This window comes from Lysobacter sp., from assembly GCA_013141175.1.
Lineage (GTDB): Bacteria > Pseudomonadota > Gammaproteobacteria > Xanthomonadales > Xanthomonadaceae > Lysobacter_I.
The window spans coordinates 967,121-1,197,806 of the sequence record JABFRN010000001.1; the positions used below are offsets into that span (position 1 = coordinate 967,121).

The following is a 230,686-nucleotide window of genomic DNA, read 5'->3' on the forward strand; positions in this document are numbered from 1 at the left end:
GGTCACCCACGATCCGCTCGCTGCGGAGTACGCCAAGCGTACGGTCCATCTCGACAAGGGCCGGCTGATCGAGCAGGCCCACGCAGCGCACGCGCCGGCCTGAGCCGCGCAGGGAGATCGACATGACCAAGACCGGATTCGTCGTCGCCAATCTGTTCCGCAAGAAGGCCCGGACCTCGCTGACGCTGCTGTCCATCGTCACCGCGTTCCTGCTGTTCGGGCTGCTGCAGTCGGTGAACGTGCTGTTCAATGCCGGCGCCGATTTCCTCGGCACCGCCCGCCTCATCACCCAGGCCCGCGTGTCCTTCACCCAGTCGTTGCCGATGCGCATGCGCGCCGAGATCGAGAGCGTGCCGGGCGTGGAAGCGGTGACCCAGTCGCAGTGGTTCGGCGGCGTGTGGCAGGGCAAGGACCAGCTGGTCGCGCTCGCGGTCGACCCGCTGCGCTTCCACGCGGTCTATCCCGAGTGGGATCTGCCCGAAGCGCAGTGGAAGCAGTTCGCCGAGACCCGCACCGCCATGGTCGCCGGCCGCAAGGTGGCCGACCAGTACGGCTGGAAGGTCGGCCAGAAGGTGCCGATCAGCTCCAACATCTTCCCGCAGAAGAACGGCAGCAAGGACTGGGTGTTCGATCTGGTCGGGATCGTCGACGGCAAGGACGAGGAGTGGAAGCGCCAGGCCACACAGGTCTGGATCAACCACGGGTATTTCGACGAGGAGAACCAGTTCGGCAGCGGCGCCGGTGGTATCTACCTGATCAAGCTCAAGGATCCGGAAGCCGCCGCGAAGGTGGCGCGGATCATCGACGCGAAATTCGAGAACTCGCCCGACGAGACCAAGACCCAGAACGAGAAGGACTGGAATCTCGGTTTCGCCAAGCAGTTCGGCGACATCGGCCTGATCGTCCGCTGGATCCTGTTCGCGGTGTTCTTCACCCTGCTGCTGGTGGTGGGCAACACGATGGCGCAGAGCATGCGCGAGCGCGTGCCCGAGATGGCGGTCCTGAAGACGCTGGGCTTCTCCGATACCAGCGTCCTGGGCTTCGTGCTGGCCGAAACGGTGGCGCTGTGCGCCATCGGCGGATTGATCGGACTGGCCTTGGCCACGGTCGCCGGCTGGCTCATCGCGCAGTCGGGCATCCCGATTCCGTTGCGCGTGGAGTGGCGGGTCTGGACCGCCGGCATCATCGCCATCCTGCTGCTGAGCATCGCGGTCGGGCTGCTGCCCGCGCTGCGCGCCAAGCGGCTGAAGATCGTCGACGCCCTCGCGGGCCGCTGACCGCACCCCTTTCAGGAGAGAATCCCAATGCTGTCGCAGATCTTCGCCATTACCGGCGTCAACCTCAAAAGCATCCCGGAGCGCTGGGGGCCATCCCTGGTCATCATCATCGGCCTGGCCGGCGTGGTGGCGGTGTTCACCGCGCTGCTGGCGATGAGTGAAGGCTTCAGCGCCACCCTCGCCGCCACCGGCAGCAAGGACAACGCCCTCGTCATGCGCGGCGGCTCGGCCACCGAACTGAACTCGGGCCTCGGCCGCGAAGAGACCAACCTGATCAAGCTCGGGCCCGGCATCCGCAAGGGCGCCGACGGCAAACCGCTGGCCTCGGCCGAAATCATCGTGATCGCCGAGCTGTTCAAGATCGGCGAGACCCTCAACGGCTCGAACCTCACCGTTCGCGGCGTGGAGCCGGCCGCATTCGCGCTGCGGCCCAAGCTGAAGATCGTCGAAGGCCGGCAGTTCAAGCCGGGCCTGCGCGAACTGGTGGTCGGCCGCAGCGTGAGCAAGCAGTTCGACGACGCGCAGGTCGGCAAGACCCTGCGCATGCGCGGCTCGGACTGGACGGTGGTCGGCGTGTTCGAATCCGGCGATGCGCACGAGAGCGAATTGTGGACCGACGTGGAGGTCGCACAGTCCAGTTTCGGCCGCAACGGCTACAGCTCGGTGCTGGCCGGGATGGAGAGCGAGAAGTCGCTCAAGGGCCTGGGCGCGGCGCTGAAGGCCGACCCGCGGCTCAACCTGGACGTGATCTCGCAGCAGGAATACTTCAGCGCCCAGACCGCACAGTTCCGCAAGACCATCGGCATCCTGGCGATCGTGGTCACCTCGATCATGGCCCTGGGCGCGATCTTCGCCGCGCTCAACAGCATGTTCGCGGCGGTCGCCACCCGCGCCAAGGAGATCGCGACGCTGCGCGCCATCGGTTTCGGCGGATTCCCGGTGCTGGTCTCGGTGATGATCGAGGCGCTGACCCTGGCGCTGCTGGGCGGTGTGATCGGTGCGCTGATCGCCTACGTGCTGTTCAACAACATGTCGGTCTCGACCATCGGCGCCAACTTCACCCAGGTGGTGTTCGCGTTCAAGGTCACGCCGGTCCTGCTGGGCATCGGCCTGCTGATCTCGGTCGCGGTCGGCTTCATCGGCGGCCTGATTCCGGCGGCGATCGCGGCGCGCCAGTCGGTGACCACGGCACTGCGCAGCGCCTGAGTTGCAGGGCTTGCGTGATCCGCGAACGAGGCGCCGATGGGCGCCTCGTTCGCGTTCGGGACATGGAAAACCGCGACAGGCCTTCAGGCGCCGGAAGTGCGCCGCGCCCGGCGCAGGCTGTCGAACGCGAAGATCGCCAATGCGATCCAGATGACGATGAAGCCGATCGCGCGATCGCGGTCGAAGGTTTCGCGGAACACCAGTACGCCGATCAGGAACTGCATGGTCGGGGCCACGTACTGCATCAGTCCGATGGTCGACAGCGGCACGCGCCGCACCGCGAAGGAAAACGCGATCAGCGGCAGCGCGGTCAGCGCTCCACCGAAAATCAGCAGCGCATCGACGCCGAATCCCCAACCACCGCTGCCGCGCAAAGGCAGGAAACCGCCCTGCCCGCTGGTTTCCGCCCACAGCAGATACGCCAGCGCCGGCAACAGCAGCACCGAGTTCTCGAAGCCGAGCCCGGTCACCGAATCGACCGCAGCGAGTTTGCGGATCACGCCGTAAAGGCCGAACGATCCCGCCAATGCCAGCGCGATCCACGGAAAACTGCCGTAGTTGAAGGTGAGCCAGAGCACGCCGGCGGCGGTGATGGCGACCGACAACCACTGGGTCGGATTCAGGCGCTCGCGCAGGAACAACGTGCCGATCACCACATTCAACAGCGGATTGATGAAATACCCGAGGCTGCTTTCGACCACGTGCCCGGCGTTCACCGCCCAGATGTACAGGCCCCAGTTGATCCCGATGCACAACCCGCTGAGCGTCAGCATCGCGGCGAGTCGCGGCTTGGCGATGATAGCGGCGAACCAGCCGCGCCCCCGCGACCACAGCAGCCACAGCGCGACCAGCACCGCGCTCCAGAGCACGCGATGCGCGACGATCTGCAGCGACGGGACCGCCTTCAGCAGATGCCAATACAGCGGCATCAGCCCCCACAGCAGGAACGCGCTGGCAGCGATCGACAGACCTTTGCGATCCAGCCCCTGCGGCGGCGTCATCCGCGTGCCTTCGCTCGGCTGATCGCGACCACGCCGACCAGGATCACCGCCAATGCGCCGAGATCGTGCAGACCGAAGTGCTCGTTTCCCAGCCATGCGCCCAGCATCACCGCGATCGGCGGGTTGACGTAGGCGTAGCTCGACGCCAAGGCCGGGCGCACATGGTTCAACAGCCAGACGTAGGCGCCGAAACCAGCGATGGAGCCGAAGATCGCCAGATAGATCAACGCCGCCGTGCCCTGCGTCGTCGGCGCGGCGGGCAGGCGTTCGCCCACCGCCAGGCCGAGCGCGATCAACATCACGCCACCGCAGAGCATCTGCGTGGCGGCGGCCATGAACGGCGACGGCAGATCGCGTCCGCGCGACCACACCGAGCCGAACGCCCATGCGATCGGTGCGATCAACAGCAGGGCCAGGCCGCGCGGCGTGGACGACAGGCTGCTGCCGGCGTTGAGCCAGAGCACGCCGATGAAACCGATGCCGATGCCGAGCCATTCGCCGCGACTCGGATGACGGCCGGACATCGCGCCGAACAGCCCCATCCACAGCGGCATCGACGCGATCGCGATGGCCGCAAGCCCGGAGGAGACGTCTTCCTCGGCCAATACCACCATGCCGTTGCCGAGCAGCATCATCAACAGGCCCATCACCGCCAGCGACGGCCACTGTTTGCGCGTCGGCGCGGGCACGCCGCGCCAGCGCAGCACCGCGTACAGCAACCCACCAGCCAGCAGCATGCGTCCGCCGGACACCGCCAGCAGCGGCGGCCAACCGCCTTCCAATGCGAAGCGGATACCGAGATAGGTGGAGCCCCAGATGAGATACACCGCCATCAGCGCAAGCCCGATGGAGAGCGTGGAGGCAGGGCGCGGATCGCCCGCGGATGGAGCAGCCATCGCAGTGCTCGGAAAGAAAATGGGGGAGATGAAGACGTGTCGCCGCATCGCGACGACGGGGCCATTCTACGCCCGCGTTTCAGGCGATTGGCGCGCGTCGCGGAACACAGTAAAGCGTCTGGTCGCGATGCCATGCTCTCGTAGGAGCGACTTCAGTCGCGAAACATGCGTTGTTTCAGATCGTGGTCGACGTCGCGGCTGCAATTCGGTCAGTTTCGCGACTGAAGTCGCTCCTACAAAAAAGCGCGGCCTATCGGCCGCCGATGACCTCGCGCCGGAGCAACTGCTGTTTCAGCGCCAGACCCCAGCGATACCCGCCCAGCGAACCATCGCCACGGATCACCCGATGACAGGGCACCACGATCGCGACGCGGTTGTGGGCGCAGGCGCTGGCGACCGCACGCGCGGCTTTCGGCGCATCCAGCGACGCGGCGAGTTCGGCATAGCTGCGGGTTTCGCCCGCAGGAATCTTCATCAGCGCATCCCAGACCCGCTTCTGGAATGCGGTGCCGATCAGATCGACCGGAATCAGGTCGGACGCCCGCATCCGTTTGCCCGCAAGCGCATCGGCGACCGCGCGCACGCGCGGCGCGAGGAATTCGTCGCGTCCGGCATCGACCTGCTGCAGCTGCGCGCGCGGAAACTCAGCATGGAGCCTGCCCACCAAGGCATCGCTATCGTCGCCCAGCTCGACCATGCAGATGCCGCGCACGGTAGTCGCCACCATCGCCTGTCCCAGCGCGGTGGCGACGATGCTCCAGCGGATCTCCTCACCGCCGCCGCCGGCGCGATAGCGCGCGGGGGTCATGCCGAGCTTCGCGGCGCCGGTCTCGTACACCCGCGACGGCGATCCGTAGCCGGCGTCGTACAGCGCCGCGCTGACATCGCGGCCGTCCTTCAGTGCGGATCTCAGTGCGCCGAGTTTGCGCTGGGCAAGATACTCGGCCGGGCTCAGACCGAAACGAGCGCGGAAACGGCGCTGCAGATGCGAAGCGCTGAGGCCGACCGCCGCCGACAGTTCGGCGAGCGTCGGTTCGCCGGCTTCGAGCAGTTCGCGGGCATGTTCGAGCGGGTCATGAATGGTGTTGCGCATGCGGCAAAGACTAACGGGCGTTCCGGATGCCCGCTATCCGATTCTTGCGCAGGCGAATGCATCCAAAGCGCAACCTCGGATCCCGCAAACGGAAACGGGCCCTCGCGGGCCCGTTTTGTCGTCGCCTTGGCATCGGACGATCAGTTCGCCCACTGCCCCGGCTTGCGGGCTTCGGTCAGCAGGACCTGCGCCGACAGCGGCTTGTCGTTGCCCAGCACATGCACCGCATCGACCAGGATCGCGGCCGATTCGCGCAACAGCGGGTCGGGACGCTTTTCGGCGGCTTTCTCGCGCGCGGCGTCCTGGGCAACGTTGCGTTCGCTGGACGTCAGGCCGTCATCGGTGTCTTCGGCCAGCGGATCGATGTCCAGGCCCATCGCCTTGCGCGCTTCCTGGCGCTGTTTGCGCTTGGCGGCATCGCGGTCGCGCTCGGTACGGCGCTCGGCTTCGTTCAGGGAGATCCACTTCTTCGCGGTTTCCTCGCGGAACTGCGCGATGTCTTCGGACCACCACTGGAATTCCTTGTCCTGGGCCACGCGCGCATCGTGCATCGATTTGAGCTGCGGCAGCAGCGGAGCGAAATCGCCGTACTGCGTATGCGGCACCGCCGCGATCCGGGTCCACGGCAGCGCGTTGTCGTAAGTGCTTTCGCCGAATTCGCTGGCGTCCACGCTCACCGGGAAGGCGATATCCGGCACAACGCCCTTGTTCTGGGTGCTGCTGCCGCCGGGCAGGAAGAACTGCGCGATGGTCAGCTTCACCTGGCCGAAGCGCTGGCCATTGTTCATCGGCCAACGGTCCAGATCGACGAGATTCTGCACCGTGCCTTTGCCGAAAGTGGTTTCGCCGATGATCAGGCCACGGCCGTAATCCTGGATCGCACCGGCGAAGATTTCCGAAGCAGACGCCGAGCCGCGATTGATCAGGACCGCCAAGGGGCCATCCCACGCCACGCCGGTGTCGCCGTCGCTGTCGACCTGCACGCGTCCACCGGATTCGCGCACCTGCACCACCGGGCCCTTGTCGATGAACAGGCCGGTCAGATCGACCGCTTCGGCCAGCGAACCGCCGCCGTTGTAACGTAGATCGATCACCACGCCGTCGACATTCTGCGCGCGGAAACCGAGCAGCAGTTTCTTGGTGTCGAGCGTGGCGGAAGCGTAATCGTCGCTGTTGCGGCGCTTGCCTTCGAAGTCCTGATAGAACGCCGGCAGCTTGATCACGCCGATACGACGCGCGGGCTGGCCATCGACGCCCGGGATGGTCAGCACTTCGCCCTTGGCGGCCTGTTCTTCCAGGCGGATCTTGGCGCGATTCAGCACTATCCGGTTCGGCTTGCTGTCGAGCACCGCTTCGGCCGGCACGATATCCAGACGCACCTGGGTGCCTTTCGCGCCCTTGATCTTGTCGACGACATCGTCGAGGCGCCACCCGATGATGTCTTCCATGGCGCCGTTCGCGCCCTGGCCCACGGCGACGATGCGATCGCCGGCCTTGAGTTTGCCGCTGCTCATCGCCGGACCGCCTGCGATCAGCTCGCGGATCACCACCACGTCGTCCTGCTTCTGCAACTGCGCGCCGATGCCTTCCAGCGACAGGCTCATGCTCTGCTCGAAGCGTTCGGCCGCGCGCGGATCGAAGTAATCGGTATGCGGATCGATCGACATGGCGTAGGCGTTGAGGAAGGTCTGGAACGCATCGATGCCATTGAGTTCCGCCACGCTCTTGGACAGGTTGGCGTAACGCTTGTCGAGGGTCTTGCGGATCTCGTCGGGCTGTTTGCCGGCGAGCTTGAGGCGCAGCCAGTCGTTGCGCACCGACTGCTGCCAGAGCTTGTCGAGTTCGGCGGTGCCGGCGACCCATGGCGCGTCCTTGCGGTCGTATTCCCAGCGGTCGCTGCCATCGAAACGGAAGATGTCCTTGGCGAGCAGGCCGCGCGCATGCGTCACGCGTTCGTTCACGCGCTGCTGGTACAGCGCGAACATCTCGAACGCCGGTGCCACTTCACCGCTCTTGATCGCGTCGTCGAGCTTGACCCGGTAGGTCGTGAGCTTGTCGATGTCCGCGGCGGTGAAGAACAACTTCGCGGGATCAAGGGATTCGAGATAGCGCTTGAACACTTCCGCGGACAGCGTGTCGTCCAGCGCGCGGGGCCGGTAGGCGTAACGGCTGTCGGAGAGGATGCCGTAGACCAGCTTGGCGGCGGTGGCCTGCTCGGCGCTGGGACTGCCGGCATCGGCCTGCGCCGACAGCCACGCCACCGGTGCGGTCAGCGCGAGGGCAAGCAGGGAAACCGGAAGAGCTTTGGCGACTTTCATCGGCGATCTCGTGTGGGTGGTGCCAGCGTGTGGGGGTACGCGGATGCGTTCAGCTTACGACTCCGGAGAGTACCGAAAGTTTCGGTCCATACCTACCGCCCAAGGTCATGCCCCGCCTGCGGAAACAGGCATCCCGACCGCCGGTCGGGATGCTGTTCATGCGGGGGAAGGCTTCAGCCGGCAGTTGGGTGGTCGGCTTCAGCCGACGACACCGGCCCCGGCCGCCTGCCGGTCGGCGTGATACGAACTGCGCACCATCGGGCCGGAGGCGACGTGGCTGAAGCCCAGCGACATGCCGTAGTCCTCCAGCGCCTTGAACTCGTCGGGCGTCCAGTAGCGCAGCACAGGATGGTGGTGGGCGGTGGGCTGCAGGTACTGGCCGATGGTGATCATGTCGACGTCGTGCGCGCGCAGGTCGCGCAGGGTGCCCTGCACCTGGTCCATGGTTTCGCCCAGGCCGAGCATGATCCCGCTCTTGGTCGGCACGTCCGGATGCTGGGCCTTGAACTGCTGCAGCAGGGTCAGCGACCACTGGTAGTCGGCGCCCGGGCGCACGTTGCGGTAGAGCTCCGGCACGGTTTCGAGATTGTGGTTGAACACGTCCGGCGGATGCTTCGCGAGGATTTCCAGCGCGCGCTCCATCCGGCCCTTGCCGCGGAAGTCCGGGGTGAGGATTTCGATCTTCGTCTGCGGGCTGTGCTCGCGCACCGCCGCGATACAGTCGACGAAATGCTGGGCGCCGCCGTCGCGCAGATCGTCGCGATCGACGCTGGTCACCACCACGTACTTCAGGCCCATGTCGGCGATGGTGCGGGCGAGGCTCAGCGGTTCGTCGGCATCCGGCGGCTTCGGCCGGCCGTGGGCGACATCGCAGAACGAGCAGCGGCGGGTGCAGACCTCGCCGAGGATCATGAATGTGGCGGTGCCGTGGTTGAAACACTCGTGGATGTTCGGGCAGCTGGCTTCCTCGCACACGGTGACCAGGCGGTTCTCGCGCAGCTTGCTTTTGAGCGCCTGCACCGCGTTGCCGGCGGGAATCCGCACCCGGATCCACGACGGCTTGCGCAGCACCGGCGCGTCGGCGAACTGCACCGGCGAGCGCGCGATCTTGTCGGCGGCCACCTGTTTCGCTCCCGGTTCGAGCGGCGCCGCCGCCAGCGGCGCGGACGCCTCGCCGACGACGGTCAGGGGAATGGTTTTCTCGGCGGGCGTCGGTGTGGACATCAGGCGGCCTGGGGCGCCGCCGCCCGATCTCGCCGAACTCTCTTCTTTTCCAGCCGCTGCGGCGGCGCGGCCTGCAGCTGCAGGCCGAACTGCGCGGCCAGCGCCTCCAGCAGCACCGGTTTGACCGCATCGAGGTTGGAAGGACCGCCCAGATCCAGCATCGAGGTCACCTGCAGCCCGGCATAACCGCAGGGATTGATGCGGCGGTAGGGCGCGAGGTCCATGTCGACATTGAACGCCAGCCCGTGGAAAGTGCAGCCGCGCCGGACGCGGATGCCCAAGGCGGCGACCTTGGCCTCGTTGACGTACACACCGGGCGCGCCATCGCGACGCACGGCATGGATGTTCCAGTGGTCGAGGGTATCGATCACCGCCTGCTCGATCCTGCAGACATAGTCGCGCACGCCGATCTTCAGGCGCTTCAGGTCCAGCAGCGGGTAGGCGACGATCTGGCCGGGACCGTGATAGGTCACCTGGCCGCCGCGATCGACCTTGATCACCGGGATATCGCCCGGCATCAGCACGTGCTCGGGCTTGCCGGCCTGGCCGAGGGTGAAGACCGGGTCGTGTTCGACCAGCCAGAGTTCGTCGGGCGTGTCGGCGTTGCGGGCATCGGTGAAGCCCTGCATCGCGCGCCAGACCGGCTCGTAGGCGTGACGCCCGAGGTCGCGGACCTGCGCCGCCGGGACGGTTACAGCGTCCATTTGATCTGCGGTTCGGCACGCAGCGCGTCGTGCGCGGCTTCGTAGCGACTGCGGTCTTCGGCGTGGATGCTCAGGCGGATCGAGACGAACTTGCCGCCCGAGGAATTGCGCGTCGCGACCGTCTCGCGCAGCACCGGGATCCCGATCGCCTCCAGCACTTCCGGGATGCGCTCCTCCAGCCCGGCGCCCGCAGGGCCCATGGCGGTGATCTCGAAGACCCCCGGAAACTGGAAGCCGTGGTCGGGATGGTCGGAACCGATATTCATGCGCGGATTATGGGCCCGATCCACAGCCAACCCAAGGCCCGGAACGCACCGCGATGCGTGCCAAAAACGACGACTGCGGCGCCGACAGGCCATACCGGCACGCCATCGCGATGGCTGCGGCGGATGTGGCCGGGGCAGCAGCGATCCGCCGTCTCCCGGGATGTGGCGCGCGCTGCGCCGATCGCACGGAGTCCGTCATGGCCGCACGCACATCGATCCTCGTCCCGTCGCTCGCACTGCTCTGCGGCGCCGCCACCGCGACGGCCGTATTGGTGTGGCACACCTCGCGCGTTCCCGTGATGCCGGCGCAAGCGGCGACGGTCGAACGCGACGACCATGCACTGTCGAGCGCCGCCGCACCGCCCGTGCAGCCCGACACGGCGATGGCGTCCGTCCCCGCCGCGCGCGCGCCGGGCGAAACGCGTCGCGGCGATCTGGATCCGGTCGAAGCCCGCGCGCGCGTCGAAGCGAACATCGCCACGCTCGACACGCGCTTCGCGGCGGAAACGCTGGATACCGCATGGGCGATGCGGGAAGAGCGCGCGCTGGGCGCGTTCTTCGCCGCCGATGCGCTGGCAAAGCAGGGATTGCCACCGCCCGACAGTCTTCAGATCGCCTGCCGCAGCGCAACCTGCCGGATCAGCGCGCGCTTCGCCGATCCGGTCGAAGCGGAAATGACCACGCAACGGCTGGCGATGCACGTCGCCGCCGCCATGCCCTACGGCGCGGTCATGCCGCGCGCGCTCGACGACGGCAGCATCCGGGTCGACGCCTGGTACTCGTCGACGCGCATCGCACTCTGATGCCGATCTCCGCGTGCGTCGCGCACGCATCCGCCGCACATTCAACGAAGGCATTCCATATGAACCGCTTCGCACTCTCGTCCTCATCCGCCGCACTGACGCTCGCCATCGCGGTCGCGCTGGGCGCCGCTCCGCAGGCTGCGCACGCGAACTACAAGACCAGCACCGGCAGCGCCTGTCTGGCCTACGGCAACAGCACCACGCCGGACGAACTGCTGTATCTGGTGAACGGCATCCGACCCCGCTACGACACCGACGAATACATCCTCTGCAACTTCGTCGTCGACAGCGAGAACGGCTGGTACAACGCCGCCAACAGCGCCACGCTGTCGATGTATTTCAAGGCGGGCAACATCGACGCGCCGGTGACCTGCACCGCGACCGCCGGCTCGGCCTACATGTACGGCGTGCTGACCTACAGCGCCGCGCAGACCATTCCGGCCACGCTCAGCAGCACCTTGACCATGAGCGGCATGACTTCGCCGGGCAGCTATTCGTGGGCGCCGTTCAACGTCAACTGCAAGCTGCCGGCGAAAGCGACGCTGGCACGCATGGTGTTGAACGAACTCGGGCCCGTTTGAGTCCATTTTTCATAGGGTGCGCCTCGGCGCACCGTTGCTTGCGATCACCGCGAAAAGCCGGTGCGCCGAGGCGCACCCTATGCGACATTCGTCGTTCCTGCATTCGCGGGGATGACGGTGCCTTTTCAATCACTCGAAGCAAGTACGAGGACCGTAAGTCTGTATCGCTATTCGACCAAGGCACGGTAACGAACGAACGCATCGGCGTCATCGACGAAAACATTGAGATCCACCGGACCCACGATGCCATCGACATCACCGCGATTGTGGTACTGCCACACGTGCCACGACGCGGCGCCGTCCGGCTTGCGCAGGATCGATCTGCGCCACAGCGCGCGCGCCGGCAATTGATTGAGGTAAGCGTCGAGGAATTCCGGCGTGACGTACAGCAGCGCGGGCTTGCCGTAAGTGCGTTCGACCGGCGCGAGAAACGCATCGAGTTCGCGACGCATCGTCGCGCCGTCAGGCGTGCGTCCGCAGTTGCCGCCGAATTCCAGATCCACTGCCGGCGGCAGCACATCGGCTTCGACCGGAACGACGGCGAGGAAATTCGCAGCCTGATTCGCACCCGGACGGCAGAACGTGAAGAAGTGATAGGCGCCTACCGCGATGCCGGCGTCGCGCGCCTCGCGCCAGTTGCGGGCGAAGGCGCGGTCTCGGTGGTCACCACCCTCGGTGGCTTTCAGATACGCGAAGGCGACATCGTCGCCAGCGACTTTTTTCCAGTCGATGACGCCCTGATGATGCGACACGTCGATTCCACGAATCGGATAACGGTCGCGATCGGGCCGATACTCGCGAAACCACCACCACGCCGCGAGTGCGACGACTGCGGCGAGCACCGCCAGCAGCAACAGCCGGATCAACCCGCGCTTCAATGCGTCGTCACCAACCGGGCATGCGGGCCGGATCAAGCCCCGCGACCTCGAACACCGCGCTGCGCTTGCCCAGACCCTTCACCGGAAACTCGATCTCCAGCGTTTTCGCGCTTTCCGTCATCTTCCACAGCGCGCGTTCGTCCTCGATGAACATCGCGATGGCTTCGTCGGTCTTCGGGCGCGAGCCCGGCAGCGATTTCGCGGGCTTGCCGTCGAGTGTGATCTGCACGCGGCAGCCGCCGTAGCAGTTGAAGTCGCCGTTCTGCAGCACGAGATAGCTGCTGCGGCCCCAGTCCGGGTGGTCGCGGAAGATCAGCCGCACCTGTGTCGGTCCGGTGCCGTCGACATCGACGTTGTCTTTTGCGTAGATGGCCGACGATGTCTGCAGCCCGCCTTTCACGCTCTGGGTGCCGTAGCTCCACAGCGCGGCGGTGCGCGCGGCTTCGCGGGTTTCGTCGAGTTTCCGCTTGATGCCGTCGTATTCGGGACGCACGCGTTTCGCAGCGGCGCTGTCGGGATACTGCGCGATCAGCACGTCGGCCTGCGCTTTGGCCAGCGACCAGTTTTCCTTTTTCACCGCATCATCGAACGCCACCGCGCCTTCCTGCGCTTTCGCTTCCTGCGCGGCGGCCAGTTCGGCAGCGACCTTGGCGGCGACGGCGGGATCTTCGCCCGCACAGCCGCCGAGCAGCGCGCATGCGATAGCAAAGGCTGCAAGTTCAGCCTTCAGCATTTTCATTGCAACTCTCCGGTCGGTGGCGCATCTCCCGGTGCGCCGCGCTCGATCATCATCGCGACGGCTTCGGCGGCTTCGCCGGGCCGCTCCATCAACGACATGTGGCCGCAGCCTTCCAGCAGCACCTGGCTGGCCTGCGGGATGCGCGCGGCGTACAGCGCCATCGCACTGGCGTCGATGACCTTGTCTTCGCGGCACCACAGCAGCAGCGCCGGCTGCGAAATGTACGCGGCTTCGACGCCGGGCAGGAAGCGTTCGTCGCCGCGACCGATCTTGTCGAGCACGCCCTGCTCGAACGCGGCGTCGCGCTTGCGCTGGGCGATATAGAGATCGCTCGCCGGCCATGGCGCCCACGGCCGCGCGTCGCGGTTGTGGAACACGGTGGCGAGATAGTGCTCCAGCGAAGCGGCGTCGCTCACGCCGAAGGGGTTCTTGCCTGCGAGCACATCGAGGCCGAACCGGTTGTCCTTGAAACGGACACCAGCGGCATCGAGCAGCGCGACCCGCGCGACGAGATTCGAATAGCGTGCGGCGGTCAGCGCGGCGATGCCGCCGCCCATCGAATGTCCGATCAGCACGACCGGCCGCTTCTGCGCGATCTCGGGTTTGCGCAGGAACGCGGCGACCCGTGCGCTCTGGGCGACGAACCCGTAGTCGGCGCCGTCCTTGCGCTCGCTCTGGCCCCAGCCGGGCAGATCGGGGATGACGATGCGGTAACGGCCCTTCAGCGCACGCGCCATCCGGTACCAGTTCTCTTTGCTGCCGGTGTAACCGTGCAGCAGTACGAGCGTGGGCGCGTCGGGCTTGTCCGCCGCCAGTTCGACGTAGGTCCAACGATGATCGTTGTCGACGATGATGTCGTGCGACGTCGCGCCGAGCCGGATCCGCTGTTTGGCGAATTCGGCGCGGATCACCAGGCCCGGGTCGAGCCACAGCGCGACCACGAGCGCCAGCAGGATCGTGGCCGCGATCCAGTTCGCGGCCCTGGCCCAACGAGGCGCGAACCAGCGCGGCGATTTCAACGCCATCGACTCAGCCAATCGCTTCGTCAGCCGATCACTTCGCCGGTGCGCCGGCCGGCGCCGCTGGCGCAGGCGCCAACACCGCCGGTTCCGCTGCCGGTACTGCGACCGGCGTGGGCGCCGGCTTGGCGGTGTCGATCACTTCCTGCACCGAGCCGGTGGTGATCGGGTGATAGCCGGGTTTGGCCTTCTCGAACACGCTCTTGGCGAGCGCAAGACCGGCTTCGGTCTTCGCCAGCGCGTTGTAGGTCGGCATGATCAGCTTGCGACGGCCGATGCGCTGCAGGAACGCGGCGATGGCGTCGTTGGCGTTGGTGTAGCCGCTGCGCACCGTCAGCGGATACCAGCGCTGCGCGATTTCGCCGTTCATGGTGCCGGTGAATCCGTAGGCGCCATCGAGCTGCGCGAGCTGCTCCAGGGTCAAGGTCTCCGGCAGGCTCTCGATGAAATGCACCCATTCCTGGGTGGTCCACGCGTCGGTGATCGCCGCCGGCGGCAGCTGCTGACTGCCCAGCCACGCCAGACGCGCGGAATCGACCACGCCGAACCGGCGCGCCTGCGCCAGCGGCGCGGTCGGCGGAATGCCCGGATCGTACAGCCACGCATTGAACTCGGCCGGGGTCACGACGTTCGGATACTTGGCCAGCAGGTTCTTCTTCGCGTAGTCGGCGAACTGCTCCGTATCGATGCTCTGGAACGCGAAGTGGTTGAAGTATTCGCGCAGGAACGGGTCGAACTTGTCGCGGCCGTAGCGCTGTTCCAGGAACTGCAGGAACCATGCGCCCTTGGTGTATACGGTGGCGCTGCTGCTGTTGTCCGGGTCCTTCAGCACGCCGGGCTTGGTCGCCAGCGCCTGCAGCGAGGCATCGATCTCGGCGAACTCCTTCTTGAGCTCGTTGCGCTCGATCACGTTCTCCATGTCGGCCTGTTCCTTGCCGTACAGCACTTCGATGATGCGGTTCTCGACGTAGCTGGTGAAACCTTCGTTGAGCCACGCATCCTTGGCGCTGGAGAACGTCACGAGATTGCCCGACCAGCTGTGCGCCAGTTCGTGCGCGATCAGCGACACCAGGGTCTTGTCGCCGACGATCACGGTCGGGGTGAGGAAGGTCAGGCGCGGGTTTTCCATGCCGCCATACGGGAACGACGGCGGCAGCACCAGCATGTCGTAACGGTCCCAGCGGTACGGGCCGTAGAGCGCTTCGGCGGTGGCGATCATGCGTTCGGTGTCTTCGAACTCCTTCACCGACTTGTCGAGCATGGTCGGCTCGGCCCATACGCCGCTGCGGTCGGAGATGCGCTTGAACGCGAGGTCGCCGGCGGCGATCGCCATCAGGTACGACGGGATCTTCTGCGGCATCTTGAAAGTGTAGTCGCCGTCGCGGATCGCGTTCGGGTCGTTGTCGGCGCTCATCAGCACCATCACGTCCGGGCGCGAGGTCACGTGCGCGGTGTAGGTGTAGCGCACGCTGGGCGTGTCCTGCAGCGGCACCCAGGAACGCGCATGGATCTGCTGCGATTGGCTGAACATGAAGGGCAGTTGCTTGCCCTCGGTCATCGACGGCTCCAGCCACTGCAGGCCGGAGGCCTGCGGCGAGGTCTTGTAGGTCACGCGCACCTGCGCATTGCGCTGCGGGGCGTCGATGCTGAGCTTGCTGCCGAGGATCGGATCGGCGGCGGCCAGCTTGAAGGTCAGCGGCGCCCATCCGCCCTTGCCGTCGCCACCCTCGATCTTGTCGATGGTCAGGTCGCGGCTGTCGAGCAACAGCGCGGTCGCGGCCTTGTCCTTCCATTCCAGGGCATAGGTCGCGGTGCCGGCGAGGGTCTTGGTATCGAAATCGAGCGCCAGTTCCAACGCGAGGTCGGTGATCGCGACCTTGTTGGGCTCGGCGTAGGAATGTTCGTCGACCACCTTCGTCTGCGTCGGTGCCGGCTTGGCGGCGGGCGCGACGGGGGTCGCATCCTCGGATTTGCAGGCGGTCATCATCAGGGTGGCGAGCAGGGGCAGAGCCAGGATCGAAGCGCGCATGGCAGGGGCTTGGCAGGGAAAGCGGTGAGTGTACCCGCCCTGACCGGCACCCGGATGCGGGTGGGTCGCAGTGTCCCCGGCCGGGGGTGGATTTCGTTAATCGCCACAGACAGCGACAATACGGGCATGGACCGCCGTCGGTGACCCGCCGGGCCCGCGTCCCGTTCGCTGCTGGTGTTTCTTCAAGCGACGTCCAAAGCACTTTCCCGAGCTCACAGCCACAAGGTATCGATGATGACCAATCAACTCCGCGGATCCACCGCCCTCTACGCCGGCCTGCTCACGCTCGCCGTGACCGCCGTTCTGGCGATGCCGGCCCACGCCCAGCGCCAGAGCGCGCAAGACCAGCGCAAGCAGAAGACGGCCGAAATCCCGACCTGCGCCAAGCCGCTTGGCACGCTGTCGGTGCTGGAACCGGAAGACGCGACCGACTGGTGGACCGGCCAGCAACTGCCCGCGCCGTCCAAGCTGATCAAGGTGTTCGTCAACAAGTCGCGCTGTTTCACCCTGGTCGACCGTGGTGCCGGCCTCGACGCCGCGCAGCGCGAACGTGCGCTCGGCGCCAGCGGCGAACTGCGCAACCGCTCCAACGTCGGCAAGGGCCAGATCAAGGCCGCCGACTACGTGATGACCCCGGACCTGATCTCGCGCAACAGCAACGCTGGCGGCAACGCCATCGGCGGCATCCTCGGCGGTCTGGTCGGCGGTCGCGCCGGTGCGGCCATCGGTGGCTTGAACTTCCAGAAGAAGACCGCCGACGTGGTGCTGACCGTCACCGACGTGCGTTCGACCGAGCAGGTTGCGATGGCGGAAGGCAGCGCCAAGAAAACCGATATCGGCTGGGGCGCGGGCGGCGGCCTGTTCGGCGGCAGCGGCTTCGGCGCCGGCGGCGCCAGCGGCTATGCCAACACCGAGATCGGCCAGGTCATCACCCTCGCCTATCTGCAGGCCTACACCGACATCGTCGCCCAGCTCGGCGGCCTGCCGGACAACGCCTCCGCCGCCAACGCGCAGCAGGCCGTGACCATGACCAAGCCGGGCCGGCTGTTCCCGAACTCGAAGGGCACCGGCAAGATCGTCCGCACCCTCGACGCCGGGATGATGCTGTACCCGACCGGCAACAAGGACGGGATGATGTGGGAAGTGGAAGACGAACTCGGCAACAAGGGCTGGGTGTCGTCGAGCCTGTTCGAATTGGCGCGCTGAGCGACAGATACCGCAGACACGGGATAGGGAGCGCTCCGGCCTGCGGCATCCGTTTGAAAAGCCGGTGCGCCAAGGCGCACCCTATTCCGTCATGCTATGGATGAAAAAAGGGCGCCCAGGCGCCCTTTTTTCGTGGCCGCGAACAACGCGGACATCGGCCGCTACAACCGCGCCCGGATCAGATCCAGCAGCGCATCCGCCAGTGTGGTCTTCGGCGCCGGCCCCAGCGCATGCGAAGTGTCGGCGTCGATCACCGTCAACGCATTGTCGTCGCTCTCGAACCCGCAGCCGGCGCGGCCGACCTGGTTCGCGGCGATCATGTCCAACTTCTTGCGCAGCAGCTTGTCGCGGGCGTAATGCTCGACATCGTTGGTCTCCGCAGCGAAACCGACCACCACGCGTGGCCGCTGCGCGTGCGCAGCGACTTCGGCGAGCACATCGGGCGTGCGCACCAATTCGACGGTCAGCTGTTCGCCGCCGCCGGCTTGTTCGGTTTTCTTGATCTTGCGGTCGGCGACGACCTGCGGCGTGTAATCCGCCACTGCAGCCGCGCCGATATAGATGTCCGCCGGCAACGCACCGAGCACGGCGTCGCGCATCTGCGCGGCCGAGCGCACATCGACGCGCTTCACGCCCGCAGGCGTGGGCAGGCTCACCGGGCCGGCGACCAGCAGCACCTCGGCACCGCGACGCGCGGCGGCGGCGGCGATCGCGAAGCCCATCTTGCCGCTGCTGCGGTTGCCGATGAAGCGCACGGGATCGAGGTCTTCGAAGGTCGGCCCAGCGCTGATCAGCAGCCGGCGCCCCGCAAGGTCCGCATGGACGGCGGTCTCGGCCGCGAACGCCGCGATCAGGTCGCTGACGATCTCCGGCGGCTCGCGCAGCCGGCCGGGGCCGAACTCACCGCAGGCCTGGGCGCCGTCGTCCGGGCCGATCACCTGCACACCGCGACAACGCAGCGTGGCGAGATTGGCCTGCGTGGCCGGATGCAGCCACATCCGGTGGTTCATCGCCGGCACAACGGACATCGGCGCGGTCGTGGCGAGGCAGAGCGTGCTGACCAGATCGTCGGCCAGCCCATGCGCGAGCCGTGCAAGGGTGTTGGCGGTCGCGGGCGCGACCACGACCCGGTCGGCCCAGCGCGCGAGTTCGATATGGCCCATCGCCGCCTCGGCCGCCTCGTCCCACAGCGACACGCGCACCGGCACGCCGGACACCGCCTGCAGGCTGGCCGCACCGATGAAACGCTGGGCGTTATCGGTCATCGCCACCTGCACTTCGGCGCCGGCTTCGCGCAGGCGACGCACCAGTTCCACCGATTTGTACGCGGCGATCCCGCCGCATACGCAGAGCAGGATGCGTCGGCCGGTCAGCGTCTGCGCCATGCGGAGATTTCCTACGTTCGAACGAGTCGACAGCTTACCCGATGCCGAAGCCTCGACCGACGGTGCGGCTCCGCGCCCGGAACGATGCTGTCGAACATCCGACCACCACCGTTTCCGACATGCAAATCCGCGACTGGCCCGACAACGAACGTCCCCGCGAAAAGCTGCTCAAACATGGGCCGGCGGTGCTCTCCGACGCCGAGCTGCTGGCGATCTTCCTGTGCTCCGGCGTCCAGGGCGTGGACGTGGTGACCAGCGCCCGCCGGCTGCTCAGCAGCCACGGGCCGCTGCGCAGCCTGCTGGAACACACGCCGAAACAGCTGCTGAAATTGCCCGGCATCGGCCCCGCACGCGCCTGCGCGCTGCTGGCGGCGCTGGAACTGGGCAACCGCCATCTGGCCGCAGGGCTGGAACGTGGCGACGCCCTGACCGACCCGCAGGCCGCCGGCCGCTATTTTTCGCAGCGCCTGCGCGGGCTGCCGCACGAGGTGTTCGCGGCGCTGTTCCTCGACACCCGCCACCGCGCCATCGCGTTCGAAGAGCTGTTCCGGGGCACCGTCGACGGCGCCGAAGTGCATCCGCGCGAAGTCGTCCGCCGCGCGCTGGCGCACAACGCCGCCGCGCTGATCGTCGGCCACAACCACCCCAGCGGCAACGGCGAACCCAGCGCCGCCGACCGCGCGATCACGCTCCGACTGAAGCAGGCGCTCGGGCTGGTCGAAATCCGCCTGCTGGACCACTTCATCGTCGGCGACGGCGCGCCGGTGTCGCTGGCGGCGCGGGGGTGGGTTTGAGGGTTTTCCCTGTCGTCCATGAAGCAATTGTCATCCCGAGGCAAAGCCGAGGGACCTGTTTCCCAGGTGAATCCATCGAATGCCGACCATGCTCAACGAGCTCCAATACCACGTTTACATCATGTCCAGCCGTTCCAGAGCGATCTACATTGGCGTCACAAGCAACCTGATGCAGGGGGTCGCATCCCATCGCTCAGGTGCGATATCCGGCCATACCCGCCGCTACCGGATCACTAGGCTCGTTTACTTCGAGGCGACAAACGATATCCATGCAGCCATCGCCCGTGAAAAACAGCTGAAGGGGTGGCGGCGAGAGAAAAAGGTTCGGCTGATCGAATCCTGCAATCCGACATGGGAAGATTTGGCTGAGGATTGGCTCGTTGCGCCCACCTCCGATCGTTCCCCAAGCCCGGAAAGCCAAACTGAAGGGCATTCTTGAGCCGCACAACAGCAGGTCCCTCGGCTTCGCCTCGGGGTGACAACATCCGGACACGGCCCCTCGGCCCCTCTGCCCCTCGGCTACAATGCCCAACCCTCGAAACGCCGCCGCTTTCCGGCGAAAAATCCTCCGTGAAATCCCAGCTCCGCACCCTGATCGATCAGGGCATCGCCAATCTCCGCAGCCAAGGCACGCTGCCCGCCGATCTCCCCGCGCCGGACTTCGTGGTCGAACGCCCGAAGGACCGCAGCCATGGCGATTTCGCGACCAACGCCGCGATGACCCTCGCGGGGCGAATCAGTAAAGGCGGCGCGCGCAGCAACCCGCGCGCGATCGCGCAGGCGCTGATCGACGCCCTGCCCGCCAACGACGATATCGCCTCGGTCGAGATCGCCGGACCGGGTTTCCTGAATTTCCGTCTCTCCGCCGCCGCCTGGCAGCGCCAGCTGCGCAGCGTGCATGAACAGGGCGACGCGTACGGCCGCAACGCCAGCGGCGCCGGCCGCACCGCCGGGGTGGAGTACGTCTCCGCCAACCCCACCGGCCCGCTGCACGTCGGCCACGGTCGCGCCGCCGCGATCGGCGACTGCATCGCGCGCGTGCTCGATGCCAACGGCTGGAACGTCAAGCGCGAGTTCTATTACAACGACGCCGGCGTGCAGATCGAGAATCTTGCGAAGTCGACGCAGGCGCGCGCCAAGGGCCTGAAGCCCGGCGACGACGGTTGGTCGGACGACTGGTATCGCGGCGATTACATCGCCGATGTCGCCCGGGCGTATCTCGATGGCGTCTCCGTCGAAGTCGACGGCCAGACCGTTACCGGTGCCGGCGATGCCGATGACTTCGATGCGATCCGCCGCTTCGCCGTGGCGTATCTGCGCCGCGAACAGAATCTCGACCTCGCCGCGTTCGGCGTGTCGTTCGATACCTATTTCCTCGAATCCTCCCTGTACCGCGACGCCAAGGTCGAAGAGACCGTGCGCGAGCTCATCGCCCACGGCCACACCTACGAGGACGGCGGCGCGCTGTGGCTGCGCACCACCGCTTTCGGCGACGACAAAGACCGGGTGATGCGCAAGTCCGACGGCACCTACACCTACTTCGTGCCGGACGTGGCCTATCACCTCAGCAAATGGCAGCGCGGCTACCAACGGGCGATCACCGAGCTCGGCGCCGACCACCACGGTTCGCTGATGCGGGTGAAGGCCGGGCTGCAGGCGCTGGATGTCGGCATTCCGCAGGGCTGGCCGGAATACGTGCTGCACCAGATGGTCACGGTGATGCGCGGCGGCGAGGAAGTGAAGCTCTCGAAACGCGCCGGCAGCTATCTGACGCTGCGCGATCTGATCGACGAAGCCGGCCGCGACGCGGTGCGCTGGTTCCTGATCGCGCGCAAGCCCGATTCGCAGCTGGTGTTCGACATCGACCTCGCGCGTTCGCAGTCGCTGGACAATCCGGTGTACTACGTGCAGCTGTCGCATGCGCGCATCGGCGGCCTGCTGCGCCAGCTCGACGAGCGCGGACTGTCGTTCGATCTGCAGTCGGGGCTGTCGCAGCCGCTCGATCTCGACGGCGAAACATCCGCAAGCCGCGCCACCCGCGATCTGCTGACCGATCTCGCGCGCTGGCCGGAGATCGTCGCCGCCGCCGGCCACGATCTCGAGCCGCACCTGGTCGCCATCCATCTGGTCGAACTGGCGCAGGCGTTCCAGTCGTACTACAACGATCACCAGTTCCTGGTCGACGACGCCGACACCCGCAACGCGCGCCTGACGCTGGCGCTGGCGACGCGCCAGGTGCTGAAGAACGGTCTGGACCTGCTGGGCGTACACGCGCCGGAGAAAATGTGATGGCGGCGAAACGCGGCAAGTCCCAGGCCAAACGCAACGGTGGAAACGGCGGCATGCCCGGCTGGGCGTGGCTGGTGATCGGTCTGGCGCTGGGCGTGGGCGTGTTCCTGCTGGCGCCCAAATTCCTCGGCACCGGCGAAGGTTTTTTCCGCGCGACGCCGGACACCGACGCGCAGCCGCCGGCGCTGGACGGCATCAGCGACGGCGAGCCGATCGTCGGCGACAGCGACACCCCGACCGTCGCCACGGACCCTGCGCCCAAGACCCAGGATTACGATTTCTACACCCTGCTGTCGGGCGAAGAAACCGCGCTCAGCGATAGCGAACTGGCCGAGCGCGCCCGCGCCGAGGCTGCCGCGCGACAGACCGCCGAGACGCCGGCACCGCCTGCGGACCCGGATGCCGCCGACACCGTGCCGCCCGCGATCGATACGCCCAGGCCGCCCGCACCGACGCCCGTGGACACGACGACCGCTGCGAACGCGCCGGTCGAGCCGCCGAAACCGAAACCCGTCGCAGACGCGTCCGCCGGCGGCGATACGCGCTATCTGCTGCAGGCCGGCGCCTTCGCCGCTTCCGGCGATGCCGAGGCGCTGAAGGCCAAGATCGCGTTCCTCGGCCTGAGCGCCCGCGTGGAATCGGCGCAGATCAAGGACAAGACCGTCTACCGCGTGCGCATGGGTCCCTACGGCACCGCCACCGAACTGGCCGAAGCCAAACGCAAGCTCTCCGGCGGCGGTCTGCCGGCGATGGCGATCAAGGCGAAATAATCCCGCCCCTACTGCAGAGGATTTCCAATGCCGCTTCGACGCCGGATCTTCGTTCCGCTGCTTTCGGTTCAATTGCTGGGCATGCTCGCGATCGTGTCGGTGCTCGCACCGGTCCTCGCACAAGAGCCCGCCGCGAAACGCACTGGCGAACACCGCGCCGTCAACACCGTACCGGTCGAACTGCGGCCTGCGGTGACCCGCGCCGAATTCATCGGCCGCCAGATGTATCTGCACGACCGTGCGGCATGGCTCGCGACCGACGCGATGCGGGCAGAGAAACGCATGCGCCCACTGAAGAAACGCCTCGGCGGCTGGGTCACCGAACCTTCGGCGCTGGGTGTCCGCGTGATTTTCTTCAGCAACGACGACGCCCCGCAGCGACTCTACGAAATCGATGTCGACGAGCGCGAACGCCTCTCCGATCCGGTTCTGGAGTCGCCCGAGCCGCTGACCGCCGACCACCTCGCGCAGCTGCGCGCCCGCGCGCAGGCGCAGCAGCAGTCGTACCTGGCCTGTGCGCAGCAGTACAACACTGTGGTCCTGCCCGCCGCCGACGGGATCCACGTGTACATGATGCCCGGCTTCGTCCAGAACGATGTGTATCCGCTCGGCGGCTATCATCTGTACCGGTTCGACAGCAGCGGCAGGGATATCCTGTCGTCGCGCAAATTCACCAACGGCTGTCTCGATCTCGACGAATCCGCCGCCGCATCGAAGAAGAGCGACGACGGTTTCGAGCCGATCGGCATGATGTTTTCCCACCTGCTCGACCCGCAGCCGACGGAAGTGCATGTCTTCATCAGCCTGTACGCGAAGCGCCCCTTCGCGATCACCACCATCGACAACGACACGCTGTGGATGATCGAACGCGGCCGGGTGGGCGTGATCGATTCGATGGCATCGCTGAAGACGGGCCACGGCTCGTCCGACGCGTCGACATTGCCGGCCGGCGCGCCATGAACCGAGCGCGGTCGACCGGATCACCCGCCCGGATACGATTGCCGTGACCCTCGCCCACGTCTTCGCTGCGCTGTGCATCGTCTGGCCGCTGAGCGAGTTCTGGATCGGCGCGCGCCACCGTTCGGGCAAGCGCAACGAAGTCCGCGATCAGGGCACGCTGCGGCTTCTGCTGCTCACGATCTGGTTCTGCATCGCGCTGGCGGTATGGCTGGCGTATTGCCATCCATGGACGATGCCCGCCGCGTGGCAGCGACCGCTGCTGATCGCCGGCTGCGCGCTGATGGCGACCGGCATGCCGCTGCGCTGGTGGTCGGTGCGCACGCTGGCGCAGTTCTTCACCATCGTCGTCTCCATCCGCGAAGGCCATCGCCTCATCCGCAGCGGGCCGTATCGCCTGCTGCGGCATCCGTCGTACACCGGCGCGCTGATGACGTTCTGGGGCTTCGGCCTTGCGATGGGCGACTGGTCGTCGCTGCTGGTCGCCGCGCTGCCGGTGACCGCCGCGTTCCTGTGGCGGATCCGGATCGAGGAGCGGGTATTGGCCGACGCCTTCCCCGAGGACTATCCGGCCTACGCACGCGAAACCCGGCGCCTGATTCCCTATGTCTGGTAGCGTCGCGCGGTTGCGCCATCGCCTTACAATCCACGCATGAACCAGACCATCCTCATCACCGGCGCCACCTCCGGCTTCGGCCGCGCCGCCGCCAAGCGTTTCGTCGACGCCGGCTGGCGCGTCATCGCCACCGGCCGCCGCGCGGAGCGGCTGGCCGCGTTGGCCATCGAACTCGGCCGCGACCGCGTGCACACAGCCGCGTTCGACATCCGCGACGAAGCCGCGATGCGCGATGCGCTGGATGCGTTGCCGGAAGACTTTCGCGCGATCGATGTGCTGGTGAACAACGCCGGACTCGCGCTCGGCACGGCGCCGGCGCAGCGCGCGGATCTGGCGCAATGGAAGCAGATGATCGATACCAACGTCACCGCACTGGTGACGCTGACCCACGCGCTGCTGCCGGGCCTGATCGAACGCAAGGGTGCGATCCTCAACATCGGCTCGATCGCGGGCAGTTATCCCTACACCGGCGGCAACGTCTACGGCGGCACCAAGGCATTCGTGTCGCAGTTCTCGCTGGGCCTGCGCAGCGATCTGCACGGTACCGGCGTGCGCGTGACCTCGATCGAACCGGGCATGGCCGAAACCGAATTCACCCTGGTGCGCACCAGCGGCGACAGCACCGCATCGGAAAATCTGTACAAGGGCGCCGACCCGATCACGCCCGACGATATCGCCGAAACCATCTTCTGGGTCGCGAACCTGCCGCCGCATCTCAACGTCAACCGCATCGAAGTGATGCCTGTGAAACAGTCGTTCGCCGGTTTCACGGTGCATCGCGACTGAATCGAGGAACGGGCGGTCGTCGGTCGCCCGTTCCTCCTGGATCCGACGCTGCCGCGATCAGGGAATCGGGCAGCCGCATCCACGGTGGCACAGCCTCGCCCGCGTGGAGCAGGTCGCATAGGGCGTCCCCGACGCGAGACAGTTGTCGAATGCGACATCGCATTTGTTGTGGCAGCTGATGCAGCTGACCGCACTGGGCTGGAACGTGTTCGCCGATATCGCGAGGCCGGAAGCGAAAGCGAACGCCACTGCGGAAAAGAGCACGATCTTCTTGAATTTCATCGCAACACTCCTTGTTTGCCGTTGCCCGGATCGGGCAACCTCAGGCTACGCCCACGAAAACAATGCAGTCAATGCGATGCACGGGCACCGCGCACAGTTCCGTGCTCAGTGGCCGACGGACGGCGTCACGACCAGCGCGTGGCCATTCAGGCACGCGGCGATCACGGCATCGACCCAAGGCCTGTCGACCAGATAGGTGCTGCCGGCGACTTCGTCCACCGTCGCCACCACATCGGTGTCCAGTTCGATCCGCGCCTTGGTGCGATACCAGCCGAGCGCGGCATCGTCGATACGCATGTCTTCGCCGCTGCAGGACGCCGGCCAGTCGATCAGCAGGATCACGCGCGCTTGCGGCCAATAGACGCGTACGAACGCGGCGGCCCCGTCCTGTTCGATCGGGCCGATGTACAGCCGCTGCGGGCCGCGACTGGCGGCATCATCGACGATCTTCTGCAGCAGTGCGGCGACGCAGCGGAACTGCGGGCTGCGCGCGATGGCGATCAACTGCGATACGGGCTCGTTCTGCGGAGCTGCGCTCGCGATCCTCGCCGGCGAACCTGCGGACATCGCAAGAACGAACACAACGATGCGCATACCGTGTTTCATTCACCGCTCCAGCAGGGTGTCGTCGATACTTCGCGTCGCATGCGGCGATGCATTCCGCCGCATCAGCCGCTCGCGGATCCGCAGCCCGGGCCGCTCCACCGAATAATGCAGCAACGCCGCGCCGAGCAGCGAAGCGATGCCGTATACCACGAACGCGATATGGCCCCGTCCTTCCAGCGCCTCGCCCAGATGGGCCTGCACCAGACCGTAGATCGGCTTGTGCACCAGATACAGGCTGAACGACACCGCCGCCAGCCAGCCCGCGCCCGGCAGCGCACGACGACCGATCCAACTGCCGGTCTGCGCGCCCGCGAACACCAGCAGCGCCAGCCCCAGCGACAACACCGGCCAGCCGATGCTGTTGCCGAGCAGCCCGGTGCGGTCGCGGAACAGCCAGAAGCTCAGCGCCATCGTCGCCAGCCCCGCGACCAGCACGAGATTCGCACGCGTCGCCGCACGCGCCCAGCGGTCGGGGCGATAGGTCTTCCACACCGCGAGGATCACGCCGGCAAGCAGGCCATCGAGCCGGTTCCAGGTCGGGTAATAGATGTTTTCGACGAACCAGTTGCGGTCGGAACCCAGCGTATCGAAATGCAGCCACGTGCCGGTGCGCAACGCGATACCCGTCGCGACGATGAATACGCAGACCGCGACGAAGACATTCGCCGATGGTCGCCGCAGCAGCGCCAGCGCCAGCAGCGGAAACGCAAGATAGAAATGCTCCTCGACGCACAGCGACCAAGCGTGCGAGAACCCGGCATGGTTCGTGTAGTCGATCGACAGATTCATGAAGAAGCCGGCGAACTTCCACCACGGCTCCATGCCCGGCGCCTCGCGGAAACCGGGCCAGAGCAGATACAGGGCGAGCACGGCGAAGAACGCCGGCAGGATCCGGAACGCGCGACGCGCGTAGAAATCCTTGAACGAAAACCGGCTGCCGCTGGCCAGCGGCTTCAGCACCTGCGCGCCGATCAGGAACCCGCTGAGGACGAAGAACAGGTCGACGCCCATCCAGCCGTAGCGCGACAGCCACGACCAGTCTTCGCCGAGACCGCCGACGAGGAACGAGTGGAAGAGCATCGTCCACACCACCGCGATGGCGCGCAGCAGATCGAGACCGGGCATCCGCATCGAAAACTCCGGGAAAGGCGCGATACCGGTGCCGGGATCGGATGACACTCACCGAGAGGCCGTCATCCCCGCGAACGCGGGAACGACGAAAATCGGGATACGCGCTTGAGCAAGAACCATGACGTGCCCGAGTCGGAAGGACGAGGCGCGCCGCGAAACGGAAGTCTAATGCGTGTCCGCGCGCACGGGATCGCAGCGGACGCGATGTGACATGCGTTACGAGAGCGGCTCGTCGCTCAGGTACGTGTAGGCGGTCAGTCCGTTTTCCAGCGCTTCGTTCAAGCGCGCCGCTTCGCCCTTGCTCAGATCCACCGCGCCGACCTTGGCGCGATAGATGCGGCGCAGGTCGTCGAGCTTGTAGCCCACGTAATCCAGCATCACGTCGGTCGTATCGCCGCGTCGCTGCTGGGTGACCTTGAAGCCGTCGTCGCCGACGCGCACTTCGATCGCGTCGGTGTCGCCGAACAGATTGTGGATGTCGCCGAGGATTTCCTGGTACGCACCGAGCATGAAGAACCCGATCCGGTAGCGTTCGCCCGGGCGCAGCCCGTGCAGCGGCAGCGAGCTGTGCAGGTCTTCGTTTTCGACGTAGGTATCGATCTTGCCGTCGGAATCGCAGGTCAGGTCGGCGATCACGCCGTGCCGGTCGGGCTGCTCGTCGAGACGCTCGATCGGCACGATCGGGAAGACCTGGTCGATCGCCCACACGTCGGGCATCGACTCGAACAGACTGAAATTGACGAAATACTTGTCGACCAGGCGCTCGTTGAGCTCGTCGAGCAGATCGCGGTGGCTTTTTTCGTCGTAGGTGAGGCGCGCGCGCACCGCGTGGGCGATCGCATAGAACAGATCGTCCAGCCGCGCGCGGGCGATCAGATCGATCTGGCCCAACGCATACAAGGACAGGCCTTCGCTGTGATGATGCTGGGCTTCGTGGAACAACTCCACCGCCGGGCGCGTATCGATCTCGGCATAGATCTCGCGCAGATGGCGGATGGTCGCGGCTTCATCGTCGTGCGCGGGCGGCACCCGGCCTTCCGGCGCGCGTTCGACTTCGGAGACGTTGGTGACCAGCATCGCGTGATGCGCGGTCATCGCGCGACCGCATTCGGTGACGACGCGCGGCGGGGTGATCCCGTACTGCTCGCAGGCTTCGGCCAGCGGCTGCACGATGCTCGACGCGTACTGGTGGATGCCGTAGTTGATCGAACAGTAGCTGCGCGAGCGCGTGCCTTCGTAATCCACGCCAAGACCGCCGCCGACATCGACGTGGGTGACGGTCGCGCCGAGTTTCGAGAGTTCGACGAAGTAGCGCGTGGCTTCGCGCATGCCGTTGGCGATATCGCGGACGTTGCTGATCTGCGAACCCATGTGGAAATGCAGCAGGCCGAGGCAGTCGCCCATGCCCGCGTCGCGCAGGGTCTTCCACAGATCCAGCACCTGGCGCGGCGACAGTCCGAACTTGGCCTTGTCGCCGCCGCTGTTCTGCCATTTGCCCGCGCCCAGCGACGCCAGGCGCATGCGCACGCCGAGACCAGGCTTCACCCCGAGCGCCTTGGCTTCTTCCATCACCAGCGGCAGTTCGGACGGTTTCTCCACCACGATGAAGGTCTGCATGCCCAGCTTGCGGCCGATCAGCGCGAGACGGATGTATTCGCGGTCCTTGTAACCGTTGCAGACGATCAGGCCACCGGGCCGGCTCAGCGCCAGCACCGCCATCAACTCGGGCTTGCTGCCGGCTTCCAGACCGAAGCCTTCACCGGCATGCGACGCCAGCGTGCCGGCGACGGCCGCGTGCTGGTTGACCTTGATCGGATACACCGCGGTGTAACCGCCAGCGTAATCCCACTCCTGCTGCGCCTGCGCGAACGCTGCCTGCAGCTTGCCGAGGCGGTCGCCGAGGATCTGCGGGAAGCGCACCAGCAGCGGCAGCTTCGCACCACTGGCCTGCGCCGCGTCGACGATTGCCGGCAGCGCTGCACCCGGTGCCTGCGCACCTTGCGGATGGACCACGATGCGGCCCTGCGCATCGACATCGAAATACCCTTCGGCCCAGTGCGGGATCGAATAGGTCTTGCGGGCGTGGTCGATCGACCAGGCGGTCATGGGCGTGCTTCCGGTGGTGCCGTGGGGACGCGCATTGTAGAGCCTGCCCCGTGGATGGGTTTGACACGGGGGCGGGTCCCGACCCGCCGCTCGGCTTCCCGGCCCCGTTCAGCTCCGCCGCCGGTACACCGGCTCCGCGCACAGCCCACGCACGCGCCGCGCTTCGGCCTTGTGCCCGCTTTCGGTGAACACGCTGACGCTGCCCGGCAGGCGCAGGGCTTCGACAACGCGCTTCAGCCCCGGCCCTTCGCTGGCGACCGAACCGCGCCAGGTCACCAGCAGCGCGTAGTGCGCGGGTTCTTCGGCCAGATCGAAGCGTTTGCGCGCCAGCCACGCCTGGCCGACCTGCTCGACCCGCGCCAGCGCTTCGCGCAGGCCGTCGAGGGAGGCCGCGTCGAGATCGTGACCGATCAGATCGTCGTCTTCCGCCACGTCGTCGCGGGCTTCCAGCGACTTCGCGCGCTCGGCGAACTCCTCGCGCAGCGCCGCAAGCGCATCGGCCACGCGCGGCGCGAGCGTACCGTCGCGTTCGTAGCCGCGAAGCTTCTCGAACACCGGCCGGATCGCGCCGGCATCCAGGGTCATCGCCCGGCGCAGATGTTCGACGCCTGCGGCATCGTCGGCGTCGATCCGCAGCACGCCGGCGCGGACGTGCGCGCTGGCGCTGTCGGGCGCGCGCTCGATCGCGCGGTCGTACAGCAGTGCGGCGTCGAAGTCCGGGCGCAAACTGTCCACCAGTTGCGCATGTTTCAGGGTTTCGGCCGCGTCCCACTCGCCGCGGCGTTCCAGTGCGTCCAGACGCTCGCGATCCGCCTTCGCCCCGGCGTAGGCGGCTGCCCACGGTTTCCGTGTTTCCTCGCGCCACACCTCGTCCAGCGTGCGCTCGATCTTCGCCAGCGCCTCGCCCAGCAGGGTCGTCGCAGGCGCATCCTGCAGCCGCAGCACCGGCGGCGCACCGACCGCCGACACGCGCTGCGGCAGCGTCGGATGGGTGTCGGTGAGATCGTTGTCGCGTTCGGCGCTGGCCAGCAGGCGCGCGATATCGATCGGCGGCAATTCGCGCAGCGCCGCTGCGAACAGCGCGTTGTACTGCGCGGGCGGCTGCGGCTGCGCGCGCATCCGCGCCTGCAGATTCGGCAGGAAACGGCGCGTGAGCCATTGCGACGCATGCTCCAGGCGGATCAGCGCCGACACCCGCGCCGCTTCGCCCGCGACCCGCGCGCTGACCGCGTCGGCCTCGTATTCGTCCTCGCGCGCCAGCACGAAGCTGTAGGCGTTGAAATACGGCGCGTACCATTCGAAGAACTTCACGAACAGCCGCGACATCGCGGCACCGCTGCGCGCCATGGCGTCGACCAGCCGGAACCAGCCGATGCGCACGCGGTAGATCCAGCCGGAAAAACGGCCGTGACCGCCACGGAAATGGCCGAACTCGTGCGCGATCACCGCCGACAGTTCGGCGCCATCCAACAGCCGCATCAGCGGCAGGCCGATCACCAGATAATGCCGATAACCCGACAGACCGAGCAGGCGCGGCAGGCTCGCCGCAGCGGCATTGAGATCGCTGTCGATCACCACCGCCTCCAGCGGCGGCGCCCCGGCCGCAAGACGCAGGCGCTCGATCTCGGCCTCCAGCGCGGGCGCATCGCCGGGTGCCAGGCGATAGCCCGAGGGCGGGTCGAAACGCAGCCACAGCGCGCGCACCACCACCACCGCGAACACGCCCTGGGGCAGCAACACCATGAACGCCCACGGATCGAACCCGCGCCCGCTGGCCAGCAGCGCGATCACGATCCCGACCGGCAGGCCCACCGCGACCAGCAGGATCAGTCCGAGGACGGCATAGCCCAGCGCCGCGAGCATCGCCACCCGGGCGCGATACGCCTGCGGCGCCTCGCGGGCCTGCGCCTGCAGCCGTTCGATCAGGGCCCTGTAGCGTTGTTCCGAAGCTTTCGCCGCCATCCGCGCCTCCTGTGGCCGGCTCCTCCCGTGGCCGGCTATCGTAGCGGAAGCGCTCCGGTACAATTCGCGCCCCAAGACCGTTTCCGGAACCGCCGCGATGACCGCACCCACCTGGCATTACGAGAACTTCGAGCCCGCCGGTTCGGCCATCGGCTATCGCATCACCCGGAAACTCGACGAAGTGCAGTCGCCGTTCCAGAAGATCGAGATCTACGAAAGCACCGACTGGGGCAATCTGATGCTCATCGACGGCGCGATGATGCTCACCACCCGCGACAACTTCCTCTATCACGAGATGATGTCGCACCCGGCGCTGTTCACCCACGCGGATCCGCGGCACGTGGTGATCATCGGCGGCGGCGACTGCGGCACGCTGCGCGAAGTGCTCAAGCATCCCGGCGTGAAAAAGGCCGTGCAGTGCGACATCGACGAACAGGTCACGCGCATGTCCGAGAAATGGTTTCCGGAGCTGTGCGACTCCAACCACGACCCGCGCGCCGAGCTGCTGTTCGACGACGGCATCGCCTACATGGCGAACTGCGCGCCGGGCAGTCTGGACATCGTGATCGTCGATTCCACCGATCCGGTCGGCCCCGCCGAAGGCCTGTTCAACAAGGCCTTCTACGAAAGCTGCTTCCGCGCGCTGAAGGACGACGGCATCCTGGTGCAACAGTCGGAGTCGCCGCTGGTGCTGCTGGATCTGATCAAGGAAATGCGCGCCGAAATGGGCAAGGCCGGCTTCGCGCGCTTCCAGACCCTGCCGTTCCCGCAGCCCTGCTATCCGACCGGCTGGTGGAGCGCGACGCTGGCGAAGAAGTCCGGAGGCTTCGACTTCCGCGAAGCCGATGCGCGCGCCAGGACGTTCGCATCGAAGTACTACAGCGCCGAAATCCACAAAGGCGCGTCGACGCTGCCGCCGTTCGTGGCCGAGGCGCTGGGGGAATAACGGCTTTCCAACATTCCCCTCATCTTCGCTTAAGACGATACGGTTACAAGATTCGCAGCGAATGTCGGGAATCCTTCATGTCGGAACCAGCCTCGGGCCACCCGCAGGGCGGCCACGGGTCGTCTACGCTGGATGTCGGCAATTCCCCGGCGCAACCGACTTCGATGTGGTGGACGCATCTGTGGATACCGCTGCTGGTCTTCGCGGCGCTCATCGCGCTGATCACGTGGCAACACCTCGACTGGCGGCTCGCCCACGGCCTCTTCGCCGGGCAAGGCGATGGCTGGCCACTGCGCAAGGCCTTCCTGACCGAAACGCTGATCCACAAACGCGGGCACGATCTCACCATCGCCGCATGGGTGGCGGTGCTCGTGTACTGGCTGGTCGCCTTGAAACGCGAGTCGCTGCGGCCATGGCGCAGGCCGCTCGGCTACCTGCTGCTCGCGGTCCTGCTGGCGACGCTGCTGATCTCGTGGATCAAATCCTGGTCGAACATCGACTGTCCTTGGGACATCGTCGGGCTCGGCGGCGACCGCCCCTACATCAGCGTGTTCGCCACACGGCCCGGGGGACTTCCCGATGGCCGCTGTTTTCCGGCCGGACACGCCAGCGGCGGCTACGCCTGGATGGCGCTCTACTTCTTCTTCCTGATGACCCGCCCGCACCTGCGCTGGCGCGGGCTGGCCATCGGCGCGGGCGTCGGCGTGATCTTCGGCATCGCGCAGCAGTTTCGCGGTGCGCATTTCTTCTCGCACGACCTGTGGACCGCCATGCTCTGCTGGACAGTCGCGTTCGGCCTGTATCGCGTGTTCCAGCGCGGAAGCGTTCGACGAGCCACCCCGCAATCGCTGCAGGATGACGCCACGCACTGATGCCATATCGGGGCGGATGACGATTCCGGACGTCGCGCAGGCCGATCGCCTGTACCATCGGGCTCGACATCGCAGAGATCCGAAGCCATGGCCGGCGGCCCCAACCTCGACCGACTGAACACCGTACTGATCGCGGTGTCGATGCTGTTCGCCATTCGCTGGCCGTTCGAGACCCTGCTGCTGGCCTACGCCGTGCTCGGTCCGCTGCACTACATGACCGAAATCTCGTGGCTGCACGACCGCAATTACTTTCTTGCACGTCGCCGCGACATCTGGCCGCTGATGGCCGGCGGCCTGGTGCTGATCATCGCCATCGGCTCGGTCGCGAGCGTGGACAAGAGCGCACTGCATCTCGCGGTCGAGAACGGCGCATTGTTCTCGATCTTCGGTTTCCCGCTGGTGCTGGCCGCCACCCCCGGCTGGGTCAAGCGCCTGCTGCTGCTCGCAGTGCTGGTTCCCGCCTGCTATCTCCTGGCGCGCACGTTCCTGTTCGCCGAGTCGCTGGCCGGCTATCTGCCGACCTTGATCCATGTCTATGTGTTCACCGGACTGTTCATGCTGCTGAGCTGGTTGCGCCGACCGAGCCGCGACAGCGCCGGCGCAGCGATGGCCTTTCTGCTGTGTCCGCTGCTGTGCTGGCTGGCGCCGCTGGACTGGAGCGCCGCCGCTTCGCCATGGGCCGAACGCAGCTTCATCGGCACCCTCAGCGCAATCAACGATCTGATCCTCGGCGATGCCGGGCTCACGTTCGACCGGACCGAAATCATCGAACACCCGGCCAGCATCCTGATCACCCGCGTGCTGGCGCTGGCCTACCTCTACCACTACCTCAACTGGTTCTCGAAGGTACAGCTGATCGGTTGGGCGCGGATTCCACCGCTGCGCGGCACGATCATCGTCGCGCTGTGGCTCGGCTCGGTGGCCGTGTATTTCCACAACTACCTGCTCGGCTTCGCGCTGCTGCTGATCCTCAGCTTCATGCATGTCGTGCTGGAGTTCCCGCTGAACCACCGGTCGTTCCGGGAGATCGGCGGATTCTTCGGCAAGAAATGGTCGCCGCGCCCCGCCGAGTGATCGACATCGGGACGCGCGGCTAGAGCGCGTCCCCGTCCATCTCGCCGGTGCGGATGCGCACCACGCGTTCCAGATCCCATACGAAGATCTTGCCGTCGCCGATCTTGCCGGTGCCGGCGGCTTTCATGATCGCTTCGACGACGCTGTCGACCTGCTCATCGACCACCGCGACTTCGAGTTTGATCTTCGGCAGGAAATCGACCACATACTCGGCGCCGCGATACAGCTCGGTGTGGCCTTTCTGGCGGCCGAAACCCTTGACCTCGGTGGCGGTGATGCCGGCGACGCCGGCCTCGGCCAGCGCCTCGCGCACGTCATCGAGCTTGAAGGGCTTGATGATGGCCATGACCATTTTCATGTCGGGGCTCCGGGGCGCTGCGGGAATGGGGGTAGAGGATAACGCCTGCGTCGGTGGCGGGACCACGGACGCGCATCAGCGTAGCGCGTGGACCCGGCTGACGCCACGGCACAGAGTCGACTTGTTCGGACCATCAAACCTTTGTCCGTTTGACGCGCGATGCGAGTTTCGCTTTGCGGAGCAGTCGCTCGGAACGCATGACGTGCAGGATGAAGACCGTCTGTCCGTCAAAACGATAGAAAATACGGCAGGGCGGCTCGACAATCTGACGATAACGGGATCGCTTCAGTTCCTGTGGCCGACTGCCGCTTTCGGGATGCTCGGCCAGCTGACCCACATGCTCGATGACGCGTCTGACGATCACGGATGCCGCAGCCGGGTCTTCCAATGCGATGTAATCGGCTATCGCATCCAGGTCGCTCAGTGCTGGGTCCGACCAGACTATTTCAGCCATCTGGCGAGGCGCGTCCTGGCTTGATCGTGAGTCGCGACACGGCCTTCGGCAACCGCTTGCTCCCCACGCGCGATGCCCTCAAGGATGGTCATCCGTTGCTGCATGCGCTCATAGGTCTCAACGTCGATCAAATAAGCGCTGGGCAGCCCGTGTTGAGTAATGAGAATGGGCTCTTTGTCCCGCTCGATATCCGAGAGGAGTTCAGTCGCTTGACGCTTCAGCGTGGTGACGAGTTCAGTGCGCATGAAGTGACACTAAAGTATCACTGCAGGGCATGCAAGTGCTCGCAATGGCCCAACGCGGGCTTGACGGCCGGGTCAGACTTTCCCGACGCCCATGCGCGGTTTTCCCCGATGGTTCCGACACGACAGGCGCGGGATGCTGGGGCCCGCGCTACAATCCACAGGACATGCCCATGATCGACCTCAGCCAGATCGACGACCTCGCCCGCCGCCTCAGCGGCCTGGTGCCCCCCGCGCTGCGCGAGGGCCGCGAGGACATGCAGGACAACTTCAAGGCCGCGCTGCAATCCGGCCTGGCCAGACTCGATCTGGTCACCCGCGAAGAGTTCGACGTTCAGCGCGCGGTGCTCGCCCGCACCCGGACCCAGCTCGACGAGCTGCGGACGCTGGTCGAGCAGCTGGAAGCACAGCTCGCCCAACGCGACGCCGGCGACACCTCGCCACCCCAAGCCTGAGGGCCGCCACCATGACCCTTGCGCTCGTGCACACCCGTGCACGCACCGGCGTGCGCGCGCCCGCCGTGAAAGTCGAAGTGTTTCTCGCCGGCGGGTTGCCGCGCATGTCCATCGTCGGCCTGCCCGAAGCGGCGGTCCGCGAAGCCAAGGACCGCGTTCGCGCCGCGATCCAGTGCGCGCAGTACGACTTTCCCACCCGCGTCATCACCGTGAATCTCGCGCCTGCGGATCTGCCGAAGGACGGTGGCCGCTTCGACCTGCCGATCGCGCTGGGCATCCTCGCCGCCAGCGGGCAGATTCCGCTGCAGGCCTTGAACGAATACGAATTCCTCGGCGAACTCGGGCTCACCGGCGAACTGCGCAGCATCGACGGCGTGCTGCCGGCGGCGCTGGCCGCCGCCGAGCACGGCCGCAAATTGATCGTGCCCGTCTTCAACGGCGCCGAGGCCGCGCTCGCGTCCGAAGTCGAGGCGTATACCGCACGCACGCTGCTGGAAGTCTGCGGCCATCTGTGCGGACACCGCTCGCTGCCGGCCGCGATCGCACCCGCCAGCGCCTACGACTACGGCCCCGACCTGCGCGACGTGCGCGGACAGACGCGCGCGCGGCGCGCACTGGAAATCTCCGCCGCGGGCAGCCATCACCTGCTCCTCGTCGGCCCGCCCGGCTGCGGCAAGACCCTGCTCGCCTCGCGCCTGCCCGGCCTGCTGCCGGAAGCCAGCGAAGTCGACGCGCTGGAAACCGCCGCCATCGCATCGATCAGCGGACGCGGCCTCGACCCCACCCGCTGGCGCACCCGCCCCTTTCGCAGCCCGCACCACACCGCCAGCGCCGTCGCTCTGGTCGGCGGCGGCGCCGAACCGCGTCCCGGCGAAATCTCACTCGCCCACAACGGCGTCCTGTTTCTGGACGAATTGCCTGAATGGGACCGCCGCGCGCTGGAAGTGCTGCGCGAACCGCTGGAATCCGGAATCGTGACCATCTCACGCGCAGCGCGGCAGAGCGAGTTTCCGGCGCGCTTCCAGTTGGTTGCAGCGATGAATCCTTGTCCTTGTGGCTGGGCGGGCGATCCTTCGGGGCGATGTCGTTGTCATCCTGAAGCGATCCTGCGTTATCGAGGAAAAATTTCAGGGCCGTTGCTCGAACGCATCGATCTGCATGTGGAAGTGCCGCGATTGCCACCGGCGGAATTGCGTCCCGATGCGCCCCCCGGTGAATCCAGTGATGTGGTGCGTACTCGCGTTGTGCGTGCACGCGAAGTGCAACGACAACGTGCAGGCCGCTGCAACGCGCATCTCGATCAATCTGAAACGAATGCGGTGTGTCGGCTTGCGCCGGATGATCAGGCGATGCTGGAGAACGCGATTGATCTGTTGCAGCTCTCGGCGCGGTCGATGCATCGCATTCTGCGGGTGGCGCGGACGATTGCTGATCTTGCTGGTAGTGCGGATATTCTTGGGCCGCATGTAGCTGAGGCTATTGGGTATCGGCGTGGGGAGCGGGCAATATCGTCACGAGCGACGTGAGATCATCGGGCGGCCTTCAGCCCACCATTGCAACTGGAGAAAGGCCCCACTGACCCGAATGGCACTTACTTAAGCACGGCATCCAGATTTGTGTCATTCCCGCGTAGGCGGGAATCCAGTGACTTCAGGCTTTCTTGACCAAGCGAAGGCGCTGGATCCCCGCTTTCGCGGGGATGACGGGGCTTAAGTAAGCGCCATTCCACACTGACCCCTGTTTTTCGTAGGGCGCACAAGTCGAAGGCGTGGTGCGCCGTTTTATTTGAACGGTGGGAAGCTAACCCGGCCCGATGTTGTATTGAAATTTGCTCGCAGAGTCGCCCTGATCAGTCTTTAAGGTGATGGCGGTCCACACCTCGAAGAATTTTCTCGAGAAGCGCAAGACTCTTGGGCGAATCGAAAACCGCTGAATGGATCTTCTTTCGTCGATCGATAACGTCGGAGACGTCCCAATCAAATACGTTGTCCCAAACCGAATTCCCATCTGCCAGACCACTACGTCCAAGCCTGCGTGTGCCGAAGTGCTTTAGCCCCGCAGAAGCGCCAAGCACCTCGTCCAGCCCAGTGTATAAAGCGCCAATTCTGTAGCATAAGTTCGCCATCAGGCTTCCGTCGCTATCCTCGGGTTTCTCTTTCTGGAATATGTCGTTATCGACATCGGCGGCAACCATCGCGAGTTGATGAATCAGGGTGATCAGCTGCGGGCTGTTTAAACGCTTTGCCGCAACAGCGAGGCCCTTCTGGACAACATAGCCCCCCATGCTATGTGCGATAACCGAGATTTTGGCGCGACATTGCAGTTCCAGATTGTCTGCATCGGCCGCATTGCGTTCCTGGACAGACACCACGTCATGAAGTTTGACGAAGAGCTCTGCTGTCTGGGTTCCAGAGTCGCGTGCATCTTCCCTGTCGGGAAGGTATCCGGCTGCGGAACCGTTTGAGGGCCAACTGAAAAGCATGGGACAGCCAAGATCAGTTGCTTCAAACAGGTCGGACTTGAGTTGCCGATAGCGCTCCACAGATTCTTTCCAGGTGTTGTTGTAACCGTGTACAAACAGCGAGAGATGCTTCTGATCCTCATTGTTAAAATCGTGGATGACCGGAAACGTCGATGCGATTTCCTGCAAGGCCTTGACGAGCTTCCCGCCGTCCAACTTTTCCCAATTACTGGCTTTGGTCGGGGCAGACTTGGCTGGGCAGGTGTAGCAGACCAGCTTGTCGACGCGTTGAGAGCCCCAGCCATCCGATTCAGCGTTGCGGTTCGTAACCATGAAATATGGAATATTTTTCATATTGCGCTCTCCGTAAGCATTGTCATCAATGTCCGCGATCTACCATTCACAGGATGGGATTCGTCTCTTTTTCACAATCTCTGCCCTGAATTTGAAATACACGGCTGGCGAATCCAGTCAGGGAAAATGCCAACGGCATGTCTTGATTGTGGGTGTCCCAATCTCCTAGAGGGACACCCACTACTTCATTTGGCAATGCGGTGACCGCGAGAAACCATAGTGGCGACACCTGTCTAAGCAGCGGCTAGCGGAGTGTCGAGCTTTTCTAGATCGTGTGTGTCCCGGTCTTGAGCTCCTAAAGCACTAGCTCAGCCGCCGCTCTGCCGTAGCGAAGCAAATGCAAAACAGTCGACTGGAGCGTCTAGATTAGCTCCCACCGCTTCGCTCCCGCGAAACTTCTCTGGCAGCAGCGCGGCCGACTCCTTGGGCAAGGACGTAACCACCGATGCCTCCAAGCAAGGTTCCTAAGGTAGTTTCCTTAAGAATGCCTGCCAATCCCAATGCCATGATAACGCTCAGCAGTATCATCACGGTTACGAATTGTATAACTTGCCCGGAAGTAACCCATTCCATTTGAATATTTTCGGAGAAGAGCTTTACGCAAAGTATCGCTCCAATACTGAATAGACCGATTACAGAAATAACAATCCACAGCGATCCGCTGAGCTGTTGCTGACTTGTTTTTTCATTTAGAAGTTGCTGAACATCCGCTTTTCTTGTCTGCAAGAGTTCAATCACCTTCTGAAGGTTGCCTCGAAGCGCCTCTCGTGCTCTTGCATCTTCCTCATATTTTTCTTTTACTGTGTCGAAGAAATTGATGATTGCTTCTTGTTTTGTATCGTCACCGATAAATGATTTAAGTGCTTCACAGGTATTTCCATTGGATGCCACCCCTCCATCCTCTCGCCGCCACGGATCGTCAGGTTCCAAGTCATGCATAAAAATTGTGTCCGATATTGCTCTGTACGAATCATTGAGCGACTTGCGGAGTCTAGTGAGAATATCTTTGGCGGCAATTTTGCAATCAATGGTTCTGAGCTCTGTGATCGCTGACGCAGCCTCCGCTTTGGCCTTATCGATGGCGTTTGAGTTATCTTTAGGCTTGATCGAAGCCAATGCTCGTCGATAAGTGGCGAGTTCGTCTTCGTATCGTGAATTTAAGTCGTAGAGAATGTTCAGATCGTCTGGAAGTGGCGTTTTATCTGAGCTTAGTTCCGATAATCGTGCTACAAGCTCGTCATTCGATGGAACACTTCTGAGTATCTGCGATTGAGTAAATCCTTCCAATGGCAAGATCATGAATATGACAAAAAAACTTAAGCCTCGTAAGTACATAACTAGATCCTCGATTAGGAAGCTGACGCTTACTCGACCCCACATTTGGGTTGGTATTGAGATGCTCGCTATTTCCCTGGTGCCCGTCAAAAGCGAAACCGCGAGAGGAACCAAACGGTTACATCGGCTTGCTCCGAGCAGCAGGGCATGAGGAAAAATGCTACGCCCGATGGAAAGGTTGACATCTGATACCGCCTCGCGTTTTGGAGCAAGACCGAGACACCAACTAACTCATCATCACCAAAGGCTGGGACACCCACTACTTCATAGGGCAATGCGCTGATCACGAGGATCCACAATGACGAAACCTGTCTGAGAAGTGGCTAGCGGCGTTTCGCGATTTTCTGAATTGTGGGCGTCCCAGTATCCAACCGGGCGTGCGACCCATCGAACAATCCATCGGGAAATTTGGCTCAGAGTAGGCTTTCCCTGCAGAACTAAAAAAAGACGACACTGACTCCTGTTTCGTGTGGTCTTTTTTGGCTCTGCTGGAAAAATCTGCTCTGGCCCTGTTTCCGTTTCCGTTTCCGTTTCTGAGATAATGGCGAGTGGGCTACCCAGCCAGCAACTGTAAATTTCTGTCTATTTGATTTTGATAGTGCATAAGTTATTCAAGTGGATCAATCAATCCTGAGAAAAACCTTCGTAATCTACAATGATCGTCTTATCATTTTTAATCCAGACTGCAGCATTGCTCATGCGAATGGCGCGGCCATGCTTCTTGTAGTTCCCACTAGAACAATGGACGACCTTGCGTACACCTGCCACGCCCGGGCCATCTACTTCTACAACGATACCAATGTGGCCTTCCTTACCGGATTGGTCGCCGTATACCAGCAGACTTCCCGGTCTAGCCTGCTCAACCGCGCTGAAAAATCCAGTCTGATGGATACCGTCCTTATAGACAGCAGTGGTTTCGAACCAGCCGCCATTTACTTTTACATAGAGTGGATGCGACACCTTGACGGAAATACGCAGGCACCAAGCCACAAAACTTGAACAGTCGGTACGCATGCCTGACTCAGGCCAACGCTCGGCGGCCAACTTCGGATTGACTTTATTCTGAAGCGTATAAACTGTTTCGGAATTAACAGCGGATAGTGCTCTGCCGACCAATGTCTCCCTGCTGAGGATGCCTGCATTAGGTTCGGACACTGATTCATTCATGGAACCCGCGAGCAAGGATTCGGCCGATGCCATCGGCACCAATGCGTCATGCATACGGTATGCCCTTACCTTCGTTTCCTTGCCGCCTACCAGCATCTTGCCAGACCAGCTTATCGTTGCATTTGCAGGCGCTGTTTCGTTCGCCGGTAATAGCAAAAGCTTGGGCGAAAGATTAGCAGAAGTAAATTCGATAACGTTCCAATCCTGCTTGATTTCACAGCCAACAAATGTGAATCCACCTACTTCGACCTGATAGATACGATTAGCGGCTTCCGCGAGTGGCAGATTACCCGGAAATTTCTGACTGGCCATGTTCAACTTCCTCCACAGGGCACGGTGAACCCTTGTTTCTTGAGTTGCTCGATGAGTGCTTCGTCAAATGCTTTGTCATCGTGGAATCGATGCTTTATTTTAATCTCTTCCACCAGATCACTCACGCTTGCAAGATTGACAGCCGAAGGATGGACGTTCCGATACGCTGCATAAAGTCTGGGTTGGTCAGTCTCTTTATGAGCTATCTTAATAGCTTCTAACACCATAGTCAGGCATTCACGCCTTTTCGTCTCCGCATCAGTTAGTGGGACATTCTCGCGAAGTTTGGCGAGTTCTGTGTTGCTCTCCTCGATCGAAGTTTGCGCGTTTGCGGATACAAAGGTCAGACCAGCCATCAAGCTTCCGGCCCTCTGGTAGGCCAACAAGTCTTCGTGCGCTAGCCCGATTGGGTAGAGATCAACACTTGCGCTCATTCCCCTGATGATTGGCACCAAAGCTTTCTTTCGATTCGCATCCATGGCAGCAATGAGCGCGGTGACGGTCTGTTCGAGAAAGGCCTCCTTGTTTATAACTTCGTCACTGCCGGTGATTAGCAGACTCGCTGCAGCGTAGTTGGCTTTTACACCAGATGAAGGTGTCAGTGAACTGGCTATGCCCAGCGCTAAAGTGGTGATCCCCGTTGCGATTCCCCAGCCAGCTTCGCTGCGTCTTAGCTCTCTCACGAACTCATGGTGGTTGTCGTTGATACAAGTCATCGCATTATTAATCCAAGCATTGCGCTCCTTCGTATCATGTGTATATCTGAGCGTCGCTTGGGTGTTGCATTCTGTTTGCAAAGTGAATTTATTAGCGTTCTCCGTGACCAGCGGTGGTTTCACGTCAGATTTTGGCATCCCTATCAGCGACTGACACCCACACAGCATGGCGACCAAACATAAAAGTACTGGTTGGAGCAATCTCATACCTTCAGTACCGCATCCTTGCTTGGCACTCCCTCTGAAAAATAGATCATTCATCGCTTTCAATTGCATTCTCCTTGGACAAGACCTTCGAGCACTCGAACCACGAATCAACCTTTAACAGGCTAATGAAGTACTGTTTGACACATGCAGAAATGCAATTTTATAAAATTGGGGTCAGAGTAGAAATTTAGCTGACAGGGTCAGATTCACTTCTCATATTCGTCAGAAACAAAAAAAATATATTTTCACTAGCTGTTCCATGGTCACGTAGCAGCAACCACATTCCGGTCTTTCTTTTCGCTCACAAAAGCATCACTCCCGCATCATTTTTGCCTCGGCTCGCACGCCACTCCATCACGATTCAGATGCGTCCCATATCCCGGCTCGCCACGTTTCACCGGCGCCGCACCCGCTGCACGCGCTGCGGCACAGTTCGCAAACACACTCGGATCCCGCGGCACGCGCAGAGGTGCGATCCGCGACGGCGCAAGACTGTTGGTCGACACAGCATCACTATGCGATGAAGCACCACCGCCACGATGACAGTGATAGCCACAGCGTTTGCGGTCGTGGTGGCAGTCTTCGGCGTTGAGTCCTCCGCCGTGAGCGGAGATATCGCCAATGAAGCGCAGTGCGATGGCGGTGAGCGCCATCGGTATCGAGACGCCGTCTAGCGATAAAGCCGATGCTTCTCCTGCGCCTTCCCTAGCCATCCGGCATTCCCCCTGTGAAATGCGCTCCAATGTTGATGATGAAGCGTGATCGAAGTCTCGTTGCCTGGCGATTTGGTTGTCAATTGTTGCCGTGAATCCGCTACCGCAGGGACGCAATGTGAATTTCGCTATCTGTGCCGGAAGCCCTTGTTTACTTATGTTTGATCAATCGCAAAGTTGAAATCGATCCATGGCTTCAATGCTCGGGTTGCATGCCCCCAATTGGCCCGCCGAGTTGCGCCCCGATGCCCAACCCGGCGAAGGCAGCGACGTGGTTCGCGCATGCGTGCCCCGTGCGCGCGAAGTCGCGCCGAACGCTGCAACGCGCCTCTCGATCAATCAGAAACGAATGCGGCGTTTCGGCTTAAAGGACTTAGGACACCCACTACTTCATTGGGCAATAGGATCGAGCGGCATGTTGGGATTCACCGAATTGTGGCTGTCCCGATCTCTGCACCACCACGAATATCACCGCCGGAACGCCAAACGCCGCATGCATCTGACATGATTCGCACATGGACCGGACGCCTCTCCTCGTTCTCTTCGCCATCGCCTGGCTGCTGCCGACGAAGCTCCACGCGCAGGGCGTCACGGCGACGCAGGCCCGGTCGGCGGCGGCAAGCCCGGGCCTTCTGTTCGACACACTGGCCAGCCGGTATGGCGTGCGCGGGGATGACGAAATGGCGGACGAGGCTGCTCATAAGGCCAGGATCATCGAACTGGCGCACGCGTTGCCTCCGAACGACCCGGTGCGCAGCGCGCGCCTCGATGCCTATCGCTGCGTCACCATAATGGATGGCGCCGACGCTTCGCTGGCGCGGGCCGAGACCGGGCTCGCCGGAGCGCTTGCGCAACGCGAACCTCTGGTGCGGATGGAATACCTGATGTGCAAGGCGTACGCGTTGTTCGACCAGGGCAACCGCACCGACTACATCGTGCCGGTGAACGAAGTGCTGCGACTCGCCGACCGCCGGCAGTATCCACGCCTGCGCTCCGGCGCGCTCTTTCTGCGCTCGTTCAACGAAAGCGACCAGGGCCGTTACGCGCAGGCGCTGACCACCCTGCGCGAAGTGTTGGCGCTGGATCGGACGCGCGAAGCGCCGAACGCGACGCTCCGCACCGAAGTCATGATCGCCAATACTTTCATTGATCTCGGCTTCAACGAGCGTGCGATCGCAGTCCTTCGCGTCCTCGAGAAGAACGCGCGCGCAGGAGGCCAATCGGGGCCCCTGCAAATGGTGTTGGAGCGCCTGGGCCAGGCCGAAGAGCAGTCGGGGCGCCTCGACGCCGCGCTTGCGAATTACCGCGAGGCGGCAGGGCTGGCGCGCTCGCAGGGCGGGCACGACAGCCATGCCTCCTTGATGCTTCGGATCGCCCATGTCCATGTGCTGACCGGTCGCCTGGACGACGCCAGAAGCGCGCGCGAGGAGGCCGATCGCTCGCTGTTCCGCAGCTGGTGAAACCGGGACACCCACAACTGAACCGTCCCGCCATTCTCGGAGGCTCCAACGCTAGCCTGCGTCTGAGCCCAAAAACACCTCCACCACCCTCCTATGGGCCTCCCTCGCGATCCTTGCACCGGCTCCCAACCGGCCCAGGTGCCGGGGTCGATGCGAAGGGAGCGGGCTGCTTGTCGCTTGGAGATGCCGAGCTCGCGGCGCTTCGCCACCAGTTGGCCGACGAGTGTTCCCTGATCGACCGGCTCCGGGTCATAGCCGAGGAACTCGACAAGGGCCGGGATGAACTGAATTGCCGGCTTCGTCTCCTCCGCCTCCCAATTGAGAACCGTCCAGGCGTTCACGCCGAGCTGGCGCGCCGCCTCTTCTTGGGTGATCGACAAAACGAGCCGGCGACGGCGTATGTGCTCGCCCAAGGTCTTGGGCTCGAAGCCCCTTTCCTTTTGAATCAGCGACTTACGGCGAATCCGCACAAATGGCAAAAAGGCAACGCCTCTCTGCCTTTGTGGCTGGGCTGGCGATCCCTCGGGAAGATGTCGCTGTCATCCTGAAGCGATCCTGCGTTATCGAGGAAAAATTTCAGGCCCGCTGCTCGAACGCATCGACCTGCATGTGGAAGTCCCGCGACTACCGCCGGCCGAACTGCGCCCCTATGCGCCGCCGGGCGAATCCAGTGATGTGGTTCGTGCACGTGTGATTCGTGCGCGCGAAGTCCAAAGACAACGCGCGGGACGCTGCAACGCGCACCTCGATCAATCGGAAACGAATGCGGTGTGTCGGCTCGCGCCGGATGATCAGGCGATGCTGGAGAACGCGATTGATCTGTTGCAGTTGTCGGCGCGTTCGATGCATCGCATTCTGCGGGTGGCTCGGACGATCGCTGATCTTGCGGGCAGCGATGTCATTCTGGGGCCTCACGTGGCGGAAGCCATCGGCTATCGGCGCAGCGAACGCGCCTCGTCCGGCCGCTCGGCCTGAGCACTGGCGGCCAAGCGGGCCGCCATGGCATTGTCGACGGTACCGATTCCCGGCGATTTCGTGCCGGAATCGAGAACCAACGCCCATTCCCTCATTCTAATCATTGCAGGTCCGTGCCGCGGCAAGATAGGTTCGCCAACGCTGCATGCTGAAGAGGATGTCCACACCCCACGGAGCGATCTCCGTGTCATTGCTCAAAAGGAGAGGAACGATGATCAAATCAAGGCTTGGCTTCATATCGACCATCGCGGCTTTGTTCGCCGCGCAGCATCTCTTCGCCGTCCCGGCACGCGCGGCGGCTCCTACCGGCTGCAGCACCTCGACGCAATGGGTGCAGGAAGGCAGCAATTACTATTACGGCCGCGGCAACGTGCAGTGCACCGGTGGCCGTTATACGATCAAGCTGCTCTGCCGCAACCAGCAAACGGGGGTCGGATACGTGGTGTATGGAGGCGCTGCCGTCAATGCGCCCGCCACTGCATCGACCACATGCAACACCGGGAACACGGCGGAGGGGGTGTTCGCTGTGGAGGATCCAAGGCCTGTGGGCGTGCTCACCGGCTGTACGCCTTGGGCTGAATGGATCAACTCGGGCGGGAATTACTATTACGGCCTGGGACGGGTCCAATGCGACACCGGGCGCTATAAGGTGTACATCCAATGCCGCAACGTTCAGACGGGCCAGGGATACATCGTCACCGGTGGTGCCGCGGTGAACGCGCCCAACACGACCACAACCAGTTGCAATACCGGCAATCGGGCCGAGTCCGTGTTCGCAGTAGCCGATCCAAGGCCGTCGGGAATGAGCGGCTGCGCCACCTGGCGTGAGTGGGTTCACCAGAGCGGCAGCTCCTACTTCGGACGTGGCAGCGCCCAGTGCGCGAGTGGCCGCTACCTCGTCAGGCTGAGCTGCCGGAATTTGCAAACAGGCGCCACTTACACCACGAACAGCACTGCCGTCTACGCGCCCACCACAGCCACCACCACCTGCTATTTCGGCAACGTCGTGGACGCCGTGCAAGCGATTGCGCAGTGAGAGTCCCAGGCGCCCCGGATTTTCGGGGCGCCTCTGTTATCGGCGCAGGGGAGTCCTCGATACAGACGTAGGGTGCATAAGTCGAAGGCGTCATGCACCATCGAACTCAACCGATGGCGGATTGTCCAAAGGAGGTGCACGCGGATTCAAATGATCGATGCAACACCCGGAAGGCTGCGTAGGCGGCAGATACGATGTTGATCGCGACATTTCGATCAGGCGCTGCGGGCTTTGGAGACCGCTTTGTGCGAAAAGCAAACGCCTGTCCCGTTTTTCGGGTTGTATTCCTCATGGTTTGATGTTATTGATTCCGCGAGCGTCATCAAGGATAGCGGCTGACGCCTCAAGGACAGCGAAACCTCGTCTGGTTTCGGCTTGGAATGCACCAAGGAACGCGCTGTATCTCGGGGGCAGTCATGACACGACTGACCTCCGTAGACGATTCGGCGCCATCTCGCGTTTTTACATGGAGGCAAAAACATGTCGCGATCGAACAGGAACCATTATCTGGCCGGCAGTAAAAAAAGATCCACCCTGACGAACTACAAGCGCGCGGTTGTCCCCCCCATCGTAACTTTGGTCTCCATTGCTTCCGCCAACGTGGCGCATGCGGAGACCGTGCACAACCTCCTGCGCAATGAAGTCATGCATCAAGGCAATATCAGGAACGGATATTGCCACGATTACACGTGTGTGCAGGGGTCCAACACGACCAATTACTGGTCGATCGACTTGTTCGATTCCGGCATGGCGGACTCCCCGATCTACGAAACGCAAGGAGGCATCGTTCAGAACGTGGATGGCTGTGGAACCGCTGTTCGGACCGGGAATGTGGCCAGCGGCGCCGGATACGGCAAGCTGTACTGCCACGGGAAAAACCGCCAGGTCAACAAAGACAACTATGTGGCTGCCGGTCAGGTGCTGATGAAAATGTCCAATTCCGGGACCACCAGCAAGCACGTCCACTATGAAATTCGGAAAATGTCCGATGTGAGGACATGGGGCAATAATTTTCAGGGATATTGCGCCAACTACAACCTGATCACCATCCGCGATCAAAATACGTTCGGCCTGCTGAAGGCGTGGAGCGAACCGGACAACACGTTCACCAGCAACTGCAGCTGGTAGTCGTCGAAGATGCCAGCTTGGCGGAACAAGACGACTGCCATCGGCATCGCGGTCGCGGTCGCGGCGCTGATCCTGATGCTTGGCCGTTCGGCGTGGAGCGTCATATCCCGCGATAGCGATCCGCCTGTCGTTGCAGTCGGGCAGGGCGACCCGCTCGATGGCGGGAATCCAACGCACGTCCAATCGCGCAAGGAAGCCGTTACCATAGCGACGGCTTCCGCGTTCTTCACAAAACGTCCAGGCGATGCGCTGAATCGATATCTCGGCGTCGTGCAGTCGGACGCATTGCATCAACGCATCAGCAGGAAGGTCGTTGATGAGCGGGCGAAATGCTATTCGGAAAACGGGCTGACGCCTCCCGCGGAAGACTCGATGGACGAACCGAGAAGCCAAACCGCCAGTCTGAAGGGGAATGACATCGCGGCGTTTCGAAGCAAGTATGGGTTCGGTGTGGTCGAGGAGTATCTGGAATCGTTGGAGGCGACTGGAAAGGCCTCGGCAGCGCCAGCAAGACCGCCGACCCTTACGAAAGAACAAGCCGCCAAGGCGGAAGATGTCGCTTCGAAATGCGCCGTGCGCACAGCCAGCGTCATCAACGACAATCTCGCGCCTGCGGACATGCATGCGCGCACGAGCGCGCTGATGAGGGAGTATGGCGAATCGAAGGCCTATCGGGATTTGAACGAATCATGGGGAGCGTGCATGGCTTTGGCCGGGTATCGGACGCGATATGGCCCCTACGAATCACGCGCGATGGCGGAAGATTTCCTGCAGAAACATCTGCAAGAAGCTCTGATGCAATCATTCGAGCGAAGGGGATTGAGCGAAGCGGAGAAGGAGGCGCTCAGCGAGTCGACCAACGAATCCTTCCAGGAAATTCCGGAAAACGTTCGGACGGAGCTTCGCACTCTGGAGATGAGGATCTACGCCGCAGATGCGCGGTGCCTTTCCTCGTCGGGAGCTGGCGATTGGATGTCGAATGCCGAGAACGAAATCATGCGGACGCTGCGGCAGGAATTCCCGTCGTTTTCCGGGGTGAATGTCGGATCGGAACCGGCCCAGGGAGCTCGTAAAACACAATGAAGATCGAACTCAAACCCGTTCGGCCGGCTGACGTCGATATGCTATACCAGTGGTTCACCGCGATCGAGAACGCGCGTGTTTGGCGGTATCGAGGCGCGACTCCGGACCCGGAAGCTTTCGGGACGCATTTGTGGGCAGGCACGCTTGCCCACTTTCTGTGCATTCCCGAATCCTCTCAAGTCCCGGTGTGCTACGTTTCCATCTACGATGCCAACTTGGCGAGCGGCCACGCGAAGATGGCATGCATTGCGTCGCCACAGCATAAAAAGACCGGCGCGAGCACGTACGGATTCATTGCGGGCGCGAGCTATGCATTCAAGCATTGGCCGTTCGAGCGCATTCTATTGGAATGCAATACGTACAGCGTGGAGCGGTTCGCCTCCGGGATCAGTCGAGGCTTTCTCCACGAGATCGCCAGGATCCCTCGTTACGAAAGGTTCGCCATGAACGACTGGGCGGATCTCATCTGGCTGGAGTATCGACGGGAAGTTCACGAAAAGAATGCCGAAACGGGTTATCTGGGCGCTTGGAAATAGCCTGCGACTCTTGATGCGTGAAAACAGGAAAGCAGGGGGCGGAGTGAGCCACCCCTGATTTCTCGGACACCCAAAAGCGAGGACAATCCTCGTATGGAGGTGTTCGATGCAGTGGTGGTGGCGCGGGGAAAACCGGGGTCAGTGTGGACTTTCCCGACAACGCGTAGCGGCCCAGCCCGACAGACCGGCTCACGACGCAGCATCAGCATGACGGGCACTTCTTCCCTGTGCTCATTCACGCCATGCCACGCCCGACCAGACTTGATGTGCCCGGAGTGCCGCAGCACGTCATCCAGCGCGGCAACGATCGCCAGCCTTGCTTCTTCGCCGACGCCGCCTCCGCTATCGCAACGATCTGCGTGAGATCGCCATGCCTGAAGGCTGCGCGGTGCGTGCCTATGTGCTGATGACCAACCATGTCCACCTGCTTGTCGCGCCGATGACGGAGGGCGCGACCGGCCGGGTGATGCAATCGCCGGGCCGGCGTTACGTGCGCTACATCAATGACCGATACCGCCGGACCGGCACGCTCTGGGAGGGCCGCTACAAGGCCTGTCTGGTCGAAAACGGCGACCACCTGATGCAGTGCCATCGTTCTGGTCCCCGCAAGATCGGCAGGCTGAAGAAGTCGGATGAAACGCAGGGCAACCGGGAAAGGCCACGCTGACCCTAGTTTTGGCTGGGTCGGCATCGACCCGCGCCCATCGGCGTCGAGCTAGGACTTCGATTTCCTGCGCAGGGGTGGCCGCTGGCCGCGCAGCACCCGGCGCAGCGCTTCGGCCGTCACCGTTCCCTTGGAGGCGAGCGCCGCTTCGATAGCCATCAGCGACATCGCCGTCTCAGCCAGGAGGATGCGCGCGGACTTGACCTCGTCCGGAAGTGGCTCGTTGGCAAGCATCGGTCGCAGGATGCGGACGGCCCGATCGACCGACATTCTCTTCACTTCATCTTGCCCATCCTCGGACAGCACTGCGCCCGTAACTTGCTCAAGCGATGACTGGAACGTCACTTCCAAGTAGCGACTCAGCAACGGCGCGACCATCTCGTCGATGGCCGCCTCACTGGATTCCATTCCCATATTGCAGGAGCCGAAGTGCACATCGATCGCGGTCGTCGAACCCTTGGATGTCCGCACGAAGCACACGGGGTCCCCTTCGCGCGGCGTCAATCCATTCACAACTTCACTCGAGTACCGCACCTGCGGTGGGCCGCCCTGGGGGTTGATGAAGCCGCCGGCGGCCGTGGGTTGGCCGGCGATCGTGCCGTTTTCACGCATGGTCCTGTCCTCCTGTTATGGGCTGCAGTCGAGGCGAACGACATGGATCGCCCGGCTGGCGACCTCTTTGTCGCCCACGAAGAACACCAGATTGGCGTAGTCGCTGCCGATCTGCTTGAGATCGTTCCGGGTGAAGGTCGCTGCCCGTTTTTTCGCGGTGCCGGGCGTCAGTGTGCCGGCCACATTGCCGAACCTGACGGCGGTGATCTTGTCCAGATTGATGCCGGTGAACTCGATCGAAGGCGACGCGCAGATGTTCACCGGCACCGGCCCGAGGACCGAGGCCAGCACGGGGGCGTTCGGATCCGGCTTTTCCCCGCAGCCTTTCTCGTCGAAACCGTCGATCAGCAAGCGCTGGGAGGCATGGGCCACGCCGTAGGGCGTGAGCACCTGCACATCCACCTCGTTGCCGAAGAAATTCGTGTTCTGTGGGATGTCGACGAGGATGCCACCCATGTCCGGCAGCACCGAAATCGCACTGCCGCCGATTTTCGTCCCGCCCAGCACGATCTCGGTCGCGCGCCACAGGTTTTCGCCTTCCACCACCAGCGTGCCGGCGGCGCATGCCTTGATCGCGGCCGGGTGGATGGACCTGACCGAAGCGAAGCGCTGACCGGCCGGCCCCGCGGCGAGCCGCGTGGTCAGCGCCGCGAATTCCGCGCTCGACGGACGCAGATCGATTTCGATGATGCGCTTGCTGTCTTGGTTGAAATTCCACAGATCGCTGTTGAAGTTTTTCGAACGCCAATCGGGCGACCAGGCGGTGCGCACCTCGATCTGCAGCTTCGTGCGCCACCCGGTCACGGCCAAGTCGGCCGACAGATCGTGGACGCTGTAACCCTGCGCCAGTTCGAGCGTCCCTTTCGCGGGATGCACGCTGATGCGCGGGCCGAGGATCCATCCGAAATGCAGGTTTCCTGCAGTTCCTTTCGGATTTTCCTCTTGAGCCGCCTGTTGACCCGGCGTCTGTTGGACGTTTTTTTCTTGCTTCGGATTCTGGTGCCAACTTCCCCCGGTCTGTGCGAACCCGACCACCAGCGGCAGACGTTCGAGAGTGTCGACCTTCCCGGTGGCGCTGCGGGAATAATCCAGGCCCGCCTTGACGGCCGCCCCGCTGTTCGGCGCTTTGGCGGCGACCGCCATGGCCAGGCTGAAGGCCTCCGCGGCGCGTGCAGCCGTCGAGACCTGCTGCACCTGCTGGCGCGGCCCGATATCGTACACACGCACTTTGTTCTCTCCAGTGACGACTTTTCTGAACTCGTCCGGCACCACCACTTCCAGCGTCATCGACGACAGCGAATCATCGGAGCCGCATCCCACTTCGGCGAGCCGCTTCAGCACGTTGTCCGCTCTGAAGCTGGCGGTCTGCAGCCGCTTCATGGAGTCTTCGAGCGCTTGCCTTTGCCTGCCATCGATCCGCGCGCTGGCGATGCGTCGAAGCACTTGATTCAGATGCGGCATCGCGGAGCGCACCGCGATCGCGGCGTTCAGAAGATTCTGCGCGGCGGAAGGCGTATTCCTTTTCCCATCGGCGAACTGCAACTGACATCGTTGCGCATCGATCACCGATTGGACTCTGCTGCCGTTGCCAAAAGCCTGCACGGTCGCATTGCTGTAATCCACGTTCGACAGCAGAAAACCGTCGATATCCTGTGCCAGGACAGTGGTGATCCGGTGGTCGTTGCCCCGCAGCGATCCACCATATGCCTCCAGCGCCGGCACCGCGACGACGATGCGCCCACCCGGGCATGTATCCGAGTGACTGGACCGCAGGCCCTCAGCGCATCCAACCTCTTTCTTCTTCCACGATCCGCTACCGTCGTCGTAACTCACCACGACGGTATCGAACAGCTTCCCGCCGATCGCCAATGCCTGAGCTTCGAATCGCGCCAGGTCGGCAGCGTTCGATTCGATCAGGATCTTGTTGACGTGATCGAGCCACCGGCCGTAAAGGTCCTTGATTTCGTCTTCTTCTGGTCCCTTCGACACCGGCCGCATCTCGACAATCCCGGCCGTCCGCAGGTATTTATCCGGCGGCGGCAGCGTGGAGACCTGGAAGCTCAACCGATACAGCGCCGCGCCGTCCAGATCGTGCAGCTCGTCCAGGCTGGCGGCATTGCGCGCCGAGGTCAGAAGCTGGCGATATGCAGCGCGGTCGCGGAACTGGTCGATGGGGTTGCCTGCCAGGCCCACGCCGGCGAGGGGCTTGAAGTCCGTGCCCAAGCGGGTCGCCAGCGCTGACTGCAGTTTTTCCATTCGCGCGGCGAGCTCGGCGGTGTCCGCGGGCGTCAGCGCGGGTGGAGCGGTGGCGCCGGATACGGTTCCCACCTGTCCTAGGTTGTCGTTGGAGGGGGCCGCCTGGGTCGCGAGGCCTTCCCGGAAGAGTGCGGCATCGCGGTGCAGTTGGTCCATTTGCAATTGCAATTGCAACACCTGGATGTCGTGCCGGATGCGATCGGTTTCGCTATTGTCCTGGTAGGTTTTTCCGGCGGCGGGATCGACGCTGAGGCCGCCGTTCAGCGCGAGGGCGCGGATGACCTCGATCTCGCGATTCGCTTCGGGGCCGATGGTGAAGCCTTCCTTCTCGCTGGCCATCATCAGCGCGTCTATATAGGCCTCTTCGCGTCGACGTTCATTGATAAGCGCTTCGCGCCGGTACAGCTTGGCGTCGGACACGGCGATCGTGCCCGGGATCTGGTCCGGCCGGTGGTCGATGTCCAACCGTCCGCCGTATGGCGTTGCACACCCGGCCAGTAAAGTAACCAACAACGAAAGCGACACAACGTGCCTCGACATCGCGAATCCCCTTTCGTTTCCCATGCCAGATCCGGGTCCCGGCTCGTCGGCGCATCGCCTGTCAACGCTGCCGCAGAGCCACCTCTCATGCATCATCCCCTTGCGCGTGCGCGGTTCCGGCGTCGCTTCGCGCTCACGCCGGCATCACTCCCGCATCATCTCCGCGGCTCACACCCCACCCCATCCCCATCTCGATCCAGATGCCGACCATATCCCGGCTCGCCACGTCTCACCGGCGCAGCGCCCGCTGCACGCGCTGCGGCACAATTCGCAAACACGCCCGTATCCGCGACGGGGCAAGACGGTTGGTCGGTTGAGCATCACCGCGTGATGAAGCAACACCACCACGATGGCAGTGATAGCCACTGCGTTTGCGGTCGTGGTGGCAACCTTCGGCGTTGAGTCCTCCTCCGTGAGCGGAGACATCGCTGGCGAAGCATAGTGCGATGGCGGAGAGCGCCATCGGCATCGAGACGCCGTCGGGCGATAAAGCCGATGCTTCCCCTGCGCCAGCCTTGGCCATCCAGCATTCCCCCTGTGGAATGTATTTCGGCTTCAATGATGAAGCGCGATCGAAGTCTCATTGCTTGGCGATTTGCTTGTCAATCCTTGTCGCGAATCCGCTACCGCCAGGGCGCAATGTGAATCGCGTTATCTGTGCCGAAAGCCATTGTTTGCATATGTTCGATCAATCGCAAAGCCAACATCAACTCACCCTATCAACGCTTCGGATTCGTGCCGAGCGATAACACGGCGTAGTGCTGCCAAGTCATCCTGTTGCGAAAAACAGTGAGCGTGAGAGCGAAACTTCTCAGGGAAGATACCGGCAACCAAAGACAAGGACACCCACATCGGGCTACGTCCACGATTCCACTGGCAATGCGACGATCGCTAGAAACCACAGCGACGAAACCTGTCTGAGAAGAGGCAGGCGGCCTACCGGGATTTTCTGAATCATGGGTGTTCCGGACACGGCGGGCACGTAGCAATTGTGGGTATCCCGTTCTCGAGACTTGGCGCAGTCGTCCCTGCACGAAGCTTGGCGGCTTTTCCCTTCGATTCACGACTCTTGAATCAAGCGCGCTTTCAGCACGAAGGCGCGCCCTTGCATCGGTCCACAGACCGGATCGATGCGACCAGACGTGCGGGGTCTCCGCGCACGCATTTCCCCTGCCCGATACACAACCCTTGAGGACAATGTCATGAATATACAAACACGCCGGCCATGCGCCCTGCTGCTGGCGCTCGGCCTGATGGTTTCGCCGCTGGTCAGTGCGGACGATATCAACGTCGCTGTCGAAACCGGTGCTGCGCCCGTGCCGCTCGGGCCAGCGGACGTCGAGTTCATCGCCAAAACCATCACCACGACCGGGCCGCGCACGCTGGTCATCCACTATTTCGCCGAATGCCAGGTGCCGGTGGGACATGTCGAATACGACATCGTCGTGAACAAGGGCATCGTGGCCGCGACTGCGCGGCAGGTGGCACCCACGCACGACAATCTGAGCGCACTGTGTTCCAACGATAACGGGGCGTCCGCGTTCCGGGCAGCGACCGTCGGCACGGTGGTGGCCTGCACCGTCTCATCCGCCGCCAACTACACGGTGAAAGTGCGCGGCCAGGTCATTGGATTCGGCGCTATCGGCCCTGCCACGATCGACGATCAGTCGCTGGTGATCGAAGAGCGCAGCTTCTCCAGTGGCGTGGCGCCCTGTGTCAACGAACTACCGGGAGATCTGCTGCCGGCAGCGTAGTCGTCCTGTTCGCCGCAGTCACGACTGCGGGGGTTTGCCCGACACATCTTTCGGGCAAACCGCTGTCTGCAAATCCGTGCGTCACTGGACAAGCGCAGGGTGGAAACACCGGAGGTAAAAGACTTGGCAAAAGACTTGGGACACCCATTACTTGATTGGGCAATGGGACCGGCGGCACCCCGATTCCATTGGGAAACGCGCTGAACACAGGAAGCCACAGTGGCGAAGCCTGTCTGAGAAGAAGCGAGCAGCATGTCGGGATTCCCCGAATTATGGGTGTCCCGATCTCTGCGAATATCGCCGCTGGAACGCCAAACGCCACTGCATCTGACATGATTCGCGCATGGACCGGACGCCTCTCCTCGTTCTCTTCGCCATCGCTTGGCTGCTGCCGACGACGCTTCACGCGCAGGACGCCACGGCCCCGGCGACGCAGGCCCGGTCGGCGGCGGCAAGCCCGGGCCTTCTGTTCGACACGCTGGCGAGCCGGTATGGCGTGCGTGGGGACGACGAAATCGCGGACGAGGCCGCTCAAAAGGCCAGGATCGTCGAACTGACGCACGCGCTGCCCCCGAACGACCCGGTGCGCAGCGCGCGCCTCGATGCCTATCGCTGCATCACGCTGCTGGACGGCCCCGACGCTTCGCTGTCGCGCGCCGAGACCGGACTCGCCGGACGGCCCGCGCAGCGCGAGCCTCTGGTGCGGATGGAATACCTGATGTGCAAGGCGTACGCGTTGTTCGACCAGGGCAACCGCACCGACTACATCGTGCCGGTGAACGAAGTGCTGCGACTCGCCGACCGCCGGCGGTATCCACGCCTGCGCTCCGGCGCGCTCTTTCTGCGCTCGTTCAACGAAAGCGACCAGGGCCGTTACGCGCAGGCGCTGACCACCCTGCGCGAGGTGCTGGCGCTGGATCGGACGCGCGAAGCGCCGAACGCGACGCTCCGCACCGAAGTCATGATCGCCAATACTTTCATTGATCTCGGCTTCAACGAGCGTGCGATCGCAGTCCTTCGCGCCCTCGAGAAGAACGCGCGCGCAGGAGGCCAATCGGGGCCCCTGCAAATGGTGTTGGAGCGCCTGGGCCAGGCCGAAGAGCAGTCGGGGCGCCTCGACGCCGCGCTTGCGAATTACCGCGAGGCGGCAGGGCTGGCGCGCTCGCAGGGCGGGCACGACAGCCATGCCTCCTTGATGCTTCGGATCGCCCATGTCCATGTGCTGGCCGGTCGCCTGGACGACGCCAGAAGCGCGCGCGAGGAGGCCGATCGCTCGCTGTTCCGCAGCGGGTCGACCGAGGCCATGCGCGCGCGGCGCGGCTACCTCGACGCGCGCATCGCACTCGAGTCCGGCGATGCCGGTCGCGCCGCCCTGCTGCTGCCGGACGTGATGCAGCGCCTTCGCGACGACGACCAGCCGCAACCCCTGGTCGACGCGCTCGACGTGCAGGCGCGCGCCTATCGCGAACTCGGCCAGTGGCGCGCGGCGCTGGACGCGCGCGAGGAGCAGATCCGGTTGCGCACCCAGCTCGACCAGCGCATGCAGCGCGAGCAGGCGCGCGTGCTCGCCGCCGAGCTGGCGTTGAGCCGGGAAACCGCCGACAAGCTGCGCTTGTTGCGGCAAACGGACGCGCAGCGGCTCCAGTTGCAGGCCGCGAAGCGCGAGCAGCGCCTGCGACTGATCGCGATCGTGCTGCTGGCCTTGCTGCTCGGCGCCGTGGCGGGCCTGCTGCTGCTGACCCGCCATCGGCTGCGTGGCGCGCGCTATGACGCGATGACCGACAGCCTGACCGGCGTCGTCTCGCGGCGCTATCTGCTGGACCATCTGGCGCGCATGTTGTCCGACCGGCACGGCGCCGCTCTCCCGCTGTCGGTGCTGGCCATCGACATCGACCACTTCAAACAGATCAACGACCGCTTCGGTCACGCCGTGGGCGACGAAGCCCTGCGACGCGTGACCGAGGCCTGCCGGCGTGCATTGCGTGAAACCGACGAGTTCGGTCGCTTGGGCGGCGAGGAGTTCCTGGCCGTGCTGCGACGAACCTCGCTCGCTCACGCCGAACACCTCGGAAAGCGGTTATGCGAGGTCGTCGCGGCCTTGACGATGGACGACGTGACGCCCGGCCTGCGCGTTACCATCAGCATTGGCGTGGCCGAAGCAGCCGTGAACGATGAGGGCGCTGACAAGTTGCTGCTTCGCGCCGACGCCGCGCTTTACGAAGCCAAGAACAGCGGTCGCAACTGCGTCCGGGTCGCGCCAGAGAATCAGGCGGGTTTTCGCGCTACGCGCGGCGGTTGACGCAATCGAAGTCCAGCTCGCCACAGCACACTGCGTAGCGTGCGTTCCGAAACCGCACGATCCCCAAGCCTTGGCCTGCCATCTTGGAACTTGCGAGGGCCACACTGCCCTCTGTTCAGTTCATAAAGCACAAGGCGCGCCGAAGCACGCCTTGTGTCATTCCAATCGCATCAGTGCGTTCTGCAAACTCAGAACGTGATGCTCCAGCTGTCGATGCGCCCAACGTCTGCGCGATCATTGTCCCTGACGCGCAGCGTCCAAGTACCATTCAGCTGCTCGGCCGACAGATTCACCAGATAGGTTCTGAAGATGTTGTCGGTGGGGCCGCCGCTTCTGTTGTGCAGGACATACACGCTGTTGTCCGGCGCGACCAGATCGACTTTCAGATCGCCGATGTAGGTGTGGAGAATATTCACCGATACGAGCGTGTTCCCCGGAGCGGCACCGGTACGGCCGGCGACGTTGATCGTGCTGTAGACGGTCGTAAGGTCGGGGATGACGACGTCCGTGGTGTTGCTGTAGGTCTGGACAACACTCGCGCCCACGTCGATGGCTTGAGTCCTGACATGGGTCAATCCACTGTTGTCGGTCACGGTCAGGGTGACGGTGTACGTACCCGCAGCGGCATAGGAATGGCTCGGATTGACGGCAGTCGATGTGCTTCCATCGCCGAAGTTCCATGCCCTCGATACGACCGTGCCGTCGGAATCCGACGACGCATCGATGAACGTTGCCGTCGCACCCGACACCACGAACGTGAAATTCGCGACCGGTGCGATATTGCTCACATTGAATGCCACGGCGGACGAAGTCGCCGTGTTGCCTGCGGCGTCGAAAGCCTTGGCTGTGAGCGTATGCGCGCCATTGGCTATCGTCTTGGAGTCGAAGACGATTGCGTAGGGCGAGGTGCCGTCGCTGCCGCGCAATACATCGTCGATGTAGAACTCGACGTTCGTCACGCCGACATCATCCGTCGCCGTTGTCGAGAGCGTGATCGCGCCGCCGGTGCCGGTTTCGCTGGCGCTGACCACAGGCGGCGTCGTATCCGGCGCGCCTGCGGTCTGCGTCACCCACTCGGGCGCTGACCACAACCGCAGGCCATTGGCCTGGGTGACGAGAACGTAGTAGAAGTGCGGGCCGATCGCGGGCGTGAAGGTGTAGTCGCCGCTGCCTTCGGCGAGCTGCGTCACCGTGCCGTTGCGACCGGGCACGCCTTCGAAGAACTGCACGCGTTGCACCGTCTGCCCACTCGTGCTGGCATAGACCGCCGAGAGCGTCAGTGCTCCGCTGTTGCTGAAAGTCTCGCCCATCACATGGCCGTTCGCGGTGAGCACCAACTGTCCGGTCTTGTCTTCGGCCGCGAAGGTGCGCCGGGCGCGCAGCGCATCCACGAAATTGGCCTGGTTCAGCACCGTGCCCGTCGGAAGCAGGACACCGGTACGATTGGTGAAGCTCAGGCCCCAGTTCGCGCAGTGATTGTCCTGGTTGGTGGCGGGCGCGACTTTGTAGCCGCGCTCCAGCAGGAGATTCCACGCGCCCGTGTAGGAGCTGCGGCTGGTTTCGGTCTCGGTGGTGTTCACCGAGAACGCCGAACTGTTGATGATTTCGGTGAGCACCATCACTTCCGCACCATCGGCGTTGTAGCCCATGCCGGTGGTGCCGATGGCGAACTGCGAGGTCGACGGATGGTTGAACTGACCGACCCAGCCGCGCTGCTTCATCACGGCATACAGCGCCGCGTAATCGTTCTTCGGCGTGGACACCGCGCCGATGAGCTGACCGCTTGCGTTGCTTTCCCAACTCGTCAGCCCATCGGGGTTGATCAGGTTGAGGTGGCCACCGTTGTTGATCACGCCCCATTCCGTACCGTACAGCGCAAGAAAATCGGCGTTGGCGGCGTTGAAACTCGCCGCTGCGGAAATGCCGCTGGCGAACAGCGCATTCGCGGTCGCCGGGTTGGCGGAGGTATTGGTCCCCGTCGATCCGTCGTACATGTGGTTGTGTTCGGAGGCCAGCAGGAAATCGCTGCCGGCCAGAGTCCGCATCATCGTATAGGCTTCGGTCGGCCCGAAGTCGCCCGCTTGCGGCGACTCGGAACCGTTGCAACTGGCGAGCGCCGTACCGCCATCGCTGTGGTTGGTCTGGCTGTGCAGATTGCCGTAATAGATCGTGTAGGGAAGGCTGGCGGGCGCCGCGATGGATCTGGCCGTTGCCCTGCCCGCAGCTGTCTTGCCTGTCGCGGATGCGTTGCGCGCCAATGCGTCCTGCTCAACGCCGACCGGCAGCGCGACACGCGGCGTGATCTTCGCTGGCGCGACCGCGCCCACCATCACATCGATGCTCTGTATATGCGCTTCGTCACCGAAAGCCGAGAATGCTTCCGCAATCCTCGTCGCAAGCGGCAATCGCACGTCCGAGCTGACCTGGATCGTCGGCGTGGCGCGCAGGCGCAATGAATAGTAGCCGGCGGGTAGCGCGAGATTCTTCTGGTCGCGCCCGTTCCACTCGACGCTCACGACACCATGCTGCCGGGGCAACATCTTGATCCCGTGCCATTGGCGCACGACGCGCCCGTTGGGAGAAACGGCTTCCAGTATCCACGCTGCAGCGGTCACATTGCCGGCGGCGGGGTAATCGAAATACAGCGTGACCGGCCACCCGCCGGAGACGGGCTTCAGTGGTGCGTGGAGTGTTGCATCGAATTCGTAGTGGTCCGGATGAGCCAACGACGTTGCTTGCGCAGCGCCTGCCCAGACGAACGTCAACGACAACGCCAGCGCCGTACGGCGCCACTTGCAGTAATTCATTCAGAAGTCCCCGATCGTTGGATATCGACAAAAAGCGTCCAACGATCTCACGGATTCATTGCTTTTTTATGCACGACTCGATGATTGATCAAAATGCATATGGGAAAGCGACTTGTTCGCATTCGACAATCACTCTCACAACAACGCCATGCCCGCCTGTTCGACCTTGTTGCGATCCTGCATCCAGCCGAATTGCGACCGGATGCGCCTGCGACTCTCGGCGCATTCGAGTCACCACAACCTGTATTTGTGGCGAACCGGCGAGCGGGCGTTCCCATCGCGCGCCGTGTAACTATGCGCGAACATTGTTTCAGCTGATCACAAGCATGTAGTCACCGTGTTCGAGACCGCTCGTGTCTTCGATGGCGGTAATCACCGCATCAGGATCATCGGTCCGAACCACCTCTGTCGTCACCCCGTTGATGATCGCGTAGATGCTGCAGGTTCCGGCCAGCGACAGGGTGACGATGTTGAAAGCATCCTTGACGACGACGGTCTGCAGATGGATGCCGCTGTCGCTGATGGTAAAGGTCACCGGGCTGGTGGTCGTCGTCTGGAATTCCAGCAGGTCGGGGCCGCGCGGCGGGATTTCCTGCATGTCGAACAGATAAGTGCCCTGGGGCGCGTGTTGCAGGACCTGTGCGAGGAAGCCCGCCGGACCGGACACCGTGATCGGCGCCGATGTGTAGGTGTTGCCTTCGATGACCGTGGTCGCCACCACCGTGAAGTTCTGCGTGTCCGGCACCCGCAGTACCCCACCGGGCGCGACAGGCGGCGTGCGTGCGATGGTCTGCTCGCCTTTCTTCACGACGTAGATGGCAGGAAAGCGGGTGTTGTTCTGCAGGCTCAGAAAGGGCATCGCAAACTCCTTGGTGAAAAGAATCGGAATAGAACCGGGACGAAATTGAGCCGGGACACCCACCATCCCATTGCGCTATTCCCGAAGCTGCTAACGGGTGTGCTCGCTACTCCCGGAAACATAGACGACGAACGGCGCCCAGTAGTAGGGCTTGCGATAGGCCGTATCGGAATGCAGCAACGCCAGCTTGGCCTGGCGCAGTGCGGCGGCGGGCTCCGCACCGGCCGCGATGCGGCGATACAGGTCGGTCATCAGCTCAGCCGTGGAGGCGTCTTCGACCGGCCACAGTCCGCCGATGACGCGCTTCGCGCCTGCACTCAGGAATGCCCAGGACAAGCCCACCAGGCCTTCGCCGGAGAACGTCCGCGTGCCGGCGCTGCGGCATGTCGACAGAGTCACGAGTTCGGCGCTCAACGGCACCGCGATGACATCCCGCGCATAGAGCTTGTATTCGCCGGCGTCGGCCGACAGCACGACGGCCGAGTCGAGCGGCACCACGGGATTCGCCTGCGCGTGCGCGGCCAGGTGAATGTAGGCGAATCGTTCCGGATCGGCATTGCGATATGCCGAAGGCTTCGCACGACGCCCGGTGTAGATTCGACGCGCCTCGGGTTCGAACAAGGCGGCAATCGAAGCGGCTTCCTTGCCGGCGAACGGCAGCGCCGGGAATTCGGGATCCGCCGACTCCGGGTCGCCAAGCACCAGCAGGGACCGTTCGTGCGCGGGCAATGGTCGTGATTGCGCGTGCAGCAGGCGCAGCGACGGCGTTCTCGCCACCACCGCATCCTCGATCAGATAGTGGCGCTGTGCGGCGCGCGGAGGATGGCCGTCGAGGTCTCGCCCGAGGTCCTCTCCACTGTCGCGCTGATGTTCGGGGACCACCAGGGTTTCGAAATTGAGCTGGTCGAGTGGACCATCCGATACGATGATCACGCGCTGCATCGATGTCATCGCCGTCGCCACCGGCTGCACCAGCAATCGATACAACTCGGTGGCCTCGGGCGCCGCTTCGTCGAGAGGATCCCGTGAGTCGAGAATCCGCCGCTGGTGGGCGGCGATCAGCGCGCTCAGGGTGTTTTCGCCCGGCAGCGTAACCAGTGTGATGTCGTCGGCGGTGATCGCCCATAGGAACGATCTTTCAGGAGCGATCGAATAGAACAGCAGCAATGCATCGAAGTCGCGCGCCAGACGGCGATAGTCGGCCGGGCGGCCCGGCACGGCGCCAGCGCCCCGCAGTCGTTCGCGCAGCAACCGCGCGCGGCTTTCGTCGGCAACCCGCAGCGCTTCGTCGCTGCGTCCCTGGGCAACCAGAAAATCGATGTAGCCATCGTAGAAGCGACCCATATTCGAGATGAACGGCAATTGATGCTCGGCCTGCTGCAACTGCGCGAGGGAGGTTTCCATCAGTTCGAACGCTTTGCGATACGCGGTTTCCGCTTCGACCGGACGCTGGGCGCGCGCATGGAGGCGGGCCAGAGCGGCGTGCGCCTCCCACACACGATCGGGCTCGGCATTCGCCAGACCGAGGACTTCGTTGTAGAGCGCAGCCGCCCGCGACGATTCTCCACGGCGTTCCCATGTCTCGCCCAACAGCAGCAGCGTTCGCTGCTGTTCCTTGAAGAACCGATGTTCGACCTGGATCCGGAGCGCTTCCTCGGCCCGCGATGTGGCTTCGTCGAAGTTGCCGCGCTCCAGCGCGAGCGCCGCCCGCGTGGCCTGGATATCGGCCAGCGCCTCTGCAGACCCTTCGCGATCGTCGAGCGCCTGCGCGATGGCGGCGGCGCGGGCGTAGGTTTGGCTGGCGCGCGCGTGATCGCCCTGGCCCTGCAGCGAGCGGCCGAAATTCTGCAGTACGATCCGACGATCGCCCGAGAGATCGAGCTTCTCCATCAGCACCTCGGCTTCCGGAAGCACCTGGATGGCACGCTCGTAATCGCCGAGCAGGTAATAGCACCAGCCGAGCCGGCCCAGATTTCTGGCGCGCGTCGCACCTGCGGGAAGGCCGGCCGCCAATGCTTCCGAGCGGCGAAGCCAACGAACGGCATCGTCGTACTTGGCGGTGTCGGCACGGAAGTTGCCGATGTTCCCTGCTGCCTGCGCCTCGATCAGCCGGAATCCCTGTCGCTGCGCCGTGTCCATGGTCTTGTGGAAAAGCGCTTCTGCGGTCTCGCGGTAGCCTCGCTCTGCTGCGCAGTTGCCGCTTCGAAGCAACACCTCGGCGGCCAGCTTCGGGATGCGCAGAACATCAGCGATATGCTCCGCCGCTTCCAGGTCGGCCATTGCACGGGTGCGGGCGTTTTCGCGATCGCGCTCGTTTTCGCCATCGGGCGTGAGGCAACGGGCGTAGCCGCGGGCCATCAGTGCGCGCGCAAGCACGCGATCGCGCGGCCGTTCGACGGAGAGGCCTGCGTCGAGTCGACGCAATAATTCGGGCGTGATCTGGCGTTGAGCGACCAGTACCTCGGCGTCCAGCACATCGAAGGCCCACGCCCAAGTCTCCTCTCCTGTGCCTTGGGCCTGCCTCAGCCCGTCTTCGGCCAGGGCTTTCGCAGCGCCAAAGTGCCCCGACTCGAGTTCCCGATAACCGTCGCCATAGATTTTCTCGAGCGGTACCTGGTTGGCGCTGCACGCCGCAACGATCAGCGCGAGCAGTGCGATCGCGGCGTCACGGATCCCAGTGGCCGTTGCTGTCGACATTTGCGCACATGATACGCCCTGTGATCGGACAGCCAAGCTCGATGCGCAACATGGTAAGGCGACGCGAGGCGCGCGTGATGAGGTACTCGCCGAAGTAAGCGACGCCGAACCCCGGGATGGCGATGCCATGCATGCCGCTCGGCGTGCAGCCGGCCGGCAACGCCGATTGAATTTCTTTCAGATTGAATAATGGCGCCAGCAGCGTTCGGTCGGAAGTGGTTTTCAGCACATCTGAAAAATGGTCTTCCGGTATTTCGTTGTCGTCGATCGGAGCGCCGCTGGAATACATAAAGGGGACGCATTCGCTCGAATCGCAACGACGCAGACAGGCCCGGACCAATTTCTGATAGGTGCTCGTTTCCTCGCTCACCAGTTGGGGGTACGGGCTGAGTTCGATCGGTACGCCACCGATGCGCAGGTTCTCGAAGTGGCTGCCGAAAGGAAGCGCTTCAGGGTCGGAGCCGTTCTTCCTTTCCGCGTTCGTGGACGTCATGCGGGCGACGACGCGATCGGCGGTGATGACATCCAGGATATTCAGGCCTTCGATGGCGACCGTCACCAGGGTGTCGCCGCTGGTGATGCCCTCATGCGTCACCTTCTGCCCGGAGACGGTACTGGTGGCGCGTTCGAAACCGACGATGTTCCTGTAGTCGAACCTGCCGACGGATGTCGAGGCGAATCCTCCCATCGGAGGCAGGACGCAGGTGCCCTGCGCATCGATGTTGTCGCACACCGGGCTGACGATCCGGCCACCCATCACCATCGTGCTGCCGCGAAACCAGAATGCGTGTTCGTTCGTCTTGAGGCTCATCTACTTTTCCTCACGGGTCAGGGTGAAAAGGTACCGGGTGACTTCGGGTGGGGCGGTCCGCTCGTCGGCCTGCCGACCGGTTTGCGCATCGCGCGGATCGATGCCCGACAATTCGACCGCATATCGGCCGGATCCCAGGCCGGACACCGGCAGCAACAGCTGCAGCTCATCGCCAGCGGCGGGCGCAGCGACGAAGGAAGACAGCACCTGCGCGCCTTCGGCGTCGCGGACGTCGACCCGATAGCGCGTGGGCGACTCGTAGCCGGTACGGCTCAATCTCAAGCCGATCATCCGCTGCTGCGCGCCTACGCGAATCTCCGCCGGATCGCTGCGCGCGACCGACAGGAAATGCCAGCTGGTGGCCTGCAACGCCTGGGCGCGGGCCAGATCCTGCCGCAACTGCGGTACCGTGACGACGGTCTGGTAGACCGCTGCGCCAAGCAACAGCACGGTAGCGGCGGCGATCGGCAGGATCAGCAATCGAAGGCGTCGCGCCGCGCCGGTCAGGCGCCGTCCCATGGACCGTTTGCCGAGCGCATTCCGGATGTCTCCGATGAAAGTCGCGAGCGACCTCACGTCCTCGGCGCACTCCGGACAGGTGAAGAAATGCTCTTCGAATTCCGAGCGCTCCTCCTCGCTCAACTCGTCGAGGGCATAGCTTTCGGCAATCGCTTTGCGCATTGCGGTGGCGTGATCCATCGTAGTCATCCGTTGCGTTTAGTGACGTCGGTGCGCGCCAGATACAAGGCGCGGAAGCGCAGCTTGGCGCGGTGCAGCAGCACGCGCAGGTAGCTGCGATCCACTTTGAACTCTTCGCATACCTCGTCCTTGTCGCGCTCCTCGACGAAGAGCGCGCGCATCAAACGCCGGTCGGCGTCGGGCAGGTCGTCGATCACGCGCCGGACGAGCACTCTGCGTTCGACCGCCTGCAGGCGGTCCACGACCATCGGCGCATCGTCTTCGATCTCGGCGATCGAGTCATCGGACATCGTGATGTGGCGCTTCTCGGACCGATACAGCTCCATGAGCACATGGTCGCAAACCGTATTGACGTAGGCTCCGATCCGCTCCGGATGGCGGATCTCCTCGTCGGAACGCAGCGCCTTGAAAACGCGCAGGAAGGTTTCCTGGCAGGCGTCTTCGACCAGTTGACGCGAGCGCAGCCGCGAATGCAGTTTGATCCTCAGCAGATCCTTGAAGTAGGCGACGAAATGCCGCTCGGTCTCCGGGTCTCCACCGCGAAGACGATGCACGTAGCCGGCATCGAAGCGCTGGAAGTCCCGTCCCGCGTGCTGCATGGGATCCCGTCCTGGGTGCTGCAAAGGTAGAACCAGTATAGCCACGACTTGATTCCTCGAATGCCTCGCTGATGTCTTCGACCGGGCCGGATTCCGGGCGTCCGGGGGTCGGCGTCCAGCAGCCGCGAACAGCCGCCAGCGCAACGCGCCGTTCTCAGTAGTGACAATCGAGCGCCGAACGTTTCAAGCGGACGCAGACCGCATTCAGGAACCTCCGCCGCCAGGACGCCAAGCGTGCATCGCGCGGGCGGCACCGCCTCGGATGCGTCGCCTCGGATGCGTCGTGCATCGCGACCGGAAACGTTACGTCTCCGAACATCACTACACACACAAGCGACTCGCCTCCACGACGCGAGCGCCCACCGACTTCCGCGCTGCGGATATCGATCGGGCGCTCCGCGTCATCGCAATCGCGATCGCATTGCGGCGCGTCCACCTGTGGCGCGCTCGAGTCAGACACGCTGCAGCAAGACCCATCCAATCGCGCAACCGCACCGCATGCCGGCAATGCGCGACCACCCGTCAGGAGAGCGTCATGAGCAAGCACATCACCGATTCGAAACACGAAGGCGACAAGCCCGGAACTTACAAGCTGGAGCTGGTCGGCCTGACGGCGGCGGGCGAAAGACCCGACATCGCCATGCAGGTGCTCGACAACAAGAATGCCGTGCTTCTGGCCCAGAACATCGACGACGACGGACGTTTCAACATACCGACCGACGTGCTCGATCGCGCGCACCGCGTCGTGCTGGGTGCGCCCGACGACAAGACCGGTATCCGCGCCGATGCCTTGATCACTTATCGCGCTGGCGAGTTCCTGGCGCAGATCGCCGATGGCCGGCTTGCGCTGGCCGAACGCATCTGGTCGCGCCTGCGTTTCCATTGGACGTGCGTCAGCGGGAGCGTCCGGGTGTGCAAGCGTCGTCGATGGTGGTTCGAGAGCATCGTCGCCGCCGCATCGCCGTCGCTGGCGCGCAGGCGGATCGCGACGAGCGTTCAGCGCTTGAGCGATCCATCGTCGGCATCGGCGTTCCATCCGATCGCGCCGTCGCTCAACGAATTGATCTATTGGCCGTATCGCTGCGCGCCGGTCTGCCGGGGAATCGTCGAAGTGTATCGCCGCACGTGCTGCTGCTGGCCGATCGTGTTCGACGATATCCGCATTCCCGATCTGATCCGCGATCTCGAACGCTATGTCGTACGCCTGCCGAAATGGCCCGGGCCCACGCCGGATGTCCCGACGCCGCCGATCGGCGATCCGTTGCAGACGCCATTCTTCAAGGGCGGCGCGCTCAACGAGCTTCCGATCAACGCCGCGAGCGATCTGCGGATGCTGCGTTCGCTGCCGTCGGATCGGGCGGCGGAATACATCCAGAGCCGCGCCTATCTGTTCCATCGCCTGTGCCGGTGCGGTCAACCCAGCAAGGTCGGCACTGGCACCATCCAGCCCGACGGCAGCTTCAATATCTGCTGGCCCGAGCCGTGGCGCCTGCTGTCCGTGAACTGCTACGAGCAATACGCCTACGTGGTCAAACAGACGATCGGCAGCACCACCACCACGTTGTACAACGGTCTCACCGCAGACGCCTGGTTCGCCGCTGGCGATGAGCCGGTGCTCACCTCATACAACAGCAATGCGTTCGCGTGCAACGAAACCGGTACTGGCGGCGGCGATGCCTATGTCTTCCTCGATCTGATCGGCGACACCGAAAGCCACGAGCTCACGACGCCCACCTCCGCCGGATGGGACCGCGTTGCCACGCCCGACGCAAATTCGGGCCTGCTGTTCCCCGGCGTTGGTCCGAACAACAGTCATTTGCGCAATCTCGGTGGCCGGATCGAGTTGACCTTCGTCTTCAGCCTGGGCATGCGCGATCCGGCCGTCGGCGCGCACTACTACCGCATCAGCATCTGCCAGGCCGACGCGGACGGCAATCCGACCGGCCCGCGCCATTACCACGGCGACGGGCTGGCCTGGGACAAGATCGTCGGCGCCGATATCGTTCCGGAATCGCTCGGCCCGGTATCCGTGGGCGGCGAAACGAATCTGTATCGCATTCCCTACAGCGACGAACCCTGGGTCGGATCGGTGCGTTACCACGCATTGATCGACACCACGATCGCGTCATTGAATGCGCCCATCGCCCACGGCCCCGCCGCCATCAATCGCATGATCACGCTCGAAGTCTTCGATGCCGGCGGCAAACGCCTGCGTCCGCTCGGCGCACCGGCTTCCGGTCAACCGGGAACGGAACTGGCCAAGCCCTTCAAGTATCGTCGCTGGTTCCAGCCCGGCGGCAGTGTGGGCGACGACACGATCGAAGTCCCCTTCGCGGCGCTGACGCATCTGTTCTGTTGGGACAACCGCCCGCCGGTGGCCGATATCCTGCAGCTGAAGATCAACAACATCACGTCGAACGAGGAATGCCAGTTCTGGCATGGACCAGGCGACTCCACCTTCGCGATCGAATACAGCGCTTATGTGCCGGATGAGCGGTTCCAGTACGCCCACGACATCGCATGGCTGCGGGGTCTGAACGCCTCGGCTGCGAATGGCGGCATCGGCGCGCTGCCGACGCCACTCAGCCCGGCCAACGCGGGCAAACCGCCCTCGCTTCCGGCCATCAGCGGCAGCAATACATTCGAACAGATGCTGACCCGACTCGACGCACCGAACCCGCCGACGGTGCTGTCGCGATGCGCGTTCGCGGTCACGCTGACGACTTACGCCAAGACCACCAATGGCGAGGATCTCAGCTACCCGTACGCCCCGGAGACCGCAGCGTTCGCGCTGGCGATCGACTGAGGCCGATGGCGACGACGATGACGCATCGCGCACCCGGGAGCGGACGATGATCGATGGGGATGGCGACTTCTGGCCGAAGCTGGCGGTGGCCATCCTCGCGACCTGGCGGCTTGCGCATCTGTTCGCGCACGAGGACGGGCCGGCCGATCTGATCGCGCGTGCACGGGCAAGGCTGGGCGATGGCGCGTGGGGCAGGATGTTCGACTGCTTCCAGTGCCTGAGCCTGTGGGTGGCGGCACCGGTGTCGGTGTGGCTCATGACCGGACCGATCGCGACCGAACCGATCACGGCGTGTCTGATGTGGTTGGCCGTGTCCGGCGCAGCCTGTCTGTGCGAGCGCATCGGCCAGCCCGACATCGTGATGCAACCACTGCCCGAAACGAATCAGGGAGAAGACGATGGGATGCTGCGGACAAAAACGTAATCCGCTGCCACCGGGAGTATCGGGTGGCGCATCGGGCGTACCGCACGCGATGGCATCGGCGGTCGGCGATCGGAGTCGAATCGGTCGGGCCGCCGTCGCTGGCGGACGATCCGTCACGCTGCGATACCGCGAGCACGCTCCCGTGCATGTGCGCGGACCGGCGACCGGACGCCTGTACGCATTCTCGTCCGAACAGCCGACGCAGGCGGTCGATGTCCGCGACGCGGAAGCGCTGCTGCGCACGCTGCATTTCGTGCGCGCCTGACGACGCGATCACGGCAGAGGAAAAACAGGGGCCGGTGCGGGCTTGCCAGACGCACTAGAAGCATACCGCCGGCAACCATCAAGTCGTCGCAAAAACGCGGCGCCCCTCAACTTCAAGGGATGGCTGCGGCAGCGGAGCAAACGCGCAAGCAATCGACTCGCTGTGAGCCAGCCCGGACATGTGCCTGACAGGCGCCCTGCAGGGCGCCTGTCAGCGAACCGGCGCAAGTGCGCCCGATCCCGATAACGCCCTCCACCGGGGTATGCTCCAGCCTGTCCAACATCGGCACGACACGATGATGCAATCCCACGGCAGCTGTCTCTGCGGCGATGTCCGCTTCGATGTTACATGGCCCAGTCGGTGGGTGGCGCACTGCCACTGCACGATGTGCCGGCGCGCGCACGGCTCGGCCTTCGTGACCTGGTTCGGCATGGACAACGATCGCGCACGCATCGACGACGCGGCCGGTTCGTTGCGCTGGTACGCGTCATCGCCGGGCGCCGAGCGCGGCTTCTGCACGCGCTGCGGCAGTTCTCTTTTCTTTCGCTCCGAGCGCTGGCCCGGCGAGCTTCACATCGCGCTGGCGAATCTGGATGGCGACGCCGACCGCGCGCCGATGGCGCACGTGTTCTGGGAGACGCATGTCGAGTGGGCGGGGATCGACTCGGAGGACGGTCTGCCGAGGAAAACCGCACCTGAATCCGATTGAACGACGGCCGGCATGAGGCCGGCCGCGATCACGCCGGGCTTCGTGAGTCAGCCGCCTTTGCCTTCCGGAGTCTGGCGGGGCCGACAGGGCACGAGGACGGGCATCTCAATTCCCGCCACGACCGCCAATGACGTCGCCAACGCAGGCCATGGCCGACTCGTTGCACATCTGCCCGTGGTTCAAGGTGCTCCGTGCGCCGTCGCGGTGCTCACGCTGTTCCTTGGCCGTCATGCACACCGATCTCATGCGGTTGGAACCCACGGTCCGCGTGTACTCGCAGACCTTGCGGTCGTCTTCGGCCTTGGTCACTGCGGCCTTGATCCATTCCAGGTCGTTGAACACGACGACGCGCTGATCGGGCGCGAGTTCGTCGAGATCCTGCAGATTGCCCAGCGTCTGCAGCACACGGCCCTGACGCTCCGCCAATGCCTGACGGTCGGCCTTGCTCATATCCTTGAACGCGCCTTTGCCGGCGATCACTTCGGAGCGCAGTTGGGTCTGCTGGGTCAGGATGTCGCGGATGAGCAGTTGCTGGGGATCAGCGGCGGCCAGCGCGACCGCACTGGCGGAAAGCAATACGGCGAACAGCAGGAACGTCTTCATCGGGATGACTTTCATCACAGCACTCCTGGATTCTGGATATCGAAGGGAGGAAGCGATCAGGCCTGCCTTGGCGGTGCACCCGGGCTCATGCACATCGGGTCGGCATGATGTACACCCGCCAGCCGATTTTTTCCAGTGCAATGCCGCCCCTGCTTCCGTCTGTCCGGAGTGCGCATCCGTGGCGCGAAACAGGGCCGCAACGGCCCGATGGCCGCTGCGCCTGACAACCCGGCAAGCGCCGGGCTGCGGTTGGTCAGTTGGTGGCGCGAAGCCCCTGCCGCTGCGCCGCGTCGCGCTGGCGACGGCGCTCACCGACGCTGATGCATTTGTTCTGCGGGCGATTCGAACCCACCGGCTTCACGCGCTCGCAAATCAGGCGGTTGTCTTCGGCCCGCGTCACCGCCGCATCGACCGAAGCCAAGGCATTCGCCAATGCGATCTTGCCGTCGGGGCCGAGTTCTTCCACGGTCTGCTTGCCGTCGATCAGACGCAACACCTCGTCCTGCTTCGCGAAGATCGTCTTGCGCTCGTCGTCGGTGAAGTGCGAGTAGTTGCCGGATTTCCGCTCGATCGCCTGACGCTGTTCGGACTGCGCGGTGCGGATCTGGGCGGGTGTCGATTCGATGACGATCGCATCGTCGGCAAATGTGGGGCAAGACAACAGCATGGCGGCGGCGAACGCCGTCGAAAGCAATATGCGCATGGTTGAAGGGGTGCACGGAGGAGGAGAACCCCTATTGGATCACATCTCCCGGAATTTCCGGCCATGACCTTCGTCATGGCCGGGCCCCGGGCGGCGTGCGCCGCGCCGGCGCCTGCGTTCAGGCGGCTGCAGCCGGCTGCTCGTGGAACTGCTCTTCCTCGGTCGAGCCCTTCAGCGCGACCGTCGACGACTTGCCGCCCTGGATGGTCTGGGTGACGCTGTCGAAATAACCGGTGCCCACTTCGCGCTGATGCTTGACCGCCGTGAAGCCGCGATCGGCCGCCGCGAATTCAGCTTCCTGAAGCTCGACGAAGGCGCTCATCTGGCGGCGCGCGTAGCCGTAGGCCAGATTGAACATCGAGTAGTTCAGGGCATGGAAGCCGGCCAGGGTGATGAACTGGAACTTGTAGCCATAGCTGGCGATTTCCTTCTGGAACTTCGCGATGGTGGCGTCGTCGAGGTTCTTCTTCCAGTTGAAGCTCGGCGAACAGTTGTAGGCCAGCAGCTTGCCCGGGAACTTCGCGTGGATGGCTTCGGCGAACTTGCGCGCGAATTCCAGATCCGGCTTGCCGGTTTCGCACCACACCAGATCGGCGTACGGCGCATAGGCCAGACCACGGCTGATCGCCTGGTCCAAACCGTTGTTGGTCTTGTAGAAGCCTTCGACGGTGCGCTCGCCGGTGCAGAACGGGCGATCGTTGTCGTCGACATCGCTGGTCAGCAGATCGGCGGCTTCGGCGTCGGTGCGCGCGACGATCAGCGTCGGCACGCCCATCACGTCGGCGGCGAGACGCGCGGCGACCAGTTTCTCCACCGCTTCGCGGGTCGGCACCAGCACCTTGCCGCCCATGTGCCCGCACTTCTTGACGCTGGCGAGCTGGTCTTCGAAGTGCACACCGGCCGCGCCGGCTTCGATCATCGCCTTCATCAGCTCGAACGCATTGAGAACGCCGCCGAAACCGGCTTCGGCATCGGCCACGATCGGCTGCAGGAAATCGATATCGCCGGTGCCTTCGGCGCACTGGATCTGATCGGCGCGCAGCAGCGTGTTGTTGATGCGCTTCACCACCTGCGGCACCGAGTTCGCGGGATACAGCGACTGGTCGGGATACATCTCGCCGGCGATGTTGGCGTCGGCCGCCACCTGCCAGCCGCTGAGGTAGATCGCCTTGAGTCCGGCCTTGACCTGCTGCATCGCCTGGTTGCCGGTCATCGCGCCGAGCGCATTGACGAAGTCTTCGGTCTGCAGCGACTTCCAGAGTTTTTCCGAACCGATCTTCGCGATCGAATGTTCCACCGGCACCGTGCCGCGCAGGCGCACGACTTCCTCGGCGCTGTACGGGCGGGTCACACCGGCCCAACGCGGGTTGTTGTTCCAGTCCAGCTTCAGTTGTTCGGCGGTGGGGAGCGTGGTCTTCATGGCGATATTCCTGTGGGGAAGAATGTGTTTCGTTAGATTTTGTAGGAGCGGCTTCAGCCGCGAAGCTTTTGATCTTGTGGGAGGGGCTTCAGCCCCGAAGCTCTTGATCTTGTAGGAGGGGCTTCAGCCCCGAAGCTGTTCGTAAGCCGGCAATGTGAGGAAGTCCGCAAGCACATCCCGATGCGTCAGCTCGGACAACAGCGCAATCGCATCATCGATCCGCGCCGCACCGATCACCGCAGCATCCGCCGCAAGCTTCGAAGGCAGCCCGATCAACGCGCGTTCCAGCAGCGCGAAATCCACCGGCGTGCCGTCGGCCAGCTGCAGCGGCTCGCGGCCGTCGTCGGCGAAATGCAGCCACTGCCACAACTGCGCGCGCGAAATCTCGGCGGTGGCAGCGTCTTCCATCATTCCGTGGATCGGCACGCAGCCGTTGCCGTCGAGCCACGCCGCGAGATAGCGCACGCAGACTTCGACATTGCCGAAGAAACCGGCTTCGGTGATCGTGCCCAACGACGGCCGCAGCAGATGCTCGGCGGTGACATTCACGTCTTCGCGACGCACGTCGTGCTGGTGCGGACCGGGCATGCGCGCATCGAAGATGCCGCGCGCCAGTTCGACGAGCCCCGGATGCGCGACCCAGGTGCCGTCGTGGCCCGCAGAGGCTTCGCGCAGTTTGTCGGCCTCGACGCGCGCCAATGCGGCGGCGTTGGCTTCGGGATCGCGCGGGTTGGGAATCTGCGCGGCCATCCCGCCCATCGCATGCGCGCCACGGCGATGGCAGGTCTTGATCAGCAGTTCCGAATACGCCTTGAGGAACGACTGGGTCATCGTCACCTGCCCGCGTTCGGGCAACACCCGGTCGCGATGCGCGCGCAGGGTCTTGATGTAGGAAAAGATGTAGTCCCAGCGTCCGCAGTTCAGGCCGACGATGCGGCTGCGCAGCGCATGCAGGATCTCGTCCATCTCGAACGCCGCCGGCAGCGTTTCGATGAGCACGGTCACCTTCATCGCGCCCTGCGGCAGGTTGAGCTGCACTTCGATCTCGTCCAGCACCGCGTTCCACAGTGCGGCTTCTTCCATGCACTGCAGTTTCGGCAGATAGAAATACGGGCCGCGATCCCTGGCGGTCAGCGCACCGGCGTTGTGGAACGAGAACAGTCCGAGGTCGAACAGACTGCCGGACATCGGCACGCCATCGACGACGACGTGCTTCTCGTCGAGATGCCAGCCGCGCGGACGCACCAGCAACACCGCGCGCTCGGCTTCGGGCTTCAGGCGGTACTGCTTGCCGTTGTCACCGTCGAATTCGAGCGTGCCCGCCACCGCGTCGCGCATCGCGTGCTGGCCCTGGATCAGATTCGCCCAGGTCGGCGCGGTCGAGTCCTCGAAGTCGGCCATGTAACAGCTGGCGCCCGAGTTCAGCGCGTTGATGACCATCTTCGGATCGACCGGGCCGGTGATCTCGACCCGACGGTCGAGCAGCGCGGCCGGAATCGGCGCCACCCGCCAGTCGCCCTCACGGATCGCCCGGGTGTCATCACGGAAGGCCGGCAACCCGCCGGTATCGAATTCGGCCTGTCGCGCCTGTCGTGCCGCCAATCGCAGCTGACGCTGGGGCTCGAAGCGGCGATGAAGGCGCGTCAGGAATGCCAGCGCGGCGGGCGTGAGCAGGGCGTCCTGCCCGGTCGCGGTGCCGAGGATCTCGACACCGGTCTGTATTTCATGGGCCTCAGCGTGGGGCTTGAGGACGGCGGACATGGACAACTCCAACACTTGCGTGGGGGTTTCACCATCCGCCCGGGTTCTTTATTTGACAACTGAGTTTTAGCAATGCTAATCATAAGTTGAACTTATAACTACTCTTCGACGAAAGTCGTACCTCTATCAAAAGCTTTGCAACCCATTGATTTTAATGAATGGCCGGACTCGACCTGCCGCATCGTTTTCAGCCGCATCTCCCCGGAGCCGAACCACCATGGTCGACGACACCGCCCCCAGCCCCCGTTTCGCCTACAAGGCCGACCGCCTGAAGCCGCTGCGGGCGTTCTGTCAGGTCGCCCGCCTGGGTTCGGTCTCGCGCGCGGCGGGCGCGCTCTACGTCAGCCAGCCTGCAGTCACCCTGCAACTGCAGGCGCTGGAACGCGAGCTGGGGGTCAAGCTGTTCGAGCGCGTCGGCCGGCGACTCACCCCGACCCGCGAGGGCGACGCCCTGTACGCGCTGGCGCGACCGCTGGTGGAAGGCATCGACCACCTCCCCGCCGCCTTCCGCGAACAGATCAGCGGCCTGGATGCCGGCGAGCTGCACGTCGCCGCCGGCAGCTCCACCATCCTCTATCTGCTGCCGAAGATCGTGGAGGCGTACCGGCAGAAGCACCCCGAGGTGCGGCTGATCCTGCACAACGTTACCGGCGCCGGTGGTCTGGACCTGCTGCGCTCGGACGAAGTCGATCTGGCGGTGGGCTCGATGCTCGACGTGCCCGGCGACTTGGATTACGTCCCGGTCTACCGCTTCGAGCCGATGCTGATCACCCCGCCGGACCACCCACTGGCCGGCAAGGCCGAACTCAAGCTCGACGACCTCTCGCCCTACGGCCTGATCCTGCCGCCGCAGCGCCTCACCACGTATCGACTCGTCGACCTGGTGTTCCAGCAAAACAGAGTCCCCTACACCGTCGCCCTGGAAGTCGGCGGCTGGGAAGTCATCAAGCAATACGTCGCGATGGGCCTGGGCATCAGCATCGTCACCGCCATCTGCCTCACCGACGCCGACCGCACCCGCCTCGCCGCGCGATCGCTGGCGAAATATTTCCCGTCGCGGAGTTATGGCGTGGTGGTGCGGAAGGGGAAGTATCTTTCGCAGCAGGCCAGGGATTTCATCGAGTTGATTCAGCCGCAGATGCTGATGCCGCGGGGGTATGACGAGACGGGGCATTCGGAGAGGTGATGGTTACGCCGATATGTTCAAATCACCGGGATTCGTAGGGTGGAGTAAGCGCAGCGCAACTCCACCTTCGCATCAGGAAACGAATTTTTTCATTCGCGAAGCATCGCCCGCCCCGCTTGACGCACACCAAACCTGCCTTCTCGCGGCGGTGGAGTTGCGCTGCGCTTACTCCACCCTACTCGACTGGACATCACGCCGTCTGCCTCACCGACGCTGACCGCACTCGCCGCGCGGTCGCTGGCGAAATATTGCCCGTCTCGAAGTTATGGCGTGGTGGTCAGGATGGGGAAATATCTTTCGCAGCAGGCGCGGGATTTCATCGAGTTGATTCAGCCGCAGATTTTGATGCCGCGGGGGTATGACGAGACGGGGCATTCGGAGAGGTGAGGACTACGCCGATATGTTCAAATCACCGGGGTTCGTAGGGTGGCGGTGAGCGCAGCGAACCCCACCGTTTTCAAGATTGCGGTTATGGTGGGGCTCGCTGTGCTCACCCCACCCTGCGCGATATAAATCGCCGGAATTCGTAATGTAGGGTCCATCAATAATTTAGTGCGCATACATGGAGTTACTGTGATGCCGGTCAAATGGAAAAGCCAAAAAAAGTTCAATCCTGACGTAGTACTCGCTCGGGTCGGAAAAAATCGAATGACCGATGGTGAAGGCACATCATTCTCTGGATTTGAAGTTAATGAGGATGCAGCGACCTTACATTCGATGCTTGATTTTCCAGACATAGCGTCAGAAATGGATAAACCCTCCCTTGTATGGAAAGCTCTCGTCAAAGCCAGACCGGAGCTAACTGCAGCAACATTCATTGAGGCGATCAATATTGAACTAACCTCTATACTTAGAAAAAAGGAAGAACCTTTTTGCTTTTTATCAACCATTTCCTTCGATGCTGCAAAATGGCCGAAGAGAATTTCAATTCTTGACACAAAAGTGGATTTATATGGCCTATCTTTTCCGAAAAAATTCGCTTCATGAGAGCGACTAATAAAACGCCATAGCGGACATCTCGACATACCGGCGTCGCCAAGCCGCTATTATGCAATTGGCGTAAGTGTTAAAGCGAAATCAATTGAAGCGGCTGCCAACAAAGCACTTCGATCTATAGACATATTTCGAGCAATACTTTGCTTGGAAGGTAATCCTGGGATGCAGATCAATTTGGGAGGCAACGCTTATAAACCAATTAACGTCATTAGGATGGGCAGCATTCAATCCTTGCACAAATACGATGGCAGCGAAGCTTGCGATGCAATCTGGTATGAACCCAGCTACAGAGAATCAGCAATTCATAAGTTCAACAAACCAGAAATTGTTAAAAAAAATCTTCGTTACGCCACACGAAGAATCAAATTGTCAAAATTTGGAAAAGACATAGCTGAATCACTTATTCGATATGCGCGCGCACTCGATGATCCAGACCCTAACACCGCATTCTTGAGACTATGGGGAGCTTTTGAGAGCCTTCTCACTCCAGGCCGAGCCGACTACGATGCACTTGTTAATCGGTTCTGTTTTCTATTTCAAGATTCTAACTACCATAGACAGGTATTAATGCACTTGCGAGAATATCGTAATGCAAGTGTGCACGCAGGCCAAGAAACAGATCAAGCAAGAACCAACTGTTTTCTGCTGCAAAATTATTATAGACACTTATTTTGGTTTCTTATTGCACAATCACTTTCATTCGCCACACTAGCAGAAGTAAACGAATTTTTAAGCATGCCTGATGACTTATATTTACTTAAAAAGCAGCGCCAATTGATTGATAAAGCAATTAAGTATTTGTCCCCATGAACCCGTAAGGCTGCTCTCGCACCCGCCGATTCAACCAAACCACGACTTCCCATCATCGAGACCAGATGCACGACGCGGCGCGAAAGCAAGTAGGTGGGCCCCTGGCCCACCACTCTCGCAATCAGGCAGTCGTCCTCGCTGACATCGTCGCACGCACTCTTTCGAACTTTATGGACGCGATGATTTTATCGGCGGTGGGCCAGGGGCCCACCCTACGTATTTCAAGGTGTAATGTGCAGCCGATGACGATTCGACACGAAGGCTGCCATGCATACGGATACCGCTTCCTACAACGCGGCGCTTGAGCCGGGCGATCGCGACGTCTGCGATCTGCTGGCGCAGGAAATCCGGCGACACCTGCCGGAGGCGGAGAACAAGATCTGGCACGGACATCCGGTGTGGTTTCTGGACGGCAATCCGGTCGTTGGCTACAGCAAACTGAAGCACGCTGTCCGCCTGCTGTTCTGGAGCGGGCAGTCGTTCGGGGAAGACGGGCTGACGAAGGAAGGCAGTTTCCAGGCCGCAGATGCGCGGTTCACCGCCGCCGAACAGGTCGACACCGCCGCACTCGCGCGCTGGCTGGCGAAGGCCCGCGACATTCAGTGGGACTACAAGAATCTGGTCCGCCGCAAGGGACGTCTGGAACGACTGAAATGATCGCCATGACCACCCCGCAGCAACCGCAGGGCGCATCAGCGCAGCGTCATGCACCTTCGTCTACCGATACGGTGCATGACGCCTTCGGCTTGTGCGCTCGACGACCTGCATCATTCAACGCATGCGTCGGCCGAGACGATCAGGGGCATGCGATGCTCTCGTCCCGATACGCATAACCGTTGCTCTGGCCCCACGCGTACGAAAACTCTCCGCATGAAGCAAATTGCCCTTTGACGATGCCGGTCGGCTTGTCGTAATAGGTGCGCAGGGTGCCGTACGGCGGCGGATTCAGGACGTACGCGGGAATCGCAAGAACGGCGGCCGAGTACAAGGTGATGAAGCAGGCGAACAGGGCGATCCGCAAACGACGTTTCATGATGGCTTCCTTCTCCATGGGCGGCCACGTCAGCCGCAAGCCGAATCTAGCATGGATGCGGCATGTCGCAGGTGGCGCCCCGCAAGGCGCATCCCGCACCTGCCGATTCGCAAACCGGGGCTTCGCATGCCCGGCTGACGCAACACCACGATGTCATCGCGGTAGGATGCGCGGCAAACGATCGCACAAGAGCATCCATGGATACCGAACAAGCGGAACCGACCGGCAACAATCCTTTCGCAGGCTTGTGGTCCGGACCCAATGGCTTGCGCCGCGTGCTGGCCGTCTTCGTGCCGGCCCTGCTGTGCGCCCTGGCCTTGCAATGGGCGACCGAGCGCTACACGGTCGCTCCGACCTGCGCCGACTATGGCGAGAAGCACGGCCTTGCGTATCAAGGTGCCGATGCCACGCACGCCAACGACGTCTACACATCGGTCTGCCGCTATCGCAAGCCCGATGGCAGCGAAGACACCATCTCCACGTCCACGATGTTTCCTTTCCTGACCGGTCTGTGGATCAGCTTTGCGCTCGACCTCAAGATGACGGTGCTTGCTTTCCTCGCCCTGTCGATACTGGCTGATGTCGGTTTGAAAAAGCTGCGGCCTTCGGGCAAGAAAAAGCGACGCAAGCCGTAACCCTCAATGCACGAAGGATGCGCGACGATGCCTTCGACGCCTCCGTGTTCTGGCATTCAATATGCGGGCGCCGCCATCAGCGGCGTCCGCACTTCAACACCGGGTGCGTGAGTCGATACTCGACCCTGTCCGGACTCAACCTTGCCCGGACACCGGGATGATGCCGCGCTTGTCGACTTCGTCGCGGGTCTTGTCGAAACGATCCTGCTGGTCCTTCGTCAACACGCGGCCACCCCCGATGATCTCGGTCCACATCGCGTGGTCTTTCTTCACCCGATCATCGCTCCACGTGCTTCTGTCTTCAGTCGGCATTCCGTTCTCCCTGTAATGGTTTGATCGCGTCCAGACGATCTCCGGCCCACGCATGCCGCTCCGGCATGCGCCCAAGGACCCCCCTGTCCGCAGCGGATACAACGAGAGATGCGCCGGGATTCGGCCAGCATCGGGAGATGTTTTCGAGCGGCCGATGCGTGGATTGCGTATCGCGATGGGTGGGGTGGGGATGGTGGGGTTCGCTGCGCTCACCACCACCCTACGAGATTGCCGTCGCGACTTGCGTCGCTCCCACAAATCGATGCGATCAGAACCATTCGGCCTGCATGTCGAAGGCGCTGGGCTCCGCATCGCGGACCAGACGCGCGGCATGTTCGATCAGCGGCACTTCGGTGGCGAAGAAGAAACGGCAGGCCTGGACTTTGCCGGCGTAGAAATCGCGGTCGTCGCCGGTCGCCTTGGGCAGCGCTTTCTGCGCGATCGTCGCCTGCTGCAGCCACAGCCAGCCGATGGCGAGGTGGCCGAGGGCGGTCATGTAGTGCGAGGCGTTGGCGAGCGCGAGGCGCGCTTCGCCTGCGGCCATGCGTTTGCCTGCGGCGCGGGTGGCGTCGATAGCGTGTTTCGCGGCGATGGCCAGCTGGTCGGCGAGCGGTTTCAGCGTGTCGTCCGCGCCGGCTTCGATGCAGGTGTGGGCGATCTTCGCCATCAGCAGTTTCAGCGCGGCGCCGTCCTGCATCATCGATTTGCGGCCGAGCAGATCCAGCGCCTGGATGCCGTTGGTGCCTTCGTGGATCGGGTTGATGCGGTTGTCGCGGTAGTTCTGTTCGACCGGATACTCACGGGTGAAGCCGTAGCCGCCGAGCACCTGCACCGCGAGTTCGTTGGCCTTGAGCGCATGATCCGAGCCCCAGGCTTTGACGATCGGGGTCAGCAGTTCCAGCAACAGATGGCTGTCGCGCTGCACGGCTTCGTCGGCGTCGCGCGCGTGGTCGACCAGCATCGAGGCGTAGTAGCAGAGCAGTTCGGCGCCTTCGACATAACACTTCTGCTGCAGCAGCATGCGCCGCACGTCGGCGTGTTCGATGATCGCGACCGGCGGCGAGGTCGGATCCTTCTGGTCGGGATGCCGGCCCTGTTTGCGTTCTTTCGCATACTGCAGCGAATAGAGATAACCGGCGAGACCCTGCAGCACCGCGCCCATGCCGACGCCGATGCGCTCCTCGTTCATCATGTGGAACATCGCGACGAGGCCCTGATGCGGTTCGCCGACCAGTTCGGCGTAACAGTCGCCGGCTTCGCCGAATTTCAGGAAGGTGTTGACGCTGCCGCGCTGGCCCATCTTGTGGTTGAGGCCGGCGAGGCGCACGTCGTTGCGCTCGCCGCGACTGCCGTCGGCACCGACCTTCCATCGGGGAACGATGAACAGGCTGATGCCGCGCACGCCGGCCGGCGCGCCGACGATCTTCGCCAGCACCAGATGGATGATGTTCTCGCCCAGTTCGTGATCGCCCGCGGAGATCCACATCTTCGCGCCGGTGAGCCGGTAGCTGCCGTCGGCCTGCGGTTCTGCGCTGGTCTTGATGTCGGCCAGCGACGAGCCCGCGTGCGGCTCGGACAGACACATCGTGCCGAAATAGCGGCCTTCGATGATCGGCTGCACGTACAGGCGCTTCTGTTCCGGCGTGCCGTATTCGGCGAGCAGATTGGACGCGCCGCGCGCCAGCGCGGGATAAGCGATGGTGCCGGGATTCGCGGCCGAGAACATCGAGTCGCAGGCCTGCGCGATCACGAACGGCAGCTGCATGCCGCCGGCCTCGTAGTCGGCGAGCGCGGCAGCGAAGCCGGCATCGTTGTAGGCCTGCACCGCTTCGCCGATCTCGGGAATCAGCACGACCTTGCCGTCGACCATCTGCGGTTCGTTGAGGTCGGACTTGCGGTTGTGCGGCAGGAATTTCTCCAGCGCGATCTGGTGCGCCAGATCCAGCGCCGCGCCGAACGTGTCGCGATTATGATCGGCGAAACGCGGATACGCGCTGAGGCGATCGACGCCGAGCACTTCGTAGAGCATGAAGTCGAGATTGCGGCGGTTGGTCAAAGGGCTCGGGTTCATGCGGCTTTCCTGAAGGAGAATGGAGCGTGCGAAAGCTTGCCGATCCCGTGCTACAAGCGCAGGCGGCGCTTCAACTCCGCGATCAACTGCGACACCTCGGACGGTGCGAGCTTGGCGAAACGCTCCGGCAGCAGGCTGCGGCGCGAGGATTCCTGCACCGCGAGCAGTTCCATCAACTGGATGGTGTCGGTGTGCTGCGGCGGAATGAAATCGGCGATGGCCTGCTGCAGATGCGCGACCGACAGCGCGGCGCCGGCTTCGCGCGCGAGGTCCAGTGCGAGCAGCGCGATCGCTTCGAGATCCGCATTGGAATACCCGTCGAGCGCCTCCAACGCCCCGGTCAGCGCGGCGTCGGCATCTGCGGGCAGCGGCGCGTCGCCGCGCTTGAGGATGGCGCGCACCACGTGCATGCGGTCGGCGCCGTTGTCGGCGTAGAAGAACGGAATCTTGCGGTCGAGGCGGCCCGGGCGCTTGATGTCGACGTCGAGTTTGTCGGGGCGATTGGTCATCAGGATCGTCAACACGTGGCCGCGATTGTCGGTGTCGGACATGAAGTCCTTGATCCGCGCGATCACCCGCGACGAAGTGCCGCCGTCGGTATCGCCGCCTTCTCCGCTGCCGAAGCTGCGGTCGCCTTCGTCGATGACCAGCGCGATCGGGCTCATCGCGCGGATGATCTTGAGCACGCGTTCGAGATTGGATTCGGTCGAGCCCACCCACTTCGAGCGGAAGTTCTTCAGCACCACGCCCGGCAGCCCGGCTTCCTTCAGGAACGCCTTGATGACGAAGGTCTTGCCCACGCCCATCGGGCCGACCGCGAGCAGGCCCATCGGCGCGAGCCGGCGGTCGCCGGTCTTGATGGTCGCCGCGATCTTCATCAACTCCTGCTTGATCTGGTCGTAGCCGCCGACCGCGTCGAGGCCGTAGGTCGGATCGAGGAATTCGATGAGATCGCCGCAGGAACGCTGGATGATTTCGCGCTTGCGGGTGCCGATGATGCGCAGCATGGCGTCGACCGGGTCGCCCTTCTGCTCGGCGGGCGTGCTCGCGCGGCCGAGAATGAGGAACGCGATTTCCTCGCGGGTCTTGCCGGCGGTCACGCCGGCGTACATCTCCGCACGCTGTTTCGCGTCGGGCGCATCGCCCAGCAGCTGCAGCGCCAACGCCTTGCGCTCTTCATCGGACAGACCGGCGGCGGGTTGTTCGGCCACGATGCTGTCGATTTCCAGCAGCCGCAGGCCTGCGGTGTGTTTGGCGACCAGCGCCTGCTGTTCTGGCGACATGTGCGGCGCGGACTGCGCGACCAGCCGCGCGCGCGCGGCTTCGTCGGGAAACGGCACTTCGATCGCGGCGATGCGCGGATTGGTGTTGAGCGAAGGATGCAGCTCGGACAGCGACGCGCAGATCAGCACGACGATGTGGTTGCGCTGCAGCAGCAGGCCGCTGAGCGACCAGTCGTGGAGGATTTCCAGCAGCCCGCGCTCGTCGGTGCTGAGGAAGGTGGTTTCCGCGTTCGGAACCAGATCGCCGGCATGCGGCAGCACCAGCGCGACGCCCTCGCCCGCGCGCATCCGGGTTTCCAGATGGCCGATGTTTTCCAGCAGGGTTTCGCCCAGTTCCAGCACCTTGCCGTTGACGCCGAATTGTTTGAGCCCCGCATGACGCAGCGCCAGTTCGTAGCGCTGCGGCTTGGCCGCCAGCACCACGGTGTGCAGGAATTCGACGAAGGGCTGCAGCTTGCCGTCGTGGGCGATCGCATCGTGCACGTTGCCGTGGACCAGGAACAGCCCGGCCTCGCCCGCGAGATAGCGGCGCTTGAGTTCGTCGGCCCAGGGCGGCAGCGCGATGCTGTTGAGTGTGGTCATGGTCTGTCCGTGGATGCGATCAGCGACGTGGGTCGAGCGATATTTCTGTCATCCCGAATCCGGCGAAGCCGGTGAGGGACCTGCTTTCACGATGTACGGAAGAAGCAGGTCCCTCGCTATGCTCGGGATGACGGCTGGGAATCAGATCGTGCGATCCGCGCCGGCCTGGCCGGCGCGCTCCTTCTTCAGCGCTTCGAGCTTGTTGCGCGCGCTCGCCTTGCTGCTGTTGGTACGCAGCGCCTTGAGGCGCACGTCGAGATCGGATTCGCGCAGCTCGTCGCCCAGCTTGGCCTTGGCGATGGTGTCCTTGATGCCGGTGCGGACATTTTCAAGCGCGCGCAGTTCGGCATCGACCGACAGCCCTTCGAGCTGGTCCTGGATGCGCACGCGCGCCTGCGCGCTCTGCATCTTGGCGAGCATGCGCTCCTTCTCGGACTTGAGCTTGCCGATCTCGCCCTTGACCTCGGTGAGCGCGGTCTTGGCGGTTTCGACGTCCTTCTCGGCGGCTTCCATTTCGGCCTGCAGCGATGCGATCTCGGCGTCGACGGCGTCCTTGCGCTCGATCAGTTCCACAGCGATGTCGTCCTGGCCTTCGGCCATCGCCTGTTCGAGCATGGCGCTCAATTCATGCTGCTGCGCCTGCGCTTTCTGCAGGCGGTCGGCGGCGTCCTCGCGCAGGCGGATGAGGCCGGCGGTGGCGTTCTTGAGCTTGTTGTATTTCTCGACCATGGTGTTGATCGCGTTTTCGTAGGCGATCTCCGGGTGCTGCTGTTCCAGCCCGGTGACGAACAGCGACATGAACCCGCGTACGAGGTTGGCGAGGCGGCTGAAGAGGTTGAGGCTCATGAGGGTCTCCTGGAGGATTGGATCATCGCGCGATGAGCATGTTGGTCGATGATCATGGCGTGGTACGTGCGGATTGTTTCGCGGCCTTGGCATGCTGCTCGCCTGCGGTCGCGCCGGTTTTGAAATAGTGGCTGTCCAGATCGTTCTGCGACAGCTCCAGTTCGATGTCTTCTTCCAGTTGCAGCCGCGACAGCGATTCGCCCAGCTTGGAGCCGAGCACGCTGGAATACGGGCTGGCGACCACCATCTGGTAGATCTCTTCGACCTGGTCGGGCAACGACACCAGCGCCGCTTCGATCGACATCTGTCGCGCGACCAGGCCGTCGTGGCGCTGCTTGACCGCGAAATAATCGTCGCGGGCCATCTTCATGTGGCGATAGCGCGGATCGGACGCCTCCACTTCGGCCAGCGCCTTTTCGGCGTCGCGCAGGCGGCGCTCGACGGTCGCTTCCTCGCCGCTGCGCAGGCGGTCCCTGATCGTCGCTTCGGCCAGCCACAGCGCCAGATAATCGACCGAGGCCTTGTCGACGCGCTCGGCATCGTCGTAGGAGAGCTGGCTCTGTTCTTCGCCTGCGATGCGGTACAGCACCGTCGCGCGTTCGACGATGGCCTGGTATTTCTGCCACATCGCCATGCCCTGCACCCGCTCCAGCCCGCCGTGCAGCAGGAACAGTTCCTGCTGCAGCTGCGCGCGGCGCTGGTCGATGGCGGCGCGGCGCGCGCTGCGGTCGACCTTGCTGCGGAAGGTCGGCAAGTCCGGGATCACCAGTGCGGTCAGCACCTGCACCGCGCCCAGCACCACGAGCGCGCCGATCGCACCGGCGCCGCCGGCGGGAATCGACGCGACCGCCGCCGCCAGCCCGCCGCCGAGCAGCGTGATGACGTTGGTCTGACTGGTGAGCCAGGCGCGCAGATAACTCACGGGATTGGACGGTTGTTTCATTTCAGTCGATCAGGTCGTCGCGATCAGACGCTCACGCGGACGTTGCCCTTGCCCGCCGCCTGGTGCAGTCGACTGAGGATGCGCTGTTCCAGCGCCGCCGCTTCGGGCATGCGCAGCCAGCCGCTGTCGCGCGGCTTGGGCGTGGCGATCTCGAAATCGTCGGCGATCCGCGCCGGCTGCGTGGACAGCACCACCACGCGGTCGCCCAGCAACAGGGCCTCGGTCACGTCGTGGGTGACGAACACGATCAGGCACGGATGTTCCTGGTACAGCTTCACCAGCAGTCGCTGCATTTCCTCGCGGGTCTGCGCGTCGAGCGCGCCGAAGGGTTCGTCCATCAGCAGGATCCGCGGGCGCAGCATCAGCGAACGCGCCAGGGCGATGCGCTGGTTCTGGCCGCCGGAGAGCTGGCTCGGCAGCAGCTTGGCCTTGTCGGACAGCCCCACCGCTTCGAGCATGTGCATGACCTTGTCGTGACGTTCGGCGGACGGAATGCGGTCGCGCCAGAGTTTCAGGCGGAACGGAAACGCGACGTTGTCGTAGACATTCAGATCGGGACGGTTGGCGTAGCGCTGGAACACCATCACCGCGTCGTCGTGGGCATCGGTGCACGCCACGCCGTCGATGCTGATGCTGCCGCTGGTGGGCATATTCGTGTTCTGCGGACGCACGCCGCCCATCATGTACAGCAGCGTGCTTTTGCCGCAGCCCGACGGACCGAGCAGCATGTTGATGCTGGGGCCTGTGAAACGCAGGCTGAGGTCGTCGACGACGCGGTTCACGCCGCCTTCGGGACGCGGATATTCCTGGACGATACGGTCGAGGGCGATGACCGCCGACGCCGCGGACGCGGAGGCTGCGGTCTCGCTCATGTCTGGGTCTCCCACGGGTAGAGATGGCGCTTGATCGCGCGCATCAGCTGATAGGTGATCAAAGCCAGGGCGATGATCACGGCGATGCCGGCGAACACCTGGTCCATCGCGCTGAAGCGGCGCGCGTTCTGGATCAACTGGCCGAGGCCGACCTTCGCGTTCACGTATTCGGCGACGGTGATATAGGTCCACATCACCGAAACGCTGACGATGATGGCGTCGGCGATGCGCGGCATCGCGATCGGCACCACCGCGTGGCGGATGCATTCCCACGGCGAGGCGCCGAGATCGCGCGCGCCGGTCCAGTAGCTTTGCGGCACCGCCTGGATGGCATCGCGCACCATCGGCACCAGATAGACCACCGCGCCGAGGAACAGGAACGTCACCTTCATGGTTTCGCCGATGCCCAGCCACATCACCAGGATCGGCAACAGCGCGACCACCGGGGCCGAGCGGAACGGATCGATCAGCGGCGACAGCAGTGCGTTCAACTTCGGCGACGCGCCCATGAAGATGCCCAGCGGCACGCCGATCAGCACCACCAGCACGCCGGCCGCGGCGACACGCCCGACCGACCACAGCGTGGCGTCGAACAGCAGGCTCTTGCCGTCGCTCCAACCCAGGTAGCCCAGCGCCTTCACCACCGACACCGGCGACGGCAGTTTGTTGGCGCTGATCCAGCCGCTCGCGCTCAGCGCGAACCAGACCAGCAGCACCACGGCAACCCCGGCGATGCCCAACTGCCGCCGCATGCCGCCGGGCAATGCGGCATACGGATTCCAGCCGTTGGCCATTACTGGCGGGCCCCGAACACCGCGATGCGGGTCGAACGGTTCATCTCGCGGCAACCGTCGAGGCCCACGCCTTCGGAGCCCGGATTGTTCTCATCGCACAGCGGCTTGTTGGAACCGTTGCCGACGATCTTGAAGCGCTCGCGCGGGAATTCCCACTGCCTGGAGAGGTAATCCACCACCGCCTCGGCGCGCGCCTGCGACAGGCGGTTGTTGATCGCGGCATTGCCGGTGCTGTCGGTGTTGCCGCTGATCTCGAAATACGCGCTGCCGTTGTTTTCGATGAACGGCACCATGTCGGTGTCGATGGTCTTCTCGGCACGCTTGGTCAGCGCCGATTGTCCGGTATTGAAGTTGACGATCACCGGCTTGGTCACCGTGGCCGGCGCCTGCACCGCTTCTTCGCGCGCCGCCGTGGTGTAGGTTTCGACCTGCTTGGCTTCGGCCTGCGCCGCCGTGCTGGCGTCGTAGAGCGTGCGGATGAAACGGGTGTCGAAGCTGTCCTGCGGGGCGATGACCGGCGACTTCGGATTGGCCAGCGCACCGGCCGCGCGGTAGATCTGATCGAAGCGCTGGTAGACGCGCTCGTAGTGATTGGTGCCGCCGGACATGCCGAGGATGCGCGCGTTGTCGGCGACGCCGGTCCACAGCAGGTTGTCGAACAGGCCTTTCACGAACGGCTTGCCTTCGTCCTTCGCCAGCAGGGTGAAGAATTCCTCGGTCTTCACCAGCGCGTCGACGGCCTGATCGGGATTGGCCTTGGCCGCGTCCACGCCCTTCATCCAGCCGTTGACGAATTTCTGCACCGCGTCGCGGCCCTGCGGGTCGTCGAGCACGCGCTGGTCGCAGACCATCACGTCGAAAATGAGGTTCGACGCGGTCCTGGTCGAATACACCACGTGGCCCTTGGTCGCGCGCAACGCGAGCGAGAGGTCCGGGTCCCACAGCGCGGCGGCATCGACGCTGCCCGATTCCAGCGCGGCGCGCACGCCCGCGAGGCCGTCTTCGGCGGCGATGTACACGTATTCAACACTCTGCTTCTTGCGCGCCGACAGCGCGGAGTTGTCGATCGCGTCGATCGACATGCCGTGCGAGGGCGTGAACTGCAGCAGCGCCAATTTCTTGCCGGCAAGATCTTCCACGCTGCGGATCGCCGGGCTCTTGGCGATGATGGCGTCGGCGCCGCGGGTGTTGTCGACGATCATCACCGCCTTGCCGTCGTGGCCGCTGTTGCGCAGGTTCGGCTGCTCCTGCGCCCAATAGTCCGAAGTGCGCCACGCGCACTGCGCGGTGCCGGCTTCGAAGATGGTGGCGAGGGTCGGGATGTCGTCCTGGATCACGAACTCGACGTTCAGACCCTCCTTGTCGTACAGCGAGCCCGGCTGGGTGGTCAGGCTCTGGCCGTTGGCGACCAGCGCCGGTGCGTAGCCGTGGAAGCTAACGATGCTGACTTTCAGCGGATGGCCGTCGGAACCCAGCGGGCCGTCGCCCTTGCCGGCATAGGTGCCGGCCGACGCGGTCTTGCCGCCATCGGTCTGCGCGGTGGCCACGGCGCCTTCATCGCCACCATCGGCCTTGCGGTTCTTGTAGAGGTTCCACAATACGGACCCGCTGCCGACCAGAACGATCGCGCCGATCAGCAGCTTGGCGAACGGGGTGAGTTTGATGGCCATGAGGCACTCCTAGACGAACAGGTAAAAACCGGGGGGATGGAATGATGCGAGGGCGGGCGGTTGCTTATTTCGCCGCCGGACGGAACTGGGCGGCCAGTTCCTGCAGATTGAGGACGTGGGCATCGATGCGCTGGGTTTCGCGCAACAGGGCGGCCTTGTTCGATTCCGACTCCGACTGCAGCTTGGCGACGTCGGCGGCGGTGGTGCCGATGGCGTCCTGGATCTGCGCTTCGAGCGCGGAAATCTGCTGGCGGAGCTCGGCCAGACGACCGTCGCGGCTGCTCTCCAGCGCACCGACGCGCTCGCGATTGGCCTGCACCACCCCATTCGCGGCCTCCTGCATCTGACGCTGATGGCTGCGCAGGGCGGCCATCTTCGCGTCCGCGTCGGCCAGCACCTGCTCCATCGACCAGGTTTCGTCGGCGACGTCCATGGCCATGATCGCGGCGCGGCGGGTGGTGGGATCGAGCGCACGCAGGCCTTCGACCAGCTTCAGCAGCCGCTCGACCGGGAACGAGGCCTCGGCCACGCTCTGGCGGGCATAGATATCGACGAACGTCAGGCCTTCCTCGACGCCGACAGCCTCGGCGGCGTGTCCGGCATCGACAGGCGCCTCGGCCTCGCGCGGCGTCGATGGCGCCCCCGTGTCGGCCTCGGCGGCCCGGCGGATGATGGCGTCGAGCTCGCTCTCGTCCACCGACGTGGAGGCATGGGCGGGGGCGTCGGTCGGCTCGATGAGCCTGGCCGCTTCGAGAATCTTCTTCAATGACGCCATGCTGTCCCCGGTTGCGCTGCGACGAGTGATCAAGGTCAAGAATAAGGGAAGGCCCGCACAAATCCAGTGCGAGCGGTCATCGACGGGCTCATGCGCCGTGGTTCTTGCCCTGCCAGGGTGCGAACCAGGCGCGGATGCGGGCGATGTCGGCATCCATGTCGTCGGTGAGGACGAAGGGCTCGCCGATGCCGATGACCTTGTCCGGATAGTGGAAATACGCCGGCACCACCGGCACGCCGGCGGCCTTGGCGATTTTCCAGAACCCGGGTTTCCAGCGTTCGACGCGTTTGCGCGTGCCCTCCGGCGCAAGCCCGAGCCAGAACCGCTCCTCCTCCGCGAAGCGCTGCGACAGCTGGCCGACCAGGCCCTGCGCCGCCTCGCGATTGACCTCGATCACGCCGATCCTGCGCAGGATCGGCCCGAGCGGCCACCAGAACAACTGGTGCTTGCCGATGATGCGGACATCCAGGCCGATCGCGATCTTCGCGGCGAGGCCCCAGATGCCGTCCCAATTGGAAGAGTGCGGCGCACCGATCAGCACCGCCTTGGGCAGATCGGGGAACGCCCCGACCATCCGCCAGCCGCCCACGCGCAACAGCTGGCGTGCGAACCCGCGAATGAAGCGGTTCGGCGGCATGCGCGGCAAGCTCGGCGGCAAGTTCAACAGGCGATCGTCCTGCGGCATCTCAGTCCCAATCCTTGGTGGCGCGGGTCTTTTTCACCCCGGAGCGCTGCTTTTTGTCGTCGAGCCGACGCTTTTTGGCGGCCCGGGACGGCTTGGTCGGGACCCGCGGGGTCGGTGCGTGCAGCCCGGCGGCCACGAAGACCGCCAGCCGTTCGCGCGCGTCCTCGCGATTGCGCTCCTGGGTGCGGAAGCGCTGGGCGCTGATCACGAGCACGCCGTCGAGGGTCATCCGCCGGTCGCGACGGGCGAGCAGGCGCTCGCGGACCGCCTCCGGCAGGACCGCCGAATGCGCCACGTCGAACCGCAGTTCCACTGCGGTCGCCACCTTGTTGACGTTCTGCCCGCCCGGACCCGAGGAACGCACGAAGCGCTCGACCAGTTCCGATTCGGGGATCGTGATATCTGCGTTCACTAGTTCCCTCCGCCCGCGATTGTACCGGCAGGCTGCGACGCGACGCCCCGGACCGACGGCATTTGACCGGGTCCGGCGGCTGGCAGATGATTCCTGTCCAAGATGGAGGATCGACCATGACCCGTCACCCGCTGCGCCCCGCAGCCCTGATCGCCGCACTCACCGCCATCGCCTGCCTCACGGCCCCGGCCCATGCGCGAGACCCCGCCGCCGTCGGTGGCGGCAGCGACCCCGCGCTGGTCGGTGGCCATGGCTATTCGATGCCGGCCGCAAGCGCTCCGTCGGCCGACGCCGGCGCAGGCCTCGGCAATTTCTCGCAAACGATGATGCAGCGCGAGCACTCGATCGACGACGCCGAACAACTGCTCTCGCAAGTGCGCGGCCAGCTCAACGGCACCGCAGGCAGCGGCACGCGCGAAGGCGACAAGAAGCACGCCCTGCAATACCGCAATGAAGTCGAGTCCATGGTCCGCGACCATTGGAACCAGCTCGGCCCGCTCACCCGCGACCTCTACAACGCTGAATACGGTCGCAGCAATCCCAACGACAACAGCCAGCGCTATCGTTCGCCGTACGGCGACAACGGGCAGATGGAAAGCCAACTGCTCGGCGCGACCGAGGATGTGCAGGGCGCGATGCAGGGCATGGAGGATCTGCTGCTGCCGCTGCTGAAAGACCTCAAGCAGGGTTTCGACAACAGCCTGCGCCAGAACGCGATCAGGCGCTGAGGACAGGGCCATGATGAAATCCGGCACGAGCATGCGACACGCTCTTTTCGCCGTCGCTCTGATGGCATGCTTCTTCGCGGCCCCGCCCGCGCAGGCGGCGCAGGCGACCGAGGCGCAGGTCGACAAGCTGATGGACACGATGGACATGCGCCGGACGCTGGACGACATCTTCGTACAGTTCGACGCCATGGGCGAGTCCATGGGCCAGCAGATGCTGGGTGAGGACGCCACGCCCGAACAGCGCGAATCGCTGCGCAGGATCATCACGCGGCAGCAGGCATCGACGCGCAAGGCGATGTCGTGGGACACGCTCGGTCCGATCTACCGGAAGGTCTACACGAAACTGTTCACCGCCGAGGAAATCGAGGCGATGACCGCGTTCTACGGCAGCGACACGGGCCGCGGCATCATGCGCAAAATGCCGCAGGCGGTGCAGTTGTCGATGCAGGAGATGCAGCCGCTCATGCAGACCATGATCGCGGACATGCGGAAAACACTGGAAACCGAACTGCAGAGCGCAGACGAAGACGCGAGCAAGGGCGCCCACAAACCCTGACATCGCGAAGCGAGTCGCGCGCCGACGCCTTTCGTAGGCCATGCGTTGGGGGACGATCAGCACGTTGCCGGTTCCACCGCAACCATCATCATGGCGTCGAATCCACACGGGACGGCGCCATGGCCTTCGCCATCGGGAATATCTTCAAGCGGGATCCGGCGCATTACGAAGGCGTCCGCAGGATCAACATCTACCTGTTGCGGGTGCTGTACGCGCTGATGTTCTTCATGCTCGGGCAGACATGCTGGACGGAAATCCTCACCCACCGGGGACCATGGGAGCCCAACGAGGCTTTGGCATGGAGCGTGTGGACGGGTTTCTCGGTGCTGGCGGGCCTCGGCATCCTGCATCCGCTGAAGATGCTGCCGATCCTGTTGCTGGAAATCTTCTACAAGGTCCTGTGGCTTCTGCTCGTCGCGTATCCGCTGTGGTCGAAAGGCATGCTCGCGGGCTCGCCTGCGGAAGGAATCACCGAGGTGTTTTTCCCGGTGTTCCTGGTCTTCCTGATCATTCCGTGGGGATATGTCTTCAAGCAGTATTCGCCGTTCCGGCGGGAACGCTGACGAATTTCGGGTCTTTCCGGATGAGTGCGTGGCGCCCTGTGCATGTGCGTTGTTATTGCGATGAAAACGAAATGACGAAAGTTGTCGTGAACGACTTTTTGGCAGGATAGTCACAGTCGCGCTCAAGATGTCCCGCACGATGTTATCGGCATCTCTACTGGAAGTTTTTGGCGCTCACTGCGTCGGTGCTTCATGGAGTGCGGGTAAAGCCTGGGACCTTTTTCGCGCTGGTGCGCGAGTTACTTTCTTTGGCGCAAAGAAAGTAACCAAAGAAACATTCAAGTCCAATTCAAACCTGCTGCCTGAGGCGAAGCCGGGATTTTTCGATGAGACATCCCTGTCTCATCGAAAAACGATGCACATCCTGTGCATCGCCCTCCGGGTCTCCGATCAGGGGATAGTGTGCCGTGTCTGCAAGATCATCGGGACGTTACCCTCTGTCGGCAGGCAAACAATTGTTCCGCTGATTGCGGGGTCTTTTACCACGCGCAACTACAGCATGTCGTGAGATCGTCCACCCGTCGTCGAAATGCCAGAAATCTGTATCGTCCCATCGATAATCAAACTGCCGCTTCGCCGGACCAAATCGTAGACCCGGAGGGCGGCGCACAGGACGTGCGCCGTTTTTCGATGAGACAAGGATGTCTCATCGAAAAATCCCGGCTTCACTTCAGAAGACAGGTTAGATTTGGACTTGAATGTTTCTTTGGTTACTTTCTTTGCGCCAAAGAAAGTAACTCGCGCACCAGCGCGAAAAAGATCCCAGGCTTTACCAGCACTCCATGACGTGCCAACGCAGTGAGCGCCAAAAATTTCCAGCAGAGATGACAGCAACATCGTGCGGGAACAGCTTGAGTTCACGAAGAACCCGTATCCCTTCCGAGCAACGAATCCTCCCCGAACAACCCCAACGCCTTCGCAAACTCCGCATCCACCGGCGCCACCGCCTCGATCCGCGCACCGCTGTGCGGATGACCGAACCGCAGCCGCTCCGCATGCAACAGCATCCGATGGATACCCATCATCCGGAACGCGCGATTGTGGCGCCCGTCGCCATGACTGGTATCGCCGATCAGATGATGCGACAGATGCTTCAGATGACGCCGGATCTGCCGGAAACGCCCGGTCTGCGGCTGCGCGCGCAGCAGCGCATAGCGTGAAGTATCGAAACCGGCCGAAGGCAACGCCAGTTCGCAGGTCGCCAGCCTCTTGAAATGCGTGACCGCCGGCTTCTTCTGCGGCTTGCCGGGTCCACCGTCGAGCGGATGGTCGACGACGAAATGTTCCTCCGGCCAACCGCGACACATCGCGAGATAGTCCTTCTCGAAATCTCCCGACATCAGCGTCTTTCCCAATATCGATGCGCTGTCGCGATCGAACGCCAGCAGCAGGCAGCCGCTGGTGGCGCGGTCGAGGCGATGCACCAGGAAGATCGGCCGGCCGAACTGCTCGCGCAGACGGTCGGCCATGAAATCGGTCTCGCCGCGCGCCAGCGCGCTGTCGTGCACCATCAATCCGGCGGGCTTGTCGACGACCGCCAGCGACGCATCGCGGTACAGCACCGGTATCTCTGCGGGGGCAGAAGACGCATCGGGGAACTCCGGACAGGACTTCTGGGTCATCGTATGCCGCGCGGCGTCTGCGAGAATCGACGCTCATTGTCTCCGATCCGTATCCCGAGGGTTTTCCGATGCCACTTCGCACCGTTCCACGCAGCCTCGCCCTGGCCTGCGCGCTTGTGCTGTCCGCCCAGATCGCCATGGCGCCCGTCGTCTTCGCCGCCGATGCGGTGACGCCGCCGAAAGGCATGGCAGCGGGGCCCTGCGTGGAAGGCATCTGCGAATACACCCTCGACAACGGCCTGCGCGTGCTGCTGTTCCCGGACGCCAGCAAGCCCACCGTCACCGTCAACATCGCCTACGGCGTGGGCTCGGTGCACGAGAACTACGGCGAGACCGGCATGGCCCACCTGCTGGAGCACATGCTGTTCAAAGGCACGCCGAAGCACGGCGATATTCCCGGCGAGATGAAGAAGCGCGGCATCGACAAGAACGCATCGACGTGGACGGACCGCACCAACTACTTCGGCTCCTTCCCGGCCAACGACGACACGCTGGACTGGATGCTCGGCCTGGAAGCCGACCGCATGGTCCACTCCTTCATCGCGAAGAAGGACCTCGACAGCGAAATGACCGTGGTCCGCAACGAAATGGAGGAGGGCGAGAACAGCCCCTTCGGCGTGTTGTCCGAACGCGTGTACTCGACCGCTTACCTCTGGCACAACTACGGCAACGGCACCATCGGCGCGCGCTCGGACGTCGAGAACGTGCCGATCGAACGGCTGCAGGCGTTCTACAGGACCTGGTACCGGCCGGACAACGCCACCCTGATCGTCGCCGGCAAGATCGATCCGCAGAAGACCCTGGGCACGATCCAGACCTATTACGGCGCGATCGAACGGCCCAAGGCGGCGATGCCGAAGTTCCACACCACCGAACCGGTGCAGGACGGCGAGCGCGAGGTCAATGTGCGCCGCAGCGGCGATGTGCGCGTCCTGAATGCGAGCTACCACATTCCCGGCAAGACCCATCCGGACGTCGCCGCGCTGCAGGTCCTGGTGAACCTGCTCAGCGATCCGGCGAGCGGGCGCCTGCACAAGGCGCTGGTGGAAACCAGGATCGCGAGCGGGGCCTCCGCCGGCTATTACGGGTTCCGCGACAGCAGCCTCGCCTCGTTCGTGCTGAGCGCGCCCAAGGACGGCGACATCGCCAAGGCGGAAGCAGAATTGCTGCGGATCGCCGAAGGCTTCGCCGCATCGCCGCTCACCGACGAGGAAGTGAACAACGCGAAGCAGCGCATCGCGAATACGTACGAACGCGCTTTCGGCGATGTCGACGACGTCGCGATGGGCCTCACCGAAGCGGTGGCGGGCGGCGACTGGCGCCTGTATTTCCTGCATCGCGATCGCATCGCCGCGGTCACCACGGCCGATGTCAATCGCGTGGCGAAAACCTATTTCAAGGCCAGCAACCGCACGCTCGGCCGCTTCATCCCGACCGACGGCGCCGACCGCGTGCAGATCGCCGCGGCGCCCACAGCGGCTGAGGCGCTCAAGGGCTTCGCCGGCAAAGCCGCAGTCGCCGCGGGCGAAACCTTCGACGCCAGCCATGCCAACATCGCATCGCGCACCCAGACCTTCGTCATCGGCGACACGCTGAAGGTCTCGCTGCTGCCGAAGGACACCCGTGGCGATGCGGTCCTGGTCGGCGCCAGGTTCCGGTTCGGCGACGTGGACACGCTCCGGCGCGTGCCGAAGTACGCCGGAACCGCTACGGGCGCGCTGCTGATGACCGGCACCACCACCATGAGCCGCGAGCAGATCGCCAGGAAGATGGATGCGCTCAAGGCCATCGGCGGCGTCGGCGGAGATCAGCAATCGGCGTCGATCTCGCTGCGGACCCAGCGCGAAACGCTGGCCGATGCCCTGGCGCTGTGCGCGGACATCCTGCGCAATGCGAATTTCCCGCAGAACGAACTCGACCAATACAAGCTGCAGATGTCCACCGGCCTCGAAGCCGCACGCAAGGAACCCGGCACCGTCGCCGGGCTTGCGATGAGCCGACACTTCGACCCGTGGCCCGCAGGCCATCCCTTCGCCTCCGTCTCGCTCGACGAATGGATCGCCGGCGTCCGCGCGCTCGACCGCGACCAGCTGGTCGCCTTCCATCGCGATTTCTACGGCACGGCCGAAGGCGAAATCGCGATCGTCGGCGACTTCGATGCCGTCGCGGTCAAGGCGCAGCTGCAGGCCCTGTTCGCCGATTGGCGCAGCAAGCAGCCTTACCATCGCGAACCCACGCATTACAGCGCCGTCGCCGCGAAGACCCGGCGCGACGAAACCCCGGACAAGGCGAACGCCATGTTCTTCGCGCGCACCAACCTGTCGTTCAACCAGAACGACGAAGACTACGCGGCGCTGATCATCGCCAACAAGATCTTCGGCGGCGACCCGCTCAAGGCACGCCTCGGCGACCGCCTGCGCCAGAAGGACGGCCTGAGCTACGGCGCGACCAGCGACATCCAGTTCGACGACAGCGTCGGCGGCCACAACGACGCCGGTCTGCTCGCGATCCAGGCGATCGTCGCGCCGGAGAACATGCCGAAACTCGATGCCGCGGTGCGCGAGGAATATGCGCGCTTCATCCGCGACGGCGTGACCGACGCCGAGGTGCGCGATGCCGTGAATTCGCTGCTGACCGAACGCGAGCAAGCGCGCGCGGAAGACGCCCGTCTGATGTCGTACCTCGCCAACGGTCTGCACGATGGCCGCGACATGGCGTGGTGGATCAAGGCCGACGCCAAGGCCCGGGCGCTGACCGCGGAACAGGTGAACGCCGCGATCCGCAAGCACTTCAAACCCGATGCGCTGAGCGTCTTCGAGGCCGGCGATTTCGCCAAGGCCGTGAAGACGCCGTAGGGCGGGCTTTGGCCCGCCATTGCGAAACATTCACCCGCTTCGAACAATGATCGAAGCCGTTTCGATCATTACCACTGCGTCGGATCGCTCTCAACGGCGGGCCAGGGCCCGCCCTGCGAATCGGCGGTACGCAGCGTCAGCGGCGCGGCCAGGCCGCGACCAGCGCCCAGAGCCCGCCGAGGCCGGCGATCCATGCGGCGGCCGGCACGCCGAACACGCGCGGCCCACCCGCCTCCAGCGCATACAGCACCGCCGCGACCACCAGCAGGCCGGTGCCGAGAATCGCAGAAACGATCCGTCGCTGCATCGCGTTGATGGTGTTCGACAGTTCGGCCAGATCGTGCGAACGCATCGCCAGTTCGTGCTTGCCCTGGACCTGCTGGCTCAACCACGAATGCAGCAGATGCGGCATGTCCGGCGCGCGCGTGATCAGCTCCGGCAGGCGCTTGCGGAATTCGCCCGCGAGCCGCTGCGGGCTGTAGCGTTCGACCAGGATCTTCTCCAGCACCGGCTTGGCCACCGCCCAGATGTCGAGCTGCGGATCGAGCAGACGACCGACGCCTTCGATATTGAGCAGGGTCTTCTGCAGCAGGATCAACTGCGGCTGCAGGGTGAGTTCGTATTTCTGCGCGGTGCGGAACAGTTTGATCAGCACTTCGGCCAGCGAAATCTCCGACAGCGGCCGGGTGAAGTACGGCTCGCATACCGCGCGCGCCGCCGCTTCCAGTTCGTCGATGCGGATCGTCGCCGGCATCCAACCGGCCTGCACATGCAGTTCGGCGACGCGCCGGTAATCGCGGTTGAAGATCGCCATGAAATTTTCGGCGAGGTAATACTGGTCCTCGCTGGACAGCTGGCCGACGATGCCGAAATCGATCGCGATGAAGCGCGGATTGTCCTTGCGCGCAGGATCGCTGTCGACCCAGATGTTGCCGGCGTGCGCATCGGCGTGGAAGAAATTGTCGCGGAACACCTGTGTGTAGAACACGCGCACGCCTTTGGCGGCGAGCGCCTTGCGGTCGATGCCGGCCGCGTCCAGCGCGGCGATATCGTCGCTGGGAATGCCGTACACGCGTTCGAGCGTGAGCACGCGTTCGGCGGTATGGCTCCAGATCACTTCCGGCACGTACAGATCGGGCGAATCCTTCCAGAACCGGCGGATCACCGACGCATTGGCGCCCTCGCGCTGCAGGTCGAGTTCGGCGGCGAGCGTGGTTTCGATCTCGCGCACGATCTCGCGCGGGCGGATCTTGTCGGCGTTGGGATGCGCGCGATCGACCAGCGAGGCGATGCTGTTGAGCAATGCGATATCGCCGTCGATCTGTTTTTCGATATCCGGGCGCAGCACTTTCACCACGACCTCGCGGCCACCCGGCAGATGCGCCGCATGCACCTGCGCGATCGACGCGGACGCCAGCGGCGTGGTGTCGAAATGCTCGAAGACTTCGCGGATGTCCTGGCCGAGCGACGCTTCGACGATGGCGCGCGCGGTATGACCGTCGAACGGCGCCACGCGATCCTGCAGCAGCGACAGCTCGACCGCGATGTCCGGCGGCATCAGATCGCGGCGTGTGGAAAGGATCTGGCCGAACTTGACGAAGATCGGCCCCAGTTCCTGCAGCGCGAGACGCAGGCGCGCGCCGCGCGACAGCGCCGCGACTTCCCGTGAGGCGCGCGGCACGAACGGGCGCGCGAGTTTCAACCAACGCTCGGCCGGCGTGCCGTCGAGCAGATCGTCGAGGCGATAGCGGATCAGGACGCGACCGATCCTGCTGGCGCGCAGCACCGCGCTCATGCCGCGACCCGCTTCTGCAGCCGTGCGATCCGCGCGGCCAGTCGTTCGGCGTCGTCGCGCAGGGTATCGACATCGTCGTGGAACGCATCCAGTTCCGCGCGCGGCACCACGTCGCGCGATTCCTCGGTGAGATATTCGGCCGCGCTCTCGGCGAATTTCTGTCCGCCCGTGCGCGCCTGACGCAGTGCGGCGGCGACGCCGTTCGCGATCTGCACGCCCAGCACGTCGCCGAACACCGCCGTGAACGGCTGCTGCCAGTCGGGATCGAAACGTTCGGCCAGACGCTGCAGGCGACGCGCGAGTTCGGCATCGCCTTCGATCCGCATCCGCCCGACCGGCACGGCGGCCTCGTCGTCGTCGCGTTTGCCCAGCAGTTTCGGAAGCAGCGACTGCATGCCGAACGACAGCATGCCGCCGAGGGTGCTGCGCACGGCGAGATCGGGCGTCTGTTCCGCATCGACCGGACCGACCCGCAGCCGGTCGCCTTCCACCAGCAGGCGCATGGCCAGCGGCGATGATTCCGCGGCGTCCAGGGCCAGCACGACGCTGCGGCCATCCAGCGGCTGCAGCGCGTCGCGGGTATCCGGGTCCAGCGCCACCGCGCGGTTGAGCGCGGCTTCCAGCGCGCGGCCGGCCAGGGGTTTCCAGTCGAAGGGGGAAGTCATGCCGATAGTCTACCGGCCTGGTGCGCGTTCGCCCTGACAGATGCACGCGGTGCTTGCCTCCCTCCCCCGCCTGCGGGGGAGGGTTGGGGAGGGGGCGCCGGTCTCGGACTTTCCCCCATCCCGGCCTTCCCCCGCAGGCGGGGGAAGGAGCGAAACGCTGCAGCGAACCATCAGCTTGAGTCCGCATAGGATGCCGCTAGCCGCTTCAGCCCCTCATCGATGCTCACGCGCGGCGCATAGCCGAAATCGCGCGTCGCCGGGGCCATGTCGTACCAGTGGGTAGTGCTCAGTTGTTCAGCGAGAAACCGCGTCAGCGGCGGCTCGTCCTTCAGGCGCAGCAACGGCCACAGCAGTTCGCAGATCGCGCCGATCGCATAAGCCACGCCGAACGGCAGGGTCTTGTCGACTTCGGGCGCACCGACCGCGCGCAGCAGCGCGTTGATCATCTCGCGCGAGGTCCTGGGTTCGCCGTTGCTGATGAAATACGCCTTGCCCGCGCATGCCGCGCCCGGCGCCAGCGCAGCGAACGCATCGAAATGCGCCTGTGCGGCGTTGTCGATGTATGTGGTATCGATCTTGTTGTAGCCACCGCCGACGAACCGCAATCTTCCCGCCTTCGCCCGCGACACCAATCGCGGCACCAGTTGCTGATCGCCCGGCCCCCAGATCAGTCGCGGACGCAACGCGACGGTGGCGAGACCCGCGTCGTTGGCGGCCAGCACCGCTTTCTCGGCAATGGTCTTGGTGGCCGCATACGGCGCCTTGAAGTCTTCGCCATAGGGCACGGTGTCGGCGGTGCCGCCCTCCACCGGATGGGTCGCGCGATGGGTCACGCTGGGCGTCGAGGTGTAGACCAATCGGCCGATACCGTGCGCGCGGCAGCCGGCCAGCACATTCTCGGTACCGACGACATTCGCGAGATGGTAACTCTCGTAGCTGCCCCAGGCGCCGGCCTTGGCCGCGTTGTGGAACACCGCGTCCATCCCGGCGCAGGCCGCGATCATCGCCTCGCGATGGGCCAGATCGCCCTGGATCTGGCGCACGCCCAGCGGCTCCAGCGAGCGGTAATGCCCACGGTTGTAACTCGAGACCTCGTGGCCCTGTTCGACCAGGCCCTTGCAGAGCGCGTGGCCCAGGAATCCGCCGCCGCCGGTGACCAAAATCTTCATGTATTTGTCTTCACGAATTCTCGCTTGACTCCCTCCCTTTCGCCGCAGGCGAAGGGGAGGGTTGGGGAGGGGTGAACTCACGGGTCAGATGTCGATGCAGATCGGCTACCACATCCTCGGCACGCTGCAGCACATCATGATTCCAATATCGCAGCACACGATAACCGTGTCGTTCCAGCACTACCGTTCGTTGCGCATCATAGCCCGATTGCAGCGCATGCTGACCACCATCGACCTCGACCACCAGCTTCGCCTGCGGGCACAGAAAATCGGCGATGTAGCCATGAATCGGCACCTGCCGCCGGAAGCGGAAACCCTCGATCTGTCTTCCGCGCAGGTACCGCCACAATTGCTGTTCGGCTTCGGTCATCGTTTTGCGCAATCGCCTGGCGCGGCGTCTGTTGGCTTGCATACATGCAGATCCTGTCGTTGGTGTGGAGGTTTTCACCCCTCCCCAACCCTCCCCTTCGCCTGCGGCGAAAAGGAGGGAGTTGTTCCGGGTCGCCATTTCTTCTGGGGAGTGCCCGAAGCAAGCCGATTTACCCGCGCTGTGATGTGCGTTTGAAACAAGCCGCAGCCTCATGACGAAGACTTGAAGCAGGCGCTTGGCTCCCTCCCTTTCGCCGCAGGCGAAGGGGAGGGCTGGGGAGGGGGCTGATCGAGTACAACAACAGCCTGCAACCAGAGACACCCGGCGTCTGTAGGAAAACCCTGCGTGAAAAAGTCGGTCGTTCACGCAGCAGGCACGCAGAGCTGGGCGTATGCTGCCGCCATCCGACTTGAGGAGCCCTGCCATGCGTCGTTCCGCCCTCGTTCTCACCGCCTGCATCGCCGTCGCGACCGCCGCCACCGCAGGCGCGCAATCGATCGAACAGCAGCTCAGGGACCGCCTGCTCGGCACCGGCAGCAGCACCACGAACCTCAACGAGCGCGATGCCTCCGGCGGCATCAAGGAAGCGCTCGCGCAAGGTGTGGACCGTGCGGTGCGCCAGCTCGGCAAGCCCGACGGATTCTTCCGTGATCAGGCGGTGAAGATCCTGGTGCCGGAGAAACTGCGCAGACTCGCCGATCTCGCCCGCCAGCTGGGCGCCGGCAAGAAAGTGGATGCGTTCGAGCTGTCGATGAACCGCGCGGCGGAGAAAGCGGTGCCGATGGCGGCGAACATCCTCGCCGACTCGGTGCGGCAGATGACCCTGCAGGACGCGATCGGCCTGGTGCGCGGCGGCGATACCTCGGCGACGGATTTCTTCCGCCGAACCAGCGAGCAGAAGCTGTACGCCGCGTTCCTGCCGATCGTCGCGAAGCAGACCGCTGAAGTCGGCGTCACCAAGAAGTATAAGGATTTCAGCAAGAAGGCCGGCGGCAATGCGCTGGCCGGTGCGTTGCTCGGCGGCAACTCGAACGGCGCCACCAGCGCGGATCTCGACGACTACGTGACCCGAGAAGCCATCGACGGCCTGTTCCATGTGATCGCCGAACAGGAAAAGCAGATCCGCAACAATCCGGCATCGCGCACGACCGATCTGCTGCGGCGGGTGTTCAAGTAAGCCGGATCGATTAGGCCGGATCGATCGCCTGCCTCAGCATTTCTGCTTCGCCGCCCACACCGCCAGTGTCTCGCGCCCGATCTTGGCGTTGTGGCGGATGTCGACCGGGAACGGCTTCGGATAAAGCAGGAAGGTCTGCACCGGCGCAGTGTGGACGAAGCCTTCGCCCATGTGCCGCAGTTTCAGTTCGATCCGCTCCCACTCCATCGCGGCCACGCCTTCGCGCAGTTCGACGCAGAGCACCGGCCGCTGTTCGCCGAAAGCGCCGATCCCCACCAGCGCGGTACGGCGCACGTCGGGATGCGCGTTGAACACCGGCTCGACCTGTTCGGTGCACAGCGTCGCGCGCGCGGTGACCACGCGCTGGGTCTTGCGTCCGCAGAACCACAGCCGGCCTTCGCCATCGAAATAACCGAGATCGCCCATGCGATGGACGATGCGCTCGCCGCCGTCCGGCAGGATTTCGCGGATTTTCGCGGTGCGCGTGGCGGCATCGCGATTGAAATAGGCATCGGTGGCGGTGGGTCCGGCGACCGTGATCTCGCCGATCATTCCGCCCTCCGCGATGAGATCGTCGGACCAGGTGTCGAAGGCGACATCCTCGACGCGGATCAGTCGCACGATGTTCGGCGGCACCGGACGGCCGACGCAGGTGCCGGCGCCCTGTTCGGTGCGCGTGCGCAGCGTCAGTAGTTCGCGGCCTTCGATCACCGCCACCGGCAGGCATTCGGTGGCGCCGTAGGGCGTCCAGAAATTCGCGTCGGCCGGCAGCAGTCCGCGCAGCTTCGCGACCACGTCCGCCGGTACCGGCGCGCCCGCCGACATCACCGTCTTCAGGCCCGGCAGCGGCTGCCCGTATTCGGCGAGCACGCGCATCAGCGCGGGCGAACCGAAGAGCTGGTCGACACCGAAGCGCGCGATCGCCGCATGCAGCTTGCGCGGATCGGCCTTGGCGGGGTTGGTCGGATCCATGTCGGGAATGATCGAGGTCACGCCGAACGCGGGATCGAACAGCGCGAACGGCGGAAACGTCGGCAGATTCACGCCGCCCGGTACGATGCCGAAGGCCTCGCCCATCATCGCGATCTGGGCGACGAAATGACGATGGCGGTAGACCACGCCCTTGGGCACGCCGGTGGAGCCGCTGGTGAACAGCAGCGCGGCCATGTCATCGGGCTGCGTGTCGGCGAGCTGCGGACCGGCGTGCGCGCCTGAGGTTTCGACCTCGGCCAGCGTCGCGTCGGCGAACCACGGGCGCGCACCGGTGGTGATGCGCACACGCGCGCTGCGCGCCCAGCCCAGCAATGCGCGCGCGAACTGCGCCAGCGGAATGCCGATGAAGGCCTCGGCCTGCGCTTCGTCCAGGCACTGCTTCAAGGCGCGCTTGTCGATGCCCGGATCGACCAGCACCGGCACCGCGCCGGCCTTGAACAGCGCGAACATCAGCAGGAAGAATTCGGGCGTCGGCCGCACCATCAGCACCGTACGCGTACCACGGACGATGCCGCGTTTCGCCAGACCGGCGGCGATGGCGTCGCTGCGCGCGTCCAGTTCGGCGTAGGTCAATGCGATGTCGTAGCCGCCGTCGCGTCCGGGGCAGCGCATCGCCACCTGATCGGGACGTTCGCGCGCGAGGCGCGGAAGACTGGCGGCGATGTTGCAGGGCGTGGTCGTCATCGCGGGATTGTAACGGCCGCTCCATGCGGGAGGGCCTTCAGGCCCGAGCGTTTCGGCATCGAACGGCGGACAAGGATGTCCAGGGATTCTCGAAGAGCCCGTGCCTGAAGGCCCTCCCACGCACATCGCGGCGATCACCACTCGGGCAATTCCGCTCTAAGATCGCATATGCAACATCCCTGTCTGTCCTGCGGCGCCTGCTGCGCCCACTACCGCGTCAGCCTGCACTGGTCCGAGGCCGAACCCGATCTCGGCGGGCAGGTGCCGGTCGCGCTCACCGAAACCTTCGGCCCGCACCAGCGCTGCATGCGCGGCACCTGGGCCGAGCAGCCGCATTGCATCGCGCTGCAGGGCACGGTCGGCGCATCCGTGTCCTGTTCGATCTACGACGCGCGCCCCGGCGCCTGCCGCGAGCTGCGGATGTCGTGGGAAGACGGCACGCCGAATCCGCAGTGCGATCAGGCGCGCATCGCCTACGGTCTTGCGGTGTTGACGCGCGAAGACGTCGAACGCGCGCTCGGGCCTTAACGCGGCATCGGCCGCAATCGTTCGACGAACTTGCGCAACGGCGGCGGCCCGCGCCGGCCGTCGTCGGTCAATCCGGCCATCACCATGCGCCGGAACGGGCCGATCCGCTGCGCGATCCGCAGCGCTTTGCGGCGGACGAATTTCGCCGGCGCCGAATCGTCGGTGTACAGACCGGCGACCAGCTGGGTCGCCAGATACAGCGGTCGCGTCGCATGGCGGTGGTCGCGTTCGTAGCGTTCGAGCAGGCTGCGGCGCCAGAACGGTCGTCCGGCCGCGTGCGCTTCGCGGATCGCGCGCGCCAGCGCGTCCTGCCCGAGCAATCCGAAATTGAACCCGTGCGCGGTCACCGGATGCATGCCGACGGCGGCGTCGCCGATGGTCGCGAAGCGTTCGGACACGAAGCGCTGCGGATACACGCCGACCAGCGGATAGGCGCAGCACGGACCGATGAAGGTCATCGCACCCAGCCGCTGCTGGAAGCGTCGGCTCATGTCCGCGCCGAACGCGTCCGCATCCATCGCCTGCACGGTCAATGCCTCCTGATGCGGCAGGGTCAGCACCACCGACGAGGTGTGCGCGTCGTGCAGCGGCAGCAGCGCGAGCGTCTGTCCGTAGTCGAACCATTCCCACGCGGTCTGCGCATGTTCGCGCGCGTGCTGCACGCGGCACACCAGCATGGTCTTGCCGAAATCGCGCATCGTCGCGGGAATGCCCACCGCGCGTCGCGTTTCCGAGAAGCGGCTGTCGGCCGCGACGATCAGATCCGCCTGCAGGCACTCGCCGTTGTCCAGCCGCACTTCGGCGCCGTCGGCATCGGCATGCACGCCGATCACGCGCACGCCGTCGATCAGGGTCGCCTCGCCCGCCGCTTCCATCGCTTCGAAGGCGACGCGGCGGATCGCGCGATTCGGCACCAGCCAACCGAGCTGCGGCTGGCCGCTGTCCTCGTGCCGGAAGCGCAGGCCGTCGGTGTCGCCGCCATCCAGCACCAGCGCATCGCGCAGCGTCGCGACCTCGTCGTCGGCGAGGCGCTGCCACAGGCCGAGTTCACGCATCAGCCGCTGCGAACGATGGGTCAGCGCGATCTCGCGACCGTCGTCGACGGGATCGGCCAGCGCCGCGCGCGGCTGGCGTTCGACCAGCGCCACCTTCAGGCCGCTGCCGGCGAGCGAGCGGGCGAAACCCAGGCCGGCAGGGCCGGCGCCGACCACCACGATATCGAAACGGGACATGCCGCCCTCGCGGGTTGTGCGAAGGCCGCAGCTTAGACAGTCGACAGGTCCATCGAGTTGATCCGGGTCAACTCGCCCGGACACCACGCCTCAAACCGGATGCGTGTCCAGGAACCTGCGCATCGCCGGTACCAGCACCTCGTGCTTGTCCTCCATCACGTAGTGGCCGGCGTCCTCGAACGCATGCGCTTCGGCCTCCGGCAATGCGCGTTGGAAACCTTCGAGGAAGTGGTGATCGAAGACGAAATCGCGCAACCCCCAGCCGATGAACGCCGGGCGGTTGGCATAGGCGTGCAGGCGCTTCGCGGAGGCATTCACCAGCGTCCACGCCGGATCGCCCTCGCTCAGCGGAATGTCCTGCACGAAGCGCAGGGTGGAGATGCGGTTGGCCCAGGAATCGTAGGGCGCCTCGTAGGCGCGACGCACGTCGGCCGGCATCTTCCGGATCACGCCGTCGCGCGCGGCGCCGGCCGAGAACGCATTGAAACCGCGGATCATCAGCGCGCCCAGCTTCATGTCGCGGCCGAGCTTCAGCTGCCACGGCAGCGGTTTCGCCGCCGGCAGCGGGAACGCGGCGGTGTTGGTGATCAGCAGCCGGCGCACCTGCGCCTCGTGGGCCAGCGCCCAGCCGAAACCGATCATGCCGCCCCAATCGTGTACCGCCATCGTCAACGGGCCATCGATACCCAGCGAATCGAGCAGCCGGGTGAGATCGTCGACGCGCGACTGCAGGGTGTAGGTGTAGTCCTTGTCCGACGGCTTGTCCGACAACCCCATGCCGATGTGGTCCGGCACGATGCAGCGGTACGCTTTGCCCTGGGCGGGGTCGCGCAGCCCCAGCACCAGATGCCGCCAGTAGTAACTCCACGACGGATTGCCGTGCAGCATCAGCACGATCTCGCCGTCGCGCGGGCCTTCGTCCAGATACGACATCGAAATGCCGGGCCGCACTTCGAGGCGTTTGGGGGTGAAGGGGTAGTCGGGGTAGTTCGTCATCGCGATTCGCATATGAAAAGGGCCGGACAGACCGGCCCTCGGATGGATGTGCCGATCCGGATTACCAGACCACTTCCGCCATCGAGCAGTTGAGGCCCGAGCCGATCCCCAGCAGGGCGACGCGGTCGCCTTTCTTCAGTCGGCCCATCTCGCGCAGCTTGCTGAGGACGATCGGCACCGAGGCCGGTCCGATGTTGCCGTGTTCGCCGAAGATGGTCAGGACCTTTTTCGGGTCGATGCCGAAGGCTTCGACCATGGCCTGGGTGTGGACCTTGCTGACCTGGTGGATGACGAATTCGTCGACTTCGTCCACTGCCCAGCCCAGCGCCAGCTTGGCGGCGGCGAAGGTCTTGGACGCCAGCTTCATGCCTTCGATCAGCAGCATCTTGGTGTCGGTGACCATGCGGTCGAGGTTGCCGCGGCACAGGGTATTCCACTGCGTGGCGGCGCGGCTGACGCCGCCGCGGTAGCGCGGTGCGCCCGGAGCCAGTTCGGCGCGGGCGAGAACCATGCCGGCGGCGCCGCAGCCCAGGGTGAGCGTGGCCATTTCGTTGCGGAACTCTTCTTCGGTCATGTCCGGACTGGCCATGCGCGTCAGGGTTTTTTCGTAGGCGAGATTGGCGGTTTCGCCATCGACGATCAGCGCGTAGTCGATTTCGCCGCGCTCGATCATGCGGCTGGCGATGTCCATGCCGTTGAGGAACGCGAGGCAGGCGTTGGCGACGTCGAAGTTCTGGCAGGTGTCGGAGAGGCCGAGGTTGCCGCAGACGATGCTGGCGGTGGACGGCTCCAGATAGTCGCGGCTGACCGAGGTGTTGACCAGCAGGCCGATCCGCGAGGGGTCGATGCCGGCATCGGCCAGCGCCTTCACGCCGGCCAGGGTGGCGGCATCGGAGGCTTCGACACCATCGTCCCAGAGACGGCGCGAGCGGATGCCGGCGATATCTTCGAGGACGTTGGACTTGATCCCCAGACGGTCGAGGGTCGGCTTGAGCCGGGCGTTGATCTCGGCGGAGGTCAGTTGGCGCGGGGCATCGATGTGCGCCAAGCCGGCAATCGCGACGTGTTGAAACAGCATGAGGTGTTCAGCCGTAAAACAGACAGGAACCGTATAGGTTACCGGCTTCGGGGCCCCAGCGCATGCCAAACCGGCCCAAAGGCCCCATTTCCGGCTCCCCGGAGCCCCGAAACCGCCGCGCCGGGCCTTCCGGAGGCCCCCGGCGACCGCCCGCGAACCCCGCTGTGTGCCGTTCGGCCCATGGCACCGATTCCGCCTGCGGCCACACTATGGGGATGGCGGCCCCCAGTCTGTGGAGCCGCACCGCATCCCCCACCCCCAGGAAAGACATCCGATGGCACGGCTGATCGTCGACGCGGTATCGCAGGAATCCAAGTCCATCCACGACGACAGCTTCGTGCTGCTGTTGTTCGCCTCCGTGTCCCATTCCGAGACCGGCGCCCCGGTGAAAGGCCTGACCGCCGAACATTTCCGGGTGTGTTCGCCGCTGGGCGCGGTGTTCGAGATGAACATCCTGGGGAGCCAGGAAGTCGATTGGGAGCCCACCGACACCGACGCTGCCGGCTGCTACAGCCTGCGGATCGCGCGCAAATGGGCGCATACGGGCGAATTGAGCGAGTGGAACAAACTCGAAGCGGCCTGTTTGGGACTGCAGTTCCGCTTGCCGAGCGCGGACGGTACCGTGCACATGGGGCAGACCACGCTGCGGCAGGACTGTCCGGCGCGCTGAGTCGCCGCGTTCCCTGCGTCGCTGCTAGCGCATGCAGCGCCAGGCGACGAAGCGCTGCGCGCCGGATTCGGGCGGCTCGACCGGCTGCACGGTGTCGGCGCCGAGGCCCGGTGCTTCGTTGCGCGCCAGCGTTTCCAGTTCTTCGCGCACCTTGAGATGGTTGCGTTCGTAGAAGACGACGCTGTCCTTCACCGACACTTCGATTTCGCCGCGCTTCTCGCAGCCGGACGGCGCTTGCGCCACGACCTTCACCGCCGAGGCGCCTGGCGCCATGTGGACCCAGGTGCAGGCGGTGGTGCAGGCGGTCAGGACCGCGATGGCGAGGATGCGCGAAGATCGGGTGAGCGAGGACATGGTTCGGTACTCCGGAAAAACGATGCCCGCCATCTTGGCGGGCATCGACTGCATGCTTCAACAATGCATGTCCCAACAATGCATGCTTCAACAGCGCATGCGCCAACCGCTCAGGACCGAAAGGCACTGCCTCAAGCGCCGCAACCCGATTTTCGTCATCCCCGCGAACGCGGGGATCCAGTGTCTTTGCCTCGTCGCAGAGGCTTGAAGTCACTCGATTCCAGCGTTCGCGGGAATGACGGAGCTCAAGCAGATACTGTTCCGCTCCGGATCATTTCTTCACGGGTTTGCCATCGGCATCGACGACGAAAACCTCGCCGATCTTCAGCGCGCGCACCGGCTTCTCGATCTGCTTCAGATCACCGACCACCACCCAGGTCAGCGCGTCCGGAGCGACGGTCGCGGCAGCGGCCTTCACCTGCTCCGGCGTGAGGCCTTCGATCTCGGCCTTGCGCCGGAAGACGTAATCGTCGGGACGGCCGTAGCGGACGATGCCACCGAGGGTGCCGAGCACGGCGCCTGCGGTTTCGTACGAACCTGGCAAGCCACGGATCTCGGTGGACTGGATCTTGGCGACTTCCTCCGGCTTCGGCGGCGCCTTGCCGCTGGCGTATTCGGTAATCTCGCGCTGCATTTCCTTCAGCGATTCGGCGGTCTTGTCGATCTGCACCGCCGCGAACGCCATCCACGGCCGCTGGCCCTGTGCGCCGGTGACGGAGCTGTAGGAACCATAGGCCCAGTGCTTGTCCTCGCGCAGATTCATGTTCAGGCGCGAGGAGAACTCGCCGCCGAGCACCGCGTTGGCGATATCGAACTTCACCGCACCCGGATCGCGGGTCGATGGCACGAGTTGGCCGACGTAGAGATTGGCCTGCACCGCCCCCGGCTGGTCGATCAGATACACGCGCGGCTTGCGCGGGGTCGCGACTTCGGGAATCGCGCCGTTGCTGCGGACCGCGCCTTCGCTCTTCCAGTCGCCGAGGTGCTTTTCCAGCACCGGCACGATCTCTTTCAGGGTGGTGTCGCCGACCACGAGCAGGGTCGCCTCTTCGGGACGCACCCAGCGGGCGTGGTAGGCGAGCAGATCGTCGCGGGTGAGCGAGCCGATCGACGCTTCGGTGCCGGTCCCGCTGAACGGGATCGCATACGGATGGCCTTCGCCGTACAGCAGCGGCGGCAGCACGCGCAGGGCCGCGCCGTTCGGGCGGGCTTTTTCCTGGGCGATGCCGGCGATCCAACTCGCCTTCACGCGATCGACTTCGTTCTGGTCGAAGCGCGGGCGGCGCAGCATGTCGGCGAACAGCGCCACCGACGGATCGAGATACTGCTTCAGCGCCGACAGACCGGCGCTGGCGCCGTCGAGATTGGCGCCCGCGCTGAGATTGGCGCCCAGCGATTCGGCGCGATTGCCGAACGCGATGGCGTCGTAGTCGCCGGCGCCTTCGTCGAGCATGCCCATGGCGAAACTCGACGTACCGAGTTTGCCGCCCTGGTCGGCGACGAAACCGCCGCCGAACAGATAGCTCATCTGCACCACCGGCACGCCTTTGCGTTCGGCGAGGATGATCCTGGTGCCGTTCTTCAGGGTGGCGCGCTGCAACGACGGGAATTTCAGTTCCGGGAACTGGCTCGGCACCGGCACACCGGCGCTGCGGTCGACATCGCTGGCGTTGGTCCTGTACTTGGGATCGACCGCCGGCAGGGTCAGCGCGGTGGGCGTGACCGCCGCGTCTTCGGGCAGCGGCTTGCGCTCGCCCGGCATCGCCACCAGGGTGTGACTACCCTTGCCCGCACCCAGCCACTGGACGCCGGCAGCCTTGACCTGGCCGACGGTGGCGGTGTTGATGGTGCGCAGACTGTCGCGGAAGCAGCCGGGATTGCCGGTGTAGACCGCGCATTCGGCCAGGACATCGGCCTTGCCGCCGAACCCGCCGATGCGTTCGACGCCACGGGTGAAGCCGGCCTTGATCACGGTGCGCGCCTGGTCGAGTTCGACCTGGGTCGGGCCATCGCGCAGCAGTGTCTTCAATTCCTCATCGATCGCGGCTTCGACCTTGGCCGGGTCGACGCCCTGCTTCACGGTCGCGCTGATGAAGAAATTCGAGCTGAGCTGCGAAGTGAAGACCGATGCGCTGACGCTGTCCACCGACTTGTCGGTGTGCAGCAGGCGCTGGTCCAGGCGCGACGAGCGGCTGCCGCCGAGCACCTGCGACAACAGTTGCAGACGGTCGGCGTCGACGCTCCCGGACTGCGCGGTATTCCAGACGCGGTAGACGCGGGCCTGCGGGACCTTGTCGGTGAGGGTGGACCGGGAGTCCGTCGCCAGCGGCGAGACATCGACCTTCGGTTGCGCCATGGTCGGACTGGCGGGGATATCGCCGAAATACCTGGCGACTTTTTCCTTGGCGGTGGCCAGGTCGATGTCGCCGGCCAGCACCAGCACCGCATTGTTCGGGCCGTACCAGGTGCGGAACCAGTTCTTCACATCGTCCAGCGACGCGGCATTGAGATCCGCCATCGAGCCGATGGTGCTGTGGTGGTAGGGGTGGGTTTCCGGGTACATCGCCTTGCCGAGCAGATCGAACACCTGGCCGTAAGGCTGGTTCTCGCCCTGGCGCTTCTCGTTCTGGACCACGCCGCGCTGTTCGTCGAGCGTCGCCTGGTCGATCGCGCCGAGCAGATGGCCCATGCGGTCGGACTCCATCCACAGCGCCATGTCCAGCGCGGTGGTCGGCACGTTCTCGAAGTAATTGGTGCGGTCCGAATTGGTGGTGCCGTTCTGGTCGGTGGCGCCGGCCAGCTCGAAGGGTTCGAAGAATTCGCCCGGATGATTCTCCGAGCCGTTGAACATCAGATGCTCGAACAGATGCGCGAAGCCGCTGCGGCCCGCAGGCTCGTCCTTGCTGCCGACGTGGTACCAGATGTTCACCGCCACGATCGGCGCCTTGCGGTCGGTGTGCACGATCACGCGCAGACCGTTGGGCAGGGTGAACTGCTGATAGGGAATATCGACCTCGGCGCTGCGCGTCGTCCTGGCCTGCGCCTCGAGCGGGACCAGCGACAGGCTGCCGCCGAGCGCGGTGGTCAGCGCCAGCGCGAGAAGACCGTGTTTGAGCGCGGACGGGCGCGGACGGGCGATGGGCATGCGAAGCTCCTGGGACATGGGAATGGGCGGGCCGGGCTGCGGTGACACGCCGGTTTGGACAGCGCTGGGCCAGCATTGCATGCTAGCGAGCCCGCCCAAACATGACACTAGGCCACAAGTCCCGGCCGCCGCCCACCATCGCACGGAGCCCTCCCATGCCACTGCATTGCCTCGTGACCGGCGCCAACCGCGGAATCGGTCTGGCTTTCGTCCGCCATCTGCTGGCGCGCGGCGACCGGGTGATCGCCACCTGCCGCCATCCCGGCAAGGCCACCGCCCTGAACACATTGGCAGGCGAATACCCCGGTCGCCTGCACGTCCTGCCGCTGGACGTGGCCGACGCCAGATCCCGCGCCGAACTGGTCCGCGAGCTGCCGCTGGTCTGCGGCCATGAGGGCGAAAAACCGGTCATCGACCTGCTGATCAACAATGCCGGCGTGCTGCACTCCGGCGAACGCTTCGGCACGCTGTCGGCCGCGCATCTGGAAGACAGTTTCCGGACCAACGCCGCCGGCCCGCTGCTGCTGGCCGAAGCGCTGGCGGCGACACTCGCCGACGGCGGCTGCGTCGCCAATGTGTCTTCGCAATTGGGCTCCATCGCCAACACCAGCCGCTTCGGCACGCCCAGCTACAACATCAGCAAGGCCGCGCAGAACATGGCGACCGTCCTGCTCGCGCATGCGTTGCGCGAGCGCGGCATCAAGGTGGTCGCCCTGCATCCGGGCTGGGTGCAGACCGACATGGGCGGCGATGGGGCGCAGATCGCGACGGATGAATCGGTCGCCGGCCTGCTGCGGGTGATCGGCGGTCTGTCGCTGGCCGACAGCGGCCGTTTTCTGGATTGGCGCGGCGAAGCCTTGCCCTGGTGAACCATCAACAGCAGCGCATGCAGATGTTCGACGTCATTCTCCACGAACCCGAAATCCCGCCGAACACCGGCAACATCATCCGCCTGTGCGCGAACACCGGCGCGCGGCTGCATCTGATCCGTCCGCTCGGGTTCACGCTGGAAGACGCGCAGTTGCGTCGCGCCGGCCTGGATTATCACGAGTACGCGACGCTTCGCGTGCACGACTCGCTGGACGATGCGCTGGCCGCGATATCGCCCGCACGGCTGTTCGCGCTGAGCACGCGCAATTCGACGCGCTACGACCAGGTCGCGTTCGCGCCCGGCGATACGTTCTTGTTCGGACCGGAAACGCGCGGTTTGCCCGACGCGGTGTTGACGACGATTCCCGACGGCCAGCGGCTGCGGCTGCCGATGCGGCCCGACAATCGCAGCCTCAATCTGTCGAATGCGGTGGCGGTGGTGGTGTTCGAAGCCTGGCGACAGCAGGGCTTCGCTGGCGCATCCGTCTAGCGCGCACGATCCGGCGCTTCACCTCCGACCCGGGCACGTACGCGAACGCCTTCCCTGGCATCCGCGCATCGGCCGATCCCGCAGCGGCGGGACACTCGTACGCGACATTCCCTGTCGCGCGGGCGGTACGCGCTTCGTCCGCCCTTCGTTGTCTGTCGCGATTACTTCTTCGGTTTGCCGGACGTGCGGGGATCCTGGCTCTGGCTGTTCATCGCCAGATAGGTCTTGTATTCCGCACCGCTGAGCGCGCCGTCGGCGTTGGCGTCGGCCTGATCGAACACCGCCTGCAGCGACGGAATGGTCGCGGCCTCGGTCTTGGTCAGATTGCCGTCCTTGTCGGTGTCGAGTTCGGCCCAGGTCTTCTTGGCCGGTGCCGCGTCGCTCTGCGGCGCCGGGCTCGCAGGCTGGCTTGCAGTGGACTGCACGGCATCCTGCGCGGCGGCGTCGGTGGGCGTGGCGGTTTGGGCGAAGGACATGGGCGCCGCAAGCGCGGCGGACAGGGCCAACAGGCCCGTCAAACGAAGATCGATGTGTTTTGTCATGTTGGTGATTCTCCGGAGTTGCATGAAGGAGCGATCAGCCCGGTCATCTCGCACCGACCGCAGCGACACCATGCGAATTCCGGCATGAATCGAAACCACGTCGCGAACATGAACGCAACGCGGCGTTAACCATTGACCCGCGCGATCGCGCTAGGCGCGGGAAACGACGTACGCAAACGCTGGCTTCTCGCGGGACAAACTGAACGCGCGACGCGCGACGCATGCTGAATCGAACACAACCTTCACGAACCGCCGCGCAACCGAAGCCACCGCATTACAACGCCGCCAACGCGCGCTCGATCTCGTCTCGTGCCGTCGGTCTCACCACGCGCATCAACTCGACGCCATCGCGCAGCACGAGCACGGTCGGCCAGAGTTTGATCCTGAAACTGCGCCCCAGCGGGCGGCCCGGACCGTCTTCGATCTTCAGATGCCGCACGTCGTCGCGTGCCGACAGGGCCGCTTCCAACAGCGGCTGCGCGGCGATGCAGTGCGGGCACCACGGGGCGCCGAATTCGAGCACGGCGGCGCCATCGATCGCGTCGACATCCGCGCGCGCCGGCTCTCGATCCGCATAGGCATGGACATAAGACATGACTCTCTCCTTTGGTGATGAACATCGATATCGTTCGCACACTTGCCATGATGCCGTCGCGCGGCGCCGCTCGACCCGCGCGTATTGCATGATGCCACGACGACATCGTGCACGATCGACGCCAACGACCGTCTTCAACATGAAGGCGAATGGTGCCGCGTACGGATTGCGCCAGGTTACGTTGCGCTAACAATGCAGCGCGTATGGTTCAACGACGCTGCGATGCACTTCTGCAGCGTCGCCTCGGACGCGCCGCACCTCCATCCACTCTCCGCTCCGGGCATCACTCTCCGTCGACGACGGATATCGCGGCCACGCCGCTTTCGATCCGCGCGAATCGCACGCTGCGAAACGCATGCTGCGAATTGCGCCGATCGCTTCATCGAGAACAAAAATCATGAATACACCGACCATTCCCCAGACCACCCCGCAGAGCAATGCCGCGCAGAATACCGGCAACGCCGCACCGGCCGCCACTCCGATCGGCGCGGCCAAGCCCAACCCGGTCGCCACGGACAACGCGCAGAGCAAAAACCTGCTCGACACCGCCGCCGCCAAGGGCTCGTTCGGCACGTTCGCCAAAGCCGTCGAACAGGCCGGCCTGGGCGAAACGCTTCGCGGTGTCGGCCCGTTCACCGTGTTCGCACCGACCGACGCCGCCTTCGCGAAACTGCCGGCCGGCAAGCTCGACACGCTGATGAAGCCGGAAAACAAGGATGAACTGGCATCGGTCCTGAAATATCACGTGCTGGCCGGACGCAAGAGCGTGGCCGACATGGGCAAGTGGGACGCCGCCAAGACCGTCAACGGCCAGGCCGCGCCGATCAGGATGCTCGAAGGCAAGTTCAGCATCGATGGCGCGCACGTCACCGAGAGCGATATCGGTTCGAGCAATGGCGTGATCCACGGGATCGACAAGGTCAATCTGCCGACCGCCGCCAAACTCTGATCGCTGCGCGTCACCGTTGCATCGCAATACCCCGACACGACGGCAGGGTTCGCCCTGCCGTTGTCGTGTCCACGCCCTCAGTCCTCGCTCAACAGCATCCCGCAGACCGCGCCCATGCAGGCGCCGGTGGCCTGATCGAGGATGACCGAATGTCCGGCATCTCCGCGCGGATACGGCACGCCTCGTTCCAGCACGAACACGACCGAATGCGCGCCGCTGAGTCCGGCCGGAATATCGAGATCGCGCTGGATCACATACGTCGTCATCATCCGCGTGCGTTCGTCGAACGTGCGCGGCACGCTGCGGCTGTTCGCCTGCGACCATCGCGATTTCCACACCGACAGGTCGCTGCCCGAGGCGGGACGCAGCAGGCCTTTGCGCATCGCCTCGACCAGCCCGGCCTCGCCCTCGGGCAATGACGAAGCGATCGCCTGCGCGGGCGGCGGTTCCTTCAGCATCAGTGTCGGCATCTGCTCGGATGCGGCAGGCGTCGACGCGATCCGCGGTGCGGGCGGAGGCAGCGGCTCGGCAACGACAGGCACTGCCGGCCCCGCGGGTGCCGATGGCGTCGCCGTGTCGGCAGGCGCTGCGGCCGGAAGCTTGCGCGCGGACAGCGGCGGAACCGTCAGATAACGCTTGAGCGGCCCGAACTGGCTGGCCGCCACCACCAGAATCAGCGCTGCAACCAACCAGAACACGATGCCTCTGGCGCCGCGATCGCCTGCACTGACGGTATCGGTACGGGGCGTCGATGAAGATCGCTTGTGGTTGTCCATGCGCATTCGATGGGCGGTGGGCGTGGCCCATGATCGCGCACCTTCGGTCGCATTGCATCGCCACCGGGTGCACGCTCGAGCGCAGCCAGCGCGCAGGCCGCGCACGGTGCGCTCCTGTTTCAGAATTGCCCGCGCTCCACGCCTTCCTGCCAGCCTGCGGGCGCTGGCCTCCAGTCGCCCTCGCCCAGCACCGGAATGATCAGATGCTCCAGGGGATAGCCCAGCCAATGCTCGGCGGACATGCCCGCATCGCGACCGTCGGCATCCAGCACGAACGCACGGAACGCCTCTTCACCGCGCGCGGCGACGGCGGTGATGCGCTTGGCCAGATCGTAGGACAGCATGTTGCCGTCGTCGCTGCGCAGGAAGGACTTGCCCGACCAGAATTCCTGGATCGTCCCGGCGTTCCAGAATGCCGCGTGCTTGGCCTTGATCTCGTGCGGGTAGTACAGCGAACGCCGCGGGTCGGCGAGATGCGGGAAGATCGCCTGTTCGGTATTGACCGCAAGCCCCTCGTTCAACCAGGCCGGAATCGGCAGATGCGACAACAGGCAGTGGGTCAGCTCGTGGGCGATCACCGGCTGCATATGCTCCATCTCGCCCTCGAACATCACGAAATGGCCGTAGCCGCCATGGATGAACATGCCGGCGGACATCGCGTATTCGCCGCCATCGTCCGGGTAGTAGTGCGCGATGTAATCGTAGTATTCATCCTCGCTGGCGAAGACCATGACCACGTGCTTGCCGCCGCTGCGCGGCACCGCGATATCGCGCAGATTGCGCACGATGCGACGGCGCACCGACTGGCAGAACTGCATGAAGACTTCGGCCGGCCGATCTTCCAGTTCCGACAGCAGCAGGAAGTCCTCGGATTCGTGGATGCGATACGACGGCGACAGGCCCGCAGCGATCGCCTGCAGCCAGCGTCCGGCCGCAGCCGTCCAGAACGCGTCGTGTTCGGCCGGCGTCCACCCGGGCCGCTCGGCTTTGGCGATCTCTTCCCACACCGGCAACGGCATGCGGGTGTCGGCATACCAGACCATGTCGACATCCGCGAACGCCGTCGTCACCCTTGCGACAGGCGACGCGTCGGATGCCGGTGCGCCACCGAACAGACTGCGCAAGGTTTTCAGCATGGTGCGCGGCCCCGGCCCCGATGTGCGTTGGCCTATTCTAACGGCACGCACATCCTGCACGGTCGCGATATGGGTTCAATGCTCGCGCAGGCGCATGGATCGGAACTTGTCCGGTACCGTCTGTGCGGGCGAGACCGTCTTCGCCGGAAAACGCCGCCGCACTTTCGGCGGTGACCCCGGCAACTCGAACGGGCCGATCAGCGCGTCGATTCCGAATTCCTCCAGCGCACCGATATCCACGGTGAAATACCCCTGCGGAATGCGCGCGCGCTGGTCGCCGATCGCGAGCTTCGCGCGCAGCGGAGGATCGTATTGCACGGCCGGCAGCGACCACGGCATCGGGAACGCGGCCGGCGACGGCGGGCGATTGATGCCGGCGTTGCGCAGCGGGCTGGTCGCCAGCGGACGGAAGTCGCGCTGCGCCGCATCGCGGAACCCGGGCACGCTGCCAGTGACGGTACCGGTCCATTCCGGCGGCACGAACGTGGCCGTGCTCTGCACCCAGTTGCGGGTGCCGAACACATTGCGCGCGCCGCTCCACGGCTGGGTGCCGAACGGCGCGCAGAGCGGCATGTCGGCGGTGGTGTTCTCGCGCAGGATCGCAGGCGCCGCGCCGCCGGTCTGGAAGATCGCGTTGTTGTGCATCTCCACGCTGCCCAAGCCGAGCTGCACGTAGACCGCAGTCGCCGCACCGGGACGGTCGAACACGATGGTGTTGCCGACCATGCGCACGCGGCCATCGCTGGCGCCGTTGAGATCGCCGCCGAGGCGGATCGCGTGCGGCCACGTGGTCGCGGTGTGGACGATGACGTTGTTCACCAGCTCCGCGTCTTCGCGCCTGGTCGCGCGCGTCCAGCCGCTGGCCTGGGTTTCGCAATCCGGACCGATCAGTTCGATCTCCTGATAGGCGGAACCCTCGAACCAGTTGGAATGGATTTCGCTGCGCTCGTGTCGGCTCTTGAGCAGATTGCCGCCGTTGCCGTTGTGGATGTAGTTGAAACGCATGCGGAACACCGATCCCGGATAGGCGATCTCATCGGACTGCATGTAGATCGGATGTTTGCTGGTGCCCGAACCGGCGTCGTAGATCTCGCTGTATTCGAGCGTGAACGAACCCGAGTTGAGATCGGCGCCGAGAATGCCGTGCCCGGGGCAAGCGTGGATCACCGCATCGCGCACGGTCACGTCGTGGGCTTCGCTGAACACGCAGGTGTTGCCGCCGCCGCGCACTTCGAAACCCTCGAACACCACGTGATTCGACCGTTGGAACTTGATCGTATGCAGGCCACCCTGCAGGGCGGGGCGCGTCGCGCCGGCCACGCGACGCCAGCGGATGATCACCGGGTTGCCGGGTGCGCCGCCATCGTCGTCGCCGACCACCACGCTGCCGTAGAGCGCACTGCCGTCGACTTCGACGATATCGCCGGGCGCGAGGTTGTTGGCGTCGAAGAGCGCATACAGCTGGGTGTAATCGCGGCCGACCGGGCCGACCGTGAAGGTCCGCGCTTCGACTGCGAAAGGCGGAAGCGTCAACGCCAGCAGGAACAGTGGAACGGATGATTTGCGCATGTCGATTCCTCCGGACGACGTCATTGTCGATCGGTGTCGCCCCCGGCCACCTCACCGGGGATCAGGATCGCACAAGCGCGTTCAAGGCGCTGTGCCCGCAATCACAGCGACGACTGGCGCGCGCCCGGGCCGGGGGGGGGTACGGCCCGATCGCCGCCGTCCATCGTCAGAACTGCTGCGTATGCTGCTGCGCGTTCTGGATCGGCTGCTGGGGCACGGGCAACTGCGCCATCGTCTTCGTGTTCTCGACGATCGACGTGAGCACGCCGTCGGTCACCGGCTGCAAGGCCCGGTGATGCGAGTCGGATTTCGGATCGCCGGACACCAGGATCAGGTCATGTCCATCGTGGCTTTTGAACACATGATCGATCGACGCCAGCCCTTCCTTGCGCGCGGTCACGGCCATCGACGATGCGAGATTGTCGCGCTGGAACTGTTCCGGCAGATGCTCGCGCTTGGGATCGAGCATGTCGACATGCGCCATGGCCGTCTTGAAGTGTCCGTAGTCCGCATGCTTGGGATCGCTCAACAGCGTCGGGCCGGCATACCCCTGCTGCTGGCGTTGATCGTGCTCCCAATACAGCTCGACGCCGCGCCGCTGCAGCGCGCCGCGTTCCTGCATGATGTCCTGGATCTCCATTTTCATGCTGGGCTCGAGTTCCGCGCCCTTCACCAGCCAACCCTTGAATTCGCCGGGTTTCTCCGGAATTTCCTTGTCGCGGAACTGGCCGTTCTTGTCCAGCTCCCATTCGTGCGAGCTGTTGGCGCTGCGGCCCACCAGGCGCAGATTGCCGGTGTCGTTGTAGGCGTCGAGCACCTGCGCCTTGCTCAGCCCCTGCGGATGCTTTTCCTGCAGATCCTTCAGGATGGTCTCGAACGGAACACGGTGATCGATGTCGAGCGCATCCCGGGTGACCAGCTGACCGGTGACGCTGCAACGGAACAGCGGCACCTCCTGCGTCGACCCTTTCGGCGCGCACGGCAGTTTGGCGGTCCCGGCGAAACTCTCCTGCAGCTGGTGCTCGAACCATTTGTCCTTGACCCGGGTGTCGAACGACAGATCCGAGCGGGTGTTGTCCTGCGTCCAAGGCTGGCCGGTGGTGGCGATCGTGCGTCTGGCCTTGTCGGTTTGCGGATCGAACGCTGGGTGATCGACCGTGTGGTCGTATCCGATCCGGTCCTTGACCCACTTCTGCCACTGCGGCGATTCGTTGCCGTGCTGCTCCAGCACCTTTTCGCCACTGTCGCGCGCGCGGTTGTAGAAAGACGGCAGCGCACGCAGGTTGGCGACGTCGTTGTAGCCCATGTGCGCCTCGGCCATGTTGGCGACATCGAGCGCCTGCAGGTGTTTTTTCCAAGGCGTGATGTGATCGACATCCAGCGCATCGGCGGTATGCCAGGTGTTGGTCTCGTTGCTGTAATACAGCGCCACGTTGTCGGTGCTGCCTTTGATGTGCTGCGGCGACATGTTCTTTTCCGCCCAGTCGTTGCGCATGAACTGGACCGTCGATTCGTAGAACGCGAGGCCCGTCCGCGAGTTCGCCGCATTCCAGGCCCTGTCGCGAAGTTCGGCGCCGTGCTGGCTCGGCGCGTACTGGTCCCAGTTCGCCAGCACCACCTGCTCGCCGTTTTCCAGGCTCTTGTTGACCAGACCGCCCATTGCCGTCTCCTTGTCGTTGCTGCTGGGTTGGTTCGCGACGCGTTCCTGTCGAAGCCGCTGCGCGGCGCTGTCCATGATCCGGCTCGCGAGCATCCATACAAACGCAATCCGGATCGACGGCCGGTCACGCGAACATGGCGGGAGCCGCCGATGACGGGACGGGACGGGACGCGACGCTACGGCGCCGGCTCGCTCACCCGCGTGTAGCGCCCCGCGCGATAGTTGAGTCCATAGATGCCTTGGATGCTCAACGTCTCCGCCGTGCACTGGTAGGCGAAGCCGTTGGATTCGACGGACGGGCCTGCATCGGGCGCGGTGCGGTCGAGCACGGTCATCGGCCCCAGTTTCATATTGATCGTCATCTCGACGCTGTTCTCGACATAACGCGCGGTGCCGCCGCCGGGACCGGTGGTCCGCCACTCGAAACCGGTCGTGCCGTTGCGCGTGGAGGCGGTTTCCATCTCGCCGCCCTGCGCCCGGGTGATGCAGCGGTTGGTGAAGCCCTGCCAATCGACGCTGCCGGTGCCGTCGCCGGAGAACGACAGCAACCAGGTGCCCTCGGGCGGCTCGCAGGACAGGCTGCCGCCGGCTGCGGCGATCTGGCCTGCGCCGACGTCGGCGAGTATCGCGATTTCGCCCTCGCGCGAGGCCTGCGTGGGCGACCACTCGCCGACCAGACAGCACGCGCCCTCGCTGTCGATGCCGGGCGGCAGGGCGATCTGATACGTGGCCGCGCCGTTGGCTTCGGTGGTGGTGGCGAGCACGCGGTACAGCACGTCCTCGCGACAGGCGGTCACGTTGTCCGGCGGCGAGATCCAGACCCCGGGCGTGTTCGAGAAACCCACCGACAACCCGGCATCGATATTGTCCTGTTGCAGTGTGTACAGCTTGCCGCGCGCGAACGACAGTCGCTCGCGGTGCAGTACGAACGGCTGCGATGCGACCCGATGCGTCGTCGGCCCGGTGATGCGCCGTAAAGCGCCGGGCTGCGGCGTCGACGCCATCAGGCGCCCTGCAGGCTGGCGGATCTTGCCGTCGAGATAATCTTCGCCGAACTGTTTCCACTGCCCGGGATCGATCATCCGGCGCAGCGCCGCGTGCTCGGCTGCCGCACCGTCTCCGGTGGCCAGGCCGTGCACGAAGCGCGACACCGCATTCGGCCCTTCGTTCTGTCCAAGCCAGAAAAAGAACGGCACGCTGGAATAGGTGAAGCTCCACAGCGGCTGGGTCGGCGATCCCGCGTCGAATTCGGCGATATCGCCATCCGAGAACGAGGTGCCCGGGTAAGCCAGATGCGCGAAATACTCTGCGCTGCCTTCCGCCCACCAGATCGCGGACTCGTGGTTGTACACGCTCAGGAACGATTTGGCGCTGATGCAGTGGAACAGTTCGTGCGCCAGCGTGAACATCAGGAAGTCGTAACTCTCGCCCTCCGGCGACCAGTAGAAAACGACTTCGCATTCGTCCGGAAAGGGCCTGGCGAGCGCTGCGGTCGGCTGGCTCGCGCCCAATTCCGGCGGCGGCGGCAGCGATGTGAGGTAGATGGTGACGGGCGCGATTTCGACGCCGCCCATCTCGTCCATGGCGCGGCCTGCGCGCTCGGCGAGGCTGCGGATCGGCGCGACCAGATGCACGAGCGACGGCTCGGCCGCGGACTCCACCGACGTCACCATGCGCAGCGGCTGACGCCCGCCGGCCCAGTGGACGGTGGTCTCCACCAGCGGCACGCAGCCGGCGCCGCTCAGGCGCGCGTCGAAACTGCGGACGTAGGCATCGCTGCTGCAGTTGCCGAGCGCGAATGCCGAAGGCACCCATCCCGACAGTCCCACGCACAGGAGCAACAGCATCAGGCGGACACGCATGGTCATTTCCCCGGCAGTTCAAACTTCAACGGCGGATCGGAGCGCATCCGGACGGCGCGCATCCGGACGCCCGCGGATCACGGTGCCCGGCGACCCGCTTCCGGATGCTCTTTCAGCCACTCCATCGAACGTCGCACGCGATCGTAGCCGCTGGGATGGTCGTAGAAGATCGCTTCCTCCCACGCGCCCGGATGGATCTTGCGATAGGTGCTCAAGCGCATCGCCGCCGTCGCGAAGCCATGCGGTTCGCCGGCGGCGTTCAATCCATAGGCATCCGACGGGCCGATCACGGCCAGAATCGAATCACCAGCCAGGCCGGCACGCCCACGTAGAACAAAATCCGACCAAGGGATTCGAGCCCTCTCCTGGTATCCACTGCGGATTCGCGGCGCAACACCAGCGACAGCCAGGTTCCCGCTTCGATGATGACCCGCAGCAACGCCGCGAAGATCACCAGACCGATCGCCCAGGACACCCACCAGATGCCGAGCGCGGTGAGATACGCCTGCAGGCCGTAGGTGTGGTATTCGCCGAAGGTGCCGCCGAACGCGATGTGCTGGTGCAGCCGGAACGCCGGCAATGCCGGAACCAGCGGAAACAGCACGAACTTCACCAGCGGGTGATCGAGCAGGCGGTGGCGGGTGACGGCCAGACGCGTGCGTGCGTACGCCAACGCGCGGCCGGTCGACGCCTCGGCAACGGAAGCAGGCGCACCCGCGTGGATCAACGCATCGACCAGCGCTGCCGGGTCGTCCAGCCCAAGACCCCGGAACCAGCGCCGGCCCGACGCCATCCGCAGCCACACGCCTGTCGACGGCAGCGGAAGCGCCCACGGTTCAAGCGCCACGATGTGCTTCAGTGGAATCTCGGTGCGTCGCTCGCGTTGTTCCAGCACCAGCGCGTCGCCCTCGATGCGCGCGGTCGCGGCGAAAGCGCGCCCGATGCACCACGCAGCCGCCAGCGGCGCCAGAAACAGCGCGGCGAACATCCGCATCTGCGCCAACGGATTCATCTGTTCGCTCTGGAACAACAGCGCCGCGCCCATCCAGAAAAGGCTGCCGAAGGCGAACACGCGAAGCAGTCCCGCAGCGATGCGCCACACGGGCCCCATCACGATGACCCCGGCCCGAAGAGCAGCATGCGCGGTGGGCGCAGTGGGCGACGACGACACGCTGTGTTTCCTGCGCTTCAACGCTTTGCCGACCCAGAACATCGCCTGCAGCAGGAGCAGCACGAACGCCGTGCGTCCGACCCAGTCGCCCCAGGCGACCATCAGTGTCGCGGGCGGCTGTCTTACCGACACTTCGCCGATCAGCAGTTTCTGTTCGCCCATCGCGGTGGCGGCGACGATCGTGCCGGTCGCATCGATCACCGCACTCGTCCCGTTGCTGGTCACGCGCAGTTGCGGCAGGCGGGTTTCGATACTGCGGAATGCCGCCACCCGCAGATGCAGGTTGGCGCCGACCGGATACGCGGTGAACCAGGAGTCGTTCGACATGCCCACGATCGCGAGCGCGCCCAATCGCGCGCCGTCGATCGCCAGACCGGCGTCGGTGTCGTCCAGGCAGATCATCGGCAGCACCGGAATCTCGCGTCCGCCGGACAGGCGCAGCGGGAACACGCGCGCACCGTCCCCCGGTTGCCACGAGCCGGTCCACGGCAACCAACGTCGGGTGGTGGGCCCATCGAGCCACTGCGGCACGTACTCGGTCAGCGGGAACAGGTCGGTCTTGCGATAGAACCCCAGCGGCGCGGTCCGCGCGGGTTCCAGGAACGCGGCAGCGTTGTACTCGCCGACCTCGTCGAGGTCGTAGGTGCCGAACACCAGCGGCACACCGGCCGACGACACGAACGCCTGGATCTCGCGATCGAGCTCGGCGCCGCCCTCGCTCTTCGGATGGCCATAGGTGGTCGGGTACACGGTTTCCGACCACAGCAGGGCATCCACGCGATGCCGCTCGATCGCCTCGCGCGACATCGCGTAATGCGTGTCGAGCACATGGCGGACCACTTCGTAGGCGCCCATTTCCCGACGCAGGCGCTCGTAGTCGACGATATTGGACTGCACCATGCCGACGCGCAGCAGCGGGTCGGCGGCGCCGGACGCGACGGTCGGCATCGACAGGCGCGCTGTGCCGTAGCCGATCATCAACACCAGTACGGTGGCGACGACCACCAACGGGCGGAGCAGCGCGCGCGCACCCTCGCCGCGACGCGCGATGGCCGCCGCGATGCACTCGTTGATCAGGATCAGCAGGACCGTGATGCCGGGCGCACCGCCGAGATCGGCGAGCTGCCGCAGCGCGTACGACGGATGCAGCCCGTGGCCCAGGGTGTCGTCGAACAGTCTGGGAACCAGCCACTCCGTCGCCACCCAGGCCGCCGCGCCCGCCAACGCACGCACGACCGGGCCGTGGTGGCGGCCCGCGATATGACGCACCAGCGCGAAGGCCAGCAGCTGCGGCTGCAGCAGCGGCGCAGTCGCCAACAATATGAGGAAGCCGGTCGCTTCAGAGATGCCGAGATAGCCGGCGACCGCAAACCCGAACCATGCGAAGACCGCCGCGACGAAGGCGATGCTCATCGCCAGCCCGCTGCGCGCGGCGCCGGCTGCGGTGCGGGTCGCGTCCAGCGTCAGCAGCCACGGCACCAGGCCGACGAAGCCGAGCAGATAGGCGTTGCCGCCCCGCGAATACAGGCCGAGCAGAACCGCAGTGGTGACGATTCCGGCCAACGCGCGCCAGCCGGAGTGGAAACGCCCGGTCGTGTTCAGATCGAAGGTTTCCCTGATGGCAACGGCGGCGGAACCGTGATCCTGTGGGACGTGAGCCCGGGTGGCGCCATACCCGGAGGCACGACGCGATCGGCCGGAATGTCGATCGGCCGGCCGGCGCTGTCGAAGAATTCGAAGTCGGGCGAGTACATCAGGATCGGTTCGATGCGCTGGCCGTCGTCGGTCGCCTGGTAATGGCGGACATAGCCTTCCGGCAGTTCGAAATCTTCCGGTACCGCAAGCCCGATCAGCGGCGGACTGGTGCCGGGCGGATTGAACGCGCCGATGCCCGAATGGATGCCGGCCTTGTGCAATTCATCGATGACTTCCGCTGCCGTCGGTTCCATCCCCGGCGGGATGACATCCGCCAGATCCATGGAGGACATGTCCACCGAGGACAGGTCGCCGCCCGGTACGGCCGGTGGCGGGGTCATATCGCGCGGCACGGCGGTTGTTCCGGACGACGTGGGCTGCATCGCAGCGATGCCGGGGCGATCGGAAGCGCGTTCATCGATCACGGTCTGCCCGGAATCCGATGGGGCCTGGCCGTCCATCATCAGATAACCGATGCCGCCGGCTGCCAGTACCACGGCAAGCGTCTTGTACAGCAGCACGGAACGCGCGCTGCGGGCGCCGTGCTCGGTGATGCGCACGCCCTCGCCGTCCTGGTCGGACGGCGAGGGGTGCTGCTTCGAAGCATGCTTCTTTTCGGGATGGTCCATCGAGACGCACCCTACTGCCTTGCGATCAGAACGGGCTCGGCGGGCTGTAGACCGACAGACCCCAACCCATGCGCTCGTGACCGTACTGGTTCCAGATCGGGCTCTTGCCGCCCGCGAAGGACGTGTAGCGGGCTGCGCCCGTGCCGGTGGTGCCGCCCCACAGACCCGCGGACACGGTGCCGCCGGTGTAGGTCGGATGGACGTCGTCCGACTGGATGTAGTCGTAGCTGCTCGCCGACGACACGAAGTGGGTGTTGGCGTCGCGCAGCGTCGGGCGGAGCGTCGAGGTGATGCGGGTCAGGTAGCTCGCCTCGCTTTCGCCCAGCACATAGCGCAGTGCATCGGAGTCGATCTGGCCGTCGCCGTTGCTGTCGTAATCGGCGCCCATGTATTGCGCGAAGTTGTCCGCGCACTGGAAGCCCTTCTGGCGGGCGTATTCGCACATCCAGTAGTTCATCTGCGCGATCGCCGGGAGGAACTTCTCGCGCAGATTGACCTTGGCGCCGGTGACCGGATCGTTGCACGAGCTCAGTACGTTGTCGGCGTTGTAGCCGGGGTAGTACAGATTGCCGACGACCTTCAGCTTGACGCCGGAATAGGCGTTGGCGTTGATGTAGTTCATCGCGGACGAGACATAGGTCTTGCAGTTGTTCACCGCCGTCGTCAGCACGCTGTAATTGCAGGTGCCGGTCTGGCCCTTGAAGCTGGTGCGCGCCTGCAGGCCGTCGTTGCCGCACATTTCGAAAGTCACCACGCGGGTCGAAGTGGCCTGCATGTACGAGCGTTCGGCGACGATCTTGTTGTTGTAGACATCGGAAGCGATCGCACCCGACTTGGCGCGACGCACGCTTTCGATATCCGAGTTCCACAGCGCCGCCAGGTATTCCGCGTCGACCGTGGGCGCCGAATATTTGGCGGCGTTGGAAATGGAGCCGTTGTAACCGGCGTAGATCGAGTCGCCGTACGCGACGACACGGTACTTCGCGGTCGTGCCCGCGCGGTCGATGGTCCAGGACACGTTCTGGTTCAACGTGCTGGCCATCGCCGGCGAGCCGATGGCCAGCAGGACGAGAGTGGGTAACAGCGCACGGATATTCTTGCCGAATCGGTTGGTCATGACCTGCTTCCTTGTATGAGATTGTGTGTCCCGGGAGAACCTGGGGCGCTCCAGACGATCGCGACCCCATTTTTCATTGCCATCCGGACCTGACGGTCCCGCCCCCGAGCTTGGCGGGGCTAACCCTATCGTGTCCCCCCGGCAGGGTCAACACGGCGATCTGTTTGTCGCAGCGCAACATCGGTTTGCGGACACAGCATCGTTTTCCATTACGAAGTCGTGACAGCGTTGTCTGGCGCATCCGTCGAAATCGTCATGCGCGATCGCCCGCCTTGTCCATCGCCAACGGAGACAGGATGACAGGCAAGCAGGATGAAACAGAAACAGGATCTCCGGCATATCGATGGCGCGCATCGCGATCGTCGATCGAACACCGATGGCAACGCCATGCATCGCACGCTTCCATTCCGATTCGCATCGCATCCAAGCATCAGGCGCGTGCGCCCGGCGCCAAACCACGCACGCACGACCGATGACATCGTCGTCACTGTTCGTCGTCGCTCCATCGTCACGACAATGGACATGAAGATCACGCGGCGTGCTGTCGCCGCGAACAGAAGCGCCGCGCCACAAGTCACGCTGTCGTTGCGCACATTCGCCGTGCATCTGCGAGCACATACGCTTCGATCGCGGTCTCGTACGCACGCACGCAACATCGATCGGAACGGACGTTCTGTTCGCAAGCGCCGTGTCCACGAGTGGTCGTGCGTGCGTGATCGCACCCACCATCAACCAGAGAGAGAGAGAGCACACATGAAAACCGTCAATCGTCGCATCACGCGCCGCACGCTCGGCGCCGCATTGCTGCTGAGCGCGGGCGCCTTCGCAGCGCCCGCGATGGCCCTCCAATGCGCTTACATCCCCATGGACAACTATCAGTGCACCACGACGTATACGCCGCTTCCCGACGATATCCTGTTCTGGGCGGACGGCGCCGGCAACACGCAATGGGGCGGCACGCAGTTCACTGCGACATGCGACAGCTACGGCATGCTCGACGTCAGCCTGATCCGATGGAACGGACAGAGCTTCGAGGTCGTCGACGGCGCACGAGGCATGTGCCTGAGTGGATTCTGAGCACTGCGGCGGGCGCACGTGCATGCGCCCGCATCCTCTCCAGCGGCACGAAGTGCCGGGGAATCCTCTTTTCGCGATCGCTGTATTTTCCCGCATGGAACCGATCACAATATCGCCCGGCTCCGAACGGCATCGACGACACCATGATCGACCGCGACCTGCTCCATCGCGATGGCTATGCCCTGCTCCGTCAAGCGATCCCGGCAGAATGGCTGGGCGCGCTTCGCGATGCCTTCGATGCGGGCGTGAAACCATCGGCGCAATGGCCCGTTCCCCGCGGCGCGGACTGGCGTCATGCAATGCTCGATCTCGATGCGGACGTACAGGCCGTCTGCCGACTGCCGCGATTGCTGGCGGTGGTCGGTGCGTTGATCGGCGAACGGTTCTTCCTTGCCCAGGTCGAAGGCCGCGAGCCCTTGGCCGGAGGCGGCCGTCAGGGCCTGCACCGCGACCTGTCGGCGCAGCGGCCCGGCGATACCGTCAACGCCCTGGCCTTCTTCGACGACTACGGCCCCGGGAACGGCGCCACGCGTCTCGTCCCCGGCAGTCATCGCCCCGCGCCCGGCGAGCCGGCGTTCGACCTCAACGACGAATCCCGGTGCGTGCAGCTCGCAGGCAGCGCCGGCGACATCCTGGTGTTCGATGCCGATCTGCTGCATGCCGGCAGCCTCAATCCGACCGGTGCACGCCGTCGCTCCATCCTCATCGGCTATTTCGCCGAACCCCGCTACACCTCGCACCTTGCAACGGCGCATCTTCGCAACGTCCGGATGGAGACGCACGAGCGATTCGATCCGTAGGGCGGGCTTCAACCCGCCTCGCGGGTCATCACATGACCGGTCGATTCCCCACTCCAGTCGGCAGGCAGAACGCCTTCCCGAACGAATCGATGGAACGACGAATGCGGCCAGTCGCCCACCCGCGAAACGTAGCGGTGTTTCACGGGATTGAAGTGGATGTAGTCGATGTGGTTGCGCAGATCCCGTTCGCCGCGGATCAGATGCTCCCAGTAGCGGCGTTGCCAGATGCCGCGTTCGTTACGTCTCCGCCTCGATTCCGGGATACGCTCGCTCTGCGGCACGCGCTCACAGAAACCCTGCTTGATGCGCATCCAGCGTGTGGCGTAGTCCGCATCGCCATCTGGAAGCACCCAGAGGGCGTGCATGTGATTCGGCAAGACCACCCAGGCAATGCTCGCGAATGGCCGGGTCCGCATCACATCCCCCACGCTCGCGCGCAACGCATCAATCCGCTCGATCAGCAAAGACGACGATCGGTCGGCAAGATTGACCGTGAAAAAATACGTGCCGCCAGGCACCCACATGCGACGATAACTCGACATCGCCCAAGCGTGCCCGTCGCACCCGCCCATCGCCATCCGGCAACCTCGCACCGCACCGTCGGAATTTCCCGACCCCGACAACCCACACGCCCGTCCAAGTAGGGTGGAGTAAGCGCAGCGCAACTCCACCATCGTAACGAGACAAACGCATCTTCCCCATGCGCGAAACCATCCGCTCCGCTTTGTGTGCGTGGTGCTTGTGGTCGCGCAATGGTGGAGTTGCGCTGCGCTTACTCCACCCTACTTGCTGTTTCACCGAACCCGCTATGCCTCGCATCTCGAAACGGCGCATCTTCGCAACATCCGCATGGAAACGCACGAGCGATTCGATTCGTAGGGTGGAGTAAGCGCAGCGCAACTCCACCATCGCATCAAGACAAACGCAACTTCCCCATGCGCGAAACCATCCGCTCCGCTTTGCGTGCGTGGTGCTTGTGGTCGCGCAATGGTGGAGTTGCGCTGCGCTTACTCCACCCTACTGGTTACTTCGTCGAGCTCGCTACGCCCCGCATTTCGAAACGGCGCACCCGCGCAACGTCCGCATGGAAACGCGCGAGCGATTCGATTCGTAGGGTGGAGTAAGCGCAGCGCAACTCCACCATCGCATCAAGACAAACGCATCTTCCCCATGCGCGAAACCATCCGCTCCGCTTTGTGCGCGTGGTGTCTGCGGTCACGCAATGGTGGAGTTGCGCTGCGCTTACTCCACCCTACTGGTTACTTCGCCGAACCCGCTACGCCCCGCATCTCGAAACGGCGCACCCGCGCAACGTCCGCATGGAAACGCACGAGCGATTCGATTCGTAGGGTGGAGTAAGCGCAGCGCAACTCCACCATCGCATCAAGACAAACGCATCTTCCCCATGCGCGAAACCATCCGCTCCGCTTTGCGTGCTTGGTGTCTGTGGTCGCGCAGTGTCCGCATGAAAACGAACGAACAATTCGATCTGTAGGGTGGAGTAAGCGCAGCGCAACTCCACCATCGCAACAAGACAAAAGCATTTTCCCAGTGCGCGAAACCATCCGCTCCGCTTTGCGTGCGTGGTGTCTGTGGTCACGCAATGGTGGAGTTGCGCTGCGCTTACTCCACCCTACTTGCTACTTGCTTTTTTTGCTTCAGAAGCCACGTGAACGAAACGGAATTGTAGATCGGCGAACTCTGCTCTTAACTGACCCAAGATCACTTTTATCAAGCATTCTTTCGAATGCATTAATAGCAAGCACAGACCCATGAGACGGGCCGAGAATTATTTCAGCAATCAAATCAGAAAGATTTGGAATCCATGAAACCCTTCCATCAAGAGGGATTTTTAGTTTGGGCTGAAAACCTGTCACGCCAGCAGCGTAATCAACGTAATTTTCAAATAAATTTTCACTATCTCTTTCTGAGAAATATATCAATCTCCACTCATTCTCCTCCTTAAAGCCGCAATGCTTTGTAGTCAGAGATATGAATTTGATTTTTTCTAACAAATAAGATGCGGACAATCCCATTTTCTTATCACCAATTTCACTCAGCTTCCTTAAGAAAAAATCAGCAATCTTTTCGATTTCCTTTCTTATCAAAGCCTCTCTTTCTCCCGGAAGACAATATTTTACCGGGCCAAGAATGAAAGGCGAATCGTCTTGCGGGGTGATTTTTGCAGTATCAAATACTATAGCCACCCCTTCCCCATTAGATCCATAAGCTCTCCACATGGAGAGAATGCCATCACCATCTCCCTCCTCATGCATTGAGAAACAGGCCGCAAACAAGGACCTTGCATGGCCGTGATCATAAAGATCAACATGCTCTTGAAATAAATTAATAAACCTATCAAATCGATCATAACTTCCGCAGGCAGTCTCAACTCCTTTGTGGGTGGAGAGAATTTTTATTGCCTCACGGATGCCCCACTGCAGCTCTTCAACATCATTCATTAATATTGGATGCGAGAGCCAAAGCTCTTTCCCCCGAAGAATAGCCTCTGCAGTCACCGCGGAAGTGTAATGAGCTAATAGTGGTCTAGCATTTGGATAATCCTCCGGACCTTCAACCTCATCCCATAATAAATTCCATAGCTCATCCATCAAGGAATCCATTTTACCCCCCCCTCACCCACACTTCGAATACCCACAATTCAAACAAGTAGCACACCCATCCATGATCACGATGGCTTTCGTGCTGCACTTGTGGCACATCGTCGCCGAAGGCGGAAAACTCACGCCTTCGCCGGTGACTTCGATGTCTTCGTGATGCGCGGCGGGGGCCGCTCCGCTCACGTCAGGCTTTTTTTTTGAGCGGTTCTCTTCGTACGCGCGGCGCTTTTCGGCGATCAGCGCGCGCTGCGCATCGCTCATATCCGGGTCGTGCATCAAACCAATCGTCTTGAGGTGGTCTTCGACGATCATGCCCAGTTCGGCGACCAGCGAGGGCATGTACACGCCGCCGGCCTTGAAGTAGCCGCCCTTGGGGTCGAACACGGCTTTCATTTCCTCGACCAGGAAGGTGACGTCGCCGCCCTTGCGGAACACGGCGGACATGATCCGGGTGAGCGCGACGATCCACTGGAAGTGTTCCATCGACTTGGAGTTGATGAAGATCTCGAAGGGGCGGCGCTGTTCGTGCTCGTTGCCGGCGTTGAGCACGATGTCGTTGATCGTCACGTACATGGCGTGTTCGACCAGCGGGGATTTGATCTTGTAGGTGCTGCCGATCAGCACTTCGGGGCGCTCGATGCGCTCGTGCATCTGGATGACGTCGGCGACGGGCAGGGCGATTTCGGCCTCGACGGTTTCGCGCGCGACCGCAGCGCCGGGGACGGCGGCCTTGTCTTCCGGTTTGACGACGGCGTAACCCTTGATTTTCTTGTCGATCTTGACGGCCATTGGTACGTGTTCCGATGCGGTGTTGGTGTGGGGTGTGTCCTGGTCTTGCCTACCCCTCCCCGACCCTCCCCTTCGCGTTGCGAAAGGGAGGGAGGAAGTGGATTACTTCTTCTTCACCGCTTTCTTGGCGGCCTTTTTCGGCGCGGCCTTTTTCGCGGCTTTCTTCACCGCTTTCTTGGCGGGCGCTTTTTTGGCGACGGCTTTCCTGGCGGCTTTCTTCACGGTTTTCTTGACGGCGGCTTTCTTGGCCGTGGCCTTCTTCGCGACCTTCTTCACCGCTGTCCTGGTTGCGGCTTTCTTGGCGGCGACCTTCTTGGCGGCTTTCTTGGCGGTCTTCTTCGCGGCCTTCTTGGCGCCGGCGACCTTGGCCTTCACCGTCTTCACGGCGGAGGCGGCTTTGGCCTTGGCGTCGTCGACCGCTTTGCCGGCGGCCTTGCGGGCCTTGCCGGCGGTTTTCCTGGCTTTCTTCACCGCGCTACCGACCGCTTTGCCCGCTTTGGTGTTGGCGACCGCGTCGCCCACTTCCTTTGCCTTGTCGGCCACTGCTTCGGCGGCGTCGGAAATCGCTTCCGTGATCACATTGCCATTGCTCATGGTGGTTCCTCGTCAGGGGATGCTCTGGGGTGACATCTTGGGGTTACGGGTCTTCGCCCGTGTGCGGAATGTAGCGCGATCCGTGGTGGTGCGGTGAAGTTGGCGACGCGGGATTTTCTGCGCGTTCGACGGGGGCGTTGCCCCCACCCCAACCCTCCCCCGCTTCGCAGGGGAGGGGGACGAACGCAGCGGTCAGAATTTGCCGTAGTAGCCTTCTTTCAGTGCATCGAACAGGTTGGCGGCGGTGTGCATTTCGCCGTCGTATTCGATCTCTTCGTTGCCCTTGACCTCGATGAAGCTGCCGTCTTCCAGCTCGAAGCGGTAGAGCGTGCTTTCGAGGTCGGACTCCTTCACCAGCACGCCCTGGAAGGCGGCGGGGTTGAAGCGGAAGGTGGTGCAGCCCTTGAGGCCCTGCTGGTAGGCGTAGCGGTAGATGTCCTTGAAGTCCTCGTAGGGGTAATCGGTGGGGACGTTCGCGGTCTTGGAGATGGAGCTGTCGACCCAGCGCTGGGCGGCGGCCTGTACGTCGACGTGTTCCTTGGGGCTGACGTCATCGGCGGAGATGAAGTAGTCGGGCAGTTTCGCCGTCGGGTCTTCGCTGTAGGGCATCGCCTGGGGATTGACCAGCGTGCGGTAGGCCAGCAGCTCGAAGCTGAAAACGTCGACCTTTTCCTTCGATTTCTTGCCTTCGCGGATGATGTTGCGGCTGTAGTGGTGCGCGAACGAGGGCTCGATGCCGTTGGAGGCGTTGTTGGCCAGCGACAGCGAGATGGTGCCGGTGGGCGCGATCGAGCTGTGGTGGGTGAAGCGGGCGCCGACTTCGGCCAGTTCGTCCACCAGCTCCGGCGCCACGTCGGCGATGCGCTGCATGTAGCGGCTGTATCTGGCGTGCAGCACCTTGCCGGGGATCTCCTGGCCGAGCTTCCAGCCGTCCTTCACCATTTCCGGACGCTTGCGCAGCATTTCGGCGGTGACGGCGAAGCGCTCTTCCATGATCGGCGCCGGGCCCTTTTCCTGGGCCAGCTGCAGGGCGACTTCCCAGCCGGCGACGGCCATGTCGCGGGCGATGCGGTCGGTGAATTCCAGCGACGGCGTGCTGCCGTATTTCATGCCGAGCATGGTCATGGTGCTGCCCAGGCCGAGGAAGCCCATGCCGTGGCGGCGCTTGCGCAGGATTTCGTCGCGCTGTTTCTGCAATGGCAGCCCGTTCACTTCGACCACGTTGTCGAGCATGCGGGTGAACACGCGCACGACTTCCTTGTATTCCTCCCAGTCGAACGTGGCCTGGTCGGTGAAGGCGTTGCGCACGAAGTTGGTGAGGTTGACCGAGCCCAGCAGGCAGGCGCCGTACGGCGGCAACGGCTGCTCGCCGCAGGGATTGGTGGCGCGGATGCTCTCGCACCACCAGTTGTTGTTCATCTCGTTGACCTTGTCGATCAGGATGAAACCCGGCTCGGCGAAGTCGTAGGTGGAGACCATGATCATGTCCCACAGATGACGGGCACGGATGTGGCCGTAGATCTTGCAGGCGACCAGGCCGTCGTCGCGGCTGATGTAGGTGTCGTGGGTGGGCCATTCGCGCCAGACCACCTGCTCGGCGCTGTTCACGTCGATGTCGCCGACTTCCTTGGCGTTGATCGGGAACACCAGCGGCCAGTCGGCGTCGATCTCGACCGCCTGCATGAAACCGTCGGTGATCAGCAGCGACAGGTTGAACTGGCGCAGGCGCCCGTCTTCGCGCTTGGCGCGGATGAAGTCCTTCACGTCCGGGTGGGCGACATCGAAGGTGCCCATCTGCGCGCCGCGACGACCGCCGGCCGAGGACACGGTGAAGCACATCTTGTCGTAGATATCCATGAAGGACATCGGGCCCGACGTGTAGGCGCCGGCGCCGGCGACGAACGCGCCGCGCGGACGCAGGGTGCTGAATTCGTAGCCGATGCCGCAGCCCGCTTTCAGGGTGAGGCCGGCTTCGTGGACTTTTTCGAGGATGCCGTCCATCGAGTCGGTGATGGTGCCCGACACGGTGCAGTTGATCGTCGAGGTGGCCGGCTTGTGTTCCAGCGCACCGGCATTGGAGGTGATGCGGCCGGCGGGAATCGCCCCGCGGCGCAGCGCCCACAGGAAGCGTTCGTACCAGTACTTCTGCTTTTCGGTATTCGGTTCGGCGTCCGCCAACGCATGCGCCACGCGCTGGTAGGTGGCGTCGATATCGGTATCGACGTCCTCGCCCTGCTTGGTCTTGAGCCGGTATTTCTTGTCCCAGATATCCCAGGACGCCGGCTGCATCGGTATTTCGGCGGCAGCGCTCGCTTTCGCGACCGCTTCAAGACGCACTGTGCTCATCCACTCCCATCCTCGTCGTTGTGTAGGCGCGGTGCTGCCGCAGCCTGTTGTTCTTGTTGCCGATGGCGGAGCTCCGCGCCACGCCTCGGTGAATTCTGTGATGCGGTTCCGGATCCAACCGCCGCGCAGACACTCCCTGACGATCCAGATGTATTCGCCTAACGTACTGTCTTCTTTCGATACGAAGCCGGTTTGTCGAAGCCTTTGTCGAAGCCTGCGGCCCAGGGATCTTCCGTGGAACAAGATTTCCCGTGAAACACCATTGGTTGGGCCTATTTCCGCGCTTACCCCAAGATATAGTGGCGACGCGGGGTGCCAAGCTACGCCCCTGTTCGGCCCAAGTCAACGGCTTGACGGGAGGGAAATCACATTCTCCGTCTGGCGACGGAACCCGGATCCGACCGCCTCCCGGGCGCCGGCCGGACGGCAGGTTTCATCTGCGGTTTAGGGCCCCCCACCGAGACTCCCCAAGGCGGCACGGGACCTCTGGATGCGTTCGCGGGGCTTGATTCCCCGGGCCTCTGCCGCGATGTTCAGCGGATGCCGCCACCGGCTTTCCACCCGGCCGCCACCCGACTTCCCATCCGCGTCACGACCTGTCCGAAGACGATGACCACCGACCGCGCCCGCACCAAGAAGACCTCGCTCCTGCTCGCCCTGACCGCCGCCGCCGCGTTCGGGGGCTTCGCCGCCACCTGGGTCCGCGAAACCCTGCAGACCCCGGCGATGGCCGCCGCTGCCATCCCGGCCGCGCTGCCGACGGTGGCGGCACTGCCCAGCGCCATCGACGGCCAGCCCATGCCTTCGCTGGCGCCGATGCTGAAGAAGGTCACGCCCGCCGTGGTGAGCGTGCATACCAAGCAGCGGGTGCGGGTGAACACGCCGTTCGGCGACGACCCGGTGTTCCGGCGGATGTTCGGCATTCCGGAGGAGCGCATCGCCGAATCGTTGGGGTCCGGGGTGATCGTGGACGCCGAGCGCGGTCTGATCCTCACCAACCACCATGTGATCGAAGGCGCGGACGATGTCTCGATCACGCTCAGCGACGGGCGGACCCTGAAGGCCGAGTTCGTCGGCTCCGACCCCGATACCGATGTCGCGCTGATGAAGATCCCGGCGCAGAAACTGACCGCGATCGCGCTGGCGTCCAGCGGCCATCTGCAGGTCGGCGATTTCGTGGTCGCGGTGGGCAACCCGTTCGGCGTCGGCCAGACCGTCACCTCGGGCATCGTCTCGGCGGTGGATCGCACCGGCCTGCCCGGCCTGGGATTCCAGAATTTCATCCAGACCGACGCATCGATCAACCCGGGCAACTCCGGCGGCGCGCTGGTCAATCTGCGCGGCGAACTGGTCGGCGTGAACACCGCCAGCTTCAACCCGCAGGGCAGCATGGCCGGCAATATCGGCCTGGGTTTCGCGATTCCGATCGACCTGGCCCGCAACGTGATGGCGCAGCTGTTGGACGGCGGCGCGGTGCGCCGCGGCGCGCTGGGCATCGACACCCAGGACGTGGACGCGCGGATCGCGCAGGGGCTGGGGCTGGACGAAGCCCGCGGCGCGGTGGTGACCCGGGTCTATCCGGGCTCGGCGGCGGCGTCGGCGGGACTGAAGATCGGCGACGTGATCGTGGCCGCCAACGGCCAGCGCGTGGACGACAGCGCATCGCTGCGGAATTTCCAGGGCCTGCAGCCGGTGAACGCGAAGGTGTCGCTGGACGTGCATCGCGAAGGCAAGCCGCTGCGGATCGCGGCGACCCTGCGCGAGCAGCCGCGCGAGATCGACGGCGCCAGCCTCGACCCGCGCCTCGCCGGCGCCAGCTTCGCCGAGCTGCCCGAATCCCTGCGCCGCCAGGGGGCGTCCGGGGTACTGGTGGACGCGGTGGCCAACGGCAGCCGTGCCGCCCGCAACGGCCTGCGCAAGGGCGATGTGATCCAGGCCGGCAGCATCGGCAAATTCGCCGACCTCAGCGGCTTCCGCGCCGGATTCGACGAGCGTCCGGACGCGCTGGTGCTGCGGCTGTGGCGCAACGGCCAGCGCGGCGATCTGCGGATGCAGTGACCCCCGGTGCGCGGCACTCGCTCTGCCCTCTCCCCGCAGCGCGGGAAGAGGGTGGCCGAAGCTCCGGAGGGGCAACCGTTTAGAATCACCCATGCATTTCAACATCCGCGCCATCACCCTCGACCTTGACGACACCGTCTGGCCGTTCGCACCGATCGGCGCGCGGATCGAACGGGTGCTCGACGATTGGCTGCGGATCCACAGCCCGCGCACCGCCGAACGCTTTCCGATTCCCGCGATGCGCGCGCTGCGCGAACAGGTGTTCGATGCGCACCCGCATCTGCTCCACGACATGAGCGCGCTGCGCAGGCTGACGCTGGAGCGCGCGTTGATCGAAAGCGGAAGCGACCCGGCGCTGACCGATGCGGCCTACGACGTGTTCTACGCCGAACGCAATCGCGTGGAGTGCTATCCCGATGCGCTGGATGCGCTGGCGCGGATCAGCGCGAAGCTGCCGGTCGCGGCGCTGAGCAACGGCAATGCCGATCTGGTCGCGATCGGCCTGGACCATCATTTCGCATTCCAACTGGGCGCACGCGAACACGGCGCGGCCAAACCCGATCCCGGCATCTTCCTCGCCGCCTGCGAACGCCTCGGCTGTGCGCCGGAAGAGGTGCTGCATGTCGGCGACCACATCGAGATGGATGTGCTGGGCGCCGCGCGCGCAGGACTGCGCACCGCGTGGGTGCATCGCGACGACGCGCATCATCCGCATTGGCCGCACGACGACATCCGGCCGGATCTGATCGTGCCCGATCTGGCCGCGCTGGCCGATCATCTCGACCGGATGCGGGGCGCGACGCCCGCATCGCCCGGCACGATTCCTCCTTCAGGAACACGCTCTCCAGGAACGCACCCATGACCGCATTGCCCGGCTTCATCGCCACTGCCGACCACGCCCTGCCGCTGCATGCGGTGACCGCGGGCGGTTTCGCCGCGTGGTCCGCACGGCAATCGGCGCCGCTGCAGGCCTGGCTGAAAGCGCAGGGCTTCACCGCCGCTGCCGGCACCGTCGCGCTGCTGCCCGGCAGCGAAGGGCTGGCCGGCGCGGTACTGGGCGTTGCCGACGCCAACGATCCGTTTTCCTACGCGCACGCCCCGTACGCACTGCCGACCGGCGACTGGCGGATCGCCGATGCGCTCGATGCCGACGCGACCGCCGCGCTGCAGTTGGGCTGGGGCCTCGGCAGCTATCGCTTCACCCGCTATCGCGATGCAGCGCGCGCGCCGGCGCGGCTGGCGATGGCTATCGACGACGATGTCGCCGCGCAGATCGCGGCCTGCTTCCGCACCCGCGATCTGATCAACACGCCCACCGAGCACATGGGCCCGGACGAACTCGAAGCGGTCGCGCGCGGGATCGCGACGACGCACGGCGCCGATCTCGATGTGCTGGCCGGCGACGATCTGCTCACCCATAATTTCCCGGCGATCCACGCGGTCGGCCGCGCATCGCATCGCGCGCCGCGCCTGATCGTGCTGCACTGGGGCGGCAATACCGATGAGGGCAAGGCGCGCCCGCATCTCGTCATCGTCGGCAAGGGCGTGTGCTTCGACACCGGCGGCCTCGACCTCAAGGCCGCCGCCGGCATGCGCAACATGAAGAAGGACATGGGCGGCGCCGCGCACGCGATCGCGCTGGCCGAACTGATCATGGCGCGCAAACTGCCGGTGCGGATCACCCTGCTGGTGCCGGCGGTGGAGAATGCGGTCGGCCCGAATGCGTACCGGCCCGGCGAAGTCATCGCCACGCGCAAGGGCATCAGCGTCGAGATCGACAACACCGACGCCGAAGGCCGCCTCGTGCTGTGCGATGCGCTGGCCTATGCCGCCGAGCAATCGCCGCAGCTGATCCTCGATTTCGCCACGCTCACCGGCGCCGCACGCGTCGCGCTGGGCCCCGATCTGCCGGCGCTGTTCAGCAACGACGAGGCGCTGGCGAACGATTGGCTCGCCGCCGGCGCGCGTCACTTCGATCCGCTGTGGCGGATGCCGCTGCATCGTCCATACCTGCGCTATCTGAAAAGCGACATCGCGGATCTCGCCAACGGCAGTTCGTCGCCGATGGCCGGCTGCATCACCGCCGCGCTGTATCTCGACCGCTTCGTGCCCACCGAACAACCGTGGGCGCATCTGGATGTCTACAGCTGGAACGACAACGACCGCGCCGGCCGTCCCGCCGGCGGCGAAGCGCAGGCGCTGCGCAGTTGCTATGCGATGTTGAAGGCGCGTTATGGTTGATCGTCGCCCGTATCGGCGGCAGTGGCGCGCATTGCTCGCGACCCTCGCGCTGCTCTGCGTCTTCGCAGGCGCGCACGCCTTCGCGCAACCCGCGAAAAAGCCCGTCGCGACGTCCGCCGCAACGCCCGCAGCGCAGCGCGCCGTGCTGGTGATGGGCGATTCATTGTCCGCCGCCTACGGACTGTCCGCCGCGCAGGGCTGGGTCGCGCTGACTGCGGAGAAGATCGCGAAGGAGAAACCCGGCTGGCGCGTGGTCAACGCGAGCATCAGCGGCGAAACCACCGCCGGCGGCGCCGCGCGCATCGCGGGTGAACTGAAACGCCACAAGCCTTCGGTCGTGGTGATCGAACTCGGCGCCAACGACGGTCTGCGCGGTCTGCCGCTCGCGCAGACCCGCGCCAACCTCGCGAAGATGATCGTCGCCGCGAAAACCGCGAACGCGAAGGTGCTGTTGATCGGAATGCGGCTGCCGCCGAACTACGGTCCGGATTACACGAAACAGTTCGAGCAACTGTTCCTGGAACTGTCGCAACAGCACAGGACGGCGTTCCTGCCGTTCCTGCTGCAGCCGATCGCGACGGACGATCGCGCGTTCCAGGCGGATCGTCTGCATCCGGTGGCCAGTGCGCAGCCGAAGCTGCGCGATCACGTCTGGTCGGCGCTGGTGCCGCTGCTGAAGTGATTGTGGAATTTTCGTAGTCGATACTTCGGATATTGATGAGTGTTGACACAAGGGTAAAGCCTGGCGCCTTTTTCGCGCTGGTGCGCGAGTGACTTTCTTTTTGAAAAGAAAGTCACCAAAGAAAACACTTCAAGTCCAATTCCAAACTGCAATCTGAGGCGAAGCCGGGATTTTTCGATGAGGCGTCCTGCCTCATCGAAAAACGATGCACATCCTGTGCATCGCCCTCCGGGTCTCCAGTCATGGGATAGCGCAATGCGCCTGCAAAATCGTTGGGACGATGGCCATCTGTTGGCCTGCGATCAATCGTCCCGTCGTTTTGATCTGTGCTCTTCCTACCTGGTGAGTGCCCGGAGACTTCTTCGTCCCATCGACATCCAAACCACCGTGCAGTCGGACCAAGATCGTAGACCCGGAGGGCGATGCACAGGATGTGCATCGTTTTCCGATGAGACAAGGATGTCTCATCGGAAAATCCCGGCTTCGCCCCAGATTGCAGTTTGGAATTGGACTTGAATGTTTCTTTGGTTACTTTCTTGACTCGCGCCTACGGCGCTCGCCCTTCGGGCCGGCTTCGCCGTTCGCGCCGCTAGCGGCGCAGTGCGCCAAAGAAAGTAACTCGCGCACCAGCGCGAAAAAGATGCCAGGCTTTATCCGCACAATGAAGCAGTCCAAGTTTTTTTCGAGCAACTGCATCCATCCAGCACACATTCCCGTATACGCCGCCCCGCGACAAAATTTCGATTTTTATTCATCGGCACTGCATCCATACGCTGCAACGTCGCGTAACTCTCCGCGTACCGGTCTTCCGCGCAACGCCAACCCTCCCCGGCGCGGGAGGCCGGTCACTCCACCACCCCCACGGAGATCATCCAAGATGAACATCAAACTGCTCTCGGCCGCACTGGCCACCTCGATCGCGTTCGCAGGCGTCGCCCTTGCGGAACACCATGCCGGCATGCACGACAACCCGATGGTCGGCGGCGCCGCGATGCTGCCCACCAGGGACATCATCGACAACGCCGTGAACTCGAAGGACCACACCACTCTGGTCGCCGCCGTGAAGGCCGCCGGCCTGGTCGAAACGCTGAAGGGCAAAGGTCCGTTCACCGTGTTCGCGCCGACCAATGCCGCGTTCGACGCATTGCCGGGCGGTACCGTCGAAACGCTGCTGAAGCCCGCGAACAAGAGCACCCTGGCCAGCGTCCTCACCTATCACGTGGTGCCGGGACGCATCGACGGCGACGCGATCGCCGCGAAGATCAAGGCCGGCAAAGGCAGCGCCACCTACGCCACCGTGCAGGGCGGGACGCTGACCTTCAGGACGATGGGCAATGACGTCACCGTGACCGACAGCAAGGGCAACCGCGCCAAGGTCACGATCGCGAATGTCTACCAGAGCAACGGCGTCATCCACGTCATCGACAAAGTGCTGATGCCGAAATAAACGGCCGCATCCATGGCGCAACCATCGCAGACGCCGTGTTCGCGCGCGGCGTCTGCTTCGTTTCAGTCTTCGCCTGTCGGCTCTTCGCTGCGTTCCTGCTGCTGCATCCGCCAGAGCTGGGCGTAATAACCATCCTGCGACAACAGCGCGGCGTGATGGCCGCGCTCGATGATCTCGCCCTTGTCCATCACCAGGATCTCGTCCGCGTTCATGATCGTCGACAGACGGTGGGCGATCACGAAGGTCGTGCGGCCCTGGGCGATGCGATCGAGTTCCGACTGGATCGCCTGCTCGGATTTCGAATCGAGCGCCGAGGTCGCTTCGTCGAAGATCAGGATCGCGGGATTCTTCAGCAGTGCGCGGGCGATGGCGACGCGCTGTTTCTCGCCGCCCGACAGTTTCAGGCCGCGCTCGCCGACTTCGGTGTTGTAGCCGTCGGGCAGGCCGACGATGAGATCGTGGATATGCGCCGCGCGCGCCGCGCCCTCGACTTCCTCGCGGGTCGCGTCCGGGCGCCCGTACAGGATGTTGTAGTAGATGGTGTCGTTGAACAGCACCGTATCCTGCGGCACGATCGCGATCGCCTTGCGCAGGGAATCCTGGGTGTAATCGCGGATGTCGCGCAGCACGCCGTCGACATCCTCGATCGCGATGCGGCCGGCATCGATGTCGTAGAAACGATAGAGCAGCCGCGCGAGCGTGGACTTCCCGGAGCCCGAATGGCCCACCACGGCGACGGTGCCGCCGCGCGGCACTTCGAAGCCGACATCGCGCAGGATCTCGCGACGAGGGTCGTAGCCGAAGCGCACATGCTCGAACACGACCTTCGGCCGGTCCGCGCGCAGCGGCACCGCGTCGTCGCGGTCGCGCACGTCCATGCTTTCGTCGAGCAGTCCGAACAGGCGTTCGAGGTTGGTGAACGCCTGTTTCACCTCGCGGTACATCATGCCGAGCAGGTTCAGTGGCGCCGACAGCTGCAGCAACACCGCGTTGACGAATACCAGTCCGCCGATGGTCATCGTGCCTTCGACCACGCCGGCGGCAGCGCGCCACATCATCGCGGTGACGCCGAGCGAGACGATGGTGACCTGGCCGAGATTCAGGAGACCGAGCGTCTTGCGGCTCATCACCTGCGCTTCCTCGCGCTCCTGCAGGCTGATGTCGTAGCGGCGCGCTTCGTGTTCCTCGTTGCCGAAGTACTTGACCGTTTCGTAGTTCAGCAGCGAATCGACCGCGCGCTCGTTGGCGCGGGTGTCGGCCTCGACCGCAGCGCGGTAGTAGCGCGTGCGCCATTCGGTGACCATGAACGTGAAGACCATGTACGCCGCGAGCGTGACCAGGGTGATCGCCGCGAAGCCCCAGTCGTACATCCACACCAGGACGCCGGTGACCAGCGCGATCTCGAACAGCGTCGGCAGGATGGTGTAGATCATCCAGTCGAGCAGATCGGCGATCGCCGAGCCGCCGCGCTCGATGTCGCGGGCGACGCCGCCGGTGCGGCGGGCGAGATGGAAACGCAGCGACAGCGCGTGCAGATGGCGGAACACCTGCAGCGTCACCCGCCGCGACACTCGCGCCATCACCCGCGCGAACACGATCTGGCGGACTTCGGCGAAGAACGTCATGCCGACCCGCGCCGCGCCGTACGCCAGCAGCAGGCCGACCGGCAGCACCAGCAAGGCGGGATCCGTTTTGACGTCGAGCGCATCGACCAGTTTTTTCAGCACCGTCGGCACGGCGAGGCCCGCGACCTTGCCCGCGACCACCAGCGCCAGCGCCAGCAGGATGCGTCCGACGAACGGGCGCAGGTAGGGCAGGATTTCGCGCAGGATCTGTGTTTCGCTGCGCGCATGCGCCGGAAGCGCGACCGGGACAGGGTCCTGCGGCTGCGGATCCGCAGCGGTGACGGGTGGGGAAGTCATCGCGTCATCATGGGGCCTGCGGCGCCCGATTCAAAGCCGTATCGAAGGGCATCGAGCGTGCTTTTGCGCGGGATGCGCGGACGTGATTCACTGCGGAAATGGCTGTTTACGTCGACAACGCAGTGTTCCAATGGCGAGGAAAGCGCTGGGCGCACCTGCTGGCCGACGACCTCGACGAACTGCATGCCTTCGCCGTGCGCCTGGGTCTCCCGCGTCGTGCGTTCCAGGACAAGCGCAGTGGCGCGCATTACGACATCGACGCCGCGCTGCGCGAGCTGGCGCTGCGACTCGGCGCGATCGCGGTCTCGCGCCTGCAGGATCGCGAACGCATGCGTGCGATCATCGCGAATGCGAAACGGCAGTGGAGCGGATTCGCGATCGATGCGGACGATGTCCCGACGCAACCGATGACGCTTTCGACGCCTCTTGATCCTGTGCCCCTGGAGAATCCCATGCCCATTTTCGATCTGTCCCCGCCCAGCGATGCGCAGCGCCAGTCGCTCGCCGTCGCGCTGTCGCCGGAAGAGCGCCGCGTGCTGTTGTCGCACGGCACCGAAGCGCCGTTCTGCGGCGTGTTCCTCGACAACAAGCGCGACGGCGTCTACGTCTGCCGCTTCTGCGCGCTGCCGCTGTTCCGTTCCAGCGCGAAATTCGATTCCGGCACCGGCTGGCCGAGTTTCTTCGCGCCGTACGACGAAGCGCACATCGGCCGCATCCGCGACGTCAGCCATGGCATGGTGCGGGTGGAGATCGTCTGCAAGCGCTGCAGCAGCCATCTGGGGCACGTGTTTCCCGACGGCCCACCGCCGACCGGTGAACGGCACTGCCTGAATTCGGTGTCGCTGGGTTTCGTCGGCGCGGATGAATCGCTTCCAGACCCGCTGCAGCGCGGCGAAAACAAGGCATGGCAGCGCCTCGGCTAGGCCCACGCCGGTCGATTGCGTATGCTATCGACCACTTTGCCACCCGTTGCAGCGCCATGACCGACACGCTCCCCGACCGTCTTTCCAACGATCCGCGCAGCCCGCACTACGACGCCGAACTGCTGGAACGCGGCATCGGCATCATTTTCAACGGCGTGGACCGCACCAATGTCGAGGAATACTGCGTCAGCGAAGGCTGGGTGCGGGTGATCGCCGGCAAGGCCCTCGACCGCCGCGGCCAGCCGATGACCATGAAGCTCAAGGGCACGGTCGAGCCGTATCTGCGCAACCCGGAGTAATCCCCACTTCGGTGCGAACGCGCCGCTTTTCTGGAGATCGGATCTGCGGATCCGGTCGGTGAAATCCTGGTCCGCTCTTGGCTGTCCTTGCGCAGGAGCAACTGCAGGTCGATCGCTGCGCCAGCCCGGGCCGCGACAGGCAACGCGATCCGCATCCACGGCCCGCAGCATCACGACCGCCACCGACTATATGATCGTCGAATCACCCCTGCGCAACATCCGTTTCGCGAACGCGCTGGCGGACAGAACGGGCACGCGCTACATACGTCTGCCACATGGCGATCAGTGCAACGTCGGCGTCTGCGGGTCCACATCTTCGACTTCGTCGGGCAGCAGGCTGTGTCCCATGTGCTCGATGGTCGGCGATTCGAAGAAGGTCTTCAGCGGCAGCACGATGCCCAGGGTGTCGCGCACCGCTGCGATCAGACGCATCGCCATCAGCGAGTGGCCGCCGAGATCGAAGAAGTTGTCGTGGATGCCGACGCGTTCGACGCCGAGCAGCTCGATCCAGATGACGGCCAGCACTTCTTCGATCGGCGTGCGCGGCGCGACGTAGGGCCGGCCGCTCGACAGGGTCGCGGCATCCGGCGCGGGCAGCGCCTTGCGGTCCAGCTTGCCGTTGCTCGTCAGCGGCCAGGCCGCCATCTTCACGAATGCCGTCGGAACCATGTAGTCGGGCAGTTGCGTCTGCAGTTGCCCGCGCAATGCCTCCACGCCCGTTTCGGTCGCATCGTCCTGGAGGATGTACGCCACCAGTTGCTTGTTTCCCGACGCGTCTTCGCGCGCCATCACAGCGGCTTCCTTCACGCCCGGCAGCGCCGCCAGCTTCGCTTCGATCTCGCCCAGTTCGATCCGGTAACCGCGGATCTTCACCTGGAAGTCGTTGCGACCGCGGTATTCGATCAGTCCATCGCTGCGCCAGCAGCCCAGATCGCCGGTGCGGTACAGACGACCGCCGGCCGCGAACGGGCTGTCGATGAAACGCTCCGCCGTGATCTCCGGACGATGCAGGTAACCGCGCGCCACGCCCGCGCCGCCGATGTACAGCTCGCCGATCACGCCGGTCGGCACCGGCTGCAGATCGCGATCCAGGATATACACCTGCTCGTTGGTCAGCGGCCGGCCGATCGGAATCGTGTCCGCCGCATCGAGGTCCGGTGGACACAGGTAGGTGATGCTGATCGCGGTGGTCTCGGTCGGGCCGTAGACGTTGAAGAACCGCCGATCGCGATTCCAGCGCTGCAACAGCGCCGGGGGTACGGTTTCGCCGCCGCAGGTGATCGTATGCATGGCCGCGAGCGTCGCGTTCTCCGGCATGGACGACAGCAATGCAGGCGTGAGGAAGCAATGCGTGGTCCGCTGCCGCGCCACCAGCGCCTCCAGCGACTCGCCCAGCAGCAGATCGCCCGGCGCGCCCAGATGCAGCGAACCCCCCGCTCCGAACGCCATCACCCACTCCAGCACGAATGCGTCGAAACTGAACGACGAGAACTGCAGCACCCGCGTCTGCGCCGACAGCCCCAGCGGCTCGCGCAGCGCATGCATCAGCGCCGTCGGACTGCCATGCCGCGACATCACGCCCTTGGGTTTGCCCGTCGAGCCCGACGTGTAGATCACGTACGCCAGATGCTCGGCGGTCAGACCGGTCTCCTCCAGCGACGGATTCGCCGATGACACCTCCGACCACTGGCCGCGATCGCCGTCGATCTCGAACACCGGCGGCGCGACGCCATCGATCCGCGCCAGCGCCTCGTCCAGCGACCGGCGGCTCGCCGCGTCCGTCAGCACCAGCGCCGGTCGCGCGTCGCCCAGCATCTCCGCCATCCGCTCCTGCGGATACGCCGGGTCCACCGGCACGTACGCGCCGCCCGACTTCATGATCCCCAGCACCGCTTCGATCGCCCACACCGAACGCTGCACGCAGATCGCCACCAGCGTCTCCGCACCCACGCCCCGGCCGCGCAGCCAGTGCGCAAGACGATTCGCGCCGGCATTGAGCGTGGCGTAGTCCAGCACCTGTTCGCCGCAGGTCACCGCTTCGGCGTTCGGCGCCACTGCCGCGTGCGCTTCCACCGACGCATGCACCGGTTGCCACGTGCCGAAGTCGCGCGCGGTCGCATTCCAGTCCACCGTCACTTGGCGATATTCGTCCGCGTCCATCAGCGGCAGCCGGTTCACCGGCTGCTGGATGTCCAACGCCATCCCGCGCAGCACCTGCTGCAGGTATCCCGCGTACCGCTGCACCGTCGCCGTATCGAACAGCGTCGTCGAATACTCCACCGCGCCTTCGATGCCACCGTCCGCCGACTCGCCCAGGCTCAGGGTCAGGTCGAATTTCGACACCGCGTGCGGCAGGCGCAGACGACGCGCCTCCAGATCCGCGAATCGCAAGTCGCCCGATTCGTTGTTCTGCCATGCGAAGGCGGTCTGGAAGATCGGCGCGTACGCCAGGCTGCGCGCCGGGTTCACCACCTCCACCACCTGCTCGAACGGCAGCTCCTGATGCTCCTGCGCCGACAGCACCCGCTGCTTCACCTGTTCGATCAGCGCCGACGCCGTCGGATCGTCCTGCAGATCCACGCGCACCGCCAGCGTGTTCACGAAGAACCCGATCAATCCCTCCACTTCGCTGCGGCCACGGTTCGCCACCGGCGTGCCCACCACCACATCCGTCTGTCCCGACAGCCGCGACAGCACCACCGCCCATGCCGCCATCAGCGTCATGTACAGCGTCCCGCCATGCTTCAGGCTCAAGGCCTTCAACGTCTGCGTCAGCGCCGCGTCCAGTTGCACGTCCAGCAGCGCACCGCGGTAATCCTGTTCCGCGGGCCGCTTGCGGTCCGTCGGCAGTTCCAGCAACGACGGTGCGCCCTGCAGCGCTTCCCGCCAGAACGCGCTCGCGCGCGCGAGACGATCGCCCGACAGGCGCTCGCGCTGCCACATCGCATAGTCCGCGTACTGCACCGGCAGCGCCGGCAGGGTGTCCGCCTCGCCGCGCACCCGCGCCGAATACAGCGCTTCCAGTTCGCGAGACAGCACCGCCATCGACCAGCCGTCCGACACGATGTGGTGCATCGTCAGCAGCAGCACGTGACGCTCCGCAGCCAGCCGGATCAACCGGCCGCGCAGCAGCGGGCCGCGCTGAAGATCGAACGAGGTGGTGGTCTCCAGCATTTGCAGCGCGCCCAGCTCGCGCGGCTGCGCCGCGCTGTCCAGAGCGCCCAGATCGTGTTCGAGCAATGCGAATGCGGTCGGCGCGCCGATCCGCTGGTACGGCACGCCGTCCACCGCCTCGAAGGTCGTGCGCAGGCTCTCGTGACGCGCCACCATCTGGTCCAACGCGCCCTGCAACGCCGCGCGGTCCAATGCCCCGATCAGTTCCACGCCTTCGGCGATGTGGTACGCATCGCTGACTTCGCTCATCTGCGACAGGAACCACAGCCGCTGCTGCGCAAAAGAGGCGAGCGCATTGCGCCGGTCGGCCTGCGGAATCGCATCGTCCTCGGCGACATGCGCCTGCGCTGCGAACGCGGCGAGCGTCGGCGACGAGAACAGCGCGTTGAGCGCGATCTCCAATCCCATCTGCTTGCGCACGCGCGTGATCAAACGCATGCCCAGCAGCGAGTGGCCGCCGAGCTCGAAGAAATTGTCGCGGCGGCCGACCCGGTCGACTCCGAGCATCTGCGCCCAGATGCCGGCGATGATCTCTTCGACCGGCGTGGATGGCGGCTCGTATTCCGCACGTCCGCCGTGCGCGTCGCCCTCCGGCGCGGGCAGCGCCTTGCGGTCGAGCTTGCCGTTGCTCGTCAGCGGCCATGCGCGCACTTCCACGTACGCGGTCGGCACCATGTAATCCTGCAGCTGCGCCTGCAGCTCCGAACGCAGCGCATCCGCCGTCGTTGCGCCTTCCTCTGCGCATTCGTAGTACGCCACCAGTCGCGCCGGCTGGTCCGCCACGTCCTGTCGCGCCAGCACCACCGCTTCCTTCACGCCCGGCAGCGCCGCCAGCTTCGCTTCGATCTCGCCCAGTTCGATCCGGTAACCCCGGATCTTCACCTGGAAGTCGTTGCGACCGCGGTATTCGATCAACCCATCGCTGCGCCAGCAGCCCAGATCGCCGGTGCGGTACAGACGACCGCCGGCCGCGAACGGGCTGTCGATGAAACGTTCCGCCGTGATCTCCGGACGATGCAGGTAACCGCGCGCCACGCCCGCGCCGCCGATGTACAGCTCGCCGATCACGCCGGTCGGCACCGGCTGCAGGTTCCGGTCCAGGATGTACACCTGCTCGTTCGCCACCGGGCGGCCCAGCGGGATCGTCTCCGCCGCGTCCAGATCCGATGGACACAGGTAGGTGATGCTGATCGCGGTGGTCTCGGTCGGACCATAGCCGTTGATGAAGCGGCGATCGCGATTCCAGCGCCGCAGCAAGCCCGGCGGCACCGCTTCGCCGCCGCACATCAGCGTGCGCAACGTGCCCAGACCCACCGTCTCCGGCAGCGACGACAGCACCCCCGGCGTGAGGAAGCTGTGCGTGATCCGCTGCCGCGCCACCAGCGCCTCCAGCGACTCGCCCAGCAGCAGATCGCCCGGCGCGCCCAGATGCAGCGAACCCCCCGCTCCGAACGCCATCACCCACTCCAGCACGAATGCGTCGAAACTGAACGACGAGAACTGCAGCACCCGCGTCTGCGCCGACAGCCCCAGCGGCTCGCGCAGCGCATGCATCAGCGCCGTCGGACCGCCATGCCGCGACATCACGCCCTTGGGTTTGCCCGTCGAGCCCGACGTGTAGATCACGTACGCCAGATGCTCGGCGGTCAGACCGGTCTCCTCCAGCGACGGATTCGCCGATGACACCTCCGACCACTGGCCGCGATCGCCGTCGATCTCGAACACCTGCGGCGCGACGCCATCGATCCGCGCCAGCGCCTCGTCCAGCGACCGGCGGCTCGCCGCGTCCGTCAGCACCAGCGCCGGTCGCGCGTCGCCCAGCATCTCCGCCATCCGCTCCTGCGGATACGCCGGGTCCACCGGCACGTACGCGCCGCCCGACTTCATGATCCCCAGCACCGCTTCGATCGCCCACACCGAACGCTGCACGCAGATCGCCACCAGCGTCTCCGCACCCACGCCCCGGCCGCGCAGCCAGTGCGCCAGACGATTCGCGCCGGCATTGAGCGTGGCGTAGTCCAGCACCTGTTCGCCGCAGGTCACCGCTTCGGCGTTCGGCGCCACTGCCGCGTGCGCTTCCACCGACGCATGCACCGGTTGCCACGGGCCGAAGTCGCGCGCGGTCGCATTCCAGTCCACCGTCACTTGGCGATATTCGTCCGCGTCCATCAGCGGCAGCCGGTTCACCGGCTGCTGGATGTCCAACGCCATCCCGCGCAGCACCTGCTGCAGGTATCCCGCGTACCGCTGCACCGTCGCCGTATCGAACAGCGTCGTCGAATACTCCACTGCGCCTTCGATGCCACCGTCCGCCGACTCGCCCAGGCTCAGGGTCAGGTCGAATTTCGACACCGCGTGCGGCGACTCCAGATGTCTCGCCGCCAGTCCTTCGAACTGAAGATCGCCGGACGCGTTGTTCTGCCATGCGAAGGCGGTCTGGAAGATCGGCGCGTACGCCAGGCTGCGCGCCGGGTTCACCACCTCCACCACCTGCTCGAACGGCAGCTCCTGGTGCTCCTGCGCCGACAGCACCCGCTGCTTCACCTGTTCGATCAGCGCCGACGCCGTCGGATCGTCCTGCAGATCCACGCGCACCGCCAGCGTGTTCACGAAGAACCCGATCAATCCCTCCACTTCGCTGCGGCCACGGTTCGCCACCGGCGTGCCCACCACCACATCCGTCTGTCCCGACAGCCGCGACAGCACTACCGCCCATGCCGCCATCAGCGTCATGTACAGCGTCCCGCCATGCTTCAGGCTCAAGGCCTTCAACGTCTGCGTCAGCGCCGCGTCCAGCTGCACGTCCAGCAGCGCGCCACGGTAATCCTGTTCCGCGGGCCGCTTGCGGTCCGTCGGCAGTTCCAGCAACGACGGTGCGCCCTGCAGCGCTTCCCGCCAGAACGCGCTCGCGCGCGCGAGACGATCGCCCGACAGGCGCTCGCGCTGCCACATCGCATAGTCCGCGTACTGCACCGGCAGCGCCGGCAGGGTGTCCGCCTCGCCGCGCACCCGCGCCGAATACAGCGCTTCCAGTTCGCGAGACAGCACCGCCATCGACCAGCCGTCCGACACGATGTGGTGCATCGTCAGCAGCAGCACATGCCGATCAACAGCCAGCCGGATCAACCGGCCGCGCAGCAGCGGGCCGCGCTGGAGATCGAACGAGGTGGTGGTCTCCAGCATTTGCAGCGCGCCCAGCTCGCGCGGCTGCGCCGCGCTGTCCAGACCGCCCAGGTCGTGTTCGATCAACGCGAATGCGGTCGGCGCGCCGATCCGCTGGTACGGCACGCCGTCCACCGCCTCGAAGGTCGTGCGCAGGCTCTCGTGACGCGCCACCAGCTGGTCCAACGCGCCCTGCAGCGCTGCACGGTCCAGGGTGCCGGTCAGCTCCACGCCCAATGCGATGTGGTAGGCATCGCTCGATGCGTCCATCTGCGACAGGAACCACAGCCTCTGCTGCGCGAACGACACCGGTATTTCACGGCCATCACGCGGCTGCGGCTGGATCGATTGACCCTGGCGACGCAGCGCGCGGAATTGCGCTGGCGTCATCTGGCTCAAGATTTCTTTAGACACCATCGATGGAACTCCTTCCGACACCGCTTCGTTTTCGTTCTCGTTCTTTTTGAGTCGCACGGCCAGTTCCGCGACCGTCGGCGACTGGAACAGCGCGGTCAACGCGATTTCGAGCCCGAGCTGTTTGCGCGCCGCACTGGTCAGTCGAACCGCAAGCAGCGAATGTCCGCCAAGTTCGAAAAAATTGTCGTGACGACCTACCCGCTCCACGCCCAGCAGTTGGGCCCAGATATTCGCAAGACCGGCTTCAACCGCACCTTCCGGCGCCACATGCGTCGATCCGCCGCCGGCGGATCGTTCCGGCGCCGGCAGCGCCCTGCGGTCGAGCTTGCCGTTCGCCGTGAACGGCCAGGCGGTCATCTCGACGAACGCGGTCGGCACCATGTAATCCGGCAGCGCCGCACGCAAGGCGGCCCGCAGGACTTCCACCATCGTACCGCCCTGACGATCGCACTCGTAGTACGCCACGAGTCGCGGGGACTGCTCCGCCGCGTCCTGACGCGCCAGGACCACCGCTTCGCGGATGCCCGGCTGCGCGGCCAGCTTCGCTTCGATCTCGCCCAGTTCGATCCGGTAACCCCGCACCTTCACCTGGAAATCGTTGCGTCCCAGATATTCCAGGTTGCCGTCCAACAAACGTCGTGCGAGGTCGCCCGTTTTGTACAGCCGTTCGCCGGGCATGAACGGATTCTCGACGAAGCGCTCTGCGGTCAGCTCCGGCCGGTTGAGGTAACCACGGGCGACGCTGGCGCCGCCGATGTACAACTCGCCGATCACCCCCACCGGACACGGTTGGCGCTGCCCATCGAGCACGTACACCGCCACGTTGGGAATCGCCTTGCCGATCGGCAGCGTGTCGCAGGCGCGCAACGGCAACGTGGACACGGGGTAACGCGTACTGTCGACGGCCGCCTCGGTCAGACCGTAGGCATTGGCGATCCCGACGCCGTCGCCGCACAGGCGGCGCAACCGCTCGGCGCTGTCCTGGGTCCAGAGATCGGAACCGCACAGCAGCGTCTCCATGAAACCCAGGTCGCCACCGGCTTCCTCGAGATGCGCGATCAGGGTGTTGAGCGCGCCGGGAACGAAATCCGCGAACGTCACCCGCTGCGCCCGCATGAAACGGTACAGCGCCGCGCTGTCCGACCAGTGCGCCTGCGAACACATCGCCAGCGTGCCGCCGAACGTCAGCGCGCGCAGCCAGTCGGCGGTGAATACATCGAAGGCGATATTGGCCATCTGCAGATGCACCAGGCCGGGGCGCAGCGCGTCGATGTCCGCCCATGCCGCGCGGATCGCGGCGATGTGCCGGTGTTCGATCATCACGCCCTTGGGCTTGCCGGTCGAACCCGACGTATAGATCACATAGGCCAGGTGCTCGGGCCTCAAGCCGGTCTGTTCCGGCGTCGGATCGTGCGCCGGCTGCGCATCCCATTGCTGCGCATCGGCATCGAGATCGAGCACCCGCGGGCCGGCATGGAGGGCCGCCATCGCCGCACGTGCACTGGCATCGATCAGGATGACGCGTGGCTGCGCGTCGTCGATGACATCGCGCAGACGTTCCGCCGGTGAGGCCGGATCCAGCGGCAGATAGCCACCGCCGGCCTTCAGCACGGCGAGCATCGCTTCCAGCACGCGCGGCGAACGCGACATGCATATCGCCACCAGCGTCTCCGGCCCGACGCCCTGCGTGCGCAGCCAATGCGCCAGCCGGTTCGCGCGTGCATTGAGCTCGCCGTATGTCAGCGACAGCCCTTCGCTGGTCGCCGCCATTGCATGCGGCATCGCCGCCGCGCAGCGCTCGAAACCGGTCTGGATCGGCACCGCGCGGTCCAGCGATGCGCTCGCCACCGGCGGATGCGCCAACGCGCGGTACTCGTCCTCTTCCATCAGCGGCAGGCGGCTCACCGGTTGGCTCGCGTCCGCGACCATTCCGCGCAGCACCTGCCGCAGATGATTCATGTACCGCTGCATCGTCGACGCATCGAACAGGGTCGTCGAATACTCGATCGCGCCTTCGATGCACTGCGCGGTCTCGACAAGACTCAAGGTCATGTCGAACGTCGAGACCGCGTGCGGCATGGACAGGTATCGCGTTTGCAGCTCCTCGAACCGCAACGTGTCCGATTGGATGTTCTGCCACGCGAACATCGTCTGGAAGATCGGCGCATAGCCAAGGCTGCGGGCCGGGTTCACCACCTCCACCACCTGCTCGAACGGCAGTTCCTGGTGCTCCTGCGCCGACAGCACCCGCTGCTTCACCTGTTCGATCAGGCCGGATACCGTCGCATCTTCCAGATCCACGCGCACCGGAAGCGTGTTCACGAAGAACCCGATCAATCCCTCCACCTCTCTGCGGCCACGGTTCGCCACCGGCGTGCCCACCACCACGTCCGTCTGTCCCGACAGCCGCGACATCACCACCGACCACGCCGCCATCAGCGTCATGTACAGCGTCACGCCGTGCTCCAGGCTCAAGGCCTTCAGCTGCGAGGTCAGCGTCGCATCCAGCTGCACGTCCAGCAGCGCGCCCCGGTAATCCTGTTCCGCGGGCCGCTTGCGGTCCGTCGGCAGTTCCAGCAACGACGGTGCGCCCTGCAGCGCTTTCCGCCAGAACGCGCTGGCGCGCGCGAGACGATCGCCCGACAGGCGCTCGCGCTGCCACGCCGCATAGTCCGCGTACTGCACCAGCAACTCGGGCAGGTTGTCCGCCTCGCCGCGCACCCGCGCCGAATACAGCGCTTCCAGCTCGCGCGACAGCACCGCCATCGACCAGCCGTCCGACACGATGTGGTGCATCGTCAGCAGCAGCACATGCCGATCAACAGCCAGCCGGATCAACCGGCCGCGCAGCAGCGGGCCGCGTTCCAGATCGAACGATGCACTGGCCTCCAGCGTTTGCAGCCGCTGCAATTCGATCTCCCGTGCGGCCGTCTCCAGATTGCCGAGGTCGTGTTCCAGCAACACGAAGGCGGTCGGTGCGCCGATCCGCTGGTAGGGCACGCCGTCCACCGCCTCGAAGGTCGTGCGCAGGCTCTCGTGACGCACCACCACTTGGTCCAACGCGCCCTGCAGCGCTGCACGGTCCAGTGTGCCGACCAGCTCCACGCCCTGTGCGATGTGGTACGTGTCGCTCGACGCATCCATCTGCGACAGGAACCACAGCCGCTGCTGCGCGAACGATACCGGCAGTGCGCGGCCGTCGCGAGGCAGCACGGACATCGTCTGCTTCTTCCGTCCGATGGCACGAAGTTGCTGCGGCGTCATCTGACTCAAGGCATCTCTGGACAACATCATCGGTTTCCCTTCAGCTTTCTTGTTTCTACGGTGCGCGAACGGAAAAACAGGACACCGCCCGATTCCGGCGGTGCCTTCTGCAAGCTCAGGCCGGATCGACCACGTCCTCCTCGGCCCGCGAGAAAATCAACGCGAGCATCTGTTCGATGGTCGGGCCATCGAACAGATCGCGCAACGACAGGTCGACGCCCAAGGCATCCCGGGTCGCGGCCATCAGTCGCGTCGCCAGCAGCGAATGTCCGCCGAGCTCGAAGAAATTATCGCGTATTCCGATCCTCTCCACGCCAAGCAGCTCCGACCAGAGTTCCGAGAACGCCGCCTCGATCGGCGTGCGCGGGGCGACATACTCGCGCGCCACGAACGCGTCGTCGCGCGGCGCCGGCAGCGCCTTGCGGTCGATCTTGCCGTTCGGCGTCATCGGCCAGTCGTCCAGGCGCACGTACGCGGAGGGCAACATGTAGTCCGCGAGGTCGGCGGCGAGCGCGTCGCGCAGCGCCTCGACGGCGATCTCCTGCCGTGGATCGCGCGCCTGGAAATAAGCGACGAGCCGCTTCTGCCCCGGGATGCCTTGTCCGGGCATGGCCTGCCCGGGCATGTCCTCGCGTGCGACCACCACCGCTTCGCGCACGCCATCGCATGCGGCGAGCTTCGCTTCGATCTCGCCGAGTTCGATCCGGTAGCCGCGGATCTTCACCTGGAAATCGTTGCGGCCGAGATATTCCAGCGCGCCATCGACGCGTCGGCGCACGATGTCGCCGGTCCGGTACAGACGTTCTCCGGCGATGAACGGGTTGTCGACGAAACGGTCGGCCGTCAATTCCGGGCGATCGAGGTAACCATTCGCGAGGCCGGCGCCGCCGACGTGCAACTCGCCCGGAACACCCGATGGCACCGGACGACGATGCGCATCCAGAACATAGGTGCGGTGGTTGGGCAGTCCCCGGCCGATCGGGACGGTCGCGCCGGTATCCGCCTGAGGATCGCAGCGATGGACGGTGGACACCACCGAATCCTCGGTCGGGCCATAGGCGTTGAACAGCATGCGCCCGGGCGCCCATCGCCTCACCAATGCAGGCGGCATCGCCTCGCCGCCGGAAATCAGCACGCGCAGGCCGGGCAGCGTCGCCGACTCAGGCAGCGCCGACAACAGCACCGGCGGCAACAGCGCATGGGTGATGCCGGACGTCGAGACGAACGCTTCGAGCGCATCGCCGACCAGCACCATCCCCGGTGCCGGCATGTGCAGCGAAGCGCCGTGGGACAACGCCAGCAGCCATTCGAATACGGACGCATCGAAGCTGGAGGACGCGAACTGCAGCACGCGGTCCCCGGAGCCGATGTCGAAAAGCGCCGTCTGCGCCTGCAGCAGGTTGGCGGCGCCGCGATGCGGCACCAGCACGCCTTTCGGCTTGCCGGTCGAGCCCGAGGTGTAGATCACATACGCCGGATGCGTCGACGCCAGGCCGATCCCGCTCGCCTGGAGATCGTGCGCGGATTCTCCCGCCCATTGCGCCGCGTCCGCATCGATATCCAGCCTGGGCCGCGCCGCATCGCCGCGTGTCGCCAGCGCGCGCGCCAGCGCATCGCCACCGACGGCATCCACCAGCACGATGGCCGGATCGGCATCGTGCAGCATGTCGCCCAGGCGCTGATCGGGGTACGCGGGGTCCAGCGGCACGTACGCGCCGCCGGCCTTCAGCACCGCCAGCACCGAGACGATCCACGCGATCGAGCGTTGCATGCAGATGCCGACCAGCCGCCCGGGACCGATGCCGCGCGATCGCAGCGCATGCGCGAGCCGGTTGGCGCGGGCATTGAGATCGCCGTAATCGACAGCATCGCCGGCGCAGGTCGCGGCGAGCGCGCGCGGCGAGCGCGTGGCGTGCTGCTCGAACCATGCGTGCGCGGGTCGGTCCAGATCGTGGTCGACGGCGGTGAGATCGCCGTCGAGCGCCGCCGCGCGCTCCTCCTCCGACAGCGGATCGAACGCGCTCAAGCGCGCATCAGGTGCCGCGAGGCATTGTTCGAGCAGGCGCAGATACGTGTCGCGCAGGCGTTCGATGGTGTCGTCGCGATACAGGTCGAGCGCGTAGGACCACAGCATCGTGATTCCGTTCGGGTCCCTGCGGCCACGGGGAATCATCACCACGTCGAAATCGAATTTCGAGGTGCGGTTGCTGTAGACCTCGTGGATATCCAGTTCGAACTCGGGCCATGCCAGCTGCGGTCCGTTCGAGTTGTGCGAACTGAACGCCACCTGGAACAGCGGATTCCTGCCGGCATCGCGCTCCGGCTGCAATTCGCGCACCACCCACTCGAACGGCGCTTCCTGATGGTCGTAGGCTTCGGACAGATCCACCATGACCCGCGCCAGGAAGTCGCGCCAGGTCGGGTCGCCGGAAAGATCGCAGCGCACCGGCACCATGTTCACGAACATGCCGACCATGCTTTCGGTCTTGCGCGCGACGCGATTGGCCACCGCCGAACCGATCAGGAAGTCGTCGCTGCCGGCGTAACGCGAGAGCGTCATCTGGAACACCGACTGCATCACGGCGTAGAGCGTCGTCCCCTCGTGCTGACAGAACGCGCGCAGGCGATCCACGATCTGCGGCGACAGTTCGACCCTGAGTTGGCCGCCGCGATAGGTCGGCACTGCCGGGCGCGGATGATCGGCAGGCATCGGCAACTGCAACGCAGCCCCGGCCAGCTTGCGCTTCCAGTAGCGCGCCTGTCGCAGGAAGCGTTCGCTCGCGATCTCGCTGCGCTGCCACAGCGCGTACTCCCTGAACTGCGCGGCGGGCGCGGCGAGCGCGGGCTCTCCGCCGCGTTCGAACGCAGCGTAGATGGCCAGCAGTTCGCGCAGGATCAGGTTCATGCTCCAACCGTCGTGCACATAGTGCTGTTCGACCTGGATCAGCAGATGATCGTCCGGCGCCAGCCGGACCACCGAGAATCGGGCCAACGGCAGCGCGGACAGATCGAAGCGATGGTGCACGTGCGACTCTACGATCTCCGTCAGCCGCTGCTCATCGAGATCGCCATCCGCCTCGATGTACTCGAACATGCCGACCGCTTGCGGATGCACGCGCTGGTAGGGCTCGCCGCCGGGACCGGTGTGGAACGTGGTCCGCAGGATCTCATGGCGTTGCGCCAGCATGTCCAACGCCCGCCCGAAGGTTACGGGCACGAACCGCCCGCGGATGCGGATGACGTTCTGGGCGTTGTATGCGATCGAAGTGGACGACAGCTGCTCCAACAGCCACAGGCCGTATTGCTGGTACGACAGCGGCGCATGCTCGGGATACGCGTCATCGCGCGACCAGTCGTCGAACGATCCCCGCATCGCTTCGTCGTTCCCGGCATTGTCGCGCGCCGCATCGGACAACAGATCGATCGTCTCCGCCATCCCCGCCAGCGTCTGCGGCTTGAACAGCGCGTGGATCGGCGGCGCCGCGCCGAACCGCTGGCGGATGCGCGACGCGAGCTGGATGAGGCGCAGCGAGTCGCCGCCGAGCAGCAGGAACTGGTCTTCGCGGCCGATGCGTCGCCCCTCCAGCAATTCCGACCACATGTCGGCGAGCGCCTGCTCGGTGCCGGCGTGCGGCGGGATGTACGCCTGCGCCGGATACGCCTCCGGACCGGGCGGCGGCAGCGCTTCGCGATCGAGCTTGCCGTTGACCGTCTGCGGCCAGGCTTCGATCGCGACATAGGCCGCCGGCACCATGAAATCGGGCAGCAACCCGGCCAGCGCCGCGCGCAACGCCGCAGCGTCGGGCATCGCGTTTTCGGCACGATAGTAGGCAACAAGCTGCTTCTGGCCGTGCGCGTCCTCGCGCGCGAGCACGACCGCATCGCGTACGCCTTCGAGGCGTCCGAGCGTCGCTTCGATTTCGCCCAGCTCGATGCGGAAGCCGCGCACCTTGACCTGGAAATCGTTGCGCCCGAGATATTCGATGGTGCCGTCCGCCAGCCACCGTCCAAGATCGCCGGTCCGATAGAGTCGCTGCGACCGCGTGTCCGACGCCTCGAGGAAACGCTCGGCGGTCAGTTCAAGCCGCTCCAGATAACCGCGCGCCAGCCCCGCGCCGCCGATGTGGATTTCTCCGCAGTCGCCTGCGGGCAAGCGGCGGCCCTCGGTGTCGAGGATCTCGATGCCGACATCCGCAAGCGGCGCACCGATCCTGGGTGGATCGCCCGCGCCGTTGATCAGCATCGCGGTCGCATACACGGTCGCTTCGGTGGGGCCGTAGGCATTGAAGAAGCGCATGCCTGCGCAGGATTCCAGCGTGCGCCACATCGACGCCGGAATCGCTTCGCCGGCCACCACCACCGTCATCGACGACAGCGCCGGGCGCCGCAGCAGGCCCGCATCGATCATGCCCACCAATTGCGAAGGCGTGCAGTCGAACAGGTCGACGCGGTGGCGCTCCAGCAGATCGAGCAGCTCGCCCGGATCCTGCTTCGCCGATTGCGGAATCATCACGACGCAATCGCCGCCGAGCAGACGGCTCCAGCCCTGGACCGAGACATCGAACGACAGCGATGCGTTCATCGCCGCGCGCAAGGGCGCCGCGCCGTGCGGATGGAGTATCCGGTCGAGTCCGCGCCAGAGGTGGACGACCGCCGAATGTTCGACTTCGACGCCTTTCGGCTGCCCGGTGGAACCGGAGGTATAGATCACATACGCGCGACGACGGCCACTGTCGGCATCGTCGCCGGACTCGATGTTGCCGGACGGGAGTTCCGCCCACAGCGCCGAATCACCGGCGATATCGATCAGCAGCGGCGGATTGTCGACCCCCGCCAAAGCGCGCCGCAGGACGCGACCGCCGTGCGCATCGATCAGCACCGCGACGGGCATCGCATCGGACACCATGTAGCGAAGCCGTTCTTCGGGATACGCAGGGTCCATCGGCACGTACGCGCCGCCCGCCTTGAGCGACGCGAGCACCGCCTCGACCATGCCGGTGCCGCGTTCCATGCAGATGCCGACATTGCGTTCCGGCGCGACGCCGTGCGCCTGCAGATGGCGCGCCAGGCGATTGGCGGCGGCATTGCACTGGCGATAGCCGACGACATCGTCGTCGCTGGCGATCGCGCAGGCCTCTGGAGCGCGCGCCGCCTGCGCCTCGAAAAAACGGTGGATGAGCGCGACGTCGTTCGCGTCGCGGCCTTCAATGCGCTGTTGCATATTGTCCATGTTCGAACTCTTCATTCGCCAACGAGGCGTTTTTCTTCAGTGCCGATCTTCCACCATGACGCACGGCGCGGCATGCATCCTTCGGCGCGGATATCGACGAAAACAAGAACGCCACCCCGCATGGAAACGACGAAACCCGTCCGATGCGAGGCAGCGCGCGTTTTTTCCCGATTCGCGACCGACCGCACAGCCGTCCGAGTCTCGACTTCCGGGTTCACTTTTCCTGATGCAATGGAACTCTTCTCCCAAGATGCGCACCGGACGCTCAAGCGCTGTCCATCGCATCCTCTTCGACTTTCGCGTAGATCACTTCGAGCATCTTCTCGATCGTCGGTCCATCGAACAGTTCGCGCAGCGACAGGTCGACGCCGAACGTGTCGCGGGTCGCCGACACCAGCCGAAGCCCGAGAATCGAATAGCCGCCGAGTTCGAAGAAGTTGTCGCGCAAACCGATTTTTTCGACGCCGAGGAGTTCCGACCACAGCTGCGCGAGCGCGGTCTCGAGCGGCGTGCTCGGGGCGATGTACTCGCGCACGGCGTAGACATCGCCCTGCGGCGCCGGCAGCGCCCTGCGCTCGACCTTGCCGTTCGGCGTCGTGGGCCAGGCGTCCAGCGGGATATAGGCCGAAGGCAGCATGTAATCCGCCAGCACAGCCGACAGCGCGTTGCGCAATTTTTCGGGCGTGGGCGCCCGCTGCGGATCGAGCGGCCGGTAGTACGCGACCAGCTGTCGATGGCCGGGGGTGTCTTCGCGCGCGATCACGATCGCATCGCGCACCCCGTCGCAGGCCGCCATCGCCGCCTCGACTTCGCCCAGTTCGATCCGGTAACCGCGGATCTTCACCTGGAAATCGTTGCGCCCGAGATATTCGAGCGCGCCGTCGTGCCGACGACGGACGACATCGCCGGTACGATACATGCGCTCGCCAGCGACGAAAGGATTCTCGACGAAGCGTTCGGCGGTAAGCTCGGGGCGGTTGAGATATCCGTTCGCCACCCCGACACCGCCCACATGCAACTCGCCCGCCACGCCCTTCGGCACGGGACGACGGTGTCCATCGAGAATATAGACCCGATGGTTCGGCAGGCTGCGGCCGATCGGCACCGTCGCACCGTTGCCGTCATCGGCGTCGCAGCGATGCAGGGTGGATACCACCGAATCTTCGGTCGGCCCGTAGGCGTTGAACAATCTGCGGCCCGTCGCCCAGCGCTTGACCAGGGCCGGCGGCATCGCTTCGCCACCGGAGATCAACACGCGCATGCTGTTCAGCGTCGCCGTCTCCGGCAATGCCGACAAGACGACCGGCGGCAACAGCGAATGCGTGATTCCGGCCTCGGCGACGAAGCGCTCGAGCGCATCGCCGACCAGCACCACATCCGGCGGCGGCATGCGCAACGACGCGCCGTGACACAGGGCCATCAGCCACTCGAAGACACAGGCGTCGAAACTGAAGGACGCGAATTGCAGCACCCGGCTGTCGGGAGCGATATCGAACAGATCGGCCTGCGCCTGCAGCAGGTTGGCGGCGCCCCGATGGGGCACCAGCACGCCCTTGGGCTTGCCGGTGGAACCGGAGGTATAGATGACATAGGCCGGATCCGCAGAAGTCAGGCCGATGGCGGTCGGCGCGAGGTCGGCGGCGGACCGGTCGGCCCACTGCGCGGCGTCCGCGGGCACATCGACCAGGGTCGGCATGCCGTCCGCGCCGGTCATCGCGCGCCGCACCGCATCCCGGCCGGCAGCGTCGACCAGTACGATCGCCGGGAGCGCGTCCTCCAGCATGTCGCGGAGGCGTTCGCCGGGATACGCCGGATCGAGCGGAACATACGCGCCACCCGCCTTGATCACCGCGAGCACCGAGGTGATCCATGCGATCGAACGCTGCATGCAGATGCCGACCAGCGCACCCGGGCCGACACCGCGATCGCGCAAGGCATGCGCGGCACGGTTCGCGTTCGCGTTGAGATCGCCGTAATCGATCGCATCGTTTCCGCAGGTCGCCGCCAGCGCGCGCGGCGACAGCGCCGCATGCCGCTCGAACCATGCGTGGACCGGGCGATCCAGATCGTAATCGGCCGCCACGCAATCGCCGCCGGCGGCCGTCGCCTGTTCCTGTTCCGACAGCAGGCGCAGGGCGCCCAGCGGCGCATCGGGCGCGGAGAGGCACTGGTGCAGCAGCAGCAGAAAGGTGTCGCGCAGGCGTTCGACGGTCTCGCGCCGATACAGATCGAGCGCATACGTCCACAGCAACGTGAAGCTGTCGGCATGCGCGAAACCACGGGGGATCATCACCACGTCGAAATCGAATTTCGAGGTGCGATTGCTGTACGCCTCGAACAGGCTGAGCTCGAAACCCGGCCCGCACAGCGATGGCACGTCGGAGTTGTGCGCGCTGAACGCGACCTGGAACAGCGGATTGCGGCCGACCTCGCGCTCGGGCTGCAGCGCGCGCACCACGCGCTCGAACGGCACTTCCTCGTGCTCGTAGCCGTCGGACAGCGTGTCCATCGTCCGCATCAACAGCGTGCGGAAGCTCGGATCTCCCGACACGCACGAGCGCACCGGGATCGTATTCACGAACATGCCGAGCATGCCTTCGGATCTGTGCGCGCGACGATTGGCGACCGCGGAACCGACCAGGAAATCGTCGCTTCCGGTCCAGGTCTTCAATACGATCTGGAACACCGACTGCAGCGCGGCGTACAGCGTGACGCCTTCGGCCTCGCAGAACCGGCGCAAGCGCGAAGACAGTTCCGGCGATGCTTCGAAGCGCAGTTGTTCGCCGCGATACGTCGGCGATGCCGGGCGCGGATGATCCGTCTGCATCGGCAGGCTCAGCGGCGCGCCGGACAGCTGTCGCGTCCAGTAGTCGAGATGCGCGGCGAAGCGGCGTTCGGCATCGTCGCTGCGCTGCCAGCGGACATAATCGCGATATTGCGCCAGCACCGGCGGCAGCGCCGGCATCCTGTCTTCCGCAAAAGCGATGTAGGCCGCGAGCAGTTCGCGCAGGAACAGGTTCGCACTCCATCCGTCGTGCACGTAATGCTGTTCGACATGGATCAGCACCGATTCCCCTGCATTGCGTTCGAGCAGGGTCAGGTGCACCAGCGGCAGGCGCGTCAGGTCGAAACGGTGCGCGACATGCGCGTCGACGATGGCCGACAGCGCGGCATCGGTGGTATCCGGGGGCAACACTTCGTGCCGCAGGACGCCTTCGGCGCGCGGGTGCACCACCTGGTAGGGCTCGCCGTTGCCGTCGGCATGGAAACTGGTGCGGAAGATCTCGTGGCGTGCGATCACCGCATCGACCGCACGCTGCAGCAACGCGGGATCGAGCCGACCGCGCACGTGGATCGCGCTCTGCGCGTTGTAGGCGAGCGAAGTATGCGAGAGCTTTTCGAGCAGCCACAGACCGTGCTGCTGATGCGAGAGCGGGCAGCGTTCCGGCATCGCCTCCCGGGGGCGCCATGCGTCGAAGGACGCGCCCGCGGACTCGACCTCATCCCCATGCGCATCCGCTTCGGAAGCCGCGACCAGCGCGGCCATCTCACTCAGCATCGACGCGCGGAACAGCGCAGGCACCGCGACGCGGCATCCGAAGCGCTCGTGGATGCGCGACGCAAGCTGGATGGTCTTCAGCGAATCGCCGCCTAGCGCGAGAAACGCATCGTCGCGACCGATGCGTTCGATGCCCAGCAGTTCCGACCAGATCGCAGCCAACACGCGCTCGTTCTCGCCCTGCGGGGCAACGAATGCGCGCACTGCGAATGCTTCCGCATCGGGTGCCGGCAGCGCCCTGCGATCGAGCTTGCCATTGGGCGTGAGCGGCCATCCGGCCATCCGCACATAGGCGGCCGGCACCATGAACGCCGGCAGCGCGTCGGCGGCCGTCGCGCGCAGTACGTCGACCGCGCATGGCGCGGCGCTGTCGCGATCCCGGAAATAAGCGACCAGCTGTTTCTGGCCATGCGCGTCTTCGCGCGCGACCACGACCGCTTCGCCAATGCCATGGCACGCCGCCAACGCCGCCTCGATCTCGCCGAGCTCGATCCGATGGCCGCGGACCTTCACCTGGAAGTCGTTGCGGCCGAGATATTCCAATGTTCCGTCGGGACGTTCGCGGGCCAGATCGCCGGTGCGATACAGGCGGTCGCCAGCGACGAACGGGCTGTCGACGAAGCGTTCCGCCGTGAGTTCTGGACGATGCAGGTAACCGCGCGCCACGCCGATGCCGCCGATGTGTATCTCGCCGACCTCGCCCGCCGCCACGCAGCGTCCTCGTTCGCCCAGCAGATGGATGCGATGGCCGTCGATGGCGCGGCCGATGGGCACCGTGGCGCCTGCCGCCTGCGGATCGCAGGCATGGACGGTCGACCAGATGGTGGTTTCGGTCGGGCCATAGGCATTGAACATGCGCCTCCCGGCGCCCCAGCGTTTCACCTGCATCGGCGGCAGCGCTTCGCCCGCGCAGACCAGGACCTGGACCGGATCGAGCGCGTCCTCGCGCAAACCGGACAGCACGACCGGCGGCAGCGTGGCATGGGTGATGCCTTCGCGCGCGATCAGCATCGCCAGGGTCTCGCCGGCCAACACTTCGCCGGCGGCCCCCAGATGCAGGGAGGCGCCATGACTCAGCGCCATCGACCATTCGAAGACGCAGGCATCGAAACTGAAAGAAGCGAACTGCAGTACGCGGCTCTCGGGCGACACCGAGAACAGTTCGCCCTGGACGCGCTGCAGGTTCGGCAAACCCCGATGCGTCACCATCACGCCCTTGGGGCGGCCGGTCGAACCGGAGGTGTAGATCACATAGGCCAGGTGCTCGGCAGTCAGCCCGGTCGTTTCCGGCGTCGGCGCCTCTGCCGGCTGCTCCGCCCACGATGCGGCATCGGTTTCGCGATCGATCACCACCGGTGCGGTCTCTGTCGTCGCGAGCACGCTTTGCATCAGCGTCCGGCAGGCGTCGTCGGTGATCACGACCACGGGACGCGCGTCGGCCAGCATGTATGCCAATCGATCGGGAGGGTAGGCGGGATCCAGTGGCACGAACGCGCCGCCGGCCTTCAGTACGGCAAGGACCGACTCGATCAATGCGGGCGAACGCGCCATGCAGACCGCCACCGGAACATCGGGGCCGACGCCCAGTGCCCGCAAGTGACGGGCCAACCGGTTGGCGCCTGCATCCAACGCGCCATAGGTCACGCGCGCATCGCCGCACGCCACCGCCATGGCATCCGGGTTCCGGCGCGCATGCTGCTCGAAAGCCGAATGCGCATACTCTCGCGAAAGCTTCATCCTGACTCTCCGTGCTTCTCTCACCGCAGTCGCCAACCCTCCTGCGCGACAGTGTCCCACTGCCCGCCGCACACCACGATTGACAAGAGTCCGTCGCGGTCTGTGCGTGACGATCATCTCACAGTTCAGGACGCATCCCGCCCTCGCCGTCCGAGACGCGGGTCACCATATCGGCATGTATCGTGCAGAGGAGACGAAGCCGGACAAGCCGCCACCACCCCCCGCATCCCAGCGGTCCCCGGCATGCAGCCGGGAGCGCCGGGCCACGCCATCCGCGCTTTGATGGACACACCGTGATGAGCACGCAATCCACCATTCCGATCCGGGCGGATTCGATCCGGGCAGATCTTCTGCGGGGGGCGTCGGCATCATTTCGCGAAGCGCGATGCACCCGCTGCAGAATGCGCGTCGAGCGGCGGATCGGTGCATCGTGTATGCGCCATGGCTGCAAATGACGACGGGCCGGCAAAAGCCGGCCCGTCGCTTGGAACAGTGGAAGAAAGGATTACCAGTTGCCCGGAGGATCCGCGGCGAAACCGTTCGGGAACGCCTGCGGCTGGCCCCGACGGCGATCGTCGTAGCGGTAGGGCCGTGGCATCACGCCCATCGCGACGAGGTTGTCGATGTCGTCGTAGCGCATCTGCAGGACCTGGGCCGGGGTGCGCGAGGCGCGCACGAAATCGGTGCGACTGACCGGCGACCATTCGCGGGCGCCGTGGCCGGTGCCGATGCTCTGGCCGACACCATTGGCGGAATCCGAGGCGACGGATTCGGAGGCGCGGCGCGAGGCCGACGGCGCGCTCGCAGGCGCGGACTTGCTTTCGGCGCGGCCGGCCTGGTCGCGATATCGGTTGTCGCGGTCGTATTCGCGATCGTCGCGGCCGACCGGCGCGGGCTGGTAGTAGGGCTGCGGCTGCGCGCGTTCGCGGAACACCGCCACGCCGATCACGCCGACGTTGTCGGGCCGGCCGGTGCGCGCGGCGTAGCTGTCGGGCAGGTCGGTGAAATAGAACTGGGCGACGTCCTGCCAGGACTTGCGCCAGCCGGTGATCTCGGTGCTCTGCCACGGGCCCAGCACGTAGCCGGTCTGGCTGGCGGCGGCGGTCTGGCCGCTGACCGCATTCACGCCATCGACCGACAGCACCACGAGCACGCGCTCGCCGGTGGTGTTGGTCATGCGCACGCTGTAGCGGTGGCCGGGGACGCCGGGAACCCAGTCGCGGCCACGATGACGGTATTCGGGCAGCCATTCGCCGGTATCGCGGTCGACGATATCGACATCGACCAGCGGCTGCGCCGACAGCGAGCTGCAGGCGGTGGTGGCGATCAGGGCGGACAGCAGCAGGACGGTCGGGCGCAACATGACGGGGCTCCGTGAGTGATGGGTGTCCGAAGTGGACACTCACCATGAACGCCCCACGCCGCCGGATGGGGTTTGCGCCCGAACCGGCGATCCGGCCGCGGGGTCCGGTTGCGGGGCCCGGTTGCGCGATTCGGCGGCAGGTAAACTAACCGGCCTGCTCTTCCCCGCATGGCCCCATGACCGTCACCCGCGTTCTCACAGGCATCACCACCTCGGGCACGCCGCACCTGGGCAACTACGTCGGCGCGATCCGCCCGACCGTCGCCGCCAGCCGCATGCCCGGCACCCAGAATTTCTACTTCCTCGCCGACATGCACGCGCTGATCAAGGTACAGGACCCGGCGAAGGTGCAGCGCTCCACGCTGGATATCGCCGCGAGCTGGCTGGCCTGCGGGCTGGAGCCGGACAACGACCGCGTGTGGTTCTACCGCCAGAGCGAGATCATCGAAATTCCGGAGCTGACCTGGTTCCTGACCTGCGTCGCCGGCAAGGGCATCCTCAACCGCGCCCACGCCTACAAGGCCGCCGTCGACAAGAACCGCGCCGAGGGCGAGGACGACGATTTCGGCATCACCGCCGGCCTGTTCATGTATCCGGTGTTGATGGCCGCCGACATTCTGGTGTTCAACGCGCACAAGGTGCCGGTCGGTCGCGACCAGATCCAGCACATCGAGATGGCGCGCGATTTCGCGCAGCGCTTCAACCATCTCTACGGCGATCACCTGGTCTTGCCCGAAGCGGCGGTGGAGGAACACGTCGCCACCCTGCCCGGTCTCGACGGCCGCAAGATGTCGAAGAGCTACGACAACACCATCCCGCTGTTCTGTCCGCGCGAACAGCTGAAGAAGCTGATCTTCTCGATCGTCACCGACTCGCGCGCGCCGGGCGAGGCGAAGGATACCGAGGGCTCCGCGCTGTTCCAGCTTTATCAGGCCTTCGCCAGCGCAGAAGAAACTGCGGCGATGCGCGAGGCCTTCGCCGATGGCATCGGCTGGGGCGACGCCAAGCAGAGGCTGTTCGAGCGCATCGACAACGAACTGTCGCCGATGCGCGAACGCTACAACGCACTGATGGCGCAGCCTGAGAAGATCGAAACGATGCTGCGCGAAGGCGCTGCCGTGGCGCGCGAACGCCACGGCCTGCCGCTGATGCGGCGGTTGCGCGAGGCGGTGGGGTTTCGGGATTTGTCGAAGATGGCGACATCGACACGAAGCGAAAAGGAAAAAACCGTTGCGCTGCCCCAGCTCAAGCAATATCGGGAGAAAGACGGCAAGTTCTACTTCAAGCTTACTGCGGACTCCGGCGAGACGCTGTTGCAAAGTCTCGGTTTCGACAACCCGAAGGATGCTGGCGCGTGGGTGGCACGCTTCAAACGCGAAGGCGACATGGCGCTGGCCGACGCCGCCGCGCACGTCGAATCGCTGGATCCCGTGCCGAACGAGGTGATACGCGCCGCGCTCGACGCGCTGAAGCGCGCTGAGCAGGAACGAGAACAGGCGAAAGCCGGCTGAACCCGCATCGATGAACCCGCTGATCGAATACAACCTCGCACTGATCCTGTTCCTGCCGTGGTTCCTGATTCTCGGCGCGTTGTACTGGATCTACCCGCGACAGCCGCGACACGCCGCGCGCGTGCTCTTCGATATCGCCGCGCTGGCGCTGTCGGTCGCGGCGTTCGTGGCCAGCATCCACTGGTCGCACGACAACGCCAGCGGCGGTCACGGCAGGATCTGGCCGCAGGTGCTGGCGGCGGCGCTGGGCTATGGCGTGTGGTTGGCGGTGATGGCGCTGGCGTTCTTCGCGCGTCGCGGGTGGTTGCGCAGCGCTCGGCGCTGAGCGCTGCGGATCACCACGCGTTCGGCGTCGCGCCGCGCTCGGGATGTTTCATCCGCACCACGCAAAAGCGCTGGCCGGTGGGCGCTTCCATCACGCACCAGGTGTGAACGTAGGCGACACGCTTCGCGCCGAGCGCTTCGAGGCGTTCGACTTCGGCGTCGATGTCGTCGGTTTCGATATCCAGATGCACGCGCGAGGGATGCGTGACCTTCTGCACTTCGATATGCAACTCGCCGGGCGCGTCGTCGAGTTTGGCGTAGGTCGCGGATTCCTCCGGCGACAGTTCGCCGATCGGCAGGCCCAGCGCGCCGCTCCAGAACCGCGTGGCGGCGTCGAGATCGTCGGTCTGGCAATCGATGATGAATCCGGCGAGACGGCTGCGATGGCTCATGGCGATGCTCCAGATGCGACGGCTCTCGATGCGATGCCCGCGATCAACGACTGCGCCTGCGCGGCGGCGGATCCTTGACGGCCTCGTTCCGCGCGTCTTCTTCCAGTTTCCGCTGCTGCGCCTGTTCGCGCTCCAGGGCTTCGATCAACCGGCGATGCAGCGCCTGCACGACCAGCGCCTGGTAGATCGGATGGATGCCGCCGTTGCCCAGCGCCGTCCACAGCACGTCCTTGTCGGCGGTGTTGGCGAAGATCGAGACGCGCTCGAAATCCTTCAGCTCGGGGGTCTTGCGGTCGCCGATGACGGCGACGAATTCGCTGTAGTCCATACGCCGCTCCCGTTGAGCGAAGGATCAGAGGACGGTCAGACCGACTCCCACCACATCAGGAATTCGTGCCACAGACGCTTGAAGAAGCCGGCTTCGACCACGCCTTCCACGGCGATCAGCGGCGCTTCGATCACAGGTTTTCCGTCCAGCATCACCCGCACCATGCCGATCTTCTGTCCGGCCTTGATCGGCGCGACCAGGGTCTTGGGCACGTCCATCTGCGGTTTGAGTTCGGCGTAGCGACCGCGCGGCGTGCTCACCAGCAGCGGCTGTGCGAGGCCGAGCTTCACTGCGTCGGTGGTGCCTTTCCAGACCTTGTGGGTGGCGATCGCGACATCGGGCTGGTACAGGCGGTGGGTTTCGTAGAAACGGAAGCCCCAGTTGAGCAGCGCCAGCGAATCGACCGCGCGCTCTTCCTCGCTCCTGGCGCCCATCACCACGCTGATCAGGCGCTGGTCGCCGCGTTTGGCCGACGACAGCAGGCAGTAACCGGCACCGGAATGATGGCCGGTCTTGATGCCGTCGACCGATTCGTCGCGCCACAGCAGCAGGTTGCGGTTGCGCTGGGTGATCGGGCCGACGGTGAATTCGCGGATCTTGTTGTAGCCGTATTCCTGCGGAAAATCGCGGATCAGCACGCGGCCCAGGATCGCCAGATCGTGGGCGGTGGAATAGTGGCCTTCGGCCGATAGACCGTGCGCATTCACGAAGTGGCTGTTGTTCAGGCCGATGCGCTTGGCGTAGTCGTTCATCAGCGTGGCGAACGCCGCTTCGCTGCCGGCGGTGTGTTCGGCGAGCGCGATCGCGGCATCGTTGCCCGACTGGACCACCATGCCCTTGACCATCTCACTCAGGTCGGCGGTCTTGTTGACCTCGAACCCGCTGTAACTGCCCTCGGTGCCGGCGCCACCGGTGCGCCATGCGTTTTCGCTCATCATCACCTTGTCGTTCGGCTTGATCCGGCCGGCCTTCAGCTCCGCCGCGATCACGTACGAGGTCATCACCTTGGTGATGCTCGCCGGCTCGAGCCGGGTGTCGATGTTCTCGCCGGCCAATACCTTGCCGGTGGCTTCGTCCATCACCAGCCAGGCCTTGGCGCTGACCGGTCTGGGGGCGTCGGGAATGCTCAGCGGCGGTGCGGGCTGGGCGGCGGCATCGGCCTTGGGGGCGCCGGCCGGCGCCTGGGCCAGCACCATGCCCGTCATCCACACGACGCAGGCGCTTGCCAGCAGCCACCGCATCGCACCTTGTCGCGTCGCACCGTGAATCTTCATCGCATCGTTCGCTCTTCAAAGGCGACTCGGGCTTCCGGCAGCGGAAGTCCGGTCGAGCCGCCATGGATATGTCAGGACAGCCGCATAGTCTGAAGCAAGCGGCGTAAGATTCCGAGCGGTCGCGGATATCGCGCGACCATTCCGTTCGATGCGGTCCTTCGCATTCAACTGCTCGCGTCCAACTGCTCGCGTCCAGCAGATCTCCAGGATCAGTCGCGCACGATCTGCGCCGATCCGAAACCAAGATCGGCCGCGCGGGCGGAAAGTTCCTGCGCCCGCGATGCCGGCACCGGGCCGATCCGCAGGCGCCACACCGGCTGGCCGTTGACCGAGGCCTCATCGATCCGCAGCGCCTCGAGCCCGCCGGCCTGCAGCGTGTCCCGGGCACGCTCGGCATTGTCGCGGGTCGCGAACGACGCCAGTTGCAACAGCACACCATCGCCCTGCTGTGCGTCCGCGACCGGTTGCGATGGCAATGACGCAGCCATCGACGGCGTGTCCGGCCGGGCGTCGATCGGCTTGGCCTCGCCGGGTTTGCCGGCGGCGAAACGGATGCCCTGCGTCTGCATCCAACGCTCGAATTCATCGGCCGACACCGAGGTATCCGCCACCGTGGCGCGCGGCGGTTCTGCCGGCGGTTGCGGACGGGCGCGCGCGGTGCGCTCGCTGCGGCCGGCGCCACGCCCTTCGCCCGGGGTCAGCGCACGCACTTCGACCCGCGCGGTGCCCTGCTTGGTGAAACCGAGCTTCGTCGCTGCGGCGTAGCTCAGATCGATCACGCGGCCCGCATGGAACGGGCCGCGGTCGTTCACCCGCACGATCACCGATTTGCCGTTGGCCAGATTGGTCACCCGCACATAGCTGGGCAGCGGCAGCGATTTGTGCGCGGCGCTGAAGGCGTACATGTCGTACACCTCCTGGTTCGAGGTCAGGCGGCCGTGGAATTTCTTGCCGTAGAACGAGGCCATGCCCTCTTCGACATAGCCCTCGGCGGAATCTCGGATCTGGTAGCGCTTGCCGAGCACCGCGTAGCTGCGGTTGCCGACGCGCGAACGCGGCTCCGCTTTCACTTCGGGTTCGGGGATGGCGTCGACATCGGGAATCGCGTCGGGCGCACTGTCCTGGATGTGCGGCGCATACAGGCCGCCGGCCACGTAATCGCCGCGTTTGCCGGGATCTTCCGCGGCCGGCGCATACGGCGAACGTTTCGGTGCATCGGTGACGTGCGCGGAAGCCGCGGGGGCATGGTCGGCCTGCGGCGGCGGATCGGCTTTCTTCGGTGCGGTGCCGCAGGCGCTCAACGCCGACAGCGACATCGCGAGAACGGCTGCGCGCAGCGCGACGTTCACGGCTGCGCTCCGGTGCGGATCGCCTGCGCCAGCTGATGCACCGCCAAGGCGTACATCGGCGAACGGTTGTAGCGGGTGATCACGTAGTAATTCCGATAGCCCAGCCAGTATTCGCGGCCGGCATCGCCGTCGAGATTCACCACGGTCGCGCCTTCGCTTGCGGTGTCGCCGGGAACGGGTTCGCCGGGCATCGGCCGATAACCGCGCGCGGCCATCGCGTGCAGCGTATGCACGGGTTCGAGATTCTCGGGCACGAATTCCGGCTGCTGCGCATCGAAACTTGCGCGCGCCACCACCGGAGCGTCGGCCTGCCAGCCGTGGACGACGAAATAATTGGCGATCGACGCGAACACATCGGGCTTGTGGGTGAGCAGATCGCGGCGGCCGTCGCGGTCGCCGTCCTTCGCCCACAGCCGGTAGCTCGACGGCATGAACTGGCCCATGCCCATCGCACCGGCGTAGCTGCCTTTCAAGGTCAGCAGATCGAGCTGCGGCTCGTCCTTGCTCAGCGCGAACGCCTGGGCGAGTTCGCCCGCGAAGAACGGCGCGCGCTTGGGATGATCGAAGGCGAGCGTGTACAGCGCATCGAGCACGCGGTAGCTGCCGGTGTTGCGGCCGTAGAAGGTTTCCACGCCGATGATCGCGACGATATATTCGGCCGGCACGCCGGTCTGCGCGGCCACCCGTTCCAGCGGCTCGCGATTGTCGCGATAGAACGCGACGCCGCCGTCGATGCGCGCGGGGGTCATGAAGATGGTGCGGTAGTCGCGCCAGGGTTTCACCGCCTCGGCCGGGCGGGTGATGGCATCGATGATGCTCTGCTTGTATTCGGCCTGCGCCAGCGTGTCGCGGACGCGCTGCGGGTCGATGCCGTAGGTCGTGGCCGTGTAGTCGACGAACGCGGCGATGCGCTGTTCGCGCGGGATCGCCGGATCGGTCACCGACGGCGGCGCCACCGGGCGTTCCTGCGGCTGCGGCACTTTGGGCAGCAGCGTTTCGGCGGGCGCGGGCGGCTCGGCGGCCGGTTCCGGCGCGGCGACCAGCACCGTGGGTTTCGGCGGAGGGACTGGGTGGCGCAGGCTGTAATAGCCAGCGCCAGCGCGGTCACCAAAATGCGGGAAGTCGTGGGCGTCCGGATCATCGGCCAGAGGGTAGCACGCGTCCGCACACAGACCTATCCTGCCTGTTCAGTTTTACGCTTAGAGATTCAAGCCTAAATGCGCGCCGACTTTCGCACATGCAGAAGTTGATCAATGCCCAATAGACACGGTTACATTGAAAAAAGACGACCAAGCCGACCTAACCAATCGGCCCAGGCTACATTCGGTGAAAACGCGATGATGAGCACAACCACGATGAACCTCACGTCGCGCGCGACGAGAGCGAGACGCCGTTCCCGATCATCCTTGAAGGAGCAGTAAGGGTCTTTTGAATTTCTCATGGCAGGCCCAAGCAGATGTGTCTTTTTGCTTGTATGCGCCGAAAATTACGAAACTTCAAGCTCCCTACTTGAACTGTTTCTCAAGCTCCAGCAAGACAAGTCCATGCCGCCCAGTCCCTGTCGGGAAAAAGTTAAGAAACAGCTATTTAGAATAGAATCCCAGCTCAACCCCATAGCCACACCTCTCACGGCTGCCTGCGATGCCCCACACCATCACCACCACCGAGATCTTCCTCATCGCGATGGCCATCATCTTCGCGGTGCCGTATCTGATCTGGCGGGTCGGACGCACCGATTACTTCGCGCCGCTGGTGGTGGTGCAGATCATCACCGGCATCCTGCTCGGGCCCGGCGTGCTGGGCGCGGCGTTTCCCGATTACTACGCCTTCGTGTTCAACAAGGAGGTGGTGGGCGCGCTCAACGGCGTGGCGTGGTGGGCGGTGATGCTGTTCGTGTGCATCGCCGGGATCGAGCTGGACCTGCGCAAGACCTGGGAGCACCGCCGCGAAAGCACCATCACCGCCGGCCTCGCCCTGGGCACGCCGCTGCTGTTCGGCTGTGCGGTGGCGGTGGGCATGCTCGGGTTCGACGGCTGGATCGGGCCGAACGGCATGACCTGGCAGTTCGTGGTCGGCGTGGGCATGGCCTGCGCGGTGACCGCGCTGCCGATCCTGATCCTGCTGATGGAAAAGCTCGAGATCCTGCGCCAGCCGATCGGCCAGCGGATCCTGCGCTACGCCAGCATCGACGACATCGCGATCTGGGGCGTGCTCGCGCTGGTGCTGATGGATTGGGTGCGGATCGGGCGGCAGGCGGGCTTCCTGATCGCGTTCGCGGTCGCCTGCGTGCTGTTCCGCAAACTGATGCGCAGGCTGCAGGAGCGCGATCGCTGGTACGTCATGCTGATCTGGCTGGCGATCTGCGCGTTCGGCGCCGACTGGGCGGGCCTGCACTTCATGGTCGGCGCCTTCCTCGCCGGCGTGGTGATCGATACCGACTGGTTCGAGCAGGAACACATGGATCAACTGCGCCATCACGTGCTGCTGGTGATGATGCCGGTGTTCTTCCTCAGCACCGGCCTGAAGACCGGCTGGAGCGTCGGCGGCGCGACCGTGTTCATCGCTGCGGGCGCGCTGCTGGTCGCGCAGCTCGTGGGCAAGCTCGCGGGTATCCACCTCGCCGGCCGCCTCCTGAAATGGCAGCCGGGCGAAGCATCGGTCATCGGTTGGCTGCTGCAGACCAAGGCGCTGATCATGATCATCTTCGCCAACGTGCTGCTGGACAAAGGCATCATCACCAGCGCCACCTTCACCGCGCTGCTGCTGATGGCGGTGGCCAGCACCATGCTCACGGTGCCGATGGTGGCGCCCAAGCTGCAGCGCATGCGCGCATTGCTCGCGCGCAGTGCGTAATCTCGACTACCGCACCTCTGTCCTCCTCGAAGGAACGTCCATGATCCTGCCGTCCCGCGCCGTCGCGCTGTTGTCCACACTGCTGCTCGCCGCTGCGCCCGTCTTCGCCGACGCCGCCGAGCAGGTGCGCGTTCCCATCGGATGGAGGGCAGGCGAAGTCGCGACCTACGACACCGAATCCGTCGTCCGCGACAACGCGAACGGCGCGAAGAGCGCCCGCCGCATCACCGACCGCACCCGCATCCGCACCGACGAGGCCGACAACCAGGGATATGCGTTGACCTGGACGACGCACGACAGCCGGATCGAAGCCGTGGAGGGCGACCGCAGCATGGTCGACACGATCGCGCCGATGCTGGACGAACTGGACGGCATGGAAGTCGTGATCGAACTGGACCGCAACGGACAGTATCGCCGCGTGCGCAATCTGGACGTCGTGCTCGTGAAGATGCGCGCGGCGATGCTGCCGATCTTCGCCGCGAACCTGCCCAACCTGTTCAACGGTGGCGATTCCAAAGTCGCCAAATACGATCGCGACGAGGCATTGGCGATCGCGCGCGAAAATCTGCAAGCGTCGATCGACAGCATCATCACCCCGCAAGGCGTGGAAACCATGTCCAGCGCGCAGGCGAAAGCCATGATCGCCTTCGCCGGCAAAACCCTGGTCGTGGGCAAACGCTATCGCGACAACGCGCCGATGGCGTCGCCGACCGAAGGCCGGCCGCTCCCCGCCAGCCGCGAGTATGTGCTCAGCCTGGTCGATGGCGATCCGGATCTCGCGCGCATCCGCTGGACGCACACGCTGGACCCGCGCGCCGATGCGAAGGTGCTGTGGACACTGGTGGACGAACTGGTCGGCTCTGCGGAGTCGGACGCGCGACACGACGGCCGGCCGAACGATCTGGTCCTGGACGAAGAAGGCGTGCTGCTGTTCCGCCGCGACACCGGCGCGGTGGACATGCTGCAAACAACGGAAATCAGTCGCTACGGCACCGTGCACGACGAGAACGAACGCTACCGCATGCGCCGCAGCGGCATCGCGCGCACCTGGGCGCAGGAAGACGCGGCGAAACCCTGACCGCTCGACAGCGGCGACTCGACCACGGGCGACTCAACGTCGATAGTGCAGCAGACGCCCGCGATAGGGCGCGCGATCGGTGTCCTCGAACGCACAGCGCGCCTCGTCCACGCGGTAGTCCTGATCGCGCAGCGCATGGCTCAACGGATTGCCGAAGCCGCGCCCGGGATCGGTGATCATGATCTCCGCACCGTCGCGGGCGTGCCGTTCCAGCAGTGCGGCCAACTGCGCGACATGCCGGTGTTCGTACAGCACATCGCTGCCGATGATCAGGTCGAAACGCCCGAGCACGATGTCGGCGGTCAGCCACGGCAGGTCGTGATAGGTCACGATCGGCAGCCCGTTGCGCACGGCGTTCCCGCGCAGGAACCGTTCGGCGAGCGGATGATGATCGCTGGCGGTGATGTCCGCGCGTCGACGCTGCAGCACCAGGCTCGACAGACCGAGCCCGCAGCCGATTTCGAGAATGCGCTTGCCGGCGACATCGAACTCCACCATCGCCGCAGCCAAGATCCGGCCGGCCGGCCAGAGCTGGCCGAACAGACACCACTGCGCGGAGCTGATGCCCGCGCGCTCGGCCAGGCCATCGGGATCGGCGTATTGCTGCCGGTCGGCCAATGCACGGATGCGGTAATCGTCTCCGGACAGGCTGACATCGATGAGGCGGGTGCGATATTCCGCACCGGGACGGTCGTCCGGCATGCGAGCTCCAACGGTCGTTCCGCGATGGCGGCGACCTTGCGATGGGAGCGAGACGGGCGACGGAAACCGGCCGGGCGTGGCGCGCGTGCGTTCGGAGAGAGGGACCGGACCCGGGCCATGCTACGCGTAAAGCGGTGGTTCCGTACGACGCATTAGACTACGCGCCATGCCTCGTCTGCCGCCCATGCTGTGCCTGATCGTGTCGTGCCTGATCCTGTCGTCCCTGCCGTCATCGGCGCAGGCGCGCACGGTCTATCGCTGCGTGCACAAGGGCACCGTGAGCCTGTCCACCGCGCCCGAGCCCGGTTCCAAGTGCGAACCGAGGCAGATCGACGACAGCGCCGTGCAGACGCCCAACCTCTGGGGCGAGATGGGCGTCTTCAGCGGCACGCTCTACGAGCGCGAACAGGACGGCAAACTCGTGTACGGCACCCGCAACCTGCCGGGCTCGCGCGTCTATCTGCGCTTCACGGTGGAAACCCCGGAAGGCGAACCGGCGCACGAGGGCCTGGGCAAGATCGACACGCCCAAGCTCGACCGCCACGCGCGACTGTTCAAGGCCACCGCAAAGAAAACCGGCGTCGAGGACGCCTGGCTGCGCGCGATCGCGCATGCCGAAAGCGGTTTCGACGAAAAGGCCGAATCGCCCAAAGGCGCGCAGGGCGTGATGCAGCTGATGCCTGCGACCGCAATGGAATACGGCGTCACCGACGCCTTCTCGCCGGCGCAGTCGATTGATGCCGGCGCCCGCTATTTCAGGATGCTGCTCAAGCGTTTCAAGAACGATCCCGCGCTGGCGATCGCCGCCTACAACGCCGGCATGGGCGCGGTCGCCCGCTACAACGGCGTGCCGCCCTACAAGGAAACGCAGGCGTATCTGGAGAAAGTCCAGCTGCTGTATCGCGCCTACCGGGCGGCGCTGTCGCCACCGCCGCTGCGCCCCGCCGATGCGGTGCCGATGACCGACAAGCTGCGCACCACCCTGCCATGAGCGACATGCCGAACATGTCCGCCAACGAAGAGAACATCCGAGGAGAGCATCGCACCATGACCCGGGACATCAGACTCGTCGGCTTCGACGGCGACGACACGCTGTGGCGCAGCGAAGACTATTACCGCGACGCGCAGCGCACGTTCGAGCGCATCGTCGGCGGCTACGTCGATCTCGACGACGCCCACGACCGGCTGTACGCGGTCGAGAAGCGCAACCTCGCGCTGTTCGGCTACGGCGTGAAGGGCATGACCCTGTCGATGATCGAAGCCGCCGTCGCGATCACCGATGCGCGGATCTCCGCGCAGGACCTGCATCGCATCGTCGAACTCGGCAAATCGCTGCTGCAGCATCCGGTCGAACTGCTGCCCGGCATCCGCGAAGCGGTCGAGGAGATTTCGCGCGAGACTCCGGTGGTGCTGATCACCAAGGGCGATCTGTTCCATCAGGAAGCCAAGGTGCGCGAATCCGGTCTGTCGGATCTGTTCCGGCGGATCGAGATCGTCAGCGAGAAAGACACCGCCACCTACACCCGGCTGCTGGCGGAATTCTCACTGGCGCCGGTACAGTTCGCGATGATCGGCAACTCGCTGCGTTCGGACATCGTGCCCGTCCTCGAACTCGGCGGCTGCGGCGTGTACATGCCCTATCGCGTGACCTGGGCGCACGAAACCGAAACCGCGCCGCCGTCCGCGCTGGAGCGCCTGCGCACCGTGCAGCAGCCGGTCGAACTGCCGGCGGCGGTACGTTCGCTCATCGCCGGCTGAGCCTCCGCCCGCGCTGCCCGCTGGCGGCGGATCGTGCGACCATGCCGTCGTCATCTGCTGGACTGCCCACCATGCGCAAGCCCATCGCCACCGCACTGCTCGCCCTCGGCCTCGCTGCCGGCAGCGCGCACGCGCATGACTTCACCTTCGGCTGGAACCCGCGCAGCGGCGATGTCTGGGTCGATACCTGGCTGGGCGACATGAACCGTTACGGCGACCGCTACCGCGACCCGTTCGTCGACGAACTGGTGCGTTATCACGCGGCGCCGCGCGATCTGGTGGTGGAGCTGCTGACCCGCCGGCGCTGGGCGCCGGGCGATGTCTACTTCGCCTGCGCGCTCGCCAACCTCAGCGGCCACCCGTGCCGCCACGTGGTCGATCTCTGGGAGCGCGACCACGGCCAGGGCTGGGGCGCGATGGCCCGACGCCTCGGTATCAAACCGGGCTCGGCGGAATTCCACCGCCTCAAACGCGGGATGGTACCGACCTACGACCGCTGGGCCCGCCCGATCGAACTCGATCGCGACCTCGATGGCGATTTCCCCGGGCGCGGCAAGGGTCGCAGCGGACACCACGACGATGGTCGCGACGACGATGACCGCCACGGCCGCAGCGGCGAAAGCCATGAGTCCAAGGGCCGACGCAAGGGCAAAGACTAAGGACTGACACGATGTCCGCCACGCGCGTCACCCATCGCGGCGGCTGTCATTGCCGTCGCGTTCGTTTCGAAGTCGATGCGCCGGCAACGCTCGACGCGCTGGACTGCAATTGTTCGATCTGCCGGATGACCGGTTTCCTGCACCTGATCGTACCGGCCGCGCGCTTCCGGTTGCTGGACGGCGAAGACGTACTCACCGAATACCGCTTCAACACCGGCACCGCGCGGCATCTGTTCTGTGGTCATTGCGGCGTGAAGGCGTTCTATGTGCCGCGCAGTCATCCCGATGGGTTCAGCGTCAATGTGCGTTGTCTTGATGCGGGCACGGTCGAGGGCGTGACGGTCACGCCGTTCGACGACAACGATCGCGAGGCTGCGACGGCTGCTGTTGCGCATTTGTCGGAAGGCTGATTTTTTTCGTCGGATTTCGGAGCCTCTTGGTTTGCAGGCAAGACCCAACGCCTTTTTCGCGCTGGTGCGCGAAAAAGATTCCAGGCTTTACCCACAAAAAATGACTTCCGACATCCAACTTCGGGCGGTGATCACGGGAAGACAAGAAATTGAGCAGACTGTATCCGCTACTGCGGGCTTTTCCGACAATCGGAAATGGTCACGCTGTAGCGGATGTACAGCAACAGCTCGGCCGCCGATGCGCGCTTCCATTCGACGCGTCGATTGAGGCCGTCGATCTCCGTCTTGCAGTCCAGCGCCATCGCAGTCATCAACCGCTTCGAATCATCGGCGATCGCGTCGATCAATTCGTAGCGGAAACGTTCCGGCTTATTCATGATCAACGCCGTGTCGCCCTTGATCTCGATTTCGGTGCGCCCGACCTTGTTCGCGCTGCGGATGAAACGACGCATCTCGGCGATGATCGCCTCGGCCTTCGCCGGGTCACCGCCGACGCCGACGCGAATCTGCAGGGAGACAAGACTCGAATCCGGGCGCTCGTCGTCCTCTTCCAACTCGACCCGATGATTGTCGCGATTGAGCGCAACCCGGTATTCGTCGACGTAGAACACGACATAACGCCCACCTGCAGATGCGATCAATTGCGCAATGGTGTCGTGGATCTCGCGCTTGCGCATCTCGGCATCGCGAGTATCGTTGCTCAGCACGATGGTCTGCAGCAGATAGTCGCCGGGCTTGGTCAGGGAGACGGCAGGCGTATCGATCAGATCGCTGTAACCGATCCGCGACCCGGTCACCACCACGGTATCCAGCTCATCGGAGGAATCCTGGCCCTGCGCGATCATCGGCAACGCCAGCGCGCACAGACCGCAGAACAGCATCGACTTGTGGAACATGAGGACGCTCCGCAGAGGGACGAGGGTTGATCTTGTACTGCATTCCTGCTTGTATCAAGTCGTGTGTGCGGCGGCGTTGAGGGCGGCTCTGTCGCTACCCATCGGTGCTGTTTTGGTGGATGGTGGAAACCGCTGTACGGATTCGGCCCTGCTGATTGCTTTTCGATGCAATTGATTGACGTATCGTAGAGTGGCGGTGAGCGCAGCGAACCCCACCGCTGTGTGGTCGCAACTGCGGTTATCCTCAAAGGGTACAGGCGGCTGAGAGTCTGACGCTGGGGTTCGCTGCGCTCACCCCGCCTTACGCGCTGATTCGGTGCTGCCGGGCACGCCGACAGCCATGAGCCCGGGATCGCTCCCGGGCTGTCCGATACCGTCCTGCTGCCGTCTGCTGTCAGTACACGTCGCCGACCGTGTTGTGCACGTTGAACTTGCCGGTCGGGGTGATGATGCGTTTGTCGTCGATCACCGCCTTCAAGGTGCGGGTCTTGTCGTCAACGATCACAATGGCCGAGCGCTCGGTCTTGCCGTTCCACACCGAGAACCAGATCTCGTCGCCGGCCGCGTTGTACTCGGGCTGCACCACGCGCTTCGCGCCCGGACCAAGATTCGCCCACTCGGCGATCGGCAGCACCACGAAGCCCTTGTCGAGATGGCGGATGTCGAACACCGCGATCGACTGGCTCATCTTCGGATCGGGGTTGAGCGGCGTGTCGACCCACAGGTTCGTCGACTTCGGATGGGTCTTGATGAACAGCGAGCCGCCGCCCTGGCCTGTGAGCACTTCGCAGACTTTCCAGGCGTTGGCTTTGTGTTTCGCCGGGTCGGTGCCGATCAACGTGATCTTCGGGTTGCCCAGTGCGGAGGTCGCCCAGACAGGGCCGCAGGTGGGATGGGTGAAGTTCGCGCCGCGGCCCGGGTGCGGAATCTTGTCGACATCGATCAGCGCGGTCAGTTTCTGCTCGCGCGAATCGACCACTGCGATCTTGTTTGACTGGTTGGCGGCGGTGAGGAAATAACGCTTGGTGATATCCCAGCCGCCATCGTGCAGGAAACGCGCCGCGCCGATCGTGGTCACTTTGAGGTTGTCGATGTCCTCGTAGTTGACCAGCAGGATTTGCCCGGTTTCCTTCACGTTGACGATGAATTCGGGATGCTCGTGCGAAGCGACGATCGCGGCCACGCGTGGTTCGGGATGGTATTCCTGCGTGTCCACGGTCATGCCGCGGGTGCCGACCACTTTCAGCGGCTCCAGGGTTTCGCCGTTCATGATCACGTATTGCGGCGGCCAGTACGATCCGGCGATCGCGTACTTGTCTTCGTAGCCCTTGTACTTCGACGTTTCCACCGAACGCGCTTCAAGACCGATCTTGATTTCCGCGACCTTGTCGGGCTTCGGCATCCACAGGTCGATCAGGTCGATGCGCGCATCGCGACCGATGGTGTAGATGTAACGTCCCGAGTGCGACGTGCGCGAAATATGCACCGCATAGCCGGTCTTGATGATGTTGATGATCTGCTTGGTATCGCCATCGATCAGCGCGACTTCGCCGCTGTCGCGCAGCGTCACCGCGAAGATGTTGTCGATGTTGAGATCGTTCATCTTCTTTTTCGGCCGCTCGTCCACCGGCACGAAGGTAACCATGCTCTGCTTCATTTCCTTCATGCCCCATTCCGGCGGCGATGGCGGATCGTGCTGCAGGAAGCGCGCCATGATGTCGATATCGGTGGCGCTGAGTTCGCCGGAGGTGCCCCAGTTGGGCATGCCTGCGGGTGAGCCGAAGTTGATCAGCGCGCGCAGATATTCGGTGCCTTTGGCGCGGGTGATGTCCGGCGTCAGCGGTTTGCCGGTGGCGCCCTTGCGCAGCACACCATGACAGCCGGCGCAGCGCTCGAAAAAGATCTGCGTCGCATGCTTGCGTTCGTCGTCACTCAGCGGCGGCAGCGGGCCGGCGTTGCCGGCGAGTGCGGCGGGCGCCGGAATCGCGGTCGGGGCGCCTTGGTATTTCGCTTCCGGCGTGTTCGCGCCGGCCTTCGCAGCTTCGGGCGTCTGTGCGCCGCGTCGCGTGGCGATGTCCGCCGTCGCCACGGTCACGCCGGCGTTACCCCAGCTGTTGGTCACGTACGACAGCACGTTGGCGATGTCGGCGTCGCTGAGATGGTTCAGCGCCGGCATCACGCCGTCGTAATCGACGCCGTTGACCTTGACCTTGCCGCTGAAGCCTTTGAGCACGACATCGACCAGCCGGTCCTTGGGCACGCTGCGGATGTAATCGGAATCCGCCAGCGGCGGAAACGCACCGGCCAGACCTTTTCCATCGGGCTGATGGCAGGCCGCGCAGTTGGCGAGATAGGCGGCTTCGCCGGCTTCCATCGTCGATTTTGGCGGGCGTTCGTTGACGACCTCATCCGCGATCGCGATGGCCGAAGCGGCCACGACGAGGACAAGTGCGGAGGCGATGAGCGTTTTCTTCATGGAGATTCCCCGGACACGGAAGGAGGCGTGAAACCGCGAGCTGCGGTGGTCTGGAGACGATTGTCCGGCGCGGTTTTTCGCCGATGCATGACCTAGGTCAAGCAGGTCGCAGTTTCCGGTCGAAGCCGGGTTCGTGTCTTCCTACACTTCGAGTCGTCCATCCGATGAGCCTTGCCATGTACCGTCTCGCCATATCCTTGCCGTTGGTCGTGCTGTGTTCGCTGTGGTGCCGGCAGGTGCATGCGGATGCCGTTACCACAGCACCGCAGTCGCAGGAACTGGATCGGGTGGTCGTGATCGCCAGCAGGGCGCCGGAACCGGCCGGTCGCGTGGTCGGCACCGTCGCCGCGATCGAGCGCGACGCGCTGGAGCGCCATCAGGCGCAGGACATCGCCGATCTGGTGCGCTACCAGCCGGGCATCGACGCACTTGGCGACAGCGCGCGCTTCGGGTGGCAGGGCTTCTCGATCCGTGGCCTCGACGGCAACCGCGTGGGCATGGAGATCGACGGCGTGCCGGTGGCCGAAGCCTTCAGCGTCGGCCAGTTCGCCGCCGCCGGCCGCGACCTGGTCGAACTGGATGCGCTGCAGCGCGTCGAAATCCTGCGCGGTCCGGCCTCCACGCTGTACGGCAGCGATGCACTGGCCGGTGTGATCGCGTACCGCACCCGCGACCCCGGCGATCTGCTCGCGCGCGGCGGCGACGACCATCAGTTTTCATCGCGTCTCGGGTGGTCGGGCCGCGACGACAGTCTCGGCGCGTCCGCCGCATTCGCGATGCGCGATGCCGACAGCCGTTTCGAAGGCATGCTGATGGCGACGCGTCGCGATGGTCACCAGGCCGACAACGCATCCTCCACGCATCCCGCCAATCCGCTGGATTACCGCCGCGATGGCGTGCTGGCGAAAGCAGTCTGGAACGGGCAGCGGCACGGACGTTGGGTCGCGACTTTCGATCATGGTGAAGGCGAGGCGCAGACCGATGTGCGTTCGCTGCGTTTCGGCCCCGGGCGTTTCTCGACCACCACCGATTTGCGCGGCGACGACCGCTATCGCCGCAGTCGCATCAGCCTTGGTGCGGGATGGTCGCCGGAAGCGACATCGTCGCTGGGTTGGCTCGATCGCGCCGAAATGCTGCTGTACACGCAGCGCAGCGAAGTGCGGCAGGACACCGCGCAGACGCGCCTTGCCGACCGCACCACGCGCTTCCCGTCGCTGCGACTGCGCCGCTTCGAGTTGGAGCAGCGCAACAGCGGCGTCGAGTGGCTGGGAGAAGCACGCAGCGGCGAGGGCGCAGTCCGCCACCGTCAGGTGTTCGGCATCGAACTCGCGCGCACCGAGTATTCCGGACAGCGCGACGGCAGCGAAATTGATCTGCTCACCGGTGCCAGCAGCAACGTGGTGCTGGGCGAGCGTTTTCCGGTGCGCGATTTTCCGAACAGCGTCGCGCACGAAGCCGGCGCGTTCTGGCAGGACGAGATCGGTATCGGCGAGCGCTTCGCGGTGGTGCCGGGGCTGCGCTGGGAGCACTACGAGCTCGACGCCACCGCCGACACGATGTTCCGCGAGGATTATCCCACCGTGCGCGTCGCCGACATCCGCCGTTCGGCGTGGACGCCGAAGCTCGGCCTGCGTTGGCAAGCAGGCGAACATTCGACGTTCTTCGCCCAGTACGCGCGAGGCTTCCGTGCTCCGCCGTTCGGTGATGTGAACATCGGTCTTTCACTGTCCCTGCTGAATTACGAAGTGCGGCCGAACCCCGATCTTCGCCCCGAAACCAGCCATGGTGTTGAAGCGGGCTGGCGATGGCAGCGCGATGGCATACGCTCCAGCGTGTCGGTGTACCGCAACCGCTACTGCGATCTGATCGACTCGCGCGCCAACCTCGGCATTGATCCAGTCAGCGGCGCGCTGATCTTTCAATCGGTGAATCGCAGCCGCGCGCGCATCGAAGGCATCGAAGGCGAATGGCAGTGGACGCCGGCCTTCAGCAGCGACTGGGAATTCCGCGCCGCCGCCGCGTGGGCGCGCGGACGCGATCTCGCCCGCGACCAGCCGCTCAACAGCGTCGCGCCCGCGCGCATCGTGCTGGGTGCGAGCTGGGCGCCGGTGCGCGCGGACTTCGGCGTGGAAACGGTGGCGACCGGCGTCGCCGGACAGTCGCATCTCGACGAAACCGCCGGACCGCTGTTCCATGCGCCAGGACATGCCTTGTTCGATGTCCACGCGTGGTGGCGACCGTCGCAGGAAGTGCACGTGAATCTGTCCCTGCTCAATGCCTTCGACCGCAGCCATTGGGACTGGAGCACGGTGCGCGGCGTGTCCGCGACCACCAGCGACATTGATTTCTACACGCGCCCGGGCCGCAGCCTGGCGTTGTCGGTATCGTTCGACTGGTGAGCGAGACGGGTTGCGGTGGGTGCGGCGTTACACTCACCGCACTTCATACACGATCGCCGCAATGTCCATCGCCCTCACCGAATTCGCCCACCCGCGTGTGTTTCCGTGCGAATCCCGCAGCAACACCATCCAGGACTGCACTCCCGAAGCCTTCGAGCACCGCATCAACGCAGGAACTCCGTTGGCGGTGCTTGATGGCTATGCGCCGTTCTGCAAGCTGCATGCGCATCGCGGCTGGACTTCTATGAAGATGAAACAGCGTACCGCGATCATCAACCAAGCCCGTAAAGCGGATAGGTTTGCAGAGTGCATAAGCCGAAGGCGTCATGCACCTTCTTTGAGGAACTTGCACCCCGACATGCAGCGTGGCGCATGACGCCTTCGGCTTATGCGCTCTACGAGGAATGGCCATTGTCCACTCTTGGCCGAAAGCCGCCGGCATGAAATTAACGAGGTCACCTTGGCGCACCGCACCGCACCGCACCGCACCAACCCAAAAGCAAACGGTGCGCCATAGCTGCGCTCTATCGATATGGCTGTTGTCGCGTCTGCAATGGTTGGTCGGTCGGATGTGCGAACGGTTTTGCAGGGCGATGAACGTTTCGCATCGATCATGAGCCCCGGCTCTCGCCTGCGGCGAGAACCGGGCTACGGGCGGATGGAACCTGCTTGAGGGCTGTCATCCCCGCGTTCGCGGGGATGACGAGGACAGGTATGTGACGCTTGAGTCAATGCCATTCCGCTACGGCACAACACTGCAGGCGTCATCGCGTCGCGGCGTCTTGGAATGGAGGCGCATTTGATCCCGGTCATCTTCTGCGTTTTCGCTTGCAGGTAGGATGATTCCGTCAGAAGAGGCATCGTCGATGTCGATCGTCGTCTTGCCCCGCTCGAACGCAACCGTGCGCAATGCGCGGCACCGGAGCACGCACGCTGCGCCAGCGTTGCGCGGGTCGAAGATCCGAATCCGGCCTCTTCGGGTTTCCGCCTGTTCGCGCACTGGATGTCAGGCGTCGCGGCATCGCCCGATATGCCGCATGGCTCAAGGAGAAACGTCATGGCTTTGGCAGACAACACGCATCAGCAATCGCTCGTGGAACAGCTGAAGGAAAAGGGCTTCTCGCTCGACCGGAAGATCCTTGCACAGATCGAAACACTGTCGGCGGGGTTGAATTTCAGCGCGGAAGCATTGAAAGCACCGGGCATTGCCCGCACCGCGAAGTCGGAGCTGCCGATGGCGGTCGCCCAGGACATCGAATTCACCGTCAACGAGTGGGGACTCGTGCTGATCATCCGCGAGCCGGCGGTCAAATACCTGCAGGGCGGCGGCACGCTCACGGCGGCGACGCTGACGGAAATCGCGGCGGCGGCCAGTGTCGTGATCCCGGTGGCGGGCGTGGCGATCGGCGCGGTCTGCGGCATCTACGCCTTCGTGATCTCGGCCTACCTCGGCGTCATCACCATGGTCGATGAAGGCAAGGGTGTGTACATCACCGAGTCGTGGGGGCAGATCGTCGCCGCCATCCTGCTTCCCATGTTCGCCGCCACGATTCTCCTGCCGGTGGTCGGCCCGATCAAATAACGGCGCGCGGACGCGCATCGGCAACGCGCACTTCCGCATTCGACAGGCACTTTGGCGCCCACACCGGGACAATGGTTTCAGTGTGGGCGCTTTCGCATGCAGCCTGGTCCGCAACCGGAGTAGACTCGGCCGCATGCGCCTGCATCCGCTCCTGCTGCACGTCCTGTTCAGCCTCGCCCTCGTGGCGAACGGCATCGGCACGGCGATGGCATCGCTGAAGACGGGCTGCGCGCATGCCGAAGTCGCTGCGACAACCGCTGCCGAAGCACCGCCGTGCCACGAGGACATGTCAACCACAGCGGCCTCCGACGATGCGATGCCGGCTCCGCCTGCGGCCACGACCCACGACGATTGCGGCGACGACTGCAGCGGTCACTGCGACTGCGGATGCGTCGTCCACGGCCAGGCGGCACTGATGCCACCCACGCTGCTGCTGCCCGTCTCCGAACGCATCGCCTACCCGGCTGCGCCTGCGCCTGCCCGCGCAACGCCTGCGCTGCCGCATCCGGTTCGACCTCCCATCGGCTGAGCGGGTCCACACGCGCCCATCCGGGCGCAGTCGTCGCGCGCATGGCGCGCATCCTTCGCCTGTCGATCCGACTTCATTGCGCATGCGGCGCATGAAGGTCGTGGAGTTTTCCGATGTCTTCCTCTTCTTCTTCCCGCGATCCCGCCCGTCGCCGTTTCGTGCAGGGCCTCGCTGCGGGCGGCGTGGTCGCTGCGTTCGGTTGGCCGCGCTCGGGCAACGCCGCCGCACCCGTGCTCGCGGGCAGCGATTTCGATCTGTCCATCGGCGAGCTGCCGGTGAACTTCACCGGCCGCACGCGTATCGGCGTGGCGGTCAACGGTTCGGTGCCGGCGCCGACACTGCGCTGGCGCGAGGGCAGCACGGTCGAGCTGCGCGTGAGCAACCGATTGCCGCCGCATTCGATCCACGGCCGCACGACGTCGATCCACTGGCACGGCATCCTGCTGCCCGCGAACATGGACGGCGTGCCGGGCATGAGCTTCGACGGCATCGGCCCGGGCGAAACCTATCGCTACCGTTTCGCGCTGAAGCAATCGGGCACGTACTGGTATCACAGCCACTCCGGTTTCCAGGAACAGGCGGGGCTGTACGGCGCACTGATCGTCGATGCCGCCGAGCCGGAGCCCTTCGCCTATCAGCGCGACCATGTGGTGTTGCTGAGCGACTGGACCGATCTGGCGCCGGCCGATCTATACGCGCGGCTGAAGAAAATGCCGGGCCACGACAACTATTCGAAGCGCACGGTCGGCGATTTCCTCCGCGATGCGAAGCGCAACGGCCTGGGCGCGACGCTCGAAGATCGAAAGCTCTGGGGCGAGATGCGGATGACGCCGACCGATCTGTCCGACGTCAACGCGCACACCTACACCTATCTGATCAACGGCACGACATCGCTGGGCAACTGGACCGGGCTGTTCGCGCATGGCGAGAAGGTGCGGCTGCGTTTCATCAACGGTTCGTCGATGACCCATTTCGACGTGCGCATTCCGGGCCTGACGATGACCGTGGTCGCGGTGGATGGACAGCATGTGCATCCGGTGACCATCGAGGAATTCCGCGTGGCGCCAGCGGAAACGTTCGATGTGATCGTGACGCCGAACGGGCAGGATGCGTTCACGATCTTCGCGCAGGATCTCGGCCGCACCGGCTGCGTCAGCGGCACGCTGGCGGTGCGCGACGGCCTGCGCGCGCCGGTGCCGACGGTGGACGCGCGACCGATCCTGAGCATGGCCGATATGGGGCATGGGGGGATGGACGGCATGGATCATGGAAAGATGGATCACGGCGGCCACGACATGTCCGCCATGAAAGACATGTCGATGAAAGGCATGGAAGGTGGCTGCGGCGCCAACATGCAGGGGTCGATGCAAATGCATCCCGCCAGCGAAACCGGCAACCCGCTGGTCGACATGCAGACCATGACACCAGCACCGAAACTCGACGACCCCGGCATCGGGCTGCGCGACAACGGCCGCAAGGTGTTGCGCTATTCGATGCTGCGCAGTCTGTTCGACGATCCCGACGGCCGCGATCCGGGTCGCGATGTCGAACTGCATCTGACCGGACACATGGAACGCTTCGCGTGGTCGTTCAACGGCGAACCCTTCGCCAGCGCCGGGCCTTTGCGGATGAACTACGGCGAGCGCCTGCGGATCGTGCTGGTCAACGACACCATGATGACCCACCCGATCCATCTGCACGGCATGTGGAGCGATCTGGAGGATGCGGACGGCGCGTTCATGGTGCGCAAACACACCATCGACATGCCGCCGGGCACGAAACGCTCCTACCGCGTGCGCGCAGACGCGCTCGGCCGCTGGGCCTACCACTGCCATCTCCTGTACCACATGGAAGCGGGCATGATGCGCGAAGTGCGGGTGGAGGCATGATCGCCATGCGCATCCGCCATCGCGGCATCGCCATCATCGCCACCGCCGCGCTGGTCGCCGGCAATGCGCAGGCGCAACAGCACGACCACGGTCGACATGCTGCCCAACCGGTCGAATCGCAAGACGACATCGTCGATCACTCGAAGATGGACCATGCGCAGCACCGGGCCACATCGACGCAGCCACCGCTCACACCGATTCCACCGCTCACCGACGCGGATCTCGAAGCGGCGAAACCGCCTGCGCACGCCCACGATCACGGCAGCGGTGTGTTCAGCTATCTGCTGTTCGATCGGCTCGAAACATGGGCCGCCGATCGGGGCAGCGGACAGGCCTGGGAAGCGCAGGGCTGGATCGGCACCGACCGGCACCGACTCTGGCTGCGCAGCGAAGGCGAACGCAGCGGCGGACGCACCGAAAGCGCGGATCTCGAAGTGCTGTACGGCCGGCCGGTCGCGCGCTGGTGGGATCTGGTGGTGGGTGTCCGCCACGACCTCGCGCCCGGCCCGCAGCGCGACGACATCGCGATCGGCGTGGTCGGCACCGCGCCCTACAAGTTCGAGGTCGAAGCCACCGCCTATCTCGGCGCATCGGGACGAAGCGCGGCGCGGATATCGACCGAATACGAACTGCTGCTCACCCACCGGCTGATCCTGCAACCGAAGATCGAAGCCGAATGGCACGGCCGCGACGACCGATCGCGCGGCATCGGTTCCGGATTGGGAAAAGTCGAAACCGGCCTGCGCCTGCGCTACGAATTCACCCGGAAGTTCGCGCCGTATGTGGGCGTCGTGCACGAGCGCAGCTTCGGCGCGACTGCCGACCTGCTGCGCGATGAAGGCGAAGCTGCGCACGACACCCGCATGGTCGCCGGGGTGCGGTTCTGGTTCTAGCGCCGCGATCCGGCATCTGCAATCGTCGACGGACTACCGTCGTGGCGCGCCGAAGCGCGCCACGACAGGAGGCCTCCACGAAAAACCGCGGGGCAAGTCCTTGCATCGATCACATGATCGCCCAGGCCCAGCCCAGCCACTTCGGCGTGTGCTGGCAACTGAACTTGACCACGCGCAACCGGTATGTGCCCGTCATCGGGGCGACGAAATCGACGATTTCGTAGGTGTTGTCCCAGCTCAACGAGGTGGCCACGATCGCGTTGTTGGGCGCCAGGATCTGCATGTCGAGATCCGAACCCGGCCGATTGGAATAATTGGTATTGGCCGCGTATGGATTGGCGTCCCAGGCCATCGCCACGCGCACGCGACGTCCGGCCTGCACGTTGACGTTGCTCACCACCCACAGGAACGGCGAGGCACAACTGTAACTGGTGCCGCCCCAGGTGCCGTTGCCATGACCCGCGACCCGGTCGGCGAAGTCGGCGTTGATGCCGCCGGCGCCATCGTGCTGGCTGAGCCGCGCCGCGCCCTCGAGATTCGCGGTCGCAGTCGCCATGAAGATCGACTTGACCGATTCAGGCCATATCCGCAGCCAGTGGTTGCGGCGCATGACCAGCGCCGCAGCGCCGGCCACCATCGGTGCGGCGAAACTCGTACCGCTGACGCCGCTTGGCGAGGTCAACCCGGTGCCCTGGGTCGTCACGATGTTGACGCCGGGCGCTACGACTTCGGGTTTCTCGCGATCGCCGAATTGCGAAACCGGGTTGCCGGAACTGGAAAAGCCGGCCATCGCCCATGGCCAGACGCGGTCGTTGAAGGCGCCGACCGTGATCACGTTGTAAGCCTGCGAAGGATTGAGGACCCGATTGCCCAGGCCGCTGTTGCCGGCGGCGACGACAACGGTGCGCCAGTTGTCCTGGACGATCTTGTCGTAGAAGCGCTCGAAAGAACCGGGGCTGCTGGAGATGTTGCCGCCGAAACTGAGATTGATCGCGTTCGCACCCCAATTGACGGCACGCGTACTGCTGGTCTGCAACAGGCTTTGCAGGCCGATACAGGCACCACCGGACCACAAGGACGCGTCGCGACCGATGCCGCGCTGGAAGCCGTGCCAACTGCGCATCACGCCCGCCACCGAAGTGGCGTGCCAGAAACTGCAATTGGGATTGGGTATTTCGAGCGCGACGCCGGCGAGGAATGGATTCCCCGGGGTGATGGTGCCGCCCACTTCGACCAGCGCGATTTTTTCGTTCAATCCGGTATTGCCGACCGCATGCACCTGATAGGCGCCGATGGTATTGCCTGAAATGGACAGCAGCGGTTTGTACTCGTCGTCCGCATAGATGGCGCCGACGCCGCCGGACAGGCTGAGATCGCGCAGCTCGCCCGCGGGTACGATCGCGGAGATCGACGAGGTGCCGGTATCGGCGACCGGCTCGTAGCCGAGCGCCCGCAGTCGACCGACCATCGCCGCCGTGGACTCGGCGGCGATCGCGGCATTCTGCTCATCCAGCTGTTTGTAGAGCGTCTGGATCTTGCGATCCGTCTCGGGAGACTCCTGCACGGGCGGCAGTTTGTCTTCGGTCGGGTTCTCCACCGAAGCGAACTCCGGACGCATCAGCGAAACATCGCGTACCCGGTCCATCCAGAAAACGACCGGCACCGGCTCGAGGGGATCGAGTCTTTCCGCCGTCTCCGCAAGATGCCTGTCGACCCGGCCGTATTTTTCGAGCGAGAGTTCGTGCTCGCGCTTTTCCAGCGACAGGAGATCGACTTCCTGCGCCGACTCGTCCAGCGATACCGCATGGATGACATTGGATTTCTTTTCCTCGATCTTGTAGCTGTAGACGATACGGCCCTGCAATTCGAAGCCGCCGGCTGCGACGTTCTGCAGCGACAGTTCGTCGATGCCGACGCCAAGACGCTGGGCGACGATTTCCAGCGCCTTGCGTTCGTGATCGTTTTCCTGCGCGTACGCGGCATTGCTCGCGGTGAACATCAGTGCCATCAGGCATGCCGTTGCGAGCGCGCATTTTTTCTGTTGCTTTTGTCGTGCCATGACTTGATTCTCCAGTGGGATACGGACTGTACGGCGGCCACGCAATGCGGCCGTGACGTCTTGGCGGTAAGCGGGATGTGCGCGGCCCCTGGCCTCCCTGCGACTGTTTTCTGCGGACGACGCCAAACGCACATCGCGATCGAGAACAGCAAACATCAATGGTGCCGGCACCGCATTCGCGGATCTTCTGCGTCGCAGTGTCGAACGCACTTTTCACATACGGCTTTTCGACCCGCAACTGTCAGAAAAAACAGGCTGTCGTTCAGGATATTGGAAGGCCGGATACGGCGCCGGGGTGCATCGCGCGGCCGTCGCTTCGATTTATCGCGGGTGGAGATGCCCGGGGCGACCGATATCAACCGATGCCGATCATCGGCACGCAATTTGCTTCAAGTCGGAAGCAGTACGAGCAAGCCCAACGGATGATGCATCCGCGCGACGCTGGCCATGGACAGGTATGTCGCCATCGCGGCGACGAAACAGATCCGTCTCGCGCGCGGCGTGCGTGCCCGCTTCAGCGCGAAACTTCCGAGAACCACATACACGACCAGCAGCGCGAGTTTCGTCGCCAGCCAGCCGTTCGCGAAGACGCCGCCGGGCAGGGTCGCGAGCAACATCAGCGCGGCGGTGAGCAATACGGTATCGATACTGTAGCTGGCAAGCCGAACGGGCAGCACCATTGGCCAGCGCGCGTCCGTGAGCACGCCCGCGCCGCGCAGGAAGAACAGCGTACCGCTGAGTACGACGCAGACGATGTGCACCAGGCGAATCTGCGGATAGAACTCGATCATGGACACCCCTCGTCCGGCGCTGCATGCCACCTTCTCCCCACGTGCGGGGAGAAGGAAAGCAGCGAGTCACTCACGGCTTGACCGCTTCACCGGCTGGCAATGCGGGCTTGCGTTTCGGCGCCACCCACAGCCGGAACACGAACCCGCTGACCAGCAGCGCACCGATGCTGAAGATGGTGTCGCCGGGCACGCGCATCCACACCAGCAGATCGAAGATGGGCTTGCCCATGAACTCGGCGGAGCGCGCGTACCAGTATCCGTGCTCCAGTGCCGCCTGCAATTGCAGGATGCCCATCGGCAACAGCGTGAGCAATGCCATCAGCGTCAGACCGATGTTGAGCGTCCAGAACGATCCCGACAGCAGCTTTTCGTTCCATACCGCTTCGGGTTTCAGCCCACGCACGCAGAACAGCAGCAGACCGATGCCGAGCATGCCGTACACGCCGAACAGCGCGGTGTGGCCGTGCAATGGCGTGAGATTCAATCCCTGCATGTAATACAGCGCCAGCGGCGTATTGATGAGGAAGCCGAACAGGCCGGCGCCGACGAGATTCCAGAAACTCACCGCCAGGAAAAACAGGATCGGCCAGCGATAGCGCTGCATCCACGGCGTGGCGTGACTGTGTTTCCAGGTGTCATAGGCCTCCAGCCCGATCAATGCCAACGGCACGACTTCCAGCGCCGAGAAGCTGGCGCCCAGCGCGATCACCGCCGTGGTGGTGCCCGTGAAGTACAGATGATGGAAGGTGCCGAGAATGCCACCGGCCATGAAAACGATCGTCGCGAACAACACATTGACGGTCGCGGTCGTGCCGCGGATCAGTCCGAGCTTGACGAAGATGAAGCTGATCACCGCAGCGGCGAACACTTCAAAGAAGCCTTCGACCCAAAGGTGCACCACCCACCAGCGCCAGTATTCGACCATCGAGATGTGCGTGTGCTCGTTCCACATCAGGCCGGCGCCGAACAGCAGACCGATGGCCACGGTGGAGAGGAACAGCAGGCCGATGATCGATGAGGTCTCATCCTTGCGCCGCAGCGCCGGCCACAGCGCGCGGCCGACCAGGAACAGCCACAGCAGCAGACCGATGAACAGGAACCACTGCCAGAAGCGACCGATGTCGGTGTATTCCCAACCCTGATGGCCGAACCAGAAATTGTTTTCGAGACCGAGCTTCTGCATCACCGCGAACCATTGCCCAGTGAACGCGCCGACAACGATGATCAACAAACACGCAAACAATACGTTCACGCCGAGTCGCTGGAATTTCGGCTCGTGCCCCGACACTGCGGGCCCGATATACAGCCCGGTGGCGAGCCACGCGACCGCGATCCACAGCACCGCGAGCTGCGTATGCCAGCTGCGGGTGAGCGAATACGGCAGGATGTCCGAGAGCGCGAAGCCGTAGGCCTGCTGACCTTCCACCTGATAGTGCGCGGTGGTCGCGCCCAGCAGTATCTGCACCAGGAACAGCGCCAGCACCACCCAGAAATATTTCGCGGTGGCGCGCATCGATGGCGTCGGCACCAGCGCGCGCAGCGGGTCGGTCGCGGGCGGTGTCACAGACGCTTCCCTGCCGTGCCAGACCGCGTAATGCCAGCCGAGCAGACCGATGCCGGCGATCATGAACATCACGCTGAACACGGTCCAGATCAGACTCGACGATGTGGCTGTGTTGCCTACCAGCGGCTCGTACGGCCAGTTCTGGGTGTAGCTGACGGCCTGATCGGGCCGATTGGTGACCGTGGCCCAGCTGGCCCACCAGAAGAATGCGCCGAGCGACCGACGATGCGCTTCATCGGGCACCGTGTTCTCGCGCATCGCGTAGGTTTCGCGCAGCGCGCGGGTCTCGGGTGCGTTCGAGAACAGGCTGTTGTAATGCGCCGCCACCTGCGCGAGCGCCTGCGCGCGTTCGGCGCTGATCACGATAGTGCCGCTGCCTGCGTCATAGGTGTTGGCGCGGATCAGCGGCTTGAGTTCGGCCTGCAGTTTTGCGCGGTCGCCGTCTCCCAGCGCGTCGTACGGCTTGCCGTACGCGCTTTGCGCGCGCAGATCGAGCCATGCGACGGCTTCGCGATGCAGCCCGTCGGCAGTCCAGTCGGGCGCGACCAGTGCGCCATGGCCCCAGATTGAGCCGAGCTGCTGGCCGCCGATGCTCTGCCAGACTTGGCGGCCCTGTTCGATGTCGGCGCGGGAATAGACAGTGGTGCCGTCTGCGATGACGACCGCCTCGGGCATCGGCGGTGCCTGCCGATAAACTTCTCCGCCCATCCAGAGCAGGGTGCCGAAACCGACGATGAGCAGGGCGGCGAGGCCCAGCCAAAGTCTGCGGGTGGTGGACATGGGAAGACTCCTCCGGAAGGTGGAGGAGATGGTCGATGCGGCGCGCGCCGCGGTCGATGACGCAGGTCAAGCAACCCGCAGATGGAGATACGTGCGCCGGTTACTCGCGCAGCACCGGCGCGGCCAGCACCATCAGCGCATCGCGATCGAGCAGTTCCACATCGCGGCGCTCGATACGCAACAGTCCGTCGTCGTCGAAGCGCCGCAACACCCGGCTGACGGTTTCCGGCGCGAGCCGCAGATAGTTGGCGATATCGGTACGCGCCATCGTCAGCTGGAAGCGGTTGGCGGAAAATCCGCGCTCGGACAATCGCCGCGACAGGCCGATCAGGAACGCCGCCATGCGCTGGTCGGCCGACCAGTCGCCGGCGAGCAGCGCGGCGCGGCCGATGTCGCGGCTGAGCAGGCGGAACAATTGCTTCTGCACACCGGGCAGACGCGTGGCGAGCACCGCGATCTTCGGAAACGAGAACCGGCACAGCATCACCGTGTCCAGCGCGATCGCGTTGCAGGGGTAATGATCACCGTCGATCGCATTGAGGCCGATGACCTCACCGGGAAGATGGAACCCGAGCACATGTTCGCGCCCATCGCGATCAACGACGTAGGTCTTCACCGTCCCGGCGCGCACTGCGGCGATGGCCTCGAACGGATCGCCTTCGCGGAAGATGTGTTCGCCGGTGTGGAACGGACCGACATGCTCCACCAGCACGTGCAGATCCTTCAGCGCGCGCTTGTCCATGCCCTCGGACATGCATGCCTGCGAGAACGCGCAGGTGGTGCAGAAATGGAATTCGTCGCCATCGTCGGACAGCGTGCGCATGTCGACGCGCGGAAAAGGCAGTCGCGTCACGCGTCCCCCTTGGCGTGGTTCAGATGGCCTTCGAGAACCGGGGCTTGTCGGCTGGCTGCTGGAGATAATGGTCGAAGCACATCGCGATGTTACGCAATAGCAGGCGGCCACGGGCGGTCACATCGATCCGTTCCGGGCCGATCTGCACCAGGCCGTCGGCCTCCAACGGCCGCAGCCGTTCCATCGCATCGGCGAAGTAGACGGCGAAGTCGATGCCGTAGCGGCGCTCCAGCGCCGAAATCGGAATCTCGCCCTGGCACATCAGCCGCTGGATCAGGTCGGCGCGCAGCTGGTCGTCCTCGGACAGCACCATGCCGCGGAACACCGGCAGCCGGCCCTCGTCCAAGGCCATCTGCCAGCTCGGCAGGTCGCGCGGATTCTGGCTGTAGCTGTCGCCGATATGGCTGATCGAACTCACGCCCAGACCGATCAGGTCGCTGTCGGCATGGGTGGTGTAGCCCATGAAATTGCGGTGCAGGCCGCCGCGTTCCTGCGCCTGCGCCAGTTCGTCGTCGGGCAGCGCGAAGTGATCCATGCCGATGTAGACGTAGCCGGCGGCGGTCAGGGTTTCGATCGCCAGCTGCAGCAGCGCGAGCTTGGTTTCGGCATCGGGCAGCAGGCTGGCGTCGAGTTGGCGCTGGGCCTTGAACATGTCCGGCAGATGCGCGTAGCTGTAGACCGCGAGCCGGTCCGGGCGCATCGCGATCACCGTCTCCAGCGTGCGCCGGAAACCGTCGGGCGTCTGGTTCGGCAGGCCGTAGATCAGGTCGATGTTGACCGAGCGGAAGCCGTGGGTGCGACAGGCGTCGACCACCGCGCGGGTCTGTTCGATGCCCTGGATGCGGTTGACCGCTTCCTGCACCGCCGGGTCGAAATCCTGTACGCCCAGGCTGGCGCGATTGAAGCCGGCCAGTGCCAGCTCGGCGATGTCCTGCGGCGACACCGTGCGCGGGTCGAGCTCGATCGAGATATCGCGGTCGTTGGCCTCGCTGAAACGGAAATGGCGCTTGAGCACATCCACCGTGCAGCGCAATTGGGTGGGCGTGAGGAAATTCGGCGTGCCGCCGCCGAAATGCAGCTGGATGACTTCGCGGTCGCGGTCGAACAGCGGCGCGATCGCCGCGATCTCACGGCACAGATGGGTCAGGTAAGCATCGGCGCGGGTCTTGTCGCGGGTGATCACCCGGTTGCAGCCGCAGTAGAAACAGGGGCTGAGGCAGAACGGCACATGGACGTAGATCGACAGCCGGCGCGGGATCGGGTCGCCGTTGCTGTCGTGGATCGCACGACGCAAAGCGTCTCCGTCGAAGCCCGCCGTGAACTGCGGCGCGGTCGGATAGGACGTATAGCGCGGGCCGGGCCGATCGTAGCGGCGCAGCAGTTCGACGTCGAAGGCGAGATTCGGGATCATGCGCAACAGCGTAGGTGCCGCCCGCCGTTGCCGCCTTGACTCAAATCAACATCGGCGGCGGGTCGCTCAGCCGAGCAGCGCCACCGGCACGTCCAACTCGATCGACAGTGCCAGATGGTCGGACCAGGCCGCCGGCATCGCGCGCATGCCGGCGCATTGCAGGCCATCGCTGACCAGGATGTGGTCGATCGCCCGCTGCGGGCGCCAGCTCGGAAAGGTGTGCACGGTGCAGGCCGGCGGTTGCAGCCGGGTGCGCTGGAACAGGAGCGACATCTCCGGCTGTTCGGCGGTGCAGTTGAAATCGCCCATCAGCACCGAATGCGGATGGTCCTGCAGCAGCTCGCCGATGAAGGCCAGCTGCGACCTGCGCGAACCGGCACCCAGCGACAGATGGGCCACGGCAATGGTCAGGCTGTCGGCGTCGCGGCCGAAGCGGGCGATCAGCACGCCACGGCCGGAGATGCGGCCGGGCAGCGGATGTTCGCTGACGTCGACCGGCTCCATCCGCGACAGCAGGGCGTTGGCGCTGGACGCGACCATGCCCACCCGACGGTTGGGCTGGTGGCTCCAGAAATCGAAGCCCGCGCGCTCGGCGAGGTAATGGGTCTGGTTGGTGAAGCCGGAGCGCCAGCTGCCCGGGTCGCTTTCCTGCAGGCCGACGATGTCGTGCTGCGCGGCGAGTTCGGCGATGGTGTCGAGCGAGTTCTGCTTGTCGCCCAGCGGCAGCACGTGCGACCAGCTGCGGGTCGCGTAGTCGGTGTAGCGGCGGGTGCTGGTCCCGGCCTGGATGTTGGCGCTCAGCAGCTTCAGCCGCCGCAGCGTGGCGGCAGGCGTGGCCGCGTGCCGCCCGGTCATGGTCGTCGTGGTCGAATCCATCCCTCGGGCCGGAATCCTGCGCGGCTCAGGGCGTTGCCGGGGCGGCGGTCTGGGCGAGTTCGTGGGCGATCAGCGCATCGACGATCCGGAACCGGTCCTCGGCACTGCGACCGAGCGCACTGTACTTGCCGTTGACCATCAGCGTCGGCGTGCTGCTGACGCGCTGCGACACGATGTACTGCTTGGCCTTGTTGAACTTGCCGGTGACCGCGAAGCTCTTCATGTTGCCGGCGAACTGCTTGGCGTCGACGCCGAACTGGGCGTAGAACGCGGCGATCTCGGCGTCGCTGTCGTTGCCGCGCTCGCCCTTGAGCCTGTTCTCCAGATGGATGCCGTCGTAGACGCGATCGTGCGCCTTGTCGGCGATGCCCATGGTCTGCGCGGCATAGAAACTGCGCACGTACTGGTCCCAATTGCCGCCGAACGCCGCCGGTACGTAGGTGAAGCGCACGTTGGCCGGCATTCTCTTCTTCCAGCTCACCACCAGCGGCTGGAACGCGGCGCAGGCCGGACAGACGTAGTTGAAGACTTCGACCACTTCGACCTTGCCGTTGAGCGGCTCGAACGGCTGGCCGTTCTCGATGATCTCGTAGTCCACGCCGAGCTTGAGGCCTGGAATCTCGTCATTGGCGGCGGCAGGCGCGGGTTCGGCCGGTGCGGGCGCGGCGGCGGGATCGGTGGCCGGCGCGGGCGCGGCGTTCGGGTCGGCCGATGCCTTGGCGGCGGCTTCGGCGGCGGCCATCAGTTCGGCCTCGCTGGGCGCGGCAGCGGTGGTGGCCGCATCGGGCGCCGGCGCAGCTGCTTCATCCTGCTTGCCGGTACAGGCCGACAGGGCAGACAGCGCGAACGCAGCCAGGAGGGCGAGGGTCAGGTGTCGCTTCATCGTGGATCTCCTGTCGGATTCTGGAAACTGCGCGTCGTGCGCGTCAGCATGCGTATTCGATTTCAATTTCAGCGTTTCTTGGCGGCGGCGCGTTCGAGCGCGATCAGCGCATCGAGCACCCGCATCCGGTCCTCGGCATCCCGCGTACGGACGACATACTTGCCGTTGACGATCAGCGTGGGCGTCCCGCCGACGCGGTTGGCGACGGCGAAATCGTGCGCCCGGGCCATCTGCGCCGCGACCGCCTTCGACTGCATCAGGCCGACCATCCTGGCCCGGTTCAGACCGCGCTGCGCGAACCAGGTTCCGATCTCGTCGGCCGTGGCGTTGCTGCGCGGCAATACACCGGCCTCATGGATGGCGTCGAACAGCGGCTGATGGGTCTTGGCCACCGCCTTGACGCTGTCCGCCGCAAAATAGGCTTTGCCGTAGGCGTCTTCCTTGTCGAAGGCGGCCGGCACATACGTGAAGCTCACGTCGGCCGGGATCGTCTTCTTCCAGGCGTCCACGTAAGGCTGGAACGCCGCGCAGTGCCCGCACCAGTAGGCGAAGACCTCCACCACCTCGATCTTGCCGTTCGGCGCCTGCCAGCGCTGGCCCTTGTCGAGCACCTCGTAATCCTCGCCGACCAGCGGCGGACTGGCGGGCGCCTGCGCGCAAGCGGTCAGCGGAAGGAGCAGCAACAGCAACCAGAGGAAGGAGCGCGACATGGGTGGAATCCAGGAGTGCTTGCGGGGAGTGGAGGAAACAAAAACGCCAGCACAGAGGATGTCCGTGCCGGCGTTCCAATTCAAGCGTGGTGAGCGGGGATCGATTGCAGACGCAGGGTCCTGGACAGGCAGCCGCACGTCGCTGCCGATCAACCCTTGCCGCCGCCTTTCTGCTCGGTGCGGGCGTGGAGGCCCTGCATGTAGCTGGCGAGCGACTGGATTTCTTCATCGGTGAGCGACTTCGACACCGTGGCCATCACATTGAACAGCGCCGCGTCGCGCACCGTGGTGGTGCCGGTGCGGTATTCCTGCAGGCGACGGGCGGTGTACCACGACTGCTGGCCGCCCACGTGCGGATACGCCGGGCCCGGATTGCCGGCGCCAGAGGGGCCGTGGCAGGCCATGCAGGCCGGGACATCGCGGCTGGCGTCGCCGCTGCGGTAGAGCTTCTGGCCGACTTCGTAGAACTTCATGCCCTTGTTGGGGCCGCTGGCGATCACGCTGTCGTCGGCGATGCCCGCACCGGACCTCTGGGTCGCGAAGTACGCGCCGATATCGCGCATGTCCTGGGCGCTGAGGGTGCTGGCGAAGGGGGACATGAGCGCATTCACGCGCTCGCCGCTCTTGAACAGGGCCAGTTGATGGGAGATGTAGCGCTCGCTCTGGCCGGCGATCCGCGGGTAGAGCGTCGGGTCGGTGGCGTTGCCGTCCAGCCCATGGCAGGCGGCGCAGGCGGCGGCCTTCGCCGCACCGGCGGTGGCGTCGCCGCCGTTGGCCTTGGCCAGTTCGGCCGTCGCCGAGGCATCCAGCGGCACGGCTTCGACCGGAGCGGCCTCGGGCACGGGCGCGACCGTGGTCTGGGCGATGGCGGCAGCCGCCGCGACCGCGAAAACCGCAAGACCGGCAAAACCGTAGGCACGGGCGTGACGCATGCTCAACACTCCAGAAAACAACCGAATAGACGGGGCACAGGGCTGGCAGGACGCCAGCCGCAGGCCGAAACCATCGAATTATCGTCGCGGTGCCGGACAGGGTCAAACGGCAATCGTGCTGGTCGTGCCGGACATCATGCCGGGCCGTGCGATCCTATGCCCATGGCCACCCCCCCGAACCCGTTCGCCCGCGCCGACTATCTGTTGGCTGCCCACACCCCGCGCCAGCTGCCGCCCGATGGCGGCTTCGAAGTCGCCTTCGCCGGCCGCTCCAACGCCGGCAAATCCAGCGCCCTCAACGCCCTGTGCCAGCAGAACGCCCTCGCCCGGGTGTCCAAGACCCCCGGCCGCACCCAGCAACTGGTGTTCTTCGGCCTGCCTCCGCACGAGGCCAAATACCTCGTCGACCTGCCCGGCTACGGCTACGCCAAGGTGCCGAAGGATCTGCAGGCGCACTGGCAGGCCTTCCTTGCCGACTACTTCCGCAGCCGCGAAGCCCTCAAGGGCCTGGTGGTGGTGATGGACATCCGCCACCCGTTGAAGGACTACGACCGCCAGATCATCGGCTACGCGGTCGAAAACAATCTGCCGGTCCACGCGGTGCTGACCAAGGCCGACAAACTCGGTCGCGGCGCCGGCCTGAACATCCTGCAGGCGGTGCGCAAGGACCTGCAGGCCACCTACGGCGACAGCGTCGCCGTGCAGACGCTGTCTTCGGAATCGAAGGCGGGCGTGGATGAGCTGCGGCAGGTGGTGGCTCGGTGGTTGGCGGTGTAAGCACTCAACCCTGCGCGTAGCGGAACACGAACGACGCCGCCAGAGCGCCGCCGATGACGATGCACAAGAACAGGATGGCCGCCTTCGCCAGCGAATAACCGCCGCCCGCGGCGCGTTGCGGCATGTCTTCCGGCGGCGCTTCGTTGTCCGACAGCTCGTCTTCCAACTCCACCGGCTCGGCGCTTTCCCATTCGTCGACGATGACGCGCGCAGCGTCGGCATTCTCGTCGGCCACATGCACCAGGATTTCGGTATTCGCCGGCAGCTCGCCGACCGCGCCCTGCAGATATTCGCCCTGGATGAAGGCGGGAATGCCTTCGTTCTCCAGCAGCTGGCGCATCAGGTGCGCATCGGCGATGTTCGCGGCGCGGTAGACGATGAGCATGCGAAAGACCGGAAGCTGCGGGTGCGGACGCTTCCGATCTTATCCCGCTTCGATGCCGCGTGCGCCGGCGAATCCGCCCTCAACCGCACGAGAAGGGAATCGTGTAGCTCTCGTTGGTGATCGGATAGTAGACATCGCCCACCTTGGGCACGGCGACGATGACGTACATCCGGATCAGCTGCCCATAGGCGGGGAAACCGTAGATCGCGACCCCATTGGTCCAGGTTCGGTGCTCGAAACGGAAGGCTTCGAACCATTGGCCGTTCGACTGCAGGTAGTGGACCGCAAGCAGGCCGCGTGCGCGGGTGCTTTTGCGGTGCGCCGCGTAGTACACCACTGGCCATTGCGGAACGCCGTTGTCCGGAGGCGGCTGTTGCTGACAGGTGCTGGCCGAATACAGAACGGTCGACGGAACATATGCGAGCTTGAAGATGTGCGAACCGGCCGCTGCGCTCGGTGCGTATCCAAGACCGACGATGATGGTGAGCAGTGCGGCCATCGCGCCGCGCAGGAATTTCGACTTCATGGTTGCGCTCCTCGGGGGATGATGGAAGGCAAGTGGGTCGTCGACGGCAGGGCCTATCGTGGCGCGACTACGCACGCACGGAACCACGCCACGGCCCGGCGATACGCCGGACGTTTTCTTCTACGCCGGAAAACAGCCATTCGCAAGCGTATCGAAGCCGCGCACGCAGAACGCCGCGAATGCGCTTCAGGCATCCCGCAGCCGCGGATCCATCCATGCGCGCAATGCATCGACCAGCGTATTGATCGCCACGATCAGCGCACCGACCACCAGCACCACGCCCAGCACCAGGGTGTAGTCGCGGTTGAGCGCGCCCTGCACGAAATAGCGGCCCATGCCGGGGATGCCGAACACCTGTTCGACCACGGCGGAGCCGGTGACGATGTTGATCAGCGCCGGCGACAGCCATGCGACCACCGGCAGCAGCGTCGGCTTGAGCGCATGCGCGAACAGCAGCCGCGCTTCCGACAGTCCGCGCGCGCGCGCGGCGGTCAGATATTCGGCATGGAGGATGTCGATCATCGACGCGCGGGTGAGCCGCGCGCAGTAGGCGATGTTCGGCAGCGCCAGCGCGATCACCGGCAGCACGATGTTGCGCCCTTCGCCCCAACCGCCCGCCGGCAGCCAGTGCAGCGTCACCGCGAACAGCAGCACCAGCAGCGGCGCGACCACGAATTTCGGCACCGCGAGACCCAGCCCCGCGAACAGCATCAAACCGTGATCCAGCCACGAGCCCGCGCGCAGCGCCGCCCACACGCCCAGCGGCACGCCGCAGAGCAGCGCGAGCAGCAGCGCGAGGCCGCCGTTGAGCATCGACACCGGCAGGGCCTGCGCGACCAGTTGGTTGACGGTGTAGTCGGGGTACTGGAACGACGGGCCGAGATCGCCACCTGCCACATCACCCAGCCATGCCGCGTACTGCGCCGGCAGCGGGCGGTCGAGCCGGTACTTGGCCGCCAGCGCGGCCTGCACTTCGGGCGGCGCGGATTTTTCGGTATCGAACGGCCCACCCGGCGCCGCGCGCAGCAGCACGAAGCACAGCGTGGCCAACAGCCACAGCGTCAACGACGCTTCGAGCAGGCGCGCAGCGAAACGTTTCATCGGGCCTGTTCGATCATCGGGGCTTGTTCATCGGTGCCAGTTCCAGCGTGCGCGCTGCGGTTCAGACCTGCACGTCGAACAGCCGGCCGATCACGGCCGCCGCGCCCATCGCCATCGCGCCCCAGAAACCGACGCGCAGCGCGCCGCGCAATTTCGATGCACCGCCCGCCCAACCGGCGAGCGCACCGGAGCCCAGCAGCGCCACCAGGCTCACCGCCGAGGTGACGGTTTCGATCCGGCCCGCAGGTGCGATCAGCACCGAGCCGATCGGCAACAGCGCACCGATGCCGAACGCGGCGGCCGAGGCGATCGCCGCCTGCAGCGGGCGCGCGCTGAGCGCATCGGTGATGCCCAGTTCGTCGCGCTTGTGCGCGCCCAGCGCATCGTGCACGGTCAGCTGCTGCGCGACCTGCGCCGCGAGATCCGTCGTGAGGCCGCGCTTGACGTAGATATAGGTGAGTTCCTGCAGCTCGTGCTCCGGCTCTTCGGCCAACTCGCGCGTTTCCTTGGCGATGTCGGCCGCCTCGGTGTCGGCCTGCGACTGCACCGAAACGTATTCGCCTGCGGCCATCGACATCGCACCCGCAACGATGCCGGCCACGCCGCTGCCGAGCACGGCACTGGTGCTGGCGCCGGTCGCGGCCACGCCGACCAGCAGACCCGCGATGGAGATGATGCCGTCGTTGGCGCCGAGCACGGCGGCGCGCAGCCAGCCCACGCGGTCGGTGCGATGTGTTTCCAGATGCCAGCGGCGCATCGAGCGCTCCTCGAAAGTGGATAGGGCTATTGTCGCAGCTGCAGCCAGCGCGAGGGGTGGCGATCGAGCGGATTCGCCTCGAACCCCACCACCCGCGGCGAGACCAGATGCTTGGACGTGTAGAAGTACAGCGGAATCAAAACATGCGCGTGCAGCAAACGGGTTTCGGCGGCGCGCAGCCATGCATTGCGCACGATTTCGCTGCGCGCGGCATCCGCATTCGCGAACAGTTCCCGATAACGCGCATCGTCGTAGCCGGGCCAGTTCAGCGCACCATCGTCGGCGAAGGCGCCGAGGAAATTGCGCGCGTCGGCGACATCGCCGATCCAGCCGCCGCGGAACACCTGGGTGATCGCGCGCTGTTTGCGGTTCTGCACGAACACTTTCCACTCTTCGTTGCGCAAGCGCACGCGCACGCCCAGCGTGTCGCGCCACATCGCGGCGACCGCGAGCGTGAGCCGGCGATGCGGCGTGGACGTGTTGTAGCGCAGTTCGAGGGTCAGCGGATTGGCGTCGGAATAGCCGGCCGCGCGATACAGCGCTTTCGCACGCGCCTCGCGCCGCGCCTGGTCCCAGTCCGCCCAGTGGATCTTCGCGGCGTCGTAACCGGGAATGCCCGGCGGCACGATGCCGTAGGCCGGGGTTTCGCCCAGACCGGTGATGTAGCGCGTGAGCTTGTCGCGGTCCACCGCGAGCGACAGCGCTTCGCGCAGCCGCGGATCGTCCTTCAACGGCGGCCTGGTGACATTCATGCCGAGCCAGAATGCGCCGATGTAAGGAGCGATCCGAAGCTGCTTTCCGAAACGTTCGCGCAGTTTCGGCAACGGCTGCGGCGGCGCGGTTTCGGTGATGTGCAGATCGCCGGCCGCGAAGCGCTGCAGTTCGGCCGCGGCATCCTCGGTGACGTGGAAACGCACGCGCGCGATCCGCACGCGCATGGCATCGTGGAAACGCGGATTGCGTTCGACCGTGAGATTCGCCTGCGGTGTCCACGCGACCAGCCGGTACGCGCCGTTGCCCACCAGGTGCCCGGGCCGGGTGTGCTGATTGCCGTACCGGGCCACCGCCGGCAGATACACCGGAAACGCGATCGGCAGGGTCAGCAACGCGGGCAGCGAGACCTGTCGCGTCGTGCGGATGCGGATCGTGCGCGCGTCCGGCGCATCGATGCCCAGCGTCGTCGGCGACGACTTGCCCGACTGCACGGCGCTCGCGTTGAGCACCGCATCGAACTGTTCGGCGAACGGCGCGGCGGTCTCCGGCGCGAACGCGCGGCGGAAACTGTCGACGATCGCCGTCGCCGTCAGCGCTTCGCCATTGCTCCAACGCAGGCCCTCGCGCAGATGGAAGGTCCAGAGGCGGCCATCGGTCGACACCTCCCAGCGTTCGGCCATGCCGGGAATCAGACGCCCGGCGGCGTCCTCGGTCACCAGACCTTCGTAGAGATCGCGCAACACGTTGCCGCAGGCCACTTCCTGGCAACGATGCGCGTCCAGCGTGGCGGGCTCCGGGCCGTTGCCGCGATCGAGCTGCGCCACCGGCCGCGCCTGCGCGGCGGCTTCGATGGAACACAGACAGAGCAGCAGGGCAACAATGCGCATCATCGAGGGCGTCTATAGTGCGGAACTTGCGATGTTAGGGTATGGCCCCCATGTCGCCTATCCGCGCGTCAGTCGCACCTGTCCGGCCTCCGATGCGCTCTTGTTGTCGTCCCCCACTGCGGAACCTCCATGTCCAGCCCCAGCCATGTCGCCGATACACCCATCACCGATCGCGACCAACTGGTGGCGGTGCTCGCCTCGGGCGAGAAGCCCAAGGCCGACTGGCGCATCGGCACCGAGCACGAGAAGTTCGGTTTCCGTCGCGACGACCTGCGTCCGCCCGCGTTCGATGGCGAGCGCGGCATCGAGGCGCTGCTCACCGGCCTCACCCGCTTCGGCTGGGAGCCGGTACAGGAACATCTCGGGCAAGCGCCGAGCCACACCATCGCGCTGCTCAAGAACGGCGCCTCGGTCACGCTGGAGCCGGCCGGCCAGCTCGAGCTGTCGGGCGCGCCGGTGGAAACCATCCACGACACCTGCGCCGAGATCGGCAGTCATCTGAAAGAAGTGAAGACCGTCGCCGACGAACTCGACATCGGTTTCCTCGGCATGGGCTTCCAGCCGAAATGGCGCCGCGACGAGATGCCGTGGATGCCGAAAGGCCGCTATCGGATCATGCGCGATTACATGCCGAAAGTCGGCTCGCTGGGACTGGACATGATGACCCGCACCTGCACCGTGCAGGTGAATCTGGACTACAGCAGCGAAGCGGACATGGTGAAGAAGTTCCGCGTCTCGCTGGCGCTGCAGCCGATCGCGACCGCGCTGTTCGCCGATTCGCCGTTCACCGAAGGCAAGCCCAACGGTTATCTCAGCTACCGCTCGCACATCTGGACCGACACCGATCGCGATCGCACCGGCATGCTCGACTTCGTGTTCGACGACGGCTTCGGCTACGAGCGCTACGTCGATTATCTGCTCGATGTGCCGATGTATTTCTCGTACCGCAACGACGAATACATCGATGCGAGCGGCCAGAGCTTCCGCGATTTCATGGCCGGCAAACTGCCGGCGCTGCCCGGCGCGCTGCCGACGCTGCGCGACTGGTCGGATCACATGACCACCGCGTTTCCGGAAGTGCGGCTGAAGAAATTCCTGGAGATGCGCGGCGCCGACAGCGGCCCATGGAGCCGGATCTGCGCGCTGCCGGCGTTCTGGGTCGGCCTGCTGTACGACGACGCCGCGCTCGACGCGGCCTGGGATCTGGTCAAGGATTTCAGCATGGACGAGCGCAACGCCCTGCGCGACGGGGTGCCGAAACTCGCGTTGAACGTACCCTTCCGCAACGGCACCCTCGGCGACCTCGCCCGCGAGGCGGTGAAGATTTCCGTCGCCGGCCTGCGCCGTCGCGCCGCGCTCAACGCCAGCGGCGCCGACGAGACCCGCTTCCTCGAACCGCTGGTCGAGATGGCCGAGGCCAACGAAACCGCCGCCGAACGCAAGCTCGCGCTGTACCACGGCGAATGGAATGGCGACATCGACCGCGTGTTCCGCGAGTTCGCGTACTGAAGACCGGAATTCACTGCGCTTCCGCGGGCACGGCGGCTTTCAACAGCCGAATGGCTGGTCAAGCCCCCGCACCGACGGAAGCGCCCCGCTCCCGCAGATGCACCTCGACAAGGACGGTCATGCACACGAATACATATCCAGACAGACCGCGGTTTGTGTAGGCTCAACGATTCGCAATCCCGCTGCGAGCCACCATGCGCGTCCGCGACACCCTCGAATTCGCCGAAACCGACACCCTGCTGCGCGACGACGTGCGGCGGCTGGGCGCGATGGTCGGAGACATGCTGGCCGAACAGGTCTCGGCCGAACTGCTGACCCAGGTCGAATCCGTCCGCCGCGCCGCGATCGCGCGCCGCGAGCAGGGCAAGACCATCGACGAACTGGCGGCCCGCCTTGCCGCCGTGCCGATGGAGGATGCCGACGCCCTCGTCCGCGCCTTCGCCGCCTACTTCGGCGTCGTGAATCTGGCCGAACGCATCCATCGCATCCGCCGCCGACGCCACTACCAGCGCAGCAGCGCCGCGCCGCAGCCCGGCGGCCTGTACGCGGTGCTGCGTTCCCTGCGCGAGGACGGCGTCACCCTGGATGAGCTGCGCGAACTGCTGCCGCGGCTGCGCATCGAGCCGGTGTTCACCGCGCACCCGACCGAAGCCTTGCGCCGTGCGCTGCTGCTGAAGGAACGCACCATCGTCGAGCGGCTGATCGCCGACATCGACCGCCAGCGCACCCCTGCCGAACGCGGCGCCGACACCGCGCGCATCCGCCAGGCGCTGACCGCGAGCTGGCAGACCGCCGACACGCCGCCGCACCAGCCCACGGTCGCCGACGAAGTCGAACACATCGGCTTCTATCTCAACAACGTGCTCTACCGCGCGCTGCCGGTGTATTACGAAGCGTTCGCGGATGCCGTGGAAGCGGCGTACGGCGAGCGCTTCGAGCTGCCGCCGATGCTGCGCTTCGGCACCTGGGTCGGCGGCGACATGGACGGCAACCCGAACGTCGGCGCCGACACCATCCGCGCCGCGCTGTCGGCGCAGCGCGCGCAGGTGTTGGCCAACTATCGCGCCGATCTGCATGCGCTGGGCGAAATCCTCACCCAGAGCCGCGACCGCGTGACCGTCGACGACGCCGTCGAGGCGCGCATCGCCGGATACATCCTGTGCATGCCCGCCGCCGCCGCGAAACTCAGCCCGCGCCTGTCGGACATGCCGTATCGGCAACTGCTCGACCTGATGCGCGCGCGGCTGTCGGCGACGCAGACCGGCGAAGCGGTGGGCTACGCCGATGCCGATGCGTTCATCGCCGATCTGCAGCTCATCGACGCCAGCCTGGTCCGCCATCGCGGCGAACACGCCGGCCGCTTCGCGCTGCAGCGCGTGCGTTGGCGCGCGCGCACCTTCGGCTTCCACCTCGCCACGCTCGATCTGCGCCAGGATTCGGGCACCCACGACACCGCAGTCGCCGCCCTGCTCGGCGATCCGCAGTGGTCCGCGCGCGCGCCGGCCGAGCGCATCGCGCCGCTGCACGCGCTGATCGCCGGCAGCGCCGACGTCCTCATCGACGCGCCCGCCGCGCAGCCGACGCTCGCGGTGATGCGCACCGTCCGCGAGGCGCGCGCCACCTTCGGCGCGCATGCGTTCGGCCCGTACATCATCAGCATGAGCCGCAGCGCCGCCGATGCCCTCGCGGTGCTGGCGCTGGCGCGTGTCGCGGGCTGTATCGAAGGCGATGACGTGCCGCTCGATATCGCGCCGCTGTTCGAGACCATCGACGATCTGCGCGCCGCGCCCGCGATCATGCGCGCGCTGTTCGACGACCCGGTCTACCGCCGCCATCTGCAGGCGCGCGACAGCCAGCAGACGGTGATGCTGGGCTATTCCGACAGCGCGAAGGACGGCGGCATCCTCGCCTCGCGCTGGGCGCTGCAGCGCACCCAGGTCGAACTGCTGGAACTCTCGCAGCAGGCCGGCGTGCGCATCGTCTTCTTCCACGGCCGTGGCGGCTCGGTCAGCCGCGGCGGCGGCAAGACCGAACGCGCGATCATCGCCGCGCCGCGCGGCACCGTCGACGGCGTGCTGCGCGTGACCGAACAGGGCGAAGTGATCCACCGCAAATACGGCATCCGCGCGCTGGCGTTGCGCAATCTCGAACAGGCCACCGCCGCCGTCATGCGCGCCAGCCTGCGCCCGCGCCCGCAGGAACCGCGCGAAGCCGGGTGGCGCGCACTCGCGACCGAACTCGCACAGGTCTCGCGCTCGCACTACCGCGCGCTGGTCCACGAGCACGAGGACTTTCCCGCGTACTTCCGCGTGGCGACGCCGATCGACGTGATCGAACGCCTGCGCCTGGGCTCGCGGCCGTCGAAACGCCGCGAAGGCGGCATCGAGGCGCTGCGCGCGATCCCGTGGGTGTTCGCATGGTCGCAGAACCGCTCCGGCCTCACCGGCTGGTACGGCGTCGGCACCGCGCTCGCCCACGGCATCGCCACCCACGGCCACGATGCCATCGCCGCGATGGCCCACGACTGGCCGTTCTTCGCCGCGATGCTGGACGACATCGAAATGCTGATGGCGAAATCCGACCTCGCCATCTTCGAGCGCTACTCGCGCCTCGCCGGCCCGCTGCACGACGTGTTCTACCCCGACATCGCCGCAGAATTCGAACGCACCGCCGACACCCTGCTGTCGCTGCGCAACCGCAGCCAACTGCTGCAGGACGACTACCGCCTCCGCCTCTCGATCCGCCTGCGCAATCCCTACGTCGATCCGATCAGCCTGCTGCAGGTCGAATTGCTGCAGCGCTGGCGCGACGCCGAGCGCGAGGACGACGCGCTGTTCCAGGCGCTGGTGGCCACCGTCAACGGCATTGCAGCGGGTATTCAAAATACGGGATGAGCTTCGTAGGGTGGTGGTGAGCGCAGCGAACCCCACCATTCGGATGCATCGATCATCGCAGACCCGTAGCCCGGGTAAGCGCAAAGCGCGCACCCGGGACAGAGTGAAGCACGTCTCTCCGAAGATCCCGGGTGCGGCCTTCGGCCTTACCCGGGCTACATCACTGCGCTCAACGCAACCTACCTGCTGAAGTCTCAACGGTTGTTGATGATCACGATCAGCATCACGATACCGATCACCGTGCCCAGCCCACCGCTCACGATGCCGATCCATGTGCGGAGTTTGCTGGCCTTCGCGCCATAGGCGGATTCCTGCATCTTCCATTTCTTCATCGACAGCATGCCCAGAAGCACGGCGATCGGGCCCAATACCACTCCGAATCCGCACAGCACCACGGACCCGATGCCCAGCCAGCAGGAAATCGCGGCGAGCGGATTGGTGGGAATGATCGCATCGAGCACGGTGACGGATGGGCGGTTCTGGTCGGTCATGGTGTGCCCTGATATTGGATGGGTTGCGGATTGGCGACACGGGCAAGCGCAACGCACGCACCCGGGACAACGTGAAGCATGAATTCCGGGTGCGGCCTATGGCCTTGCCCGGCCTGCGCCATTGCCGTCGACGACGCTTTTCGCAGGATGGGTTGAGCGCAGCGACGCCCACCATTGTACGTGCCGCATCCGTCACGGGATCAGAAACAGGAACCGTAAATATGATTGACGATACCGGATTGGAAAGCGATGGGTATCGCTGCGCTCAACCCACCCTGCCTGCCGTCCGGTAACCGGTATGGATCAACTCCGCAGCACCGACTTCGCGATGCACCACTGCGCGATGTAGTACGTGCCCAGCACCAGAAGCGCGGGCATCGGGATATTGCCGGCGAAACGATCCCACGCCAACAGGCTGTCGCTGGCGACGAAGCACACCGCACCCGCCGCCGCAAAGCGTACGCTGCGCGGCATCGCACCCGAGAGCGCCGGTGTCCATGCGCGCGCCAGCGCAACACCGGCCATCGATGCCAACACCGCGACGTAGGCGATCACCGGCACTTTCAATTCCGCTTCGATGCGCGGCAGCAAACCCGCAAGATTCACGAGCGCCACCGCCGCGATCAAGATCAAACCACCCGCCTTGGCCTTGGCCGACGAGCCCGGCACGAATGCGACGATGTAGCAGACGTGCGCCAGCAGGAACGCAATCAGGCCGGCTACGAAATGATCGCCCGGCAGCATCAGGCAGACATCCCCCACCAAGGACAACGACATGCCCGCCAGCACCGCGCGCCTGTAGCGAGCAGTCACGACCGGCTGTGCCGACGCTGCCAGCCAGAGGATCGACAGCGTCGCCAGTGGCTTGCCCGCATAGTGCAGCCAAAGCCACGGGCCACCGAGCATGGCACCGATGATGGCGGCAGCGGGTAGAACCCAGAGAGATGTCGAATGTCGGGGCATCGTCGATGGCCTGCAACTACACCGTGCACAAAGCCGCTGACCGCACATGGACGATCAGTACGACCATGCTGAAGATCGACCAGATCAAGACCCAACCGACGATCAGGTCCCGCTTACCCGCTGCGTTTCGCGGCCATTGCTTCGACAGGTAGATGAGCAGACCAGCCTCGACAACGATGACAAACGCTGTTGCCACAAAGCCCAGCATGCCCATCAGGCAGGCATACGCATCAATCGAATCCAGACTCGTGACCACTGCGGCCGAGCCTGCGGCCAACGCTTGCAGCGCGGTCGCCACAAGCAGGCCGCGCATGATGCCGCTGCGAAACCTCAAACGGAAAGTGGCGAGGCAAGCCAGGATCATCCACACCGTTGCCAAAAGCAGGGCCCAGCCCCAACCGGAGAAAAGGTTGAAAAGCGTGATCTGCAAACGGTCCCAGTGCACCAGCTCTCTCCTGATGAAATGACTCAAGTTTGAATCAAACCGGCCGGCACAGCGAATTCGACGGGAGTGAATGATCGAAACCCGACATCCGCGCCGAGTTTGAATGCGCCACCGACATGCTCCTTGCGACGCACACCAGCAGTGTCGGGATCAATCCATGCTGGAACCGGCATATTGGCATCACATGCTATCTCGTTTTTTCCAGCAATCGCCCATACCACCTTCATGCCATTGCGGTGTCTGCTGCAACCAGAAAAAACATCGTGGCTTGCGTCGCAGCTGAGAATGCATTCCCCCTTTGCACGATAGGTGGAGAAAGGAGATGCGCGTCGCGTCTTCCGGTGGTCCTGGCGCCATTCGCGCTGCATGGCTGGACATCCCGTGTCCGCGCCCTATACTCCCCCCCACTACCAGAGCCGTTCGCCATGCCCCACTCCCCCGCCGAGAAAAAGAAGGCCCTGACCCGTTTGCGCCGCATCCGCGGGCAGACCGACGCGCTGGAGCGCGCGCTGGAGGCGGGCAGCGACTGCGGTGCCGTGCTGCAGCAGCTGGCGGCGATCAGGGGAGCCGTGAACGGGTTGATGGCGGAGGTGCTGGAAAGTCATCTGCGCGAGGAGTTCGGTACGCTCGCGGCCAGGGATGCCGCCAAGGAACACCACGTCCAGCAAACGATCGCGCTGGTCCGTTCATATCTCAAATAACGTCTTCTCGAATAACGTCTTCGTCCAGTCTCTTCTTTGGAGTTCGCCATGAAATCACGCGCCGCCGTCGCCTTCGGTCCCGGTCAACCGCTGCAGATCGTCGAGATCGACGTCGCTCCGCCGAAAAAGGGCGAGGTGCTGGTGAAGATCAGCCACACCGGCGTCTGCCACACCGATGCGTTCACGCTGAGCGGCGACGATCCGGAAGGCCTGTTTCCCTGCGTGCTGGGCCATGAGGGCGCGGGCGTGGTGGTGGAGGTCGGCGAAGGCGTGACCAGCGTGAAGCCGGGCGACCACGTGATTCCGCTGTACACCGCCGAATGCGGCGAGTGCCTGTTCTGCAAATCCGGCAAGACCAATCTCTGCGTGTCGGTGCGCGCGACCCAGGGCAAGGGCGTGATGCCCGATGGCACGTCGCGGTTCTCATACAACGGCGAGCCGATCCATCACTACATGGGCTGCAGCACTTTCAGCGAATACACGGTCGTCGCCGAAGTGTCGCTGGCGAAGATCAATCCGGAAGCCAACCACGAACATGTGTGCCTGCTCGGCTGCGGCGTGACCACCGGGATAGGGGCTGTGCACAACACCGCGAAGGTGCAGGCCGGCGATTCGGTCGCGGTGTTCGGGCTCGGCGGCATCGGTCTTGCCGTGATCCAGGGCGCGCGCCAAGCGAAGGCCGGCCGCATCATCGCCATCGACACCAACCCGGGCAAGTTCGAGCTGGCGACGCAGATGGGCGCCACCGACTGCGTCAATCCGAAGGATCACGACAAGCCCGTCCAGCAGGTGATCGTGGAGATGACCGGCTGGGGCGTGGACCACAGCTTCGAGTGCATCGGCAACGTCAACGTGATGCGCGCGGCACTGGAATGTTCGCATCGCGGCTGGGGCCAATCGGTGATCATCGGCGTGGCCGGCGCCGGTCAGGAGATCTCCACCCGCCCGTTCCAACTGGTGACTGGCCGGACCTGGAAGGGAACCGCGTTCGGGGGTGTCAAGGGGAGGACGCAGTTGCCGGGGATGGTCGAGGACGCGATGCGGGGAGATATCGAACTCGCGCCGTTCGTCACCCACACGATGGGTCTGAACGACATCAATCACGCCTTCGAGCTGATGCACGAAGGCAAATCGATCCGCTCGGTGATCCATTTCTGATCCGGGATCGTCGTGCGCTTCACGGCGCGCATCCCGTGCGTCGTGTCCATCCACATCAGGAGGCAGCATGAGCCAGTTCTCGATCCACCCCAACATCGATGCCGGCGTCCGGCCGGGTTCGGACGATTTCAAGGGCGGCACCCTGCATTGCCGCTGCGCGAACGATCGCGTCGAAGTGACGATCGACGCGCAGACCGCGCACAACCACGCCTGCGGCTGCACCAAATGCTGGAAGCCTGCCGGCGCGCTGTTCTCGCTGGTCGCGGTGGTCGCGCGCGACAAACTCGGCGTATCCGCGCACGGCGAAAAATTGGGGATCGTCGATGAGAAGGCCGCCATCCAGCGTCATGCCTGCAAGGATTGCGGCGTGCATATGTTCGGTCGGATCGAAAACACCGGGCATCCGTTCTACGGTCTGGATTTCGTGCACACCGAACTGTCGGACCAGTCCGGCTGGTCCGCGCCCGGCTTCGCGGCGTTCGTATCGTCGATCATCGAATCCGGCGCCGATCCGGCGCAGATGGGCGATGTCCGCGCACGGCTGAAATCGCTGGGCCTGGAGCCCTACGACTGCCTGTCGCCGCCGCTCATGGATGCCATCGCCACGCACGTGGCGAAAGCCAGCGGCGTCCTGAAAGCTTAACGCGGAGATCCGGCGATGGAGTTAGTGGAGCAACACGCCTGTTTCGGCGGTCGGCAGGAAGTCTGGAGGCATGCGTCTCCGGTGTTGGACTGCACGATGCAGTTCGCGGTCTATCTGCCGCCTCAGGCCGAACAGCGGGCATGTCCGGTGCTGTACTGGCTGTCGGGACTGACCTGCACCGAGCAGAACTTCATCACCAAGGCCGGCGCGCAGCGTTACGCAGCCGAACACGGGGTGATCATCGTCGCGCCGGACACCAGTCCGCGCGGCGACGATGTGGCCGATGCCGAGGGTTACGACCTCGGCAAGGGCGCGGGTTTCTACGTGAATGCCACCGAGGCGCCCTGGTCGCGGCATTACCGGATGCAGGATTACGTGGCGCGCGAATTGCCGGCGCTGGTCGAGGCGCATTTCCCCGTCAGCGGCGCGCGCGCGATCAGCGGCCATTCGATGGGCGGACACGGCGCGCTGGTCACCGCGCTGCGCAATCCGGGGCGTTATCTCAGCGTGTCTGCGTTCTCGCCGATCGTCGCGCCGACGCAGGTGCCATGGGGGCGGAAAGCGCTCGCCGCCTATCTGGGCGAAGACCGCGAGACATGGAAGCCATGGGATGCCTGCGAGCTGGTCGCCACCGCCAGCGAGCGGTTGCCGCTGCTGATCGACCAGGGCGGCGGCGACGAATTCCTCGATTCGCAGCTGCAGCCAGAACGCCTGCGCGAGGCGTGCGAAGCGGCGGATCACCCGCTGGATCTGCGCATCCGTCCGGGTTACGACCACAGCTACTATTTCATCGCCAGTTTCATCGGCGACCATTTCATCTTCCATATGCGGCAGCTGAATCTGGCGCGGTGATCGTTTTTGGCTGATCGTTTTTGGCTGATCGTTTTTGGCTGATCGTTTTTGGCTGATCGTTTTTGTAGGAGCGACGGAAGTCGCGACAGGCCGCCGATGCGAATGCCGCAGCCTGTCGCGACTTCCGTCGCTCCTACAAAAGACGTCTACAGGAAGAAATCGGTGTAGGCGAAGCGGTCGTCGCGCAACACCATCTCGCCTTTCGTCACCTTGAGCGGTGCCGAAAACATCGGCCCTGCATGCACCAGCGTGTGGAATTCGCCGTTCTCGCCGCAGGGATCGCAACTTTCCGACAACTCGCGCAGCAGCCCTGCGTCGAAGTCGAGGCCGCTGAAACCGGCATCGAGCTGTTCGGTATCCACGCAGACCAATTGCGCGCGCAGACCGGCGGCGATCATCTCGCGCGCCAATGCAGTGGTGTAGCCCGGCGTCGGATCGAAGATCGGGAAATGCGGGTTCCAGTCGAGTTCCGCGCACAGCGCTTCGCGATACGCGCGGATGTCCTGCAGGAACAGATCGCCGAACGCGATGTCGCGCAGGTCCGGCCAGCGTTCGCGCGCGCGCAGCAACGCATCGGCGAAGGCGGCGCGGTAGAGATCGTTGCTCGCACGCTGCGGGATCCATGCTTCGATCACCGGCAGACCGCAGGCGTCGGCCTGCGCATGCAGGATGTCGCGACGGATGCCCTGCATCGAAACGCGGTCGTAGCCTTCGGTGAGCGTGGTGAACAGACCCGTCACTTCGACATCGCCGTTCCGGCGCAGGGCATGCAGGGCCCACGCCGCATCCTTGCCGCCGCTCCACGACAGCAGCATCGGCAGACTCATGCGCTGGTGACGTCGCGCAGCTGCCAGCCGCTGCCCGCGAGCAGGCGCAGGCGATGCTTGAGGATCGCACCGGGAATCGAGGTGACCGCGACGAGGTCGATCTTCAGATCGTGCTGTTCGCCGCGCACGGTCGCGGCGGGATCGGTCGCGCCGAGCGCGGGATCGACCTCGTCCGGATCCTCCCGGGTCGCGCGCCAGCGCTGGAACAACGCGTCCTCGCGCAACGCCGCCTGCAGTTCCGCCGCGAGGCCTTCCGCGCCCTGCGAGCGGAATGCGAAATCGCCTGCGTTACGCAACGCACTGGAATCGGGAATGCTCAGGTAATAGCGAATGGCCATGGTCGCGTCCGCGTGTGCGTCGGGTGGATCAGCATAACGCGGCGGCTATGCGGCGCACGCACACGGGCATGATCCGATGACCGGGTCGTCGCGACGTCATTCCTTGAAGGTGTGCGGCTCCGACGCGAAGCCGATCGCCACCGCACCCTTGCCGACGTTGACCATGCCGGTCAGGCTCATCACGCTCTCGAACACCTCGATGCCGGACTCGCGGCAGATATCGATCAACGAGGCGTAACCCGGCATCGTCCGCATCTCCTCGAGTTCGCCGCCGAAGCTCAGGCACATCGCGGGGGTCATCAGGCCCGCGCGCACGCGCTCGACCGCGAACGCGAACAGCTTGCGGACCGCGGTGTCGTAGCCGCGGATCTTCGCTACCGGTCGGGTCTCGCCGCGATTGCAGGACAGCACCGGCTTGATGTCCATCGCGGTGCCCAGCGTCGCGCTGAGCAGGCCGACGCTTTTGTCGCCCTTGGTCTTGGCGCGCGAGCGCAGGTAGAGCAGGTCGCGCGGCACCATGTAGGCATAGGTGTTGATCGCGATGTTCTCCAGCCGGGCGCGGATCTTGGCCACGCCTTCGTCCGCCTGGATCATGCGCACGGCTTCCACCGCCGTCACGGCCTGCCCGGCGAACAACGATTGCGTATCGATCACGCGCAGCGAGAACGGTGTCTGGTGACCGGCGGCGGAACGCATCGGCCGGTAATCGTTGAGGATCACGAAGCTCGCCTGCATGGCGTTGTCGTGGATCGGGCTGCGGGTCCGGGTGATGGTGAGGCAGAACACGTAGTCGTAATCGATCACCAGTTTCTGCAGGAACAGATCGCGGATCTGGTTGACCGAGAACGGCATCGTCTCCGCTTCGGCGCCCCGACTGGCGACGTGCGAATGGAGGAATTGGAGCGTGGCTTGTTCATTGCGGTGGTCGGCGAGCACCGCGTCCCCGATCTTGACCGTGATCGGGAGGATTTCGATGTGATTCCGTTCGATGAAGCTCCCTGGCAGATCGCATGCTGAGTCGACGACCAGACCAATGCGCATGATGGAGATTCTCGTAGTGACAAGTGGCGACTTCAAAACAAGCAAGTCGCATGCCAGACCAAGCGTTATGGCCCGATTCGTTCAGCTTCGTCTGACACCTACCGGCAATGCCGCCACCCTGCGCATCTCGTTGTCGTCCAACAGCGCCGGATCGTTCAGGACCGCAACCGCGAACGCATGGGCATCATTCCCCCAAAACAGCGAATTGCCAAGCGCCAATGTCGGGACGCCGAAAACGCCAGCCGTCAGCGCGATTTCGGTGCACTTGCGGAGTACCGCCTTGACCTCCGCCGAATCGGCCACGCCGGCCGGTAATCCCAGCGCCTCGCGCACCGGCTCCAGCGCTTCGGTGCTGTCGCCGGCACGGCCTTCCGCCCAGATCCATTTGAAAATCGCATCGATCGCCTCGGGTCGATTGCTTGCGGCGATCGACAGTCGCAATGCCGGCAGCGGATTGAACGGGTGCTTCGGCGGAAAGCGCAGCGGTACGCCGGCCTCGCGTGCCTGCCACAGCACGTGGCGGTAGGTGAATTCGCGTTTGCTCGGGATTTCCGCCGGCCCTTTCTGACCGCGCGTGTCCAGCACCGCCGCCAGCAGGATCGGCACCGGCAGGATCGTGTGCTCGTTCATCAATGCGCGCACCTTCGGCCACTGCAGGTAGGCGAACGGCGAGATGAAGTCGAAATACCAGCAATCGGGGGTGTCGGTCATGGCGGAACCTGATGAAGGAATGCGTGCGCGTCAGCAACCGACGGCGTCGTGTTCGGCCACCGCATGCAGCAGTTCCTCGCCTTCGGCGGCGCCGGAGAGGAACAGCACCGGATGCGAGCGGTTGTAGTGATCGCTCGTGTCGAAGATCAGATCGAGCCTGCCGTCGCGATCGAGATCGCCGGCAAAGATCACATGGGGCGACGCATCGTCGCCGAGAACAATGTCCGGTGCCGCCGACAGTGCGCTGTTGCCGGTCATCTCGGTCAGCGTCTGCCGGGGCCCGCGCTCGACATCGCCGTCCTTGCCGTCTTCGCTCAATTCGATCCGGCACCGGTAGGTCATGCCGTCCTGCGCAGTGTTCACGGCATCGGCGGTGCAGCGGGTGAGGAGGCGGTAGACGCGGTCGCCGAGGCGCAGCCGCTGGGTCGGCAGCGGACCTTCGCCGGCATATTCGCTCACCGCCACCGCGACCGGCCCGGCATGCAGGCCGGGGCCGCGCAGATAGGTGACGACATCGCCCACGTCGCTTTCGATCTCGTGCCCGGTGGTTTCGCCTTCGGCATCGGTGATGACGTCGAACACCCGCTTCACCCGCAGGCGCGTCATGCGCAGGCGGGCGTCGCCGTCGTGCACGCGCAGTGCGAGCCAGCGGTCGCCGTGACGCGCGACCGCTTCGCCGTCGTGGAACATGCCCGGCGGCTGCAGCGCATGCGTTCCGGTCATTGCCGTGCCGCTCAATGCCGCACCGGTCAATGCCAACAGCAGAACGGACGACAGCATCGCGGGACCGGCGGTTATTCGATCGCAGCAGGATACGCCCGCGGCAGCTCGCCCGCCGCGCGCAGATAGCGGTCGCGCAGTTCGGTCTGGCGGCTGCGCATCGGAATCGCGCGACCATCGAACCACACCTGCTTCGCCACCGCGCTCACGTCCAGCGGATCGCCGGTCCACAGCACCAGATCGGCGCGTTTGCCGACCGCTATGGTGCCGATGCGATCGGCCACGCCGAACGCCTCGGCCGGCACGCGCGTGAGCCCGGCCAGACCGTCTTCCCACGGCAATCCGTTCGCGACCGCATTGCCGGCGGTCTGGCGGATCTTGCGCGCGTTGTGCGAGGCCTTGTCGCCCTGCGAGAACCCGACCTGCACGCCCGCCGCGCGCAGACGCGCGGCGTTCTGCAGCGTGGCGCCGATCTCGTCGAAGCTGTGCGGCAGGTTGCCGAGCGGATCGACGAACACCGGGACTTTCGCTGCGGCCAGCTGCGGCGCCAGCAGCCACGCTTCGGCGCCGCCCTGGATGCCGATGCGCACGCTGTGGCGCTGCGACCAGCGCAACAACTGGCGGATGTCGGCGGCGCGGTGCACTTCCACCATCACCCGACCGCCGCCGTTGAGATAGCGCGCCAGGGTGTCGCGACCGGCCGGGGTGAGCATCGCCATCGGCGAGCCGGCGGGAATCCGCCCACGCACTTCGTCGATGAATTGATCGAGCAGCATCCACTGGCTGGCGCGGGTGCCGCCGCTGAGATTGGCGCCGTCGCTACCCAGCTTCACGAACAGCACCTTGGGGCCGGCCGGGTCGGCGCTGCCGTCCAGGCGCACCACCGCGCCCTGCCCGCCGATGATCGAACCCCCGTTGGCGGTGTCCGCACCCAGCAGCGTGAAGCCGATGCCTTCGACGCGCGCGATCGGCACCAGGATCGAGGCCGGGTTGTAGGCCAAAGTCACGTCGAACTCCGGCCGCACCACCATCTGCTTGCCCTGGCCCAGCGCCAGCGACTGGTCGTTGGTCGGGTCCTCGGCGGACACTTCATCAAGCCCGATCGCGGTGATGCCGCCGAACAGCGTCGGTGTCAGCGGCTTGCCGGCAGCGTCGATCACGTCGACGCCGTTCGCGGCGGACAAGCCGCGACCGATCGCGGCGATGTTGCCGCCCTGCACCAGCACATCGGTGTTCTGCAGCGTGCCCTGCGCACCGGCGGTGTGCACGGTGGCATTGCGGATCAGCAGATTCTGGGCGAAGGCGTTGCCGGCAAACAATACGCCGCTTGCCACCAGCGCACGCATCACACCGGATGCCGTCATCCCCGCGAACGCGGGGATCCAGCGGCGTTCATGCGAACGCGCTGCGTTGCACTGCAACGTCGCGGGGCCTCCGCCTGCGCGGGCGCGACGGGCAAAAGAAAAACGGCTCATCGCACACCTCCTTCGAAGCTCTGGCCCAGCATGAAATCGGACTTCGGCTGTCGCGATGGATCGTTGCGGTCGTAGACGCGCGCGCCGTCGATGTAGACCTGCTCGGCCTTGGCGTAAACGCTGAAGGGGTTGCCGCTCCACAACACCACATCGGCCATCTTGCCGGTCTCCAGCGTGCCGGTCTTGTCGAGGACGCCCAGAGCCTTCGCTGCGTTGGACGTGATCCAGCGCACCGCGCGTTCCGGTGGAATGTCGATGCCGATGCGCTGCGCGCTGGCGATCACTTTCGCCGCTTCCTGATTCAGGCGCTGGATGCCTTCCTCCGAATCCGAATGCACGATCGCGCAGCCGTTCTGCACCCGGTCGACCAGGGCGATGTTCTCCTGGATGCCGTCGAAGGCTTCCATCTTGAAGCCCCACCAGTCGGCCCACAGCGCGCCGCAGATGTTCTCGGCGGCGAGGCGGTCGGCGATCTTGTAGGCCTCGACGCCGTGATGGAACGCGCTGATCCTGAAGCCGAATTCCTTCGCCAGATCCATCATCACCGCCATCTCGTCGGCGCGGTAGCAGTGGATGTGCACCAGGATGTCGCCGTTGATCGCGCCGGCCAGCGTGTCCATCTTCAGATCGCGCTTGCCGCCGCTGTCGTTGGCGCTGTCGGTGGTGCCCGAACCGCTCTGCCACCAGCGCTTCTTCGGCGCCGCCGCCGCTTTCTTCGGGCGGTTCTTCTTCAGGTATTCGCTGGCATCGATGAACGCGGCGCGATAGCCGGCCACGTTGCCCATCCGCGTCGACGGGCCGCCGCGCTCGCCGTAGGTGCGTTTGGGGTTCTCGCCGCAGGCCATCTTCAGGCCCCACGGCGCGTCGGGAAATTTCATGCCCTGATAGGTGGTGGCCGCCACGTTCTTCAGAGTCACGCCGCGCCCGCCGATCAGATTCGCCGAGCCGGGCAGCACCTGCAGCGAGGTCACGCCACCGGCCAGCGCCGTGGCGAAGCCCGGATCCTGCGGCCACACCGAATGCTCGGCCCAGACGCCAGGCGTGGTCGGCGCGGTCGCTTCGTTGCCGTCGGAGTGCGAGCGCGTGCCCGGGCTGGGATACACGCCCAGATGCGAGTGCACATCGATGATGCCGGGTGTCACCCACTTGCCGCGACCATCCACGCGCAGGGCGTCGGCGGGGACATCGAGATTGGCCCCGACCGCGACCACCTTGCCGTCGCGCATCAACACATCGGCACCGTCGAGGCGCGTGCCGGTCCCGGTAAGGACGGTCGCGCCCTGGATCAGCACCGGCGGCGAGGCGATCGCGCGATAGGTACTGGCGTACGGGTCCTGCGCGAAGCGCGAGGCGACAGCCTTTTTCGGCGCGCTTGCCGGCGCATCGGCCGCAAAGGCCGGCGCCAGCACGAGCGCAGGCAACACGGTCGCGGCCAGCGCGGCGATGAAAGTTCGGTGCATGGCGGTCGTTCCCCTCGAGAGAACCGCAACCCTAGCCCGCCGTCGCCCCGGTGCCAACCATGACCAAGGTCACGGTGCATGACAAAATGTGGCCGATCACACGGAGAAGCGCATGAAAGAAAAAGACCAGATCGTCCAGAACTGGCTGCCCCGCTACACCGGCGTGCCGCTGGACCAGTTCGGCGAGCACATCCTGCTGACCAACTTCGGCGGCTATCTTGGCCATTTCTCGCGGATGACCGGCGCGGAAATCGTCGGCCTGGACCGGCCGATGCCCAGCGCCACCGCAGACGGCATCACCCTGATCAACTTCGGCATGGGCAGCCCCAACGCCGCGACCATGATGGACCTGCTCTCGGCGATCATGCCGCAGGCGGTGCTGTTCCTCGGCAAATGCGGCGGCCTGAAGAAGAAGAACCAGCTCGGCGACCTGGTGCTGCCGATCGCCGCGATCCGGGGCGAAGGCACCAGCAACGACTACCTGTTGCCCCAGGTGCCCGCACTGCCCGCGTTCGCCCTGCAGCGCGCGGTGTCGACGATGATCCGCGACCTCGGCCACGACTACTGGACCGGCACCGTCTACACCACCAACCGCCGGGTCTGGGAACACGACGAAGACTTCAAGGAAAAACTCCGCGCGATGCGCTGCATGGCCATCGACATGGAAACCGCCACCATCTTCGCCGCCGGTTTCGCCAACCGCATTCCCTCCGGCGCGCTGCTGCTGGTCAGCGACCAGCCGATGATCCCCGAAGGCGTGAAGACCGAAGCCAGCGACGCGAAAGTCAGCGCCGAATATGTGGAACGCCATATCCAGATCGGCATCGAAGCGCTTCGGCTGATCCGCCGGCATGGCAAATCGGTGCGGCATTTGAGGTTCGACGAATGATGACGATGGCGCACGACATCGTCGTCGTCTGGCGCGACGCCGGCCCGGCGAAGTGGTTCGCGAAGGACGATGCTTTCGACGCCGAACTGCGCACGCGATTCCTCGACGCGCACTTCGCCGCCGCGCGTCGCGAGCAAGAAGCGCTGCTCGGCGATGCGAACGGCGCGCTCGCCTTGATCCTGTTGCTGGATCAGGTGCCGCGCAACGTCTTCCGCAACAGCGCGCACGCCTTCGCCACCGACCCGCTGGCGCGCGAATACGCGGACCGCGCCATCGCCACGGACTTCGATCGACATGTCGACCCTGCATTGCGGATCTTTTTCTACATGCCGTTCGAGCATTCCGAAGCGCTTGCCGACCAGGATCGTGCGGTCGCGCTGTGCGAAGCGCTCGGCGATGCGAATTACCTCAAGTACGCGCACGCGCATCGCGATGTGATCCGCCGGTTCGGGCGGTTTCCGCATCGCAATCTGGTGCTCGCCCGCACCAATACGCCGGAAGAACAAACGTGGCTGGATGCCGGCGGCGGATTCTGACGCCGTCACTTTCTGACGCCGGGTAACTCCCTCCCCCGCGAGCGGGGAGGGTTGGGTGGGGGCGAGCCGCCCGCATTGCACAAAGCACCGCGACCCACACACCCCTGTCATCCCGAGCCGCAGGCGAGGGACCTGCTGTTGCTTTCGAGCCAGACACATCGCTTCGATTCAATACATCGAAACTGGCGACATCGAGATTGAAGCCGCCTGCATCAGCGCTACCCAGTCCATGCCTCGCCCGCTAGACTCGAAACCGCACGGGACGCAGCCCGACACAAACCCGCGATGCCCATGTGGGAGGGCCTTCAGGCCCGACGCTTTTCGCGCGGTGGCCGGCTGCACCCGAAGCCTCCTCACGCATGCCACTCTGCGTCACTGACGAAGCAAAAGCGTCGGGCCTGAAGGCCCTCCCACATCGCGCTACCCAGTCCATGCGTCGCCCGCTAGACTCGAAACCGCATGGGGCACAACGCCCCGCGCGGTGCGACAGCGCGAGGGGACGCGGATGCAGGACGAACAGGATCGAATCGACCCGAAGGACATGACGCCGGAGCAGGCGCATGCCGAAGCGCTGCGGCGGATTGAGGCAGCGGTGGAGAGTGGGCAGGATTGGTTGGATTTGGGGGATTTGCCGTTGGCTGCGATTCCACTGGAGATCGGGCGGCTGGCAGTTCAGCTGCGGCAGCTCGGACTAGGCCTCACTCGCTACGATACGGAACAAGCGGCTTGGGAGTATCAAAGTGAATACGACGCGAGCTTTTTTGCTCGTGGTATCGACGATCTCGGCCCAATTGCAGACCTTACCGCACTGCAGATGCTGGATATCAGCTGGTGCACTCGTCTCACGTCGCTCGCTACACTCGCTAGGCTCACTGCACTGCAGACGTTGGATGTGAGCGGATGCATCGTCAAATCACTCACTCCGCTCACCGGCCTCACCGCACTGCAGACGCTGTATGTCAGTGAGTGCACTTACGTTAAGTCGCTCGACCCGCTCACCGGCCTTACAGGGTTGCAGACGCTGAATGTGAGCTTCTGCAGCAATCTCACATCGTTTGCCGCGCTCGCCGACCTTACCGCGCTACAGAATCTGGATGTGAGCAACTGCAACCAACTAACCTCGCTTGAGCTGCTCGCCGGTCTTACTGCATTGCAGACGCTAGATGTGGGCGGGTGCACTGGACTCATTTCGCTCTCTGCAATCGATGGGCTCACTGCGTTGCAGACACTAGATGTGAGCGGGTGCACTGGACTCATTTCGCTCTCTCCAATCGATGGGCTCACTGCACTGCAGACGCTGAATATCAGCGGGTGTCAGGTCAAGTCGATCGCTGCGCTCACCAGGCTCACTGTGTTGCAAACGTTAGATATAAGCTGGTGCACTGAACTCACGTCACTCAAGCCGCTCGCCGGCCTTCGCGCACTGCAGACGCTAGATATGAGGGGATGCACGCAACTCAGCTCATTCGACCTGCCCATCGGCATTACTGGTTTTCAAAAAACATGCTCGATCGCCATCTTCGCTGCGCTGCAGCGACTTACAAATTGGCGTCCTGACTACTCACCACTCGATCCGATCGCGGGCCTCACAGCGCTGCAATCACTGAATATCAGCGGGTGTCATCTACTCACAGACATCAGCCCACTTGCGGGCCTCACAGCGCTGCAATCACTGAATATCAGCGAGTGTTATCGACTCACAGACATCAGCCCACTCGCGGACCTCGCTTCGCTCCAATCGTTGCTTTTGTATGGAGCTGGAGACGCGTTGTCACTGCAGATAGAAAATCTTTTGGCTTGGTGGCCATCACTCTCGAAACTTTCCACGGACCGCATGCATGCCGTGCCCCCGGAGATCCTATCTTCTAGCGAAGATAACAACTGCCTACCCCGCCTCCGTAGTTGGTGGCACGACCTGCAGCAAGGCGAAGTCGACTCGCACGAACTCAAACTGTTCATCCTCGGCAACGGCGGCGTCGGGAAGTCCGAGCTGTTCCGCCGTCTGCGCGGCGACGACTTCCACGGTGATCTGCCTTCCACCCATGGCATCCAGCTCGGCCGCTTCGAACTGTGCAAGCATCACGACGATAGTCCGATCTTCCTCAATGCCTGGGACTTCGGCGGGCAGGACGTCTATCTGGGCACGCATGCCCTGTTTCTGAAATCCCGCGCCATCTTCGTGCTGGCCTGGCATCCGGACATGGAAACCGATGCGCCTTACACCGAGGCCGTGAGTGGGTTGGAGATGCGCCACCGGCCGCTGCAGTACTGGCTGGACTATATCCACTCGCTGGCCGGCGATGAGGGACGGGTGATCGTGGTGCAGACCCAGTGCGCGCGCGAAAGCGACGAGGTCGCGCCGCCGCTGCGCGAAACCCGGCGCTTCGCGTGGTGCCGACAGACGATCAGCTGCGCCATTCCGGACGATGGCGTGGACAGCCTGCGCGACCTGCTGAAGCGCGCCGCGCGGCATCGGCTGGAAACGCCTGTGCCGCCACGGATGCCGGCCAGCTGGCTGGCGGTGCGCGGCCGGCTGGTGGCGCTGCGCGAGATCGACCGGACCATCGACCGCACGCGCTTCGATGCGATCTGCGCCGACACCCATCACGGCGCGTCGTCGGAGGCGCTGCTGCACTATCTGCATCAGGCCGGTGATGTGTTCCATCAGCCCGGCCTGTTCGGCGACGCCATCGTGCTGGATCAGCAGTGGGCGCTGGACGGCATCTACACGCTGTTTGATCGCAGCCGGGTCTTGCCGCTGCTGCGTGGGCACAACGGCCTCTTCGCGCCGGAGATGCTGGACGCGCTGGCCTGGAACGGGCGCTACAGCAATAAGGAGCAAGCGCTGCTGCTGTCGATGATGGCAAGCTGCGACCTGATCTTCCCGGCCCATCAATGGGGCGAGACGCGTTACTACGCCATGATCGACGCCCTGCCGGATGCAGCAGCCAGTGCGAACCACATCGCGATGGTCTGGCCGGTCGACGCGCAGGCCGTCGAAGCCGTCGCCGAATACGTCTTCCTGCACGATGGCGTGCTGCGCGCGCTGTTGGCCCGGATTGGTCGCTTGGCCGGCCGCGATGCGGTGTACTGGCGTCATGGCGTCTGCCTGTACGACGCCCGTACCGCCAGCCGCGCCCGCATCGATACCGAACAGCACGCCGATGGCTCAGGCCGCGTGCGGATGCGCGCGACCGGGCCTGACGCTAATGCACTCTGCGCGAAACTCATCACGCTACTGGAAGATATTCGCATCGGCGCACCGCCGCAGATCACGCGCGACGACGCCTCTGCGCGCTCTGCGTTGCCTCGTCCATCTTCGGAAAGAGACCACGACATACAGCCTGCCCCGATCCCGCCGCTGCCCGGCCAGAAACCGGTGGTGTACATCTCGTATGCGTGGGGTACGCAAGACAAGGATGGACGGAGACCATTGCAGGAGTTCGCAGTCAGTCTGCAGCGGTCGCTGGAAACGGAATTTGATGTGCGTAGAGATCAGGAAGCGATGTTGCTTGGCGACAGTCTGGAAGCTTTCATGAGAGAAATCGGACGCGGCGCGCGCGTGCTGATCCTACTGAGCGACGCTTACGTCTATTCCCGCAACTGCATGAAGGAACTGGAAAACCTCAATGCCCGCAACCAATCCGACCCGGATCAGTTGCGGCGCTGCGCTCTGCCCCTGATCGTCGACACATCGTTCAGCCTGAGCGATGACAAACGGATCAACTATGTCGACTACTGGGTAGCCGAGGCAGAACGACTGAGGCAATCCGTGGGCGACCGCGACCCCACAAGGCATCTTTCCGTATGGAAGACCATCAAGACGGTCGAAAAAATTGCGGACATCGCCGACGAAATGCTCGCATTCATGAACGATGTTCTGATGCCGCGCGGTATGCAATGTCTTTCCGAGGATGATTTCGCAACGGTAAAAGCCGCGTTACACCGTCTTCCGGGCGCGTGAAATTCCATTGCATGTGACACGCATGCAGCGGCGCAAGCGCGCGAAGCGCCGGATGAGGGGCCGCTGCTGAAAGTGATGTCGCGACTGAAGTCGCTCCTACAAAAACACACAAGGCGACCGATGGCCGCCTTGTGTTTGGCTTGATGCGCGACGCGACACGACGCGATGGGATGCACCGTAACGGCGGGCTTGAGCCCGCCCTACGTCACTCGTCGATCACTTCCTGAGTTGCTGCCACAGGAAGGTGTATGCCAACGCGCGCATATGCGCTTCCTGTTCGTTGTTGGCGGCGCCGCCGTGGCCGCCTTCGATGTTTTCGTAGTAGCGCACGTCGGCGTTCATCGCTTCCATCTTCGCCATCATCTTGCGGGCGTGGCCCGGGTGGACGCGGTCGTCGCGGGTGGAGGTGGTGAACAGCACCGGCGGGTAGGTGGTGCCTTCCTTCAGCAGGTGGTACGGCGAGAAGGTCTTGATGAATTCCCAGTCCTTGGTGTCGGGATCGCCGTATTCGGCCATCCACGAGGCGCCGGCCAGCAGGTGGTTGTAGCGTTTCATGTCGAGCAGCGGCACCTGGCAGACGACGGCGCCGAACAGCTGCGGATACTGCACGATCATGTTGCCCATCAGCAGGCCGCCGTTGCTGCCGCCCTGCGCGCCGAGACGCGCGGGCGAGGTGATCTTGCGTGCGAAGAGATCTTCGGCGACCGCCGCGAAATCCTCATATGCCTTGTGACGGTTCGCCTTGAGCGCGGCCTGGTGCCAGCGCGGACCGTACTCGCCGCCGCCGCGGATGTTCGCCAGTACGAACACGCCGCCCTGCTGCAGCCAGCCGCGACCGGCCATCGAGTTGTAGGTCGCGGTGTACGACACTTCGAAACCGCCGTAACCCCACAGCAGCGTGGGCGTGCTGCCGTCCAGCGGCAGGAACTTCGAGCGCACGATGAAATACGGAACCTTGGTGCCGTCCTTCGAGGTGGCGAACTGCTGTTCGGTGATCAGTCCATCGGCTTCGAAGAACGCCGGCATCGACTTGAGCTTCTGCGGCGGCTGGCCGATCTCGACCATCGACAAGGTCGTGGGCGTGAGGAAATCGGTGGTGGTCATCCACAGCGCATCGCCGATGTCCGCATCGATGGCGCCGACGTCGACCGTGCCCACCGCCGGGGCGCCGACCAGCAGGCTCTGGCGCCAGCTGCCCTCGCCGATCGGGGTCATGATCCGGATCTTGCTCTTCACATCGTTGAGCAGCGTCAACACGAGGTGATGCTTGGTCCAGGTGTAGCCGGACAGCGAGGTGTGCTCGTCCGGGGCGAAAGCGATATCGAACTCGCGGCCACCGGCCATGAACTTGTCGAAATCGATCACCAGCAGCGATCCGGCTTCGTAACTGCGGTCCTTCGTCTTCCACGGGTCGCGCAGCTCGATCGTCAGCCACTGGTTGTGCACGGCCTTGTTGGCCGAATTCGGCGCGTCGATCTTGACCAGCTTGCCGTCCTTGCCGCGCAGGTACAGTTCGTCGTTGTAGAACGCGAGCGTGCGACTGACGAAGTCGCGCTCGAAGCCCGGCGAGAGGTCGCGATAGGCCGCGATGTACATGTCGTCGGACTTGCCTTCATAGACCACTTTGGCCGATTCCAGCGGCGTGCCGCGGGTCCACTGCTTGACGACGCGCGGATAGCCGGATTGGGTCATCGAACCGGCGCCGAAATCGGTGTAGACGAACACCGTGTCCTGGTCGATCCACTGCAGGCCGCCCTTCGACTCGGGACGGAAGAATCCGTCCTGCACCCAGGTCTTGGTATCGAGATCGAACTCGCGGGTCACGTCGGCATCGGAGCCGCCGCGCGACAGCGCGATCAGGCAGCGCTCGTACTTCGGCTTGAGACATTCGACGCCGTGCCACACCCAGTGCTCCTTCTCGGTCGCGTTCAGCGCATCGAGATCGATCACGGTTTCCCACTTCGTGTCGGGCTTGCGGTATTCCGCCAGCGTGGTGCGGCGCCACAGTCCCTGCGGATTCTGCTTGTCCTTCCACAGGTTGTAGTAGTGGGTGCCGATCTTCTGCACACCGGGGATGCGCGCCTCGGAATCGAGGATCGCGCGCAAGTCGGTTTCCAGTCGCTTGAACTCGGGTGTACTGGCGATCTCCGCCTCGGCCTTGGCGTTGCGCTCGCGGACCCAGTCCAGCGCTTTCTCGTCGGTGACGCCTTCGAGCCAGAGGAAGGGGTCGGCGGAAGCGGCGGTATTGGGCATGGTCGGCTTGGCGGCAGGGGCGGGCGTCGCGGCGTGGGCGACCAGGGAAGGGACTGCGCCGATCGCGACGGCGAGAAAGACATGCGAAAGCTTGGGCATGTGGAGTCCGGAACATGGGACGGCGGGGGCCGCCACGCTAGCACAGCTGCCCGCTGGACGTGTTCGCCTTTGGTTTGCCCGGCCGAGGGCGGGTCAGGCGGCCCGACGCAGGGCCTGCGCGCCCTGCACGCGCAAACGTGCTGCGCCGATCGGGTGCACCGTCGCCATCGGCTGAGCAAGCCTGCGGTTGCCGCGCCGCCGCAACACCCGCGCCACCGCCCATGCGCTCAGCGGCAGGGACAGCATCCAGAACGGCAGCCAGCCGAAGGTCTCACTCACACCGCGCGCCGCTGGCAGCGACAGCAGCGCGACCCATGCAAGCGCGACCGCGCCGAGCAGACACTGTTCGAGTAGAAAGACCGACGACGAATGCGGCTGGGACATGGCGGCGCTCCGGTGGGTGTGGAGGCCAGTGTTGCGGGGGTGCGTCGCAGGGGCTGCGACGGTCGATAGAAAAGATCAATGATCGCGGCGGACGCCTCGATTGACGGTATCGCTCGTGGAGTGAGAGGCTGCAAACGGCAGTCCCATCCGGGGGGCCGGCCATCGCACAAGGAAACGACGCCCCATGTCCGCACAGAATCCCTATGCTCCGCCGAAAGCCGTCGTTGGCGATGTCGTCGATGGCGAGGTTGCGCCTGCACTCTGGAATCCGACGGCTGCCGGATGCTGGAGCATTCTCTTCAGCCCGATCTTCGGGGCGTATCTGCATATGCTGAACTGGAAAGCGCTCGGTCAAGCGGAAAAAGCAGCCGCGTCGAAGAAGTGGGTCATCGGAAGCATCGTTTTCAGCGTCGCGACCATCCTCGTATCGCTGGTCATGCCGGAATCCAAAAGCCTGGACGCTGTGGGGCGGCTTGGCGGCCTTGTTCTGTTGATCGTTTGGTATTACGCGATCGGTAAATCGCAGCAGAGCTACGTCGCCGCGCAGTTCGGCAAGCATTACCCGCGTCGTAGCTGGACGGTTCCGCTGCTCAGTGCGCTCGGAATTCTCATCGGCGTGATGGTCGTCGCGTTCGCCGTCGCCATGGTCGCCGCCATCGTCTCGGGCACGGTCTGACACGTTGGCGTGGGTCGAGCGGGGCGACATCTGGCATCATCCTGCCCTCCACGGGAGACGACACGATGATCTACGCACTGTTCCTGGCCGCGCAGCTCGTGGCGGCCGACACCTCGTTCGCCGATGCCAAGGCGCGCGCGGACGAATACGAATCCGTGCTGAGCCACAAGGACAGCGCGGCGCTGATCGAAGCGCAGGGCAAGGCGCTGAGCGCCGCGGTGGCGGAATGCGGGCCGGCCAGCAGATCGTTTCCTCCGTTCGCCATCGTCGCCCGCGTCGGCAACACCGGCGTCACCGAACGCACCTGGCGCAACGACGACTCGCCCTTCGCGATCTGCCTCGACCTGCATCTGGCCAGGGCTTTGCTACCGGTGGCGGCAGGCAAACCGTTCTATGCGTCCT

General features: G+C 64.7%; 195 protein-coding genes and 6 pseudogenes (2 of these 201 cut by a window edge). 83 read left to right on the forward strand and 118 right to left on the reverse strand.

All coding sequences use genetic code 11. The features are described 5' to 3' along the window. The 3 genes in view from HOP03_04450 to HOP03_04460 are tightly spaced (at most 27 nt apart) and all read left to right on the forward strand, a layout consistent with a single transcriptional unit that may run on beyond the window. Nucleotides 1-103, forward strand: the end of a protein-coding gene (locus tag HOP03_04450) for an ABC transporter ATP-binding protein (GenBank protein NOT87415.1). The gene continues 599 nt to the left of window position 1, outside the view; the window shows 103 of its 702 coding nt (coding positions 600-702); the start codon falls outside the window, past its left edge; the stop codon is at nucleotides 101-103. A 19-nt stretch (nucleotides 104-122) separates the two neighbouring features. Then, nucleotides 123-1,277, forward strand: coding sequence for an FtsX-like permease family protein (locus HOP03_04455; GenBank protein NOT87416.1), 1,155 nt, complete (start codon nucleotides 123-125; stop codon nucleotides 1,275-1,277). A gap of 27 nt (nucleotides 1,278-1,304) precedes the next feature. After that, on the forward strand, nucleotides 1,305-2,483 hold the full coding sequence (locus HOP03_04460; GenBank protein NOT87417.1) for an ABC transporter permease: 1,179 nt from the start codon (nucleotides 1,305-1,307) through the stop codon (nucleotides 2,481-2,483). Between the two features lie 83 nt (nucleotides 2,484-2,566). On the opposite strand, the gene rarD is transcribed toward HOP03_04460, so the two are convergent. From rarD to HOP03_04495, 7 genes are all read right to left on the reverse strand, one after another. Beyond that, nucleotides 2,567-3,484, reverse strand: a complete 918-nt coding sequence (rarD, locus tag HOP03_04465; protein ID NOT87418.1) for an EamA family transporter RarD — start codon at nucleotides 3,482-3,484, stop codon at nucleotides 2,567-2,569. Continuing rightward, complete coding sequence (yedA, locus tag HOP03_04470) at nucleotides 3,481-4,380, reverse strand: drug/metabolite exporter YedA (protein ID NOT87419.1); 900 nt, start codon at nucleotides 4,378-4,380, stop codon at nucleotides 3,481-3,483. Before yedA ends, rarD begins: the two co-directional genes overlap by 4 nt. Nucleotides 4,381-4,630: 250 nt before the next feature. Then, nucleotides 4,631-5,473 carry a methylated-DNA--[protein]-cysteine S-methyltransferase gene (locus tag HOP03_04475; GenBank protein NOT87420.1) on the reverse strand — a complete coding sequence of 281 codons (843 nt, stop codon included), beginning with the start codon at nucleotides 5,471-5,473 and terminating at the stop codon, nucleotides 4,631-4,633. Nucleotides 5,474-5,613: 140 nt separating this feature from the next. Then, nucleotides 5,614-7,791 (reverse strand): carboxy terminal-processing peptidase, encoded by a 2,178-nt coding sequence (locus tag HOP03_04480; protein NOT87421.1) that lies wholly within the window; start codon nucleotides 7,789-7,791, stop codon nucleotides 5,614-5,616. Between the two features lie 198 nt (nucleotides 7,792-7,989). Beyond that, nucleotides 7,990-9,015, reverse strand: coding sequence for a lipoyl synthase (gene lipA, locus HOP03_04485; GenBank protein NOT87422.1), 1,026 nt, complete (start codon nucleotides 9,013-9,015; stop codon nucleotides 7,990-7,992). Beyond that, on the reverse strand, nucleotides 9,015-9,719 hold the full coding sequence (gene lipB / locus HOP03_04490) for a lipoyl(octanoyl) transferase LipB (GenBank protein ID NOT87423.1): 705 nt from the start codon (nucleotides 9,717-9,719) through the stop codon (nucleotides 9,015-9,017). The genes lipA and lipB overlap by 1 nt, the downstream gene beginning before the upstream one ends. Further along, entirely contained in the window at nucleotides 9,707-9,985 is a 279-nt protein-coding gene (locus HOP03_04495; GenBank protein NOT87424.1) for a DUF493 family protein, read from the reverse strand. The genes lipB and HOP03_04495 overlap by 13 nt, the downstream gene beginning before the upstream one ends. Before the next feature lie 197 nt (nucleotides 9,986-10,182). Here HOP03_04495 and HOP03_04500 point away from each other — a divergent pair, with 197 nt between their 5' ends. Beyond that, nucleotides 10,183-10,788, forward strand: coding sequence for a hypothetical protein (locus tag HOP03_04500; GenBank protein ID NOT87425.1), 606 nt, complete (start codon nucleotides 10,183-10,185; stop codon nucleotides 10,786-10,788). 59 nt (nucleotides 10,789-10,847) lie between these two features. After that, a complete protein-coding gene (locus HOP03_04505) occupies nucleotides 10,848-11,369 on the forward strand; it encodes a hypothetical protein (protein ID NOT87426.1) in 522 nt (173 codons plus the stop codon). 167 nt (nucleotides 11,370-11,536) lie between these two features. Here HOP03_04505 and HOP03_04510 read toward each other — a convergent pair whose 3' ends face one another. From HOP03_04510 to HOP03_04525, 4 genes are read right to left on the reverse strand one after another with little or no spacing between them, the layout of a single operon-like run. Continuing rightward, the gene (locus tag HOP03_04510) at nucleotides 11,537-12,247 is read right to left on the reverse strand and encodes a glycoside hydrolase family 25 protein (GenBank protein NOT87427.1); all 711 of its coding nucleotides are present in this window, start codon (nucleotides 12,245-12,247) and stop codon (nucleotides 11,537-11,539) included. Nucleotides 12,248-12,254: 7 nt separating this feature from the next. Then, a complete protein-coding gene (locus HOP03_04515; protein NOT87428.1) occupies nucleotides 12,255-12,986 on the reverse strand; it encodes a hypothetical protein in 732 nt (243 codons plus the stop codon). Next, nucleotides 12,983-14,011, reverse strand: a complete 1,029-nt coding sequence (locus HOP03_04520) for an alpha/beta hydrolase (GenBank protein ID NOT87429.1) — start codon at nucleotides 14,009-14,011, stop codon at nucleotides 12,983-12,985. Before HOP03_04520 ends, HOP03_04515 begins: the two co-directional genes overlap by 4 nt. Before the next feature lie 28 nt (nucleotides 14,012-14,039). Further along, on the reverse strand, nucleotides 14,040-16,034 hold the full coding sequence (locus HOP03_04525; protein ID NOT87430.1) for a M1 family metallopeptidase: 1,995 nt from the start codon (nucleotides 16,032-16,034) through the stop codon (nucleotides 14,040-14,042). Between the two features lie 234 nt (nucleotides 16,035-16,268). Here HOP03_04525 and HOP03_04530 point away from each other — a divergent pair, with 234 nt between their 5' ends. Beyond that, the gene (locus tag HOP03_04530) at nucleotides 16,269-17,240 is read left to right on the forward strand and encodes a peptidoglycan-binding protein (protein NOT87431.1); all 972 of its coding nucleotides are present in this window, start codon (nucleotides 16,269-16,271) and stop codon (nucleotides 17,238-17,240) included. 161 nt (nucleotides 17,241-17,401) lie between these two features. Here HOP03_04530 and coaBC read toward each other — a convergent pair whose 3' ends face one another. Then, complete coding sequence (gene coaBC, locus HOP03_04535; GenBank protein ID NOT87432.1) at nucleotides 17,402-18,625, reverse strand: bifunctional phosphopantothenoylcysteine decarboxylase/phosphopantothenate--cysteine ligase CoaBC; 1,224 nt, start codon at nucleotides 18,623-18,625, stop codon at nucleotides 17,402-17,404. Nucleotides 18,626-18,744: 119 nt separating this feature from the next. Between coaBC and radC the strand changes: the two genes are divergently transcribed. The 7 genes from radC to HOP03_04570 all read left to right on the forward strand — a co-directional run bounded on the left by radC (nucleotide 18,745) and on the right by HOP03_04570 (nucleotide 24,837). Continuing rightward, nucleotides 18,745-19,419, forward strand: a complete 675-nt coding sequence (radC, locus tag HOP03_04540) for a DNA repair protein RadC (GenBank protein NOT87433.1) — start codon at nucleotides 18,745-18,747, stop codon at nucleotides 19,417-19,419. An 88-nt stretch (nucleotides 19,420-19,507) separates the two neighbouring features. Continuing rightward, complete coding sequence (locus tag HOP03_04545) at nucleotides 19,508-19,858, forward strand: GIY-YIG nuclease family protein (GenBank protein NOT87434.1); 351 nt, start codon at nucleotides 19,508-19,510, stop codon at nucleotides 19,856-19,858. Nucleotides 19,859-19,989: 131 nt separating this feature from the next. Next, a complete protein-coding gene (locus HOP03_04550; GenBank protein NOT87435.1) occupies nucleotides 19,990-21,708 on the forward strand; it encodes an arginine--tRNA ligase in 1,719 nt (572 codons plus the stop codon). Further along, a complete protein-coding gene (locus HOP03_04555) occupies nucleotides 21,708-22,478 on the forward strand; it encodes a sporulation protein (protein NOT87436.1) in 771 nt (256 codons plus the stop codon). Before HOP03_04550 ends, HOP03_04555 begins: the two co-directional genes overlap by 1 nt. A 27-nt stretch (nucleotides 22,479-22,505) precedes the next feature. Further along, nucleotides 22,506-23,438 (forward strand): hypothetical protein, encoded by a 933-nt coding sequence (locus HOP03_04560; protein NOT87437.1) that lies wholly within the window; start codon nucleotides 22,506-22,508, stop codon nucleotides 23,436-23,438. A 43-nt stretch (nucleotides 23,439-23,481) separates the two neighbouring features. Then, nucleotides 23,482-24,051, forward strand: a complete 570-nt coding sequence (locus HOP03_04565) for an isoprenylcysteine carboxylmethyltransferase family protein (GenBank protein ID NOT87438.1) — start codon at nucleotides 23,482-23,484, stop codon at nucleotides 24,049-24,051. A 36-nt stretch (nucleotides 24,052-24,087) separates the two neighbouring features. Beyond that, nucleotides 24,088-24,837 carry an SDR family NAD(P)-dependent oxidoreductase gene (locus HOP03_04570; GenBank protein ID NOT87439.1) on the forward strand — a complete coding sequence of 250 codons (750 nt, stop codon included), beginning with the start codon at nucleotides 24,088-24,090 and terminating at the stop codon, nucleotides 24,835-24,837. A 57-nt stretch (nucleotides 24,838-24,894) separates the two neighbouring features. On the opposite strand, the gene HOP03_04575 is transcribed toward HOP03_04570, so the two are convergent. The 5 genes from HOP03_04575 to HOP03_04595 all read right to left on the reverse strand — a co-directional run bounded on the left by HOP03_04575 (nucleotide 24,895) and on the right by HOP03_04595 (nucleotide 30,924). Further along, on the reverse strand, nucleotides 24,895-25,119 hold the full coding sequence (locus HOP03_04575; GenBank protein ID NOT87440.1) for a hypothetical protein: 225 nt from the start codon (nucleotides 25,117-25,119) through the stop codon (nucleotides 24,895-24,897). Nucleotides 25,120-25,224: 105 nt separating this feature from the next. After that, nucleotides 25,225-25,725: a hypothetical protein gene (locus HOP03_04580; GenBank protein NOT87441.1), complete on the reverse strand. Its 501-nt coding sequence runs from the start codon at nucleotides 25,723-25,725 to the stop codon at nucleotides 25,225-25,227. After that, nucleotides 25,726-26,856 carry an acyltransferase gene (locus tag HOP03_04585; GenBank protein NOT87442.1) on the reverse strand — a complete coding sequence of 377 codons (1,131 nt, stop codon included), beginning with the start codon at nucleotides 26,854-26,856 and terminating at the stop codon, nucleotides 25,726-25,728. Between the two features lie 216 nt (nucleotides 26,857-27,072). Beyond that, a complete protein-coding gene (gene speA, locus HOP03_04590) occupies nucleotides 27,073-28,962 on the reverse strand; it encodes an arginine decarboxylase (GenBank protein NOT87443.1) in 1,890 nt (629 codons plus the stop codon). Nucleotides 28,963-29,070: 108 nt separating this feature from the next. Further along, nucleotides 29,071-30,924, reverse strand: a complete 1,854-nt coding sequence (locus HOP03_04595; protein ID NOT87444.1) for a M48 family metalloprotease — start codon at nucleotides 30,922-30,924, stop codon at nucleotides 29,071-29,073. Nucleotides 30,925-31,021: 97 nt separating this feature from the next. Between HOP03_04595 and speE the strand changes: the two genes are divergently transcribed. The 3 genes from speE to HOP03_04610 all read left to right on the forward strand — a co-directional run bounded on the left by speE (nucleotide 31,022) and on the right by HOP03_04610 (nucleotide 33,816). Continuing rightward, complete coding sequence (speE, locus tag HOP03_04600; protein NOT87445.1) at nucleotides 31,022-31,870, forward strand: polyamine aminopropyltransferase; 849 nt, start codon at nucleotides 31,022-31,024, stop codon at nucleotides 31,868-31,870. Between the two features lie 77 nt (nucleotides 31,871-31,947). Then, a complete protein-coding gene (locus HOP03_04605) occupies nucleotides 31,948-32,742 on the forward strand; it encodes a phosphatase PAP2 family protein (GenBank protein NOT87446.1) in 795 nt (264 codons plus the stop codon). Nucleotides 32,743-32,829: 87 nt separating this feature from the next. Next, nucleotides 32,830-33,816, forward strand: coding sequence for a hypothetical protein (locus HOP03_04610; GenBank protein NOT87447.1), 987 nt, complete (start codon nucleotides 32,830-32,832; stop codon nucleotides 33,814-33,816). Between the two features lie 19 nt (nucleotides 33,817-33,835). Here the strand turns inward: HOP03_04610 and HOP03_04615 are convergent, their stop codons facing one another. From HOP03_04615 to HOP03_04625, 3 genes are all read right to left on the reverse strand, one after another. After that, nucleotides 33,836-34,174: a P-II family nitrogen regulator gene (locus HOP03_04615; protein NOT87448.1), complete on the reverse strand. Its 339-nt coding sequence runs from the start codon at nucleotides 34,172-34,174 to the stop codon at nucleotides 33,836-33,838. 133 nt (nucleotides 34,175-34,307) lie between these two features. After that, nucleotides 34,308-34,628 (reverse strand): type II toxin-antitoxin system RelE/ParE family toxin, encoded by a 321-nt coding sequence (locus HOP03_04620; protein ID NOT87449.1) that lies wholly within the window; start codon nucleotides 34,626-34,628, stop codon nucleotides 34,308-34,310. Beyond that, nucleotides 34,616-34,873 carry a type II toxin-antitoxin system Phd/YefM family antitoxin gene (locus tag HOP03_04625; protein ID NOT87450.1) on the reverse strand — a complete coding sequence of 86 codons (258 nt, stop codon included), beginning with the start codon at nucleotides 34,871-34,873 and terminating at the stop codon, nucleotides 34,616-34,618. The genes HOP03_04620 and HOP03_04625 overlap by 13 nt, the downstream gene beginning before the upstream one ends. A 170-nt stretch (nucleotides 34,874-35,043) precedes the next feature. On the opposite strand from HOP03_04625, the gene HOP03_04630 reads away from it, so the two are divergent. Together HOP03_04630 and HOP03_04635 are read left to right on the forward strand one after the other, a co-directional pair. After that, nucleotides 35,044-35,325: an accessory factor UbiK family protein gene (locus HOP03_04630; protein NOT87451.1), complete on the forward strand. Its 282-nt coding sequence runs from the start codon at nucleotides 35,044-35,046 to the stop codon at nucleotides 35,323-35,325. A gap of 11 nt (nucleotides 35,326-35,336) precedes the next feature. Beyond that, nucleotides 35,337-36,851 (forward strand): YifB family Mg chelatase-like AAA ATPase, encoded by a 1,515-nt coding sequence (locus HOP03_04635; GenBank protein ID NOT87452.1) that lies wholly within the window; start codon nucleotides 35,337-35,339, stop codon nucleotides 36,849-36,851. Nucleotides 36,852-37,174: 323 nt separating this feature from the next. Here HOP03_04635 and HOP03_04640 read toward each other — a convergent pair whose 3' ends face one another. From HOP03_04640 to HOP03_04660, 5 genes are all read right to left on the reverse strand, one after another. Beyond that, nucleotides 37,175-38,140 carry an alpha/beta hydrolase gene (locus HOP03_04640; protein NOT87453.1) on the reverse strand — a complete coding sequence of 322 codons (966 nt, stop codon included), beginning with the start codon at nucleotides 38,138-38,140 and terminating at the stop codon, nucleotides 37,175-37,177. A 366-nt stretch (nucleotides 38,141-38,506) separates the two neighbouring features. Further along, nucleotides 38,507-39,439, reverse strand: coding sequence for a hypothetical protein (locus HOP03_04645; GenBank protein ID NOT87454.1), 933 nt, complete (start codon nucleotides 39,437-39,439; stop codon nucleotides 38,507-38,509). Nucleotides 39,440-40,099: 660 nt separating this feature from the next. After that, nucleotides 40,100-40,954 carry a CHAP domain-containing protein gene (locus HOP03_04650; GenBank protein ID NOT87455.1) on the reverse strand — a complete coding sequence of 285 codons (855 nt, stop codon included), beginning with the start codon at nucleotides 40,952-40,954 and terminating at the stop codon, nucleotides 40,100-40,102. Nucleotides 40,955-40,956: 2 nt separating this feature from the next. Then, nucleotides 40,957-41,940, reverse strand: coding sequence for a hypothetical protein (locus tag HOP03_04655; GenBank protein NOT87456.1), 984 nt, complete (start codon nucleotides 41,938-41,940; stop codon nucleotides 40,957-40,959). A gap of 260 nt (nucleotides 41,941-42,200) precedes the next feature. Beyond that, on the reverse strand, nucleotides 42,201-42,590 hold the full coding sequence (locus tag HOP03_04660) for an excalibur calcium-binding domain-containing protein (protein NOT87457.1): 390 nt from the start codon (nucleotides 42,588-42,590) through the stop codon (nucleotides 42,201-42,203). Nucleotides 42,591-42,780: 190 nt separating this feature from the next. Between HOP03_04660 and HOP03_04665 the strand changes: the two genes are divergently transcribed. Next, on the forward strand, nucleotides 42,781-43,098 hold the full coding sequence (locus HOP03_04665) for a hypothetical protein (protein ID NOT87458.1): 318 nt from the start codon (nucleotides 42,781-42,783) through the stop codon (nucleotides 43,096-43,098). Nucleotides 43,099-43,890: 792 nt separating this feature from the next. Here the strand turns inward: HOP03_04665 and HOP03_04670 are convergent. Continuing rightward, on the reverse strand, nucleotides 43,891-44,529 hold the full coding sequence (locus tag HOP03_04670) for a helix-turn-helix transcriptional regulator (GenBank protein NOT87459.1): 639 nt from the start codon (nucleotides 44,527-44,529) through the stop codon (nucleotides 43,891-43,893). Here HOP03_04670 and HOP03_04675 point away from each other — a divergent pair. The 6 genes and pseudogenes from HOP03_04675 (at nucleotide 44,495) to HOP03_04700 (ending at nucleotide 49,400) form a co-directional block, all read left to right on the forward strand. Next, a complete protein-coding gene (locus HOP03_04675) occupies nucleotides 44,495-45,025 on the forward strand; it encodes an ATP-binding protein (protein NOT87460.1) in 531 nt (176 codons plus the stop codon). The genes HOP03_04670 and HOP03_04675 overlap by 35 nt on opposite strands. 184 nt (nucleotides 45,026-45,209) lie before the next feature. Next, on the forward strand, nucleotides 45,210-46,061 hold the full coding sequence (locus tag HOP03_04680) for a hypothetical protein (GenBank protein ID NOT87461.1): 852 nt from the start codon (nucleotides 45,210-45,212) through the stop codon (nucleotides 46,059-46,061). 480 nt (nucleotides 46,062-46,541) lie between these two features. Beyond that, nucleotides 46,542-47,189, forward strand: a complete 648-nt coding sequence (locus HOP03_04685) for a M23 family metallopeptidase (protein ID NOT87462.1) — start codon at nucleotides 46,542-46,544, stop codon at nucleotides 47,187-47,189. A gap of 9 nt (nucleotides 47,190-47,198) precedes the next feature. Beyond that, nucleotides 47,199-48,272, forward strand: coding sequence for a hypothetical protein (locus tag HOP03_04690; protein NOT87463.1), 1,074 nt, complete (start codon nucleotides 47,199-47,201; stop codon nucleotides 48,270-48,272). Further along, the gene (locus HOP03_04695; protein NOT87464.1) at nucleotides 48,269-48,808 is read left to right on the forward strand and encodes a hypothetical protein; all 540 of its coding nucleotides are present in this window, start codon (nucleotides 48,269-48,271) and stop codon (nucleotides 48,806-48,808) included. The genes HOP03_04690 and HOP03_04695 overlap by 4 nt, the downstream gene beginning before the upstream one ends. Nucleotides 48,809-49,050: 242 nt before the next feature. After that, a pseudogene (locus HOP03_04700) lies at nucleotides 49,051-49,400 on the forward strand (transposase). Nucleotides 49,401-49,523: 123 nt separating this feature from the next. On the opposite strand, the gene HOP03_04705 reads toward HOP03_04700, so the two are convergent. From HOP03_04705 to HOP03_04715, 3 genes and pseudogenes are all read right to left on the reverse strand, one after another. Beyond that, the gene (locus HOP03_04705) at nucleotides 49,524-50,084 is read right to left on the reverse strand and encodes a hypothetical protein (GenBank protein ID NOT87465.1); all 561 of its coding nucleotides are present in this window, start codon (nucleotides 50,082-50,084) and stop codon (nucleotides 49,524-49,526) included. Between the two features lie 15 nt (nucleotides 50,085-50,099). Then, on the reverse strand, nucleotides 50,100-52,805 hold the full coding sequence (locus HOP03_04710; GenBank protein NOT87466.1) for a hypothetical protein: 2,706 nt from the start codon (nucleotides 52,803-52,805) through the stop codon (nucleotides 50,100-50,102). A 230-nt stretch (nucleotides 52,806-53,035) separates the two neighbouring features. Continuing rightward, a pseudogene (locus HOP03_04715) lies at nucleotides 53,036-53,343 on the reverse strand (excalibur calcium-binding domain-containing protein). Nucleotides 53,344-54,082: 739 nt separating this feature from the next. Between HOP03_04715 and HOP03_04720 the strand changes: the two are divergent. Beyond that, nucleotides 54,083-54,634, forward strand: a complete 552-nt coding sequence (locus tag HOP03_04720) for a hypothetical protein (GenBank protein NOT87467.1) — start codon at nucleotides 54,083-54,085, stop codon at nucleotides 54,632-54,634. 343 nt (nucleotides 54,635-54,977) lie between these two features. Further along, complete coding sequence (locus HOP03_04725) at nucleotides 54,978-56,933, forward strand: diguanylate cyclase (protein NOT87468.1); 1,956 nt, start codon at nucleotides 54,978-54,980, stop codon at nucleotides 56,931-56,933. A gap of 188 nt (nucleotides 56,934-57,121) precedes the next feature. On the opposite strand, the gene HOP03_04730 is transcribed toward HOP03_04725, so the two are convergent. The 6 genes from HOP03_04730 to HOP03_04755 all read right to left on the reverse strand — a co-directional run bounded on the left by HOP03_04730 (nucleotide 57,122) and on the right by HOP03_04755 (nucleotide 65,549). Beyond that, entirely contained in the window at nucleotides 57,122-59,740 is a 2,619-nt protein-coding gene (locus tag HOP03_04730; GenBank protein NOT87469.1) for a PKD domain-containing protein, read from the reverse strand. A 310-nt stretch (nucleotides 59,741-60,050) separates the two neighbouring features. Then, nucleotides 60,051-60,665, reverse strand: coding sequence for a hypothetical protein (locus HOP03_04735; protein NOT87470.1), 615 nt, complete (start codon nucleotides 60,663-60,665; stop codon nucleotides 60,051-60,053). Between the two features lie 24 nt (nucleotides 60,666-60,689). Continuing rightward, the gene (locus HOP03_04740) at nucleotides 60,690-63,296 is read right to left on the reverse strand and encodes a CHAT domain-containing protein (protein ID NOT87471.1); all 2,607 of its coding nucleotides are present in this window, start codon (nucleotides 63,294-63,296) and stop codon (nucleotides 60,690-60,692) included. Next, nucleotides 63,265-64,059, reverse strand: a complete 795-nt coding sequence (locus HOP03_04745; GenBank protein NOT87472.1) for a hypothetical protein — start codon at nucleotides 64,057-64,059, stop codon at nucleotides 63,265-63,267. Before HOP03_04745 ends, HOP03_04740 begins: the two co-directional genes overlap by 32 nt. Before the next feature lie 48 nt (nucleotides 64,060-64,107). Next, nucleotides 64,108-64,806, reverse strand: coding sequence for a hypothetical protein (locus tag HOP03_04750; protein ID NOT87473.1), 699 nt, complete (start codon nucleotides 64,804-64,806; stop codon nucleotides 64,108-64,110). 5 nt (nucleotides 64,807-64,811) lie between these two features. Beyond that, nucleotides 64,812-65,549, reverse strand: a complete 738-nt coding sequence (locus HOP03_04755) for a sigma-70 family RNA polymerase sigma factor (protein ID NOT87474.1) — start codon at nucleotides 65,547-65,549, stop codon at nucleotides 64,812-64,814. A 391-nt stretch (nucleotides 65,550-65,940) separates the two neighbouring features. On the opposite strand from HOP03_04755, the gene HOP03_04760 reads away from it, so the two are divergent. The 3 genes and pseudogenes from HOP03_04760 to HOP03_04770 all read left to right on the forward strand — a co-directional run bounded on the left by HOP03_04760 (nucleotide 65,941) and on the right by HOP03_04770 (nucleotide 69,609). Beyond that, nucleotides 65,941-68,211, forward strand: a complete 2,271-nt coding sequence (locus tag HOP03_04760) for a hypothetical protein (GenBank protein ID NOT87475.1) — start codon at nucleotides 65,941-65,943, stop codon at nucleotides 68,209-68,211. A 46-nt stretch (nucleotides 68,212-68,257) separates the two neighbouring features. Then, a pseudogene (locus tag HOP03_04765) lies at nucleotides 68,258-68,551 on the forward strand (hypothetical protein). Between the two features lie 644 nt (nucleotides 68,552-69,195). Continuing rightward, nucleotides 69,196-69,609 (forward strand): GFA family protein, encoded by a 414-nt coding sequence (locus HOP03_04770; GenBank protein NOT87476.1) that lies wholly within the window; start codon nucleotides 69,196-69,198, stop codon nucleotides 69,607-69,609. Nucleotides 69,610-69,714: 105 nt separating this feature from the next. On the opposite strand, the gene HOP03_04775 is transcribed toward HOP03_04770, so the two are convergent. The 4 genes from HOP03_04775 to HOP03_04790 all read right to left on the reverse strand — a co-directional run bounded on the left by HOP03_04775 (nucleotide 69,715) and on the right by HOP03_04790 (nucleotide 74,096). Then, on the reverse strand, nucleotides 69,715-70,227 hold the full coding sequence (locus HOP03_04775) for a hypothetical protein (protein ID NOT87477.1): 513 nt from the start codon (nucleotides 70,225-70,227) through the stop codon (nucleotides 69,715-69,717). Between the two features lie 238 nt (nucleotides 70,228-70,465). After that, nucleotides 70,466-70,915, reverse strand: coding sequence for a hypothetical protein (locus HOP03_04780; protein ID NOT87478.1), 450 nt, complete (start codon nucleotides 70,913-70,915; stop codon nucleotides 70,466-70,468). A 118-nt stretch (nucleotides 70,916-71,033) separates the two neighbouring features. Then, nucleotides 71,034-72,335 (reverse strand): isocitrate lyase, encoded by a 1,302-nt coding sequence (gene aceA / locus HOP03_04785; protein ID NOT87479.1) that lies wholly within the window; start codon nucleotides 72,333-72,335, stop codon nucleotides 71,034-71,036. Nucleotides 72,336-72,458: 123 nt separating this feature from the next. Then, the gene (locus HOP03_04790) at nucleotides 72,459-74,096 is read right to left on the reverse strand and encodes a malate synthase A (GenBank protein ID NOT87480.1); all 1,638 of its coding nucleotides are present in this window, start codon (nucleotides 74,094-74,096) and stop codon (nucleotides 72,459-72,461) included. 217 nt (nucleotides 74,097-74,313) lie between these two features. Here HOP03_04790 and HOP03_04795 point away from each other — a divergent pair, with 217 nt between their 5' ends. From HOP03_04795 to HOP03_04815, 5 genes and pseudogenes are all read left to right on the forward strand, one after another. Next, nucleotides 74,314-75,282 (forward strand): LysR family transcriptional regulator, encoded by a 969-nt coding sequence (locus HOP03_04795; GenBank protein NOT87481.1) that lies wholly within the window; start codon nucleotides 74,314-74,316, stop codon nucleotides 75,280-75,282. A gap of 194 nt (nucleotides 75,283-75,476) precedes the next feature. After that, nucleotides 75,477-75,669, forward strand: a pseudogene (locus HOP03_04800) (LysR family transcriptional regulator). A gap of 189 nt (nucleotides 75,670-75,858) precedes the next feature. Continuing rightward, nucleotides 75,859-76,269: a hypothetical protein gene (locus HOP03_04805; protein ID NOT87482.1), complete on the forward strand. Its 411-nt coding sequence runs from the start codon at nucleotides 75,859-75,861 to the stop codon at nucleotides 76,267-76,269. Nucleotides 76,270-76,440: 171 nt separating this feature from the next. Next, nucleotides 76,441-77,088, forward strand: coding sequence for a hypothetical protein (locus HOP03_04810; protein NOT87483.1), 648 nt, complete (start codon nucleotides 76,441-76,443; stop codon nucleotides 77,086-77,088). A gap of 267 nt (nucleotides 77,089-77,355) precedes the next feature. Then, nucleotides 77,356-77,745 (forward strand): DUF1801 domain-containing protein, encoded by a 390-nt coding sequence (locus HOP03_04815; GenBank protein ID NOT87484.1) that lies wholly within the window; start codon nucleotides 77,356-77,358, stop codon nucleotides 77,743-77,745. 139 nt (nucleotides 77,746-77,884) lie between these two features. Here HOP03_04815 and HOP03_04820 read toward each other — a convergent pair whose 3' ends face one another. Beyond that, nucleotides 77,885-78,121: a hypothetical protein gene (locus tag HOP03_04820; protein ID NOT87485.1), complete on the reverse strand. Its 237-nt coding sequence runs from the start codon at nucleotides 78,119-78,121 to the stop codon at nucleotides 77,885-77,887. A 62-nt stretch (nucleotides 78,122-78,183) separates the two neighbouring features. On the opposite strand from HOP03_04820, the gene HOP03_04825 reads away from it, so the two are divergent. Next, nucleotides 78,184-78,756, forward strand: a complete 573-nt coding sequence (locus tag HOP03_04825) for a hypothetical protein (protein ID NOT87486.1) — start codon at nucleotides 78,184-78,186, stop codon at nucleotides 78,754-78,756. A 135-nt stretch (nucleotides 78,757-78,891) separates the two neighbouring features. Here the strand turns inward: HOP03_04825 and HOP03_04830 are convergent, their stop codons facing one another. The 11 genes from HOP03_04830 to arfB all read right to left on the reverse strand — a co-directional run bounded on the left by HOP03_04830 (nucleotide 78,892) and on the right by arfB (nucleotide 90,112). Continuing rightward, nucleotides 78,892-79,068 carry a hypothetical protein gene (locus HOP03_04830; GenBank protein ID NOT87487.1) on the reverse strand — a complete coding sequence of 59 codons (177 nt, stop codon included), beginning with the start codon at nucleotides 79,066-79,068 and terminating at the stop codon, nucleotides 78,892-78,894. 268 nt (nucleotides 79,069-79,336) lie between these two features. Further along, a complete protein-coding gene (locus tag HOP03_04835; protein ID NOT87488.1) occupies nucleotides 79,337-81,139 on the reverse strand; it encodes an acyl-CoA dehydrogenase in 1,803 nt (600 codons plus the stop codon). A gap of 50 nt (nucleotides 81,140-81,189) precedes the next feature. After that, the gene (locus HOP03_04840) at nucleotides 81,190-83,004 is read right to left on the reverse strand and encodes an ATP-binding protein (GenBank protein ID NOT87489.1); all 1,815 of its coding nucleotides are present in this window, start codon (nucleotides 83,002-83,004) and stop codon (nucleotides 81,190-81,192) included. A gap of 141 nt (nucleotides 83,005-83,145) precedes the next feature. Beyond that, nucleotides 83,146-83,850: a PspA/IM30 family protein gene (locus tag HOP03_04845; GenBank protein NOT87490.1), complete on the reverse strand. Its 705-nt coding sequence runs from the start codon at nucleotides 83,848-83,850 to the stop codon at nucleotides 83,146-83,148. A gap of 52 nt (nucleotides 83,851-83,902) precedes the next feature. Further along, on the reverse strand, nucleotides 83,903-84,793 hold the full coding sequence (locus tag HOP03_04850) for a hypothetical protein (GenBank protein NOT87491.1): 891 nt from the start codon (nucleotides 84,791-84,793) through the stop codon (nucleotides 83,903-83,905). A gap of 23 nt (nucleotides 84,794-84,816) precedes the next feature. Next, nucleotides 84,817-85,665, reverse strand: a complete 849-nt coding sequence (locus HOP03_04855; GenBank protein ID NOT87492.1) for an ABC transporter ATP-binding protein — start codon at nucleotides 85,663-85,665, stop codon at nucleotides 84,817-84,819. After that, entirely contained in the window at nucleotides 85,662-86,459 is a 798-nt protein-coding gene (locus HOP03_04860; GenBank protein ID NOT87493.1) for an ABC transporter permease, read from the reverse strand. Before HOP03_04860 ends, HOP03_04855 begins: the two co-directional genes overlap by 4 nt. Further along, on the reverse strand, nucleotides 86,459-88,129 hold the full coding sequence (locus HOP03_04865) for an OmpA family protein (GenBank protein NOT87494.1): 1,671 nt from the start codon (nucleotides 88,127-88,129) through the stop codon (nucleotides 86,459-86,461). The genes HOP03_04860 and HOP03_04865 overlap by 1 nt, the downstream gene beginning before the upstream one ends. Before the next feature lie 64 nt (nucleotides 88,130-88,193). Beyond that, nucleotides 88,194-88,904 carry a hypothetical protein gene (locus HOP03_04870; protein ID NOT87495.1) on the reverse strand — a complete coding sequence of 237 codons (711 nt, stop codon included), beginning with the start codon at nucleotides 88,902-88,904 and terminating at the stop codon, nucleotides 88,194-88,196. An 88-nt stretch (nucleotides 88,905-88,992) separates the two neighbouring features. Continuing rightward, a complete protein-coding gene (locus HOP03_04875) occupies nucleotides 88,993-89,541 on the reverse strand; it encodes an acyltransferase (GenBank protein ID NOT87496.1) in 549 nt (182 codons plus the stop codon). A gap of 49 nt (nucleotides 89,542-89,590) precedes the next feature. Further along, nucleotides 89,591-90,112 carry an aminoacyl-tRNA hydrolase gene (gene arfB, locus HOP03_04880; protein ID NOT87497.1) on the reverse strand — a complete coding sequence of 174 codons (522 nt, stop codon included), beginning with the start codon at nucleotides 90,110-90,112 and terminating at the stop codon, nucleotides 89,591-89,593. Between the two features lie 5 nt (nucleotides 90,113-90,117). Between arfB and HOP03_04885 the strand changes: the two genes are divergently transcribed. From HOP03_04885 to HOP03_04900, 4 genes are all read left to right on the forward strand, one after another. Further along, nucleotides 90,118-90,729 (forward strand): hypothetical protein, encoded by a 612-nt coding sequence (locus HOP03_04885; protein NOT87498.1) that lies wholly within the window; start codon nucleotides 90,118-90,120, stop codon nucleotides 90,727-90,729. 61 nt (nucleotides 90,730-90,790) lie between these two features. Continuing rightward, a complete protein-coding gene (locus tag HOP03_04890) occupies nucleotides 90,791-91,285 on the forward strand; it encodes a DUF2059 domain-containing protein (protein ID NOT87499.1) in 495 nt (164 codons plus the stop codon). A 119-nt stretch (nucleotides 91,286-91,404) separates the two neighbouring features. After that, on the forward strand, nucleotides 91,405-91,848 hold the full coding sequence (locus HOP03_04895) for a hypothetical protein (protein ID NOT87500.1): 444 nt from the start codon (nucleotides 91,405-91,407) through the stop codon (nucleotides 91,846-91,848). Nucleotides 91,849-91,975: 127 nt separating this feature from the next. Next, the gene (locus tag HOP03_04900) at nucleotides 91,976-92,356 is read left to right on the forward strand and encodes a hypothetical protein (protein ID NOT87501.1); all 381 of its coding nucleotides are present in this window, start codon (nucleotides 91,976-91,978) and stop codon (nucleotides 92,354-92,356) included. Between the two features lie 349 nt (nucleotides 92,357-92,705). Here HOP03_04900 and HOP03_04905 read toward each other — a convergent pair whose 3' ends face one another. Next, nucleotides 92,706-93,470, reverse strand: coding sequence for a pseudouridylate synthase (locus HOP03_04905; protein NOT87502.1), 765 nt, complete (start codon nucleotides 93,468-93,470; stop codon nucleotides 92,706-92,708). 137 nt (nucleotides 93,471-93,607) lie between these two features. Here HOP03_04905 and HOP03_04910 point away from each other — a divergent pair, with 137 nt between their 5' ends. Continuing rightward, nucleotides 93,608-96,325, forward strand: coding sequence for an insulinase family protein (locus HOP03_04910; protein ID NOT87503.1), 2,718 nt, complete (start codon nucleotides 93,608-93,610; stop codon nucleotides 96,323-96,325). Between the two features lie 136 nt (nucleotides 96,326-96,461). Here the strand turns inward: HOP03_04910 and ubiB are convergent, their stop codons facing one another. The 4 genes from ubiB to HOP03_04930 form a co-directional block, all read right to left on the reverse strand. Then, a complete protein-coding gene (gene ubiB / locus HOP03_04915) occupies nucleotides 96,462-98,120 on the reverse strand; it encodes a ubiquinone biosynthesis regulatory protein kinase UbiB (GenBank protein NOT87504.1) in 1,659 nt (552 codons plus the stop codon). Continuing rightward, the gene (locus HOP03_04920; GenBank protein ID NOT87505.1) at nucleotides 98,117-98,785 is read right to left on the reverse strand and encodes an SCP2 domain-containing protein; all 669 of its coding nucleotides are present in this window, start codon (nucleotides 98,783-98,785) and stop codon (nucleotides 98,117-98,119) included. Before HOP03_04920 ends, ubiB begins: the two co-directional genes overlap by 4 nt. Before the next feature lie 170 nt (nucleotides 98,786-98,955). After that, nucleotides 98,956-99,954 (reverse strand): NAD-dependent epimerase/dehydratase family protein, encoded by a 999-nt coding sequence (locus tag HOP03_04925; protein NOT87506.1) that lies wholly within the window; start codon nucleotides 99,952-99,954, stop codon nucleotides 98,956-98,958. Nucleotides 99,955-99,964: 10 nt separating this feature from the next. After that, nucleotides 99,965-100,366 carry an endonuclease domain-containing protein gene (locus tag HOP03_04930; GenBank protein ID NOT87507.1) on the reverse strand — a complete coding sequence of 134 codons (402 nt, stop codon included), beginning with the start codon at nucleotides 100,364-100,366 and terminating at the stop codon, nucleotides 99,965-99,967. Nucleotides 100,367-100,748: 382 nt separating this feature from the next. On the opposite strand from HOP03_04930, the gene HOP03_04935 reads away from it, so the two are divergent. After that, the gene (locus HOP03_04935; protein ID NOT87508.1) at nucleotides 100,749-101,501 is read left to right on the forward strand and encodes a DUF4197 domain-containing protein; all 753 of its coding nucleotides are present in this window, start codon (nucleotides 100,749-100,751) and stop codon (nucleotides 101,499-101,501) included. Nucleotides 101,502-101,534: 33 nt separating this feature from the next. On the opposite strand, the gene HOP03_04940 is transcribed toward HOP03_04935, so the two are convergent. Beyond that, on the reverse strand, nucleotides 101,535-103,178 hold the full coding sequence (locus tag HOP03_04940) for an AMP-binding protein (GenBank protein ID NOT87509.1): 1,644 nt from the start codon (nucleotides 103,176-103,178) through the stop codon (nucleotides 101,535-101,537). Between the two features lie 168 nt (nucleotides 103,179-103,346). Here HOP03_04940 and HOP03_04945 point away from each other — a divergent pair, with 168 nt between their 5' ends. Continuing rightward, nucleotides 103,347-103,706 carry a YkgJ family cysteine cluster protein gene (locus HOP03_04945; GenBank protein ID NOT87510.1) on the forward strand — a complete coding sequence of 120 codons (360 nt, stop codon included), beginning with the start codon at nucleotides 103,347-103,349 and terminating at the stop codon, nucleotides 103,704-103,706. Here the strand turns inward: HOP03_04945 and ubiM are convergent. The 3 genes from ubiM to HOP03_04960 all read right to left on the reverse strand — a co-directional run bounded on the left by ubiM (nucleotide 103,703) and on the right by HOP03_04960 (nucleotide 107,012). Continuing rightward, nucleotides 103,703-104,938 (reverse strand): 5-demethoxyubiquinol-8 5-hydroxylase UbiM, encoded by a 1,236-nt coding sequence (gene ubiM, locus HOP03_04950; protein ID NOT87511.1) that lies wholly within the window; start codon nucleotides 104,936-104,938, stop codon nucleotides 103,703-103,705. The two genes, HOP03_04945 and ubiM, sit on opposite strands and share 4 nt — an antisense overlap. Before the next feature lie 90 nt (nucleotides 104,939-105,028). Beyond that, complete coding sequence (locus HOP03_04955; protein NOT87512.1) at nucleotides 105,029-105,934, reverse strand: alpha/beta fold hydrolase; 906 nt, start codon at nucleotides 105,932-105,934, stop codon at nucleotides 105,029-105,031. A 61-nt stretch (nucleotides 105,935-105,995) separates the two neighbouring features. Further along, complete coding sequence (locus tag HOP03_04960) at nucleotides 105,996-107,012, reverse strand: 3-oxoacyl-ACP synthase III (GenBank protein ID NOT87513.1); 1,017 nt, start codon at nucleotides 107,010-107,012, stop codon at nucleotides 105,996-105,998. Nucleotides 107,013-107,286: 274 nt separating this feature from the next. On the opposite strand from HOP03_04960, the gene HOP03_04965 reads away from it, so the two are divergent. Then, nucleotides 107,287-107,682, forward strand: coding sequence for a hypothetical protein (locus HOP03_04965; protein NOT87514.1), 396 nt, complete (start codon nucleotides 107,287-107,289; stop codon nucleotides 107,680-107,682). 24 nt (nucleotides 107,683-107,706) lie between these two features. Here the strand turns inward: HOP03_04965 and HOP03_04970 are convergent, their stop codons facing one another. Next, nucleotides 107,707-108,036, reverse strand: coding sequence for a DUF4156 domain-containing protein (locus HOP03_04970; GenBank protein NOT87515.1), 330 nt, complete (start codon nucleotides 108,034-108,036; stop codon nucleotides 107,707-107,709). Between the two features lie 271 nt (nucleotides 108,037-108,307). Next, nucleotides 108,308-111,181, reverse strand: a complete 2,874-nt coding sequence (locus HOP03_04975) for an insulinase family protein (GenBank protein ID NOT87516.1) — start codon at nucleotides 111,179-111,181, stop codon at nucleotides 108,308-108,310. 155 nt (nucleotides 111,182-111,336) lie between these two features. Here HOP03_04975 and HOP03_04980 point away from each other — a divergent pair, with 155 nt between their 5' ends. Continuing rightward, nucleotides 111,337-112,050, forward strand: a complete 714-nt coding sequence (locus HOP03_04980) for an SDR family oxidoreductase (protein ID NOT87517.1) — start codon at nucleotides 111,337-111,339, stop codon at nucleotides 112,048-112,050. Between the two features lie 17 nt (nucleotides 112,051-112,067). Beyond that, complete coding sequence (locus HOP03_04985) at nucleotides 112,068-112,541, forward strand: tRNA (cytidine(34)-2'-O)-methyltransferase (protein ID NOT87518.1); 474 nt, start codon at nucleotides 112,068-112,070, stop codon at nucleotides 112,539-112,541. A gap of 161 nt (nucleotides 112,542-112,702) precedes the next feature. Here HOP03_04985 and HOP03_04990 read toward each other — a convergent pair whose 3' ends face one another. Together HOP03_04990 and HOP03_04995 are read right to left on the reverse strand one after the other, a co-directional pair. Continuing rightward, a complete protein-coding gene (locus tag HOP03_04990) occupies nucleotides 112,703-113,083 on the reverse strand; it encodes an EF-hand domain-containing protein (protein ID NOT87519.1) in 381 nt (126 codons plus the stop codon). Between the two features lie 274 nt (nucleotides 113,084-113,357). Continuing rightward, a complete protein-coding gene (locus tag HOP03_04995; protein NOT87520.1) occupies nucleotides 113,358-113,678 on the reverse strand; it encodes a thioredoxin family protein in 321 nt (106 codons plus the stop codon). A 397-nt stretch (nucleotides 113,679-114,075) separates the two neighbouring features. On the opposite strand from HOP03_04995, the gene HOP03_05000 reads away from it, so the two are divergent. Continuing rightward, nucleotides 114,076-114,627, forward strand: coding sequence for a fasciclin domain-containing protein (locus HOP03_05000; protein ID NOT87521.1), 552 nt, complete (start codon nucleotides 114,076-114,078; stop codon nucleotides 114,625-114,627). Between the two features lie 77 nt (nucleotides 114,628-114,704). Here the strand turns inward: HOP03_05000 and HOP03_05005 are convergent, their stop codons facing one another. The 9 genes from HOP03_05005 to HOP03_05045 all read right to left on the reverse strand — a co-directional run bounded on the left by HOP03_05005 (nucleotide 114,705) and on the right by HOP03_05045 (nucleotide 126,242). Continuing rightward, the gene (locus HOP03_05005) at nucleotides 114,705-115,403 is read right to left on the reverse strand and encodes a hypothetical protein (protein NOT87522.1); all 699 of its coding nucleotides are present in this window, start codon (nucleotides 115,401-115,403) and stop codon (nucleotides 114,705-114,707) included. A gap of 119 nt (nucleotides 115,404-115,522) precedes the next feature. After that, nucleotides 115,523-116,539, reverse strand: a complete 1,017-nt coding sequence (locus tag HOP03_05010) for a hypothetical protein (GenBank protein ID NOT87523.1) — start codon at nucleotides 116,537-116,539, stop codon at nucleotides 115,523-115,525. 75 nt (nucleotides 116,540-116,614) lie between these two features. Beyond that, on the reverse strand, nucleotides 116,615-118,108 hold the full coding sequence (locus HOP03_05015; GenBank protein ID NOT87524.1) for a right-handed parallel beta-helix repeat-containing protein: 1,494 nt from the start codon (nucleotides 118,106-118,108) through the stop codon (nucleotides 116,615-116,617). A 166-nt stretch (nucleotides 118,109-118,274) separates the two neighbouring features. Continuing rightward, nucleotides 118,275-119,843 (reverse strand): hypothetical protein, encoded by a 1,569-nt coding sequence (locus tag HOP03_05020; protein ID NOT87525.1) that lies wholly within the window; start codon nucleotides 119,841-119,843, stop codon nucleotides 118,275-118,277. A gap of 101 nt (nucleotides 119,844-119,944) precedes the next feature. Then, complete coding sequence (locus HOP03_05025; GenBank protein NOT87526.1) at nucleotides 119,945-121,630, reverse strand: hypothetical protein; 1,686 nt, start codon at nucleotides 121,628-121,630, stop codon at nucleotides 119,945-119,947. 77 nt (nucleotides 121,631-121,707) lie between these two features. Next, the gene (locus HOP03_05030) at nucleotides 121,708-121,920 is read right to left on the reverse strand and encodes a hypothetical protein (GenBank protein ID NOT87527.1); all 213 of its coding nucleotides are present in this window, start codon (nucleotides 121,918-121,920) and stop codon (nucleotides 121,708-121,710) included. Next, a complete protein-coding gene (gene lnt, locus HOP03_05035) occupies nucleotides 121,917-124,403 on the reverse strand; it encodes an apolipoprotein N-acyltransferase (protein ID NOT87528.1) in 2,487 nt (828 codons plus the stop codon). The genes HOP03_05030 and lnt overlap by 4 nt, the downstream gene beginning before the upstream one ends. Further along, nucleotides 124,400-125,017 carry a hypothetical protein gene (locus tag HOP03_05040; GenBank protein NOT87529.1) on the reverse strand — a complete coding sequence of 206 codons (618 nt, stop codon included), beginning with the start codon at nucleotides 125,015-125,017 and terminating at the stop codon, nucleotides 124,400-124,402. The genes lnt and HOP03_05040 overlap by 4 nt, the downstream gene beginning before the upstream one ends. Before the next feature lie 133 nt (nucleotides 125,018-125,150). After that, entirely contained in the window at nucleotides 125,151-126,242 is a 1,092-nt protein-coding gene (locus tag HOP03_05045; GenBank protein ID NOT87530.1) for an SGNH/GDSL hydrolase family protein, read from the reverse strand. Nucleotides 126,243-126,554: 312 nt separating this feature from the next. Here HOP03_05045 and HOP03_05050 point away from each other — a divergent pair, with 312 nt between their 5' ends. Together HOP03_05050 and HOP03_05055 are read left to right on the forward strand one after the other, a co-directional pair. Beyond that, nucleotides 126,555-127,319, forward strand: a complete 765-nt coding sequence (locus HOP03_05050; GenBank protein NOT87531.1) for a hypothetical protein — start codon at nucleotides 126,555-126,557, stop codon at nucleotides 127,317-127,319. Nucleotides 127,320-127,462: 143 nt separating this feature from the next. After that, complete coding sequence (locus HOP03_05055; protein ID NOT87532.1) at nucleotides 127,463-128,119, forward strand: phytanoyl-CoA dioxygenase; 657 nt, start codon at nucleotides 127,463-127,465, stop codon at nucleotides 128,117-128,119. Nucleotides 128,120-128,127: 8 nt separating this feature from the next. Here the strand turns inward: HOP03_05055 and HOP03_05060 are convergent, their stop codons facing one another. From HOP03_05060 to HOP03_05080, 5 genes are all read right to left on the reverse strand, one after another. Continuing rightward, nucleotides 128,128-128,661 carry a transposase gene (locus tag HOP03_05060; protein NOT87533.1) on the reverse strand — a complete coding sequence of 178 codons (534 nt, stop codon included), beginning with the start codon at nucleotides 128,659-128,661 and terminating at the stop codon, nucleotides 128,128-128,130. A gap of 1,116 nt (nucleotides 128,662-129,777) precedes the next feature. Beyond that, complete coding sequence (locus tag HOP03_05065) at nucleotides 129,778-130,731, reverse strand: DUF2971 domain-containing protein (GenBank protein NOT87534.1); 954 nt, start codon at nucleotides 130,729-130,731, stop codon at nucleotides 129,778-129,780. Between the two features lie 24 nt (nucleotides 130,732-130,755). Continuing rightward, a complete protein-coding gene (locus HOP03_05070) occupies nucleotides 130,756-131,529 on the reverse strand; it encodes an NrdJb (GenBank protein NOT87535.1) in 774 nt (257 codons plus the stop codon). Nucleotides 131,530-131,631: 102 nt separating this feature from the next. Continuing rightward, nucleotides 131,632-132,123 carry a hypothetical protein gene (locus HOP03_05075; protein ID NOT87536.1) on the reverse strand — a complete coding sequence of 164 codons (492 nt, stop codon included), beginning with the start codon at nucleotides 132,121-132,123 and terminating at the stop codon, nucleotides 131,632-131,634. A gap of 192 nt (nucleotides 132,124-132,315) precedes the next feature. Continuing rightward, nucleotides 132,316-134,469 carry an adenosylcobalamin-dependent ribonucleoside-diphosphate reductase gene (locus HOP03_05080; GenBank protein ID NOT87537.1) on the reverse strand — a complete coding sequence of 718 codons (2,154 nt, stop codon included), beginning with the start codon at nucleotides 134,467-134,469 and terminating at the stop codon, nucleotides 132,316-132,318. A 609-nt stretch (nucleotides 134,470-135,078) separates the two neighbouring features. Here HOP03_05080 and HOP03_05085 point away from each other — a divergent pair. From HOP03_05085 to HOP03_05105, 5 genes are all read left to right on the forward strand, one after another. Further along, a complete protein-coding gene (locus HOP03_05085; GenBank protein NOT87538.1) occupies nucleotides 135,079-136,527 on the forward strand; it encodes a Do family serine endopeptidase in 1,449 nt (482 codons plus the stop codon). A 91-nt stretch (nucleotides 136,528-136,618) separates the two neighbouring features. Beyond that, entirely contained in the window at nucleotides 136,619-137,389 is a 771-nt protein-coding gene (locus HOP03_05090) for an HAD family hydrolase (GenBank protein NOT87539.1), read from the forward strand. After that, complete coding sequence (locus HOP03_05095; GenBank protein ID NOT87540.1) at nucleotides 137,386-138,768, forward strand: leucyl aminopeptidase family protein; 1,383 nt, start codon at nucleotides 137,386-137,388, stop codon at nucleotides 138,766-138,768. The genes HOP03_05090 and HOP03_05095 overlap by 4 nt, the downstream gene beginning before the upstream one ends. After that, nucleotides 138,761-139,450: an arylesterase gene (locus HOP03_05100; protein ID NOT87541.1), complete on the forward strand. Its 690-nt coding sequence runs from the start codon at nucleotides 138,761-138,763 to the stop codon at nucleotides 139,448-139,450. The genes HOP03_05095 and HOP03_05100 overlap by 8 nt, the downstream gene beginning before the upstream one ends. An 877-nt stretch (nucleotides 139,451-140,327) precedes the next feature. Further along, entirely contained in the window at nucleotides 140,328-140,897 is a 570-nt protein-coding gene (locus tag HOP03_05105; protein ID NOT87542.1) for a fasciclin domain-containing protein, read from the forward strand. Between the two features lie 62 nt (nucleotides 140,898-140,959). Here the strand turns inward: HOP03_05105 and HOP03_05110 are convergent, their stop codons facing one another. Further along, nucleotides 140,960-142,819, reverse strand: a complete 1,860-nt coding sequence (locus HOP03_05110) for an ABC transporter ATP-binding protein/permease (protein ID NOT87543.1) — start codon at nucleotides 142,817-142,819, stop codon at nucleotides 140,960-140,962. A gap of 98 nt (nucleotides 142,820-142,917) precedes the next feature. On the opposite strand from HOP03_05110, the pseudogene HOP03_05115 reads away from it, so the two are divergent. From HOP03_05115 to HOP03_05125, 3 genes and pseudogenes are all read left to right on the forward strand, one after another. Next, a pseudogene (locus HOP03_05115) lies at nucleotides 142,918-143,181 on the forward strand (DUF4031 domain-containing protein). 90 nt (nucleotides 143,182-143,271) lie between these two features. Next, complete coding sequence (msrB, locus tag HOP03_05120; protein ID NOT87544.1) at nucleotides 143,272-143,742, forward strand: peptide-methionine (R)-S-oxide reductase MsrB; 471 nt, start codon at nucleotides 143,272-143,274, stop codon at nucleotides 143,740-143,742. 56 nt (nucleotides 143,743-143,798) lie between these two features. Next, the gene (locus HOP03_05125) at nucleotides 143,799-144,041 is read left to right on the forward strand and encodes a DUF3297 family protein (GenBank protein ID NOT87545.1); all 243 of its coding nucleotides are present in this window, start codon (nucleotides 143,799-143,801) and stop codon (nucleotides 144,039-144,041) included. Between the two features lie 282 nt (nucleotides 144,042-144,323). On the opposite strand, the gene HOP03_05130 is transcribed toward HOP03_05125, so the two are convergent. The 4 genes from HOP03_05130 to HOP03_05145 all read right to left on the reverse strand — a co-directional run bounded on the left by HOP03_05130 (nucleotide 144,324) and on the right by HOP03_05145 (nucleotide 165,947). Then, nucleotides 144,324-154,013, reverse strand: a complete 9,690-nt coding sequence (locus HOP03_05130; GenBank protein ID NOT87546.1) for an amino acid adenylation domain-containing protein — start codon at nucleotides 154,011-154,013, stop codon at nucleotides 144,324-144,326. Between the two features lie 160 nt (nucleotides 154,014-154,173). Then, nucleotides 154,174-159,288 (reverse strand): amino acid adenylation domain-containing protein, encoded by a 5,115-nt coding sequence (locus tag HOP03_05135; GenBank protein NOT87547.1) that lies wholly within the window; start codon nucleotides 159,286-159,288, stop codon nucleotides 154,174-154,176. A gap of 265 nt (nucleotides 159,289-159,553) precedes the next feature. Beyond that, nucleotides 159,554-164,584, reverse strand: coding sequence for an amino acid adenylation domain-containing protein (locus HOP03_05140; GenBank protein NOT87548.1), 5,031 nt, complete (start codon nucleotides 164,582-164,584; stop codon nucleotides 159,554-159,556). Between the two features lie 505 nt (nucleotides 164,585-165,089). Next, nucleotides 165,090-165,947, reverse strand: a complete 858-nt coding sequence (locus HOP03_05145; GenBank protein NOT87549.1) for a hypothetical protein — start codon at nucleotides 165,945-165,947, stop codon at nucleotides 165,090-165,092. A 176-nt stretch (nucleotides 165,948-166,123) separates the two neighbouring features. On the opposite strand from HOP03_05145, the gene HOP03_05150 reads away from it, so the two are divergent. Together HOP03_05150 and HOP03_05155 are read left to right on the forward strand one after the other, a co-directional pair. After that, the gene (locus tag HOP03_05150; GenBank protein NOT87550.1) at nucleotides 166,124-167,458 is read left to right on the forward strand and encodes a tryptophan--tRNA ligase; all 1,335 of its coding nucleotides are present in this window, start codon (nucleotides 166,124-166,126) and stop codon (nucleotides 167,456-167,458) included. Nucleotides 167,459-167,468: 10 nt separating this feature from the next. Beyond that, the gene (locus HOP03_05155) at nucleotides 167,469-167,783 is read left to right on the forward strand and encodes a hypothetical protein (GenBank protein NOT87551.1); all 315 of its coding nucleotides are present in this window, start codon (nucleotides 167,469-167,471) and stop codon (nucleotides 167,781-167,783) included. Nucleotides 167,784-167,793: 10 nt separating this feature from the next. On the opposite strand, the gene HOP03_05160 is transcribed toward HOP03_05155, so the two are convergent. The 5 genes and pseudogenes from HOP03_05160 to mltB all read right to left on the reverse strand — a co-directional run bounded on the left by HOP03_05160 (nucleotide 167,794) and on the right by mltB (nucleotide 172,266). Further along, a complete protein-coding gene (locus HOP03_05160; GenBank protein NOT87552.1) occupies nucleotides 167,794-168,174 on the reverse strand; it encodes a VOC family protein in 381 nt (126 codons plus the stop codon). Between the two features lie 43 nt (nucleotides 168,175-168,217). After that, the gene (locus tag HOP03_05165) at nucleotides 168,218-168,502 is read right to left on the reverse strand and encodes a hypothetical protein (GenBank protein NOT87553.1); all 285 of its coding nucleotides are present in this window, start codon (nucleotides 168,500-168,502) and stop codon (nucleotides 168,218-168,220) included. Between the two features lie 35 nt (nucleotides 168,503-168,537). After that, the gene (locus HOP03_05170) at nucleotides 168,538-169,743 is read right to left on the reverse strand and encodes a D-alanyl-D-alanine carboxypeptidase (protein NOT87554.1); all 1,206 of its coding nucleotides are present in this window, start codon (nucleotides 169,741-169,743) and stop codon (nucleotides 168,538-168,540) included. Between the two features lie 242 nt (nucleotides 169,744-169,985). Beyond that, on the reverse strand, nucleotides 169,986-171,092 hold the full coding sequence (locus tag HOP03_05175; GenBank protein NOT87555.1) for a septal ring lytic transglycosylase RlpA family protein: 1,107 nt from the start codon (nucleotides 171,090-171,092) through the stop codon (nucleotides 169,986-169,988). Nucleotides 171,093-171,121: 29 nt separating this feature from the next. Beyond that, nucleotides 171,122-172,266, reverse strand: a pseudogene (mltB, locus tag HOP03_05180) (lytic murein transglycosylase B). Nucleotides 172,267-172,766: 500 nt separating this feature from the next. Between mltB and HOP03_05185 the strand changes: the two are divergent. Next, the gene (locus tag HOP03_05185; GenBank protein NOT87556.1) at nucleotides 172,767-173,978 is read left to right on the forward strand and encodes a cation:proton antiporter; all 1,212 of its coding nucleotides are present in this window, start codon (nucleotides 172,767-172,769) and stop codon (nucleotides 173,976-173,978) included. Between the two features lie 40 nt (nucleotides 173,979-174,018). After that, nucleotides 174,019-175,056, forward strand: coding sequence for a hypothetical protein (locus HOP03_05190; protein ID NOT87557.1), 1,038 nt, complete (start codon nucleotides 174,019-174,021; stop codon nucleotides 175,054-175,056). Nucleotides 175,057-175,089: 33 nt separating this feature from the next. Here the strand turns inward: HOP03_05190 and HOP03_05195 are convergent, their stop codons facing one another. Further along, nucleotides 175,090-175,758 (reverse strand): methyltransferase domain-containing protein, encoded by a 669-nt coding sequence (locus tag HOP03_05195; GenBank protein NOT87558.1) that lies wholly within the window; start codon nucleotides 175,756-175,758, stop codon nucleotides 175,090-175,092. A gap of 166 nt (nucleotides 175,759-175,924) precedes the next feature. On the opposite strand from HOP03_05195, the gene HOP03_05200 reads away from it, so the two are divergent. The 4 genes from HOP03_05200 (at nucleotide 175,925) to HOP03_05215 (ending at nucleotide 178,585) form a co-directional block, all read left to right on the forward strand. Beyond that, nucleotides 175,925-176,749 (forward strand): lytic transglycosylase domain-containing protein, encoded by an 825-nt coding sequence (locus tag HOP03_05200; GenBank protein NOT87559.1) that lies wholly within the window; start codon nucleotides 175,925-175,927, stop codon nucleotides 176,747-176,749. A 56-nt stretch (nucleotides 176,750-176,805) separates the two neighbouring features. Then, nucleotides 176,806-177,516, forward strand: coding sequence for an HAD family hydrolase (locus tag HOP03_05205; GenBank protein NOT87560.1), 711 nt, complete (start codon nucleotides 176,806-176,808; stop codon nucleotides 177,514-177,516). A gap of 71 nt (nucleotides 177,517-177,587) precedes the next feature. Continuing rightward, nucleotides 177,588-178,175 (forward strand): hypothetical protein, encoded by a 588-nt coding sequence (locus tag HOP03_05210; GenBank protein NOT87561.1) that lies wholly within the window; start codon nucleotides 177,588-177,590, stop codon nucleotides 178,173-178,175. Between the two features lie 11 nt (nucleotides 178,176-178,186). Beyond that, a complete protein-coding gene (locus tag HOP03_05215; GenBank protein ID NOT87562.1) occupies nucleotides 178,187-178,585 on the forward strand; it encodes a GFA family protein in 399 nt (132 codons plus the stop codon). A 167-nt stretch (nucleotides 178,586-178,752) separates the two neighbouring features. Here HOP03_05215 and HOP03_05220 read toward each other — a convergent pair whose 3' ends face one another. Beyond that, entirely contained in the window at nucleotides 178,753-179,481 is a 729-nt protein-coding gene (locus HOP03_05220) for a hypothetical protein (GenBank protein NOT87563.1), read from the reverse strand. A gap of 394 nt (nucleotides 179,482-179,875) precedes the next feature. Further along, nucleotides 179,876-181,957 (reverse strand): c-type cytochrome, encoded by a 2,082-nt coding sequence (locus tag HOP03_05225; GenBank protein ID NOT87564.1) that lies wholly within the window; start codon nucleotides 181,955-181,957, stop codon nucleotides 179,876-179,878. Between the two features lie 164 nt (nucleotides 181,958-182,121). Here HOP03_05225 and HOP03_05230 point away from each other — a divergent pair, with 164 nt between their 5' ends. The 6 genes from HOP03_05230 (at nucleotide 182,122) to HOP03_05255 (ending at nucleotide 189,249) form a co-directional block, all read left to right on the forward strand. After that, entirely contained in the window at nucleotides 182,122-184,356 is a 2,235-nt protein-coding gene (locus HOP03_05230) for a TonB-dependent hemoglobin/transferrin/lactoferrin family receptor (protein NOT87565.1), read from the forward strand. Between the two features lie 61 nt (nucleotides 184,357-184,417). Next, nucleotides 184,418-184,732 (forward strand): DUF3228 family protein, encoded by a 315-nt coding sequence (locus HOP03_05235; protein NOT87566.1) that lies wholly within the window; start codon nucleotides 184,418-184,420, stop codon nucleotides 184,730-184,732. 627 nt (nucleotides 184,733-185,359) lie between these two features. Further along, nucleotides 185,360-185,938 carry a hypothetical protein gene (locus HOP03_05240; protein NOT87567.1) on the forward strand — a complete coding sequence of 193 codons (579 nt, stop codon included), beginning with the start codon at nucleotides 185,360-185,362 and terminating at the stop codon, nucleotides 185,936-185,938. A gap of 133 nt (nucleotides 185,939-186,071) precedes the next feature. Beyond that, the gene (locus HOP03_05245; protein NOT87568.1) at nucleotides 186,072-186,467 is read left to right on the forward strand and encodes a CopL family metal-binding regulatory protein; all 396 of its coding nucleotides are present in this window, start codon (nucleotides 186,072-186,074) and stop codon (nucleotides 186,465-186,467) included. A 113-nt stretch (nucleotides 186,468-186,580) separates the two neighbouring features. Then, nucleotides 186,581-188,356 (forward strand): copper resistance system multicopper oxidase, encoded by a 1,776-nt coding sequence (locus HOP03_05250; GenBank protein ID NOT87569.1) that lies wholly within the window; start codon nucleotides 186,581-186,583, stop codon nucleotides 188,354-188,356. After that, nucleotides 188,353-189,249, forward strand: a complete 897-nt coding sequence (locus HOP03_05255; protein ID NOT87570.1) for a copper resistance protein B — start codon at nucleotides 188,353-188,355, stop codon at nucleotides 189,247-189,249. The genes HOP03_05250 and HOP03_05255 overlap by 4 nt, the downstream gene beginning before the upstream one ends. 109 nt (nucleotides 189,250-189,358) lie before the next feature. Here the strand turns inward: HOP03_05255 and HOP03_05260 are convergent, their stop codons facing one another. From HOP03_05260 to HOP03_05300, 9 genes are all read right to left on the reverse strand, one after another. Continuing rightward, on the reverse strand, nucleotides 189,359-191,308 hold the full coding sequence (locus HOP03_05260) for a S8 family serine peptidase (protein NOT87571.1): 1,950 nt from the start codon (nucleotides 191,306-191,308) through the stop codon (nucleotides 189,359-189,361). A gap of 389 nt (nucleotides 191,309-191,697) precedes the next feature. Beyond that, on the reverse strand, nucleotides 191,698-192,099 hold the full coding sequence (locus HOP03_05265; GenBank protein ID NOT87572.1) for a SirB2 family protein: 402 nt from the start codon (nucleotides 192,097-192,099) through the stop codon (nucleotides 191,698-191,700). A gap of 70 nt (nucleotides 192,100-192,169) precedes the next feature. Further along, complete coding sequence (locus HOP03_05270; GenBank protein NOT87573.1) at nucleotides 192,170-194,443, reverse strand: nitric-oxide reductase large subunit; 2,274 nt, start codon at nucleotides 194,441-194,443, stop codon at nucleotides 192,170-192,172. A gap of 100 nt (nucleotides 194,444-194,543) precedes the next feature. Then, the gene (locus HOP03_05275; GenBank protein ID NOT87574.1) at nucleotides 194,544-195,266 is read right to left on the reverse strand and encodes a helix-turn-helix domain-containing protein; all 723 of its coding nucleotides are present in this window, start codon (nucleotides 195,264-195,266) and stop codon (nucleotides 194,544-194,546) included. A gap of 49 nt (nucleotides 195,267-195,315) precedes the next feature. Next, nucleotides 195,316-196,707: an oxygen-independent coproporphyrinogen III oxidase gene (gene hemN / locus HOP03_05280; GenBank protein ID NOT87575.1), complete on the reverse strand. Its 1,392-nt coding sequence runs from the start codon at nucleotides 196,705-196,707 to the stop codon at nucleotides 195,316-195,318. Nucleotides 196,708-196,773: 66 nt separating this feature from the next. Next, nucleotides 196,774-197,562 (reverse strand): EEP domain-containing protein, encoded by a 789-nt coding sequence (locus tag HOP03_05285; GenBank protein ID NOT87576.1) that lies wholly within the window; start codon nucleotides 197,560-197,562, stop codon nucleotides 196,774-196,776. Nucleotides 197,563-197,608: 46 nt separating this feature from the next. Beyond that, on the reverse strand, nucleotides 197,609-198,466 hold the full coding sequence (locus HOP03_05290; GenBank protein NOT87577.1) for a thiol:disulfide interchange protein DsbA/DsbL: 858 nt from the start codon (nucleotides 198,464-198,466) through the stop codon (nucleotides 197,609-197,611). A 68-nt stretch (nucleotides 198,467-198,534) separates the two neighbouring features. Beyond that, a complete protein-coding gene (locus tag HOP03_05295) occupies nucleotides 198,535-199,176 on the reverse strand; it encodes a thiol:disulfide interchange protein DsbA/DsbL (GenBank protein NOT87578.1) in 642 nt (213 codons plus the stop codon). Nucleotides 199,177-199,325: 149 nt separating this feature from the next. Then, nucleotides 199,326-200,108: a cytochrome c4 gene (locus tag HOP03_05300; GenBank protein ID NOT87579.1), complete on the reverse strand. Its 783-nt coding sequence runs from the start codon at nucleotides 200,106-200,108 to the stop codon at nucleotides 199,326-199,328. A gap of 162 nt (nucleotides 200,109-200,270) precedes the next feature. Here HOP03_05300 and HOP03_05305 point away from each other — a divergent pair, with 162 nt between their 5' ends. Then, the gene (locus tag HOP03_05305) at nucleotides 200,271-200,885 is read left to right on the forward strand and encodes a YihA family ribosome biogenesis GTP-binding protein (GenBank protein NOT87580.1); all 615 of its coding nucleotides are present in this window, start codon (nucleotides 200,271-200,273) and stop codon (nucleotides 200,883-200,885) included. 4 nt (nucleotides 200,886-200,889) lie between these two features. Here HOP03_05305 and HOP03_05310 read toward each other — a convergent pair whose 3' ends face one another. The 5 genes from HOP03_05310 to HOP03_05330 form a co-directional block, all read right to left on the reverse strand. After that, nucleotides 200,890-201,270, reverse strand: a complete 381-nt coding sequence (locus HOP03_05310) for a DUF2007 domain-containing protein (GenBank protein NOT87581.1) — start codon at nucleotides 201,268-201,270, stop codon at nucleotides 200,890-200,892. A 79-nt stretch (nucleotides 201,271-201,349) separates the two neighbouring features. Next, on the reverse strand, nucleotides 201,350-201,796 hold the full coding sequence (locus HOP03_05315) for a hypothetical protein (GenBank protein ID NOT87582.1): 447 nt from the start codon (nucleotides 201,794-201,796) through the stop codon (nucleotides 201,350-201,352). A 186-nt stretch (nucleotides 201,797-201,982) separates the two neighbouring features. Beyond that, nucleotides 201,983-202,897, reverse strand: coding sequence for an ABC transporter permease subunit (locus HOP03_05320; protein NOT87583.1), 915 nt, complete (start codon nucleotides 202,895-202,897; stop codon nucleotides 201,983-201,985). A 61-nt stretch (nucleotides 202,898-202,958) separates the two neighbouring features. Next, nucleotides 202,959-203,654 (reverse strand): VIT family protein, encoded by a 696-nt coding sequence (locus tag HOP03_05325; protein ID NOT87584.1) that lies wholly within the window; start codon nucleotides 203,652-203,654, stop codon nucleotides 202,959-202,961. Nucleotides 203,655-203,680: 26 nt separating this feature from the next. Beyond that, complete coding sequence (locus HOP03_05330; protein ID NOT87585.1) at nucleotides 203,681-205,255, reverse strand: peptide ABC transporter substrate-binding protein; 1,575 nt, start codon at nucleotides 205,253-205,255, stop codon at nucleotides 203,681-203,683. Between the two features lie 129 nt (nucleotides 205,256-205,384). Here HOP03_05330 and HOP03_05335 point away from each other — a divergent pair, with 129 nt between their 5' ends. Together HOP03_05335 and ppc are read left to right on the forward strand one after the other, a co-directional pair. Continuing rightward, nucleotides 205,385-206,764, forward strand: a complete 1,380-nt coding sequence (locus HOP03_05335; GenBank protein ID NOT87586.1) for a glutamate--cysteine ligase — start codon at nucleotides 205,385-205,387, stop codon at nucleotides 206,762-206,764. A gap of 194 nt (nucleotides 206,765-206,958) precedes the next feature. Continuing rightward, on the forward strand, nucleotides 206,959-209,658 hold the full coding sequence (ppc, locus tag HOP03_05340) for a phosphoenolpyruvate carboxylase (GenBank protein ID NOT87587.1): 2,700 nt from the start codon (nucleotides 206,959-206,961) through the stop codon (nucleotides 209,656-209,658). Nucleotides 209,659-209,852: 194 nt separating this feature from the next. Here ppc and HOP03_05345 read toward each other — a convergent pair whose 3' ends face one another. From HOP03_05345 to HOP03_05360, 4 genes are all read right to left on the reverse strand, one after another. Further along, complete coding sequence (locus HOP03_05345) at nucleotides 209,853-210,149, reverse strand: hypothetical protein (GenBank protein NOT87588.1); 297 nt, start codon at nucleotides 210,147-210,149, stop codon at nucleotides 209,853-209,855. A 303-nt stretch (nucleotides 210,150-210,452) separates the two neighbouring features. Next, nucleotides 210,453-211,112 carry a lysoplasmalogenase gene (locus HOP03_05350; GenBank protein ID NOT87589.1) on the reverse strand — a complete coding sequence of 220 codons (660 nt, stop codon included), beginning with the start codon at nucleotides 211,110-211,112 and terminating at the stop codon, nucleotides 210,453-210,455. A 16-nt stretch (nucleotides 211,113-211,128) separates the two neighbouring features. After that, nucleotides 211,129-211,557: a hypothetical protein gene (locus HOP03_05355; GenBank protein ID NOT87590.1), complete on the reverse strand. Its 429-nt coding sequence runs from the start codon at nucleotides 211,555-211,557 to the stop codon at nucleotides 211,129-211,131. Between the two features lie 23 nt (nucleotides 211,558-211,580). Then, entirely contained in the window at nucleotides 211,581-211,925 is a 345-nt protein-coding gene (locus tag HOP03_05360) for a hypothetical protein (GenBank protein ID NOT87591.1), read from the reverse strand. Nucleotides 211,926-211,982: 57 nt separating this feature from the next. On the opposite strand from HOP03_05360, the gene frmR reads away from it, so the two are divergent. The 4 genes from frmR (at nucleotide 211,983) to fghA (ending at nucleotide 214,911) form a co-directional block, all read left to right on the forward strand. Continuing rightward, on the forward strand, nucleotides 211,983-212,258 hold the full coding sequence (frmR, locus tag HOP03_05365) for a formaldehyde-responsive transcriptional repressor FrmR (protein ID NOT87592.1): 276 nt from the start codon (nucleotides 211,983-211,985) through the stop codon (nucleotides 212,256-212,258). A gap of 48 nt (nucleotides 212,259-212,306) precedes the next feature. After that, a complete protein-coding gene (locus HOP03_05370; GenBank protein NOT87593.1) occupies nucleotides 212,307-213,416 on the forward strand; it encodes an S-(hydroxymethyl)glutathione dehydrogenase/class III alcohol dehydrogenase in 1,110 nt (369 codons plus the stop codon). A gap of 67 nt (nucleotides 213,417-213,483) precedes the next feature. Next, nucleotides 213,484-214,059, forward strand: a complete 576-nt coding sequence (gfa, locus tag HOP03_05375; protein NOT87594.1) for an S-(hydroxymethyl)glutathione synthase — start codon at nucleotides 213,484-213,486, stop codon at nucleotides 214,057-214,059. Nucleotides 214,060-214,074: 15 nt separating this feature from the next. Beyond that, nucleotides 214,075-214,911, forward strand: coding sequence for an S-formylglutathione hydrolase (gene fghA, locus HOP03_05380; GenBank protein NOT87595.1), 837 nt, complete (start codon nucleotides 214,075-214,077; stop codon nucleotides 214,909-214,911). Between the two features lie 146 nt (nucleotides 214,912-215,057). Here fghA and HOP03_05385 read toward each other — a convergent pair whose 3' ends face one another. The 7 genes from HOP03_05385 to HOP03_05415 form a co-directional block, all read right to left on the reverse strand. After that, nucleotides 215,058-215,738, reverse strand: coding sequence for an ATP-binding protein (locus tag HOP03_05385; GenBank protein ID NOT87596.1), 681 nt, complete (start codon nucleotides 215,736-215,738; stop codon nucleotides 215,058-215,060). Beyond that, the gene (locus HOP03_05390; GenBank protein ID NOT87597.1) at nucleotides 215,735-216,076 is read right to left on the reverse strand and encodes a hypothetical protein; all 342 of its coding nucleotides are present in this window, start codon (nucleotides 216,074-216,076) and stop codon (nucleotides 215,735-215,737) included. Before HOP03_05390 ends, HOP03_05385 begins: the two co-directional genes overlap by 4 nt. A 96-nt stretch (nucleotides 216,077-216,172) precedes the next feature. Next, nucleotides 216,173-217,117 (reverse strand): DegV family EDD domain-containing protein, encoded by a 945-nt coding sequence (locus HOP03_05395; GenBank protein ID NOT87598.1) that lies wholly within the window; start codon nucleotides 217,115-217,117, stop codon nucleotides 216,173-216,175. Nucleotides 217,118-217,198: 81 nt separating this feature from the next. Then, the gene (locus HOP03_05400) at nucleotides 217,199-217,828 is read right to left on the reverse strand and encodes a 2-hydroxychromene-2-carboxylate isomerase (GenBank protein ID NOT87599.1); all 630 of its coding nucleotides are present in this window, start codon (nucleotides 217,826-217,828) and stop codon (nucleotides 217,199-217,201) included. Nucleotides 217,829-217,858: 30 nt separating this feature from the next. Further along, the gene (locus tag HOP03_05405; protein ID NOT87600.1) at nucleotides 217,859-218,608 is read right to left on the reverse strand and encodes a VCBS repeat-containing protein; all 750 of its coding nucleotides are present in this window, start codon (nucleotides 218,606-218,608) and stop codon (nucleotides 217,859-217,861) included. Nucleotides 218,609-218,622: 14 nt separating this feature from the next. Beyond that, nucleotides 218,623-219,912 (reverse strand): amidohydrolase family protein, encoded by a 1,290-nt coding sequence (locus HOP03_05410; GenBank protein ID NOT87601.1) that lies wholly within the window; start codon nucleotides 219,910-219,912, stop codon nucleotides 218,623-218,625. 107 nt (nucleotides 219,913-220,019) lie between these two features. Then, entirely contained in the window at nucleotides 220,020-221,483 is a 1,464-nt protein-coding gene (locus tag HOP03_05415) for an amidohydrolase (GenBank protein ID NOT87602.1), read from the reverse strand. Nucleotides 221,484-221,595: 112 nt separating this feature from the next. On the opposite strand from HOP03_05415, the gene HOP03_05420 reads away from it, so the two are divergent. The 3 genes from HOP03_05420 (at nucleotide 221,596) to HOP03_05430 (ending at nucleotide 226,872) form a co-directional block, all read left to right on the forward strand. Further along, nucleotides 221,596-222,372, forward strand: a complete 777-nt coding sequence (locus tag HOP03_05420; GenBank protein NOT87603.1) for an AMP nucleosidase — start codon at nucleotides 221,596-221,598, stop codon at nucleotides 222,370-222,372. Further along, the gene (locus HOP03_05425) at nucleotides 222,372-222,908 is read left to right on the forward strand and encodes a DUF924 domain-containing protein (protein NOT87604.1); all 537 of its coding nucleotides are present in this window, start codon (nucleotides 222,372-222,374) and stop codon (nucleotides 222,906-222,908) included. Before HOP03_05420 ends, HOP03_05425 begins: the two co-directional genes overlap by 1 nt. 505 nt (nucleotides 222,909-223,413) lie before the next feature. Beyond that, on the forward strand, nucleotides 223,414-226,872 hold the full coding sequence (locus tag HOP03_05430) for a TIR domain-containing protein (GenBank protein NOT87605.1): 3,459 nt from the start codon (nucleotides 223,414-223,416) through the stop codon (nucleotides 226,870-226,872). 216 nt (nucleotides 226,873-227,088) lie between these two features. Here the strand turns inward: HOP03_05430 and HOP03_05435 are convergent, their stop codons facing one another. Both HOP03_05435 and HOP03_05440 read right to left on the reverse strand, forming a co-directional pair. Then, nucleotides 227,089-229,224: a S9 family peptidase gene (locus tag HOP03_05435; GenBank protein ID NOT87606.1), complete on the reverse strand. Its 2,136-nt coding sequence runs from the start codon at nucleotides 229,222-229,224 to the stop codon at nucleotides 227,089-227,091. A gap of 93 nt (nucleotides 229,225-229,317) precedes the next feature. Next, on the reverse strand, nucleotides 229,318-229,608 hold the full coding sequence (locus HOP03_05440) for a hypothetical protein (protein NOT87607.1): 291 nt from the start codon (nucleotides 229,606-229,608) through the stop codon (nucleotides 229,318-229,320). A 328-nt stretch (nucleotides 229,609-229,936) separates the two neighbouring features. Between HOP03_05440 and HOP03_05445 the strand changes: the two genes are divergently transcribed. Next, the gene (locus HOP03_05445) at nucleotides 229,937-230,284 is read left to right on the forward strand and encodes a hypothetical protein (GenBank protein NOT87608.1); all 348 of its coding nucleotides are present in this window, start codon (nucleotides 229,937-229,939) and stop codon (nucleotides 230,282-230,284) included. 65 nt (nucleotides 230,285-230,349) lie between these two features. Further along, nucleotides 230,350-230,686: the 5' portion of a hypothetical protein gene (locus tag HOP03_05450; GenBank protein NOT87609.1), read on the forward strand. 23 nt of this gene lie beyond the right edge of the window; only the first 337 of its 360 coding nucleotides appear in the window; its start codon is at nucleotides 230,350-230,352; its stop codon lies beyond the right edge, outside the window.

Coding starts and splice junctions, on each gene's coding strand:
- HOP03_05325 (NOT87584.1), bottom strand. CDS start 203,654: ATGCGCCGCTGGCATCTGGAAACACATCGCACCGACCGCGTGGGCTGG.
- HOP03_05310 (NOT87581.1), bottom strand. CDS start 201,270: ATGCTCATCGTCTACCGCGCCGCGAACATCGCCGATGCGCACCTGATG.
- HOP03_05050 (NOT87531.1), top strand. CDS start 126,555: ATGAAACAGAAACAGGATCTCCGGCATATCGATGGCGCGCATCGCGAT.
- ubiB (NOT87504.1), bottom strand. CDS start 98,120: ATGAGCGCGGTGCTGCGCGCCAGCAGGATCGGTCGCGTCCTGATCCGC.
- HOP03_05195 (NOT87558.1), bottom strand. CDS start 175,758: ATGCCGGACGACCGTCCCGGTGCGGAATATCGCACCCGCCTCATCGAT.
- HOP03_05185 (NOT87556.1), top strand. CDS start 172,767: ATGCCCCACACCATCACCACCACCGAGATCTTCCTCATCGCGATGGCC.
- HOP03_05330 (NOT87585.1), bottom strand. CDS start 205,255: ATGCGCATTGTTGCCCTGCTGCTCTGTCTGTGTTCCATCGAAGCCGCC.
- rarD (NOT87418.1), bottom strand. CDS start 3,484: ATGACGCCGCCGCAGGGGCTGGATCGCAAAGGTCTGTCGATCGCTGCC.
- HOP03_04605 (NOT87446.1), top strand. CDS start 31,948: ATGTCGGAACCAGCCTCGGGCCACCCGCAGGGCGGCCACGGGTCGTCT.
- HOP03_04940 (NOT87509.1), bottom strand. CDS start 103,178: ATGACGACCACGCCCTGCAACATCGCCGCCAGTCTTCCGCGCCTCGCG.
- HOP03_05390 (NOT87597.1), bottom strand. CDS start 216,076: ATGGCCATTCGCTATTACCTGAGCATTCCCGATTCCAGTGCGTTGCGT.
- HOP03_05215 (NOT87562.1), top strand. CDS start 178,187: ATGTCCGCCACGCGCGTCACCCATCGCGGCGGCTGTCATTGCCGTCGC.
- HOP03_05200 (NOT87559.1), top strand. CDS start 175,925: ATGCCTCGTCTGCCGCCCATGCTGTGCCTGATCGTGTCGTGCCTGATC.
- HOP03_05230 (NOT87565.1), top strand. CDS start 182,122: ATGAGCCTTGCCATGTACCGTCTCGCCATATCCTTGCCGTTGGTCGTG.
- HOP03_05140 (NOT87548.1), bottom strand. CDS start 164,584: ATGAAGCTTTCGCGAGAGTATGCGCATTCGGCTTTCGAGCAGCATGCG.
- HOP03_04780 (NOT87478.1), bottom strand. CDS start 70,915: ATGCGCATATTGCTTTCGACGGCGTTCGCCGCCGCCATGCTGTTGTCT.
- HOP03_05295 (NOT87578.1), bottom strand. CDS start 199,176: ATGTCGCGCTCCTTCCTCTGGTTGCTGTTGCTGCTCCTTCCGCTGACC.
- HOP03_05285 (NOT87576.1), bottom strand. CDS start 197,562: ATGACCGGGCGGCACGCGGCCACGCCTGCCGCCACGCTGCGGCGGCTG.
- HOP03_04860 (NOT87493.1), bottom strand. CDS start 86,459: ATGGCCAACGGCTGGAATCCGTATGCCGCATTGCCCGGCGGCATGCGG.
- HOP03_05400 (NOT87599.1), bottom strand. CDS start 217,828: ATGACCGACACCCCCGATTGCTGGTATTTCGACTTCATCTCGCCGTTC.
- HOP03_04525 (NOT87430.1), bottom strand. CDS start 16,034: ATGCGCGCTTCGATCCTGGCTCTGCCCCTGCTCGCCACCCTGATGATG.
- HOP03_05320 (NOT87583.1), bottom strand. CDS start 202,897: ATGAAACGTTTCGCTGCGCGCCTGCTCGAAGCGTCGTTGACGCTGTGG.
- HOP03_04515 (NOT87428.1), bottom strand. CDS start 12,986: ATGAAAATGCTGAAGGCTGAACTTGCAGCCTTTGCTATCGCATGCGCG.
- speE (NOT87445.1), top strand. CDS start 31,022: ATGACCGCACCCACCTGGCATTACGAGAACTTCGAGCCCGCCGGTTCG.
- HOP03_05005 (NOT87522.1), bottom strand. CDS start 115,403: ATGGACAACCACAAGCGATCTTCATCGACGCCCCGTACCGATACCGTC.
- HOP03_05015 (NOT87524.1), bottom strand. CDS start 118,108: ATGCGCAAATCATCCGTTCCACTGTTCCTGCTGGCGTTGACGCTTCCG.
- HOP03_05435 (NOT87606.1), bottom strand. CDS start 229,224: ATGCCCAAGCTTTCGCATGTCTTTCTCGCCGTCGCGATCGGCGCAGTC.
- HOP03_05070 (NOT87535.1), bottom strand. CDS start 131,529: ATGGCCGTCAAGATCGACAAGAAAATCAAGGGTTACGCCGTCGTCAAA.
- HOP03_05025 (NOT87526.1), bottom strand. CDS start 121,630: ATGCGTGTCCGCCTGATGCTGTTGCTCCTGTGCGTGGGACTGTCGGGA.
- HOP03_04610 (NOT87447.1), top strand. CDS start 32,830: ATGGCCGGCGGCCCCAACCTCGACCGACTGAACACCGTACTGATCGCG.
- HOP03_04970 (NOT87515.1), bottom strand. CDS start 108,036: ATGTCCTCGCTCACCCGATCTTCGCGCATCCTCGCCATCGCGGTCCTG.
- HOP03_04920 (NOT87505.1), bottom strand. CDS start 98,785: ATGACTTCCCCCTTCGACTGGAAACCCCTGGCCGGCCGCGCGCTGGAA.
- HOP03_05225 (NOT87564.1), bottom strand. CDS start 181,957: ATGAAGAAAACGCTCATCGCCTCCGCACTTGTCCTCGTCGTGGCCGCT.
- HOP03_04560 (NOT87437.1), top strand. CDS start 22,506: ATGCCGCTTCGACGCCGGATCTTCGTTCCGCTGCTTTCGGTTCAATTG.
- HOP03_05210 (NOT87561.1), top strand. CDS start 177,588: ATGCGCAAGCCCATCGCCACCGCACTGCTCGCCCTCGGCCTCGCTGCC.
- HOP03_04845 (NOT87490.1), bottom strand. CDS start 83,850: ATGAGCCTCAACCTCTTCAGCCGCCTCGCCAACCTCGTACGCGGGTTC.
- HOP03_05090 (NOT87539.1), top strand. CDS start 136,619: ATGCATTTCAACATCCGCGCCATCACCCTCGACCTTGACGACACCGTC.
- HOP03_04980 (NOT87517.1), top strand. CDS start 111,337: ATGCCACTGCATTGCCTCGTGACCGGCGCCAACCGCGGAATCGGTCTG.
- HOP03_04645 (NOT87454.1), bottom strand. CDS start 39,439: ATGATCTTGCCATTGGAAGGATTTACTCAATCGCAGATACTCAGAAGT.
- HOP03_04685 (NOT87462.1), top strand. CDS start 46,542: ATGTCGCGATCGAACAGGAACCATTATCTGGCCGGCAGTAAAAAAAGA.
- HOP03_04480 (NOT87421.1), bottom strand. CDS start 7,791: ATGAAAGTCGCCAAAGCTCTTCCGGTTTCCCTGCTTGCCCTCGCGCTG.
- HOP03_04850 (NOT87491.1), bottom strand. CDS start 84,793: ATGAAACAACCGTCCAATCCCGTGAGTTATCTGCGCGCCTGGCTCACC.
- HOP03_05335 (NOT87586.1), top strand. CDS start 205,385: ATGTCCAGCCCCAGCCATGTCGCCGATACACCCATCACCGATCGCGAC.
- HOP03_05360 (NOT87591.1), bottom strand. CDS start 211,925: ATGCAGCGCGAATGGCGCCAGGACCACCGGAAGACGCGACGCGCATCT.
- HOP03_04690 (NOT87463.1), top strand. CDS start 47,199: ATGCCAGCTTGGCGGAACAAGACGACTGCCATCGGCATCGCGGTCGCG.
- HOP03_04835 (NOT87488.1), bottom strand. CDS start 81,139: ATGAACCCGAGCCCTTTGACCAACCGCCGCAATCTCGACTTCATGCTC.
- HOP03_05125 (NOT87545.1), top strand. CDS start 143,799: ATGACCGACACGCTCCCCGACCGTCTTTCCAACGATCCGCGCAGCCCG.
- ubiM (NOT87511.1), bottom strand. CDS start 104,938: ATGTCCCGTTTCGATATCGTGGTGGTCGGCGCCGGCCCTGCCGGCCTG.
- HOP03_04625 (NOT87450.1), bottom strand. CDS start 34,873: ATGCGCACTGAACTCGTCACCACGCTGAAGCGTCAAGCGACTGAACTC.
- fghA (NOT87595.1), top strand. CDS start 214,075: ATGGAGTTAGTGGAGCAACACGCCTGTTTCGGCGGTCGGCAGGAAGTC.
- HOP03_05080 (NOT87537.1), bottom strand. CDS start 134,469: ATGAGCACAGTGCGTCTTGAAGCGGTCGCGAAAGCGAGCGCTGCCGCC.
- HOP03_05085 (NOT87538.1), top strand. CDS start 135,079: ATGACCACCGACCGCGCCCGCACCAAGAAGACCTCGCTCCTGCTCGCC.
- HOP03_05245 (NOT87568.1), top strand. CDS start 186,072: ATGCGCCTGCATCCGCTCCTGCTGCACGTCCTGTTCAGCCTCGCCCTC.
- HOP03_04725 (NOT87468.1), top strand. CDS start 54,978: ATGGACCGGACGCCTCTCCTCGTTCTCTTCGCCATCGCTTGGCTGCTG.
- HOP03_04930 (NOT87507.1), bottom strand. CDS start 100,366: ATGCAAGCCAACAGACGCCGCGCCAGGCGATTGCGCAAAACGATGACC.
- HOP03_05130 (NOT87546.1), bottom strand. CDS start 154,013: ATGTCCGTGCTGCCTCGCGACGGCCGCGCACTGCCGGTATCGTTCGCG.
- HOP03_04475 (NOT87420.1), bottom strand. CDS start 5,473: ATGCGCAACACCATTCATGACCCGCTCGAACATGCCCGCGAACTGCTC.
- HOP03_04620 (NOT87449.1), bottom strand. CDS start 34,628: ATGGCTGAAATAGTCTGGTCGGACCCAGCACTGAGCGACCTGGATGCG.
- HOP03_05105 (NOT87542.1), top strand. CDS start 140,328: ATGAACATCAAACTGCTCTCGGCCGCACTGGCCACCTCGATCGCGTTC.
- HOP03_04530 (NOT87431.1), top strand. CDS start 16,269: ATGACCAATCAACTCCGCGGATCCACCGCCCTCTACGCCGGCCTGCTC.
- HOP03_04855 (NOT87492.1), bottom strand. CDS start 85,665: ATGAGCGAGACCGCAGCCTCCGCGTCCGCGGCGTCGGCGGTCATCGCC.
- HOP03_04945 (NOT87510.1), top strand. CDS start 103,347: ATGCAACATCCCTGTCTGTCCTGCGGCGCCTGCTGCGCCCACTACCGC.
- HOP03_04885 (NOT87498.1), top strand. CDS start 90,118: ATGACCCGTCACCCGCTGCGCCCCGCAGCCCTGATCGCCGCACTCACC.
- HOP03_04965 (NOT87514.1), top strand. CDS start 107,287: ATGGCACGGCTGATCGTCGACGCGGTATCGCAGGAATCCAAGTCCATC.
- HOP03_04505 (NOT87426.1), top strand. CDS start 10,848: ATGAACCGCTTCGCACTCTCGTCCTCATCCGCCGCACTGACGCTCGCC.
- HOP03_05205 (NOT87560.1), top strand. CDS start 176,806: ATGACCCGGGACATCAGACTCGTCGGCTTCGACGGCGACGACACGCTG.
- msrB (NOT87544.1), top strand. CDS start 143,272: ATGCCCATTTTCGATCTGTCCCCGCCCAGCGATGCGCAGCGCCAGTCG.
- HOP03_05100 (NOT87541.1), top strand. CDS start 138,761: ATGGTTGATCGTCGCCCGTATCGGCGGCAGTGGCGCGCATTGCTCGCG.
- HOP03_05165 (NOT87553.1), bottom strand. CDS start 168,502: ATGGACTACAGCGAATTCGTCGCCGTCATCGGCGACCGCAAGACCCCC.
- HOP03_05265 (NOT87572.1), bottom strand. CDS start 192,099: ATGATCGAGTTCTATCCGCAGATTCGCCTGGTGCACATCGTCTGCGTC.
- ppc (NOT87587.1), top strand. CDS start 206,959: ATGCGCGTCCGCGACACCCTCGAATTCGCCGAAACCGACACCCTGCTG.
- HOP03_04595 (NOT87444.1), bottom strand. CDS start 30,924: ATGGCGGCGAAAGCTTCGGAACAACGCTACAGGGCCCTGATCGAACGG.
- HOP03_05065 (NOT87534.1), bottom strand. CDS start 130,731: ATGGATGAGCTATGGAATTTATTATGGGATGAGGTTGAAGGTCCGGAG.
- HOP03_05420 (NOT87603.1), top strand. CDS start 221,596: ATGAAAGAAAAAGACCAGATCGTCCAGAACTGGCTGCCCCGCTACACC.
- HOP03_05410 (NOT87601.1), bottom strand. CDS start 219,912: ATGACGGCATCCGGTGTGATGCGTGCGCTGGTGGCAAGCGGCGTATTG.
- HOP03_05290 (NOT87577.1), bottom strand. CDS start 198,466: ATGAAGCGACACCTGACCCTCGCCCTCCTGGCTGCGTTCGCGCTGTCT.
- lipA (NOT87422.1), bottom strand. CDS start 9,015: ATGTCCACACCGACGCCCGCCGAGAAAACCATTCCCCTGACCGTCGTC.
- HOP03_04730 (NOT87469.1), bottom strand. CDS start 59,740: ATGAATTACTGCAAGTGGCGCCGTACGGCGCTGGCGTTGTCGTTGACG.
- HOP03_05350 (NOT87589.1), bottom strand. CDS start 211,112: ATGCCCCGACATTCGACATCTCTCTGGGTTCTACCCGCTGCCGCCATC.
- HOP03_04985 (NOT87518.1), top strand. CDS start 112,068: ATGCAGATGTTCGACGTCATTCTCCACGAACCCGAAATCCCGCCGAAC.
- gfa (NOT87594.1), top strand. CDS start 213,484: ATGAGCCAGTTCTCGATCCACCCCAACATCGATGCCGGCGTCCGGCCG.
- HOP03_04695 (NOT87464.1), top strand. CDS start 48,269: ATGAAGATCGAACTCAAACCCGTTCGGCCGGCTGACGTCGATATGCTA.
- HOP03_04760 (NOT87475.1), top strand. CDS start 65,941: ATGAGCAAGCACATCACCGATTCGAAACACGAAGGCGACAAGCCCGGA.
- HOP03_05430 (NOT87605.1), top strand. CDS start 223,414: ATGCAGGACGAACAGGATCGAATCGACCCGAAGGACATGACGCCGGAG.
- HOP03_04910 (NOT87503.1), top strand. CDS start 93,608: ATGGCGCCCGTCGTCTTCGCCGCCGATGCGGTGACGCCGCCGAAAGGC.
- HOP03_04705 (NOT87465.1), bottom strand. CDS start 50,084: ATGCGTGAAAACGGCACGATCGCCGGCCAACCCACGGCCGCCGGCGGC.
- HOP03_04580 (NOT87441.1), bottom strand. CDS start 25,725: ATGAAACACGGTATGCGCATCGTTGTGTTCGTTCTTGCGATGTCCGCA.
- HOP03_04570 (NOT87439.1), top strand. CDS start 24,088: ATGAACCAGACCATCCTCATCACCGGCGCCACCTCCGGCTTCGGCCGC.
- HOP03_04545 (NOT87434.1), top strand. CDS start 19,508: ATGCTCAACGAGCTCCAATACCACGTTTACATCATGTCCAGCCGTTCC.
- HOP03_05300 (NOT87579.1), bottom strand. CDS start 200,108: ATGCGTCACGCCCGTGCCTACGGTTTTGCCGGTCTTGCGGTTTTCGCG.
- HOP03_04840 (NOT87489.1), bottom strand. CDS start 83,004: ATGACCACACTCAACAGCATCGCGCTGCCGCCCTGGGCCGACGAACTC.
- HOP03_04935 (NOT87508.1), top strand. CDS start 100,749: ATGCGTCGTTCCGCCCTCGTTCTCACCGCCTGCATCGCCGTCGCGACC.
- HOP03_05045 (NOT87530.1), bottom strand. CDS start 126,242: ATGACCAACCGATTCGGCAAGAATATCCGTGCGCTGTTACCCACTCTC.
- HOP03_04720 (NOT87467.1), top strand. CDS start 54,083: ATGAATATACAAACACGCCGGCCATGCGCCCTGCTGCTGGCGCTCGGC.
- HOP03_04810 (NOT87483.1), top strand. CDS start 76,441: ATGCAGATCAATTTGGGAGGCAACGCTTATAAACCAATTAACGTCATT.
- HOP03_04615 (NOT87448.1), bottom strand. CDS start 34,174: ATGAAAATGGTCATGGCCATCATCAAGCCCTTCAAGCTCGATGACGTG.
- HOP03_05415 (NOT87602.1), bottom strand. CDS start 221,483: ATGCACCGAACTTTCATCGCCGCGCTGGCCGCGACCGTGTTGCCTGCG.
- HOP03_04630 (NOT87451.1), top strand. CDS start 35,044: ATGATCGACCTCAGCCAGATCGACGACCTCGCCCGCCGCCTCAGCGGC.
- HOP03_04805 (NOT87482.1), top strand. CDS start 75,859: ATGCCGGTCAAATGGAAAAGCCAAAAAAAGTTCAATCCTGACGTAGTA.
- HOP03_04585 (NOT87442.1), bottom strand. CDS start 26,856: ATGCGGATGCCCGGTCTCGATCTGCTGCGCGCCATCGCGGTGGTGTGG.
- HOP03_04820 (NOT87485.1), bottom strand. CDS start 78,121: ATGAAACGTCGTTTGCGGATCGCCCTGTTCGCCTGCTTCATCACCTTG.
- HOP03_04770 (NOT87476.1), top strand. CDS start 69,196: ATGATGCAATCCCACGGCAGCTGTCTCTGCGGCGATGTCCGCTTCGAT.
- HOP03_04955 (NOT87512.1), bottom strand. CDS start 105,934: ATGACGAACTACCCCGACTACCCCTTCACCCCCAAACGCCTCGAAGTG.
- HOP03_04995 (NOT87520.1), bottom strand. CDS start 113,678: ATGTCTTATGTCCATGCCTATGCGGATCGAGAGCCGGCGCGCGCGGAT.
- HOP03_04905 (NOT87502.1), bottom strand. CDS start 93,470: ATGACCCAGAAGTCCTGTCCGGAGTTCCCCGATGCGTCTTCTGCCCCC.
- HOP03_04455 (NOT87416.1), top strand. CDS start 123: ATGACCAAGACCGGATTCGTCGTCGCCAATCTGTTCCGCAAGAAGGCC.
- HOP03_05150 (NOT87550.1), top strand. CDS start 166,124: ATGACCGTCACCCGCGTTCTCACAGGCATCACCACCTCGGGCACGCCG.
- HOP03_05250 (NOT87569.1), top strand. CDS start 186,581: ATGTCTTCCTCTTCTTCTTCCCGCGATCCCGCCCGTCGCCGTTTCGTG.
- HOP03_05055 (NOT87532.1), top strand. CDS start 127,463: ATGATCGACCGCGACCTGCTCCATCGCGATGGCTATGCCCTGCTCCGT.
- HOP03_04735 (NOT87470.1), bottom strand. CDS start 60,665: ATGGTGGGTGTCCCGGCTCAATTTCGTCCCGGTTCTATTCCGATTCTT.
- HOP03_05270 (NOT87573.1), bottom strand. CDS start 194,443: ATGTCCACCACCCGCAGACTTTGGCTGGGCCTCGCCGCCCTGCTCATC.
- HOP03_05075 (NOT87536.1), bottom strand. CDS start 132,123: ATGAGCAATGGCAATGTGATCACGGAAGCGATTTCCGACGCCGCCGAA.
- HOP03_04635 (NOT87452.1), top strand. CDS start 35,337: ATGACCCTTGCGCTCGTGCACACCCGTGCACGCACCGGCGTGCGCGCG.
- HOP03_05000 (NOT87521.1), top strand. CDS start 114,076: ATGAATACACCGACCATTCCCCAGACCACCCCGCAGAGCAATGCCGCG.
- coaBC (NOT87432.1), bottom strand. CDS start 18,625: ATGGCGCAGACGCTGACCGGCCGACGCATCCTGCTCTGCGTATGCGGC.
- HOP03_04520 (NOT87429.1), bottom strand. CDS start 14,011: ATGGCGTTGAAATCGCCGCGCTGGTTCGCGCCTCGTTGGGCCAGGGCC.
- yedA (NOT87419.1), bottom strand. CDS start 4,380: ATGGCTGCTCCATCCGCGGGCGATCCGCGCCCTGCCTCCACGCTCTCC.
- HOP03_05220 (NOT87563.1), bottom strand. CDS start 179,481: ATGTTCCACAAGTCGATGCTGTTCTGCGGTCTGTGCGCGCTGGCGTTG.
- HOP03_05175 (NOT87555.1), bottom strand. CDS start 171,092: ATGTCGCTGTCGGCGTTGAGCGCCTGCGGCACCGCACCGAAGAAAGCC.
- HOP03_05445 (NOT87608.1), top strand. CDS start 229,937: ATGCTGAACTGGAAAGCGCTCGGTCAAGCGGAAAAAGCAGCCGCGTCG.
- HOP03_04865 (NOT87494.1), bottom strand. CDS start 88,129: ATGGCCATCAAACTCACCCCGTTCGCCAAGCTGCTGATCGGCGCGATC.
- HOP03_05405 (NOT87600.1), bottom strand. CDS start 218,608: ATGCTGTCGTCCGTTCTGCTGTTGGCATTGACCGGTGCGGCATTGAGC.
- HOP03_04640 (NOT87453.1), bottom strand. CDS start 38,140: ATGAAAAATATTCCATATTTCATGGTTACGAACCGCAACGCTGAATCG.
- HOP03_04975 (NOT87516.1), bottom strand. CDS start 111,181: ATGCCCATCGCCCGTCCGCGCCCGTCCGCGCTCAAACACGGTCTTCTC.
- HOP03_04830 (NOT87487.1), bottom strand. CDS start 79,068: ATGCCGACTGAAGACAGAAGCACGTGGAGCGATGATCGGGTGAAGAAA.
- HOP03_04900 (NOT87501.1), top strand. CDS start 91,976: ATGTCCCGCACGATGTTATCGGCATCTCTACTGGAAGTTTTTGGCGCT.
- HOP03_04500 (NOT87425.1), top strand. CDS start 10,183: ATGGCCGCACGCACATCGATCCTCGTCCCGTCGCTCGCACTGCTCTGC.
- HOP03_05060 (NOT87533.1), bottom strand. CDS start 128,661: ATGTCGAGTTATCGTCGCATGTGGGTGCCTGGCGGCACGTATTTTTTC.
- HOP03_04990 (NOT87519.1), bottom strand. CDS start 113,083: ATGACAAAACACATCGATCTTCGTTTGACGGGCCTGTTGGCCCTGTCC.
- HOP03_05095 (NOT87540.1), top strand. CDS start 137,386: ATGACCGCATTGCCCGGCTTCATCGCCACTGCCGACCACGCCCTGCCG.
- HOP03_05110 (NOT87543.1), bottom strand. CDS start 142,819: ATGACTTCCCCACCCGTCACCGCTGCGGATCCGCAGCCGCAGGACCCT.
- HOP03_04825 (NOT87486.1), top strand. CDS start 78,184: ATGTCGCAGGTGGCGCCCCGCAAGGCGCATCCCGCACCTGCCGATTCG.
- HOP03_04875 (NOT87496.1), bottom strand. CDS start 89,541: ATGCCGCCGAACCGCTTCATTCGCGGGTTCGCACGCCAGCTGTTGCGC.
- HOP03_05255 (NOT87570.1), top strand. CDS start 188,353: ATGATCGCCATGCGCATCCGCCATCGCGGCATCGCCATCATCGCCACC.
- HOP03_04740 (NOT87471.1), bottom strand. CDS start 63,296: ATGTCGACAGCAACGGCCACTGGGATCCGTGACGCCGCGATCGCACTG.
- HOP03_04815 (NOT87484.1), top strand. CDS start 77,356: ATGCATACGGATACCGCTTCCTACAACGCGGCGCTTGAGCCGGGCGAT.
- HOP03_05275 (NOT87574.1), bottom strand. CDS start 195,266: ATGCGCACGCTGTCCGACGATGGCGACGAATTCCATTTCTGCACCACC.
- HOP03_04790 (NOT87480.1), bottom strand. CDS start 74,096: ATGTCCGCCGTCCTCAAGCCCCACGCTGAGGCCCATGAAATACAGACC.
- HOP03_04575 (NOT87440.1), bottom strand. CDS start 25,119: ATGAAATTCAAGAAGATCGTGCTCTTTTCCGCAGTGGCGTTCGCTTTC.
- HOP03_05010 (NOT87523.1), bottom strand. CDS start 116,539: ATGCTGAAAACCTTGCGCAGTCTGTTCGGTGGCGCACCGGCATCCGAC.
- hemN (NOT87575.1), bottom strand. CDS start 196,707: ATGATCCCGAATCTCGCCTTCGACGTCGAACTGCTGCGCCGCTACGAT.
- HOP03_05370 (NOT87593.1), top strand. CDS start 212,307: ATGAAATCACGCGCCGCCGTCGCCTTCGGTCCCGGTCAACCGCTGCAG.
- HOP03_05135 (NOT87547.1), bottom strand. CDS start 159,288: ATGGACAATATGCAACAGCGCATTGAAGGCCGCGACGCGAACGACGTC.
- HOP03_04555 (NOT87436.1), top strand. CDS start 21,708: ATGGCGGCGAAACGCGGCAAGTCCCAGGCCAAACGCAACGGTGGAAAC.
- HOP03_04960 (NOT87513.1), bottom strand. CDS start 107,012: ATGCTGTTTCAACACGTCGCGATTGCCGGCTTGGCGCACATCGATGCC.
- HOP03_05385 (NOT87596.1), bottom strand. CDS start 215,738: ATGAGTCTGCCGATGCTGCTGTCGTGGAGCGGCGGCAAGGATGCGGCG.
- HOP03_05315 (NOT87582.1), bottom strand. CDS start 201,796: ATGAAGTCGAAATTCCTGCGCGGCGCGATGGCCGCACTGCTCACCATC.
- HOP03_04745 (NOT87472.1), bottom strand. CDS start 64,059: ATGGTGATGGGTGGCCGGATCGTCAGCCCGGTGTGCGACAACATCGAT.
- radC (NOT87433.1), top strand. CDS start 18,745: ATGCAAATCCGCGACTGGCCCGACAACGAACGTCCCCGCGAAAAGCTG.
- HOP03_05170 (NOT87554.1), bottom strand. CDS start 169,743: ATGCGGTGGCTGCTGGCAAGCGCCTGCGTCGTGTGGATGACGGGCATG.
- HOP03_05345 (NOT87588.1), bottom strand. CDS start 210,149: ATGACCGACCAGAACCGCCCATCCGTCACCGTGCTCGATGCGATCATT.
- HOP03_04925 (NOT87506.1), bottom strand. CDS start 99,954: ATGAAGATTTTGGTCACCGGCGGCGGCGGATTCCTGGGCCACGCGCTC.
- HOP03_04890 (NOT87499.1), top strand. CDS start 90,791: ATGGCATGCTTCTTCGCGGCCCCGCCCGCGCAGGCGGCGCAGGCGACC.
- HOP03_05235 (NOT87566.1), top strand. CDS start 184,418: ATGTCCATCGCCCTCACCGAATTCGCCCACCCGCGTGTGTTTCCGTGC.
- HOP03_04650 (NOT87455.1), bottom strand. CDS start 40,954: ATGGCCAGTCAGAAATTTCCGGGTAATCTGCCACTCGCGGAAGCCGCT.
- HOP03_04660 (NOT87457.1), bottom strand. CDS start 42,590: ATGGCTAGGGAAGGCGCAGGAGAAGCATCGGCTTTATCGCTAGACGGC.
- HOP03_05240 (NOT87567.1), top strand. CDS start 185,360: ATGTCAGGCGTCGCGGCATCGCCCGATATGCCGCATGGCTCAAGGAGA.
- HOP03_05020 (NOT87525.1), bottom strand. CDS start 119,843: ATGGACAGCGCCGCGCAGCGGCTTCGACAGGAACGCGTCGCGAACCAA.
- HOP03_04870 (NOT87495.1), bottom strand. CDS start 88,904: ATGGCGTCATTGAAGAAGATTCTCGAAGCGGCCAGGCTCATCGAGCCG.
- aceA (NOT87479.1), bottom strand. CDS start 72,335: ATGAAGACCACGCTCCCCACCGCCGAACAACTGAAGCTGGACTGGAAC.
- lipB (NOT87423.1), bottom strand. CDS start 9,719: ATGGACGCTGTAACCGTCCCGGCGGCGCAGGTCCGCGACCTCGGGCGT.
- HOP03_05395 (NOT87598.1), bottom strand. CDS start 217,117: ATGCGCATTGGTCTGGTCGTCGACTCAGCATGCGATCTGCCAGGGAGC.
- HOP03_04665 (NOT87458.1), top strand. CDS start 42,781: ATGGCTTCAATGCTCGGGTTGCATGCCCCCAATTGGCCCGCCGAGTTG.
- speA (NOT87443.1), bottom strand. CDS start 28,962: ATGACCGCCTGGTCGATCGACCACGCCCGCAAGACCTATTCGATCCCG.
- frmR (NOT87592.1), top strand. CDS start 211,983: ATGCCCCACTCCCCCGCCGAGAAAAAGAAGGCCCTGACCCGTTTGCGC.
- HOP03_05440 (NOT87607.1), bottom strand. CDS start 229,608: ATGTCCCAGCCGCATTCGTCGTCGGTCTTTCTACTCGAACAGTGTCTG.
- HOP03_04895 (NOT87500.1), top strand. CDS start 91,405: ATGGCCTTCGCCATCGGGAATATCTTCAAGCGGGATCCGGCGCATTAC.
- HOP03_04775 (NOT87477.1), bottom strand. CDS start 70,227: ATGAAAGTCATCCCGATGAAGACGTTCCTGCTGTTCGCCGTATTGCTT.
- HOP03_04495 (NOT87424.1), bottom strand. CDS start 9,985: ATGAATATCGGTTCCGACCATCCCGACCACGGCTTCCAGTTTCCGGGG.
- HOP03_05260 (NOT87571.1), bottom strand. CDS start 191,308: ATGGCACGACAAAAGCAACAGAAAAAATGCGCGCTCGCAACGGCATGC.
- HOP03_04460 (NOT87417.1), top strand. CDS start 1,305: ATGCTGTCGCAGATCTTCGCCATTACCGGCGTCAACCTCAAAAGCATC.
- HOP03_04750 (NOT87473.1), bottom strand. CDS start 64,806: ATGGATCACGCCACCGCAATGCGCAAAGCGATTGCCGAAAGCTATGCC.
- HOP03_05155 (NOT87551.1), top strand. CDS start 167,469: ATGAACCCGCTGATCGAATACAACCTCGCACTGATCCTGTTCCTGCCG.
- HOP03_05145 (NOT87549.1), bottom strand. CDS start 165,947: ATGTTGCGCCCGACCGTCCTGCTGCTGTCCGCCCTGATCGCCACCACC.
- HOP03_05160 (NOT87552.1), bottom strand. CDS start 168,174: ATGAGCCATCGCAGCCGTCTCGCCGGATTCATCATCGATTGCCAGACC.
- HOP03_04795 (NOT87481.1), top strand. CDS start 74,314: ATGGTCGACGACACCGCCCCCAGCCCCCGTTTCGCCTACAAGGCCGAC.
- HOP03_05190 (NOT87557.1), top strand. CDS start 174,019: ATGATCCTGCCGTCCCGCGCCGTCGCGCTGTTGTCCACACTGCTGCTC.
- HOP03_05305 (NOT87580.1), top strand. CDS start 200,271: ATGGCCACCCCCCCGAACCCGTTCGCCCGCGCCGACTATCTGTTGGCT.
- HOP03_05425 (NOT87604.1), top strand. CDS start 222,372: ATGACGATGGCGCACGACATCGTCGTCGTCTGGCGCGACGCCGGCCCG.